This is a genomic window from Dyadobacter sp. BE31, assembly GCF_031457695.1.
Lineage (GTDB): Bacteria > Bacteroidota > Bacteroidia > Cytophagales > Spirosomataceae > Dyadobacter.
The window spans coordinates 1-230686 of sequence record NZ_JAVDXA010000007.1 but is presented as its reverse complement, the minus strand read 5'-3'; the positions used below and the strand labels follow the sequence as shown (position 1 = coordinate 230686).

Genomic DNA, 230686 nt, shown 5'->3' with positions numbered 1-230686 from the left:
GATGATTTTGGAATACTCAAACTTCCCGTCGAAATCGACCTGTTTCAAGCGGTAATAGGCCGTAACCACCGGCGCCTCGGTGTCGGTGAAAGTGTAATAATGCGCTACGGAGGTGGTGTTTTGCCCCTTTAATTCCCCTATCGTCCGAAAATCGGCGCCGTCAACAGACCGCTCGATCTCGAAACGCTCATTGTCTGTCTCCGAAACCGTTTTCCAATAAAGCTGCGCCTGGCTTTTGCCCGATTCCTTCACATAGAAATCCGCCAGTTCCACAGGCAGCGGGTCTTCGACGGGCAACGTGGAATGGGCAAGCAAACGAATGTACGCAGCCTGGTAGTAAATAGCCGGCTCGGTGATTTCCCAGCTGTTTGTCGGCCAGCCGGTATTGAAGTCGAGGTAGCTTTTCTGGCGCGGCTGGCCGAACGGCGGCGACTGCCCGCTGATCGTGTAGTCGGCATTGGGCCCGCCCACCACGTAACCCGGCGCCGGGCCGTTCGGCGACGTCAACGCATTGTCGTAAATGGTACCGTCGTTGAACCACGTATGGTAAATTTCGTTGGCGCACCGGTCGCCGCCCACTCCATACATGTTTGACAAATACACCATTCCCTGCGGATTAACCCCATGAAAATAATGGATCTGCTCCGCAGCCTTGCGTGTGAGGCTGGCCGCATTGCCCAGCCCTGCTTTGAGCATGCTCCGGTTCACATTGGCATAGTCGGCCTTAGGCATATTGCTGCCCCAGTGGTACGACCAGTCGGGCATAAATGCACGGTAGAGGTCCGCCGTTGTCCAACCGAAGAAGTCGTTCCAGTTGCCCTCCACGGCTGTTCCGGCAGAGGCCAGGATTGCCGACGCGACGGTTGGGTTGGCGCCGGGAAGCTTTGCGTAGCGCAGCAATGCATCCTGTAATTCGGTAGCGTCCACACCCCAGTAACCGGAGCTCATGACATCGGTACCCGCGTAATTATTAACCACAAACTGATTGTAAATCGCATTGCCGGTACGCTCGAAAAGGTAAATCGCGGCGATCACCATCATGCTGCGCTGCGGTCCCACGCCTACATCGGCATCACCCGAAACAATGCTTCCGTCATCGCAATTGGTTTGAAGGGTACCGGCATTAAAAAACGGCAGTACATAATTGAAGCAGCTCGCCGCTTTGGCTTCCAGCTGGCCCGCATAGGCCGCGAGCGCGGGGATACCCGCATACACGAGGGCTGCATGCGAGAACACGGAAGCAATCGTGGCCGACGCCGAGGTACAAACAGGACCATAGTAGCGGCCATCCACATTCACACTCGGAGGCGAGGAAATGTTCTCGCTGTAATTCCGGCTCCCCATTTTGTTATGCGTACTGCCGTCGGCATTGGTCATTTTGAAAAGCCAGTCAAGCTCCCATTTCACTTCGTCGAGCAGGTCGGGAATGCCGTTTTTACTTTCGGGAATATTAAAGTTGTCGGTAAAAACAGTCGGATTTTCCTCGTAGGCGTACAGCAGGTCGTGCAAAGGGCTGTGGGTGAACGACACATATTTATTATAGTCACCAGCATCGAACCAGCCACCGGTGAGGTTCTTTTCCAGCGCCGCATTGCCCTGGTCGTACACGTACCGACATTGCTGGTCCTGCAATGCATTCATGAAATTATTCCCGTCGGTCCACTTGCTTTGCGCGTACGGGGCCGCTTTCGCCATGTTGCAGCGGTTGTAGTAGAACATCTTCACAGCCGCCAGCATCACATTGCCGTAAGGATTGGGCGCAATTTCAAAAACCGCCGAACGCTGATTACCTACCGGATCAAACACATAATAGCTGCCCGTGGCCGTCAGTGCCGAAAAATCAAACCACCAGCCCTGATCGCCCGAATTGGCCTGTGTACCCCCGCTATTCCAAACGGTAACCGGACCGCTGAACGCTACCGCATTGGTAACACTGTTGCGCACTTCCATTGTAGCCGGCGGTGTGTAGCTCAATGCGGCATTGTATCCCACAATCGGGTTGCTAAGCACCGCCACCTTCTCTGCCGCAGGCGCATAACCAAACTGGTCGACGTGAATAAACTGGCTGATCTGCGCGACTCCCCGCACCGACAGCGTCAGGCATAGTAAAAATGCAAGAATACCCTTCCCTGGTAAATGGAGGTAATGTTTCCTCATGGCTGCATGGTTTGATTTGAATGAAAAGACTGTGTCAGGAATAACAACAGAGGCGGCAAATGCCTTTTTCAACTAGGATGGGAGTCGTTTTCAGTCCGTTTGAGGGCTGAAATGCATTCAAATTTATTCTTAATATTTTATAGAACAAATAAGTACACGCCATAGAACTTATTAACCGGGAGCACTTTTTGCTATTTTAAAATAATACAAAAAATTATTTAAATTTTGATTTGTTTTTCCTATAATTGCATAAACAACTATTGGCTAACTTACAATCGCGAAGCACATGCCGATCTATCAACAACTAGGAACCATCCCGCCCAAACGGCACACGCAGTTTCGCAAAACCGACGGCGGGCTTTACTATGAAGAACTCTTCGGGACCATCGGTTTCGAAGGCATGTCTTCCCTCCTCTATCACACCTGGCGGCCCACGCAAGTGAAATCGCTCGGTGAGCCTTATGACGTGGCGCCGCGCATTGCGGTAGCCAACAATATGACCATGCGAAAGCTGATCGGCTTCGACGTAAAACCCGCTGCCGACTATCTCGACAGCCGCACGCCCCTGCTCGTGAACCGCGACCTCATTCTGGGCCTGGCTGCTCCTACCGGGGCGCTTATGCCCTACTTTTACAAGAATGCCGACGCCGACGAGCTGCTTTTCGTGCACCGGGGCTCCGGCAAGCTGCGAACGCCTTTCGGACAGGTGCCATTTACCTATGGTGATTATGTATTGATTCCCAGGGGCACTATTTACCAGATCGAATTCGACGGGCCCGACAACCGCCTGCTCTACCTCGAATCGCATACACCGATTTACACGCCTAAGCGGTACCGCAACCATTTCGGGCAGCTCACCGAGCATTCGCCGTTCTGCGAGCGCGACTACATTCTTCCGCGGGATTTGGAGACTCACGATGAGCACGGTGATTTTCTGGTTAAGATCAAAAAGCAGAGCCATATCCACCCTGTAACCTACGAAACCCATCCGTTCGATGTCATTGGCTGGGATGGGTACAATTATCCCTGGGCGTTTTCGATTCACAATTTCGAGCCCATTACCGGTCGCATTCACCAGCCGCCGCCGGTGCACCAGACATTCCAGACCGACGCATTCGTCGTCTGTTCGTTTTGCCCCAGGCTGTACGACTACCACCCGTTGGCAATCCCGGCGCCCTACAACCACAGCAATATCGACTCCGACGAGGTGCTGTATTACGTCGACGGCGACTTCATGAGCCGCAACGACATCGCGCAGGGGCATATTACCCTGCACCCGGGCGGCATCCCGCATGGCCCGCACCCAGGCGCATACGAGCGGAGCATCGGCAAAAAAGAGACCCAGGAGCTGGCCGTGATGGTTGATACCTTTCGGCCCCTGATGCTGACCGAACAGGCGATGGCGATAGACGACGGGCGGTACTTTGCCAGTTGGGCCGGATCGTAACGTAACGACTTTTTCACGAATGGTCAGGAGTAGTCAAGCGTTGTCAAGTATAGTTAGGAGTAGTCAGATATAGTCAAGTATTATCAGAATAGCAGCATTGACCCTACGGCAACAATTGACTCCATGACAATTCCCAATTTAATGACAGTTACCCAACCACTTGGTCCCAGACGCAAATGACCAATCTGACAAGGCTCGACAACACCTGACTACCCTGACAATACCCGACTACACCTGACCACACATGACTACACCTGACCACACCTGACAACACTTGACCACACCTGACAACAAACTTAAACACAGTACCATGTCCACCCTAACAGCACCAATCGCCCCGCCTGCATCGACCGATTTCCTGCCGATTAACGGTACCGACTATGTAGAACTCTACGTAGGCAATGCGCTGCAATCGGCACATTATTTCCGGAATGCATTCGGGTTTCAGCCGCTCGCCATGGCCGGGCTTGAAACCGGGCTTACCGACCGCGAATCATACGTGGTGGTGCAGGACAAAATCCGGCTTGTTTTTACCTCACCCTTGCACGGCGGCACGGCTATCGGCGCGCATATCGACCGCCATGGCGATGGCGTAAAAGCCATTGCATTGTGGGTAGATGATGCCAAAGCCGCTTACCGGGAGACCGTCAGCCGGGGCGCGCGACCGTTTCTCGAACCGGTAACGGAGAAAGACCATCATGGCGAAACGGTCAGATCGGGCATCTGCACTTATGGTGATACCGTACACATTTTCGTGGAAAGGAAGCATTACGAGGGCATTTTCCTCCCCGGATTCGTGGCCTGGCAACCCGAACACTCGCCGGAGCCCGTCGGGCTGCGGTATATCGATCACATGGTCGGGAATGTGGGCTGGAACGAAATGAACCGGTGGGTGAAGTTTTATGAGGAGGTGATGGGGTTCAAAATGATGGTCTCCTTCGACGACAAGGACATTTCGACTGAATATTCGGCGCTGATGAGCAAAGTCATGAGCAATGGCAACGGACGCATCAAATTTCCGATCAACGAGCCGGCCGAGGGTAAAAAGAAATCGCAGGTGGAAGAGTACCTCGACTTTTACGGCGGCCCCGGCGTGCAACACATTGCCGTAGCCACCGACCACATTGTCGACACCGTGCGCGCATTGCGCGACCGCGGCGTAGAGTTCCTGCGTGTGCCTACCGCCTATTATGACGATTTGATCAGCCGCGTAGGGCATATCGACGAAGACATTGCCAGTCTCCGCGAGCTCGGCATCCTCGTCGACCGGGACGACGAGGGCTACCTCTTGCAGATTTTCACCAAGCCGGTCATGCCGCGGCCTACCCTGTTTTTTGAGATTATCCAAAGAAAAGGGGCACAATCGTTCGGAAAAGGCAATTTTAAGGCATTGTTCGAGGCGATCGAGCGCGAGCAGATGCTTAGAGGCACACTTTAATGCAAACCTCCCATGAACCAGGATTATGAACAATACACCGAAGCTGACCACCGGATGTGGAGACAGCTTTTCGAACGGCAAATGAAGCAGCTTCCGCACATTGCCAGCCGGGCTTACCTCGACGGGGTCGACAAGGTACGGTTTGTGGCCGATCATATCCCGCATTTTGAACATGAAACCAATCCGGCGCTGCGTGCATTGACGGGCTGGGAAGTGTACGTGGTACCCGGGCTTATCCCCCACCGTGAGTTTTACACGCATTTATACAACCGGCAGTTCCCCGCGACGAGCTGGCTGCGAAAACCGGAGCAGATCGATTACCTCGAAGAACCCGATATGTTCCATGACACTTTCGGACATGTACCGTTGCTGAGCAACCAGGCATTTTGCGACTTCATGGCGCATTTGAGCGAGGTTGCATTGAAGCATATTGACCAGGAAGAAATTCTTCAGCGCATTTCGAGGTTGTATTGGTACACTGTCGAATTCGGGCTGATCCGCGAAAATGGCGAGTTAAAAATCTACGGCGGAGGTATCATTTCCTCCTCAGGCGAAAGCCGTTATTGCCTGAGTCACGATGTGCCGAAAATCGATTTCGACCTCGCCCTCGTGCTCGACACGCCCTACCGCATCGACCGCTACCAGGACCACTATTTCGTGATCCAGTCCTACGACCAGCTTTATGAGTCGGTAACGGGCATCGAGCCATTATTGGAAGCCTATCTGGCACAACAAGCCTAAATCTCCCACGCAATGCTAAAATCCTGGCTTCCCGTACCACCCGATTCCGACTTTTCGATCCATAATCTGCCCTTCGGCATATTCAGCGACGAGCGCCCGGCCCGTGCGGGACTGGCCATCGGCAATTGGGTCGTGGACCTCGCCGCAGCCTACGCATTGAATATGTTCCCGCAATATCCGGAGGCCGGAAGCGCTTTTCGAAAGCCTGCGCTCAATGACGTGATGGCGCTCGGTCGCGGCTTTTCGGAATATGTGCGTAAAATTGTTCAAACTGCATTATGTGATCACCAGTCGGACCTGAAACAGTTTGCCGATCACCTGCTGATCCCGCAAAAAAAAGTCCGGATGCATATGCCGCTCAAAGTCGGCAACTATACTGATTTCTATTCGAGCGAGGAGCATGCGTTCAGCGTCGGGCAGCTCTTCCGGCCCGACAATCCGCTGTTTCCCAACTGGAAGCACCTGCCCGTCGCTTACCATGGTCGCGCATCCTCCATCGTGGTTTCAGGCACGCCGGTACCAAGGCCCCGGGGACAAACCGGCCAGTCAAACGGCACGCCGGCATTCAGGCCGACCAATGCATTGGATTACGAGCTCGAACTGGCGTTTGTGATCGGTAAAGACTCGATGATCGGCCAGCCTATTCCCGCCGACGAGGCAGAAGGCTACATTTTCGGCATGCTGCTTTTGAACGACTGGTCGGCGCGCGACATTCAACGATGGGAGTACCAGCCGCTGGGGCCATTCACGAGCAAGAATTTCGCTACCGGTGTCTCCCCGTGGGTCGTGACGTGGGAAGCATTACAGCATTTCCGCACACCCGCACCAGCACAGCAGCCCGAGCCATTTCCCTACCTCACCCATCATCCTCGTCAGAACTTCGATCTTTCTTTGTCCGTCAGTATTAACCCGGCCAGTTCGGAGGAATTTTTGGTGTGCCAAACCAATTCCAGCGGCATTTACTGGACTGCCGCGCAGCAAATCGCTCATCACACGATCACGGGTTGTAACCTGCAAACGGGGGATCTGCTCGCTACGGGGACCATCAGTGGCAACGGCATTTTGCAAAAAGGCTGCTTGCTGGAAGCCACCATTAACGGTACACAACCTGTAAAACTCCATGAGGGCACCGAAAGGCGCTTCCTGGAAGATCAGGACGAGGTGATCATGCGCGGTTTTGGACAGAAGGACGGCATCCGGGTCGGATTCGGGGAATTAAGGGGAAGAGTGCTCCCTGCACTCCACTAGCTTTTACCGATTGGTTTCTAAGGTAAAATCCCTATCCCGCCCATTTGTAAAAATAAATACCAATTGGTATATTTGTTATATGAACGTAGGAACAACCAAGGCCGAGCGCACCCGGAATTTCATCATTGAGAAAACCGCCGAGATTTTCAACCGGAAAGGCTATGCGGGCACCTCCATGTCGGATATTACCGAAGCGACCGGCCTGACAAAGGGCAGCATTTACGGAAATTTCGAAAATAAAGAGGAAGTAGCGCTGGCCGTATTTGAATATAACCGCTCGCTGGTATTCAACACCGTACAGGCCCAGTTGGAAAAAGCGGAGACTTATTTTGAAAAACTGATGGTGTACGGCCGCGTGTACAGGGATGTGATCGCTAACGTAGGTGATCGCGGCGGCTGCCCGATCCTGAACACCGCAGTGGAAGCGGACGATACCAATGTCCCATTGCGGCTGAGTGCGGCCAAGGCACTGTTCAGTTGGAAAAAGAACATTGTTGCCATGATCGAAAAAGGGACCGAAGCCGGCGAATTCCGTCAGGGCGTCAATGCCGAGCAAATGGCCGTTTCCATTATCGCATTGATCGAAGGCGGAGTGATGCTTTCAAAAGTCACCAATGACTATGGCAACATGGACCATGTGCTGGCAACGGTACAAGCGCTCGTAAGAGTCATCAAAGCATAAATCAATCGTAGCCGCGCAACTGCGCTGGCGCGGCTACGATTGATTAACAATTTAATGCCCTTCTTCTTCCTCCGAGTTTTTCAGCTTCGAGAGCAATGTATAAGCACCCTTCAACACGAACTGAGGGATTTCACCTGCGCCAGCCGGCATTTTTACTTCTGTAAAACCATTCTCGGAGATACCCCTGGTAACCTCCACCATATCGAAACTCCTTTCGCCTTTGGGGTCTTTTACAAAAACATAAGATTTCCCCTCAAAATCGACCACGGCTTCGTCCGGTAGCGCATTCACCGGGTTGGCACCCGTTTCGATGATCGCTTTGACGAAATTCTGCGGTAGCAAAGCATTGTCCTCTTTTTCAAGATGGCAGTGCACCCGCACGGTGCGGTCATCATTAATTTTCTGATTGATCAGGTAAACTTTGGCCAGATCTTCCTGTCCCGGATTATTGCTCACGCGGAACCGCACCAGTTGCCCCAGCTTCACTTTTGGAATATCCTGCTCAAAAACAGACAGTTCCACATGCAAGTGATCGGTATCTACAATCTCGAACATCACATCCGTCGGGTTCACATATTTGCCCAGGTTCACATTCACGACCGTCACCGAACCCGCAATGGGCGACCGGATGGAAGCAACACTCGTAATATTCCCCTTTTCCAACCCGGCCAGGTCCACACCCGCCGTTCGGACACGCTCCTTCAAACCTGCCAGCCTCGCCCGCAACACTTTCAATTCCGAAGCCGACTGCTGCAATGCCTTTTGCGCATTCACATTCTCCTTGCTGAGGTCGTTCTGCCGCTGGTACTCCTGCTCGGCAAATTCCAGTTTGCTGCGTGTTTCGAGGTAATCCTGCTGAATGGGAATAAAATCGGGGTTTTCGATCACTGCTAACACTTCCCCTTTTTGTACCTTCATCCCCTGCAAAAGCTCCGATTTACGCACAAACCCGCCTAGCGGTGCCGAAATGCTCACCAGGTTCTGCGGAGGAATATCGATCACCCCGTTCGCTGCTACCGTCCCGCTCAGTTTCCGGACAGAAAACCCGCCCGTTTCAACGCCGGCAGTTTCGTATTGCGCGGCTGTGAGTACTACATGATTCGACTCCTCCGCTGCGTGCTCCGCCCCGGCCTCGGCGGCTTCTTTTTCGGTCTCCGGCTTGCAGGAGGCTATTGCCAGGAAAAGTACCAGGCCTAATGCTATATTTTTCATCGATATATTCAGATTACTGCTCATTTAAAAGGTATTCTATTTGGATAACCGACTGATTATAAACACTCAGTAAATCGAGCCAGTTGAGGCGGATGCTCAATGCGCGGTTCCACGCCTGCCCGTATTCGATGTATCCGATCTCGCCCGATTCGTAGGCTTTGGTCGCATTGCTTTGAATGGTACCCGCCAGCACGAGCGTACTCGTTTCGTACAGATCGAGGTTTTGCCGGGCTGTTTCCAGACTTCGGATGGCCTGTTCCAGGTCGCTTCCCAGTCTCAAACGCGCCGTTTCGACTTCGTTTCTAGCCACCTGCTCTCCTATTTGTGAAGCTTTGACCCTCGCTTTGGAAGCTCCATTGAAAATTGGAAGCTGCACGCCTATCTGCACCCCCTGGAAGCGCTTGCCCGAGCCGTAGAATATTTCTCCGCTGCCCGTATTCTGAAAGCCCGTGAGCGACTGATTAAAATATCCGACATTAAACTCGGGCAACATCGCCGCTTTTTGCACGGCGGTTTGCCTGTTCCTGATTGCCGCCTGCTGCACGAGGTAGCGCAGGTACGGATTCGCGCTCAATGCGGCCGTGTCGGGCGCAGGTATGGCCAGGCCCCTGCGTGTAAGCGAGTCGGTTTCGGCTTCTGCAAGTGCATTGCCGTTCACCAAAGCCTGCAATGCCCGTTGCAAATTGTGCAGGTCGCCCTCATTCTGTATCCGTTGCGCGCGAACGTCTCCCAGCTGGCTTTGCGCTGTAACATATTCCAGCTGGTTGGTTTCCCCGGTTTTGAAACGCATTTCGGCCGCTTTTACAAAACGCTCCGCCCGAAGGAGCTCGGCATTCAGTAGTTTTTGGCGGGATTTGAGCAAAACCTGTTGCTGATAATTGGTTTTCACCTCCTTCACCAGTTCCGCTTTGGTCATTTCCAGCGCTGCCTTCGCCCCGTTCACTTCCTCGGACAGCAGCGATCTGCGCTTTCCAACGGCCACAGGGTTTGGTAGGTTTTGGGATAAAAGAAAATGGTTATCAAACTTGACGCTATTGTACTGCCCGCCCATCCAGGCCAAATCCGTTTTACCCGGATCGCCGGCGGTTTTCATTAACGCCTGCTGATAGCCTATGCGATACAAATCACTTTTAATCAGCGGATTCCGCTCCAATGCCTCGTCCACAGCCTGGCGAAGCGTGATTTTCCGGGTCGGCAATGCCTGCTGGGCACTGGCCCGATTGGGCAACAGCATCACCAACATAACAGCAGCAGCCGCTACGGCCATTTTACCGCCGCGCCCTGATCCCCAGCGCCTTTCGACGATCCCATACCAAACCGGCAGGACCAGCAGCGTAAGCAAGGTTGCCGACACCAGCCCGCCGATCACCACGGTTGCAAGCGGCCGCTGCACCTCCGCTCCCGCGCTCGACGACAGCGCCATCGGCAAAAACCCGAGCGATGCCACAAGCGCCGTCATCAATACCGGTCGCAGGCGCGTATCGGTCCCCTCGAAAATTACTTTGCGCAAATCCGTCTCGCCCGATTTCCGGAGCAGGTTAAACTCCGCAATCAGCACGATGCCGTTCAGCACCGCCACCCCGAACAATGCGATAAACCCGATCCCGGCCGAAATACTGAATGGCATATCACGCACCCAGAGCGCCAACACGCCGCCAACCGCCGAAAACGGAATGGCCGTGAGCACCAGTAAGCTCTGCCGCAATGAATGGAATGTAAAATAGAGTAATACGAAAATCAGCAGCAATGCCACCGGCACCGCTATGCCCAGACGGCTGTTGGCTTCCTGCAAATTCTGGAACTGCCCGCCATAGGTCACAAAATACCCCGGCGGCAATTTGATCTCCCGATCTATACGCCCACTCAGCTCATTTACAATACTTTCCACATCCCGACCCCGCACATTGAATGCGACGGTAATGCGGCGTTTGGCATCCTCACGCTGGATCTGGTTCGCACCGGCCAGCATTTCGATGGTAGCAATCTGCCCAAGGGGCACTTGCTGGCCCTCCGCATTGGTAACGAAAAGCCCGCGAACGTCGTCAATGCTCCGGCGATCGGCCTTTTGCAGGCGCACCACGAGGTCGAAGCGTTTCTCGCCTTCGTAAACCAGCCCCGCGCCAGCCCCGGCAAATGCGGTATTGAGCGTGCGGTTTGCGTCGGCGATCGGAATTTGAAACTGCGCCAGTTTATCTCGGTCGAAGCGGACCACGATCTGCGGCAAACCCGTAACAGACTCTACATAAACATCTTCTGCTCCCCGCACCGTGCCCGCAAGCTTACCTATGCGTGCGGCCTGGCGTGCAAGCTCGTCGAGGTCTTCCCCGAAGATTTTGACTGCCACGTCCTGCTTTACGCCGGTCATCAGCTCATTGAAACGCATTTGGATGGGCTGCTGGAAACCAAATGTGACCCCCGCAATGGATTCCGTGAGTACCGCCTGCATTTTCTCTGCCAGCTCCTCTCTGTTTTCAGCCTTTTTCCAAAGCGACTTTTCTTTCAGAATCACCATCATATCGCCGGCTTCTACGGGCATTGGGTCGGTGGGAATCTCGCCCGACCCGATTTTACCGACTACTTCCAAAACCTCGTCGGGAAAGTTTTTTTGCAGCACTGCTGCAGCCTTGCGTGTAGCGTCGATCGTTTCGGAAAGCGAGCTGCCGGTAAGCACGCGCATTTCAACCGCGAAATCTCCTTCATCCAGCTGCGGGATAAACTCGCCCCCCATCCGGGAAAAGACCCGGAAGCTTCCGCCAAGCAGCAAGACTGCTACCAACGAAACCACCCATTTTTTCCGTAGTGAAAAATCCAGCGCCGGCAGGTAAATGCGGCGGAAAAAGCCGACGATCCGATCGGATATGCCCGGCTTGTATTCATTTTTCTTGCTCAAAAACAGGGCCGACATCATAGGAACATAGGTGAGTGACAGGATAAATGCGCCCAGGATTGCGAAACTGACCGTCTGCGCCATCGGTCTGAACATCTTGCCTTCTATCCCCACGAGCGCCAATATCGGCAGGTAGACGATCAGGATGATGATCTCGCCGAATGCAGCCGAATTCCGGATTTTGGAAGCCGATTCGTACACTTCCCGGTCCATTTCGTCCTGCGTGAGGCGATGCGTGTAACGTTTGGAAACAATATGGTGTAAGGTGGCCTCTACGATAATGACCGCACCATCGACGATCAGCCCGAAATCGATCGCTCCAAGGCTCATCAGGTTCCCTGAAACGCCGAAGAGGTTCATCATACTGACCGCGAAAAGCATTGCCAGCGGAATGACCGAGGCCACCACCAGCCCTGCCCGCATATTCCCGAGCAGGAGGATCAGCACAAAAATGACGATCAGCGCGCCTTCGACCAGGTTTTTGGAAACAGTACCTATCGCATTGTTGACCAGCTTGGTACGATCTAAAAACGGCTCAATCACCACCCCCTCGGGCAGGCTCTTGCGGATCTGTGCAATGCGCTCTTTCACATTACCGATTACCTCCGACGAGTTAGCGCCTTTCAGCATCAACACCAGCCCTCCTACCACTTCTCCCTCGTCGTTGCGGGTCATGGCACCATACCGCACGGCGCTGCCGAAACCTACTTCGGCAATGTCGCGGATGAGCACCGGCAGGCCGGTCTCCGTTTCACCCACCTGGATTTTACGAATGTCATCCAGTGAGCCTATCAACCCTTCGCTTCGGATGAAATAGGCATTGGGTTTCTTATCGATATAAGCTCCGCCGGTATTCTGGTTATTCTGTTCCAATGCTTCGAAAATGCGTGCAATGGAAATGCCCGCGCTCCGGATCCTCAGCGGGTCGATAGCTATTTCATATTGTTTCAAAAAACCGCCAAAACTGCTCACATCCGCCACTCCGGACGTTCCCAGCAATTGCCTGCGCACAATCCAGTCCTGAATGGTACGCAGCTCCATAGGCGAGTATTTGTTTTCAAAACCCGGCTTGGTATGCAAAACATATTGGTAGATTTCCCCCAAACCCGTGGTAACCGGCGCCAGGCTGGGCATTCCCGAACCTGGCGGGATCTGTTCCACGGCACTGTGCAGCCGCTCCGACACCTGCGCACGTGCCCAGTAGACGTCGACGTCGTCTTCAAAAACAATGGTTACCACCGACAATCCGAAACGCGAAATCGAGCGGATTTCCTCGGTGTGGGGGATGGTCGCCATCACCGTCTCGACGGGAAAAGTAACCAGCCGCTCAACTTCCTGAGCGGCCAGCGACGGGCTTGTGGTGATGATCTGCACCTGATTATTCGTAATATCGGGCACAGCATCGATCGGCAGCCGGGTGAGCGAATAAGCTCCCCAGGCCACCAGGGCAAGCGTGAATATTCCGACCACCAGCTTATTGTGGATCGAAAAATGAATGATTTTATCTAACATTTCTGATTTAAAAAGAATGGATATACCGCGTCACGCCGGATGCTCGAATGCAACAGGCGAACGACTTGTCCGATAAATGCCCCATTAGGGCGCGGATTATACCCTTTCCTGCGGCGGTTGCCAGATCCCGGCCATGTCGCCGGCGTACAGAATTTGGAGGTAGGAGAAACCTGCCGGCGGTATCAGCTGAGAAACAGCATTTTCGGGCAGGGATGCGACGGTTGCACTGATGGTCACACTCGCGCAGCACGCACATATGCAAAAGGGCGAACACAGGTCAACTGCTTCCTGGTGAGCGCCTCCGGCAGCCGCAACGATCACTGAGGTTTTCGCACCGCTGCTATCGGACAACGGCAGGGCCTCGTCCTGGCAGGGAATGCAGGAGAGCGCGAGCACGCAAAACGCCAACAGATATGCAACGATGACCTTCATGCCTCAAAAGTAGGGGAAATGCGCATGCAACAGGTAGGCAAAAACAAATTCGCGGCAAGTAAGTCATGCATTACCGTTAATCAGCCGTTAACACCGATGGTAATTTAGTTACTGAAAATATAACATTGCCGGGATCACAACCTATCTGCTTTTTTCTAAATTTGACGCTATTCCATTTAATAACCAATCGCAAAAACCATCAACACAATGAAAGTAAAGTATTTGCTAACCATGATCCTGGCCGTTACAATCTTCGCCGTAACCGCCAAAAACCTCAAAACAGCCAACGATCTTATCGGAACATGGAAATATACGGTTTCCAACGTGCCACCCGAGTACGAAACCGGCTTCATGACGTTCGAACAAAAGGACGACAAAACCACCGGCTACCTCGGCCAGCAGGAACGTATGGAAATGAAGGAACTAACCGTCGACCAGGGCAAAGTGACCTTCAAACTCGACTTCCAGGGCGGCATCCTTACTGTAACCATGACGCAGGACGGCGAAAAACTGAGCGGCACAATCGTTTCACAAGACGGCGAATTCCCAATCACGGCTACCAAAGAGCCCGCGAAATGAGGGATCTGCAAATCAACAAAAAGCCGGGAGCAGCGCTGCTTCCGGCTTTTTGTTTGATATTACTTCACCCGCACGTACTTCTCGATATTCAGTCGCTCCACACCTGCCGATTCCACCTTCTCGACGCCGCGCTGCACCAGCGTATCGTTTTGAATCGAAATCGTGAAGTGGAACTCATTTCCTTCCCAGTCACGCGCGGTGCAATATTCCAGTTTTTCGGTGTAGGCGCTGTCTTTCAAAGTGTAAGCGCCGCCACCGGCCGAAAAGCTTGCAGTGGAATCCTTGCCTTTGTTCAGATCGTGCTGCAAAAAAGCAAAGTGGCTGCCGTTGATAACTTTAATGAAGGAAACCTTCTGCGTGTAATCCGTTACCGTCGTGTCGCCCTTCTCGATCAATGTGCCGCTCAGCAGTTTCCAGGTGCCTTCGAGTTCGTTGGGAGTTTCTTTTGCGTCTTTTGGTGCTTCCTGGCTTCCACAGGCTGCCAGCATCGAAGCGGCAAGCAGCAATGCGGTGTAATGTCTTTTCATAACTGGTTAAAATGTTAAGGGTTCTTCATGTAAATACTAATGAACCGCCCAAAATCCATAAAAACCCGCTATTTTCATAACATTCACTGATTGCGAGCCGGATAAACGACTTTTGTAGCTTCCTCGGCCCATTGCCATAAACGCTCTGCCACGGCCTTATCCAAGGCGTGCGGTTCAATGGCTAGTTTGGCCGGATACCCCCGGTACCCACCCGGCTCATCCGGACTATAAAAATCACCTCCATTAACATCATCAGCTACGGCCGCGTACAACGACGGCAATGCGCCCTGCCACGGATCCATCAGCTCGCCGATACGGTCGATCGCCGCATTGTATTCGCTCTCACTCATAAAGCGAGAAAGGTCCGTCTTGTTGGCGCCCGGCTGCGCAGCAACTGATGCCACCTGGTCACCCGTCGCCTCTATGCGGCGCTGCAACTCTACCGCAAACAGGATATTCGCGAGCTTGCTCTGGCAATATTCACGAAATGCGTCGTAGGAATGCTCCGATCGCAGGTTATTGAAATCGATCGTTCCCCGCAAGTAGGCCATGCTACTTACAGTGACAATGCGCGAACCGCGGGTAGCATTCAGCAGCGGGTATAAATGGCCCGTCAATGCATAATGTCCCAGGAAATTCACCCCGAATTGCAATTCGAAACCATCGTCGGTTTTGGAAGCGGGCGGCGTCATCACCCCCGCATTGTTGATCAGGATATCGAGTCGACTATGTTTTTGGATAAATACGCCGGCGAATTCGCGCACAGCATCGAGGTTAGCCAGGTTCAGAACCGCGATTTCAAGACTTCCTTTCCCGCCTTGCGCACGCAAGCGCATCTCTGCCTCCTGCGCATTGTGCTCGCTCCTGCACGCGAGCACCACATGCGCCCCGGCTTCGAAAAGTGCTAATGCCGTTTCATACCCTATTCCGGTGTTTGCCCCGGTCACGATCACCGTCTTGCCGGTCTGATCGCCAATGTTCTTTTTTGTCCACATAATACGAATGATTAATGGGACAAAATTCCGGAAAAGCTGCCGGCGACAGCTACCAATTCGAAGTCAAAAACTACAAAAATCAATCCGCCGCAGCCTGGCGAAATTGCCGGGGCGTCATGCCGGCCGCATTCTTGAAAAAGCTGGAAAAGTGGTTCGGCTCCTCGAAGCCAAGCCTCCAGGCGATTTCGTTGATCGTCCAGTTGGTACTTTTCAGGAGTATCCGCGCCTCCTGGGCAATGCGCTCACTGATGAGCTGTGAAGTAGTCTGCCCTGTGGTTTCTTTTAATGCTTTGTTCAGGTGATTAACATGAATATTCAGCTGCCGTGCAAATGCCGAAGGAGCATTGAACCGGATCACCTGATTGCTCAATTCGATCGGGAATTGTCTTTCCAGCAGCTCGGCAAACAAGGCAGTGATACGTTCGGCCGCATTCGATCCGCTTAGCCGCTGGCCTACGGCGGGAGCCATCTTCTGGGCGCTGTGTATCAATTCCATCAGCATTGTCCTCAGGAAATCATATTTGAAAGCATAATCACCATCCAATTCAGCCAACATCCTCTCAAACAGTCCATTATAAAACAAAATATCCTCACCTCGAAGATTAATCACTGCGGCATCCGCCGATTGAAACACCGGATAATCCTTCACATTACCGAACCGGCTAAAAAACGCCTCTGTAAAAATGCAGACGTACCCGCTCTGCTGCTCATCGATCCGCTCCCAATGATAGGGAATCATCGGATTCGTAAAAACCAGCGCCGAACCCGTCACTTCTATGCATTGATCGGCATAATGAATCCTGCTATGTCCATTCACCAGACTGACCTTAAAAAAATCCCTTCTGCTATACGTCGCCGGCCTGTCCCTGGAAACGATAAGCTCCTCTACTTTGAAGATATTAAAATGCCCCACCCCGCTCTCTCCACTTTCCGGCGCGCGGTTGATATGCTTGTAGAATGATTTGAGTTCGAGGAATGATGACATGGGGCAAAGGTACAAAAATCAAATCATACTACACTTCTTCCCATACAGGTTACAGAAGTAATTAGGATTGTAACACCTACAAAGCTCGATCACCTTCCGCTCAATAACCATACCATACCGCCCATTCATTCCGTGCGATCACTGTCATTTAAACAACATTGTTTTGCAGCCAGTTAAAATCAATTTTTTCACGTAAATCAATTTTCAAAAATGACTTTAATTCAAAAATTTCCATTAGGATTGGCGCTGGCTACTTGTATGATAATGAGTAGCTGCTCAAAAGATGATGTACAGGTGGCGCAGCCAGAGAAAGTAGCAAGCGGTTTTAACAACGAACGTGGCGGCGGTTTGCAAGGCCTCCCGACAATCCCTACCACAGACGGCACAGCGGGCATTAACATGCTTGTAGCTGATTGGAGTTTTTCTCAGCAAGGTAATCCAGTGGAGGTAGGGACTTCAACGAAAACACACCTGTGGGGAGACTCAAATTTTCCTTGGACTAAACCGTTCCTTAATCCCCCTGGTGCAAATAATAACAACCCAAATAATTTTGTCACTATCATGTCGCAGGAGAATGTCCTCGCTAATGACGATAAAATAACTACCTCTTTTGCCACAGCCAAAATCAAACATCTGAAGCCGGGTAAAAAATATGCTCTCACAGTCTCTGTTGCGAGTAGTATCTGCATTAGAAATGGAGAACCGACAGTATACTCACCGGCGCCCGTATTCAAGTCCCGGGAACGATTAGTCAAAATTTGGGAAGCGGCATGACCCCTTTTGATCTGAGAGGGAAGCAAGCTGAGTGGGTGACCAAGACTATTACTTTTATTGCACAGGGCACAGAAGAAACGGCTACTTTTTTGCAATATGTAAATATGGAGCCGCAGTTTTATTCGACTCACGACAAATATCTTACTTATATGCATGCATTTGTTGGCGACAACGCCATCGTTGAAATACCCTAATTTAAGTCCAAATAAACAAAAATGAGTTGTCCGACGGTCAACTCATTTTTTGTTTAAACATATCCGATTCTGCTTATCCTCACTCATACCCCTTCACCGCCGAATACCCATTCATCATCACATTCACCGCCCTGGCCCGGTATACATCCGGGTCGGTCGGCGCGGTGGTGGCGAGGCCGTCGACATAGCGGTTGAACATGCAGAATGCGGCAGCGATGAGGACGGTGTCGTGGATCTGGCGGTCGTCGGCGCCGTGCTCGCGGGCGCGGGCGATTTGCTCAGGTGTGACGTGCTTGCCCCCGCGCTGGACGCTGCCCGCGATAGATAGCAGCGCTTTCATCCTGTCGGAGAGTGCGGTTTCGCCAAAATTCTCTTTGACACTTTTGACAAACGACCAATCCTCGTCTTCCAGGTAGGCGCTCGCAATGGCTCCGTGGATGGTCTGGCAGAAAAAGCAATCGTTTTGGGACGAAACGTAGGTTCCGATCAGCTCGCGTTCGCCACGGCTCAACCCTTCGTCGGAACACATCAGCGCATTGGCCAATGCATTCATCGGCTCGGCGGTGTGAGGACTGAACCGCATCGGGCCCAAAATGCCCGGAAAACCTTTTTCAAATTCGATATGTGGCATCGGTAAAAGTTAATGATTGAATGATAAGGTCAGGTGTGGTCAGGAATTGTCAAGTATAGTCAGATATTGTCAGGAATGGTTAAACGTAGTCAGGTGTGGTCAAGAATTGTCAAACGTAGAGTCAAATCAGTATCTGACAATACTTGACTACACTTGACCATTCCTGACAATACATGACAATTCCTGACAACACTTGACCATTCCTGACCATCGAAAATTAAAGCGCAGCGCCCGCCAGCTTCGTACCTTCCACTCGTGCACGGATCTTTTCGAATGCGGTTTCCCGCGCCGTTGAAATATCGTCGGCAAAGGGAGAAAAGCCGCAGTCGTCGGTAGAGCCGAGTTGGTTGAGCGGAATGTATTCCGCGGCTTGCAAGAGCAGGTCACGGATTTCCTCCGGCGTCTCGATTCTGGGATTCAGGACATCCGTCACGCCCAGAAAGACACGCTGCCCTGGCCGGATGTTATGCCGGATCGATTCCAGAACGGATACTTTGTCCTTCTCTCCCGCATATTCCAGGTAAAAATTGCCCGCATTCAGTTGAAAAAACAGCGGCAACAGGTCCTGATAAGGCACATCGGCGCTGTGGGTCGAATCGTGGTCGCCGCCGGGGCAGGTGTGAATGCCGATCCGGCTCCGCTCTTCCGCCGTAAAACGATCGAGAACCTGGTTGTTAAGCGAGATGAACTGTTGCAGGAGCCCCTGGCTGGGATCGAGTTTCAGGGCCAGCCGGGCTTCGGTGAAGTCGATTTGTACGTTGTAGGCTTGCTCGTTCAGGCATTTGCGGATATCGGCCTCCGCCTGATCGAGCAAATCGGCGATAAACTGGCTTTGCGGGTAACCTTCGATGCCGCCAGCCGGGTACAGCAGGCTCATTGCCGAAGCGGAAATAACGGCTTGCTTGACAGGCAATGCAGTATGCTTCCGTGCCTCCCGGAGGTAATCCACCGCAAAATTGCGGTATCGAAACGGCCCCGACGTCAATACGGGCAATTGCCTCGTGTGTCCGTCCTCAAACGGGATTACCACGCCCTCGCTACCCAAGTTCAGCAAACCGTGGATCGGGTAGGTGGCAAAGCTGGGTTTGCTTTGCTCTCCATCGGAAATGACGGGCGAGCCGGTGCCTTCCAGCGATATGATGGTCTCGCGCGTGGCCTGTGAAAAAAGGCGGGCGAGGTCGTCGGAGGAAATTTCTGCTTTGGTATAGGCCTGCATGGCTTGTTGCAGGTAAGCGGGCCGCGGAATGCTTCCTATCGGCTCGGTAGGTATAGTTGCCATTCTGAAAGAAATGATACGATGAATAAATAGGTACATACACGCACACGAACACCGCCGGATACGAGTAACCCGGCCGCGGCAAATGCATTTCAAATGTGTTACCCGATCATTTCCGGTGGAGGCGTGGTACAATTGGAGACATCGGCCACCGCGATGCGACACGGTTCCGCAAAACGGATCGGCCGATGAGGCAGGTCGATTTCCCCTACCCGGTCAGTGTGGTTCTGCGTGCCCGGCAAATAGGCCTTTGCCAGGTCCCCCATCGTTTTCAACACGCTCCCCAGGGGTGTAAGCGGCGTTTTGGCAAGCTGCATCTCCTGAATCCTTTCCGACAGTTCGGCAAAACGGTGCCAGGCCGATGCTTCTGCCTGAACTGCCTCATTCCGTGCTGCCGTACCGGCCGTTTTGCCAGCAAAAAGTACGGCTACCGACCACCCCATCGAATGGGATAGCAGCAGTACTATCAGGCCGAGGCTGGCAACCGTTTTCATAAACAGGGAGATGTACCTTAAATCTACAAGAATACCGTGTCATTTCTTGTAGCAATTATTCATTTCATTTAAATCTATCCACAAATAATCCCGTTTTAAACTGGGTATTTCAAAAAACTCACATGAACAAGGCCTTGACCGCAAACTAATTCTAGACAAAACCTCCATGTATCCGAAAGTGAATAGTATTAGATTTACTCCGATAAACCCTTTATTCGCTGATCCGCCTTCTGCCGGGATGGACTCCCGTTTACTGAACCATGACGCTCATCCGTTCCCTCCTGTTTTTGCTGGCATTGAACGCGGCCCCTGCATTTGCTCAATGGGATCATTTACTTCATAAAACCTATCCCCAGCGTTTCAGAAACCTTGATACCGTCTATATCAATACCCTCAATATGCGGGACACCACATCCGCGTTCGCGTTGGTCGCTTCACTGAGGGCATTTGCGGTGCAAAATCATGACAACGACCTCGAATTGGAAGCCGATCTGCTCAAAGCCTATTACCTTACCTATTGGTACAAAGGCCAGACAGAACGCATCACTGCAATGCTGCAAGATCTCTCCGCAAGAGCTGCCGCACAAAACAACGTCCAGATCAACACGCGGGCGCACAAAGTGTTGGGGGATTACTACTGGGCGGACGTCAAGAATTACGAACTGGCATTCGAGACTTTCATCAAGCAGGAAGCGCTGCTGAACACAGTCAGCAGTGAGGAGCTTCCCGACAAGACTTACCATTTGACAAACATTGCTCATGCCTACCATAACTTTTCGGATTACAAAAAGGCATTGTCGTTGTTCCGGCAGGTTTTAACTTTGAAGATCAACCCGGACATGCACGCCGGCCACAATTCGGCACTTTACACGATCGGCGTTATTTTCCGCCAGCAGGGTAATATCGATTCGTCCGATCACTATTTCAGGCGGGTGATCCGCAGGGAGTCTGACGGCAACTACAAATTCTGGGCAGCTATCGCGAAAGGCGGACTAGGCGAAAACGCCTATATTCGAGGCAATTACGCCGCTGCCCTGCCGCTATTACAGGCCAATATCGACGAGGCTGTCGTGCAAAAAGACTTAGGTCTGGCTGCTGAATCGCTCATTATCCAGGCCAATATCTACCTGAAAAACAACGCATTCGATAAAGCCGAACAGCTGGCCATTCTCGCTCGTCGGTACCTAAGCGACACCTACCCCGATCGTTACCGGCACTTCCAGGACCTCTACCCGATTTTTGTAAAAATACATGCAGCACGCGGCGAGGCACGGCTTGCCGGAGCTTACCTGGACTCCGCATTGTTTGCCCGCGACAGCCTGACCAACAAGTACAATGCCAAACTGATGATGCGGGCCCAACAGAAGATCGATTTGCAGAAGCATCGTTCAGAAATGGAGAAAGCCGATTCGGAGAAAAAACTCAAAACCACCGAACGCAACCTATCTCTCCTGCTGGTACTGATCGTCGCGGCAGGTTCGGTGTATGTGTACATTACCCAGCGAAAACGGCACCGTCAGGAGCAGCATTTAAAAGAACTGAAAATCAAACAAAAAGAGCAGGAGCTCGAAAACGCTGCATTACAGCTCAATGAATTTGCCCGTAATATTTCTGAAAAAAGCCGGCAGATCGAAATGCTTGAAAACAAGCAGGGCCCCGATGCCGAGGCCCTGACGAAACTGCGCGAAAGCACAATTCTGACACAAGAGGATTGGGATTATTTCAAAAAACTCTTCGGTAAAGTCCACGGCGATTACCTGCACCGGCTGCGCGAGAAATTCCCCGAGCTAACCCAGGGCGAAATGCGCTTCATCGCACTGGCTAAACTGGGCCTCGGTTACCAGGAAATGTCAGCTACCCTAGGCATCAGCAGCCACGCCGTGCGCACCACCAAGTACCGGCTGCTGAAAAAAATCGACGTGCCCGACGACCGCAGCCTGGAAGAGGTAGTCATGGATATATGACCTATTCAATCGCCACTTTTTGAGTTAAAATACCCGCATTACCCTGCATGCGCATGAGGTAGAGACCCTTCGGTAAATCGCCGACGGGAAAATCTGCCTTTCCATTTACTAGCTTTCGGCGTGCCATCACCGTTCCCTGCGCATTCAACAGCTCCGCATTGCCTGTAAGTTGATCGGTCCCGGTGGTCTCAATTCGCAAGACCATACTCGCCGGATTAGGATAAACCTGCATTTGAACACCATTGCGATGCTCTGCAACGACGATCTGACTAAATGCAAACGAATCATCGAGGTCGATCATTTTCAAACGATAATAGTTCAGACCAGCCATCGGCGCATTGTCGGTTGCATTGTAACGATGCCCTCCGCTACCCACGGCCGCTGGTTGTTCCGGCAACATTTCCCAATGACGGGCGTCAGCGCTGCGGTGGATTTCGAAATGGCTCGTGTTAACTTCCTCCGCAGTTAACCATTCCAGTTGCGTAGCATTTTCAACCCTTCTGGCCGAAAAACTGACCAGTTTCAAAGGCAGCGGATCGGCATTACTGATAAAAAATCCGCTGAAACCGGTCACATCGAAACTGATTTCCCAGCGGTTCAGGCTGCCGTTCCAGACAATATCTCCGTCGTTGGGGTTGATCGTCGTGGTATCGCCGCTGTACGATCCGGGTTGCCCGGTAGCCGAAGTGCCGTGGTACTGGACGACCAACAGATTAGCGACCCCGGTACCGTCCGACGGTGACGAGGGCAGTTTTGCCCCGCTCACTTCCAGATTAAAAGCATCAAATTCGGATTGATTAAAAAACAGCTTAACCCGCGCGGTCGCATTGGCTGCGTTATCGGAAGGCAGTATTTCGTAATGCCGCTGTACCAATTTTAGTGGTCCGGCCGTGAGCACGCCCGCATCCACGAACGTCTTCGCGCGCACATTCCCGCTCACGGGCGCGCCGCCCGCCGGTGTTACCTGCGCGATCACCCGGCAACCTGTGGCCACGAATCCGTTGGTTGTGCCAGCCGTGATGGGTTGAAAAACCTGATCACCGTTTTGGGACAGACTGCTTCCGTCGCGGTAGGATTGCAGCTCATAGGCGCCCATATCGGTCGTAAGATCGAAGGTGCGCGGCTGACTGGCAATATCGATCGGCGGGTCGACCAGGTTGAACCCCGCATTAACAGCCGGACTGCAAAGCGAAAGCCGAAGGCCATCATCGGCAGTCATCCATTTGTTGTCGTCCCCATCCGGGTCCGGCTGGTTGGCAAAAAGAACATCCGAGCTCAGATTGCCGATCCCGGCGTGCCCGCCCTGCACCAGACTGAAAGAGACCGTCGGATTTGCCACCTGGTCGAACATCCCGGCCCCTTCCGAAGCACTATTCCCCCATATTACATTATTGACGAAAACCGGGTTTGACAACAGAAAGTTAAAAACGCCTCCTCCCTGCGCCGAAGCTGAATTACGCGCGACGGTGCAGTTCAGATAAGTCGCCCCGGTTTTATATGCATTTAGAACACCTCCGCCGCTGCCATTAGTAGCGGCATTGTCGCTCATAACACAATTACGGAATGCGGGAGCAATCCCCTCACCAGCCAGGATCACCCCACCGCCCTGCTCGGCACTGTTTCCCGTGATCACACAATTCGAAATCACCGCCGAAGAAAAGTATAATACCACCCCGCCCCCCTGGGTTGCCGGAATCGAAGCGCCACGTATGGTAGGACTGATTCCCGTGCCGTTACCGTTTCCATCGCGGATAATGAAGCCATCCAACTGCGCAGTGGGGCCATTGTTGACCGACACCACCGTGTGATAGGAATTGTCGCTATTACCACCTACACCAAGGTCTCCGGAGAGGATCGTTTGATTAAACCCGGGATTCCGTTGCGACAATGCCGTTTCATTCCCCGCAAAGCCGCCGTAAATCGCCAGGTTATCCAGCAGGTAGAATGCATAATGCCGCACCCCGAAAAGAGTGGTATTATAGGGCGTACCTGTCGGAACGTAGGTTCCTGCTTTCACCCATATTTCCGTAATTCCTGAGCAGCCCGAGGCCGCGTTCAATGCTGCACTGAGGCTCCCCAGCGCATCATCCCATCCCGCACCCTCGCCCGCTGAGCCCTGAGCTACATATAGCCGGCCGGCGATTACATTCAGCGTTGCGCTGTTGGACGTTGCGTCTCCGCACGAATTGGTCACTTTTACCTTAAATTGATTGCCCTGGTCTCCCGCGGTAATATTGTGGACAGTTAAAGTTGCCGTTTGAGTACCGCCGTATTTACCGTCGTTCGAAAGCGGTGTGTTACCCCGGTACCATTGATAGGTGGGCGTTTCGAGACTAGTAGCAGCCACACTGAATGTCACTGAAGAGGAACCTGCGCAAGTGGTGATTTTGACAGGATGCGTCCCGATACCCGGAGCTGTCCCGGTCAGGATCGCCGCCCGCGCATTGGCGTCCCCGCTGGTCAGGTAGCCTGCCATGACGTTCACACTTCCGTTTCCGAGCCCACTGGTTGTATAAATAGCAGTGGCTCCTCCATTCGCCTGAATCATACTTTGTGCCGACGAAATACTGCCGTTCACTGCGCTGAAACTCACAGGTAAGCCCAGCACGGCGGTAAGGTTGCCGACAGAAACGGCTCCGCCCGCCGAGTTGGTCAAAAAGCCGGCCGCTACCTGGGTCTGTGTCTGCGAGCCGACGCAGAGCACCGCATTCGTGATAGCGGGCTTCAACACCAGCCAGGGGCTCGTTGTAAGTGTCCCACCTCCCACGGTACCCACAATCCGCGCGGCTTCACTGCATGTCCCTCCCGCCTGTGGGTCGGTGTTGCAGCTCCACCAGTTGTTCGTGGCATTAATCGCCCCATCGCTGAACTTGCGAATCGACAACGCCTCCTTCGTTGTTCCATTGATGGTATTTCCTGAAAACGCATTATACTGAATATCTGCTGCAAAGCTGCTGGAGATTGAAATAGCGCCACCCTCGCCACCGCTAACACTGGCCCCAACGCTGTTGCCGATGAACCGGTTTTTCTCAATTTTCGTGTAAAACGACGGACTGGCCGCCGAATAGCTGGCTTTTAGCCCGATAGCCCCACCGGAAGTCGCGAAAGAAGCATTTACCGTGTTATTGGAAAAAACACAATTTGAAATCGTCACACTTCCTGCCACGGGGTCCGATCCGCTTCCATAGTAATCGATTGAAATGGCACCACCTGTACCGCCGTCGCTCGACGCATCAATGAGCACCGCATTGTTGGTAAATGTGCAGTTCTCGACCGTCATTGTACCACCTCCCGACATAGCCAATGCACCTCCTCCGAGGAAGTTGGTCATGTTATTTTCAAATGCACAATTGGTTATGCTGATGTTATTGCCTGGTCCTCCACACAGAATGCCCCCTCCGCCGTAATGATCGGCGGGGTTCTTGCCATTGGTAAATTTGATGCCTGAAATCGAAACCTGCACATCGTGTATTGTTCCCGGCGGATTGATCAGGAAAATGCGGTCCTGCATCGTGGTCGTCATGTTGATGACGGTAGAACCCGCACCCGCACCGACGATGGAGATATTTTCTGCTTGCGTCCCGAATACAATCGGGCCCAGCGTAAGATCGTAGGTGCCGGCTACAAGGTTGATGGTATGCGGTCCTCCACCCAAGGCGTCAGCGGCCAGAATAGCGCCGCGCAGCTGAGAAGTGGCGGTGCCATCGGTCGTCTGAGTTACATTGAAGGTATCGGCGGCAACTGGTAAACCCAGGCTGGTCAAAAGCAGTCCCGACATGATGACCGACCATCGCAGTCGTTTGGTAAATATCAATTTCATAGGAATGTTCAAAAAGGGAAATAAGGGAGGGTGCGCTGCCGGAGACTTTCAGGCAGCGCGAACGTTTATCCGATCGTCGGATCATCCCCGCGTGAGCAGATCATGAACTCCATTGCCTGGTACGGCATCATGTTACTATGGGCTTCGTCGTTCCCCGTTATTCCGATTGCGCCTGCACCCATCACCGATCCGTTACCCTTTTCTTTTGCGTAGCTGTTGGAGGATGGACGTGTATTTGAATTGACCGCCCAGCCGCAATTGTTAGGCTGCTGCGAATTGCAAAGCGGGTTCACCAATGCCTTGTGGTTATGCGTCGGGATTTGCTCTTTGGTTAGTTTCACAGACGGTTCGCCTGCCTTTTCTCCCAACTTGTATGCGCTGAGGCCTGGTGGTGTGCCACAAGAAACCAGCGCGCGACCACGCAGGTCAGGAAGCCGGAATGTCCTGTTTTCCACGCCTCCATAGGTGTACCCGAGGACTTTGAATAAATCAATAAACTGACTAAGCGGCAGCTCCCGCCCATCACATTTCAGCCACACGCCTTCATCTACGCCACGGCCAAATGGCCTGATGGCGCCGGTAAATTCGTTTACCTCGCGGTAACTGCCGTCAGGATGCTCACCCGTAACCGCGATACAATAGTTGAGTGGCAAATAAGGCGACATGTTGTTGTGTGCCAGGTCACCGCCCTCCTCTTTAATTGTGTTAGGGTGCATTAAATTATTCGAGTCCTTCACATAACCTACATTCGAGGCCCAGAAGTGGCCCAGGGGTTCGAACGTATCTACCCCATTTGAGCTTGCGACGGCAGAGTGATTGTGGGCAGGCATTTCCTTAATGGTAAGGACGTGCTTTTCTGCGCCGGCACGAAGAAAGTCCGGCCGGAGGGGGCTTCCATTGGCGATCATTACCCTGCCCCTCAGATCGGGAAGACTAAAATTATCCCCACTGCCGCCGAACTTATAACCCAGCATCATAAACAAAGTAATATTATTCGAAACGGAATAGATTGCGCCGTCACATTTGGCCCAGCCCCTGGGGGCGAAGGGAAACGCGAACAGCCTGATTTCAGAGATAAATTGAGACATAAGAATGTTGTATTAAAAGTTTGGGGATTTCAGCCGCGGCTGGGGAATATGCCTTGTAGTGCAATGATAAACGACACCGCGAACATCGGTATGCGGTTCTCGTGTTTCTCTCCTTTTCCTTCGGGCTGAATACTCTCGTTGTTCATCTCGATCTTTCCGGGAGTGGAATTGTACAAAAACCCCTTGGTGTCGGAGGCGCTCCAAAGCCCGGTCGCGGCGTCGGGGAGATTAGCGGCATTAGAGGTGCTGCATGCCACCGCATGCCTGTGTTTTGGCAAATTTGAGACGGTTAGCGCCACTGCTTCCTCCCCGCCAGGCCTTCCGAGATTATAGCCGGCGCCCTCGCCCAGCGGGATTCTAGACCGCAGATCGGGCAGGCGAAACATGGTATCGCCGGCGCTACCGCCGTAAGTAAACCCGATCAATGAAAACAAAGCCTCATACTTACTCACCGGTAATTCGGTACCATCGCAAAGGTGCCAGCCTTCTGGTACGCGCTCACCGGCGAACGGGTGGATTTCTCCAACGAAACTCTCCATAATGTGAAAGGTTTTTGAATAGGTAAATGATAGAAGATGTATAAAATCCGGTTTGGATGAACGGGTGCTGAAAATACCGCCCCGGATGTTGGCAAATAAAGTATGAGATGTCACCGAAGGCCTAAAAAACGGTGTCACAAAAACGTCACAATTATCAAAACGTAGTCACAAAAGCACAAAAACCCGCCCTGAATCATTTCAGGATGGGTTTTGTTGGTTATCTAGTGAAATTGTTAAAACTATGTTACTCCCCGAAAGGTCGCCCTACATACGCGTGCTCCCAAGCGCGAACTCGCTCGACATCATCCTTAAAAACACCCATTTTCCCGACGGTCTTCTGAGCGAAGCCTCGCAGGTCCAATGCCTCGTTGAATGGACAGACAGGATTCCGGTTTTGGTATTTCAATTCAAAAGCACGTTCTACGATTTCAACGAACCACTTATCCCAGCCGATCTGGAAAACAGCGAGTGCGGGTGGCTGCAACAACCATCTGTGACGGTAAGGCTGCTGCTTTCAGACAATGTAGTTACGGATCAGCTTGATGAACGCGTGTTCGTTTTATCACGGAACGAAAGTGATAAAATCAAGAAAATTTTCATCAGAGAGTAAATAACGAGACAAATGCCGTCAGGCATGCAACATTGGTAGTAAATCTGCACGACGAATATTGGCCAAATGCCCTTGGGCATGCAACTACAATTGCATCGCATGCCACATCGCCACTGCACTGTTGTTACATCCCTAACGGGATTTTCATCCAACCGTAACCCGTTCCATTTCTACCAATGTTGCATCGCTACGCGATTTCCCCAGCATTCAGTCATTCACACATCGCTCCGGCGACCCGGTCAATCATTCAACCATTCAGTCATTGTTAATACCCCGGATTCTGCGGTGCCAGGTTTGGATTCACCTGCAACTCTACCCGCGGCAGCGGCATGAGGTAATCCCTGCTGGCATTGAATGTCTCGTGAGGTTCCAGCGAGTTGGGCCCTTTGAAAACCTTCTCGCCCAGGTTGCGGCGCTTGATGTCGTACCAGCGCTTGTATTCGAAGGCCAGTTCAAGGCGGCGTTCATCGAGGATCAGATCAATCATCGCGTCTTTGGCTAAACCCGCTTTTACATCCTCCGGGAAGGTCGTTTGCTTGCCGGCCCAGTTTCTGGCCCGCGCCCTAACCTGGTTAATATACCCCAATGCCTCCGCATTCGGTCCGTTTACTTCCACTGATGCTTCCGCGGCAATGAGCAGGATTTCCGCATAGCGCATGGCCGCATAGTTATGATCGGAATAGCGGCCTTCGGAGTTGGAATTACCCGCGAAACGGGCATACTTGGCTATATGCGGACGTTTGGTATTCGTAAACTCCGTGTAAGGAACGAGCTTACCGCCGATGAGCAGTGAATCTTCAAAACTCACCTCCTTGCGGTAATCGCGGTTGTCCCAGGTAGTGTACACTTTCAGCGACGGCACGATCACGCTCCACCCGCTGCGCGGCGCATCGCCCCCGCGTACGCCCGTCATAGGCGCCATAATGTCGTCATTAGCACCGCCGTCGCCCGATTTGAGACCCAGGAAGTCGATGTCGAAAATGTGCTCTTTCATATTCGGGGCTTGCGGCGCTTTGAACAGCGTTTGAAAGTCTGCTTCGAGCGCGTAGCCGAATTTATCCTTGTTATCAATCACCCATTTCGCTTCGGTGTAAGCCTTTTGGTACTGCCCCATCGTAAGGTATACCGACGCCAGGTAGGAAGCAGCCGTTCCCTTGGTGGCGCGGCTCCGTACTTCCGCCGGCTGCTTGTCGGGCAGCCATTGTTTCGCAAATTCCAGGTCGGCAATGATATTGGTGTAAACCGTAGCCGCAGGTGTTTTGGAAATCGATTTGACAGACTCGGGGTTGCTGATAAAGTAATCGATGTAAGGAATATCACCGAACACCTGCACGAGGTGGAAATAGGCAAATGCACGGATGAAACGGGCTTCCGCCATCAGCGGATTGCCTGTATTTTCGGGCAGGCCAAGCTGTTGTGCACCGAAAATCGCCGCATTGGTGGAGCTGATCACCTGGTACCAAACCGGCCAGAACTGGTTGACCATGTTATTGTTATCATCCATGTTAAAGTCGTTCACCTGCTGGCGTTCGGCAGGGGTACCGCGATCACCGATATCCTCCATATCGCTTCGGAGCATGAGCGCTGATACGAACTGGCGACCGTAAAGCCGCTCGGTGGCGATCCAGCCGTAGGCGCCCATAATGGCCGTTTCCACATCTTTGGAAGTCCTGAACAGCGATTCGGGCGCGAGCAGGCCCACGGGCTTTTCGTCCAGGTCCGCACAGCCCAGCAGCAGCGCAACCGCCGCGGTCAGGAATATTGATCTATTGAATAAATGCTTCATTATGATGTCCGTTTAATGCTTAAAAACCGAGGTTGAGGCCAATGGTGTACGATTTTGCGTTCGGGTAGCTGCCGTAGTCGAGGCCGAGGTTACGGTTGCTGTCGGTATTGCCGTCCGACGAGTAGTTCACTTCCGGATCGTAGCCCTTGTATTTGGTGAACGTCAGGATATTCTGCGCGCTGGCGTAAATGCGCAGTTTGCTGATCCTGAGCTTTTCCAGCACTGGTTTAGGAAAATTGTAGCCGATAGCCAGGTTTTTCATCCTGACGAAGCTACCGTCCTTGACCCACCTCGTAGATACCCTCCGAGTACGGCCTACCGCCGCTTTCGGCACGTCGGTATTGGTATGGGTTGGCGTCCAGCGGTTCAATGCCTCGGTAGTTGCATTATTGATCGCCGAAAGCAGGTTGAGCTCCATCAAAGTATAACTCAGCAAGTCGTTGCCTTTCGAAGCCTGGAAAAACACATTCAGATCAAATCCCTTGTAACTGAAATCGTTGTTCATACCCCAGGTGAATTTCGGGTGCGGGTTACCGATAATGGTGCGGTCGTCGCTATTCAGCATGCCGTCGGGCTCCCCGGTAAGCTGGCCGTTAGAGTCCTTTTTGCCGTTAATATCCCTGAACTTCTCCCCGCCTGCAACCGTCTCAAAGCCGCCGCCCGGAATAAAGCTATCGCCCTCCTGATACACGCCGTCGTAGATCCAGCCATAAAAACTGCCTACCGGATAACCTTCGCGCAGGACCTGCGTCTGCCCCATCCCAACCATGTGGCCTGGCGCCGAACCATATAGAATGTCCGTTCCTGCGGGTAGTTTCAGGATTTTATTTCTGTTTAAAGAAAAATTGATGTCCGTGCTCCATTTGAAAGCCCCCACCAGATTGCGGGTATTCAATGTAAACTCGATACCCTTGTTCTCGACTTCGCCGATGTTCTGCAACTGGTTGGTATAACCCGAGTACTGCGGCAGCTGCACGCTGAACAGCAAATCTTTGGTAACACGCCGGTAGTAATCGGCCACGAGGTTAATGCGGTTGTTGAGGAAACTCACATCCGCTCCCACATCGAACTGATGCGTCGTTTCCCAGGTAAGATCGTCGTTTGCGACGGTGGTCGGACGGACCGCATTTACCGGCGTGCCATTGATGATCGCGTACACGTTCGAGAAACGCGCCATCGTTTGATACGGCTCAATGGCCTGGTTACCCGTCAATCCGTAGCTCACACGCCATTTCCATTGGCTGATCGCGGAAATGTTCTGCATGAATGGCTCGCTCGACATTTTCCAGGCAAATGCACCTGACGGGAACGTGGCCCATTTGTGGTTCCTGCTGAAATTCGACGAACCGTCCTGGCGAATGTTGGCCGTGAAAAGGTATTTGTCGGCCAGAGAATAGGTCAACCGGGCATAATAGGATGCCAGCACCCACTCCGTCAGCCCCGAATTGGGGCTTTGCCATACCGATGAGCCTCCGAGGTTCCAGTAAGAAACGGCGTCCGTGATAAAATTCTGCCCCGAACCACCCCAGGTCTCGCTGGATGATTTCTGGTAGGAATAGCCCGCCATCACCGACAAATCGTGTAACGCGCCTATTTTTTTATTGTAGGTCAAATAGTTCTCATTCAAAAGCAAAGTACTTTTCGAGCCGTTCACCGTTGCCGCTCCGCCTACATTGCGGCCGTCGTTCAAAGTCGTGGGCGTGAATGTGCCCGTACGGCCGCTGTTGGTGGTCGCACCCAACGTTACCCTGAATTTCAGATCTTTAAGAATATTGTATTCTGCATAAAGGTTGCCCTGGATACGGTCGGCCAGCGACTCGTTTTGCAGCTGCGTCGCAATCGCATACGGGTTATCGATCGGATCGCTGAGGCGCCCCACCGTAAACCGGCCATTGGCATCGCGGATCGGCTGATCGGGCTCGAATTTCAGCGCCGCCGACATGACGCCGGGGGTAAGCCCGCCCGAGCCCTCCTGCGTACGCGACTGCTGGCGCGACACGCGCTGTGCAAACAGGTTCAGGCCCAATTTCAGCCTCTTGGTGGCGTTGATGTCGATATTACTCGTCACCGAATACCGCTTGTACCCCGAATTGAGGATAATGCCTTTCTGATCATAATAGGCACCCGACACGTAATACTTCACCGCCTCGCTGCCGCCTGCTACCGACAATTGGTGGTTCTGAATACCGCCGCGGCGAAAAATCTCGTCCTGCCAGTCCGTATCGGCACCTTGGGAAACGATCGTCGGCCTCGCCTCCTGCACATAGGCGAGGAATTGCTGCGCATTGAGCAAATCGAGGCGATTGATCTCCTTCTGGCTGGAAATGGATGTGTTGAAATCGATGCGGGGTTTACCCGAGGTCCCCTTCTTGGTGGTAACCATGATCACGCCGTTGGCGCCGCGAGATCCGTAAATGGCCGTTGCCGAAGCATCTTTCAGGATTTCAATGGACTCGATATCCTCGGGCGGAGGCAATGTACCGCCTACAAACCCGTCGACTACATAAATAGGGTCACTGCTGGCATTAATGGAGGTTCCTCCGCGGATCCGCACCTTGAAAGACGAACCCGGCTCGCCGTTGTTGGCCTGGATCTGCACACCTGCCGCACGGCCCTGCAATGCCTGAACAGTCCCCAACGCCGGATAAGCGGTCAGTTCCTGCGATTTCACGGACGCAACGGAACCGGTAATATCGCTTTTCTTGACAGTACCATAACCGACAACAAGCACCTCTTCCAACGATTTCTGGTCGGTTTTGAGGGCAACGTCGATCTCCGTACGGCTGCCGGCCTGCACTTCCTGCGGTTCGTAACCTACAAAGCTGTATATCAATGTGATATTCGCATTGTCGACCACCAGGGTATAGTTCCCGTTGGCGTCCGTGGACGTGCCCGTTTGCGTACCCTTGACAAGGATATTCACACCGGGTAAAGGCTCCTTGCTTTCCGAATCCGTCACCCGGCCTTTGATGGTGACCTCAGTACCTGCCTGCAAACCGCTTTTCACCGAAGCCTCCGGCTCACCCGAGCTCCATTTCGGCGTTTCCGATGGGCGGATCACAATATTTTTACCCGAAACCTCATAGGTAAGCCCCAACGGCACCAGAAACTCCTCCAACACTTTGGAAAGCTCCTGGTTCGATTGCTGGATCGTCACTTTCCGGCCCGACTGGATCATTTTGGAACTGAAAATAAACCGGACCCCGGCCTGCTTTTCGATCTGGTGCAGGACTTTCTTCACTTCCAGGTCCTGGGCTTGCAGGCTGATGCGCTTATTGAGCAGTTCCTGCGCGCGCACATCCGCCGCGAACGCATTCGCGACCAGCCAAACCGACATTACCAATTGCGCGACGCTTATCCGCATAAGAACTAACCATTTACGATGGAACTGTACCGGTATTTTCATAAATTTAAACGGTTTTGTTAATTGAAACTTGGCAAAATCTTCCTCCTCATCCCATTTGCATGAGATGTGACGGTCTGCTAACCACTGAGGATATCCGAGCCGGCCATGTTGGCGCATGGGCCGGCTTTTTATTTAGTTATTTCTGCAACCTTTTCCTTCCACCACAATCCGCCCATCAATGCTCTTGTAGCTGGCATCCACTGCCTTGCAAATCAGGTCGAGCTTCTCGTAAAGCGACATTTCGGTGAGCGTGGCGGTAATGGGGCACTCGTCCATGACGTTCTTGTCGTAAATGATATCGATACCATAAGCGCTCTGCAACGCGCTGAACACGGCCGACACAGGTGTTTCGTCGAACTCAAAATGCGGTGCTGGGCCAGCCTCGGCCACTACTTCCGGCTCAGGAACAAGGCTTTTGGTGATTTTGACGGTTTTGCGTACCAATACCACCTGCTGATTGGGCTCGATCACCATGCCCGTCAGCTCCCGGGAACTCTGCTTGTCGGCCGCATCGGGATCTTCCCTCGAAAACACGGCCACCTTTCCGGTTTTCACAGCGACCGAAACCTCCTGCTCATTGGCAAAGGACCTGACCGTAAAGCTCGTACCCAAAACCTTGGTTACCAACTCATTGGCATACACAAAAAAGGGTCTGGAAGGATCTTTGGCAATGTCGAAAAATGCTTTTCCCGAAAGAAATACTTCCCGCCTGCCGCTACCGGTCGGTGTTCCTTTGAAATGCGCAGGGTAACTGATCCTGCTGCCAGGATCGAGCGTAATGCGGCTACCGTCTTCAAGGTCGACGGGTAGCGGCCTCGCCGTAGTATTCACTACTTCACGCATTTCCACTTTCGCAGCGGCCACAAGTTGGTCGTAGCCAATCACCTCAGGCTGCTGGTGACGCAGCCAGAATAGCCAGCCAAATCCCGCCAACAGCACCAGCATGGCGGCAATGCGCACCACCCGGCCCGCGTACCAGGGCGAATGCCCTTCTTCGGCACGGTTGAGGTTCCTCGTTTCCAGCCTCTCCACGATCCGCTCCACCGCTTTCCGTTTTTCGGGGTTGCTGAGCGATGCGTTAGCGGGTCGGATGGACAAGACCAATTGCCTCGCGCGTTCCACCATTTCGCGTTTATCGGGATGCGCAGCGAGCCAGTTTTGCCAGGTTTCGTCGTCTTCCCGCGTGGGGTTCAGCACCCAGTTGCGGAACGATTTATCCCAGACAAACTCCCCCAAACTGAAATCGCGATAACGGTCCATGTTTAAAATTTAGCTTTTTCAAACACCATTAGACCGCTCCCGTTTCGGGATACTGTATTTTTCTGATTTTTTTTGAAATTTTTTAAATGAGGTATTTCAAAATCAAAACGGCAGGGCCAGGACGAGCGAAACTATGGCCTTCCAATGCGATTTGATAAACTTGAATGCTTCTTGCAGCAGATTGGAAACGGACTGGGGCTGAATGTCCATTACCAGTGCGATCTCTTCACGCTCCATATCATTGTAAAAACGCAGAAAAATAGCTTCCTTTTGCCGTTTGGGAAGCTCATTGAGCATTTCCGTCATCCGGGAGGCCAGCAGGCGGTCGTTTTCAGATTCAATCAACTGGTACTCGGCGCTGAATTCGAGGTCGAAAACGATATCCGTTTCATTGTAGTAATCCATGCAATCCATCCGCAGGCGCGACGCAAGCCGGTGCAGGCGACGGCGTAACGAAGCAAGCAGGTAGGGCTTCGGCGGAATTTCGGGGTTCAATGCATCTCTCTTTTCCCAAACACCCAGAAACACATCCTGAATGCAGTCCTTAATCAACTCACCGTCACTGTTAAACTTCGTTCCGTAGTGAAAAAGGAGGTCGTAAGTCCGGTCGATCAGTTGTTCATAGGCAGTGACATCCCCGGCAAGCATTTCGCGCCACAGCTTCTGCTCTTCTTCCAAATACATGGCCGGACGGAGTTCCGGACGGGTGAAAGGCTTCATGAAAACGAATGAATTTTAGCCAGGTATGCAGACAAAAAGCAGCCCCGGCTACATTCTTACTACCATCCATCTCATTTAATCTTCAAACAATTATACACGGCCAGCTAACGCCAGCCCTATACGCCAAGACCCTCATTAAGATTTAAACATCGGTAGCGGGTTCAACGGATGGCGCAAAAAATTGGCGCTGATCTTGCGTATTAAAAACCAATGGAACCCGGCATTGGGAAACTTCCTGCGCAGACGACGAAGCATTTGCGGGTCGGAACCGAATGTGAGCAGGCCCAGCGACACGTCGGTCCAGTCCGCTTTCCGAAACGTTTCGACGGTTACGGGAAATGCTCCATGATAAGGCCGGATCTTGTGGTGCCAATATATCATGGCGGCGATTTCGGCAGCACCGGCACCGCCTTGCGTGGTATTCAGGTAATGCTCGGCTTGTTCCAGAGAAGGCGGAAGGTAGTCGATCGTGCGGGCTGTCCAGATGCCTATATCGTGAAACACGGCTGCGATAGCATATTTATGACGGTTAGCAGGTTCGGTATCCCGCATAACACAGGTCTCGAAAACCCGGTGAACATGGTTGGCATACTTTTCAAGGTCGGCACCGATTTCCTGCCTGAAACGTCCCAGGAGTTCGTCGATAAGCGGTTCATGGTCTCGCATTGCACAAATTTTGAGTGAATGCGATAATTTACAGATAATCAATGCAAAAACACCCATGATGCTTTACCTGCCGCTTCAAATTTTTCAGGGTGCGGGTATTGTCTTTCAGGCCCAGCGCATATTCATCCTTTTTTCGCCTGGCATCACGCAGTCGATCACACTGAAACCCGGATCAATTCACAGCCTCCGGTTCATGCATTGAATCCAACCGTTTGAACATTCATGAGAAGCCCTTGCTAATTGACCGCAAAACCGCGCCGCAACTGACTTGCAATGAAGCACTTTACAAGGTAGTTTTACATTAACTAATCACTTCGCAGTCATGGCAGTAGTAACCTTCAATACAATACAAATTGGAGCAAAAAGGACTTCACTCGTCGCGAGGATTGCACATTTCATCAAGTTATTTGCAAAATCGCCATCTAACTGGATCAGCTTGCGCATAGCAGCGAACATCATGCACGACACAAAGTTTATCGAACAACAGATAACACTGGTCAAGCAAATGGACGACGAGCAGGTAAAAAAGGGAATGGCCTTCATCCAAAGCATGTTGCCGGAATTGGTCAAAATGGATAACGCAATTGAAAAAATTCAAAACCCGGCTTTGAGCATTGCATTCCGACAGCACGAACTGGCAGTATATGATCTGGAAGCAAAATTGCATTTAAAGCAAACAGAACATTTACCCGTAATACCAACGGATCCGGAGCTCCGTGAAGCGCTTCATTATGCCACCGTCATATCCCTCAATTCACACTTATAGTAACATGCCTTTCCATCCCGGCGACATTGTCTCATTTGATTTTCTTATGCCATCGACGGGACGATATCTCACTCATTCAGCGGTTGTCTTATCCTGTACCGAAGTTTACCATCATGATAGCATTTACGTCTGCGCTATGATGTCCTCCAACAATGTCTACGATCGCTTTACATTCAAACTGGACAACTCAATGCTCCAAAGCACGAATAGTAGAGGTACTTCACAAATAAGGTGTCATCTCATTACCTACGTGGATGCAACGAAAGTGCATCCTACCCAAGGAACCCCATACAACCGCCTGACCAAGCAAGCTCTCAAAATGCTCTTCTCCCACATGAACAACAGTACATTTGAATTAGGAAAAACTCACTGAGCCCCCTACTCCCCCTTCCCATTCGACTTATCAATAATCACCGCCAGCAAAATCACCAGCCCCTTCACTACCTGCTGCCAGAATGGTGAGACATTTAACAGTACCAAACCATTATTCAACACCCCGATAATGATCGCGCCCTGCACGGTGCCGAGAATGCTCCCGCGTCCGCCGGAGAGCGAGGTACCTCCTATGACGACGGCTGCAATCGAATCCAGTTCGTAGCTGATGCCCGCGTTGGGTTGGGCGGAGTCGAGGCGCGATGTGACCATGATCCCGCCCACCGCTGCGAGCGCTCCGGCAATGGTATAGACGATGATTTTAACTTTATTGACATTGATCCCCGATAACCGCGAGGCACTCTCATTTCCTCCGATGGCGTAAATGTAGCGGCCAATGCGCGTCTTGTCGGTCAGGAAAACGGCCAGTGCCACCACCACGATGGAGATCCAAACCGGCACCGGAATGCCCAGGAACCAGCCCGTACCGATAAAGAGGAAGGTATCCCCCAGCCCGCTGATCGGAAAGCCACCGGTCCAGAGCATGGTCAATCCCCGCGCGACGGTCAGCATCGCTAGCGTGGCTACAAATGGCGGCACGCTGAAACGCGTAATCGCCCATCCATTGAATGCGCCCAAAGCCGAACCTGTCAGCCCACCCGCGAGAATCGCGCCGAGTACGGTGAATCCGATATACAGGTTTTGAGCAGGTATTTCAATACCGTTTTTGAGTAAACCCGCCGTAATAGCACCGCATAATGCCAACACCGAGCCAACAGATAAGTCAATTCCCGCCGTTAGCACAATCAAAGTCATTCCCACAGAAATGCAGATATTGACCGAAATCTGCCGCATCACGTTCCAGAGGTTCGAAAACGTCAGGAACTTGTCCGACATGATACTTAATGCAAGGCACAAGAGAAATAGTGCGATGAGCGACTGGAATCTCGCAAACGGGAGACCGCTTCCTAACGTCGGCTGTCGGCCGTCGGCTTTCGGCGATTTCTGCGAAGCACCGGTACGCTCGTAACTCGTTATTTCACGCATGTTTTGTAACATTAGAATATTACTCTTTCACATTTATATCAATTGTAAAGCCGACTGCTGATAGCCGATAGCCGAAGTATAGCAGAGCTTTGAGCCTACTGCATAGAGCTTATAGCTTTTTTCAAAATCTTATCTTCCGACGCTTCACTCGCTGAAAATTCGCCGGTTATGCGCCCTTCCGACATTACCAGGATCCGGTCGGAAATGGCCAGAATCTCGGGTAGCTCCGAAGACACTACCAGGATACCCAACCCTTCGTCGGCTAACCGGATGATGAGTTTGTAAATCTCCGTTTTGGCGTTGATATCGATGCCGCGGGTCGGTTCGTCGAGCAGGAGCACTTTGGGACGCGTGGCCAGCCATTTGGCGAGCACGACCTTCTGCTGATTACCGCCGCTCAGGTTTCGGGCTTTCTGCTCTTTGGAGGGCGTTTTAATCCGCAGCTCACTAATGTAGTGATCGGCCAGTTCGCACTCTTTGGCTTCGTTCAGCGTGCCGAGACTTTCCATTTCCTCCAATGTGGTGAGACTGATATTATTCTTCACGCCCAGCCCCAGCACCAATCCATCTTTTTTCCTATCCTCGGGTACGAGCGCGAGCCCGGCCGCGATGGCACGCGCGGGAGAATCGCAGCAAGTGGATTGTCCGCCAATGAGCACCTGCCCACTTGAATGCGCCGGATGCAATCCGAAAATGGATTCCAGCAGTTCCGTCCTACCGGCACCCATCAGGCCAAAAAGCCCGACAATTTCCCCCTTACCGATATTAAAAGAGACGTTGCTAAGCACATTACCTGCCTTCACGCGACTTTTCAGGTTCAGGTTTTTCACTTCCAGCAACGGTTCACAAGCGCCGCGGTCGTTGGTTTTCCGCATCACTTCTATTTTCCGCCCTACCATTTTGCTGATCAGCTGGTCCTGCGTCATACCCGCCATTTCGCCTGATTCAATGCTTTTACCATCGCGCAGCACCACGTAATTATCGGCTATGCGGAACAGTTCGTCGAGCTTGTGCGAAACGTATACAATGGCCTTGTTCTGGGTTTTGAGATCGGAGATAATATCGAATAAAACCTCAACTTCCGCACCGGTAATCGCCGAAGTGGGCTCGTCCATGATGATCAGTTCGGCGTCGGTGAGCAATGCTTTGGCAATTTCGACGATCTGCTGCTGACCCACTTTCAGTTTAAAAACCTGCGAATCGGGACTCGCTTTCAGTTTCAAACGGTCGAGCAGCTCCTGCGTACGCTTGCGCATGCGGCCCTTGTCCATCGTGCCGTACTGGGTCACCAGCTCCCGGCCGAGGAAAATGTTCTCAGTAATGGTTAAATAGGGAATTAAATTGAGTTCCTGGTGAATGATCACTACGCCCTGCTGCTGGGCATCTTTCGGTCCGGCAAACCTGGCCGTTTCGCCTTTGTAGTAAATATCTCCTTCAAAATCAGGATAAACCCCTGATAGTATCTTCATTAATGTCGATTTCCCCGCGCCATTTTCGCCGATCAGCGCGGTTACTTTGCCCGCTTCGATCGACAGCGAAACGTCATCCAGCGCTATCACGCCCGGAAACCGCTTCGTGATATGCTTCACTTCCAACAAGGTTGCTGTGTCCGTCATGGCTTTTCGATTTGGAGACTTACCGGGATGATTTCGATGCTATTCAGCTGCAAATGCCCGCGGTTCAGTTCGATGGCGCCGTGGAACGCCACGCGGTCGCCTTTTTGCACGTTGGATTTGAATGGCGGTATAACCTTCTTGCGGATCAGCTTGTTGATCTCCGCCGATACATTATTGAAATCCATGGAATTGGTGAATGCATTGATATCGATCGCTCCCGACGCATCACGGACTGCATTGCCGAAAATGTATTCAGTTGCAATGCGCACATTTCCCGCCCCTTCACCTCCTACCGAGAGTGCAACGGACACTTCATTTTCGCTCACATCCGTCACCGTCCCCTTCCCTTTCACCAGAAAATAGCCGATGTTACCAATGCCCAACGCATGCGAATGTTGTTCAAAAGCCTTGTCTTTTTCAGTTTTAAGCTGCGCGGTCAATGCACCCAACTCCACCGCTTTCGGCAAGCCCGGCATCAGCTTTTTTGCCCAGAAATCTTTGGCATAACCGGCAGCATCAAATGCCCCGGTGCCGGCCTTCACTTCATCCAGCTTTTTGAAATAGACCGAATTATAAGCCAGTAATGCAATCACTGCTACGTAAAGCAGGTATCGGATCGGTTTGGGCATAGCTATTCTTTTTCGCCGTAAGCGGCATAATTTTCGACATTATCCTTCTTCACCAGCTCCACGGCTACCGGCATTTTACCCGGAAAATCACGTTTCCCTTTGAAATATGCATCGGCAAATGTGGCGGCGGTCTGCGCCATTACCTCAGGAAACTGCATTCCGGTGGCTAGTATTTTCCCATCCCGAATGGATTTTACGACGTCCTCGGCACCGTCGAAGCCGAATACTTTCACGCGATCGGCTTTTCCGGAAGCCACCAATGCCTGGTAAGCACCCATGGCCATGGCGTCGTTCCCGCAGAACACCCCGTCGATATCCGGGTGCGCTTGCAGGATGGATTCCATCACCTCCATAGCCTTATTCCGGTCGAAATCGGCGCTTTGCTGAGCGACCATTTTCAATCCCGGGTAAAAATCCACGACGCTATGGAAGCCCTTCGAGCGATTCCAGGTGTTGTTATCGCCCACCATCCCGAGGATTTCGACGTATTTACCTTTCTTGTTCAATGTCTCCACGAAGTATTTGCCGATCGCCACGCAGCCCGAATAGCTGTCCGACAGTATTTGCGAAGTAGCAGCCCCGTTCGCATTTACTTCCCGATCCATACAAAACACCGGCACGCCGGCCGCGACCGCATTCTTCACATTCACAATGGAGCCATCGGCATCCGTAGGATTGAACAAGATGGCGTCGTAACCCGAGGCAATCGCATTGTCGAAATGGTCGGTTTCCTGTGCGGTATTATTCTGGGAATCAAAAATTTTGGATTCATAACCGAGCTGTTTCGCTTTCGCCTCGGCCTTTTGTGCGAGGAAAACAAACCAAGGATTATTGAGCGTCGACACCACGATTGCGATCTTCTTCGGCTCGTCTTCGGATTCTTTTGTTTTACAACCAATAAATCCAATCCCGAAAAAGATGCAAAAAAGTGCTATCCGATAATGTATGCTGATTTTCATGCTGCAATGGGTTTAGGCGCCGCATTGATGATCGCGGCTATGGGTACACGGTCACGATCACGCGCTGGTACCGCGTCAGCGCGGGCGAACCGCCGTCGGTCACAGCCAGTACTATGTGGATCGTCTCCGGTTTTTCCACCTTCGGAGCCACAAAAGACGTCTGCGCTGCTTTTATATCTTTAATGCCGAGCGATTCTTTGATATTGTAGCTCCCCGGTTCGGGGTAATAGATCCATTCGTAGTTCAATGCGTTACCATCCGGGTCCTGCGAGCCTTCGGCACTAAGCAGCACGGTCTCACCCACTTTCGCATTGATGCGCGTGCCGCCTTTCACAACGGCCTTCGGCGGGTGGTTGGCGTCTTTATAGGGTTTGATCGTCCAGTCCATCCGAGCCGCGAAATCGTACTGGAATGCCTCGCGCCAGCGCCATAATGTGGCCTTGTTGCTGGTGTGGTAAGCGCCGTCGGTGCCTTTCACCTCGTCCATCGCGTCGGTGTAGATGGGCCGGGTTTCGGGTTCATAGAAATATTTGAGCGTGCGTGGCGTGTAAAGCTCGTACCGTCCGCCCCAGCCGCCGTACTCAGGATGCTCGGGGTCATTTAATCCATTGTTAATCAAACCCAAAAACGACGGTGTATCGCCTTCCATGAGGAATTTGGTAAAAGGATATTCCTTGCCCATCGGACCATGGCTACGAACGTGCTCGTCGAGCCAGGGGTTGTCTACGATTTCAAAATTGGCACCTGCGAAACGGCCGTGGAACTTGTCGCCGCTAATGCCCGACCAGGTGGCATAATGGTAAGCACCCGCCGCGTGGTAACCAGGGCTACCCACATAAAAAACGTCCGGGAAGTTTTTGCGGATCCACGGACCGGTATCGTCCTGGTCCGAAATCGTGTACATTCTGATTTTGGATACAAATTTCTTCACATCCTCAGGTGAGCGCGTCATTTTCACTTTCCAAAGCGCCTGCGCAAGGCAATTAGCGCCACCCCAGACAGGAATCCATACCGGACGATCGTCCTTTTTATCAACTACCTTGATAATCCATTCCGAACCTTCCGAGTCCTTACCCTTGCCTACCGCATTCAGCCCGAAATCGGGGTAGGCGCTTTTGGTAATGCTAATCAGGTAGTCAGCCTCCGGGTAGCCCTTTTCGTGCAGAAGCAGGTTAGGACGCACTTTCCGGTAGGCCTCAATGAGCTGCTTGATCTTTTCGGGCGCAACGCGTTTTTGCTGGTGAATGGAAGTCGTGGCTACGAGGCCTTCAACGTCCCATTGATTGGAATAGGTCAAAAACCGGATCATCGACTGGGTGTCGTCCGGCTCGTTTTCGATGTCTGTGAGCACCAGCACGCGACGCTTGGGTGCATCCGGCGCGTCCTGCGCCTGCGCGAGGTCAGCCCCGGAAAAGCCGCTCAATAGCAGCGCGGCACCACAGAACACTTGTCTTATCAGTTTCATAAATTTTGACCAAATAACCCTATTTGAAAAACACCTGATTTTACAACGACTAATTAACCGCTCGTTTACACTGACACGAGCAGCCGCTTATCTGACAAGGCCAAGTGCCGCAGCAGCAATACCGCCTTCTGAAATACCGTAATGATTGAAAATCTCCGTTTGGGAGCCGGTAACCGTGTATTCGTCGGGAATACCCATGATTTTGAACCGGTTATGAAAGTCATTCTGGATCAAAAACGAAGCGCAAGCCTCGCCGAGACCGCCGTAAACGCTATGCTCTTCCACCGTAACAACTGGCTGGCCGGAAGCTGCAATATTTCGCAAAAGATCGTAATCGAGCGGCTTGATCGTGTGCATACTCACCACCGTGGCCGAGATATGATGCTCGCGTTCGAGCTTATCTGCCGCCAGCAATGCAGGAGCTACCGTTTCACCTGTACCGATGATCGTCATATCGCTTCCCTCACGCACGACGCGTCCTTTTCCGAATTCAAATGTCTTTTCCTCTTCGGAAAGCAAAGGCATTTGTTTTTTGCCAAAACGGATGTAGACCGGCATATCGGTTTCAGCAGCGAGTAGAACGGCCTGCTCCGTTTCGAAATTATCCGCCGGAGCTACCACAATGAGGTTATTAATGGTGCGCAGAACCGCGAAATCGTGCAAACTGTGGTGTGTGGAGCCCAATGCACCGTAGCTCACGCCGGCGCTGATGCCGATCAGTTTCACCGGGTTGTCGGAATAAGCCACATCGTTTTTGATTTGCTCCAATGCGCGCGCCGTGAGAAAGCACGCAGGCGAAACCGCAAAAACCTTCTTGCCCGCAGAGGCCAGGCCCGCCGCGACCCCCACGAGGTTCTGCTCCGCAATACCTACCTCGATGATCTGTTCCGGGAACTTCTGCCCGAACGGCACCAGCTTGCCGGAACCGCGCGAGTCACTCGTTACCACGATAATGTCCCTGTCGGTTTGGGCGAGGTGCTGCAATGTACCTGAAAAAACTTCCAGATTAGCCCGCTGGCTCACAGCAATGTTCTCGATAGTCGCATCCACTATTTCGTCGATTTTAATTCAATGTCAGGTTTCCCGGAACGGCTCAGGCAAGCGTTACTTCCAGCGCGTCCAGCTCCTGTATCGCATCGGCGTACTCCTGTTTGTCAGGTACGCCGTGATGCCATTTCAATTGATTTTCCATGTAACTCACGCCCTTGCCCTTTACGGTATGCGCGATGATGAGGCTCGGCTTATCTTCTTCAAATGGCAATGCATCGAATGCCGCCATCAGTTCGCCGATATCGTGCCCGTCGACATGCCGCACTGCCCAGCCAAATGCTTCGAATTTCTCGTCGACAGGGTCGGTGTTGCAGACAGCGCTGGTAGGGCCCGAGATTTGCAGGGTGTTTTTATCTAAAATGGCGCAAAGGTTGTCCAGCTTGTAATGCGAGGCCGACAACGCGGCTTCCCAGTTGGAGCCTTCGGGCAACTCACCGTCGCCCAGGACCGTGAACACGCGGTAATCGCGCTTATCGAGCTTGCCGGCAATGGCGGTACCGACGCTCAGCGAAAGTCCGTGGCCCAATGCGCCGGTATTCTGCTCCACACCGCGCACCTTGCGGGTCGGGTGGCCAATGTAATGCGACTGGTATTTGCAAAGCGTTTCCAAATCCGACTCGGGAAAGAAGCCGCGCGAAGCCAGCACTACATATAATGCTTCCACCGTATGTCCCTTGCTCTGAATATACCGGTCACGGTCGGGCGAATCGAAAGTGCCAGGGCCGACGTTCATCGTATGGTTGTAGAGCACATTCAAAATATCGATACACGACAGGCTTCCGCCGGTATGACCCGCCTTGGCCTGGTAGATATATTTGAGTATTTTCTTACGGTACCCCACCGATTTCTGCGCCAGTTCCTTTTCCGACATGACTTCTAGCATTAGTCCGGCCTCTCGACCGGTATTCGTAAATTTCCGATAGTTCAGGGTTCAGTTCTGCGAAACGAGTTCGCGGTCGGGCACGCGCGTGGCGTAGGGCTGCTGCGCGGGTTCATCGAACACCTGCAATTCCCACCCCATATAATTGCCCAATGCTTCTTTCAGAATACCCGCCGTTTTGGATGCATTCATTACCACGTGGTGTTCGAAACCATTTCGGCAGATGTATTGCATCAGGTTTTGCAAGTTCGGAATCTCGGCCACGGCGCGGTTACCGAATGTTTTCAGTGTGTCGTCCGTCAGACGCCCCTCGCCTATATACGCCTTCATTATCCCGCGCGGGTCGTCCGTGCTGATGCGTCCGTACGTAAGCGGCATCGCAGGCGTGCGACCGGCCAATGCACCCCAGGTATTCTCCTCTCCCACCGAAGTGCCGAGGATCGGCGCCGTCGCGATTTCGATATCCGGCAAAAACGATTTCGCCCAGTTACCGCAATGGAACAGCACACATTTGTTATCGTCGTTGGCGTAATTGTTATTCCAATCCACGAGTGCGCTCGGCGAGCCCGATGCGAGTTGCAATGCATACATACTTAATGTACCCGTCACATCCACCTCGCAGCCACTAGGCATCATGTTTTCGCTCATCATGCTCATGCTCGTGCACACGTTGCAGCCGTAGTTCTGCTGCACCGAAGTCCAACATTGGATGGCCGTTGCATCCAATGCATTCGCCGCCATAAACTCTCCCAAAACCACGTCCAGCTTCGCCATTTGGATTAATGCTTCATCCGGCGTGCGGCCGCGAGAGGCGTAGGAAGTGATTTTGTCCAAACGCTCCTTCACCTTCGAATCCTGGACGGTAAGCTTATTGGCATTGCCCAATATTTCCGACAGGTCCACCGTCACAACTGAAATGCCGTTGCGCTGTAATATTTTTTCGCTGTACCGCACCGTATTGAACCCGCCCGGGCGAGCGCCAATCGCACCGATGCGCACATTGCGCAACCCTTTGGTCACCCGGCAAACCGCTACGAAATCATTCAAATCCTTAATGAACGATGGGTCGGTCGGATGCACGACGTGCTTCGTGGTAAGCGTGTATTTAATGCCAAATTGATACAAGTTGTTGCAGGCTGAAATCTTGCCACACCATGAATCGCGGCGGCGGGCTACGTCCAGCTTGTCCAGATCGTCGGGATAACCTTGTACGAGCACCGGCACGTTCAGGTCAGCCAGTTTCAACGTTTCGGCAATGCCCCTTTCGTCGCCGAAATTGGGCAACACCACCAGCACGCCGATGATCTCATCGCGATGTGCCCGGAAAAGCGCCGCACATTTCTGCGCATCCTGGAACGTCTCGACGCCTCCCAGCTTTGTAGCCTCGGTATCGAGCATAATCCCATTGATATTCAATTTTTTAAGTAAACCAACGATCTCCACCCGCGCCTCGGCCACCAGCCTGTCCGGAAAGAAATCCCTGTTACCAATTATGACTCCAATACTTTTCATGTTCATGGTTTAAAGGCGATAAGCTTTAAGCTATAAGCTATAAGCTATAAGCCTTATGCTTAATGTATCAAATCAAACTCCATCCTCCCTTTCCTCCATCCTCCCTTTCCTCCCAAGATCATTCCGCAATGATCAACTCAATCTCATTATCGTGGAACAGCTGCTGAAACTTCTCCTCGATCCCCGCGTCGGTAATGATATAGTCGATCAGCGACAGCGCTCCGAGGCTCGCGAATGCGCTTTTTCCTACTTTGGTCGAATCCGCTACGAGGTAAGTCGTGTCCGCTGCGTCGATCATGGCCTTTTTCACGACCAGATCGGCGATACTCGGGTACGTCAAACCTGCTTTCAGCGACAATCCCGCTGTGGCGAGGAAGAGCTTCTGCACATTCAGACCTTTGAAAAAGTCGGCGGCTTTCTGGCCCGTCAGCGACAAGGTAGGCGGCTTGAACTCGCCCCCGGTCATGATCACCTCGATGCCCGTTTCGGCACCCAGGATCAATGCGATATTCAACGCATTCGTGATCACCGTCAAGTGCTTGTTGCTGCCCCGCAGCTTCTTCGCAATCTCCGTCGTGGTAGAACCCGAATCGAGGATAATCGTGTCGCCATTCGAAATGAATTCCAGACATTTAGCCGCGATCAATTCCTTTTTATCAAGGTTCTCCTGATTGGCCAGCGAAAAATTGCGCACCTGGTCTTCGACATTCTTCAAAAACGCCCCGCCGTGCTCCTTGATCACCAGGCCGTCCTTTTCGAGTTTATCCAGATCCTGCCGGATCGTCACCTCGGTCACTTTAAAAAGCCTGGCCAGGTCAATCACCTTTGCCGAGCCGTCTTCTTTTAACAGTTCAAGTATTTTCTCTCTTCTCTGATTTGCCAGCATTGTATCAACTTTTGTTTTTTACCTAAAAATAGATGGAAAAGAAACAATTCGTCACATACCGACAAAAAATAAACCTATTCACAGCCCAAATAGAATGCTTAAACTTATCAAAAGCAAATTTACATAAATAAAAGAAAATAAAAAGAGAAAATTGAAAATAATAGTGAGTTATTGTACTATTATTTCTTTGTATAAGCACAACTATCTGATTTATGCTTGATTTTGAATTGACAGCCACGCAGCGTAAACACATCATAACGAGCCTGTTTACCGGGGTATTCGTACTGGGCATCAGCACACTGGGAAGCGCCCAATCCGAAAAAGAAGCGAAATTACCCGCGCCCTCCGCCACCGAAGACTGGTCGTTTAGACCACCGCTCGTGACGCCGGGAGAAACCTGTACCCAACCACCTTCCGACGCCATTGTGCTGTTCAGCGGCCAGTCAGATCTCAACAAATGGGAACACCCTGACGGCTCACCGGTAAAATGGAAAACCGATGGCGACGCAATTACCATCGTACCGAAGGCCACCGACATCCGGACCAAACAGAAGTTCGGCAGCATGCAGCTCCATCTCGAATGGCGCACGCCAGACCCATCCGAAGACAAGGATTTCAACCGCGGCAATAGCGGCGTACTCATTATGGGGCTCTACGAATTGCAGATCTACGAATCCTGGAATTACCATACCAAAATCTACTACAACGGCCAGGCCGGCAGCGTCTACAAACAACACGCCCCGCTCGTCAACGCCGCCGGCAAACCCCAAACCTGGCAGACCTACGACGTGGTTTTCGAAGCACCCGTCTTCCGTGCCGACAAAACCCTCGAGAAACCGGCCTACATGACCGTTTTCCACAATAATGTATTGATTTTAAACCATGTTGAATTGAAAGGACCGATGGTGTATCAGGGCTATCCAAAGTATCAATTCCATGACGCTAAACTGCCTTTGCAATTGCAGGAGCATGGGAGTAGAGTGAGTTTTCGGAATATTTGGGTGAGGGAGTTGTGAGTAAATGCCGTTGGTTCATTGAGCGATGGCGCTTGGACATAAAATTCGTTCTGAACACCACTAGTTTTCAAAATTGAAGCTGTAACTTCATACAGCAAACTTGTGGTTGTAATATCTCACAAAGCGATCAGAGCGTTTTGTTCAGAAAATCGGGAACTGGAACATCCGCTAGACAGGTGGTACAAGGAGGCCTTAAAGGCTACTTGGGCTAAATTCTCAGATGTGAGGCAAACATGTGGTTCGGTTGACTCAGTTGGCAATGCTCTATTTGTCTTTAACATAGGTGGCAACAAGTGCAGGCTTATTGCACGGATTTTGTTTAAGAAACGGACTTTATACATCCGGTTCATCGGAACACATGAGGAATATGATAAAGTAGATTTGTCTAAACTATAAGAAAGAGATATGGAAGCTATAAAATCTGAAAAAGAGTATGAGGATGCGCTTGAAGAGGTTAATAATTTGATGAAAAAGGGCGACGAACATATTTCAGACGAAGAAGCAGATCGGGTAGAGATACTTGCATTGGCCATTCAGGCTTACGAAGCAATACATTATCCTTTCCCAATGCACAAATCAGTTCCCGAAATGGTTGAACATAAGCGTTTCGAACTTAACCTAACAATTTCTGGCCTTGCGGAGTTACTTGGATTAGGAAAAGCAAACCTTACGCAAATCCTCAACGGCGAACGCGAGCCGGATGTACCATTTTTAAAGGCAGTTTACCATAAACTTGGCATTGACCCCGGCGTTTTACTCGATAACGCATAACCCCATCACCTTACCAGCGGCAGCCAAACCGACATATCCCCATGCCCCCGATTCCCCCAGGCGTAATACGGCACGAGCCGCACAGGAATGGTTTTGGGTGCATTAACGGACACTTCTCGGTATAACTTTTTGTCCCAGTTAGCATTATCCATCAGCACCGCATCGCCTTGCAGGCTCATTACCGGACTGTTTTCGATGGTTAGTAAGGAAGGCTTGAAGTTATTCCGGGCGGCAATGGCAACGTCGAAAATGGTTTTGCCTTTGGGCAGATCAATGGACTCCACACAATAAACAACCGGCCCGCGCTTGACGGCTACCTGGTTGCGCGTTTCTTCTACCAATGGGTTGGATTCGATTAACTTGACGGGCATATCAAGCGTTAACTCAATTTTGTCACCTGCTTTCCACGCCTTTCTCAACTCCGCGTAGCTCCCCGAGGCAAGCTTTACAGTTTCCTTTTTACCATTCACCATCAAATTCGCATTGCTGCACCAGCCTGGAATGCGGAAAAACAGCGATAATGCATCTTTCGGCGCCTCGTCGACAGTGATGGAAATTTTGCCATTCCACGGATAGTCAGTCAGTTGGGTCAGTCGCAGCTGACCGCCTTTAATGGCTGTTTGAAACTTATTCCCGCCATACAAATTGAAGAATATACCCGCATCGGAAAGGCTGTAAGCATACTGGCTTACCTCGGCGACTGTGCGGACTGTGTTCGGCGGGCAGCAATTCGATTTCGAAATGTAAGCCTGCCTGTCCTTCTCCCAGCGCTGCTTGAACGGCAATGCATCGGAGTAGGCCAATGGATTGGTATACAAAAATTTATCCCCTTTGAGATTAATGCCTGATAACACGCTGTTGTACAACGCGAGCTCTACAATATCAGCATATTTGGCGTCGCCGGTGATTTGCAACATGCGCCAGTTCCACAGGACATTGCCAATGTTGGCGCAGGTTTCGTTGTGGGCTGTGAAATTGGGGAGCTGGTAATCACGGCCATATGCCTGGTGAATTTTCTGGACTTCGTCGGGTTTGTAGCTCGTGCCATCGGGCGAAACGCCGTCATAAAGCGCGCCGCAGCCACCGGTAACGTACATTTTGTGCTGGGTAACGTCGTCCCACATCGCGTGCAGCTGCGCGAGCAACGCCTGGTCGCCCGTTTCCGCGTACACATCCGCCACGCCCGCGTACAGGTAGTTGGCTCGCACGGCGTGCCCCATTACTTTGGTCTGTTTCAAAAACGGAATGCGGTCCTGGTTATCGTCGGTACCCTCGGTGACACCTTTGATGGCGATCAAATGCTTTACGAGCGTGAGGTATTTTTCATCGTGTGTGGTGCGGTACAGCTCCGAAAGACCCATGTAATGCGCCGGACAAATGGCATTGCGGCTTTGCTCGGGCGTGGCTGCACGATAGAAGGTAATAAGAAAATCAGCTGCCTTTTTGGCGACGTCGAGCAGGGTTGTTTTGCCGGTGGCCCGGTAGTGCACGCAGGCGGCGGTCATCAAATGCCCGAAATTGTAGGCTTCGAAACTAAGCCGGTCCGCAAACATCTTGCCTTGCCCTTGCTGCTTTTGCTCGATAATGGCTTTGGTATAAATGTACCCGTCTTCACGCTGCGCTTTGGCGATCACTGCGATGGTCCTGTCCATCAGTTCGTCCAGCTTCGGGTCCCTGGTGGCTGCGTAGAGGCTGGCTACCGCTTCAAATGTTTTGTAAAAATCCCCGTCGTGGAAGGACGGGCCTTTAAAATTGCCCGGCTCCAAACCCGCGGCGATCTCGAAATTGCGGAACGAATGGCTCAGATTTGGGTCGGTGTAGGTTTTCCAGAGCTGCGGCACCATGGTTTCCCGACATACCTTGAAACGGTCGGCCCAGAAACCCTGCGTCCATTGCACGGCGGTCATATCCGCGCCGTGGAGTTTTGCAAACTTGCTTTGAGAAGTATTTACCAGCGCTTTTTCCTGGGCAAATGCATGCAAGCTAAATCCCATAGAAAGTGCAATAAAGGCTTTGGTAGTTTTCATATTTTTCAAAAATCGGCCATGCACTTTTTGGCAAAATCCGAATTTAAAATGACTTGGTAATCAGATAATCAATGGCAAAAACAGCTTCCGGGTCTTTCATACCGGCGTTGGGCAGGTCGTACATCTGGTCGGTAGGCGTGTCGGCATCCGGGAAGCGGCGGGTGCCGCCGGTGCGGAAAGCAATGCGGCTCACGGATTCCAATGGCGCAAAAAGTACGCCGGTACCAACCTGCTTGCCATTCACCACGACGGAGTACAACCGCGTTTCGGTGTTGGCTTGCACCTTAATGTCATAGTGCTGGCCTTTTTGGTATTCCAAAAGCGTCTTATTCCGATACCCCGCTTTCAAACGGAACACCCCGGTTGAATCAAAAGACAAACGAATGCCCGGCGTACCCCTGGCGTCGAGGAATTCGATATCGAGCAAACCGGTATTGTTTTGATCCGGCGTCACAGAAAACTCTGCTATCAGCTTTTTCGTGGCGGGAATCACGCGTTCCACCCGGGCATAGTCGAAATGGTCGGCGTCTTTGATAACCAATGCCTTGCCATCCCGAGACTTGCCAATGCTTACCGGCGCTTGCAATGGGCTGTAAATGTTCCACCCGGCCAGTTCTTTGCCGTCGGGCATTTGCGCAAAGCGGTCGGATGCATGTTTTTCGGCTTTGTCCCGCACAGGAACAGGTATTTCTGACACCCAAATATCCTCTTTGTTCATGCTATACGTCACCCAGAGATTGCCGTCCGGCGGCGTGCCGTCTCCTTCCGAAATACCCCGCACATATTGGGGGCCATAGGATTTATAGTTGCCGCCATAGCGCATCGAAGTAATCTCTCCATTCACGAGCAGCAGATTTTTGTAGTTCAAACCATCGTCACTAACCGAAACAGCAAGCGGCCAACGGAATTCCGACGGATTATAAACCGTGGCATACTTCCCGTCCGACGTTTTTTGCCCCCATATCTTCGCATTACTGTTCACAAAACCCGGCGCACGTTTGGGCTTATACAGCCACGTTTTCCCTTCGTTTTTGCTGATGCTGGTCAATGCATTTTTCCAAAGCCCCACTACCCTACCATCCGGCAAGTGGTAAAAACTGAATGCTTTATATTCCCCTTTCAAACTGATCACCGGATCGTCGCGATCGGCCTCTTCCACCCATTGCTGGGTCACCAACTTATTGGCAAGTAACTCGTCGCACGCCTCCACAAAGCCCTTGTCCTTACTTTCGGTGTACATCGGATAATCCGAAGGCGCTTTCCAGGAAGCATTATGCCGGATAAAGTAAATCGGGCCGTAAGTACCATCCTTTTTGATCTCCCGCACCACCCTGCCAATGCCGTGGCCGTCGTTCGGGTCGTCTTTGGCATCCAGTACCATCCCGAAATAAGCCAGTGTGAGCAACCGGCCGCTTTTGGATGTATAAAAACCCATGCGCTGGTGCATGACCGCGTATAAATCCTTCGCCACACCCGGGTGACCTTCCTTTTTCGTACCGTCGGGGATTTTGTAAGGTGGGAAAATTGCCACGGGCCTGGTCCAGGTTTTACCGTCTTTCGAGGTCTGTAAAAGCGTTTGCCCCGGTGGGATGTGCTCACCGACGGGGTTACTGAGGTAGTTTAAGTAAAATGTCCCGTTCCAATACGCCAGCATCGGAGCGTGATTGTAAGTCCAGGTGATAGCCGAATCCCCGCTTACGTCCGTCCGGTTCGCGCGTAGCGTCTGGTATGAATGCACGCCGATAGCCGGGCTCAGCTGGCCGTGATGGTAGTCTACGTTCACCAGCGTTTTACCCGTGTAGCGGATCGTATCCTGTGCATTTGCCAAGCCCACAACCAGGCACAGGGCCAGTATTCCGGTTAAATCTTTTTGCATAGCGTTATTTTTCCAACACCAAAACCCAATCGTTCCCGTTTCTAACCTCCCCGGGCGGGTTAAATGTTTTGATGCCTTTGTTTTCAAATTTTCCTAAAACCTGGATTTCGCCTGTGCGCGGATCGTACCAGCTTGCATTCACCTTCGCGCCGTCTATTTTACCCATGTTGATCTTCATATCCCGGCCATTCCAGGTGTAAATGAATGCATAATCCTTCCCACGAGTGGCAATGAGCCGATCGTACCGTTCGCCGTTTTCAGCAACGAGCGACTGGTCGGGCACGCGTTCGAAGTAAGGTTTTGAAAGCATTAAGTTCTTCAAATGCATCATTTGCCCCGCTCCCGGATCGTTCATCGCTTCTTCCCAGGAAGGCAATTTGGGGTCTGTCGCATATCGCATTTGCATCACCGCATTGTTCCCGTACGTAAACCCGCAGGCACCCGCAAATACCGACCAGTAAGCGTACCGCCGCACATCGTCGGCCGTCCATACCGGCAGCGTTTTGTCGTGCAGGCCATGCCAGATATTTTCGTAGGAAGGCTCCCCGTCGAGTACAGGTTTTACCGGCGTACGGGCATAATCGGTCTCCACGTAACGCCAGTTATCCTCGCCGTAACGCAAATCTTTGGCCTCGTTATCCTGCGCATAAGTGCGGTGACCCGATTGGAACATATTGAAATCCAGCCACTCCCGATTGTGAAACCATTTCGAAGACTGCATTCGGCCAAACGGGTGGAAAGTAATCAGATGATTCGGATCTTCGGCGCGCAATGTGCCCCCGATCGCTTCCCAGATACCAGGAACAACGTCGCCCTGAATGTCTCCGCCATTGATCCACACAATATTCGGCCAGTCGCGGTAGCGCCTCGCCAGAAATTGTGCGTAAGCCTTCGCCTGTGCCGCGCTGGTTTTTCCATTCTTCACAGCATTACCCCAAATAGGCACCATGCCGATCTTAATGCCCTTTTCAGCAGCCTTCCCGACCACGTAGTCGATATGGTCCCAGTAATCGTATTGCTCCTGGTTTTCAAATGCATTCCCGTCCGTCACTTTGGGCATACCCAAATCGTGGTTCACCAATGCCGAATCACCGTACACGTTCACGGTACGCAGTGCCTGCACCACCATCACCTGCACCACATTGAAGCCCTTTTGCTGGCGATCGGTCAGGTAGCGATCGGCCTCCTCGCGGGTAAGGCGGTTGAAAAGCAGCCAGCCGGTATCGGCCAGCCAGAAAAACGGCTTCCCATGCTGATCCTCAAAAAACCGCCTATTTTCGAAAATTTTCAGTGTTCCGGATTGGCTATAAACAGGCTTTGCACCGGTGATGATACCGGAGCAAAGGAGTGTTAGGAACTTGGAGTTCAGGAGTTTAAAGTTCATTGATTTGGAGGAAAGGGAGGATGGAGAGTTGAAAGTTATGAGTTCAGGGAACGACACCAGACTCCTAAACTTTCAACTCATAAACTCTACACGCACAAATTCCTAATACCCTGCGTTCTGCGTGATTTTGGCGTTTTGGTCCCTGACAATGTTCGGGATCGGGAAAACGAGCTTGCTCTGCGTCACGGGCTTACCTTTCGCGGTCAAAACATCGACTGCGCGATTGGTACGCTTCAAATCGAACCATCGATGGAACTCAAATGCGAGCTCCACGCGGCGTTCGTGCTCTACGGCCAATGCCACGGTATTGTATTTCGCGGGATAACCGGCTTCTCCGTAAAGCGGTAGTCCGGCGCGTTTGCGTACCTGGTTCAGGTAAGTAGCGTCGCCGGTCGCTTCCGAGAGCAGCAGCAGCAGGTCTGCATAGCGCAACACGATGAAGTTGTTATTGGCAGCGATGTTTTGGTTAATCAGTGGTGCAGTTTTATCCTGCCATTTTTTAGGAAATTTTGCTTTGGTAAAATTCCCTTTTGCATCGGTAAAGCCCGTATCGATAGAAGCTTCGCGGCGGCCATCCCCTTTCTCGTACTCACTCCAGATATCTTCCACGACCTGGTTCATACCCGCGCCGTAGAAGCCCAATGCATTGGAATTAGGGAAAAATTCGAGATAGTAATTGCTGTATGGCGAGGTCGCCGAGCCGCCCAGAAATTGGATTTCAAAGATCGATTCTTTCGTGTTCTTGGTTTTGGCATCCCAAAGCGAAGCATACGCAGGCAGCAAATCGTACTGCTTGCTGTCGTACACTTCTTTGAGCTCCTTCACCCCATTAGCTTTGTCGCCGGTTGTGAGGTAAACCTTCCCGAGCAACGTCTGCGCCGCCCCCTTTGTGGCCCTGCCGATAATGGCTGAAGTGGCCGGGAGTTTGGATTTTGCATCGGCGAGATCTTTCGTGATTTGCGCATAGATTTCCGTGGCAGGGGTGCGCAGGATATCGTAGGCTTCGGCCGCGCTCACCGGCCGTGTTACCAGCGGCACATCACCCCAGAGCTGAACCATATTGAAGTAGTACAGCGAGCGCAGGAACAGCATTTCGCCTTGCGTTTGGGCTTTGTAGGTGGCATCAAGGTCGGCGTTCCCGATTTTATCGAGAATGATATTGATGTTGTAGATCGAACGGTAAAAATCCTGCCAAAACTGGTACACCATCGTATTCGCAGGCGCAAGCGTGTAGTCCCGGAACTGCCACTTATCGGCCTGGTTACCCGAAATGTTGTAGATCGTCACATTGTCGGACATCAGTTCACCCGCATAGGAAACAGGGCCTTGCGGATGATACACGGTGTAAAGCGTATTGTAGGCCGCATTAACCGCGAGGTCGAAATCCGATTTGGTTTTATAAAAATTCTCAGCGCTGGGGTTGGATACCGGTGCTAGTTCGAGGAATGAGTCCTTGCAGCTCCAAGTGCCTGCTATTAAGGCTGCTAAGACTATCGTTTGGATGTATTTTTTCATTGCTTTAATATTTTGGTTTGCCACGAAGACACGAATTCTCACGAAGGCCTTCCTGCTTCGCTATCCGCCGCTGCGGTGCCTTCGCGGCATTTAAAAGTCAGCTTTAATCCCAACAGTAATCACCCGGGGCAGCGGATAAGATCCGTAATCCACTCCTTGAAATGCGCCCGGCACAGGCGCGTTGCCGCTGCTGTACGACCCGGCAGTTTCCATACTCGAAGAGTAGGAAGTAGTGCCGTAAGTGGTATTTTCCGGATCGTACCCGATGTATTTGCTCCACAAATGCACATTCTCCGCATTCACATACACCCGCGCGCCGCTCACTTTCAGCTTCGAAACCCATTTCGCAGGCACCGCGTACGACACGCGCACGTTCCGCAGCCGCACGAAAGATGCATCCTCGACCCAGTAAGAAGAAAACTGTTTCTGCAACCCGAGGTAATTCACCGACGGCTTGAAGTGCTTTCCGTCACCGGGATTGCTCTCCGACCGCCAGTAGTTGTACATATCGGCAAAGAAATTCCGCCCGTTGTCCCAGGTGCCGAGGTAGCGTACATTGTTATTGGCAATCTCGCCGCCGAATGAGCCCTGAAACAGGAACGACAGCTCGAAGCCCTTGTAGCCCACCGTGTTGGTAATACCGGCAGTAAAATTCGGCTGATAGTTACCCAGGATCGTCCGGTCGGCATCGCTGATCTTGCCGTCGCCATTCACGTCGCGCACCTTCGGGTCACCCGGTGTGGTGCTGGCATGGTGCGGATAGGCATCGATTTCCGCCTGATTTTTGAAAACTCCGTCGAAAATGTAGCCATAGAAGTTCGAAACCGGCTGGCCGACTTCGGTACGCACGGTCACGACGTTGTCGACATACTGGATCGGCGCATTGCCCGGGCCGAGTTGCAGCACTTTATTGCGGTTTCTGGAAATATTGAAATCCGTTGTCCAGGTCACCGCGCCCGTCAGGTTTTTGGTTGAAATATTCAATTCCACGCCACGGTTGCGCATTTTACCGATATTGGTCAGCTGGGTAGAGAAACCGGTAATGTCAGGCACAGGCACAAAGAGCAGCATATCGCGGGTGAGCGAGTTGTAATACTCCGCCGAAAGGTTAATACGGTTATTGAAAAGGCCCAGATCCACACCCACATTAAACTGGTTGGTCTTCTCCCATTTCAGGTTCGGGTTTGCCAGGCTGCTTACTTTCAAACCATTGGCCAGGTTAGAGCCGTTTACGTACTGCGCCGCCGCCAACAGACTGATCGCCCCGTAGTTGGGGATCTGATTGTTACCCGTCACCCCATAGCTCGCACGGAGTTTCAGGTTATTCGCCGCCGTCACGCCCGACATAAATGCCTCATCCGAGAGCAACCAACCTGCCGACACCGAAGGAAAATATCCCCATTTGTTATTTTCGCCAAAGCGCGACATCCCATCGCGGCGTAATGCTCCGGTCAGGAAATACCGGTTTTTGAAATTGTACTGAACCCGCGCCAGGTACGAAAGCAGCGACCATTCGCTGGCGGTCGTGTTACCGGCCGTCACGGTTCCTGCATTGAGCGTATGTACGAGATCGTTCGGAAAATTATTGGCAGCCACGTACATGGTTTCATCGCGCTGCTTCTGGCTCGTGTAGCCTAGCAAGCCGGTGAATGCATGCTCACCAAACTTCTTATCGTAAGTCAGGGTATTTTCGCTCAGCCAGTTCAGCATGTATGCATCACTCGCATTGCCCTGCGCAGCCAGTACCGCCGAATAGCCGTATTTCTGTTTATCGTTCCAATAAAAATGGCTGCGCATGTTGTACAGGTTACCGCTCAGACTGGTACGGAACCGCAGCCCGTCGATGAACTCGTATTCCAGGTAACCCGTCGCGAGCGTGTTGAACGATTTGCGCCCCTTATCAACCTCGCGCGTGAGCGAGTACGGGTGCCAGAGGTTCATATCGGCGTATTGCGTGAACCGGAACCATGTCGAATTCGGATCGCGGAAACCCAGGTTACCGTTTTCATTGTAAACCGGGAAAATCGGATCGCTTTGCAAACCAAGGCTGATCACGTCGCTTTTGCCTTGCGTACCTTCCGTGCGGTCGAAAATGGAAGTTATACCAATATTCAGACCTGCGCTAAGCCGCTTGGAAATCTGCGTTTTGAGATTCGAACGAAGCGCCAGGCGTTTGTAGTAGTTCGCATCCAAAACTGCCGTTTGGTCCAGATAAGCGCCCGAAAACATGTACTGGGTCTTCTCGGTGCCGCCGGTCACGGTTACTTGTGCATTAAACGACGGCGCGGTACGGAACATCACATCCTGCCAGTCGGTACCTTTTCCGAATTGCTGCGGATTGGTCGTAAAGTCCTCCGGAATACGCAGCGTTGCCGGGCGGGCGCTGTTTGGATCGCTCGCATTGCCGCCTTGCGCCGTCCATGCATTGTTTTTGGCATCGATATAGGTCTCGATATACTGCTGCGCGTCCATCATTTTGACACGGCGCGTCACCTTCTGCGAACCATATTCAACGTTCGCACTCACGTTCACTTTGCCGGGCTTACCGGTTTTGGTCGTCACGATAATGACCCCACTCGATCCCCGCGAACCGTAAATAGCAGCCGAAGACGCGTCTTTCAGCACTTCAATCGACTCGATGTCCTGCGGGTTAATCAGGTTCAGGTTAAAGTTTTCAAGCGGCACACCATCCACCACGATCAGCGGGCTCGTACCTGCGGTGATCGAACTGATCCCGCGGATTTTGATCACCGGCGACGCGCCCGGCGCACCCTGCGACTGCGAAATATTTACCCCAGGCAGCGTTCCGGCCAGCGACTGGCTAACGTTACTGAATGAACGATCCTTAAATTTGTCATAATTGACGGAAATCACCGCGCCCGTCACCGCCCGTTTGCTTTGCGTTCCGTAGCCGACCACTACCACTTCTTCCAGCGATTTGTTTTCAGGCACAAGCCTTACACCGATGTCGGTACGGGCGCCGACGGTTTCCTCCACAGATTTGTACCCCACAAAACTGAATACCAGCACAGTAGCCTGATCCGGTACGTCGATCTGGAACGCTCCGTCCGAATTGGTAGTCGTTCCACGCTGCGTACCCTTGATCACGACGCTCACACCCGGAAGCGGGTCGGCGTCGCTTACACCCGTTACCCTGCCCTTCACGGACAGCGTCTGCGCATGTACCACCGGGACTACCAGCAGACACACCAGCATGATGCGTAAGAGTTGTTTCATAAACATTTCAAACGATTAGGGAAGAAGTGATTTTCTTTTTCTTTCTTTTATATTCTAATTTTTACGAAAAGTAGGAACTATTTTATTTATTAAGAAACATTTGTAAATATTTTCTATCTTATTTTTATAAAAAGTTGTTTAAAACCAGTTTTATACACTTAGAGGCTCACAGGGCCGCCATATAGCGACCTCCAAATCGAATCGAAACAGACTACATCCGAAAGCATAAATAGGACATCAGGAAAATTAATGAAAAGAATAACAGGGCGATATTACATTGAAGCGCCCTATGCGTAAGGCTCTCGAATGATCACATTTCTTTCGCCCGGCCCCCTGCTCTGCCGCGCATTTGCCTCCAACTCGCCTACAAATGGATTGGAAGTTGACTTTAAAGGCGGGCAGGATGCGGGGAGGCGTATTTTGAGGAGGTTGGGAGAGGCAAAACTTGATGGACAATTTGGTATATTTGAAAAAATAGCCGCCATGAGTATACAAGAACTTGAAGCGATACTACGGAAGGAACGAATTTTCGAAGAGTTCGGGATCAGCAGATTAGGGCTGTTCGGATCGTTCGCACGCGGTGAAAAGTACCATGACATCGACATTCTGTTGGAGCAAAATATGGAATATCGAACGCGGGAAAAATTAAAGGAAAAACTGCAACGGATTCTCGATATAAAAGTGGATCTCGTACCTGAGAAATTCGCCGATCCAATCATTGTCTATCGCGCTCGCCAAGATCTGAAATATGTCACACGCTAGCTCCAAGGACCTTTTGCCCCTGCTGATCATGCTGGAATCAATTGGTAAAATTGAGGTCTATACAGTTGGGTTCAACAATGCGCTCCATTTCTTTCAAAATGATGACCAGATGCATTTCAATGCAAGCCTGCTCCTCCTGATTAACATTGGAGAACAAGCAAACAGACTATCCGACAACCTTCGCGACAAGTATAAAAACGTCCCGTTTCAACAGATTCGGGGACTTCGCAACCGTGTAGCACACGACTACACAGGTATCGACTATGAAATGGTATTCGACATCATAAAAACGGACCTGCCTCCACTTAAACCCAATCTGATTCTGTTAATCCAAAAAGAAATAAGTGATGGAGTTTTCGACAAACAAGAGTTGAATGCGGCACGGCAAAGTCCCTTTTACAGGCATGTAGATTTCACGGAGTTTACTCTTTAACACCCTCTCCTTCTTCAATCTTCTTCACAGGACCTATCCACTCTCTTCCTCCAATAATTAGCCAAAATCGCCCCGAAATATTCATCCAGGGGATAAATAGAGCTGCCGCAAGTTCGACGGTGCCCAGTTTTCCCATGGTACCGGCAAGCCCGGATGCCATTCCCCCGTTCTGCAAACCGACTTGCAAGTATTATCGCGCCCCGCTGAGCGCTGCGCCAATCGGAACAATCACGATCTTGATGATTTTCATCATCATACCCAGAAAGCGGATATGTATGAGGGTTCCAGCCAGGATTTTCATGAGTAACGGGGCAAAAAAAGACCGGACATGATCCGGTCTTTTTAATCCTTTACTATCTATGTTAACCAATCAAAGTCGTGATCATTCCAGGTACTCTTTAATGCGCAGCGCCAGATAAGGCGTCGCCGGCAAGCGGATCGACGTTCGCTTCTTGTCATAAATGCGGTAATCGTTGGTTTCGGCGATTTCGAAAACCTCCGGGCGCTCATCGATCGTCATATGCCAGGTATCGATTACTTCTACCTTAAACTTCCGCCCCGCCTTTGGCCCTCCTTTGCGCGGCAGACTGAATTCCCATTCCGGTTGCATATTCTTGCCCAGATACACCAGGTAATAGCTGCTATCGGCACGCGAAGTATGGTGATCTTTCCAGGGATCCGACAATTCCAAAGGCCCTGGCGCCTCTTCGAGTATCTTCCTCAGAAAACCGATCCGGGCCGGGCTGCTACCGATAAGCCGGCCGCCTTTGGCCCAGAAAATCGTATCACCTGCATTCTTGTACGTCTCTCCATGGGTCACGTAAGTGCCCGCGATCACGCCCTGCCAGAAAGCCTCGGTCATTTCCTCGCCGCTCAAATGCCCCCAGCGCTGCTGCAAATCGCCTTCATAGCACACCTCATCGTACACCATCGGTTTAAAAAACACATCCCTGAGCAGCGTCGCGCGGCCGAAGTCCTCTACTGTCGAGCCATTTTGGATACTCACATGTGTAAACTCCGGCTTCCAGTTGTCATAATAAACGCTCCCGTTGTGGATCGAACAAAGGTGACCATATGGATCTGCATTGACCACGGCTTTGGTATATACATCCCAATCCGCGCGGGGTTTCGTTTTCACATAATCGAATTCGTTGGCTAACGACCACCATACATTCCGGAATGACGCCAAACGGGCCGTCAGGTACCGGATATATTTGAGGTCGTTCTCTTTGCCAAGACTGTCAAATCCCCAATGACCCTTATCATACGGGTGAAAAACAATGATGTCTGCCTCAATGCCCAACTTTTTCAGATCATCGATCCGTTTTTCCAAATGCTGAAAAAAAGCCGGCTCGAAGCGTGAGAAATCCCATTGGAATTTCGGTTTCCCCTTTGCATCCTTCGTTTCCGCCTTTTTCACATAGGGGTAATACGGCGGCTCGTTTTCTACATGTGCGTAGTATTTTGGAAAAACACACATTCTTACCTTGTTGAACGGCGCATTGGCGAGCGTTTTCAGGGTAATTTCCTCCAAACCTTCCGGCTGGTGCGTCCAGGCGTACAATGTCGTCCCGAAAGGATAATACCGCGTACCGTCGGCATATTTAAAATGATAGGTATCAGCCACTTGTACAGGGCCATGGTTGTCCTTACCTGGTTCTATACAAGAAAATGCACCGGTTTTGCCATTCAGCGATTTGCTGGAACTGATCGTCCTGTACTTCCACTCTCCGACCTTTTGAGGCATAAAACGCACTTTATACTGCCCGTTTCCGTCGTAGAATCCGTCCACCTTGATCTTTTCAGTCCCATTCGAAAACTCCGCCGACAAGTTGACGTCCGCAAAAGGATTGCCGGTTTGCGGGCCTGCCAGTGTCAACTCAAACCGCTCCCAGCGTTCCACGCGTGCAGCCGCCCGATCCTGCCCAAAAACGGAAAGCGAAAACACAAAAAGCACACTAATTAGATAAAGAAACTTCATGATCAATGTGTTATGTAAACTTGCTGCATAGCACCAACGGCCTCCTGCCAGCCCCGATAGCTCGCTTTCACCGCCTCATTGGCAGCGTTGGGCAGTATCGATGAATGGCCCGCACTCAATTTTTGCAAATGGTCGATGTCAGGATAAACACCTGAATACAAACCCGAAAGATAAGCCGCACCCAAGGCCGAAACTTCGGGAAAGCCCAGGTTTACGACCGGCTTTTCGAGCAAATCGGCCAGCATTTGTACGACGAAAGAATTAGAAGTTAACCCTCCGTCTATTTTCAATTCCTCCAACGCAATGCCGGTGTCCGACTCCATCGCCACGATCACATCCTTGATCTGAAAAGGGATAGATTCCAGTGCCGCCCGCACGATATGGTTTTTGTTTGCATTAAATGTCAGACCGGTAATGGACGCTTTCCGGTTCATATCCCAGTGCGGAGCACCCAGCCCGCTGAACGCCGGTACGAGGTAAACACCGCCGCTATCACCGACAGAACGCGCCATGGGCTCTGTCTCCCGGACGTCGTTAAACAGCCCAAGGTGTGTTTTAAGCCATTCGATCGTCGCGCCGCAGGTCACAATCACGCCTTCCAGGGCGTACTCGACCCTGTCGCCTGCGCTCCAACCGATTGTCGTCACCATTCCCTGCTGTGACGGTTTCGGCTCGCGGCCTATATTCATCAGGATCGAAGAACCCGTTCCCAACGTCGCTTTGGCAATTCCGGGGCCGAAGCACCCTTCCCCGAAGGCCGCGGCGTGCGAATCACCGATCATCGCGGTGACCGGCACAGGGTCGGGCAACAAACCACCAAAGTCCGTCTCTCCGAAATACGAGGAAGACGGCTGAATGTCCGGCAAATGCAACCCGTCCAGTCCGAATGAACGGATGATCTCTTCATCCCATGACAATGTTTCCAGATTAAAAAACAAAGTGCGCGATGCGTTGGTGTGATCGGTGAGATAGGCTGCCCCGGCTGTTAACCTGTAAAGCAGCCAGGTGTCTACCGTTCCAAAAAATGCATTACCCTGCACGATGGCGGCCTTTACAACCTCATTGTAAAGATTCAACCAAATCACTTTCGAGCCAGAAAAGTAGGGATCTGCCAGCAAGCCGGTCTTTTGCCGGATCATTTCTTCCAGTCCAGCCGCACGCAATTGCTCGCACACTGTCGTCGAGCGTTTGCACTGCCACACTACCGCCTGATGCAGCGGTTTTCCATCCCTATCCCAAAGCACAAATGTTTCGCGCTGGTTGGAAATACCGCACGAACGGATATCCCCTATACGTCCACCCTTCGCCGTGAAATCGGCCACACATTTGGCTACCGACGCTAACACATTCTCATAAATTTCCTGTGGGTCCTGCTCCACCAAACCGCCATCGAGATACATCGTCTGCAAGGGCTCGTTACCCCGCGCCACTACTTTGCCTTTCTCGTTAAAAATGACGGTTTTAGTACTACTCGTACCCTGATCGATCGCCAGAACAAATGGGCCGTTCAACATTCCGCAAGCCTTGTTTTGAACTTGTTAAACCATTCTTTATTCACTAAAACAAAGAAAAGAAAAACAATCGAAAACAAAACTAAAAAATATTGATTTATTCATGCGATATATTGCCTTTGGTGCAATTTTCGGACTGCGAGTTCACCAATCTAAACCTCGACACAATACTTTTGATCGCAACCAAGCTCATCATCAGTCCGCCCAAAACAAGAAATCCCAAATCTGTCTTCAAATCAGGAAGGCAAATTGTTGCATCAAACGACATGCAAACAATTTTCACCGCAGAACAAATTGCGATGAAGTCAAAAAAAATGATGGCAACCTCTCGCTCATGCAAATTCTGAATACCGTGCTTAATTGTCGCAAACACTACATATGATAAACAGCCAATTAAACTAATTGCCATCGAAATGACATACGGGTTAAAGTACTTTTCCATACAATCATCAATAGTATCAATGATCGTGGCTAATGGCAAATAGTTTTTTTCTCTGGACCTTTAAGCGGCGTTGTGTCCTTAGATTTGATAGCTCCTTCTGCCTTTTTATCAAACCAAAAACCAAGGCCCACCCCTACCGCAAAGCCTGCAATCGCTCCCATAGGGCCCAGGAGTGTGCCAAAGCTTCCAATAGCCGTTCCAAAAATAAGTGGCGTAGCAAGTTCATATTTTTCAGGATTACTATTCATGACTCAGTGCGTGGTTTAAGTTTGACAGACGATTTATGTAATGCCAAAGCTAGCACTATTCCATATCCATCCCAAGCGATGAATCCAATTTAAACGGTTATAAACGTTTGCTGTCGCTTAAAACCGACTAACCTCACATTTAGAGCAAATTACATCCCCTTTTCGGCGCTCCGGGGTCACTTTCAAGTTCACCATTTTACCCGCTTTCCATTCTCCTTCTACCGTCGTATTCTTGGGCGCATGGAGCTTGAATTGCACATCCCAGTCATCGGGCCAGGCAGGTAAAATGTAGATGGAATCCCCGGAAGTTTGCATCAGCATTTCCTGCATGCCGACCATCCCGGATCCACCCCAGTTGTGATCGGGTACCCAGTCGTGGCCCGGCCCCCAAAATGCGGGAAAACGACGGCCGGAGTCCTGCAATTTCCTGATCGTCAACCCGGCAGCTTCTTCGGTAAGCCCCAGTCGTGCGCAAAAGATGTTGTCCTGGTGCCAGCTGGTGTGGTTGCGATTTTTGATGGCTTCGGTATCGTACTTCCACGTATTGACGGCGGTTTCCAGGTCGGGCTTTCCGATGCCGTAAATGCCGTAGGGAAATACCGGGTACAACTGCGGGATTTCGGTGTTCTGAATGCGTTCCCATGCTCTCGCAGGCGCGATCGTGCGATGCCCCCGCATTTCGCGGAAACTCAATGGCGGGATCCGGCTCAACATCTCCCGCCAGTACTTGCGCTGCGCCTCGTTACCGTACTGTGAAGGTAGCGTGAGCATTCTGGCCAGCACCGTTTGTAGGCCAGCCACAGTCGTGGTGGAATTGTAGGCCATTTTATAGGTTTCGGCCGCGCTGCCCGGAAAAAGCACCAGATGGCCGTTCTGATCCAGCTTCGCAGCGCTCCGTTGAGCGGCCAGGTATTGATAATGCTCATCAAAAAATACCACACAGCTTTCAATTAACGGGAGATAACGTGAAATATCTGCGCCGGTAAAATGCTGCTGGTCGAGGATCATCAGGCAAAATTCCAGCGAGGTGTCCCAAAGATATTCCAGCCACTTGTTGTACTCCATTCCCGGGTCGTAACCGGCCGGGCGTTTCGACGTGTACTCGGCGTAGTTGGGCAGACCGAAGTTCTCGATTTGCTCGGTAAACGAAGCGCCTTTATGGCCCCAGTAATGCTGCGTACGGGTTTCCGCATTGGCTAAAATGCGCAGATAGAACTCAAATTGCGGCTTCATCATGTCAAAATCACCGCTTTTGAGCATCGGCCAGTAAACAAGCCGCTGGTTTTGCGCAGTAAAAATACCTCCGCCCCAATTGCGGTGATCGGCTGTGAAATGGTAGGAAGTGTCTACAAAAACCGGGTCGTACGTGAACAGTCCGCCGTTGAATTTCGTCGGATAGGTACCGAACGCATTGCACCCGAGCATGTAACGGAAAAGTTGATAGTTGCGTCCCACCTGCCAAACCGGCGAAGCACTATCTTTTTTGCTCACATTCAAAGCGATATGGCTCCGTTGCCAGTATTGCTTCCACCATTCTAGCGTTTTAGTCCGTGCCGTTTTCGCCTCAGTCGTCGCGGCGGCAATGGTTTCCGAAAGGCCCTTTCTCCAAATCGAAATGTCCTTTTGCTGATCCGTATGTAAGTAAATGCCGACCTGAATGCTGCGTGAAGGCGATTTGCTTTTCAATCCAAACCCTTTGAAAGCCGCATCAGCATACCGGCCCGTTGCAACCTTCGGTTCGGCGACCATGTTTTTGCCTGTCATCCAGCCACCATAAGTCAGGTTTCCCAGCGGGTTCCAGAGTTTCGATTTCACGGATTCCAGCTTCTGCTGACTCACAATTGCATCAAAAATCGTAGAATCACGGTTCTGATGATAAAACAACACGCCATTGCCTTCGAATTTGATGCTATCCGGGAATACCGGCACTTGCGGCGCAGCCCATTTGTACGAACTGGCACCTCTTGCATTACCTTTCAGCACAGCAGGTTCCGTTCGCCAGCTTTCGTACCAGGTTTGTGCCGAAACCGGGCTGCTGCCATCGATATCCACATGCACCACCGGTTTGAAAACATCCACCCAAATCTTTACCGTCGCTCCCAGCTTGCCTTTTTTTCCCGAAACCTCCACATAACCCTCCCGCAACTTCAACTCCTGCTGAAAGTACCCGCCAGCCTCGAATGGGTTCGGAGAAAGCCTCACACGTACGCGCCCGAGCTTGGGAATTACATTACTTTCATCAAAAACGCCGCTGCGCGAGATGTAGAACAATAAATCGCCCTTCTCTACCCATACATTCAACCCGATATCACCGCCTCCGCAGGGCATCGACTCCCCCGAATTAAGGCTCTGGCTCGTCCATTTCAAGTTGTACTGCTCCGGTGAAAACCCCTGCGCAAGAGTAGGCAATACATTGAAAACCAGCAACAAATTCAGTATATACCGACAGAAGCCATGAGTCATGAAATGGCAGAATGGGAGAGTCACGACTGAAAAACGGTTTTCATAAAAGCGGTGTTGGCGCTAAAATTACCTTTTACATCGCGCGGCTTGCTTGCGTCGCGCGAGCGCTCGATCACGAGCCATCCTTTCCAGCCCATTTTGTCGAGTGTGGCCTTCACTTTCCGCATATCGAGCCGTGTATTATTTTGAAGCCATACACCGTCTTCGTCGGTGCAATGGATCTGGCAAATGCGGTTTTTGCCCAAAATGCGCAGCTCCTCGCACAAGTCTCGGCCCTCTTTGAGCGGGTTCGAGAAGTTGAAATAGATCTGAATGTTTTTAGAACCGACTTCTTTCAGCAACTCCACCTCCCCTTTTGCATCCAGCGCAGTTTCAATGCCAATGACCACGCTCGCCTTCTCAGCCATTTTACCAACTGTTTTGAGCCTTTCCACAATCGCAGGCCGTAATTCCGGATTTTTAACCAGATCTCCCTGAATGCCCAGCGGCAGAAATGCAGTTTTGACACGCATTTGTTTCATAGTCTCAATGCAATCTTCTACCATTTTTTCGGCGCCGTCCCGCTTCGCAAACGATTGTGCATAAAAGCCGGTCATCGCGAGCGAACAGATTTCCAGGTTCAACTCCTTCGCTTTGTCAAGATATTGCCTGCGTACAACCGGGTCCGCGAGCTTGTTGTCGAAAGTCGGCCGGTCGCCCAGGCCGCCCATATCCACTTCCAGGCCATCCGCCCCTATTTCATCCGCCAGTGGTAATGCGCTCAGCTTTTGCCTTTTCAGGATCATCAGGTCAATCACGGCAATTTTGTACCGCGACTTTTTCGCCATGCGGGGCATCTCTATCGCCCACGACGAAAACGGCAACGCCGCCATTCCGGCAGCGCAGACATTCAGAAAATTTCTTCTTTTCATGATCTCAAACTCAAATAGGCCACTGTTCCTCCACGATCGCCTTGCCTTTGAGCTTCGACGGATCGATTTTCACGTGCTTGATACGCTGACGGCGCCAGGTGTACACAATATGCACCATGCCGTCGGCCGTCTGGATCACCGACGGGTACGAATACTGGCTGATCGGCGAATCTTCCAAAACCAGCACCGCCTCCCAGTTTTTACCATCCTTGGACACAGCCACATTCAGCGGCGTACGCGGCCCTTTTGGCTGACCAGCCGGCGGCTTTACGTGATTGTAAACGAGCAACTGCCGGCCATCCTTCAACGTCACGGCATCGGTACCCGAGTTGTTGTTGGGCAGTGTCGAGGGCACCACCTCCGACCACGTCTTGCCTCCGTCTCTCGACCAGGATTCGACGATCGAGCGGCTCTGGCTTCGGCAAAGGATTTGCATATCGCCGTTAGCGTAGGTTAGCAGGCTCGGTTGAATGGCTTTGATCGTCTTCCCATCGTTCAACGGGCCTACCTTCCGCCAGGTTTTGCCAAAATCGGGCGTCACCTCGAAATGCAGGCGCCAGCCATGCTCTCCCTCTGTGCTCGACGGACACCAGAGTTCACCGTTCGCTAACAGCACCGGCTTGTTTTTCACAGGGCCCAGGTACCCTTCCTGCAACTCCGTCGGTTTCGACCAGGTCTTGCCATTGTCTTTCGATGTAATCAGGAAGCCTTTCCAGCCCGCCACATTCGGCCCCACTTTGTAAAAGAGCATCAGGTCGCCCTTCGGAATCTGGTATAAAACAGGGTTCCAGCACGCGTAGCGGAGCTTGTCGTTCACGATACCGTTCGCTGCCTCCACCGGCGCCGTCCATTTATCATTTTCCAAACGGCTTACCCAAATGCCCACGTCGGGATTACGCTCTTTGGTCCCGCCAAACCACGCCGCTACCAGCCCGGCAGGCGTTTCGGCAATCGTCGAAGCGTGACTTTCCGGGAAAGGGGCTGTTTCAAAAATGTTTTCATCGACGAGGATACCGTCTTTAAAGTTCTGTGCATTCGCGCGCAACGTCAAAAGTGCCGCGGAGCCGCATAGCAACCATTTTAGTAATGTTCTTCGCATGGGTCTGTGCATTAGAGATATAGGTTAATGCTGCAATGCAGGGTTTATGGGTTAATTAAAATTCTTGAAATCCGGTCGGCCGAGCCCGCTTTTTTGCCATTCACAAATACCTGCAAGCCGCTTCCTTTTTTATAGTGGCTGCCGTCGCGGTCCCAAAGAATGGTGATCCGTTTGCCGTGGTAATGCACATCGTCGAGGCAAAACCAGTCCCATTTATCCTGTGGTATAAGCGGGTTCACCTCGATCACCTCATCCGCACGCGGGCGCAGGCCCACGAGGCCGGTAATAATCAGGTCGTTGAATGTCGAGTGGTTGTAGTAACGGCTCCGCTCCTGGTCCCCTTTGAGCCAGTAACCGGTCTTTTCGTCGAGGTATTCACCGATGTACGGCTTGCCGCGGTAGTACTGCGATTCCACATATTTTTCCAGCAATCCAAAATAGGTCGTATCCGCCAATACTTCCGGTTTAGGTGCATTGAGTCGGTTGGCGAGGCCGGTCAGCGTTTGCGCGGTCGCAAACGGCCACACGGCACCGTCCCATTCGCATTGGCAGCAGCCATGCGTACGAAATTCCGGGTGCCTCCGTTCGGCGGTAGTTAGGCCGAATGGCGCATTAAAACCCTTCGGGTCCGACACCTGTTTCCAGGCCGCATCGTACTTTTCATCAGGTATGTTGAAATACCACGGAATGAACCCGATCGCTTCTTTCACGCCCGCAAAAGGTCCTTTGCCCCGCTTCTTTACCGTTTCAAAAAAGGCGCTGTCGGCATTCCATAACTTGCTATCAATAAGCTGTTTCAAGGTATCCGCTTTACTTTCATAAAACCCGCTCATGGCGTGGTCGCCCTTCAATGCTGCCATGGCCGAGAGCGCTTTGGCATTACCATACATATAACTGTTGATGGTCGGGCGTGCATTCTGCTCCCTGCGGCCGCCACTGAGCGACTCCTCCATACCATCTTTCACGTCGGTTTGCCAGAAAAGACCGCTTTCCGTGCGGCGGTCTTTTTCCCACGCTTTGTATTCCGAGTCGAGGTCGGGCAGCATATCGAGCAGGAATGCCTTGTCCTGCGTCACTTTATATCGGTTGTACAATGCGTCGGCGGTCCAGCTGCTGAAATTGAGCAGCTTTTTCATTCGCCCGCCGTCGTTCCCGCGGAACCACACGTGCACATTGTCATTCAGATAACGCTGATCATGCAGCCAACGGCCTTCGTAAATATGATGGCCGAGGGCGCAACTGATCATATTGTATTTATCTGCATAATTCCTGTCGACCAGAAACTCGGTGATCACAAAGCCCTGCGGCGTGTTATGAATGTGCTTGCGGTAAGTCCACCAGCGGTAGTAATAAATCTCGCGGAAATTATCCTGCGGACAGTCGAACAGCGGAATATTCGCCTTCATCCAGTCCCACGACTGTGCATTCGGGATCGCATTCACCTTGTTTTCATCCTCCATCCGATTGAAATAGGTCACGTGGTGTTTGTAATCCTCCGCTTTCAGCACGGCAGGCCCGGTTGCTTTTCGCGCGCAACCCGTCAAGCCCGCGAGTCCGATACATATTATTCCAAAACCAATTTTTAAATACCCCATTACTTTTTCGAAAACCAATAGATCACGGGCCCTGCCTCTTTGGAAGACAGTGAAACCAGTTTTCCTCCTTTAATTTTTTCTGATTTAGCTAAAACAGCACCCGTACGTGCATGGATGCGTTGCATTTGATAATGACCATTGAACTGCGTCAGATCCACTTGCAAAGGCGCATTTACTTCCTGATAAATGACCAACCCCTCACCTGGTTTGGTCAAAATATACTGCCGGTTATCCTGCGGCAGATCTTTCATCTCCAAAGGCTCCATCCCGGAAACGGCCCGCAAAAACCCGTTCGGTAACTTAGGCACTGCGCTCGCCGACCCACCTCCCAACAGCACCGCCCAGGCATTTTGCTCGGCGCCATTTGCATTGTAGAGCACCGCTTTCGTCGGGTATTTCTGTTTGTATTCCAAAACGGCATTGTACACTGAGCCGAACGACACTTTACCCACTTTTTGAATGCGCGCATGCTGGCGCGGAGCCAGGTTTTTGCCACCTTCCGGTGCATAATCGGTGCCATTTTCTCGCCGGTGCCAGTAGCGAATGTCGATAATGTCCACCAACGCGGCATATTTCGGATCGCCGAGGATCGCGTCCTGCACATCTTTGGTCGTACTTAATGCTACCCATGCATTTTTGCCCTTCTCCCGCTCCCATTCGCCGATCACATCCAGCCAGAACTGCACAAAATGCAGCGGACCGGTATATTCGGCGCTAATAAACTGGATCACACTGCTCTGGTCCACGAAATTATCCAGACATTGCCGGATATAGGCCCGGTGCAATGCTTTTCGCTCCGTATTTGAAATGTCATAAAACTGATCGGCGATGAAAATCCGCTTGTCACCCGCGTAAGGCGGCGGCTCGGGGAAACCGGGCTGATTAATATTGTTGGCAGTCCGCCAGGGGAAATCGGCGTAATGCGCGCCGGCTTCGAGGATGTTATGCTGGAAATAGTTTTGGTGATACAATAAAAGCCCTTTCTGATCGGCCAGCGTTGCAAACTCGCGCAGGCGGTTCCAGTACCATTCATTATAATGCTGCAAATCGTACTTGCTCAGATCATCCCAGGCGCCCCCCTGGCCACTTCTCGCAAACGGCTGTTCGTAAAACGGCGGCCAGGTTTCACCATCAATGCGGCGGATGCGCTCGTGGTCGTCGCGGCGGCGGTCGTACCAAAGGCCATAGTTGTGGTCCACAACGGTAACGTGCTGTTTTTGAAGCGAGTCCGTCATTTCCTGCAAATCGTCGGTAAATCCTTTTCCCACGCGGCCGGGCACGTAGCGGGTAATGTGCGGCTTGGCGGCGTTTACATCATGCGGACGGATGCTTCCGCGCCACCACGGTACCTCGTACCGCGCGCCAGTAACGAGTTCGTTTCCGCGCACCAGTCGCCCGTTGCGGATGGTTAATGCGGGTTGTGTGGTAGTGTTTTTTGTTGAAGTGAACCCAATTTCGTCAATGGATTTAACTGCCGGTGCAGAGCTTGTGGCTGACTTTTTAGCCGAATGTCCGGTTGCGGCAACAACCGCTTCCGTCTCTACTGCAATCGTAATCGGGTTGTGCTGCGCAGCCCGATCGATCCAATCCGCCAGCAAAACGGCGGGTTTGTGTGAACCTTCAACCAATGCGGCCGCTTGTTCCAAACTGGGGCTGCTGGATGCTTCGGTCTCCTTCGGTACCAGGAAAGCTCTGGCCGAAACGTCCTTTCCCACACGCTCGGCCAATTGCGCATAGTACAGGCTTCGCGGTTGGATATGCTCATTCACATTCTCCCAGAAACCATCCCCAGCAAAAGTCGCCCACGCCCCGAATGCAAAGTTCTGCGCTCCCGGCGGCGCGAAATTCTCGATCCGTGAGGCCGAGCATTGCCAAAACACCGAGTTCGCGGCCGTCCAGCCCGCACCCTGCCCGTCCTGGCCCCGGTTTTTAAAACTCAATGCATTTCCATCTACATGCACAATATCAAACAGCACACCGGAAGCCCAGCTATCAATGGCCCCGCTGAACCCGTTCGGTAACCGCGACTCGCATTGCACGAATGCATTCGGGCCGGGTGCTACATAGCCGGTGGCAAAATCATGCAAGCCATTTTCGGCATAACAACGCTGGAAAAGCGTTTGCCCGCCCTGCGTAAAAAAGGTGTTCCGCCGCTGCCCGGCAATTTCCGAAACCGGTTCCAGCGACTTGCAATCTTCGACAGTAACCTTCGACGCCGACTCGTAAACTGCTACCGCCGAACCGGCCAAATGCCGGAAAGTCACCTGCCGTACCCAGGCATTTTCAGTATTTTCAAATGTGATGCCCATCCAGCGATGGTTTTCGTCTTTCAAGTTCTTTGGATCAAATGTCGATTCAATGCGGATGTTTTCAATTCCGATATGACTAATGCGGCCTGCCCATTGATAAGGCACTACAAACCCGCCGCCCATTTTATGATCCAGCGCAGTGGTAATCGGTGCATCGATGGTAATGCTGCTACCCGAAATGGCCGTCACAGTTCGGTCCCAGGTAATATCGCGCTGTCCCGGTTTCCAGCCCAGCCAGCCGGTTTCACCGCCAAATTCCTCCATTTTCAAGGCTTTGATCCACTCGGCAGTGGAAGGTCGCACAACGCGAACCCTATCGCCTACTTTCAGCGATCCCGCATTTTCGACTTCAAAATGCATTGCATTCACCGGCACATGGTCATTGGTAACGCGCAGTTTAGGTTTTAATACCACATGATCTTCCCCGAAAATCCGGATCACAGTCTCCCGCGTACGCCCATCGCCCAGCAGCACAGTGCCGCCCTCACCCGTTCCAGTCCCCCGCAAAACAACCCCTGACTTCCTCATGACAATACCTGACAAAACCCTGTGCGTACCGGCACCCAGCAACACCGCGCCGCGCAAACCGTTTGCATCCAACGGCAACCCACCCACGTAATCGATCGCCGCCTGAACGCGCGCCGTAGCATCGCCCTCTCGGGCAGGCACGGTTACACGGATGGGCGCGTCCGGGATTGCCTGCGCACCGGCCATGTAGCCCGCATACGAGAAATCGACTATGCGGTTGCCAAGCGAATCGGGCGCATAGGCCAGCCGGCCATCCTCCGCCAATGCAACCGGTGATGCCTTTTGGGGCTTCTTCTGGCCGAATGCAACGGGTGCCAAAAGAAAATACAATCCTGTCAGCGACAGGACCGTATCGAATTTCATCACCTTAACCAAGTATCTCAGTCTGTCCAAAGCAATACTATTTTTGGCCCGGCGCACCTTTCAGCGAAGCCAGGGTATCATGGTTGTTTTTCGGGTTTTTCCAATCCATTTTCTTCTTCGGATCGATGCCGTTGATGAATTTCTCGATGTTGGAATAGCCATCGCCGCTCATATCTTTCCGCGCGTCCGACGGGTCTTTCGGGTTCAAACCGTACTTGATCTCCCAGTCGTTGGGCATGCCGTCGTCGTCGGAATCCTGGTACGGAGTGCCTTTGTATTCAGGGTAACCCCCTACCTGCGAAATGTCGGTGATAATGCCGTTTTTGTAGGAATCAATCGGCAGGCGACGGTGCTCGAACTGCTTCTCCGGCAATTTTACGTTATCCAGCGGATTGATCTTTCCTGTACGTACCTGCATGGTCACGCGTGCATCCACGGGGTCGCGGCGCGGGAGTGTGGCACCTGCATTCGCGATCACGTAGTCGAACGACTCCTTCGCGGTCATGATCGGGAACGTCGGCATCGGCAGCGGCTCGTGCCAGCGGATATTGTCGGTGTACTTGCCTGCATTCGGCTGATCTTCCACCTGCACGCCGCCGTCCCAGTTGTTTTTGGTGACCTTGTCGTAGCCCTCCATAATGTTGCCGCTCACGTAAGCACGGCCGTAAACCTGGTATTTCAGCTTGCTGCGGCCTGCTTCCGGTTTCAATATGCGGTAGCCGATCGGCGAGTCTTTCGGCGTTTCGGGGCCGGGCTTGAAGTAGTTGTTTATAATATTATACATCGCGCGGTAATCGCCGCCGTCGATGGACCGGTGTACCCAGTTGAACACCACATTGTTTACAAAATTGAATATCCCGAACCAGCCGATCGACGGGTTACGCCCTGCATTATTCGCCCAAAGGTTGCGCATGAACGTGCAGTTTTCGCCGCCCAATGTGCTGCCGAATGCGTGGTTCCAGGTATCGAGTGTTTCGGAGAAAATCGAGTTTTGAATGGTAATGTTAACGGTCGGCAGCTTCTGCTCCTGCGCGCCGGTGCTGTCGTTGTACATGTGCCGGTACATCGACATGTTTTCGTCCAATCCCCAGCTCGCCGACACGTGGTCGATCATAATGTTGCCGATGGGGTTACCGCCGATGGAATCGTCGCGCCGGCCTACAAATGTCTCCCCGCGACGGAAACGCATATGCCGGATCACGACATCGTGCGTATTGATCCACACGCTCTCGCCCGCCACGCACACGCCATCGCCCGGGGCCGTTTGCCCCGCAATGGTAATGTAAGGCGCACGGATAATGAGCGGCGTTTTCAGACGGATAATCCCCGCCACATTGAACACGATAATACGTGCCCCGCCCTGCTCGCAGGCGTCCCGCAGCGTGCCCGGGCCGCTGTCCGCAAGGCTTTTTACCACATACACCTGCCCTCCGCGGCCTCCGAAACTGAATGCGCCACCGCCCTCGGCACCCGGAAATGCCGGGATATCGGACTGCGGCAAATCCACCGGACGCGCCGCCCAGGGAATGTAGGGCTTACCCTTTTTAGCCTCGGCTTCAATGATCGGCAATGCCTTCTGCCACGCGATTTCCGATTTGCGTTCGGCCTCCGCGAGGAGGGAATCGCTTGTTTTTTTGGCTGCGGCCGGGATTTTCGGGTACTGCGCGAAGGCAGCTGAGCCCAAAAGCAAGCCTGCTAATGCGAGTCGGAGTGAATGTTTGGGACTAGGATTCATATTTGTCAACACGTTGATTTTTATGCTTGTTTGTTACAAATAATTAATTGTTAAAATATTACCGGCATCACAAATCACATCGCCCGGTCTACAAATATTGCGGTGCGCTGCACCTTCACGGTGAGGTGCAGAGCACCGTAAGAATTGTAGCACCGTAAGAATTGTAGCACCGTGAGAATTATAACACCGTGAGAATTGTAACACCGTGATATTTGGTCGTTTGATTCGGATCATTAATCATTTCAACGGATCAAACGTGCCGGAAGGCCAGCCAAGGTTCTGTTCGAGCCGTGGGTTGTTGGTCAATGCCTGCTGCGGGATGGCGAAGAAGTAATATTCCGGCTTCCAGTTGACGAGGTATTTGGTATCCAGCTTTTTAGGCACGATTTCCATGTAGTTTTTGTAAACAGAATCGAGATTCATACCGTCGCGTTTTGCGGCGAAATCTTCGGGAGCCGATGATTTCAGGTTAATCGTCACCCCGTTGCGGCTTTTGCCGTTCAGTACCGTTTCAAATTTCTTCCAGCGGCGCAGGTCGTAAAAGCGCTTGCCTTCGAATGCGAGCTCCACTTGTCTTTCGTGCAAAATGGCCTCAAACATTTCCGCACGGGACATTTGCGGGTTCAAACCATAGTACCCGTCCGCGCCCGGCTCGATGCCCGCACGTTTGCGAAGCGCCGTCAGTTGGGCATAAGCCTCATCCAGTTTGTTCACGCCGCAGGCTGCTTCCGCGAAGTTGAGCATGACCTCGGCATAGCGCATTTCGATCCAGTCGGTGCCTGCATTGGCTACTGCCCCCGCCGCGAGGTTCGGGTCGATGGCCTTGCGGCAATAGAAGCCGGTTGAGGTGGCTTTCTGCTCCACGGTTTTGTTATTTATAAAATAGGTCCACAAACGGTAGTTCGCATTGCCATTAATGGCCCAGGTAGCACCATTGAATGCAATGGTCTGGTTAAAGCGCGGATCGCGGTTTTTGTAAAAAAGCTGCGCGTCGTACCCCGAGCCCTTTTCATCGATATTCTTGCCGTTTTTCATCGGGAACGCCTGCTCGATTTCCCAGGTAGGCTGGTTAGAGCCCCCACCCGTACCGAGGTACGAAGGCCGCGTGCCATTATCCCAGGTCATATTCTTGTTGATCTGGTCGCCTACCTTGTTGTTATAGCAGGCCACCCAAACCGCCTCGGGGTTATTCACTTCCTGGAACCACAAATCACTAAAACTGCTGTGGAGCTTAAAACCATTCGCAGATAGCAATTCAATCGCCTTTTTGTTGGCATCATAGGCCGCCTGCCAGCGTTCGGTGAGGTCGTTGGGATTATGTTGCGGGCTCGCATAATGCAGCAGAATGCGGCCTTTGAAACCCGCCGCGGCACCGCTGGTAATGCGGCCCCAGTCGTTGGTATTGCTCCAACGGCCGGGCAGACTGGCGATGCTGTAATCGAGGTCTTCCACGATGAGCGCAATGCTCTCGGAAGTGCTGCTGCGCGGAATGGCGGCCTCTTCCTTGGCCTCTTCACCCACGCCTTCGAGGGGTTCGAGCACCATAGGCACGCCGCCGTAAAGCTGCACGAGGTCCCAGTAACGGAACGCCCGGAAGAACGTCACCTGGCCCATCAGGCGCTTTTTGGCATCCTCACTCAAACTACCGGTCGGCAGCTTGGCCAGGAACTGGTTGATCGACCGGATCTTACCATAGTTGTTCGTCGCATTCACACCGATCCCGAAATCCTGCACGGTATTCACCTGCACAGTGCCTTCAAAAAACCGGGTTTCACCGCCGATCTCGTCGGTGCATTTCAGGAAATCGCCGGTGGGCCAGGTAGGCAGGTTTTGGTCATACACATAATCCACATAGCCTTTCGCCAACAGGGTATCGTTGAAAACCTGCTCCTCGTTGAACGCCGAAAGGTCGGTTTTGTCGAGTATATTTTCGCAGCTCGTCAACGCCAGGCCGAGAAATGCTGCTATTATCCAATGCTTTTTCATCGCTGTACCGATTTTTAGAGTGTAAGGTTGAGTCCCAATGACCACGTGCGCATTTGCGGGTACACATTATAGGCGCCCGAGGCAGCCTTGTAGTCGTAGGGGTTGAAGAACGTGATCGGGTTCATGCCCACGCCAATGATTTTGGCCGAACTGATACCCAGCTTTTTGGCTACATTCTGGCTCAGCTGGTACGATACATTGAGGCTACGCATATTGAATGCAAATGCATTGCGGAACCAGAATGACGACACCATCGAGTAAGTTTCTTCCCAGTAAGGATCCGGATATTTCGCATTCGGGTTTTCCGGGGTGTAATGGTCCGCCCAGAAAACGGGGCGGGAAACATCCTTAGCCGCTTTTTTACGTGCATCGCCATCCACAATGCCCTGCCCGCCGAACGAACCGGCCGTTACCACATCCACTTTAAATCCTTTGAATCCAAAACCGAACGACAGACCGAACGTGTAATGGTTATTTTCCTTTTTGGTCAGATACTCCTGGTCATCCTCGGTGATCTTGCCGTCGGGAGCGGCATAGCTTCCATCGGTCTGGCGCGGGCCACGAATATCCTGATAATAAAGCATACCCGGTTTCGGCGCGTAACCCATAATGGTGTAATCCGGGTTCTTTTCCAGATAGCGGTCCACCTCTTCCTGCGAGCGGAACATACCCAGGTAACGGTAGCCCTGCAAGCCGCGGTCGCTCGACCGGCCGGTTGGATCCTGCCAGCTGCCGCGGTTGGTGGTAGCCACGTCTACGAGAATGTTCTTGTTGTCGCTCCAAGCGAGGAATGCACCGATGTTGTAGTCGATGTTTCTGCCGATGCGGTCGCTCCAACCCGTCGCAAATTCCAGACCGAAAGAGTTCACCGTCTCGTAGTTCTCAGCCGGCATCACCGAACCGATCGTAAGCGGTACAGACGAAGCGAGCGTGGTCAGCAAATTGTAACCGTGGTCGTGGTAGGCGTCGATGGTCGTCGAGAGACGGTTGTTCAGGAACGAGGCGTCGATACCGACGTTCTTTTTGGTCACATCATCCCAGCGACCATAGTAGTTAGGCAGCTTTTCGAGCTTGATGCCCACCGTACGGTCGCTGTTGCCGCCGAACACGGCGCCATTGGAGGCCTGCGGCGTGTAGCGTTGCAGCCATTGCCACGCCGCAGTGCGGTCGCCGCCCAGGAAGCCGATCGACGCACGCAGTTTCAGGTTGTTGATGAAAGGTAATTTTTCACGAAAAAAGCGTTCTTCGGACATCACCCACCCTGCCGAAAGCTGCGGAAATGTGCCCCAGCGGTATTCAGGCGCAAATTTCGTGGACGCATCGCGGCGGAACGAAACCTCGAACAGGTAACGGTCGGCGAAAGAGTAGTTCAAACGGCCAACATAAGAAAGGATACCACTCTCGTTCGCCGCATTCGGGCCAATATCCTTGGCTCCAAATGCCGACATCAGGTAATCGTTACCGCCTTCGAAAATGCCTTCCTTCATCGTGGCAATGCTTTCGGTGTAAATCTCCGATTGCTCCACCAGCGCCAGGGCGCTTACGGAATGCCGTCCGAAATCGCGGGCGTAGCTCAGGTTGAAGTTCAGCTGGTAGCCGTCGGTATAGCCCGGGTTGAAACGCAGGCGGTCGCCGTTGTTGAGACGGGTAGGCGCATTGGGTGTACCACCGAAAATGTGCTTGTTTTCGCCCAGCATCGAGAAACCGTATACCTTGTAATAGGTGCCGAACTGCTTACCCCAGTCGTTGCCGAGGTTCTTATTGTACACCGTGCGGAGTTTCAGGCCGCGGATGAAAGGCACATTGTATTCCAGGTACGCATTCACATTCAGCACCACATTGCGGGAACGGGTGTAGTTGTTCAGTTTCTGTGCCTCGAAGAAATGGAAACCTGTTGCGCCCGAGCCGCCCGGCAGCAACACCGGCAGGCCATCCACGTAAGGCGGGATGAACTGCGGCGTGTTGAGGAGGTTGGTCACATCTTTTTCCACGTTCTCGCCGCCTTGTTTGAGGTAAAACAGCTTGTTGTCGGACAGGTTACCGCTTACACCCAAACCTACTCGGATATGCTTCGTCACGTTCACGTCCGTGCTCGCGCGGAAGTTCCATTTCTTGTAGCTGATGTTATCGACATTCCCGTTCTGAGCAAAGTAGGTGGCGCCCGCAAAGAAGGTCGCCCGCTCGGTACCGCCGCTGATATTCACCGCATGGCGGGTATTCAGCGAAGGCTTCCAGGCCATATCGAACCAGTTATGGTTGTTGTTTTTGAAATATTCGAGCTCGTCGGGCGAGTAGTATTCCGGATCGTTGGGCGCCAGGCCGCGGCTGCGGTTGAAGTCGTTCAGGTAAGTGGCCAGCTGCACGCCGTCCATCATTTTGGATTTATAGGCCGCATCCGAAACGCCCACGGTAGTCGTATAACTCACGGTCGGCTTGCCCGCTTTCCCGCGTTTGGTACGCACCACCACTACCCCCAATGCCGCACGCGCTCCGTACACAGCGGCCGCGCCGTCCTTCAAAATAGACAGGTTTTCGATCTCGGACGCATCCAGCAACTGGAAATCCGCTTCCGAACGGATCACATCGTCGATAATGTACAGCGGAGAGTTGCTCCCGCCGTCTTTGGAAGCTTTTGTGGGGTTACGGATCACAATAGACGCAGGCGTACCCGGCCGGGCCGTACCGCCCGAAATATTAACACCCGGCAGCTTGCCGACCAATGCAGATGAAATGTCGCCCACGGGCAGCTCGTCGACATCTTTCATCTTCACCGTCGCGACGGCCCCAGTGAGGTGTGAGCGTTTCTGTTCGCCATAACCCACCACCACTACATCTTCCAGCGCTTTCACATCCGGTTCGAGCACCACCGTGAGCGAGCCCCGGTTAGCCACGTCGATCGTCTGTTTCACAAACCCTACGTAGCTGATAATCACGTTAGCGCCGCTTTCGGGCACATTCAAAGTAAACTTTCCCTCGGCGTCGGTGGCGGTTCCCGAGTTGGTCCCCGAAATAAGGATCGAAACCCCTGGCATCGGTTCCTTCGAAACGCCATCGATCACAACCCCTTTCAGCACGCGGTTCTGCGCATGAGCGGCCAAAGCCGCCAGCAGCAAAGTGAAGATGAGTAGAAGTGGTTTTCTCATGTAATTGAGTCATTTAGAATATAACTATTTCAAGACAATCGCCGGTTTTCATTGATAAAGTCCAATTCAAACCACGATCAAGTCTATTTAAGCCACCTATTTCAGCCAAGCATTTGGCAAGATTTATTTCTGCACACGATACCGGGAACGTTTGCAGTGGGTAGTAGAAATTCTACCCAAGCAGATGTTAGTGTAAAATAGACACATTTTCGATTATTTGCTTTTGTTTTAAAATTGAAAAACAATCGAAGTATATATTGTACTATTCAAATACTCTGTCGCTACGATTGCTGTATTAATCGCAACGGTTTGAAAGCGCTCGGAAACGACTTTCCGCACCTGAATGGCTTATCAAGAATCGGTATAAATCCAAATTTCTATCCCCAGGGCACAAAAAGCAGGCAAGCCGTTGAATCCGTCCCGGAAGCTGTGTATGTTTGAATGTGCGCTACTTAGAAGGGTTATGGTGAAGCAAAAAGTCTATCGAAAACACATACAACTTACTGAATTTCAAATCAAAAGATTATACGAACTCAGCGAGTTCGACGGGATCGACCCGGCGGAGCACGCTATGCGTGCCATCGACGCCTATCTGAAAAGTAAGAAAACCGACGTGCCTGTGAAAAGTCAGGCGCAGATCCGTACGAAAGTAAAGGACCAAAGCAACGATCCGCAGATCGAAGGTGCGGTATGGGTGTCAGGAACTGTGAACCAGTACGAGTTCTCGGCATTGATCCTGAAAACACCGGCCAAAACGGCCATGGAAAAGGGCCGAATTTCCAAACTCTCTATCTGGGACCCGGCGGTTAGGAAAGCGACGAACAACTTCATCGGCGCTTGTATCGTCAATTACGACCGTGGCTGGGATATCCGTCCGAGCCGTCGCGCGGAAATCTATTACCACCCCGTAAAGGCCATGCTCGACGAATTCATCGCCGCGCATTAGGCGGGCGCCTGGCCGCTCAATAAATAGCTGATCGACTTATCCCGGAGCAATACTCCGGCTTGCTAATTTGCGGCATGAAAACAATCACCCTCGTCAGTTGGTGCCTTCTGGGCCTCTACACGGCAATACTCATCGGATTGCTGCTATTTGCCCGATCGGGTTCCTCCGACGACCGCATCGCCAGCGGGTACGTGATCATGCTGTTTATTCCGCTCGGCATCCTGGCGGCCATTAACCTGCTTCCATTCCAGTTTACGCGCATATTGGTGCTTGTACTCAGCGTTGCACCCGCCGTGATGGTCGTGATCATGCTGATCGCCTCGCCGATCGTTCAGAAATGGCGCAGTGCCAGCTGGGCCGATGAAGACAGTGCACGGGCCAACGGCTCCTATTATTTCAAAGACGCGCCCCGGCAAAAACTCGCTGCCGATATTGCCTCGCTCAACGCCGAACAGCTTCGCGCCGACATGGCCCAGCCCGTTCCAGACCTTAACCAAACCGGCCGTGAACAGGTTACCCTGCTCGATTTCGTGGCCCTGCAAGGCTTTGAGGCCGATCCGGCCCGATTAATCGCATGTTTTGACGTGCTTCTGAAAAAAGGAGCCCGAATCGATAACGGCGATCCGACACACTCGCCCACGCATTTCAGGGTAATCGACTACGACCCTGCTATATTGAAATGGTTTCTCGAACACGGTGCCGATGCCAACGCCCGCGAAGCCGGAACCGGAACGCCCATTCTTTTCCAGGCCATCCACCGAGACAGGTCCGACACCACCAAAACGGAGAAGGTCAGGCTGCTGCTCGAACATGGTGCCGATCCCAACATCATTCCGCCCCGGCAGGACGAGCGCGTCATTGTTACCTCCATGCTCATGTCCGCAGCCAGCGCCGAAGCCTGGGACATTTGCAACGTCATGCTCGATCACGGGGCCGATCCGCATTACAAAACGCAGAGCGGCTGGGATATTTTTCAGGCGGTAGACTACCAGTCGAAACAGTTCACCAGCTGGGGACAAACCCCGCCCTCCGGTTTTACAAAACTCGCGGAACGCCTGGCGGCCCTCAATGCGAACGGAGATAAAAATACGCGGCAATAAATGCGATAATCGCGGCAATGGGGCCCAACACGAACGCCGCCGTCATGGTCGCTTCCATCGACTTATCGTGCGTATTCGACGACAATTTATTGATCAGGAAATACCCTCCTACCGCCCCTACCAGATAAGCCACCACTGCAATAAGCAGGGAAAGAAAGAAAATTTTCATAAGAAGTAAGTTTAGGTTATCCGGGACCCGGCACCTAAATTTACTAATCCACCCGCTATCCCACATTGAAAAAATGGTACAACCTGACGACTTTTTATTTGCCGACGTTGAAAAGGTAAACCAGATACCGATCGTCAGAACTGTGCTGGAAGTGATCTGTCGTTCAACGGGTATGGGGTTTGCCGCCGTAGCGCGTGTGACGGAAGACCGGTGGATTGCCTGCTGTGTGCAGGACGAAATCGGCTTCGGACTGAAACCCGGCGAGGAACTGGAAATCGGGACGACGATCTGCAATGAAATCCGCGACAGCGGGAAAGCAGTAGTTATCGACCATGTGGACGAAAATGAGTTTTACAGCGGGCATCCCACACCGAGGATATACGGTTTCAAAAGCTATATTTCGCTGCCTATCCTATTAAAGAGCGGGGAGTTTTTCGGGACACTGTTTGCCATCGACCCTAAACCCAACCAGTTGCAGAACCCGCGCGTGATCGGGATGTTCCACCTTTTTGCCGAACTGCTGGCCTTTCACCTCGACAGCCTCTCGCTCATGGAACGCACCCGCACGGCCATGCACGACCTGGCCGAACAGCTACTCGTGTCGGATGATGAAAACAGACAGTACCGCCATATTTCGAGCCACAATTTACAGGAACCACTTCGCAAGCTGCGGGTTTTCAGCGATATGCTGGTAAATGCCACCGACCGTTACGAAGCCGAAAAAGCCAAAGAACTGGCCGTCAAGATCCGCAGCAGTGCGCAGCAGTTCTCGATGATGATCAAAGATTTGTCCGACTTCTCCGGCCTCAGTAACAGCAATGCATTTACGCAGGTGCACCTCGACCACGTCCTGGCCGACGTTACCTCGCAGCTGATGTCGCAGATCGAGCGGCGGAATATCATCGTCGAAACCGACCGCCTGCCCTCCATTATGGCCATTCCCGAACAAATGGAGCAGCTTTTTTTTCAGCTGCTCGACAATGCAGTTAAGTTCGCGGGTCATGAAAATCCACCGCGCATCCGCATTACCAGCCGGGAATTGGAGCTGCATGAAATCGATGATTTACTGCCGGAACCGCTTCAAATGGCCTACGTGGAAATCAGGGTGGAGGATAACGGCGTCGGAATAGCAGATTCTCAGCTGGAAAAAGTATTCGATATTTTCGCCCGCCTGCCTACCGGCTCATTCAAGCAGGGCGAGGGTGTCGGGCTGGCCTATTGCCGCAAAATCGTGCGAAACCACAAGGGCATTATCAAAGCCGAAGTCAATCCCGGAAAGGGCACGACATTTGTAATCATGCTGCCGTTACCCTATTAAACCATTCAGGTCGATTATGAAAATTGCTACTTACAACGTCAATGGAGTGAACGGCAGATTGCCCGTACTGCTGCGCTGGCTGGAAGAAACCGCGCCCGATATTGTGTGCTTGCAGGAACTGAAAGCGCCGCAGGAAAAATTTCCCGAGCAAGCCATCCTGGATGCAGGCTACAAGGCCATCTGGCACGGACAGAAAAGCTGGAACGGTGTGGCAATCCTGTCCCGGGGCGAACTTCCCCGCGAAATCCGCCGCACGCTCCCGGGCGACCCGGAAGACGTCCATAGCCGCTACATCGAGGCCGAAATCGGCGGACTAACAATAGGCGGCTTATACCTGCCGAATGGCAACCCGGCGCCAGGCCCGAAATTCGATTACAAGCTGCGCTGGTTCGACCGCCTCCATGCACATGCGGAAAGCCTCCTGGCAGCAGGCAAACCCGTGCTGCTCACCGGCGACTTCAATGTAATGCCCACCGAGCTGGACGTTTACAAGCCCGAAAGCTGGGTAGACGATGCGCTTTTCCGCCCCGAAACCCGTGCAGCATTTGCCAAATTGACTGCCCAGGGCTGGACCGACGCCATCCGCACCTTATACCCCAATGAAAAGATCTACACTTTCTGGGATTACTTCCGGAATGCCTTCGCGCGCAACGCCGGCCTGCGCATCGATCACTTCCTGCTCAGCCCGCAACTCGTACCCAGGCTCGCGGGCGCAGGCGTGGACAAGCAGGTACGTGGCTGGGAAAAAACCAGCGACCACGCGCCGGTATGGATCGAATTAAAAGACTAAACTCACTCTGGCGCCCTTCTCATGAAAAACAAACTAACCCTTTCTCTCCTCGCATTGCTGGCAATTTGCCCGTATTTCACTCATTTACAAGCCCAAAAGGTATTCAAGGTAAAAGCGGGTGAATTTCCCGACAGGGTCATACCCTATGCCGACCGCTACCAATTCAGCCGGTTCACCACCGGCAAAGCGGAATTCATCGGCGGGCAAACCTCCCAGGCTCGTTTCAATTACAACTACATCGGCGGGCATGTGCTCTTCGTCGATGCAAAACTGGATACGCTGGAAATCATCGATAAAGCGCTTCTGAAAAGTATTACGATCGGGAATAAATCGTACCGGTTCGACAAGCGTTTCGGATACGCCGAGGTATTAAACAGTTACGGTCGGGCAATGCTGGGTAAGCGGGAAGTGCTGGCCAGGATAGGCACCGAAAAAGGCGGACCGTACGGCATTTCCTACACCGCGTCGTCCGTCACGACCTACCGCTCCTATTCCAGCGACCAGGCGCAAACCAGCAAAAAGCTCAATACCAATGCAGAAGGCGTGTTCACCTACCGCACGGCCCATTACCTGATCGACAACAATAACCGTTTCTACATTCCCACCGCCGGAAGCATCAGAAAGCTTTACCCGGCAAACAGGAAGCAGATCGACCAGTATTTGCACGAAAATCCCGTCAATTTTGGGAAAGAACAAGACCTCATGCGGCTGCTCGATTATTGTGATAAATTAACAAAATAGTTTCGCCGCAACGCTTCCAGTGCACATTGTGTCTCTCGGTAGACAAACTTAAACCGCTCGTTTATGAGAAAGCTCCTGCCTGTTATCATCCTCTTTCTGGTGTTCAGTTGCTGGCCTCCGGGTATGGACCCGGACAAAAAAGAAGGCAAGTTCCTTTCAGACGTCGTTAATCTGGAAGAATTTAACTCAGAGTATGACGATTACAATTCTTCTTTGCCGCTTAACAGGCACGGCGAGGCATATCTTGTGTTTTCTTCGAAAAGGGACAGGAAGAACCTCCTGAACCTGGTGCACACTCGTGCCTATATGGATTATGACAAGCGATTGAGTCTTAAAAAAGGCTTAAAGCCAACAGTCGGTATATATTCCCGCGACATTTATAGTGATGTAGGGCAGCTGGTAGACAAGGCAAACGGCAATTTCAATGTGTACGGTCCGAGGCTGATTTCCATTCGGGATGACTTTTATTTTTTCGGTGATGCGAAAGATGATCTGTTTCTTTTCTATGCCGATGATTCCTCGGGTAAAATGGATATTAAGTATGCCAAACGCGGCACCTCCGGGGCTGAGCCAGTTGAATATCTCAATTCTCCGGCAAATGACGCCTACCCTAGCTTTTCCTGGATGGGCGACCGCCTGTACTTTTGCTCCGACCGCGGCGGCAACTTCGATATTTACGAAGTAAAAATCCCCCGTAAGGATACAGAGCATATTACGATAGAAAGCCTGGTTGCGCCCGCCCAATATGAGTTAAGAAAAGTCGAAGAGCTTTCGGGCCCGTACAACGACAAATGCCCTTATATCCAGGATGACATGATGGTTTTCGTTTCCGATCGCCCCGGCGGACAAGGAGGTGAAGACATTTATTATTCCGAATACAACGACGGGAAATGGTCGGCGCCGGTCAACGCCGGGCCGCGGATCAATTCATCCTATAACGAGTACCGTCCTATACTTCCGCGCTTGTCGAATTTCAACTACTGGCTAATGCTCTTCTCGTCGGACCGCCCCGGCGGCAAAGGAGGCTACGACCTCTACATGACCGGCCTCAAACGCTTTTGGTAACCCGGGTATTGCAGGTAAGCAATTGTTAAAAAAGCCGCTATCGCTGCCTATGGCCAGCGGGGCGGCTTTCTCTTTTATCGCGCTGTCAATCAACGTTGTCGAAATGTTGAAATTATTTCACAAATAAATACCACGTCAGTGACGATTTCTTGTAGTAAGATTTCAATTTGACATTCGAAGTAATTTCTCGTATTATAATTTACGTATATTTCGCCATGAACCGGACGATATCAGTTAAAACCATCCGTAATTCTCCTGACCCGCCAGCTACCACCTCCAACCCAAGCTGATTTATAGAGACTTACTAAAAAGAACTACGTTATGAAAAACCTGGAAATGATCGGTATAGGCCCGATGGAGCGACCGGATGTGGCCCTGGCACTAGCGCTCTCAGAAGCCGGAGCTTTCCCAGTAATCCACCTTGGACGAGATCAACAAATAGCTACGAGCGCACTGGGGAAAATGACCGCCAAAAGCAAAAAACCATTTGGCGTATGTTATTCCGAACACACCCCTCTGACGATCACTTTACCTGAACAAGTTAAACTAGTAATTCTACCATATGGTCTGACTTTTCCTAATCCTGCCAATTCTTTCCAAGTCATTTTCCAGGTCCGCAGCGTAGCCGAGGCGAAACAGGCAAAAGCAGCCGGTGCAGCGGGTATCATCGCCAAAGGCAATGAAGGGGCCGGCCTGGTGAGCAACGATTCGTCGTTTATTTTGTTTCAACGTATAATGAGGGAGGTTAGCGACATTCCGGTTTGGGTACAAGGCGGGATCGGCGTTCATAATGCGGCGGCGGTTACGGCCCTCGGCGGGCGCGGCGTGGTACTCGACAGCCAGTTGCTTCCTTTCCCCGAATGTTCAGCGCCGGCTTCACTTAAAACGATCAGCGAGAAGCTGAACGGCAATGAAACCCGCGTAATCAACGGATTCCGCGTACTCGTTCGGCCCAACTCCCCGGCGTTGCCCGCACAACCCGTTCGCGCAGACCTGCACCCATTCCTGCACACACTCGATCTCGACCGGGGCTATGTCCCTATGGGGCAGGATATTGCGATCGGTACCGACCTTTTTAAACAATATAAAAAGCTTCCGCGCCTCGTATTTGCCTTCAAGGAGGCAATGTACGGCCATTTGCGGCAAGCCAAACACCTCAATCCGCTGGCTGCCCACAACGCGCTGGCGAGGACGCTCGGCACACACTACCCTATTGCACAAGGCCCTATGACGCGCGTCAGCGACGTGCCTGCTTTCGCCGCAGCCGTCGCCGATGCCGGCGCATTGCCTTTTGTAGCATTATCACTTCTAAAAGGTGAGAAAGCCCGCAACCTGATCCGCGAAACCCGCGAGCTCGCAGGCGACAAGCCCTGGGGCGTTGGTATCCTCGGCTTTGCAGACCAGGAGCTGCGTGAAGAACAGCTTGGCTACATTACGGAGGAAAAACCGCCCGTTGTGCTGATCGCCGGTGGCCGCCCGTCGCAGGCGAAACCACTGGAAAAGTTGGGTATCAAGACGTTCCTGCATGTTCCTTCGGCTCCATTACTCGATATGTTTCTAAAAGAAGGTGCCAAACGGTTCATTTTCGAGGGGCGCGAATGCGGTGGTCACGTGGGGCCGCTTTCGAGTTTTGTACTTTGGGAAAAACAGATCAACCGGCTTTTGCAGGAAGAGCAGACGGAGCAGCTTGAAGTGTTCTTCGCAGGCGGAATCCACGATGCGTTTTCAGCCGCGATGATCTCCGTGATGACGGCTCCATTGGTTGCGCGCGGCGTCAAAGTCGGTGTGTTGATGGGTACCGCTTACCTGTACACGCAGGAAGCTGTTAGTACCGGGGCTATATTGCCGCAGTTTCAGATACAAGCTTTGGAACACACCGAAACCGTCCTGCTCGAAACCGCTCCCGGCCATGAAACCCGGTGCCTGGAATCGCCTTTTGCTGCCGATTTCAATACCGAAAAAGAAAGAATGGAGCAGGCTGGACTCGATAAAAAAGAGATTTGGGCAGAACTCGAAAAGCTCAACGTGGGCCGGCTCCGCATTGCTGCCAAAGGAATTGAGCGCCAGGCCGATAACTTGGTCGAAATCGGAGCGGAAGAGCAAATGAGCCGCGGCATGTACATGATCGGCCAGGCCGCCGCGATGCTCGACAAAGTAATGACCATGAACGAGTTGCACGAAGATGTTGTAACCGGCAATTACGCATATATCGGCCAGGCAAACCTGCCAAAGCCGCCAAGAAGGAAGAAAAAAGCATTGAACGTCGCGATCGTCGGAATGGCCTGTATTTATCCCGGTGCTCGCAATATCGAAGAATTCTGGGGTAATATCCTGGCTGGCAAAGACTGGGTAACGGAAGTCCCCGACGACCGCTGGAACAAGGAGCTGTACTACGATCCTACCGTTTCCGACGGCAGCAAGTCGCATTCGAAATGGGGTGGCTTTATTCCCAAAATCGATTTCGACCCGGTTGAATTCGGTATTCCGCCGCAGTCGCTGGCGGCTATCGACCCTACCCAGCTGCTGAGCTTGCTCGTAGCGAAGCAGGCGCTTGACAATGCGGGTTATGGCGCGGATGCAAACCGCGATAATGTGTCGGTGATCATCGGTGCGGAAGGCGGTAACGACTTGGCGAATAACTACGGTTTCCGCTCACTTTTCACCCAGTTTTTTGGTGAAATACCTCAGGAACTCGACGACGCATTGCCCAAACTGACCGAGGATTCCTTCCCCGGCGTACTGGCGAACGTCATTTCGGGCCGCATTACCAACCGCCTGAATCTCGGCGGACGCAACTATACCGTCGACGCTGCGTGTGCCTCGTCACTGGCAGCCATCGATCTGGCATGCCAGGAGCTGACCCTGGGCCGCTCCGAAATGGTCCTCGCCGGCGGCGCCGACCTGCACAACGGCATCAACGATTACCTGATGTTTTCCAGCACTCACGCGCTCTCCCGCAAGGGCCGCTGCGCTACATTCGACTCCGAAGCCGATGGTATCGCTCTGGGCGAAGGGGTAGCGATGGTGGTACTGAAACGCGAAGAGGACGCATTGCGCGATGGCGACACGATTTACGCTGTCATCAAAGGCGTAGGCGGTTCGAGCGACGGGAAGAGCCTGGGACTCACCGCCCCGCGCAAATCGGGCCAGGTGAAGGCACTGGAACGTGCTTACGACCAGGCTGGTATTTCGCCGGCCGAGCTGGGGCTTGTGGAAGCACATGGTACGGGCACAGTCGTGGGAGATAAAACCGAGCTCAGCGCATTGACCGAAATGATGCTGGCCTCCGGTGCATTGACCAGCCAGACGCATTTAGGCTCTGTGAAAACGCAGATCGGCCATACCAAATGCGCTGCGGGCCTCGCGGGCCTCATGAAGGCTGCATTGGCCGTGTACCACGGAATCAAGCCGCCGACCATTAACCTGAAAACGCCAAACACTTACTATAATCCGGAAACGAGTCCGTTCGCATTCCAAACCAAGCCCGCACTCTGGACGGACGACCGCAGGGTTGCGGGAATCAGCGCATTCGGCTTCGGAGGAACTAATTTCCATGCTGTGATCGAAAGCGCTTCCGCTAAAAAGCCGCGCAAATCGGTGAAGGCATGGCCGGCCGAAATGCTGGTTTTCCGCGGAGAAACACTTGCGGAAACGGAGAAACTTCTGAAGGCCGCCCATGACATTCTGGAAAATGATTCGGTTTCATTGCGGGATGTGGCTAACAGCCTGAATTTGTACAATGAGAAGCCGGTGCAGATTTGTATTGTGGTGGAAAATCACTTCGACGCCCGTGCCAAACTGAGCTCTGCGCTTTCTTATGCCAAGCAGAGCTTGGCGACATCGACTGGCACGAAGGAGACCTTCGCGCCAGTCGGGAAGGAGACCTTCGCGCCAGCAGGTTCGGGAGCGAAAGGCATTTACTATACTAATACAACAGCCGGTAAGGTAGCATTCATGTTCCCTGGCCAGGGTAGCCAGCGCGTGGATATGGCGCGCGATTTGTTCGTAGCATTTCCCGCGATGCGGAAGTTGTTGAAAAAACATCCTGCATACCAGCATATCATTTTCCCGGATGCCGTTTTCGATGAGCAGTCGGCGAAGGCTCAAAAAGAGAAAATCAAGGATACCCGCCTCGCGCAGCCACTGTTGGGTATTGTCGACCTGGCGATAGCAGAACTGCTTAGGGATTTTGGCATACAACCAGACATGGTAGCCGGGCATAGCTACGGGGAATTGCCCGCGTTGTGTTTTGCGGGCGTGTTTGAAGCAAACCAGCTCGTTCCGCTCAGCGAAAAACGGGCAAAGTCCATTCTCGACGCAATCGGCGACGACAACGGCGCGATGGTGGCCGTAAACTGCCCCGAAGACGAGCTGACGCGCATTGTGTCGGAGATCAACCATATTTACCCGGTGAACCACAATTCACCGCGCCAGTGGGTACTCGCAGGCACCACGCCGGCAATCGCCGGACTGACCGCGAAACTGACCGAACTGAAAATATCCTTCCGCCAGCTGGAAGTAGCCTGCGCATTCCACAGCCCGCTTTTGGCCGGTTCAAAAGAACTTTACGCAGCGGTATTGAGCGACGTAACATTCAGTGAACCCACGCTCACCGTGTGGTCGAATACCACTGCGGCGCCCTACCCTGTTTCGCCCGAAGCTATTAAGGAACGTCTGGCCGATCACCTCGTGCGACCGGTCCGTTTCTCGGAGGAAGTGGCACAGATGTACGAAGACGGCGCACGTATTTTCGTCGAAGTAGGCCCGGGTAAGGTCCTTACCGGTCTTACCAAATCGATTTTGGGCAAAGAAGAAATTTGTCTCCACACCGAAGACAAAGACCAGCCGGGTATCGTGCAGCTGCTGCACACCCTGGCTGGCTATGTCGCCACCGGCAGGAATATTGATTTCAACAAACTGTTCGATGACCGCGACGCAAGCGTGCTGGACCTCGACAAACCGGAACAATACCGCAAGAGCATCACAACCTGGCTCGTAGACGGCCAAATGGCACTTCCACTGAACGGCAAGCTACCCGACCACGGCGCATTACCGGTGACTGCGCCTTTGAAACTGGCCGCATTCCAGCAGCCAGGCGCGCTCGCTGCCCCCGCCGGTACCGAAGCCGAACGCGTTGTGCACGAATACCTCAACAGTGTCAAATACCTCATCCAGGCGCAGCGCGACGTGGTACTGGGTTACCTCGGCCAGTCGGTGCCGCCTTCGAGAAATATTGAAGTCTACGACTCTGCATTGAGTGGACTCGCAGCCAATGCGCCTGCTCCTGTACCCATTGTGATTGAAAAAGCCGCAAGGGAAGCACAACCTGCCGCGACCCACGCGCCGGTGAAAGCGGTGATCGATGTGAAATCACTGGTAATGCAGGTGATTAGTGATAAAACAGGCTATCCGCAGGAAATGCTCGGCATGGATATGGACCTCGAAGCGGACCTGAGCATTGATTCCATCAAACGCATGGAGATCATCGGCGAACTGCGCAAGCAACTGGGCGGCTTCGAAGCCGGCCAGGAAAGCGAGGAGACCGTGATCGAACAGCTTGCGGCGATCAAGACATTGAATTTGCTTGTCAACTGGATTACCGAACACCAGCAAGCCGCAGCCACCCCGGACACCCCACCTACGACGGAGGTGCCACTGAGCAAGCTGTCGATCACCCAGGATGGTGTGATTGAAGAATGGTCGGAAAGCCGCATTAAATCGGTGCTGCTGGAAGCGGTGAGTGCCAAAACCGGCTACCCGCAGGAGATGCTCGGCATGGACATGGACCTCGAAGCCGACCTGAGCATCGACTCCATCAAGCGGATGGAAATCATCGGCGAGTTGAAAAACAATATCGACGGGCTGATCCGGATCTACCAGGAACGGGGTGAGGAGCTGGTTGAAAAACTGGCATCCATTAAAACGCTCAATGGGCTCATCGACTGGCTGTCCGAAGCATTGGGAGGCGCGCAGGATTCTATCCAAAAAGCAGAAAGTCTGAATGTCGTTCCAGCCCCGAAAGCTGTTTTAAATGAAAAATTATCACGCCTCCGGTTCGAACTGACGCCATCGGTGATTCCGGCACTCAACCCGGCGATCCTGAAAGGCAAACGCTTCGCTGTAACCGACGATGCGGGCGAGGTAGCGGCAGCCGTAAAGGCGCTTTTCGAACGGAATGGCGCGGAAGTGCGCATTATTTCACCCGACGATTCGCTCCAAGGTTTCGACGGCTTGATCATCCTCAACATTTTCACCTCCCGCCTGAAACCAACCATTATCGAATCGTTCTCGCTGATCAAAAAGCTGGATTTCAGCAAAGTGAGATGGATTTACACGATCTCCGACACGCAAAGCGCATTCGATAAGGATACCGACGTGAAGCTGCTTCGACACTTCCAGGGCTATGCAGGACTGTTGAAGAGCCTCGATAAGGAATATGAGGAGACCAAATGCCGGCTCGTGAGCTTTACATCGCAGCTTTCGGCGGATAAAATCGCGGAGATTACCTTAACGGAAATCCTGCATACCGACGAGCCTTGCGAGGTGATTTACGATGGCGGTAAGCGGCAAACAATGGAAATGATCCGCTCGGAAATTCAGACCGGCGCCGATCCGGACATTCACCTCGACAAGAAATCAGTGATACTCGCGCTCGGTGGCGCACAGGGCATTACCGCGGAGCTGATCGTACGGTTTTCGAAAGATTACCCTTGCAATTATGTGCTCGTAGGCCGCTCCGCCGACCCGCGCTCCCGTGCAGACCAATCGTTAGCCGGTTTGAAAAACAAGGAAGAAATCCGCAAGCGACTCATTGCTTCCGGCGAGCTGAAAACTCCGGCGGAAATCGAGAAGAAAACGGAAGAAATCCATAAGGCAAATCAGATCCTGGGCACCATTTCGGCCCTCGAAGCCAATGGTTCGACGGTAACCTACCACTCTATGGATTTGCGCGACGAAAAAGCCTTGATCGCGATGGTGGAAGGCTTGTACAGCCAATATGGCCGGATCGACGGCGTGATCCATGGTGCGGGTTTGCTCGAAGATAAGCTGTTCCACCAGAAAACACCGGAGTCGTTCGAGCGGGTAATGTCTACGAAAGTGACGCCACTGCGCGTGCTGGCCGAGCATTTGAAAGATGATGTCCAATTCGTGACCCTGTTTTCGAGCGTGGCGTCGGTGTACGGCAGCCGCGGGCAAACAGACTATGCCGCTGCCAACAGCGTGCTCGATAAGTATGCCTGGGAACTGCGCAAGAAGATCAAAGGCAAGGTAACGGCCATTAACTGGGGCCCGTGGAAGGGTACCGGCATGGTGTCGCCTTCACTCGAAAGAGAATACGAACGTCGCGGCATTCCGCTGATCCCGCTGGGTGACGGCATGGAAACATTTGTCAATGAACTGAAATACGGTACCGAAAGCCAGGTCCTGATCATGGCCGAATAGGGAGCACGACGCATTGAACAACATCATGAAGAGAAATGCAGATATAGCCATCATCGGTATGTCGGGTATTTTCCCGGGGGCAGGCGATCTGAACGCCTTCTGGGAAAATATTCGTGCCGGTGTGGACGCCATCGAAACCGTGCCCGAAAGCCGGATGGGCAGCCTGTTCTTTCAGGAAAATGAACAGACAAGCGCACACTCCGTCGACCGGTTTTACTGCCGTCGCGGCGGATTTATAGACAACTACGCCGAATTTGACCCGATCCAGTTCGGCATTTTGCCGCTGGCTGTGGAAGGTACCGAGCCCGAGCAGCTGCTTGCATTAAGCCTCGCCCATAAGGCATTGCTCGACGCCCGCGCGTTCAGCAACGGCTGCCGCAGCAATGGCGCTAATTTTGCCAAAACGGGCATTATCATCGGCAAGGGTAACTACACCGGCCCGGGCGCTACGCGTGCGATCGAGATCGTGCGTACGAGCCAGCAGATCGTGGAAGTGCTGCAAAGCATTTTGCCAGACCTCAAAAGTGAAGATCTTGAAAAAATAAAAAGCGAATTCCAGCAGAAAAAGGGACGTTTCTCGGCGGATACAGCCATGGGGCTGATCCCTAACCTGACCGCCTCGCTCGTAGCCAACCGCCTCGACCTGGGTGGTACCGCCTACACGTTGGACGCCGCCTGTGCGAGCTCGCTGCTCGCGATCGACCACGCGGTACAGGAGCTCAACTCCGGCCGGGCCGACATGATGATCGCCGGTGGTGTGCATGCCTGCCAGAATGCGCCGTTCTGGAGCATTTTCCACCAGCTGGGCGCATTGTCCAAAAACCAGCAGATCAGGCCTTTCGACCAACGCGCCGACGGGCTATTGATCGGTGAGGGCTGTGGTTTTGTGGTATTAAAAAGACTTTCCGACGCGCTTGCGAACGGCGACCGCATTTATGCGGTGGTCCAGGGCGTAGGCGTATCGAGCGACGGCGCGGGCGCGAGCGTCATGAGCCCTACCGTGCACGGACAGGTAAAAGCCATCCGTCAGGCGTGGGAAATGGCCGGCATCGGCACCGACCAGATCGGCTACCTCGAAGCACATGGCACCGGCACGCCGCTTGGCGATAAAACGGAGCTGGAAACACTGGCAACGGTATTCGGAAATGCGGGTACCAAGGCCGGTATCGGCTCCGTGAAGTCGATGATCGGGCATGCAATGCCTGCGGCGGGTATTGCGGGGATTATCAAGACTGTCCTTGCATTGTACCACGGCCAGCTGCCCCCTACCCTGCATTGCGAGGAGCCGGTGGAAGCATTGGCCGATACGCGTTTCGAGCCTGTGAAGCAGCTTACCGATTGGCGACAGTCGGGCTTGCCGCGGTATGCAGGCGTAAATGCATTCGGATTTGGCGGAATTAATGCGCACGTTGTGCTGGAAGGCTGGGACAAAAGTCCAAAAAACAGCGCAAGCAGCGCAGCTAATACCACCGCAAATGTCGCGGCTCGCGACGAAGTTTTACTCCTCGCGCGCCCCACACACGAAGCATTGCTCGCGGCGTTGGAAACCGGCGAAAAAGAAACCGGCTCGGGCAACTACCGCGTGGCGATTTTTGAACCTACGCCCGAGCGCATTGCAAAGGCCGTTAAAATAGTGACCAAAAACAATGTCTGGCGCAACAAGCAGGACATTTGGTATACCCATGAACCTTTGCTGGCCAACGGTGGCAAAACCGCATTCCTCTTCCCCGGCCTCGATGGCCTTGCGGGAGGAGAGATCGACAGCGTGGCCGAGTATTTCAACCTGCCGCGGTTCGAGGCGGGTGAAAGCAGCGATGAGCAATCGGTTTTCAATACGGCGATGAAATTGCTCGAAAAAAGCAGGATACTCGATTCCGCCATTAAGAAACTCGGTGTAAAATCCGACATGAATGCCGGCCACAGCCTGGGCGAATGGCTCGCGGGCCGCTCTTCCGGACTGGCTTCCGAAGCATCGGTTTTGCAGCTGCTTACCCGGCTAAATCCCGAACTTTTTGAAGTAAAAAATACGAAATTCCTGGCGGTAGGCTGCGGATACGACCAGCTGAAACCATGGCTGGAAGGCAAGCAGGACATCTATTTGTCCATCGACAACTGTCCGCAGCAGGTGATCCTCTGCGGTACCATCGAGGCGGTCGAAGATTTCTCGGCCATTTTGCGTGCGCATCAAATTTTCCATCAACAGCTACCGTTCCAGTCCGGCTTCCACTCACCCTTCGTGAAGGATAAGCTGGACCGGATCCTGGACGGCCTCGAAACCATGGAGTTTCAGCCGACCAGCATTCCGCTCTGGTCGGCTACCACGCTGGACATTTACCCCGAATCATTTGACGAAATCCGTTCGCTGAGCGTCGAGCACCTGGTGAAGCCGGTGCGCTTCCGCGAGCTGATCGATAAGCTCTATGCCCAGGACGTGCGCATGTTTGTGCAAGTCGGCTCGGGCGGGCTTGTGGGGTTTGTGGATGACACTTTGAAAGGCAAGCCATACAGCGCCATTGCCTCGAATGTGCCGATCCGCGGCGGCTTGCAACAATTGCAACGCGTGATGGCCGCATTGTTTGTGGAGGGTAAAGATATCGACCTCGCATTCATGGGCATCGAAACGCAGCAACCCCCGCGGCGCAAACCGATGAAGCTCCAACTCGGCTCGCCGTTCGTGACCGAGCTGGATTCTTTGAAGAAAATTACATTCAGCCAGCCCAAAAAGGAATTGGCGCTGGACGATGTCGCACACCCGGTAATGAAGGCATTATCGGCAAATATGGATGAAATAGCCCTCGTGCAGGCGGAGCTCGCGGGGTTGTTCCGCAACCGGCCGGCAGTAACGCCTCCCGCCCGAAATGTAGCTCAGCCCACAGCACGGTTAGGCGCTCAGCCCGATGTATTTAGGCAGCCCGGAGAGCTACGCCCGCCCTTCAAGAAGCCACTCGATATTTCATTACAGAACAGTCCCTGGCTGATCGACCATTCACTCCTTAAACAGAAGCCTAACTGGCATTGTGTAGAGGATATGGACCCGGTGATCCCGATGACGATGATTTTCGAGGTGTTCGGCGACATCGCCCGCGAGCAGGCACCCGAGCTGCATGTGCAGAAGATTATGGCCATTAAGGTATTCCAATGGATGAATGTGGTGGAACCCTTCCGTGAAACCGTCGCCGGCGAGTGGAAAAGCCCTGACCGGGTTTACCTCGACCTCGACAAGTATGCCAATGCTGAAGTCCAGCTTTCACAAACGAAAGGCACGCCCGAAACAAATGGCTACGACATCGGAGGATCGCTCGGTATTACCATTACGCCGGAGCAGATTTACCGTGAAAATATGTTCCACGGCCCTGCCTACCAGGGAATCCGGGAAGTAGTGAGCGTGGCTCAACACGGCATTACCGGCCTCATTTCCGGTGACGCGGGCAAAGGCTCGCTGCTGGATAATGCAGGGCAACTCTTCGGCCTCTGGCTGCAACTTACCCTGACCAAAGACCGCATTGCATTCCCGGTTAAAATCAACGAGGTGGAATTTTATGGCGAAATGGAAGACCAGGCCGGTATTTTCGAATGCACCTGCCGCCTTACCGAGCTCACCGACGAAACCGCCACCGCCGATTTCATCCTCAAACGCGAGGGGAAAGTTTGGGCGATTATCCGAGGCTGGCAGAACCGCCGCCTGGAAATCGACGACAAGCTCTGGAATGTATCCATGGCCCCGTTGCAGAACGTGCTTTCCGACGAAGTGGCGCCCGGAGTGTTCCTTTTCCGCAATGCCTACCAGCGCGTTGTTTCATGGGATTTTATCTTAAAAAGGTATTTCAACCAGCCCGAAAAACGGCACCAGCGGAGCCTGATGCCTAACAAAAAGAAGGAATGGATGATCAGCCGGGTGGCCGCCAAAGACGCCACGCGTATGCTCCTGCTGCGCTCGCGTAAGGAGGCTTACTTTCCGATTGAGTTTGAAATACGGTCGGATGGAGTGGGCAAGCCGTTCCTCGACGGCCCGATGACGGGCGGCATTCACATCTCACTGGCACATAAGAACCTCGAAGCCGTAGCCATCGCCAGCGAAAAAGGTCCGGTAGGGATCGATATTGAGGAAATACAGCCAAGAAGCCCCGGTTTTACGGAAATCGTGTTCACGTCGGCCGAACTGGCATTGCTCGCAGGCCGCGATCAGGACGAATGGATGACGCGCTGCTGGGTAGCGAAGGAGGCATTCGGTAAAATGCTCGGGAAAGGGCTCATGGGCAATCCCCGCGCCTACCAGATCGAGGAAATTGACGGAGATGCATTGCGCATTCAGGACACATGGATCAATACTATCAAACATTTTAATTACATCATCGGATGGACCAACTGATACAAGACAAGCTGAGCAAAGAGGAAATTTTCGAAACCCTGCACCAATTCATCACCGAGGTGATCGGCGAGGAGTTTGTGGAGGAAATGGATATTACGCCTTCCAGCTCATTTACTAAAGACCTTGAAATGGACAGCATCGAGATCGTAGCGTTCTCGGAAAAAGTCAAAAATCATTTTGGCTCAAACATCGATTTCACCGGCTGGCTGTCGAATATGGACTTGGACGAAATCATCCAGCTGAAACTCGAAAACATCATCAATTACATTCAGGAATGCCAGTAATCAATCTGCCGAATGTCCGCCTGCACGTGCAGGAACTGAACCCCGCGGGTGAGGAGACGCTCATCATGGTGCACGGGATGTTCAGTAACCTGGCGGTGTACTATTTCAATATCGCGCCACTGCTCGCGAAGCATTTCCGCGTGGTGCTGTTCGATATGAAAGGCCATGGCCTGAGCGAAAAAGTACAAACCGGCTACGACCTCACTTCGATGACCAACGACCTCCGCGACCTGATGGACGTGCTCGGGATCGAAAAGGCGCATTTGGCCGGTTACAGCTATGGCGGGCTGGTAGCGTTGAAAATGGCGACCCGTTTCCCGGAACGCGTGGGCAAGCTGGCTATCATCGAAGGCCCCGACCCAAGCGAACAGGAAACGCTCACGATTATTGATACTTATAGTAAGGAATTCCTGATCCATTACATTGAAAACTTCGCCGATACCACACGCCTGTTGGCCGGCAAGCGGCAGTTGGAGAAGAATCACCGGATGTATGAATTTTTGTTTAATGAAACTTCCATCCGGTCCGATATGGAGGGAGAGAAAGCCTTTTTCAATGATCCGGCGGTGGCGGCGATCCAGCATGAGACGCTATTAATTTATGGAGAAGAATCCAACTGCGTGCCATCGGGCCGAACGCTGGCTTTGAGAATCCCGAATGCAACGCTCGTGCTCGCCCCGGGCGATCACAACGTGCCCGTGCAGCAGCCGGAGGTAATAGGAAAGGAACTCGAGAAATTTCTCGAACCGTCCCCATTGCCCGTCGGCCGAAATGCGTCGGCGCCCGAAATGCCCCGTCGCCCGGCGCCCGTCGCCGTCGGCTAAAGCCAACGGAAATGGATAGCGCCCCCGCGGCGTGGCATCGGCCCCGGCCCCGGCCCCGGCCCCGGCCCCGGCCCCGGCCCCGTCGGCTGAAGCCGACGGAAATGGATACGACGGAAATGGATACGATAGTAAATAAAAGAGGACGCAATCCATAACCCCGGACTTCAGTCCGGGGACGGTACTAAAAACCAATAACGCTCCGGTGCTGACCCGGCTAGACGTTCCGGCACCAGATTGCCCAAAAGATTGATACCATACCGCAATATGCCCAAATACGCCTTCATCGTCCCGCCGCTTACCGGCCATATTAACCCCACGCTTAGCGTTGGCGCGGAGCTTCTGGCCCTGGGGCATGAGGTGGCGTGGATCAGCCTGGACGAACAATTGCAGGAAAAACTGCCGGCAGGCGGCCAGCTGCTCGTGATCCGCTACGACGAGGACGATTCCGAGAAGCAGGCGAATGCCGAATACCTCGACATTATTACCAAAAAGAATGTGTATGGCATCGAGAGCATCAAGTTCCTCTACGAAGAGGTGCTCGTGCCGCTCAACCGCTACATGTTCGACGGCATTATGCAGTTGCTCCAAAGCTGGCAGCCCGATGTCGTGATCAACGACCACCAGGTATTTGCCGGTGGTATGGCCGCACATTTGCTCGATATTCCTTACGCCACGTCGGCAACTGCACCTGCGGCCGTGAAAATGATGGAAGATTTGCCCAAAATCCATGAATGGGAGGTAAATCAGATCATCGGCCTGCAACGGGAGCTAGGTATTGAGGGTGAAAGATCGCTCGCGACCTCCGAATTGCTGACGCTCGTATTTACATCAAGGGAGTTTTTTGGAGAAATGGAACTGCCGGATCACTACCGCTTCCCAGGCCCGGTGATCAGCAACCGCATTGCCGACATTCCTTTCGAATGGGAAAAGTTGAAGGCCCAAACCGTTCCCAAAATCCTGATTTCCATCGGTACAACATTCGATCACCAGTTCAAAAAGGATTTCTTTTCCAAAGTAATCGAAGCATTTGGTGGCCAGGAGCTATTTGTGGTAGTGGTTTCGGACGAAACGCTGTTCGAGTCGTGGCCTTCCAATTTTTTGGTACAACAGCGCGTCCCCCAACTCGAATTACTCCCGCACCTAGACGGCGTAGTGTGCCACGCCGGCCACAATACCGTGTCCGAAGCATTATCGAACGGCCTGCCGCTGGTGGTGATCCCGATCGCTTACGACCAGTCGCACGTGGCCGGGCGCGTGGTGGCGAACGGGTGCGGGGTGAGGCTCAATTTCAACCGTTTTAAAGCAACGCACCTTAGAAATGCGGTCAACGATATATTGAATGATCCGGGTTACCGGCTCGCGGCGCGGCGCATCCAGGGCTCCTTCGGGCAAGCTGGCGGCACTCGCACCGCGGCGCAGTGGCTCGATCAGATACCCGTTAAAGTCTTGCATAATGGCTAGATTCCTCTTTGTAGTACCCCCTTTTTTCGGACATATCAGTCCCACACTCAGCGTTGGAGCAAGCCTCATCGCCAATGGTCATGAAGTAGCATGGACGGGCCTGATCCCCCTTGCCGACAAACACATTCCCGCAGGCGGCCGCTATATTCTGCCCGAAGCAGAACTCGCGCCGCACCAGGAGGAGATCGCGCGTATCCTGAAACGCCAGGACGACGGCCCTTCCCTCTCCGGCCCGGAAGTGATGAAACTCGCTTTGGAAGAAACCTATATTCCCTTTGCGCGCATCATGGTGCCCGGCGTATCGCGCGTGGCCGAGGATTTCCAGCCGGATGTGATCGTGAACGACTGCATTACCTTCGGCGGGGCGTTGGCAGCACATCTCAAAGGCATTCCCTGTGTGACGACCACGCCCGTGCCGCCGGATGTAATGGGCGATACCGCCAACTCTGCCCCGAAGATTTTCGAATGGCAGCAGAATCTCATCAAAGGCCTGCAACGCGAGCTCGGCATTTACACCGACGAGTTTGTGATCCATTCGCATGAGATGAACATTGTGTTCACTTCCAAGGAGTTTGCCGGCTTCCCCGAGCCCGATCCGCACATGAAATTTGTGGGGCCGGTGAAAGGCAGGCCCAATGACACCCCGTTCGACTGGGAACGGCTCGAAAAAGCTACTACGCCCAAAATATTCGTATCGCTGGGCACATTGCTGGTCGATATCCGCAAGGAGTTTTTCCTGAAACTGATCGAAGCATTCGGCAACGAACCGATCACGATTGTGGCGGCTACCGACCCGTCGGTGATCGATGAATGGCCGGAGAACTTTATCGTTCAAGGTTTTGTGCCCCAGGCTGATATTATCCCAAAAATGGATGCGGTGATCTGCCATGGCGGGTTCAATACCGTGAACGACACGTTCATGAACGGCCTGCCGATGCTCATCACCCCTATTGCCTACGACCATTTTCACACCGCGGCATTGATCGAAAATGCCGGCTGCGGGATTAAAGTGAGGTATAAAAGGCTGCGTGTGGCCGACGTAAAAAACGCGATGCGGGAACTGCTTGAAAATCCGAAGTACCGCAACGCCGCCCAGCATATCCGCGACACGTTCAATGCCGCGGGCGGTAATGCGAAAGCGGTTTCATTGCTCGAAGATTTTGCGATCGCCAACCGTATAACCGAAACCGCCTGACCGATGAAACGAAACCTGCTTTTCCTCGAGAGAGTGCTTTTCGGCGATGGTACCGAGCCATTTCATGGGGTGTATGCACTCAAAATCGACGGCGCGATCGACCATGCGGGGCTTATACAGGCACTCGCCCGCTTGCAGGAAAAGTACGCCATGCTTCGCACCGCCATTGGCATAGATCTACTTGGAAGGCCTTACTTCCATAGCCCGCCGGTGCCCCCTGTGATCCCCCTCAGGATCGTGGAACGCACCGATGAGGATGATTGGAACCGCGAAACCGTACATGAACTGGGCGCTTCGTTCGGTGTTTCCAACGGCCCGCTGTTCCGCATCACCTGGATACGCTCCACCGAAGTGTCGGACCTCATTATGGCTTTTCACCACTGCATGTGCGACGGCGGCTCAGGTGTGGCATTACTCTCCGACCTGCTGGCATTGCTTGATGATCCGCAGGCGGAGATTGGCAAAGCACCGGCATTCGAAAGCATCCGCGACCTGGTACCGGGCGAAATCCTCGACAATAGCCGTAACCGCTTTAAGGCGAAGCTCTCTGCCGCGCTGGTCAATCTGGGGCTTTCATTAGGTTCTTTATTTATATCAACACAAAGAAAACCGGCTCCACGCTCAGGCGACTACTTAGTCAACTGGAAATTGGGTACGGAGCAGTCGAAAGCGCTGTTTACCCATTGTAAAAAAGAAGGTGTGACGGTCAATACCGCCATCGGGCTTGCATTGATGGAGGCATTCAAAGCGGTAAATGGCGCCGGGGCGCATGGAAAAGCAACTTGTCCGGTGGATATCCGCCGCTATATGCCCGAGGTGAAGCGCGATATGCTGTTTTCGTACGGGTTAGCATTGAATATCAGTCTTCAACAATCCATTGGATCCGGGTTCTGGGCAAAGGCCAAGTCGCTTCAAACCCACGTTTCCAAACAGATGGCGAAGCTGAACCCTTACGAATTTACGATGATCATGGAGGCATCCCACAGTGCCGTCCACAAGCTGCGCCGGTTCCTCACCTATGCCAAAGTGGGTAACGATTTTATGTTTTCCAATATGGGTAAGCTCGACATTCCCCCGCAATACCGGAATTTCGCAGTCGATACCATTTACAGCCCGACGGTCATTGGCCCATTTGCGAACCCCAATACCATCATTACCACCACTTTCAACGGCCAAATGGATTTCTCATTCGTTTCAAACCAGAAATTCATGCCGCGGGACACCGCTATGCAAATCCGGGAAAAAGCCATGGAAATCCTTTTTGAAACCGTAGCCATACCCGATTCCGTGCGTCTATGAAAAGAAGGTTGGGCTTTCTGGAAGCTTCTATGTACGCAGGCGCGGATACGCCTGTGAATGTGGTATTTCCGGTAAAAATAGCAGGAGCGATTGACGAAACTGCGTTGATCGGCGCATTGCAGAAAATCCAGCAAAAGCATCCATTCCTGAACGTTACCGTGGAAACCGATTCCCAAGGTATTCCCTGGTATGTAACGCCGGGATCGATATTACCCATTCCCCTGCGGATCGTCGACAGGCTTTCAGAAGAGACCTGGATCGAGGAGGCGGAAACGGAATGGGGCACGCCCTTTAACCAAACCAATCTCCCGCTGGCGCGGATTGCCTGGGTGCGGTCCGGGCACGTTTCGGAACTGCTGGTCGTCTGCCACCATTGCATTGGCGACGCCACTTCGGCTATGACCATCATGCGCGAGCTGCTCGAATGCCTCAGCGACCCGGCGAAAGAACTGCGCCCCTATCCGGCGTTTTCACCCGAAGCTTTGGTACCTGCAGCCGTGAGGAAGAGCATCCTCAACCGGCTCACTGGTAAGGCTATCGCGGGCATTACGCGCATCTTCCTTTTGGCAGTATCCGCCATGAAAGAAGTCGTAAAAGACCGTTTCTACACCATCCGCTGGAAGCTCAGCGAGGAAGAAACGGCCACGCTGCTTTCTGTTTGTAAAGAAGAAGGCATTCACCTCAACACCGCGCTGGTCCTCGTGTTCATGCGCGCATTCGCGCGCGCCGGCAATGTGCCCACGAGCGGCAGAATGTTCGCCTCCGTGGATATGCGCCGTTTTTTACCTGAAATAGAAAAAGACCACCTGTTCCCGTTCCCGTCCATGGTAGGCCTCGAAACGCCGAAGGACAAAAACGGATTTCGCGAGCAGGCCAACGCCTTGAAAGCACGCCTGCAAAACCAACTCGCAAAAACCGACGCTGCCCGATTACTCCTTTTCAGCGAATACCTGGTACCGCTTTACCCGCGCAGCATTAAATATGCGAAAGCCGGTAAGGGCGGCCACGACTTCGCATTTGCCAACATTGGCCGCATTCCGCTGAACGAAACTTACGGGCCGCTCCGGGTTACCGAAGTGCATTGCCCCCTTTCAAGATTCCCGATGGGGAATCCCTCGAAAGTGTCGGTATCGACGTTCCGCGGACGCATGGATTTCGCATTTCACTCCGAAGAAAAATATATTGCCCGCCAGGACGCCGAATTCATCATCGGCACGGCGATGAAACTGCTCAAAAAGCATTTACTCGAAACTAAACCCCTTACTATCCCGGATTTGAAATGAACAGACAGATGATTGTCGGAGAGCGCATTATGTATGCCGACGGACTCGCACCCGTGAATTGCGTTTTTGCAGCGACTATTGAAGGACATTTTTCCGAACAACAGGTAGCCGATGCACTTGCTAAAATTCAAAACCGGCACCCTTTACTTCGCTCGAATGTCAGGAAAAACGCGACAAATGTCCCTGCATTTGTTACCAATCCGGATATTCCACCGATCCCGATTCATATTATCGAACGGATATCCGACATTCAATGGGAAGAAATAAGTCTTTTGGAATGGGAAAAACAGTTTGATCTGAAGAAAGACCCCGCTGCACGGCTGGTATGGCTGCGATCGGAAACCGTATCAGATATGCTCCTCGTATGCCCGCATTGTGTGTGCGACGGCTCCGGCTTCGTAACCCTCATGCGCGAACTGCTTCTCCTGCTCGACGATGCTGAAATGGAACTCGAACCTTACGAAGGCTTCCAGTCCGTCGATTCCCTTGTACCCGCTTCGATCCGCGACAGCCGGATGATCCATTGGAAAGGGAAGCTGTTTTCGGTGCTGGCGAAAGGCCTTTTTACCATCCTGAACCCCAAGCCCGCGCCGCGCACAGGTGATTACTACCTGCTCACGCATACGCTCGACAAAGAAACAACCAGCGCACTGGTCAAAAAGTGCAAGACCGAAAAAACGACGATCCAGGCGGCATTGTGTACCGCCTCGCTGCTCGCGCACCGGTCGGTGAAGGGAAAAGCGGCACGTAACAAGGTCATCAGCCCCGTGGACATCCGGCGCTACCTGCCCGCTATCGGCCGCGACCACCTGTTCGCATTCGCCCCGATTGTGGAACTTTCGCTGACTCACAAACATGCGCAAAATGATTTCTGGGCGGAAAGCCGGAGAATGAAACAAGCGCTGGTTGAAAAAGCCGAAAACGTGAATGCAGCCGAAATGATGTTCATCACCGAGTACTTTCACGGCTCCACCGGAGCGTTACTCCGGCATATGCGCTCCACCAAGGGCAGCCACGACATTACAATCTCCAATATGGGTGTACTGGATATTCCGGTGAGTTACAACAATTTCAGCGTCCGGGCCATTCACAGCCCCTCCGTGGGGTTCCCCTGGCGCAATCCGAACACCCTCGTCGTAAGCACTTTCGCCGGCAAAATGGATTTCTCCTTCTGCTCAAATGAAAGCTTCCTCCCGATGATCGATGCAGAGAAGATTTGCCGGGAAGCGATGTGGGTGTTGCTGGAAGGGACACAAGTCGCTGCGGCCCACCGGGCGTAGCACTGTTTCATTTTCCGGCTATTCTGTCGACGGACATGATTGATCCATGTCATTGAAATGCCGTTAGGCATGTAATATTGGTAGCTACCAGGTGGTTTGCATCGGTCTAAATGCCGTCAGGCATGAAACAGCAAAGCATTGTTGTTTCATGCCTGACGGCATTAACAAAACGTATCACACTCTTCGAATCTACCAATATTACATCGCTACGCGATTTTTACGTCGGTTGGTCTCTTTTCCAATGCAAAATCTAACTGGCCCGATTTCCCTTCAACAACATCCCCATGGCATCGTCCAGGGACCCGGCGCGGTTGACTTCGCCGGAGTTGACGAAGAAGATTTCGTCGGCATTCTCGATGGTATTGAGGCGGTGGGCGATGATGACTTGCGTGGTCGATTCGGGGAGCTGTTTCAGGATGTCGCCGAGGAGCTTTTCCGTCACGGTGTCGATGTTTGCGGTAGCTTCGTCGAGGATCAGGAGCTCGGGGCTCCGCAGAACGGCACGCATGAATGCGATGAGCTGCTTCTGACCCAGGCTGGTGCTGTCAGCGGTTGCAGAGACTTTCGTTTCCAGCCCGTCTTCAAACAAGGCCAGTATTTCTCCCAGGTTGGCACTGCGGATCACCTGTTCCAGTTTGTCGTTGGAATAATCTTTCAACTGGTCGTTGCCGTAGAGGATGTTCTCGCGGATGGTGCCGGAGAAAAGGAATGGTTCCTGCAAAATGAAACCGATTTTCCGGCTCCTCTCTTCGGGCGAATAGGTGCGGATGTCGCGGCCGTCGAGCAACACGGTTCCCTCGCGCGGGTCGTACAGGCGCGCGATGAGCGAGGCCGTGGTGGTTTTTCCACCGCCGGTCGGACCGATTAATGCGTAGGTTTTGCCGCGTTCCAGTTTGAAATTGACCTGATGCAGAATTTCACGGCTGTCGTAACCGAAACGTACATCGCGGAATTCGAGCAATGCAGCGTCGGCCTCGCGTGTCGTTTCCGTTACAGGTATGAGGTCTGTTTCCAATGCGAGGATTTGCGAAATGCGGTCCCAGCCGGCCATCGCCACCTGGAAACTCGTCCATAATGCCGCCAACTGCCGGAGGGGGTTGTAAAAGTTGACTGCGTAAGCGAGGTAACTCACCAATAACCCCACACTGAACTCGCCGATGCTGATCAGGTGAATGCCGTAGGTAAGCACAACGAGCTGCGCGATGTTGGAAAAGAATGAATAGGTAGGCAGGAAAATATTGTTGGCCAGGCCCGCACGAATGGCCGTACGATAGTTTTCGAGGTTCGCCAACTGGAAGCGCTGCCTGAAATAGTCGCGACGGTTGAATGCGATCACCACTTTGAAATTGTTCAGACTTTCCTGGATCTCGGCACTCAGCGCACCGGTACTTTTGAGGTTTTTGGCATTGGTAGCCTTCACCCAGGGCGAAAGTACAACCGTAAAAATCAGTATCAGCACGGCAGGCGCCAATGCGGCGGAGCCGAGTTTTACATTAATCACCAACAAGAAAATACCCGCACCGAGCATCGTGAAAATACTTCCCACAAACTGCATGAGCGATTGCGAGAAGAACTGGTTCAGCTTATCGGTGTCGTTATTGACGCGGGAAATCAGATCCCCGGCCTTATTCTGGTTAAAAAACGCGACCGGAAGCTGTTGCAATTTGTTGAAAATGGCATTTCTGAGCGTAAACAGCAGGCGCTGCCCTACGCCGCCCATCAGTTTGGTTTGTGTGTAGGCTGTGGCGAGTCCGAGCAGGTACATCGCCAGCAAAATCCCGCCGAACACCAGCAACCCGTGAAACTGCTTCGTCACCACATACTTATCTATGGCGTGGCCGATCAGGTACGGGCCAAACAGGTTTACTGCCGTATTCAACGTAATAGCGCCCAGCGCCAGGGCCAGGTTGCCCCGCTCGTGCGCGATCAATTTCAGCAACTTCCCGAGCGCCTTCAACGTGGAGGTTTTCTGCTGCTGCTCCGAAATTTTGTTAAGATCGTAGTTCATAGTTGCTCGTGCTTTGTTGCGAATTGAAAATCTGCACGTATTCCGGGCTTGTCAGCATCAGCTCGTCGTGTGTGCCGCAGCCGATGAGCTCACCCTCCATCAGCACCACAATCTGGTCGTAATGCTCGATAGCTGCGATTTTCTGCGTCACGGAAATCAACGTGATGCCCGGATAGTTCCGCTCCACATTGGCCAGGATCTTCTTTTCGGTGGTATTGTCGACCCGCGCGGTGAAATCGTCGAGCAGGAGTACTTTCGGGTTCATAGCCAATGCACGGGCCAGCATAATACGCTGCTTTTGGCCGCCGGAAAGGCTCGTACCGCGTTCGGAGACGATGGTGTCAAGGCCGTCGGGCAAGGTTTCAATGAAGGCGGTCAGTTCCGCGGTATCGATCGCTTTCTGCAAAGATTCGTTCGTGACGGTCGTGCTGAATGCGATGTTTTCACGAATGCTCATATTAAAAATGATGCTATCCTGAAAAACAAAACCTACCTGGCGGTGAAACGACTCGCTATCGTAGTAGTCGATCGGATGGCCGTCGAAGGTAATGCGGCCCTCCTGCGGCTTGATGAGGCCTGTCAGCAAATACAGCAGCTGCGTTTTCCCTGCGGCCGTCGGCCCGATCACGGCGATGCGCGAACCAGCACTGACCGAGAAAGTAACGTCCTTCAACGCCGGTTTTTCACCGTACCGGACCGTCACCTGCTCCAAGCTGACATTCCCGTGCAGCGGCTCGGTAGAAGCACCGCCCGGCACGGGATCAGCAATATTTAAAACACCTGAAATCCGCTGGTAGGAAGCGGTAGCCTGGGCAATTACGTTGCTCATAAAGCCAATGACCAGGATCGGAAATATCAGGATTCCCAAATAGCTATTGAATGCCGCAAAACTTCCCAAAGTCATATCACCCTCAATCACAAAATGCCCTCCGAGGACGAGGATAGTGAGCATGGACACGTTGGCCGTAAACGTCACGACTGGGATAAGTCCGGCAAAAAGGCTCAGAATCGCAAGCCCGAAACCCTTCGCTTTGGTATTCGCTTCCAGGAATTTGGCATATTCCAGCTGCTGGGAATTCACCACCCGGATCAGTGCGGAACCTAGGATGCTTTCATTGATGATCTTGTTCAGCCAGTCTATCACCTCGCGGCTTTGTACAAACAATGTGCGGACTTTCTTCAAGGTGATGGCAAACATACCGCCGATGATCGGGATGATGGCAAGCACCGTTAATGCCAGTTTCCAGTTAATACTTAGCAACAGTACGCTCGCACCAATAATAAGGAACAGCGATGACACGATCGCCACAATAGCCTGTGATACAAACATTTTGATCGAATCAATGTCGGCGGTAAGATTGGTCAGCAACTTCGCGGCAGTGGTTTCCTCGATAAATGCGTGACTTTGTTTCGATATTTTGTCTGCCAGCTTCGTCCGCAGGTCGCGGGCTACTTTTTCGGAGGCGTAAGTCTGGATAATGCTCTGCAGGTATGCAAAAACAAATATGAAGATCACCGCGCCGGTGAACTCGGTCAGGATGGCGTCGAGATCGAACTGTTGACGGGTATAATCGTCGATCCCGTCGGCCACCAGCTTGGGAAGCCACAGGTTGACCCCGTTGCTCAGCAATGCAAACAGGAGAAGCAGGGCGATCAACCCCTTGTATGGAGCCAGTAAGCTGAATATGCCCGGCTGCTTGGGCTTTCCGGGATTGGCTTTTTCAGACATATGGGTTTAGCATTAAATACGGCGACAAATATAGCAAGGTATATTTTCGAATTACTCCCCGCCTGTGTGGTTAAATTTTGGTTAAATTTCCGCCCTTCTAAATCCAAACCGCACCTGAATGAAACTTCTGAACCTTTTCTTACTGACATTATCGGTTACCTCCGCGGCGATGGCCCAAAAAGCCAAACCGAAGCAAAAATCCCTGCCCAACATCATTTACATCTACGCCGACGACCTGGGTTACGGCGAACTTGGCTGCTATGGCCAGCAAAAGATCAAAACGCCCCACCTCGACCGCCTCGCCAAAGAAGGCATCCGTTTCACGCAGCATTACACCGGTACGCCCGTGTGTGCGCCCGCGCGGGCCATGCTCATGACGGGCAAGCACGCGGGGCATTCGGCGATCCGCGGAAACTTCGAGCTCGGTACATTCCGCGACGACGAGGAGCGCGGGCAAATGCCCCTACCCGCTTCGGAACTCACCGTGGCCGAACTCCTGAAACAAAAAGGCTATGCGACCGCCCTCACCGGCAAATGGGGCATGGGCATGAACAACACCGAAGGCACGCCGAGCAAGCAGGGTTTCGATTACTACTACGGCTACCTCGACCAGAAACAGGCGCACAACCTTTATCCGTCGCATTTGTGGGAAAACGACCGTTGGGATACGCTGGCACAGCCCTGGCAGGACGTACACCGCAAGCTCGATCCGGCCACAGCCACGGACGCCGATTTTGATTCTTTCAAAGGCAAGGAATATGCCCCGGTAAAAATGACTGAAAAGGCGTTGGCATTTATCGAACGGAGCAAAGGCGGACCATTTTTCCTATACATGCCTTACACCATCCCGCACGTGTCGCTGCAAGCGCCGGATGCGTACGTGCAGCAATACGTGGGGCGGTTCGACGAGAAGCCCTATTATGGCGAAAAAGGGTATGCTTCCACCAAATACCCGCTATCGACCTATGCGGCAATGGTAACTTTTCTGGACGATCAGGTCGGTATTATTTTGGACAAACTGAAAGCCCTCGGTTTGGACGACAACACCATTGTGATGTTCAGCAGCGATAATGGCGCCACTTTCAATGGCGGCGTGAACGCACAATTCTTCAATAGCGTGGCCGGGTTACGAGGCCTGAAAATGGACGTTTACGAAGGCGGTATCCGCGAGCCGTTTATCGCCCGCTGGCCCGGGAAGATCAAGCCTGGGCGGGTAACCGACCATATTTCTGCCCAATACGACCTTCTGGCCACATTAGCAGAGCTGACAGGCCAGGCTGCCCCTCCTACCGACGGCATATCCTTTTTACCCGAGCTGTTAGGACAAACCAACCGGCAGCCAAAGCATCCTTACCTTTATTTTGAATACCCTGAAAAAGGCGGCCAGATCGCCATCCGCATGGGTGACTGGAAGGCCGTCAAAACCGACCTCCGCAAAAACCCTGGTAATCCCTGGCAGCTGTTTAACCTCCGAACCGACCGCAGCGAAACGACCGACCTCGCTGCCAAACACCCGGATATGCTGAAAAAATTCGATGAAATTGTCAAAAAGGAGCATCAGGAACCTGCTAATCCGGCCTGGCAGTTTGTATTGCCGGTGATCGCGGCAAGTGCTAAATAACATGGCTTACATTGAGTACCATCCCCATCCGGCGCTGGCGCCGTACATCGATGCCTACTGGAAGGTAACGGGCGATAATATGCCTTTGGCTGCCCAGACCATCCTGCCTGATGGCTGCGTCGACATCATCATGAATCTCGGTGAGGACGAGCTGCCCGATGCGGATGGTTTCTTCATGAAAAACGAAAGAAGTTACCTTGTGGGAACGATGTCCCGAGCCATTGAAACTACCGTCACGCCCGGGTCGCTACTCATCGGCGTACGTTTCAGGCCAGCCGGATTTGCCGCATTCTATCAATATGATTCCATGCACGAATTCACTGACCGAACGGCTGAGTTCGACCCTACGCTGGCCCCGGACCTCCGTGCACGGAAAACGGAGCCTAAACCCTATCTCGATCAGTTCTTTCTCCGGAGATTACGGAACGAAAACCGCCCGCTCACGCAGGTTATAGGGGAAATCGAATCAAAAAATGGCTTGATTGACGTCACGACGCTGGCACAAAATAGCTGTATGAGCATCCGGCAATTGCAACGGACATTCAAACAACATATCGGCCTCAGCCCCAAAGAATTCCTCAATATCATTCGTTTCCGGTACGCGGTGGAGCTCATCAAAACAGGTGAAAAGCAATCCTTGCTTGACATCGCACTCGAAGCCGGCTATTACGATCACGCGCATCTCACCAATGAAATCCGCAGATATGCGGGCATAGCTCCCTCCCTGATTTGATTTTGTCGCATTTTTCCAAACAGCCTTCCCGAAACGGCTGTTAGTTTTGTTGCATCATTCAACAAACACCTTATGGAACAACGACTCAGCGTCCTCACGCTCGCTGCCGACGATCTTGCGGCGCTCCGCGATTTCTACACCCATACTCTGGGCTGGGAGATTGAGGCGGCCAATCAGGATATCGTTTTTTACAAATTGAACGGTATTTTGCTGGGCTTATTTGGCCGGAAAGACCTCGCAAAATTCAATAATCAGGATCCGGAAGGAAGCGGTTTCCGGCCATTTAACATGGCTTTGATGGTCAATACCCGTGCGGAGGTAGAGCGCATTTATGACGAGTTATCCGGCAAAGATGTGGAAATTGTCCAGCCCATCACCGAGCCCGCGTTTGGCGGCTGCTATTTCCTGTTTGCCGACCCGGAAGGGAATATCTGGGAAATTTCATACAACCCTCTCATTCCCATTGACCAATCGGGCAACGTGCTCGAACATAAGTCGATCGATCATCTTTAAACCTCCGTTAACAATGGCGAATTTCGCATACACCATCCTGTACGTCAGGGACGTAACAGCGACCATCGAATTCTACGAAAGTGCATTTGGCTTCCAAAGAAAGTTTATTACCCCCGACGGCGATTACGGCGAGTTGATCACCGGCAAGACGACGCTTTCATTTGCACGGACGGAACTGGCCAAAACCAATATTCCCGAAGGTTTCACGGAAAGCGACCCGGCTGCCAAGCCATTTGCATTCGAGATCGGGTTTACGGTTGGTAACGTGGAAGAGGCATTTCAAAAGGCATTGAACGCCGGAGCCACGCTGGTCTCAAAACCTAAAACCAAGCCTTGGGGACAGGTGGTGTCATATGTGCGCGATTTGAATGGTTTTCTGGTGGAGATTTGTACCGCAGTGGATTGAAATTCACCGCTGGTTGCATTACATTGGACAGCAATTGACATATCATCACTCATTACTGCCAAGTATTATAATTTCCCATGATTAACCAGGACTATGATCTGATCGTTATCGGCTCCGGGCCGGGCGGATACACCGCGGCCATACGAGCCGCTCAACTGGGCTACAAAACAGCCATTATCGAAAAGTACAACAACCTTGGCGGCACCTGCACCAATGTAGGCTGCATTCCCGCCAAGGCATTGCTCGACAGCTCCGAACATTACCATGATGCCGAGACGCGTTTCGCCAATTTTGGTATTCAGGTGAAAGGGCTTTCGCTGGACGTAAAGCAGTTTTTCGGACGCAAAAGCGAAGTGGTATCGCAAAATGTGGCGGGTATCAATTTTCTCATGAAGAAAAACAAGATTGCGGTAATTTATGGTACCGCACGATTCCTCTCCAACGACCGCATTGCCGTGAAAGCCGCGGATGGTTCGGAGCAGGAGTATCAAAGCAAATACACGATCATCGCGACGGGTTCGAAGCCGATTTCACTGCCCAATGCGGCAATCGACAAAAAACGCATTATCTCCTCCACAGAGGCATTGTCGCTGAACGAAATCCCGGCCACGATGTCGGTAATCGGCGGCGGGGTGATTGGTGTGGAAATGGCATCGGTGTACGCGCGACTCGGCACCAAAGTGACGATCATCGAATATGCAGCCAATCTGGTGCCAACCATGGACAAGGAACTGACAACCGAACTGAAAAAGATCCTTATCAAATCGGGTATCGACATCCTCCTCAGCCAGCGTGTCGATTCGGCGGTGAGCGACGGCAAGAAAGTGACGGTAAAGTACACCGGTGCTGACCAGAAACAGCAGGAAATCACGACCGACTATTGCATGGTTGCCGTGGGCAGGAGGCCTTACACCGACGGGCTGGGGCTTGAAAATACTTCGATTCAGAAGGACGATCGCGGCCGCATTGTGACCAATACGACGTTCCAGACGAGCGTACCCAACATATACGCGATCGGCGATGTGATCAAAGGCCCGATGCTTGCGCACAAAGCCGAAGATGAGGCGATTGCAGCGGTGGAAGGTATTCACGGCCATCCGCACCAAATCAATTACGACCGCATTCCGGGTGTCGTTTACAGCTGGCCGGAAGTGGCGAGCGTGGGACTTACCGAAGAGCAGCTCAAAGAACAGGGTATCCCGTACAACAAAGGTAAATTTCCGTTCTCTGCAAGCGGTCGTGGTCGTGCAGCCGGCGACACTTCCGGTTTCGCCAAAGTACTTTCCGATCCCAAATACGGCGAGGTGCTGGGCGTGCACATCATCGGTGCCCGTGCCGCCGACCTCATTGCCCAGGCGGTGACGATCATGGAGTATGAAATTACGGATTTGGCGTCGTCGACGATCTCCTACGCACACCCGACCTACGCGGAGGCGCTGAAAGAAGCGTTCCTCGCGGCATCAGGGCGTGGTGCTTTGAATATGTAAAAGAAATGGCGCGAAGCTCTTGCTTCGTGCGGATTATTCGCAGGCCTCCGGCCGGTCGATAATGCAATGGTCATCTTTTGCATTACTGACCGGCCAGAGGCCTTTACATTGCGTGCGTGGAGCAGGAGCTTCGCGCCATCTTCTCATTGCATTACTGACCGGCCAGAGGCCTTCACATAGCGTGCGCGAAGCAGGAGCTTCGCGCCATCTTTCTCATTGCATTATTGACCGGCCGGAGGCCTTCACGTAGCGTGCGCGAAGCAGGAGCTTCGCGCCATCTTACTCCACCGGAAACGGTCCTTCTTCGAATTCTTCTTCATGATATCCCTTAATCCCGATTTCCCGCGCCAGCTCGCTCCTGAAATCAGTACCATTTCGCAAACTCCGGAGTACGTGGGTAAAATCATATTCCGGCTCCCACCCCAGTTCCCGCCGTGCGCGCTCATTCACGTACACACGGTCGATTTCCGGAAATACCTTCCAGCCACGGGCATCAAAGAGCGCCTCGCATTCGGGATACAACGAGCGGATTACCGTGTGGGCATCGGTATGCAGCTGTGCCAGATGCGAAGGCGTAAACGGCGTGGTCGCCGAGATAATGTATTTGCCGAAACCAATCGTACCGGCTTTTTCCATGGCTAATAAATGCGCTGAAACGGCATCTGCAATATCGACGCGGCGGTAGAGCAATTCCAGCGCCTGTACGTTGGGCGTGTCGTAAAGCCGGCGGGTTTCCGCATTGTCGTCGTCCTCAGGGAAGAAGCGCGACGTGCGCAGGATCAGCACCGGCAAGCCGCTTTTGCGGTAAAAAAGTTCGCAAAGATTTTCCGCAGCCAGTTTGGTGACACTGTAAATGTTCTTCGGGAGCGGGACCACTTCCTCGGTAATCCATGCTGCCGGCTCTCCTTTCGCGGGGTTCATGGCCGCACCGAATGTGCTGGTGGTACTGGTAAACAAAAAGGCCGAAACACCCTGCGCTACTGCCTCTTCCAGCAAGTTGAGCGTGCCCGTGATATTGGTATTCACAAAATCCTGCTTACTGTGTGTGGCAACATGCGGCTTGTGCAGCGTAGCCGTGTGCATGACGGTGCTCACACCCCGCATCGCCGTTTTCGCAAAATCCCTGTCGGCAATATCGCCTACCAGATCGGTATATGCCGAATGCTTAATATCAATGCCTGTGGCTGCTATGCCCTCGTTTCTGAGGGTACGCATTAGTGCCTCCCCCAAATGCCCGGCACTGCCTGTTACCAGAATACTCATGATTGTTTCAAACCTGTTTTCCGGCAAAGGTAGGTACCCCGGGTTTTGAAAAATATTGGGATAGCCGATAAAAACATTGAAATTTGTGCATGGCTTATATCATTGATAATGAATCATACAGGGAAATCGCGGGCAGGAAGTTTCTTTCGCAGCCTTCGGTAGATACCTTCGAGCACGACGCGCCGCGGATACCTTTCGTGAACCACCGTGTGAAGAATATCTATGCCCGTAACTTCGGCATTATCCGTTTTCAGGCCGATTTTTTGCAGGATATGCAAATCCGCGGTATGAAAAGCGACCCGCACATCAGCCTGCATTTCCAGTTGACTGGCCATTCCAATGCACATTTCCGCGATATCCCCGGCGAGCACCCGTTGCGGCCTGCAGAGTACAATATTTATTATTCCGAAAATTTCGATTCGGATATCTTTTACAACCGGCAGAAAGGCTTTGAATACCTGGCATTGATCTTGAAAAAAGAGCATTTGCTGCAATTCCTGCAACAAAACGGCAGTCCGGTAAAACCGCTGGAAAAAGCGCTGGAAAACGGGCAGCCGCTGGCGCTTTTCGCGAAAGCGGCCCCGGTGAATGCCGAAATGCATTCGGTACTGCACCGCATATTGCACGCGCCGGTGGCCGACGATCTTTCGGAAATGTACCTGAACGGCAAAATCCTGGAACTACTCGCCCTGCAATTGCAGCAGTACAGGCAGGAGCGGGAGGTCCTCAGCCTGCACACAGCTACCGGACAAGAGTTAGCCAACATTTACGAACACCTCAACACGAATTTTCTCACGGCGCATTCCCTCGAAAGCATTGCCGAAAATTCGCGCCTATCGGAACACCAGATCCGGGAGGGTTTCAAATTGAAATACAATATCACGGTATACGGACTGATCCACGAAAAGCGGATGCTGTACGCCCGTCAATTGCTGCTCGACGGCGGCCTCACGGTCGACGAGGTGGCAGAGGCCGTAGGCTATTCTACCGGCAGCAATTTTATTCAGGCATTTAAAAGGAAATTCGGCATTACGCCCAAGCAAATGCAATTACAGCGTAACTGACGATAACTCTCTCAAATCATCCATTTACGCTCGGTGGTAAATGAAATGGTAAGCCACATTTTATAATCCCCCCGGATGCGCTCGTACAGCTCCTGCCTGATCCCGTCGAGCTCCTTCACCTGCGTATGCGCGAGTTCTTCGGGCAGCAAAAAATCGATTTCGATGGTGTAACTGCTCCCCGTTTTGGCTACGCGCACATATTCATCGATAAACCCATAATGCTTCGAGATCGCCTCGGCCTCCTGGTGGATTTTCTCTTCCACCTCGTCGTCGGGCGCGAATTGGAGCAGTTCGCGGATGTTTTTCCAGAATGTCCTGACCGGAATGCGCAGGAAAAGAATGGAAATGACGATCACCATCCCGGGATCGAGGTAGGGAATCAGGTAGGCCAAGGACGTATCCCGCAGAAAATACCCCAACGACAGCACCACGAGTACGCCTGTACTCAGCAGGGCATCGAGCTGCCACTCGGTAGCTTCAATGCGCACATATTCGGAGCGGATTTGCAGCGCTTTTCGCCTGAAATATAACCATAGCAAAAAACAGCCGATAATGGAGGCAATCAGATAGGGTAATGCAATGTCGAGCTCGACGAACTTGCCGCCGCTGATAATGTCCATGACCGACGTTGCGAGCGAGTACAAACAGAGGAAAATGATCACCGCCGATTGCAGCGTCATCGAAAAAGGCTCGAATTGCGCACGACCGAAAGGCAGGTCGTCATCATCGGGCTTTCGGATGAAGTTGTTCACCAGCAGCGATACGCCCGACAAGCTGATCCCGACCATCGAAAAAAGGGCGTCGAAAATAATGGATTTGGAATCACCGGCTATACCGACGATAATGGCCCATATCGTAAAAGCCGAACCGGTAACGATCGAAAGTTTGATCAGCCGTCGCTCCCTGAGCCGTTTTTGTCTCTCATTCATAAAGCCGGGCAAACGCAGGATACCGCGCGATCGCCCTGAATAAGTTAGAAATACCTTTAAAGGAAAGCAAGTTCCGAAGAAGGTATTACCATTTTGTAAAATCGCGGCACGGCGGCCATCGCGCCGTCATTTACCCGCACGCCCAACCCCGAACTGGTCGCCTGCGCGTACCGGCTTGCTCCCCGTAAACTGGATTTCCACCATTTTCTCGCTGGCTACATTGTTGTGAAACTCGTCCTTCAATGTGCTGATGATCCGGCGGGTTTTCACGTCGATCACCTCCCCGCTCGACGGATAGGCATACCGGCCATCCATGCTGAACGTCACCCAGCCGGGCATGTCCTGCACGGGGATCGTGGTGAGTTGCTGGTAGGGTGGCTTGGCGCTGAAAACGTGCAGCCGCATATTGTGCCCGTCACAAAGCCATATTTCCGTTTCGTCAGGTGTGAGGCCGATGCCGTGGCTTGGGTTCCCATGCCTCCGCACAGGGCCGCGCTCCCACCCTTCCACTTCGATATGCGCAATTTTGGTGCCTTTTTGAATGTCGCCTACTTCAAAGCCCAGCAGGCTGTCGACCGTGATGTAAGCCCGCGATTCGTCGGCGGTAATGGTGAATGGCCGTACGTAGTTGGCGAACGGACCCACTTTCCGGGTTAGCTCGTGCGTTTTCGGATCGGCGATGTGCAGCCACGGGCTTGCGATGTCGCCCATATACACCGCATTTCCCGAAGCACCGTAAATCGTATTATGCGCCCTTTTGTGCACATTGATTTTTTTGAGGATATCGCCCGTTTCGCAGCTGACCACATTCCAGAAACCTTTTTCCAGTGACGGCAGGTACATGGTGCGGCCGTCGGGCGAGATCGCCATCCGGTCACAGCCGCCTTCAAATGCCTTTTCCCAAACTACTTTTTCTGTCGTGAGATCGATGCGCTGCAATCCTTCGATCGTGCTCACGAAAATGCTGTTCAGCGGAAGGCTCACCGCCACACCTTTTACGTTGGAAGGTTTGCCGTTCGGATGCAGCCCGCCGGTAGCGATCCGTTTCACGAACCGGTGATTATTGTCCATATCAAAAACCAGCAGCCCGTGCCCGCCATAACCCAGGTAATCCCTGATACCGGGCGTCGCTACATACAGGTACCGCTTCGCGCCCGCGGGTTTGCCCGCCTTACGCGCCTGCTGCGTATTACCCGCGTGCGTAAGCGCGATTTGAAGGAAAATCAGCCAGAAAAAGATCCTTTTCATATTGACTATTAAAATTCAGAAGACAGAAGGCAGCTTATAGCCATTATGGTATTCCTTAGCGATCAGCTTATTGGCTTCATCATCGGTAAACTTTCCTTTTTCTTTGTCCCAATAAATCTTCTTACCCGTACGATAAGCGATGTTACCCATTTGCGAGAATACAGCGATATCCGAGCCCACCTGAATAGGCGCATTCAGATCAGTCATTTTTCTGGATTTGATAACTTCAATGAAGTTCTGTGCGTGCAAATCGAGGCCATTGTCCACCGATTTCTGGAATGCCACGGCTTCCATACGCTTGCCTTCGGGGATCACCTCCCAGCCGTCGCGGTTCAAAACGAGCGTTCCGTTGTTACCAATAAATGCAATGCCGTGCCCGCGCGCATACGGGCCACCGTCGATACCCATCGCATGCTCCCACTGGATGTTAAACTCGTCGAATTCGAATACCGTCGTGAGCGTATCGGGTGTCTCGGCGCCGGAATCCTGGTTGGCGAATTTGCCCCCGGCAGCCATAATGCTGTTGGGCGTTGCAGATTTCATTCCCAACAATGCGTAATCGAGCAAATGCACGCCCCAGTCGGTCATTAAACCGCCCGCATAATCCCAAAACCACCGGAAATTGAAGTGGAAACGGTTGGGGTTAAACTGCCTGTTCTGCGCCGGGCCGAGCCAGCTTTTATAGTCAACACCGGCCGGCGGGTTGCCGTCCGGCAGTTTGCTGATCGGATTTACCCACGCAAAATAGCCCCATACCTTCACCAGCCTGATTTTCCCCAGCTTGCCGGAATGCACAAAATCAATGGCATCGCGAAAATGCTTCTGGCTGCGTTGCCACTGGCCCACCTGCACCACACGGTTGTAACGTTGCTGAGCAGCCACCATCGCCCGGCATTCGGCAATGGAGTTGCCAATGGGTTTTTCTACATAAATATCCTTTCCGGCCTGGCAGGCCTCTACCATCATAAGGCAATGCCAGTGGTCGGGCGTACCTATCACCACCGCGTCCACATCCTTATCGGCCAGCAACTGCCGGTAATCGCCATAAGTTTTGATTTTCACCCCGCCTTTCGCCAGTTCTGCGGCGCGCTTGTCGAGCACATTTTTATCAACATCACAGAGTGCCACACATTCCGTACCCGGATTTTTGAGGATGGCATTCAGATCGGCCCAACCCATTCCGTTGATGCCAATGGCGCCAATGCGGATCTTGTCGGCGGGAGAACCCGGCGCGAAAGCGGAAACGGAAGAAGGTACAATAGCCGAGAGGCCCGCCCCTGCGGCAAGGGCGGAAGCGGTACCAAGAAAGTCACGTCGTGAATGGATCATGGATCGGTTCAGGTTGGTTGCTTTTTAAAAGTGACCCATTGACCGATATTACCCATTGCATGGGAAAGGAACGCCGGCGACGTCAAGCGTTATGTGTTCACGCCACCGGCAAAAGACGTTAAAAGGGGTTACGTGGAGTTGTTATAATACTGTGAATCAACCTGTCAAGCTCTCTCTCCATATCTTTCAGGCGGGCGAGAACGTCGATATCGCGCGTGGCAGCGTAGGAATTTTGTAAATCCCTGACTTCCTTGATCCGAAGTGCAAAACTGAGGAGCGTCATGAGTTCGTTGAATTGGTATTTCAGAATATGATGGCAAAGTAAATGCGAATCCGGCGCTTGTGTACCGGGGTTAGATGATTATAATAAAAATCTAATCCCTGTTGTACGATATGTCCTTTCGGGATATTCCACCGTCTTTTCGGGCTAACCCGCTTCCAACCGGGGAAAGTAATTTTGCATCATTCAAGTGAGTCATTATAAACACATTCGGATCATGAAAAAGAACATCATATGGGCGGTAATGGCAATGTCAGTCTTTTTTACCGCTTGCAGTACAGGTTATAAGCATCTGAAAACTTCGAAAGAAACCGGCTTCTCAGTCCGGAACTACCATACCTTCGACCTTCAATATACTTTCCCGGAGGGGGCCGACACCCTCGCCCCGCGTTTTGCGGAAAGCAAGCAGCTGGCCACGAAAATGATCACGGGAAATATGGCGGAAAAAGGTTTGGTCAAAAGCCAGAATCCGGAGCTGATGGTGAACCTGTCGGTACAATTGCAGGAAAAAACGCAAACCCGCACCACCGACTTCCGGACGGACGGCTTGCCAAGATACATGGGCCAGCGCCGCTACTCCTGGAAGAGCGAGGAGATCGAGGTAGGAAAGTACCAGGAGGGCACGCTGATCCTCGACATCATCGACACTAAAAACGACAAGCTCGTGTGGCGGAGCGGCGTGAAAGGCATTTTGCCTGAGAATACCGCAAAAGCCGAAGCCGGCCTCGCGGCGGCGATCAACGAGCTCCTGGGCAAGCTGCAATAATACACTTCCCAGGTAATTCAGGCCCGGACACCGGATAGGTGCTCCGGGCTTTTTGCTTTTGCATATATTTATGGGTCGGTCAGCCCTAACTTCCCGGACCCACATCTATCATGCCTTCTTCAAAACCGCTTATGGTCACGTACAAGAATGACGATCAATGGTTTGCCCAGATCGGTCCGCAGCTCGGTGCGACTTTCGACGAGCATTCGCTGACCTTCGATAACGAAATCGGCAAAGGTGATTTTTACCGGGTGCATATCGATCAGGGACTGCGCGTGAGGCGGGTCATCGTTCAGTTTCACAAGCCGGTGATTTTCAAGCGAAAACTCACCCACGACCCGGGCTATTATGTACTCGTTTCCAACCTCAGCGAGCAATACCTCGAAACCCGCACCGGCGAGCAGCAGTTTAGCCTGGGCTATGGAACGGAAAACGGCCTGTATTTCAGCTCGCCCCAGCTTACTGCCTCGTACACCTTCGAGCCCGGCGTACGGTACCACCTAATTTTTGTCGTGCTGACTTACGAGCGCATTCATAACTTCATTTCACGACAGCCTGAAACGCAGCAACCGTTGTTGCGCTCGTTCGCGGACGTCGACAGGCCGGTTTACCATGTCGAATGCCTTGATAGCTATTCGTTGAACCTGCTGAAAGAGATGGACAATCAAATGCACGACGGCCGCGGGAATAACCTGCTCGTTCATTCGCGTTGCCTGGAACTTTGCCACCATGTATTGCAAAAGGTAGAGCAGCGACGATCCCGGAAATCCCTGACCGCCCCAGTTCATCCTTCGGATGTATCGAAACTGAATGAAATCCGTCGGGCGCTGCTTGATAGCTATCATCTTCCCTGCCCGCCCCTGCATGTGGCCGCGCAACGTGCATTGATGTCACCCACGAAGTTCAAGAACCTTTTCAAACAGTTGTTCGGACATACTTACTATCAGTTTTACAAAAATGTCCGGATGCACAAGGCACGGGAGTTACTGCTTACGGAAAAGATGAACGCCTCGGAAGTGGGTTACCTGCTGGGCTACAACAACCTGAGCAAATTCACCAAGGCATTCAAAGACGCATTTGCCGTGACGCCAGGCAGCGTGATGTCGGCAAGGCCCTCACCCAATGTGCCGCCAGCTTTTTGAAGACAATAAAAAACCCGGAGCCAAGTATCAGCACCTTGGCGTCCGGGTAGAAATCAACAACAAAAAACCAAATCTCTCGACCGAAACTAACAGGTAGGGAGAGAGTTCACCAAATTTCATAATCCTTCGGCAGGAATGGGATTTCTAACGGCAAAGGCGCTATATTGGTGCGATTCGCGACCTTGTTATGTATATGAAGAAAATCGCATTGTTCATTGTCCTGGCCGTTGCCGGGGCCGCCTGCCGCCAGACATCCGAAAAGAAAACCGAGATCGCCGTCCGCGATACTACCATTACGGTCGAAAACTCTTTTACCGAGCTCTTTATCGATACGACAGCCCTCGCTTCTTACATCACCGCCCATTCGCTCGGCGACAGCCTGAATGCCAAGCTGCGCAGCTTTTACAACCACCGTAATTACCAGTATGCCTGGTTTTTTCCCGACGGCGTGGCCGAATTTGTCCCGATTTTCCAAAGCCTGCGGAACGACTATATTCATTATTCGGGCGACAGCACGTTGTATAATCCTTCGCTCGACAAGACCATCGATTCGCTTTCCCAGCTGAAAAAGATCAGCCCGGATAATGCATTGGTGATGGATGCGGAACTTGCATTGACGGAACAGTTTTTCCGCTATACCGACCTCGCCTACTCCGGCGACCACAAAATCAATACACAGGAACTCAACTGGTTTATTCCCCGCCGGAAATTAAACCCTGAGGTGTTTCTGGACTCACTTTTAAAAAACAAAGGGCAGAATGTCGCTTCCTACGAGCCCGTCAACAGGCACTACAACCTATTGAAACAGAAAGTTTTACAATATTATGCATTAACTAAAAGCGGAGAGCCTGACACCGTCGGCACCAACAAAAAGTTCCGCGAGGGCGACCGCGATACGCTGCTCGTGGCCTTGAAAACCCGCCTGCACCTGCTCGGCGACCTTCCAGAGCCGGACAGCACGCCGACCTTCGACTCCACGCTAGCTAACGCCGTTAGGCATTTCCAGCAGCGCGTCGGTCAAAAACAGACGGGTGTTACCGGTCCCGCATTCTTCAAAGAGCTGAATGTTCCCATAGCTAGTCGCATCCGCCAGATGCTGATCAACATGGAACGCATTCGCTGGATGCCGGCCGCCCCTCCCACCGATTACATTCTGGTAAACATCCCCGAGTTTACCCTGCACGCTTATGAAGATGGCAAATTGTCATTCGATATGGTGGTAGTGGTGGGTTCCGAGGCCAATAGTACTGTCATTTTTTCAGGTACGTTAAATCAGATCGTGTTTAGTCCCTACTGGAACGTCCCGACGAGCATTCTGAAAAAGGAAGTTTTACCGGGAATCAAGAAAAACCCGAACTACCTGGCACGACATAATATGGAGTGGAACGGCGGATCTGTGCGGCAAAAACCGGGCAAATCCAACTCGCTCGGACTGGTAAAATTCCTCTTTCCGAACAGTTATAGCATTTATTTCCACGATACGCCGAGCAAAAGTCTGTTTAACGAGAGCCAGCGGGCTTTCAGCCACGGGTGTATCCGGCTTGCCGAACCGAAGAAATTGGCGGAATGGCTCCTGCGCCGCGACAGCACCTGGACGAGCGAAAAAATCACCGCAGCCATGCATTTAGGAAAGGAAAAATATGTGCGGCTCCGCGGCAAGAATGAGGTACCCGTTTTCATTGGTTATTTCACGTCCTGGGTGGATCAACACGGTAATTTGCAGTTCCGCAAGGATGTATACGGGCACGATCGCAAGATGGAGGAAAGGTTGTTCGGCCCTACCGAAATGCCTATCGCCCAGGCTATAACTCGCTGACACAATGCCGCAGGTATGCACCCCGGGCACGGTTTTAGTCTTCGAAATATCCGAAAGCAGAGGTTACCTGCAGGTAAGCAGGTGGCGGTTGATATTCTGGAAAAGCCGCCTTACCTTTGCTAACATCGTTAGGTAAATCTTGTATTAGCATGGGAATCCTCGAACGAAAAATACGGCAGAAAGAAAATATGCGGACCAATATCCTGGCGGTAGCCATGCAATTGGTCAAAGAAGAAGGCTGGCAATCCCTGTCAATCAGGAAGATAGCCGACGCCATCGAATACAGCGTACCGGTGATCTACGATCACTTCGAAAATAAAGAAGCGATCCTCTTTGAACTTTCTATGGACGGTTTCCGGTTACTCGATAGATTGCTGGAAAAAGACAAGCGAAAATATGCGGATCCGGAAGAACGGTTAAGAGCCCACGCCGAAACTTACTGGAACTTTGCTTTCAAAAATCCCGAATACTATCAGCTCATGTACGGTTTGGGAATGCCCTGTTCAAGCCCGGGCAAAGCGAAGCCGGAGTTCAACAGCTTCCGTGAACACATTGCCGAGGCTATCGAGGGAATCGTAAAAGATAATAAATCTTCAGAAGATGAAACTTGCTTCAAAATTTATGCGTTCTGGTCAGTACTCCACGGCCTGATTTCGATCGTAATGATGCGCTGCTCGGATATCGACGACTCTCAAATGAACAAAAAAGTAATGGACGACTCTGTTAACGCTTTCATCAAGAACCTGTAATTTTTTTTCATTTTGGTTAACACCGTTAGTATTAATAACTTCACTACCTATTCACAAATAACTGATTATCACCGCAAAAAAGTCCACATCCATGAAAACCGTTCAACTAAAAAAAGCAAAAGGGCTAGCCGCTTTCCTGCTACTAGCCGCGGGCTCCGCAGCCATATATAGCTGTGGATCATCCACCGCCAACGCACCCGCTTCGGCACCGCCCGCTCAGGCGCTGCCTGTTATCACCGTTAGCGATCACGAAGTGACCGCACACCGTGAGTTCACCGCATCCATCCAAGGCAGCCGTGATATCGAAATCCGCCCGCAAGTAGATGGTTACCTCGACCGTATCTCCGTAGACGAAGGCGCATACGTACGCAAGGGACAAGTCCTGTTCCATATCGACGCCCGCCCCTATACCGAGCAACTTAATACCGCGAAAGCCAGCCTCCAATCGGCGAAGGCCGCACTGGAAAGCGCATCGATCAACGTCGAGAAGCTGACGCCGCTGGTGGCCAACAAGGTTGTCTCGGATGTACAGCTGAAAACCGCGAAAGCGGCTTACGACGCGGCCAAAGCCAATGTAGCGCAGGCACAGGCAGCCGTGGATGCAGCGAAGATCAACCTGGGATACACTTCGGTAACGGCCCCGGCCGATGGTTATATTGGTATTATCCCTTTTAAAACGGGTAGCCTCGTGGGCAAGAACAACGTAGAGGCCTTAACTGTCCTCTCGGAAACGAAAGACATCCACGTATACTTCTCGATGAGCGAGCTCGATTTCCTGGATTTCAAGCAGGAATTTGAAGGAAATACCATTGAGCAGAAGATCAAGCATATCCCGGCGGTTGAACTCGTCCTGGCCGACAACAGCATTTATCCCCAAAAAGGAAAAGTGGAAGTCGTTGAAGGACAGTTCGATAAAACCATGGGCGCGATCAACTTCCGCGCGACGTTCCCGAACGGAAACGGACTGCTGCGCTCGGGTAACACGGGCAGGATACGCATCCCGCGCCAGCTCGCAAAATCGGTGCTGATCCCGCAGGAAGCTACCTTCGAGTTGCAGGACAAGGTATTGGTTTACACCGTACTCGACAGCAACAAGGTGGAAGGCCGCCCTGTGACAGTTGCCGATCGCAGCGGACGCTACTACCTGATTTCCAAAGGCTTGAAGCCAGGCGAGAAGATCGTATACTCAGGACTTGACAGGTTGCGCGACGGAATGGCCATTGCTCCGCAGAAGATGTCGATGGACAGCTTGCTGCACGCCAATCCGATCTGACCAGCCGGGTGTAAAAGGTTCACGAATTCCACACCAATAAGCAGAGCACCATCGCATGACCGAATGCGATGGACCGCTCCCGCTTTGCCAAAACACTCGATCATGAGCCCCGCCAGCGGGGACAAATTCCAATAATATGTTTCAGAAATTTATAGAAAGGCCCGTCCTTTCGACGGTAATATCCATCCTGATATTGCTCCTGGGGATCATATCGCTCACTACGCTGCCGATCACAAAATTCCCCGACATCGCGCCGCCGACGGTTCAGGTGACCGCCGTATATCCAGGAGCGAACGCCGAAGTAGTTGCCCGCGCAGTGGCAACGCCCATCGAAGAAGCCGTGAACGGGGTTGAGAACATGACCTACATGACCTCCTCGTCCAACAACGACGGTACCATGGCCCTGAACGTGTATTTCAAGCAGGGTACCGACCCGGATATCGCTGCGGTGAACGTGCAAAACCGCGTTTCCAAAGCCGTAAGCCAGATTCCGCAAGAGGTTGTTCAAGCCGGTATTTCTACGCAAAAGCAACAAAACTCGATCATCATGTTCGTGGCGCTTTCGAGCGAGGACAGTACTTACGACGAGACGTTCCTTTTGAACTACATTAAGATTAACCTGGTGCCTCAGTTGCAACGTATACCGGGGGTCGGTCAGGCACAGCCATTCGGTACGCGCGATTATTCGATGCGTATCTGGCTCAAACCGGATCGCCTCGCAGCCTACGGATTGTCACCTCAGGAAGTAACAGGCGCCATTCGTGAGCAAAGCCTCGAAGCGGCCCCGGGCCGTTTGGGTGAAGCCAGCAAGGAGGTTTTTGAATATGTGTTGAAATACAAAGGGAAACTCACGCAAAACAAAGAGTACGAGGACATTATCATCAAAGCTAATAGTGATGGCTCGGTGATACGCCTCAAAGACGTAGCGCGGGTCGAGTTCGGTTCTTACACCTATTCTTCCAATGGTAAACTGAATGGCAATGCATCGTCCGGTGTGGCTGTATTCCAGACTGCCGGTACCAATGCGAACGACATTCTGATCCAGGCCGAGAAACTGGTGGATGATTTTTCCAAAACACTACCCAAAGGTCTGAAAACGACCATCATGTATAACTCGAAGGACTTCCTCGACGAGTCGATCAACCAGGTACGTTCGACGCTTTTCGAGGCATTCATTCTCGTGTTCATCGTCGTATTCATCTTCTTGCAGGATTTCCGCTCGACATTGATCCCCGCCATCGCGGTTCCGGTAGCGATTATCGGTACGTTCTTCTTCATGCAGCTTTTCGGCTTCACGATCAACTTCCTCACGCTCTTTGCATTGGTACTCGCGATCGGTATTGTGGTGGATGATGCCATTGTGGTCGTCGAGGCGGTACACTCGAAGATGGAACGAACGCGTCTTGGAGCCAAGAGCGCGACGATCGAGTCCATGAATGAGATCTCCGGCGCGATCATTTCGATCACCCTGGTGATGGCCGCGGTATTCGTACCGGTCGGGTTCATGCAGGGCCCGGCGGGGGTATTCTACCGGCAGTTTGCATTTACATTGGCCATAGCCATTCTCATTTCCGCGTTGAACGCGCTGACGCTCAGCCCGGCGCTTACCGCGCTGTTTCTGAAAAATCCGCATGCGGAGGAGGGCAACGATGGCAAACGGAAAGGTTTCAGCGCGCGCTTCTTCGCCGCATTCAATGCGGGCTTTGAGTCCATGACCAATCGTTATGTGAAAAGCCTGCAATTCCTGATCCGCCAGAAATGGGTGACCATTGTAGGGTTAGTAGTGATCTCGGGTACAACCTTCTGGCTGACCAAAACCACGCCAACCGGCTTCATTCCTACCGAAGACCAGGGCTTCCTCCTGTACGCGCTCAACACGCCTCCGGGCAGCTCGCTCGACCGTACCTCGAGAGCGATGGCGCAGGTGGACAGCATTGTTAAAAAGTCCCCGATTGCCGATCAGCGCTACATTGTGGAAGGGATGAACATCATTTCGAACTCCAACGCGTCGCCTTACGGGGTAGGATTTATCCGCATGAAACCGAAAGAACAACGCGGCGAAGTGCAGGATTTCAACCAGATCGTGGGCATGATGTCGCAGCAGGTACGTTCCGTGAACGACGCGAATGCGTTCTTCTTCACCTTCCCTACCGTGGATGGTTTCGGTAACGTCAGTGGTTTCGAGTTCATGCTGCAAGACCGCGGAAACGGTTCTCTGGAAAAACTCAGCAACACGACCAACGCATTCATCGGTGCATTGATGCAACGTCCGGAGATCGCCTATGCATTCACCACATTCGCGACCGGCAACCCGCAATTCCAGCTGGAAGTGGATAATGCCAAAGCGAAACAGCTGAATGTACCCGTGAACGAATTGCTGCAGACGCTGCAAATCTACTATGGTTCAAGCTTTGTATCGGATTTCAACCGGTTTGGGAAATACTACCGCGTGATGGCGCAGGCTGACCCCACCTACCGTAAAAATCCGCAGTCGCTGGATGGAATTTATGTCAAAAATACCGAGGGTGAAATGGTACCGGCTAATCAGCTGGTGAGGCTGAAACGGGTGTTCGGTCCCGAAACCGTGACCCGCAACAACTTGTACAATGCGGTGATGATCAACGGAACGCCGAAGCCAGGTTACAGTACCGGTGACGCCATCCGCGCCGTGCAGGAAACTGCCGAAAAGGTGTTGCCGAACAACTACAAAACCGAATGGACCGGTATGACACGCGAAGAGATCAATTCGGGCTCACAGATCATCCTGATCTTCGTATTGAGTTTGGTGTTCGTATACTTCCTGCTCGCGGCACAATATGAAAGCTACATCCTGCCATTGGCCGTGATCCTGACGATTCCGCTGGGTGTGTTCGGCTCGATGCTGTTCATCAACTGGATGGGCATTGAAAACAATATCTACGTGCAGGTCGGATTGATCATGCTTGTGGGGCTACTCGCGAAGAACGCGATCCTGATCATCGAGTACGCCGTTCAGCGTCGCGAGGCGGGCATGAGCATTGTCGAGTCGGCATTGGAAGCCTCACGCCTGCGTCTGCGCCCGATCCTGATGACCTCGTTCGCATTCATCGTCGGTCTGTTGCCGCTGATGCGCGCGACCGGTGGTTCAGCGCTAGGTAACCGTTCGATCGGTACCGGTGCAGTAGGTGGAATGCTCACGGGGGTAATCTTCGGGGTATTTGTGATCCCGGTGCTGTACGTGATCTTCCAGTATTTGCAGGAAAAAGTCGTCAAAAAGCCGGTTAAACCGGAGCTTGTAGAGGCGGAAGCGCAGTAGTTTATTTTAGAATAACATCATGAAAAATACATTCAGATTAACGCAAATACCCGTTCTGATCACGTTGGTAACCCTGCTCGCCTCTTGCAAGGTGAGCAAGGACTACCAGCGCCCGGAACTGGCACTGCCCACCGAATACCGCAATGTTCCTTACGGCGACACCGCCACCATTGCGGACATGGGCTGGAAGGAATTCTTCCCCGATACGACGCTGCAACGGCTCATCGAGCGCGGCATTACCTACAATTATGACCTGCAAATTGCCCTGAAACGCATCGACATCGCGCAACAGCAAGTAAAGCAGGCTAAAATGCTGCAACTGCCCCGCCTCGACCTGCGCATTGCGGGCACGTACAACCGCCCTTCGAGCAACAGCTTGAACGGGATCAGCGCGAGCAGCTTCCTCGGTGCGAAACACATCGAGAACTACATTACAGCCGTGGATTTATCGTGGGAAGCCGATATATGGGGCAAAATCCGCCGCCAGCAGCAAGCAACCATGGGCCAGTACCTGCGAACTTATGAAGCGACCAAAGCCGTGCAAACGCGCCTGGTAGCCGATATTGCCAAAGGGTTTTTCAATTTATTAATGCTCGATAAACAGCTCGAAGTGGCCAAACACAACCTCGAACTGAGCAATAATACCTTGAAACTGACGACCCTGCTCAAAGATGCCGGCGAAGTAACGTCGCTCTCGGTGCAACAGTCGGAAGCACAACGCGAGGCCATTGCATTGCTCATTCCGCAGCTCGAACAGGACATTGCCATCCAGGAAAATGCATTGCAGGTCCTGACCGGACAAGTGCCGAATGCGATCGAGCGGAAAGTGAAACTGGCCGATTTCAAAGCGAACGACAGCCTGGCCACCGGCGTTCCGGCGGCATTGGTAAGCCGCCGCCCCGATGTGCGTGCGGCCGAAATGTCGGTACTCGTAGCGAATGCGCAGCTGGGCGTCGCGCAGGCGAGCATGTATCCGTCGCTCATCATCTCGGCGAGCGGAGGTATCGAATCGTTCAAATCGAGCAACTGGTTTAATATTCCGGGTTCACTGTTCGGCATTGCGGCCGGTACCATTGCGCGGCCGATTTTTGCCAGACGCCAGTTGAAAACCAACCTGGAAGTAGCCAAAATCGAACGTGAGCAATCGGTACTCGAATTCCGCCAGTCGGTATTGAATGCGGTGGGTGAAGTTTCGAACTCGCTCGTTCAAACCCAGAAACTGAAAGAACAGGAAGCCATCGCCAGCAACCAAGTCAACATTCTGACGCAAGCCATTTCGAATGCGCAATTGCTGTACCAGAGCGATATGGCCAATTACCTGGAAGTGATCACCGCGCAAGGCAATGCATTGCAGGCGGAACTCAACCTCGCATTCATCCGCAGCCAGTCGCTCGTAGCGCGCGTAGATCTCTACCGCAGTCTCGGTGGCGGCTGGAAATAAGCATTCCAATCAGACCTACATACACTATGGTTAGCGTCTTTGTTAAGTGTAGTTAAGCACAAAAAGCCGTTGGACTCGATCCGACGGCTTTTGTAATGTATACCCAATGTTGTCAGGGCTTTGTGAATGTCTCGGTAATGTCATCAACACCCATAATTACCGTAGTAGCTATGTCGATAAACAACCCGTGCTCCACCACACCGACAATGCGGGTTAGCTGGTCGGCCAGCAGAGCGGGGTCCTGAATTAACCCAAAGTCCCCGTCGATCAGCACATTACCTTGCTCGGTGATCAATGGTTTGCCATCCACCAGCCGGGTTTTCCCCGTTCCATTCAGCTTCTTAATCTGGGCTAAAACATAGTTCTGCGCATAAGGAATCACCTCGATCGGCACCGTAAACTTGCCCAGGAACTCGACTTTTTTAGTAGAATCCGTGATAATGATCTCCTGTTTCGAAAGCGAAGCCACGACCTTTTCCTTTAACAGAAAGCTGCCGCCGCCTTTGATCAACTGCAAATCGGCAGTAAACTCATCGGCGCCGTCGATCGTAATATCGATCGAATCCACGTCTTCGATTTTCAGCAAAGGAATATTCAGCGACTCCGCCAGCTCCCGCGTCTTTTCCGACGTAGGTACGCCTTTGATATCCAGCCCATTCTTCACCAGTTCACCGATTTCAGCAATCGCGATGTAAGCGGAGCTCCCCGAGCCGAGGCCGACGATCTGGCCATTGGAAAGGTATTTGACCGCTTCTTTGGCGGCTAGTGTTTTTTCGTGTTTGAGGTCTTTCATATGTGTCGTCTACCACAATAGTAAAGAAAATCTATTTTTCTGATAGGAAAACCCGTTTACAGGGCAAGGTTTTTGCATTAAAGGTGGTAAAGGGAGATCGCTTACCACCTACGGCCGTATTTTTTTTAGACAAATCACTCATAAACAACAGCCTTATGCCCAAATATATGCTTACCATATCAGCGAAAAAAGATGGGGTAATTTTAACCAATTCGTACAATTTCGAAGCAAAAATGTGCTTCTCCGAAGACACGCTGATTAACGATTTTCATAAATTTAATCCGGGCCACGAAGATATTCGTGTAATCTCTTACATTGAAATTGCCACCGACCTTCGGATGACGCCCATCATCGATAATTCGTCCATCCTGAGCAAGCTCGCTTACGCGTAAGGCAGTGGCCGGAAAGTGATCCATGCGGCAAAGGCTCCTTTTACCACTTAGCCCGCTCATACTGCACCGGCCACGCAACGGTTTCTTTCAAATCCCGCGCAGCTTCCAGTGGGAAGTACGGGTTCCGCAAAATCTCCCGTGCCATAATAATCATATCCGCATCGCCATTCACCAGAATCGTTTCGGCCTGGATGGAATTGGTGATCATACCCACGGTACCGGTGAGAATGCCTGTTTCACGCTTAATGCGTGAAGCGAACGGGAGCTGGTACGCCGGACCGACCGGAATTTGCTGGTGGGCAGCCAGACCGCCCGTCGACACGTCGATCAGGTCAATGCCTTTTTCTTGGAGAATCTGTGCGAGTTGCACGGATTCATCGGCATTCCAGCCGCCTTCGGCCCAGTCGGTGGCGGAAATGCGGGTAAATAGCGGCAAATCGGCCGGCCATACTGTTTGGATGCCGTCGATAATGCGGAGCAGCAGGCGAATGCGATTTTCGAAGCTGCCGCCATATTCGTCGGTACGGTGGTTGCTGAGCGGCGACAGAAACTGGTGCACCAGGTAGCCGTGCGCGGCATGGATTTCGACCACCTTGAAACCGGCCTGCAATGCGCGTCGGGCAGCAGCGGTAAAGTCCGAAACCACTTTATCGATACCGGCCAGATCCAGCGCAACGGGTTTGGGATAGGTATCCGAAAACTGAATAGCCGACGGCGCTACGGTTTGCCACCCGCCCTGGTTTTGAGGCACTTCGGCACGACCTTTCCAGGGAACTGCCGTACTGGCCTTCCTGCCCGCATGGGCGAGCTGCACGCCCGGCACGCATCCTTGCGCGCTGATGAACGCGGTAATTTGTGAGAGTTTTTCGATATGCTCATCCTTCCAGATCCCCAGATCCTCGGACGAAATCCGGCCTTCGGGCGATACGCCGGTGGCTTCCGTGATGATCAGCCCCGCTCCGCCTACGGCGCGACTGCCGAGATGGACAAGGTGCCAGTCGCTGGCGAAACCATCGACGGACGAATACTGACACATGGGTGAAACGGCGATCCGGTTTTTGAACTGGACACTTTTAATAGTAACAGGTGAAAATAGCTTTGACATGTCTGCAAGATTAGATTGGCCTAATATAGAATATCAACCCGCATTATCCTGCAAACGTGCGATATTCCTGAACAGGATTGCCTTATCCGACTCCGAATGTGCGAGCTTGATGGCCGTTTCATAATGCGCCACAGCCTGCGCTTTGTCGATGCCGGCGTAGAGATTACCGAGCAGTGAATAGTAAAAATGGTTGTTGGTCAGGTTCAAACGCTCCGCTTCTGCGATCCCCGCTTCCTTTCCGTGGACTTTGGCCAAAGCATAAATGCGGTTCAATGCGGCAACAGGTGAATATTCGATGGCCAACAAATGGTTGTACAGGTCGAGAATGCTTTCCCACTTTTCGGGAGAATCCTCTTTGTGGGTATGCCAATAGGCAATACCGGCTTCGAGGTGGTAGCGGCTGAGTTTATCGCCCGTGGAAGCACGGCTAAGGTAATATGTTCCGCGCTCGATCAGTTCCCGGTTCCATAGCGACTCGTCCTGGTCCTCATAAAGCACCATTTCGCCGTTCTGATTCGTGCGGGCCTCGAATCGCGACGAATGGAAGCACATCAGCGACAGCAATGCGCTTACCTCAGGGCGATCGGTGAGCTCGCTTTCCATTAAAAGAAAGTTGAGCCGTATGGCCTCCGCGCAAAGTTCCTTGCGTAATGTGGTATTCTGGGAAATAGAATAGTAACCTTCGGAATAAAGCAGATAAATGGTCGTCAGCACGGTTTCCAGCCGGTCGGTGATCTCGGTCGCGCTCGGAGCTGCGATGCTGATCTCACCTTCTTTCAGCTTCTCCTTCGCGCGCTGGATACGCTTGTACACGACCTCCTTGTTCAGCAAAAACGCATCCGCGATTTCCTGGACGCCAAATCCGCAAAGCAGGTTCAGCGCGAGCGCCACCTGAGAATCAGCGGGTATCAACGGGTTGCAAACCGCGAAAATCATCGCCAACTGGCTGTCCGTGATGTTCCTCGGCGACATATCGATCTCTATTTCAGCCTCTTTGTCAGACGAGTAGCGGATCTCCGACGCCACTTTCTGTTCGAACAGCGCATTACGCTTCAAATGATTTTTCGTCCGGTTCTTGGCCACGGTGTACAGCCAGGCAGCCGGGTTTTCGGGGACGCCCTTAATGGCCCACGTTTCCGCAGCGGCCAAAAATGTGTCGCTCGCAATGTCCTCGGCGATCTCGACGTGCTCGATCCCGAAAAGGTAGCACAGCACAGCAACGAGTTTGCGGTATTCGGTCCTGAAAAGGTGTGGCAGCAGCTCTTTTTCCTCCATGAAAGTAAGGTCCGGCGGGAAAGCCGGACCTCGCAAATATCAAAAAGGATCAGCAAACTGCAATCAGAGCGCCTTCCGGATTTCCACATTCCCACCGAATTCCAGAATCGGCACGGTTTTGGCGAGCTCGGCCGCCTCTTCGTAGTCCGTCGCGCGGATGATCACCGCCCCGCCGATCGTCTCCTTGATTTCGGCATAGGGGCCATTCAGCACGGTCTTCTGCGCGTTCACCACCAGGCCCTCCCCATCCCACCGCCTGCGAAGCACGATCCGGCCTTCGGCGGTCATCCTGTCGTACCAGGCATGCCATTTCTCAAAATGCTCCTGCAACTGTTCCGGGGATGGCTGATTTTCCTTGTCCTTGAAATCGCGCCGGAATACCAATAAGAACTCGTCCATAATGTGGTTATGTTTTAAAGTGTCTGAATGCGAAAGCTAATCAGTTTTGTTCAAAATCAACCGAACTGGCCTACACGATAGGTACCGATCGCCGCCGGGAATGCGATATTGATGCTGTTCCAGCTCCTGATTGCCGAAACGACCATCGTCAGGTCCACGATTTCCTCTTCGGTAAACTGCGCCGATACCTCTTTGTATACCTCGTCGGTCACATGCAAGGCATTAACGGCCTCGGCCCACGCAAATGCGGCGCGCTCGCGATCGGTGTAGTAAGGAGCCTCGCGCCACGCGCTCAACCCGTACAGGCGCTGCTCGGTTTCGCCCATCGCCCGCAGCTCTTTGGAATGCATATCCAGGCAGTAAGCGCATCCGTTGATCTGAGAAATACGGAAGTCGATCAGCTCCACCAACTGGCGGCCAAGCGTCGATTTTTTGATATAGCCATTCAGGTTAAAAAGCGGCTTTACTGCATTTTGTCCTTTTTCGAAGAAATTAAGTCTGGTTTCCATTTTGAGAATTTTTTGAGTTAAAAAACCTAATGACAACCAGGCTTTCAGATCTGGACAGGAATTGGAAAAAATTTTTTAAAAAATTTCAAGTTTCACAAAAAATGACCCGAAGGCATCGCTAGAAAGCTTTCTGGCGATGCGCAAACAATAAAAGACAAAAATATCTTTTATTAACTACTCAGTGATTACCTTTGCGGCAGGTAAGCGGCGAAATACCTGAATCAATCCATGGGAATATTTTCAAAAACATGCGAGTATGCGATGCGGGCGGTGTTTTACATTGCTCAAAAGTCGGAGGAAGGCCAGAAGGTCGGAATCCGCGAGATTGCCGTGCATATCAACTCGCCTGAACCATTCCTGGCCAAAATCCTGCAAAAGCTAAGTAAAGACGGGCTTATCCTGTCTTCGAAAGGCCCTAACGGGGGATTTTATGTGGATTCTGGAGGCTTGCAACGCCCCCTGGCCGACATTGTCCAGGCCATTGAAGGCGACAGCATTTTCACCGGCTGCGGAATGGGCCTCAGCTATTGCTCGGAGGCCAACCCGTGTCCGCTGCACAACGATTTCAAAAAGATCAGGGGTCAGATCGTGGTCATGCTGCAAAATACCTCCATCGGTAAGTTCAATGAAGGGCTCCTCGCCGGGCATCTTACCCTCAACAAATAATATTTTTTACCCAAATAAAGGATAAAAACGTCCTTTATTTTAAACTTCAAATTCATGTCCCCACTACAAAAAGACCTCGTAAAATCCACAGTACCAGTCCTGAAAGAGCACGGCGTATTGCTTACCACCCATTTTTACAACCGGATGTTTACGCACAACCCGGAGTTGAAGCACCTTTTCAACATGGGTAACCAACAAAATAAACGTCAACAAACCGCCCTTGCCATGGCCGTATTGGCCTATGCAGAGCATATCGAAGACCCGTCGGTGCTCCTGCCAGTTGTCGATACGATCGGACACAAGCATGCGAGCCTGCACATACGCCCGGAGCATTACGCGATTGTAGGCCGGCACCTCATCGCCTCCATTGCCGAAGTACTCGGCGAGGCAGCCACGCCAGAGCTGCTCGACGCGTGGGCCGTCGCATATAACCAGCTGGCAACGCTTATGAGCGGGCACGAGCAAAAGCTGTATGACGAAAAAGTGAGCGTGCCGGGTGGCTGGTCGGGCTGGCGGCCCTTCGTCGTACGCAAAAAAGTGAAGGAATCGGACGAGATCACTTCTTTCTACCTCTACCCGGTCGATGGTGGCGGGGTGGCCGATTTTAAACCTGGCCAATACATCAGCATACGCCTGTTTCTTCCCGAAATCAACCTCCAACAGCCAAGGCAATACAGCCTTTCGAGCGCGCCGAATAGCGAATTCTACCGCATTTCAGTGAAGCGTGAAACAGGTAGTCAGCACCCCGACGGCATGATCAGCAACCGCCTGCACGATTTCGTCGAACCCGGCGACGTGGTCGACCTTTCGGCACCGTCCGGCAATTTCACCTTACAGGCGGAGGGCGGCAAACCGCAGGTATTTATCAGCGGCGGCGTGGGCCAGACCCCGTTAATATCCATGCTCGAAACCCTCGTACGCACCGAAGCGACTGCGCCCATCACGTGGGTACACGGGTGCCGCAACGAGCAGGTACACGCGTTCAAGGCCGATTTGCATGCCATTTCCGAAGCCGTGGCCAACGTTGAAAAACATTTTTTCTACGACTCCGCCGATAAACTGGCCGCGAACGAATACCTCGGCTGGGTATCCCTCGACCAGCTTCCGGAAGAAGCATTGCATCCCGATGCCAAATACTACATCTGCGGCCCTGGTCCGTTCATTCGCCAGCATTACGGCTACCTGATCGACCGTGGCATCGAGCAGTCGAACATCCATTTTGAAGAATTCGGCCCGCTTTCATTGTCGGTCAACTAACTAGCAAAGGGAGGCAGCCCCCTCCTGCCTCCCCCATGCCACCCATGCTGCAAGCGCGCCGAAAACAATGTTAAAAACGGGTGACTCGCCCCTGGAAAGGTGAAACACCATCGCACAAACCATGAGCACTACCACTCCCGCAGCGGCAACAAAGGTGAATGCAGGACGAATGTTCGTCAGCGCCGGTAGCACCAGGCCCACACCCGCCAGCAAATCGGCGATGCCCGTCAGCTTCACCAGCAGCGGCGGTACCTGCCCCGTCCACGGCCAGATGGCCGACAGCGCTTCTGCGGGTTGAAACAGTTTCATCCAGGCACCCCAAACAAGCGTTACCGATAACAGTACCTGCGTCAGCCACAATGCAATATGCAGCCCCTTCGAAAATTTCCTGATTGCCATAAAAATGATGTTTTGTGAGGAAGCAAAAGTATTTATCTTCGCTATCCGTTCGAAAGTACTTTCCCTGTCGGATAGTACTTTCCAATTGGATAGTAACGCAAACCATCTTTCACCAAATACTTGAAATGCTGACAGGAAACGGCTGCCCCAAAACCGCATTATCGATCCGCGATGCGCTCGAAGCGCTGGAAGGGCGATGGAAATTACTGATACTCTTTGCGCTATCGTCGGGGCCCAAGCGGTTCAGGCAACTCTCCGCCGAAGTTACCGGCATTACCGACAAGGTTCTATCCAAAGAACTGAAAGCATTGGAAATGAACCGGCTGATCAACCGGCAGGTTTTCGATACTTTCCCTCCGACCGTCGAATACTCCATCACCGAACACGGCGCTTCGCTCGAAAAAGTGCTGGAAGAGCTGCATTACTGGGGGCTGGCGCACCGGGCGAAGATTATCGGGTAACCCGCCGCTACCAACGCTCCTCAGCAATTTCTTCCGCTATCCGCTGATTAATATCGATCCGCGCGTCGCGGAAGACGAAAACAGTTGTACCCCATTCTCTCGAATAACGATTGTTCACCGAATCCGCGGCGAAACCGGTGGCAAACAGTGGGCCTGTTTCTTTCAGTTCGGTTCCGCTGTTGTGCCATTCTTTGACGCGGATCAAGTGTCTGTATTTTCGGGTCAGGTCAAACCAGTCTAAGTAGTCGGCATTGAATGCGACGGCTCTGACGCCTTCTTTGGTATAGTAATTAATGGCTCCGGCCTGGCCGTAGTTGTCGCAAAGCACCAGCGTAACGGCACGGTCGGGCATGGAGGTGTAGGCAGCGTCGACTTTGGCAGCCAGCTCGCGCCAGCCGAGCATATCTGCAAAATCCTGCGGCAGCTGATGGTCCTTCCCATCCTCCCATCGCAGCATTCCCAACTTCCGGTAGGGTTCCGGATCGGCGATGATCTGCTCCGGGGTCTTGTTCGGGAACGCCACATTGAAAAGCGGAATGAATAGGACAATGGGAATCATTACAAAGACGGCCCGCAACCAGGCCGCATTGACTTTCGCGGCAATGTAAACGGCTCCGAACGCAATGTAAACAGGGTAAATACCAATGGCATAATAGCCCTTCGCACGCAGATAGGTAAAAACAGCCAGGGTAATAATGATTGCAAAAAAGAACAAACGGTATGGGGCAAACGGCCGGTAAGTGAGCAGCGCGTAAAGCCCCGCGACGATCACAAACAGCGCGCCCATGAAGTAGAGCAATTGCTCTTTAAGGAAATCGGCGCGGTTCATGTTGACGAGCTGTGTTTCGGCCAGCAATTTCATATGGTGAAAAACGGGGAAGTTGTTCTGATACTGCCAGACCAGGTTAGGTGAAATAAGCAGCAATGCCGCCAGAAGGGCAAAGCCAACGTGCTTGTTCAGCAGGAGGCTGCGCTGGGGCGTCAGCAAAATGGCGGGCAGCAAACCAATGACCGCGAATGCGATATTGTATTTGTTTAAAAACCCAACGGCAAATGCTACTGCAAATGCATAAAGCCACCGTCGTTTTTGGGTTGAGATATAACTGATCAGACAGAAATAGAGTGTCGTCCAGCAAAGCACATCGACGGAATTGGGTTGAAAAAGCTGGTTTAACCGCAGCAAAGCCGAAAACAACACGCAGGAACCGGCTAATATGCAGGCAAACAAGCTCCCTCCAAGCCTTTCCACTGCCTTCCATACGACCAGAAGGGTAAGCGCTCCGAACAGCACCGGAAAGAACCGCACGGTCCATTCCCCATTACCCAACGCACGGATCACCCAGGCGATCCAGGAGGTAACGGGCGGCACCGACATGAACCCCCAGGCCAGGTGCTTGCCCTGGTCGAGGTGCAGGTACTCGTCCCGGTGGAGGTCGTAGCCCGGGATAATGAGCAAATAGTGAATGAGGAATTTCAGGACGATGAAAGTCAGCAGCAGGGCAGTTCTCTGATTCATAAACGTTTGTGATGTAGCTCAAAAAGAATGGGCAATTAAGCCTTTTACTATATTTTCTGAAACCGATTTTCAAAGCAGCATTGTCCGCCGGCTTCCTGCTCCTGTCCGAAATCGAACAAAGAACCTTTTTAAAACAATAAATAATTAATTGACTTACAGAACAATACATTTAAAAAGTAGCCATGGAACGCATTTTTAGACAATGTCAATGCCACCTTTACCTTGTCCTAATCCGGCCTGCCATGCTTCAAAACTATTTCAACATCGCCGTCCGCAGCCTGCTCAAAAACAAGCTGTTTTCCTTCATTAACATCTTCGGCCTCGCGCTGGGTATGGCTTGCAGCCTGCTGATTTGGCTATGGGTTAAAGACGAGTTATCTTTCAACCGCTTCTATCCCGGGATTTCGAATATCTACTACGTCCGCTCTGCTTACAGTGAACGCGGCCAGACCGGCGTGAGCGACGTTACACCGGGACCATGGCAGGAAGCGCTGGAAAAGAACGTCACCGATGTCCGGGCCGTCACCAAAATCACTTTCGAGCGCGAACTCCTGGTGCAGGCGGGGGAAAAATCGACGAAGGAAACCGGTATTTACGCAACCAGCAGCTTTTTCAAGGTGTTCCAAACACCATTCATCGAGGGCTCGGCCGGCAAGGCGATCGAGCAGCCGACGTCCATTGCAATTTCCCGCAAAATGGCCGAAAAATATTTCGGAAAAAGCAGCGCGGTGGGTAAAACGCTGAAACTGGACAATGCCTCGAACATGATCGTCAGCGCCGTGTTTGAAGACATTCCGCAGAACTCGTCCGTGCGGTTCAACTGGATCGTCAACTTCAAGGCCCAGGAAGCCGACTGGATGAAATGGTGGGGCAATTCCAGTTTCAAAACCTACGCATTGCTGGCCCCGGGAGCAGATCCGGTGAAGGTCGAAAAGGTCATGCGGCAGGTCATCAAGAAAGCCGCGCCACCTCAGCTCACGTCTTTTCCATTGCTGCAAAAAATGGCGGATAGCTACCTGTATACCGAGTATGCCAATCTGAAACCATCCGGCGGCCGCATCGAATATGTGCGCATCTTCTCGGTCGTAGCTGTATTCATCCTGCTGATCGCCTGCGTAAACTTCATGAACCTCGCTACCGCCCGCTCGCTCAAACGCGCGCGCGAAGTGGGCGTTCGCAAGGTGGTAGGCGCTGAAAAGAAATTCCTTGTGATGCAGTTCCTGGGCGAATCGCTGATCGTGAGCACACTGGCTTCGATATTAGCCACGTTGCTGGTGTTGATCGTACTCCCGGCATTCAACAAGATCGTACTCAAACACATCGAACTGCATTGGAACGACCCCTTCCTGTGGGGTTCCATTATCGGGCTCACGGTCATTACCGGGATCGTTGCGGGCAGCTACCCTGCGCTGTACCTGTCGGCCATGCAGCCGGTCAGGATCCTGAAAGGTAAAATGACTTTTTCCAATAGCAGCCTTCATCTGCGGAAAGGACTGGTCGTGTTCCAGTTCGGCCTTTCCATTTTCCTGATCGTGGGCACGTTGGTCATAGGCAATCAGATGGACTACATTCAGAACAAACGGCTTGGCCTCGATCAGGAGAATGTCGTGTACATTCCGCTGGAAGGCGAGCTAAGCAACCGGCTGGAACCCTTTCGCCAGGAAATCCTCGCATCGCCGACGGTCTCCGCAGCCACCACAGTTGGTGAAATACCTACCAACATCTACGGCAACTCGGGCGACCTGGACTGGACCGGCCGCGACCCGAACATCGACAATACGGTGTATGCAACGTTTGTGGGTTATGATTTTACGAAAACCATGAATATCCGCATGGCCGCTGGACGGGACTTCTCCAAGGAATTCGCCGCCGACACCACCAACTACATCATCAATGAGGCCGCCGCCCGCCTGATGAAAATGCAGGACCCCGTGGGCAAACAGGTGAAGTTCTGGATGGGTAAGGGCACGATCGTAGGGGTCATGAAGGACTTTCACATTACTTCTTTCCACACCGCTATCAAGCCGCTGATCCTGGTCCATTACAAAGGGCTCAATACCGAGCACATGATGATCCGCATCAAGGCAGGCGAGACCCCGCGCGCGCTGGCACACATCGAGAAAGTAGCACACGCATTCAACCCCAACTATCCTTTTACTTACCATTTCCTGGACGAGTCTTTCGAGAAAATGTACCGTTCCGAGCTTATCGTGGGCGCTCTCATCCGCTATTTCGGGATCATGGCCATTGTCATATCCTGCCTCGGATTGCTCGGGTTGGCCGCATTCACCGCTGAGCAGCGCACGAAAGAAATCGGTATCAGAAAGGTACTCGGTGCCAATGTCGCCAGCGTAGTGACGCTTTTGTCAAAGGAGTTTATCAAACTGGTGCTAATCGCCATCGTGCTGGCTACACCGCCCGCGTGGTATGTGATGGATCGCTGGTTGAACGACTTCGCCTATCACACCGAGCTTTCCTGGCAGATATTCCCGCTCGCCGGGCTTATCGCCACCAGTATCGCATTGCTTACGGTCAGCTTTCAGAGCGTGAAAGCCGCGCTGACCGACCCCGTCAAGTCACTCAAAACCGAATAAAGGAGCATTAAAAATAAAGGCGGTCCAGAAAACCGGACCGCCGCACACAAACCCATGCAAGGCGATAACGCTACTGAGCCGCCGATGCCAGCACTGCCTGTGCACTCATAACAACCATCAGACTGCCGGATGATTTCGAAGGGTTTACAAAAATCATATACACATCATGCGGCTTGCCATCCGCTGCCGGAAGTTTCACCGGAATATCCAAAGTCGATGGCTTGAAATCCAGCTTGTCCGACGGTTCGAGGTACGCGGACTCCCCTATCACCTTGCCGGTGGGGCTGTCAAGCCGAAGTTCTACCTTGCCACCCAATGCATTCAGCTGCGGCTTCGGTGCCATAGCCATCACGCGGAAGGCCGAAACACCGTTCAGATCGACCTGCTTCAAGCCCATATAAGCACCTGTTTTCGAAGGAATGGCGAGATTATTGCCGCCGTACGACATTTTATTGACATTGTCATACACATCGAAACCATGCACGTCCAGGTTCGAATTACGCAGCACGAATGTCTGCTCGGAACGTAGCGCGGGCAGGCCTTTCGCTCCCTTGTCCTCGTACGCGGCACGCACCACGAACACGCCCTTGCCTTTGTCGCCATTAGGCAATGCGGCTGTGTAACTGCCTTTCACCGGCAAGGCAGCATTTGCTGCGGCATCTGCCGAAAGATTCAGGATGTATTTAACCATTTCCGAGGCATCCGCTGCCGAAAGCTGCGGATGTGCGGCCATAGCCGTTTCACCCCAAACACCGCCACCGCCATTGATCACCTTCTTGGTAAGCGTTTCCACCGCCGAGCCGTTGCCCTTGTATTTACGGGCAACATCAGTATAGGCCGGGCCTATCGATTTTTTACTGATGGCGTGGCAAGCCTTGCAATCGCTCGCTTCGATCAGCTTCTTGCCTGTTGCGAAGGCCGCCGGGCCGCCGGCCGCAGCTGCATCTGCCGAACGGTGTCCTTGTGCAATAGCAACTTTGTCGAAACCTTCGGGCAGATAATCGATGTTAACAGCGACGCGGTCCTCGTCAATGCCACTGCCCAATGTGCCATCTTCTTTATCCTTCACTTTCACGTCGTATTGGAACGGCTTGCCCGGCACAAAAAACGACTTGTTGGCACCCGGCATATCGAGGCTCAGCACCGGCGCTTCATTACCAACCGTCACATCGACTGATTGCGTCGAAATACCGCCTTTGCCGTCGTTCACGGTCAATGTTGCTTTGTAAACGCCCGTTTTGGCGAGTGTCAGCTGCGCATCCTGGGTATTGATGGTTTTGGTAAAACCGTTTTTAGATGTGATTTTCCACGAATAGGCCAATGCATCCCCGTCGGCGTCGCCGGTGCCCGCAGCTGTAAGCTTCAATGCCAGCGGTGCCGAGCCGCCTTGCTTGTTGGCAGCCATTTCGATCTTCGGCTTGCGGTTACCGCCGTTGTATTCAATACGGATCAGGCGGGCGTCGTCATTGGCAGAGAACCACCCGGAACCATATTCGAGCATGTACAGATCCCCGTTTTGTGCAAATTCCATATCCATCGGGTTCGAGAATTTGTAGCTCGGCATAAAGCGCTCCATCGACGCGTAATTGCCATCCTTATCCATCGTAACAGCCATAATCCAGCCGCGCATCCATTCATAGGCAAGCAGTTTTCCATTGTAATATGCAGGAAATGCTTGTGAGGCATTCTTGAAATCGTCCGAGTAGAACACCGGGCCCGCCATGGCGTTGCGTCCGCCCGCACCCACGAGCGGGAACTCGGGCGAAGCGTCGTAAGGATACCAGATAAATGCTTTCTGTGCCGGCGGCAACACTTTCAAACCGGTATTGCTGGGCGAATTGTTGGTCGGTGCAGCCACATCCCATTTCTCTCCAGATTGGTTCGCGGTGAAATCGTATTTATTATAAGCCTTGTTGTCACCCACAAAATGCGGCCAGCCGAAATTTCCGGGCTTCCGGGCTTGTCCCACTTCGTCGTGGCCTGCCGGGCCGCGGTTGGCATCAGGCTTGGCAGCATCAGGGCCAACCTCCCCCCAATATACGTAGCCGGTATGCTGGTCGACCGCGATGCGGAACGGGTTGCGGTGGCCCATCGTGTAAATTTCCGGGCGTGTTTGCGCCGTGCCTTTCGGGAACAGGTTACCTTCCGGAATGGTATAAGTGCCATCCGGCTGCGGCTTGATGCGGATAATCTTGCCGCGCAAGTCGTTGGTATTCGCCGATGACTTTTGCGCATCCCAGGCCTCGCGGCCGGCACGTTCGTCGCTCGGGCTGTAACCGTTGGAGCCGTGCGGGTTGGTATTGTCGCCGGTTGAGAGGTACAGGTTGCCGTCCTTATCCCAGGCAATGGAGCCGGCGGTATGGCAGCATTCCTCCCGCTGAGTAGGCACATCCAGCAGTACTTTTCGCGAGGCCAAATCCAGTTCGTCGCCTTTCAGCTCAAAGCGCGCCAGTACGTTCTTCGATTCGTTCGGGTCTGAATAGTAAAGATAAATCCAGTGATTTTGTGCAAAATTCGGGTCTTTGTTCAACCCCAGCAGGCCATCTTCTCCCATCGACTCCTTACCTTCCTTGCTCATGTATTTCGTGCTGACGGGCAGCTTGGCAATGGTTTTGAGTTCTTTGGTTTTGGTATGATAAAGCAATACTTCACCTTTTCGCTGGATGAACAGAATGCGGCCGTCGCCCAATACGCTCAATTCCATCGGTTCGTCGAGCTTTTCGGCCAATATGACCTTTGAAAAGCGGTTTTCCTCGGGGCGTGCTTTGGCAAAGTCTACCGGCTTGGGTGTGTCGCCACCTGTCGCGTAGCGAATGCCCGCCCAAAGGTGGTTCAGAAAGAGCGGCTCCTCGAAAGTTTCGTCGGTATGCCCCATGGCCGTATAAAACGACCGGCCGCCATCGAACTCCTGGTACCAGCTCATCGGGTGGAAATCCGGGTTTTTACCGCCGGTATAGCTTTTCTCGTCGATTTTCAGGACGACGTTGATTTTCGGGGAGATATTTTTGAAACTGTAAAATTCATCGCTCCGCTCAAATTCGTCGGGCATTCCCTGTGTCGCCCAATGGTTTTTCTGGGTCACGATAAACTTCCCTTTCTGCACATTGTTGGGCATCGGGTGGTCGAGAAACCACGCACCGGCCAACGCGCCGTACCAGGGCCATTCGTATTCCGTATCCGTTGCCGCGTGGATGCCCACATAGCCGCCGCCCGCCTGAATGTACCGCTCGAATGCGCTTTGCTGCTCCGCATCAAGAATATCCCCGGTGGTGTTCAGGAAGATCACGGCATTGTATTTTTTCAGATTGCTTTCCTTAAACTGTGCGGCATCCTCCGTAAAGCTGACGCCAAAACCTTTCTCGGTCGCCATTTTGCCCAATGCCTTTTTCCCGGCCTCGATGGACGCGTGCCTGAACGCCGCGGTCTTGCTGAAAACCAACACCTGCATTTTGGGCGCCTGCGCCATTACGTGACCAACGAGGAGCCATGCACAGCAAAGCAGTACTCCCTGTAATTTTTTCTTCATCTGGTTAGGTCGTTTGAATTAGTGACCATCAAATGTACAGTAAAAAGCACTATTGTCTATCTTTGAGACAATAAATTTTATTCTATTAATTATATCAACAATGCAATAAATAGCCCTACCAGCACTTTTGGCCGTATTGAGTAAAACGGTTTCGAAAATGTTTCCGCACACAACTTTGGGCGGGAAAGCCCTATCAGCGATATTGCCGGGCTAAAATCGGGCAGCATTTTAAAGCAAGCATTTCAAAGCGACTATTCCATAGCCATTACCACATGAGGGACATACATTCACCGAGCGAGCAGAACTACATCCAGCAACTTTCCATCGACTGCGTCATTTTAGGTTATCAGGATTCGCAGCTCAGCGTTTTGGTACCCAAACTGAACTTCCGCGGCGATTTCTGGGCCTTGCCGAGCGGCTTCATTTACCAGAACGAGGGAATTGACCAGGCCGCCCGCCGGATCCTGGAAGACCGCACGGGGATCAAAGACATTTACCTGGAACAGTTCAGGGTGTTCGGCGACGCCCCGCGGTCGAATATCCGTTTCCTCGAACGGCTGATCGAACTCAATGGAGACAAACTCGGCGACAAGCGGTTCGACCGCAAGGAGTTCGACTGGATTACCCGGCGGTTTGTTTCGATCGGATATTACGCTTTGGTGGATATTAACAAGGTAGTTCCCCGAAAAACCGAGCTCGACGAATCCATTGACTGGTACCCCGTCCGGGATTTGCCGCCGATGATCATGGACCATCACGAAATGGTTAAATGTGCGCTGAAAACCTTGCAACTGAACCTCGATCAGAAGCTCATTGCATTCAATCTCCTGCCCGAAACTTTCACCATGCGCGAAGTGCAGGAGCTCTACGAGTCCATTTTCGACCGCGCCTTTGCCCGTAACAACTTTCAGAAAAAGATCCTCGACCTGAACGTGCTGGAACGGCTGGAAAAGAAGTTTACCGGCGCAGCCAACAAGGCACCGTTCCTGTACCGCTTCCGGAACGAGGGCACACAGGCCGGGTAATTGAAGGGGCCGCAGCGGCGGATCGTCGGAGCGCCGGACGCCGGAGCGCCGGACGCCGGGCCGCCGGGCCACAGCATCGCCGGACGGCCAGACCGTGTGGCTGCAAAGCTACAAACGGGTCGGCGGAGAGCCACTGCAAAACATGCACGGTTGGTGAATCTTTGCATTGTGAAAACAGACCGCCCCGTGACAATGAAACCAGAAAGCACTCTGAAAGTATTAGTATTCGATTTACATCCTATTTCGCGTAAAGGAATCCGGCTCATGCTGGATACCATGGAACTGCGCATGAAAGTGACCGAAGCTTCCCGTGAGCGCCAGTTCTACAAATTAGCGACTTCGCAGCGCTTCGACCTCGTGGTATTGAGCGTCAATGACGTCGACAACCTCAATAACGAGGTTATTTCCCCGATACTTCCCAAAACCGCGGTACTCTACACCGAAGAAGGTGCCGAAATCGCGATGGACCTGATGGCCCTCGGCGGCGGCGCGTGCATGTCGAAGAAATGTAACGACACCGCATTGAAGGAAGGTATTTCGGCCGTGTTGCAACAGCGGCGCTATGTGTGTGCAACCACCCAGGCGCATGTGAACACGGAGTACTGGCGGTTCAGGGCGATCCGGAATGGCGCCGGTGCATACCGCCCACGCGTGCGCCAGCTCACCAGCCGCGAATCGGAAGTAGCATCATTACTTAAAAACGGTCTGAAAACCGGCGAGATCGCCGACCGCCTTCAGATCCAGCACAGCACCGTGAGTACCCTGAAAGCCCGCGCATTCCGCAAGCTTTCGGTCACCAACCTGGTGCAAGCCATTCAGACTCTGGACTAACGTATACCAAGCACCGGGTAACCGGCACGCATTTCGCAGACACGCATCATTACCATGCTCCACGTAATTTTATACGACTCCCACCCGATCATCCTGAGAGGTCTTAAAGAGTTTTTCAAAAATCTCGAACACGAGTTTACATTTTTAGAAACCGGCACAGTTGCCGGCATTTCGAAATATCTTGCAAACCATAAAGTAGATCTGGTAGTGGTGGGGGTGAATGAAAAGACGGGGCTGGATGCGAAGATTATACAGAAATACAACACCATCCCGTGGGTGATCATGTACAACGACAATCTTTACAAAAGAGCGTTGTCGCTCGTACTTTCGGGGGCCAGCGCGTGCATTTCCAAGGGCTGTCCCGATCTCGAAACGGAAAAGTGTCTTCGCGAAGTACTCGCCTCGCGGAGGTACATCTGTGAAAGCACATTGCAGAAATTCGGTTATGAATTCCTGTTCGATCCCGGTAATCAGTCGCAAATACGTAACTTCCTCAAATATAACCTGCAACGAAAACCCAACAAGCTCTCGCCCCGCGAACAGCAGGTGGCAGGGCTGTTGGTGAGCGGGATGAAAACCTCCGAAATAGCGACGGCGCTCAACGTAAGGCACAGTACGGTAAGTACCATCAAGCGTACGGTCATGTTGAAGAAAAACGTCATCAACATCGTCGAATTAGCCTCGGTTTTATCAAATTAATGTCTGGCTGCTGTTTTGTAATTCAGGTTGAAATGCATTAATTTCAGTCATTACGATCAAACCGTAATCCTGAAAGGACCCGTTGCCTATATGCCGCTCTCCATTATCATAGCCGACGATCACCAGCTTGTCCGGAAAGGACTTCAGATGGTCGTCAAAGAAGTCCTGGGATTCAGCGTGAACGTAGAATTTGCCGAAACAGGCCGGGAAGTGATCGAGAAGATTACCGGCCGGGAGTTCGACATGCTTATTACCGACCTGAATATGCCCGAGACCAACGAACTCGCGCTGATTCCCGATATTTTACGCATCCGGCCAAAGCTCAAAATCCTGGTCGTCACCATGAAACCCGACAAGGTTTTTGCGGCCCGCTTCTTTCGCGAGGGTGCGCTCGGGTACGTCAACAAAACCGAGCCCGACCAGGTTCTTGCCGAGGCGATCCAGGTCGTAAGCCAGGGCCGCCGGTACATTTCCAGATCCCAGAGCGAGATTTTTTCCAATGCATTGATCGGCAATGTAGCCAACACGCCCTTCGACAAGCTCTCGAAACGGGAGTTTGAAGTAGCGCTGCTCCTGCTCAAAGGGTACGGAGCCCTGGAAGTCGCCAACGCACTGTCGATCAGCGCCTCCACAGCCAGCAGTTTCCGCTGCCGCGTTTTCGACAAGCTGGAAATCAAGAACCTCCTGGAACTGAACCATCTTGCCCAGATGTATCAAATTGGGTCAGATTTTGAAGCAGAATCGTAAAGGTGCTGCCTTTCCCGGGTTGGCTGGCTATCAAAATGCTGCCGTTAATGTAATCGAGCATGGTGTGGATCAACAAACTACCCGTACCGCGGTTGCCGGTCTGCCGGTCACGGCTCATAAACAGGGCAATCTGCTCGTCATTCAGTCCCTGCCCTGTGTCGCTGATCGAAATCAGCAATTGCCCGTTTTCCTCCCGGCATGACAGGGTAATCTCCCCGTCGGTCGTGTTTTTGTTCGCATTGTCGATCAGATTACGGATGATCACCGAAAGAATCTGATAGTCCGAAATGCATTCCAGATCGGTGCGCACGATAGTGAGCCGGTTATGATTGACTTTGAATAGCTCCTTGTAAAGCGAGGCGATCTCCTCGAATAATGCATTCAGCGGAAACAGGTTCTTGCTGATCTTGAACCCCTGCTGCTGCGTGCTGATCCACATGAAAAACTGCTCGGTGAAGCCCAGCAGATTTTGCGTGCCCATATGCAGGTCGCCCAGGTAGGCGTCGAGGTCCGATGATGTAAGCTGCTTATGATTTTTCAAAAGATTGCCGCTAATGAGCGAAATAAACCGGAGCGGCGACCGCATATCGTGTAGTACCATTGTAATCACATGATCCTTGAACCGGTTGCTTTCCAATAATGCCATTTCCGATTTGGCGAGGTCGTCCACCGCGCTTTTCAGCTCGCGTGTACGTGCGGAAATGACATTTTCGAGTTCCTGGGCTTCCTTTTGCAACTTCGTGAGCCGTCGTTTGAACAGCAGGTAGCCAATCCCGACAGATACGCAAATACAGAACACATAAAACCACCAGGTATTATAAAACCACGGCTGCACCTCGACAGGCAAAACAAACTGTGCCCGGCTGTCGGGGATATCGCCGCTGTTTCGCCTGACCAACAGCTTGTAGTCGCCCGGCGGAAGGCTTGCGATCGTTACCTCGCCATTCTTCTCCACTTTGTGCCAATCGGCGTCCAGCCCGGCTACCTGGTATTCGAGGTCGAGGTTCTCCGGATTGCCGAAGTACGGCGAGGACACATGGATGGAAAGCCGTTTGAAGTCGGGTGAAAGGGCGATTCCACGGGTATTGAACGGGATCGACCGGCCTTTTACCGTCAGACTGTCGGCGAAAATGCCTTCATTAGGGTAATAGGGCTTGATTTTATGGGGATAAAACCACACAAGCCCTTTCATGGAAGGGAGCGACAGGAGGCTATCCTTTAACCAAATGTAGGAAGGATCGCAGCCCCCATTGAACTCATTCGTGGGAAGGCCGTCGGTGCGGTCGAAGCGAAAAAAATTGACCTTATCCAGCCGCTTTTCAGCGAACGCCTGTAACTCGCTCTTCCTTACTTTAAAGAGCCCATTGTTGCTCGGCAGCCAGAAAAACCCCTGACCATCTTCGATAAATGAATGAACGGTCGTGAGCGCCTGCCGCGGACCGGTAGGCATATGATAGAGTTTTTTGTTTTGCAAAAGATAAAACCCCTTTCCGTAAGTGGAGATCCATATTTTATCGGCAGTTTCGGCATACACCGTCCGTATCGGCATGGATTCCAGCACCGACTTATCGATCCGGTTGTGCTCGTAATCATACCATTTGAGCCCTTTTTCAGTACAAACCAGGAAATAGGACGGACGGATCTGCCTGGCGAAAAGGATATTGGCCTTCTGGGGAAATTCCTTGTATCCCACGGCCTTGTCGTTCACCAGTTTGCCAAATCCATTGGCCGAACCAAAAAAATACTGTCCCTTATCCGCCTGGCTCATGTGCACCATCCCGTGCCCGGAGGTAATGACCCGGCTTTGCCCACTCGCAATGTACAGTTTATTGAGTTTGAAGTTCTGCTCATAATACAGCTCTCCATTTCCCGGGGCGAAAAACCAGGGCCCGATACCAATGTCGATCGGCAGTGGACGAGGTGGCCGATCCATAGAAACCAACATGTTCCTTACGATCAGACTGTCCTCGCCCAGCTTCGCTTGCGCATAAAGGCTCTGGTCGAGAACGGGCGACGAAAATCGCGGTGCCGTGAATTGCTTTTTCTGTACCACAAACAACCCGTCTGTGGCGGAGCCGAGGTAATAGGTCTGCTGCCGGGGCAAAAACCGGATACAACTCAAAAAAGGCACATGTACGCCTTCCAACTCGATTTCGGAATGCAGACGGCCATTCCGTAGCATCACTTTGTATAGGTCGTCGCCCGCATACACATACAGCCCGTCGTGGCCGGGAAATGCGTGAAAATCGCCGGAAAGGAAACGTGTATGAGAAGCTAACGGCCCTCCGATTGACGTGTGGACGGACATCAAACGGCCATTTTTCCAGGCCTCTACCCGGTTTCCCGGCAAAATGCAAGCCAGAAACTGCCCGGCAAAGATCGCATACTCCGGCTTCCCGCTCGTATAGTCCCTGATTTTCGATGGCGCTTTGAGTTCCGGCGACAAATAAAGCAGGCTATTCTCATTTCTGAGATAAATTTCCTTATTGGAAATACTGGATGAAAAAAGAAATGGATGCTGCCCCAGGTGATTGTAAAAATAGGCCAGCTTATCCAGCATACGCTGATCATCGACCGCCACCCCTTGCAGCCCCACATGTACCGACCACTTCGGCAACAGTTTCGGGGCAGGCGCCGCATGTGGCCCCGAAACCGCTACTTTGATGATCTGCTCCCCATATAGCCGTGCGTACAGTGTGCCTCGTGCGTCGGCCGTCAGCCCTGCTAATCTGGCTGATTTCAAACCCGGTATTTCGGAAGGACCGTAGGTCACAAAACGCTGCCCGTCGTAACGCACCATGCCCATTTCCGTGGCAAGCCAGCAGTATCCCCATTCATCGAATGCAATGTCCTTGACGCTGTTCTGGGGAAGGCCGTTATCGGTATTGTACTGGGAAACAATAAACCGCTCCTGCTGCGCTGAGGCGGAAAAACCATGCATTATGAGAGAAATCAACGCGATCAGGAGGATTCTCATAGTTCAACGCTATTGTAGGTAGGGCTATTTACCCTTCAAATTACTAAAATATATGTTCCACTGACAATTACTACTTTTCTCCTTAGAAGTACTACGTCAGCACGGAGATTCCAACTCCTGCAACAATATCTACAATCCATCCATAGCGGCAAAAAAACGTCCAATTCTTTTTGTAGAAATTTTTCTATCTGCACCATCTTCATCGGGTACAACAAATCGATCCGCAAGTCCTGACCTTTCGGTTAAGAAATATTTCGACAGTCCTTCCACCGCAGTCCCCGGTGGAGGCCGCCTTTATCAAATTTACCTTCTAAATATTTTAGCTTATGAAAATCAGACTATTACAAATCAAAAAATTATGTTCTGCGGTATTCGGGCTAAGCTTGCTGGCTTCGCCGTTGTTTGCCCAGGTGAAGGTCGGCGATAACCCGACCACCATCAATGCCAATTCCATGCTTGAAGTAGAAAGTACGAGCAAAGGACTATTACTGCCCCGTCTTCCACTTACACAAACTACAAATCCCGCTCCCCTGAATGCACACGTGGCCGGTATGACGGTTTACAACACCGCAACGGCCAACGACGTAGTCCCCGGCTTTTACTACAACGACGGCACCAAATGGGTGGCGACGGCCGGTGAAACCAACTATACCTACACTTTCGGCGGAGGCGCGCCAACCGGAAGCTGTACCGACGGCCAGCTGTATACGGACACCCTGGAAACCAGCCCGACTTTTGGCCAGCAATATGTTTGTAACGGCGGCAGCTGGGTTAGCTACGTGGCACCTAATCGCACCGCCTGGTACCTGAGAAACACAACCAACGACGCCGGCGGCAATAAGGTCGCGTGGATTTACCGCACGGGTTATGTGGAAGCCCGTAACAACGACGGCCTCAAACATACCCGCATTACCCCTGACGGCGGTATCAAGTTGTTCCGCGATCCCGGCGCCAATGCAGGCGTCACCAACGGCTATATCGATTTCAGCAACTCGACCAGCGACACCTACCCCATGCGTATCGCCATGCGAAGCGATGCCACATTAGGAGATCTCGCATTTACAATTCAGGACCATAGCGGGGTACGCATGGCAGTTACCCAGGCGGGCCTCGTCGGGATTGGAACAGGCGTTACCGCCCCCAACTCGCGCTTGCAGGTGGCGGGCATTACACGTGTGACACCTGCGGGCGCTCTCACGGGTTCTATGATTCTTGGCACTTCCAGTGAAGATGGCGTGGAGCTCAATCCGGCCGGTACGCTGGCCGTACAGCGCTCGTCGGTAGGCGCAAACCTGTACCTGACCAAAGTGATCGGCGGCGGCGACGCATTGAACTGGCAGATCTTCAACCGCTCGGGTAACACCATCGGCTCCATCAGCAGCCCGGCCAACAACGTGAACTCCGTGCAGTACAATACCACATCGGATATCCGCCTCAAAGAAAACATCGGCAAAACCAGATATGGCCTGGCCGACCTGATGAAGATTCGCGTAGCCGATTACAACTACAAAATCGACGAGAAGAAAAACCGCCTTACCGGTTTCCTCGCGCAGGATCTCTACAAAATCTTCCCCAATGCGGTAACTGTGGGCGGTAAAGATCCTAAAACAGAGCCGTGGCTCGTAGATTATGGCAAAGTAACTCCGCTGATCGTGAAGGCGGTTCAGGAGCAGCAGGCGCTCATCGAGCAGTTGCAGGCACAAGTGGCAGAGCTGAAATCGAAAAACGCTTCGCTCACCGCCGAACTTGCCGGAAAGACCCTTTCGCGGGAAGAAGTAGCGTCCCTGCGCAGCCTGCTGAAAAACGCTTCGGGCGACAATGCTTCCAGCACGGCTATTGGTAAATAACCCGCCTCCTATCATGAAAAGAGCTATTTACTCAGGATCATGGATGCATCGCGGTGCATTCCTTGCCTTGCTCGCCCTGTCGGGGACGGTGCAGGCCCAGCAGGGCAGTTCGGGCAATACCTATATTTTCGGAGGGGCCCAGATGACTTTCTTCGGCACACACGACTTTGTGAACGGCGGCAGCGGCGCATTGCCGGGCATTATCGGCACAGTGCGGACTGACCCGAATGGTGCCCTTAATTTTGCGGCAACCGCTTCGCATACCGGTGCATCCGATGCCGCGCATGTGGATGGGTACGTGCGCAAGTATGGCACTTCGCAGTTTGTATTCCCCGTAGGCGACAATGGCTTCTACGGCCCGTTTGCGGCAGCCGGCGATGCCACCGACGGCGCCTACTACCATTCGGACCCCACTTCGGCCATCACCAGCAACCTGGGAGGCGGCAACTACCCGGTACTTCCGGCCGGCGGGCCTTTTCCATCAGCCACATTCGAGGCTACCTTGCAGGCCGTCAGCACGATCGAATACTGGGATATCAACGGTACAAACACCACGCCCATTACCCTCACCTGGGATGCAGGCAGCAATATTTCCGGGCTTACAACCGCACAGCTCGACAAGCTGACCATCGCAGGCTGGAACGGCTCACAATGGGTGCCGATAACTTCCAAGGTGGACGCAACGTCTGTACTCGGCGGGGCAAGCAGCTTCACAGCGGGCTCCATCACGACCGTCAGCGGATTGTCGCCCGATACCTACACGGCCTACACATTTGCCTCCCGCGTTACCCCGCTGCCGGTTACGCTGGCTGCTTTCGAAGCGAAACCCGAGGGCCCGACGGCCCTGCTTACCTGGGCTACCACCGAAGAAACCAACAGCGACCGCTTTGAAATCGAGCGCAGCATAGACGGCAGGGCGTGGGCGGTGATAGGAACCGTAAAGGCAATGGGCGAAAGCATTGTCCGGAAAGAATACAGCTTTGCCGACGCACGGCCATCGGGCGCCAGGAACTTCTACCGCCTCCATATGATCGACGTGGATGGGGCGCAGGCGTACAGCCGCGTGAGGCTTGTCGAATGGCAGAGCGCTGGGCAATGGGTATTTCCCAACCCGGCCAGCGGGCCCGTGTACGTGAGCAATCCCGCCGGCATTACCCGCGTCACAATGACCGATCTCTCGGGACGTATGCACCGACCTGTGAGCATGGCTGCCGACGGCCAGCTGGACATTCAAAACATACCCGGCGGCACCTATTTGCTGAAAGTGACCCGCAAGGACGGTACGGAGGCTACCAGCCGGTTCTTCCTTCGGAAATAAAACAAAAGAGGTCTGTAAACAATCTTACAGACCTCTTTGATATTACCATTTTAACCTACTGCCAATTAATTTTTATTGAATCGGGTGTTTTGCACTACGCCGTCGGCCGATTCCACTTCCACCACATACATTCCCGCCCGCAGCGGCCGGATACCCGGCACCGAAATCACTTCTGCCGGATTGATGTAGCTTCTGGAAAGCATGCATTTGCCGTTCATATCCACGAGCCGCACCATCACTTTTCCTTCCAGCGATTCGCCGAGTTTGATATTCAACTCATCCGCGCCCGGGTTGGGATAAATGTTAATGCGTGATTTGGCATCGTCCGCACTCCGGTAATTCACCATTCTGATCGCCGACCGCTCGCTGTGGCCATCGAAATCGACCTGTTTCAGGCGATAATAATTGATAGCCCCCATCACCGGTGCGAGGTCGTGGTAGGCATAGGATTGCTCTTTGGAAGAATCACCGGCACCGGCCACCTTACCAATCGCCTTGAACGCCTTGCCGTCGGTGCTGCGCTCGATTACGAACTCCTTGTTGTTGGTTTCATCGGAGGTTTTCCATTGCAGCAATGTGCCTGTATTCGATTTTTCGGCAGTGAACCCGATGAGCGTCACAGGCAAGGTGGTATTGCCCAATTCGACAATCGCTGCATCTGCCGCTGGTATTGTAATTGAAAAGGTGCCCTGCACCTGCGTGGCCGTTTGGCGGGCGTTCTGAGCGCCACTGAACAGCTCTCGGGTCGAGTAGTTATCGGACCCGCTCATACCTGCCCTTTGCAAATCGATATTGAACGTCTTGGCCGAGCCGCCGTAGTTGAAAATCGCGAGGTAGGATTTATTCCCCGCATTTTTGACAAACACCTCATTGGCCTGGTTGCCGGTATTGCCTTCCAAAGGCGTGAACACCGTACCGCTGGCCGCCAGGCTGAGTAGGTCGTCATTCTGCAAAAGCGTCTGCGCCTTGGTGGTCCATGCACCGGTGGTCGAAAAGTCGTCGCCGGTAATGAGGGTGCCAGTCACGATGCCGGATGCAAAGCGGGCGCGGTTTTCGCCGTCGGTCTGCGTTCCGAACACCAGGTGGTCGGCATCGAGGTAATTGTAAATGTGCTTCTGCCACCAGCCGTAGGTGGTGCTGTTCAATGTGTAGGCTGTTTCGTTGATGTCCTTGTAGGCATCGCACGCGATCCTGCGCATATGTGCGTACCGCCCGGTGGCGAGGTTGGGCGAAATGGCCGCATACACGAGCATTTTACCATCGAGCTGGTCGGTGAGGTACTCCATTCCTTTGCGGTAGGCCTCCATCCCTGTGTGGATGGTGTTGTCATAATAGCTGTCGGCTTCGAGCGATGCGTGACCGAGGAAATCGATTTTAATCATTTCAAAACCACAGGCGATGAACTTCCCGATCACCATTTGCAGGCGTGCCTTCGTACCCGGGTGGGTGGGATCCAATGCATAGGCGCCGTCCAGCTCCACGGGGTTGCCGTTCACTTTGGTCCAGGCGTCCTGGTAATTATGGGTGCTGCCTTCCATTTGCCGGGCATATTTGCCCCAGTCTACAAACGGAGCCCAGTAAATGCCTGGTTTAAAACCCTTGCTTTTGCAGTAATTGGCAAACTCCGTCAGTTCCGAAAAGTTGCCGTTCAGGCCGCCGCCCGACATATTATCCCAGTACGAATCGAGGTCGATGTAGAGTGTATTATCGCTGTTACGGAAAGCGGGCACGCCGGTAGAGAAGAAATCCACCACGGATTTGGCTTTCGGCAAATTAATCGCCGACTGAATGGCGCCCCAGCTGTTCCAGCCGAAAGGTGTACCGGCTGTCCAGTTGAAAATGTAGCGCGGCTCGGCCAATGCATTCGCTTGCCCGTAAATGTCGAAATGGACACGCCAATCGGCGCCGTAGCTTACCAGAATGCGCGGTGAACGGCAGGCGGTTTGTCCTACCGACACCCATCCGTGGCCCCGCTTGTCGCGGGTGACGCTTTCCTGCGTCCAGCCGGCCACCACCGCCACATAGTTGGTCGTGCTCCTGCCCTCGCCCACAAGGTTCACCCCCGTTTTCCAAACCGAATGCTCCACCGAGCCGATTACCAGGCCCTTCCGGTTGGCATTATCGTAAATAGCACCCGCTTCCGAGCTGAAAAAATTGGCATACCGCACTTCTTTCGCGTCATAGCGCACCCAGGCATCATTATCGAACGGCACAAACAATGCACGGCGGTCGGTATTGGACTGAATATCCACGTAATTAGAAACGAGCGGTGTCATTTTGTAAGAATTGGAACCATTGCCTGTCAGCACCAGCTCGGTAAAGAAATGCTCCTTGCCCGGATAAGTGTAAAACACCTGCTGCATGCCGATCGCCCCGCTTTTGGTCATCGTGATCACGTGCTTCGTACCGCTGCCGAACGCGTCGGTAACGGGCGACGACGAATAGGTACGGCTCGTAAAACCGGTACTTTCATGCACCTGATCCGAATTAGCGCTGGAAGTAGCTTCGCCAATGACTTTCACATTGTTGAAATACACCGAGTAATGCCCGTTTGCCAGGTCATAATCGATCCGATTGTTGGTCCCGAATGCGATGCTCCGGATATTGGGTGTGTTGATCGGCGAGAATGTGATCTTGTCGATATTCGGGCCGTAGTTGTTCGGGTTGTCGAGGCGGATGCTGTTGCCACCCGCATTCAAAACAATGCTCACGGAAATGGAAGCCGGAGTCGACCACCCGCCCGAAGCCGGGCAGGAAACGGCAATAGCCGTGCCGCCGTTCGGCGTGACGTTAATGGTGCGCGGGTCGCCGGTGCTGTATGTCACCATGATGTTGTAGTTACCGGCCGCAGCCACATTCACGGGAATCACCACGGCCCCATTGCCGAGGTTACCCACCTGGCTCCCACCCGAGCAGCTTCCGCAGCCCTGAATGTCGGCACCATTGGAAAGGACTCCGCTTTCTGCCTCAAAGGTTTGGGCAAAGGCATTGCCCTGTGCGAGCATCAACAAGCCCAGCACAAAAAATATTTTTTTCATACTGAATGATTTTCAGGTTTATATTTTCAAAAACGGAGGTTAGTACCCGGCATTCTGCTTCAATGCCCCGCCCGAAGCCTGGATCTCGCTTTGCGGGATCGGCTGCCAGTAGTTTTTGTCCTGGAACTTACGCCCTTCCAATGCGATGATCTTCACGTACTCAATGGAACCGTCGGGCTTCTTCTCCGGCCGTACGCCGTAAGCAGGCACGTTTTCGGTAACATTGGCGATTTTCCAGCGGCGTACGTCGAAGAACCGGTGCTCCTCGAATGCCAGCTCCACGCGGCGCTCGTTGCGGATACGCTCACGCATGGTCGCCTGCGTGAGGCCGGCCGGCAAATCGGGCATTCCGGCACGTTTACGGATCTGGTTCAGGGCACTGTAAACGGTCGCGTCGGGGCCGCTTGCTTCGTTCCGGGCCTCGGCGTAGTTCAGCAGGACTTCGCCATAGCGGATGTATTTCCAGGGCTGAGTGGCCGTCTGGTTGGCATTGCGGATCGGGCTCTGGTCATTGATAAACTTGTAAACATAGTAACCCGTCTTGGTGGTGTTCCAGTTTTCATTACCGTCCTTGCTATCCTGGCCACCCGGCACAAACGTCTCCACATTGCGCTCGCGGTAAGCTGCACCATTGTACAACACGGTCATCGTCAGGCGCGGGTCGCGGTTCTTGTAAGGTTCTTTCGGATTGTAACCCGATTTCGGATCGGTGATTTTGGTACCGTCCATCATCTCGTAATCATCCACGAGGTTCTGTAAAGGCGTGTTACCAGCCCAGCCGCCGTAGCCGTTCGGGCCATTCACGAGTTCGAGGTTGGTGTGCTCGTTGGTAGGCGAATAGAGGCGGACGAAAATATCCTCCGAAGTATTATTGGTAATAAAAAGCTTTCGGTAGTCATTATGCAGCGAGAATGCGCCCTTATCTATCACCACTTTGGCGGCGTCGGCAGCCTTCTGCCATTTCGCGGCGTCGTTCTGGTTATTGTTGTACAACGGGCTTGCCGCATAAAGCAGCAAACGCGCTTTCAATGCCAATGCCGCATTCTCCGAACCACGGCCGGGGATCACGCCCGCGCCGGCCAGACCGGCGGCTGCCGCATCCAGCTCACTGACCGCATAAGTAATGCTCTCCTCAATGCTTTTACGCTGGTAGAGTTCGGTATAATCGCGGTCTTCCAGGGTATACACTTTGTCGCCGATCACGGGAATGCCGCCGAAGTTGCGGATCAGGTCGTGGTAACGATAGGCACGGATAAAGCGCAATTCGGCTTTCAGGCGCTTCTTACCCGACTCGCTCATGGGCACTTTATCGAGGTTGGCGAGGCCGTAGTTACATTCGCGGATGCTGCGGTAGCTGCGCGTCCAGGTGTTGGAAATCCAGCCGGTGCGGTCGGGAGCGGCATTACCCTGCTGCACGAAATAGGTGTCATTATCAAAATTACAGATCGATTCGTCGGTCACGGAACTCATCCACGCATCCTCGAAACCGCGGCCGAAGCCCGGCTTGTCGCCCTCGGTCGATAGCTGCACGCCCACGTAACGGCCTACTACATACGCATCGGCCAATGCGGAGTCGGCCCAAATGGCCTGGTCGGAGATAATGTCGGTCGGTTTGGTATCCAGGAATGCGTCGTCGCAGGCGGTAAGGCAGGCCGTCGCGCCAGTGAGCAAGCTTAGTATCAGTTTATTCAATCTCATGTCTTTGTCAGTTTAGAATGTCACGTTCAGGCCCACATTGTAGATTTTCTGCTGCGGATAGAAGAATGCATTGCCATTGTCCCCTTCCGGATCGAAATCTTTCACTTTGGTGAATGTGAGCAGGTTGAACCCATTGGTATAGATCCGCAAACCGCCCAGCCCGATTCTTGAAATGATCTTCTGCGGCACATTGTAAGCCAGCTCCACGTTTTTCAGACGCAGGAAAGCGGTATTCTGGAACCAGAACGTGTTTTTATAGCTGCCGTTCACGCCCGTACCCGTGCGCGAATCGATTCGCGGCGAATTGCCGTTCGGGTTGGAGGGGCTCCACGCGTCCTCAGCACGCGACTGCATCACACTGCTGAACTCGCCCGCTTCCACCACCACATATTGCGCCACACGCGCCTGGCCTTGCAACAGAACATTCAGCGTGAGGTTTTTCCAGCCGCCGCCCAGGTTCACACCATAGGTAATCTGCGGCACATTGCTATACTGCGAGCGGATACGGTCGGCGGCGTCGATCTTCCCGTCGCCATTGTAGTCCTCATATTTGAGATCGCCCATTCCCGCGCCCGAAACGTGCGGGTAAGCGTCCAGCTCCTGCTGCGTTTTGAATACGCCGATAGCGCGGTACATGAGGTCGGCATTGGGATTACCGAGGTCCGAGCCAAGCGGCATGCCGGTGGCGCGCTGGTAGTCGAGCGTGTTAGGGGCTTCGTCGATGAAAATCACCTCACTTTTGGCAAATGCGAAGTTACCACCGATGTTGTAGGTAAAGTTGTTACGACTACCCGCATACTGGATCTGCGTTTCCAGACCACGGTTGTGCACCTCTGCAATGTTCTCTTTCGGGATTTGCGAGCTGCTGATACCGGTCAGTGCAGGAATACTCACGTTGCGGCTGGCGAGGATGTTGGTACGGTTCTCGAAAAACAGGTCGAGATCGAAAGTCAGCTTCTTAAAGAGCGTTGAATTGAGGCCCACATTGTATTTTTTGGCCACTTCCCAGGTAATGTTCGGGTTGGCGAGCAACGAATACTGAATGAGCGGCACATTGCTGGCATTGCTGCCGGTCGAGAATGCACCATTTCGCACCTGGAAATTGTCGCGGAACTGGTTGGGGTTCACGCGGTCGTTGCCCAGCTCTCCATACGAAGCCCTGATTTTGAGATCGTTGACGGCATTACCAGTCTGGAACCAGGGCTCCTGCGACACCCGCCAGCCCAACGAAACACCCGGAAAGAACCCATAACGATTGCCCTTCGGAAACACCGACGACCCGTCGTACCGCAGCTGAATTTCAGCCAGGTAGCGCCCCATATAGTTGTAGTTCACCCGCCCGAACACATTCCGGCGCGAGGTACGGTAGCTACTTCCGCTATTGCCGAAATCGACCGGTTGCGCACCGCCCTGGCTCAGGTCGGGTAGCTGCGTGGTGATAAAGTTATTGCGCGATGCGCTGAAAAACTCCTGCGTCTCCCGGCTCTGCTCGTAAGCAATGAACGAGGACAAGGCATGGTCGCCGAAGTTCTTCACATAATTCAGTTTGATATTACCCGTCAGCAAAGCTCTGTTGGTCTGGCTCTCGTACATCTGCGCCTTGGCAGGCCCCCCCAGTACGGTGCTGTATTGCTGGGTAGTTTTGTTGTATTGATAAACGATCCAGTTGGTTCTCATTTCTTTGGTAAATGCAAAACTCTGGTCGGCAGAGAAGAAGCCGTCGACCGACAAGCCGCTGATGGGCAATTGGTAGCTGGCTCTCAAAATACCGTTCGAAACCGTAGTAGGACTGTTGTTGGTACCGGCCAATGTCGCCATTGCGATCGGGTTCTTGCCTTGCTCTACCCCTGCCCCGAGTTTACCGTCGGGATACCGGGCCGGAAGCGTCGGATAAGTTCTGTACAAAAACTCGAACACATTACTCGCACCGAAACCCGCGATATAGCTGCGGTTCTCACGCCGCGTCGCGAGCTGGATCCCGAAGCTCAGTTTGTCATTCACATTCACATTGATATTCGACCGGACGCTGTACTGGCGGTATTTGTTCACGCCGTCGCGGTAGAGGCCGTCCTGGTACAATGTCCCGGCCGACACGAAGTAATTAATCTTCTCGGTCCCGCCCGAAACGGAGAGGTTATGCTGGTTCTGGCGCGCAACCGGCTTCATGAGCTCCTTCACCCAGTTGGTATTCGGGTAATTGATCGGGTCCGAGCCGTCGCGGAACTTCTGGATCTCCGCATCGCTGTACCGCTGGTTCATCCCTCCCGACGGGTTGCGGTAATAATCGATCGTATTCAGGATTCCCGCGTAGGTAGGCGCGTCGACAAACCTGGGCAGGCGCGTGGGCTGTACGAAGCCCTGGTTGAAGGAATAATCGAAGCGCGGCTTTCCTGCAATGCCTTTTTTGGTAGTAATCAAAATAACCCCATTCGCGGCCTGCGCACCGTAAATGGCTGCCGAAGCATCTTTCAGCACGGAAATGCTTTCAATATCATTCGGGTTCAGGCGGTCCAGCCCTCCGATTGCATTGGCGATGCCGTCGATCACAATCAGCGGGCTGCTGTTGCCGGTCGTGGCACGGCCTCGGATCAACATACTCGAACCGTCCGACCCCGGCTCGCCGGAGCGGTTGTTGGCGATCAGGCCCGGCAAACGCCCGGCAAATGAATTGGAGATGTTCGCCTGCGGGCTGCGGGTGATTTCAGACCCCTGCACCGTAGCCACCGAGCCGGTAATATTCTTTTTGGACTGTGTTCCATATCCCACCACGACCACCTCTTCCAGCGACTTCGAATCCACTGCCAACGTCACATCCACGACGGTCTGAGCACCTACCACCACTTCTTTGGACAAATAGCCGACGAACGAAAATATCAGCACGGGCGGGCCAGCGGCAGACTTATCATCCGGAATATCAAGGGTATAAGCCCCTTGCTCGTCGGTAACCGTGCCGCGCTGCGTTCCTCTCAGCACCACGCTCACGCCGGGGAGCTTGTCGCCCTTGTCGTCGACGACGGTACCGGTGAGCCGGATATCGGCCGCGCTCGCAACACCGACGGTCTGCGCGGCACCGGGTACGAGCGGTTCCTGCAAAAACGACACCTTGCGGCTGCGTTTGAGGATGATCTGCCCATCGCCGGGCTGGTATTCGATCTGCAAAGGGAGGAGAAGCCGGTCGAGCACCGCCGAAAGTTTCTCATTGCTGGCGCTCAGGCTTACCCTGGTGCGCACGGGGATAATGCTGCGGCTGTAAGCGAAACGCACGCCGGCCAGATTCTCCAAACGGTCCAGGGCGCTGCCCAGGGAGATATTGTCCGCCTGGATGCTCACGTTTTTGGCCAGCAGGTCCTGCGCATTGATATCCCTCGCATAACCGCCCGCCGCAATCATTCCGATCAGGAAAAGCTGTAAAATGGATAACCGCATAATATGGTATGCCGTCTTGCTTTTAAGGAAAAAATACATAAGTTTGAAATGGTTAATATGAACAATAGGAAGCCTTGCATCACCGGCCAGTGATGTTCCATCAAGGTCTTCGTTCAGGATCAGGGGTGGCTCCAACACTCCTGATTTTCTTTTGAAGCGGGTATTATTTCGGTTGGTTGAATTTCGTCATAGGGCGGCTGTTAAGTGTCTGTTTTGATTGGTATTGATTAAATTATCTGCTATTCCGAAGCGGCGCATCCTTCCCCGCGGATCACAATCTCACCATTTTGCATCACGTAGTTCGCATCCACGATCTGCATGGTCATTTCCAATATTTCTGAAAGCCGGTTCTGGTCGAAAGTCGCTTTAACACGGCAGTTTTCAAGATTCGGGTTTTCCAAACGGATTTTTACATCGAATTTATCTTCAAGCCTTTGTACGACTTCACCCAGCTTCGCGTCGGTGAATGTAAGTGAAACAGGCTGCCACAAAGGCGCTTTCTCGGCCACATCGGGTACAGCTTCGCTCACCAGTTCGCCGGACGCCACTTTGAAAACCGCCTGCTGGTGGGGTAAAAGCATTACCTCCCTGCCTTTATCAGCCGTTACGGATACCTTACCCGTTACCACCGATACCTCATATTCCGCGTCACCTTTGTTCGCACGCACATTGAAACTCGTACCCAGCACTTTCACTTTCACCGACTCGCCGTGCACAAAGAACGGGCGCGACGCGTCATGGGTTACCTCAAAAAACGCCTCGCCTTCAAGGGAAACCTCGCGGGAATCGGCTTTGAAATCGTCCTTGGCGTAGGTAATGCGGGTACCGGGGTTCAGCCAGGCTTCGGAGCCGTCGGGGAATGTATGCTTGCGTACCTGGCGGGTTTTGTTCACGATCGCAATGGTATTGCTGCCGGCTTTGAAAAAGGATTTGTTTTGAGATAGAAAATAATAACCGCCAGTGCCCACCGCGAGGAGGATCATGGCCGCTGCCGCATACCGCAGCAACCGCTGCAACACTGGCGAACGCTGCAATGGTATGGTCCGCACCTCTTCCATGGAAGCGGCGTCAGAAGATAGTTTCCGGATCTCGTTCTGCACTTTGCCCAAATGCCGCGGCTGATCGAATGCCGCCCGGTCACCGGTTTCCTCCGATAACGACGCGTACCATTCGTCGACCTGAAACGCTTCCTCCGGTGTGCATTGTCCTTCGACATAGCGTTTCAATAGCTCCGGCGAAATATTGTTATTATTCATAATGTGTTTGTAATGACCTGTTAGCTCGGTTCCCTATTAACAGGACGCACGGTACGCCCACATCCCTAGTGACTTTTGAAGAAATTTTATGACAAATACTATTTGAATCCTTATTACTTTTGAACGAAGTTGAAGAATGCACCTCATGAGTAAGGATTACCGCGACAACGACGACCTCGAATTATGGCAGCTTGCAAAGGTTTCGGACGATTCGCTGGCCTTTGCGGAGCTTCATCGCAGGTATTCGCCCCGCCTTTACGCGCTCGCAGTGCGGAAGACCGGCAACAGTGAGGTGTCCGAAGACCTCGTCCAGGATCTCTTCGTGCATTTGTGGCTCCAACGCACGGGCATTACCATTGAAAAAGCATTCAATCTCTACCTTTTTTCTGCCCTCAAAAACCGCATTATCTCCTATTTGCGGAAACAGCTCATTCAACACACGATCTCGCTGAACGACATCGACCTGGAAACGTTGTCGTCGCAATCGGCCAACCTGGTGCAGGAATGGCTCTCGCTGAAAGAAGTGCAGGAAATCTACTCCCGCGAGCTCGCTAACCTGCCCGAGAAGAGCAAGCAGGTATTCGAAATGAGCCGCAGCGGCGTCCCCAATAAAGAAATTGCCCAGTTGCTAGACCTTTCCGAGAAGACTGTCGAGTTTCATATCAGCAAATGCCTGCGCGTGTTGCGCACGAAGTTCGGCTATGTGGTGAATGTGCTGGTGTGGGTGCTGGCGGGTACGATGTAGGGCCTATGGGCCTTCGGCGGACGATGGACAATAGACCGCCGACCATAGACCATGGATTTGGGTTTTCGACGCAATGCAATCCTCAGCGGTTGGCTGTAAGCCGTCCATGGTCCATGGTCTGCGGTCTGCGGTCCATGATCGGCCGTCTGCCCTCAGGCCCGGCACACATTTTGCACGTATATAGCCAAACAACCTCAGCCCATGCCCGAATTCGCCGATTTACGGAAAATCCTCATGCACGACCACCCTTTCGGCTTCCTGCTGGAAGTGGTACTGCGGACGGTCATTATGTTTCTGATCATTTTAATTGCGCTGCGGGCTTCCGGCAGGCGCGGGATCAAGCAACTCTCCATTTTCGAGCTGGTACTGATCATCGGCCTGGGCTCAGCCGCCGGCGATCCGATGTTTTACGACGATGTGGGCATTCTGCCGGCATTCGTGGTTTTCCTGGTCGTGATTGCCCTTTACATTACGATTACCAGGCTTTCAGACCGTTTCGTTAAAATCGAAAAGCTGCTCGAAGGCGAGCCGCTATATGTGATCCGTAATGGCAAACTTTCCATGGACGCATTTCGCGAGTCGGGGCTCTCGCAAGACGAATTCTTCGCCGAACTCCGCCTGCGTAATGTAGAACATCTCGGCCAGGTACGCACCGTACTCATCGAAACATCCGGCGAATTCAGCGTATTGTTTTATGCCGACGAAGACGTCCGTTACGGCCTGCCCATTTTCCCTAGCGAGCTGCAAAAAAAACTCTCGTCGAAAACCCATGAAAACTGCGAGTACATCGCTTGCGCGAAATGCGGCGGCGTGCGCAACCGCGGGGACTTCGACGAACTACCGACCTGTCCCGAATGCGATGTCTGCGAATGGATCGAAGCTTCGAATGCGAAGCGGGTGGGGTGAATGGCGTTTCCCCTCCAATCCCGGCTGCTCAATTCTCCGGTGCTATCGGCAACGGTAAATAATCCCGGTTCAAAATCATCCATTCCTGCAAGCGCGTTTTCAGGTCGTGCTCGATGGTGGCTACTTCGGCTTTGCCGGAGAGGTTATTCGTCTCGTCAGGATCGGCTTGCAAATCATAGATTTCGAACATTTTGCGACGGTCCGCGAAAAGCAGCTTGTCGTATTTCTCGTCGAGTTTGCCTTCGGCATGCTGCTGTTTCAAATCCAGCCAGAACGGCTGCCCGGCAAAATCAACCGGGTGATAGGGAATCTGCCAGATCGCATTGTAGATCAGCTTATACTTTTTATTGAAAATAGTCCTGCCCAAATCGAAATTGGAAGAATTGGTAGGCAAGCCCTGTCCGTGCGCACCGCGGACCGCAAAAATGTATTCGTGCCCGCCCTGCTGCGGGTCGGTAAATGCGGGAGTAAGGCTTTTGCCGGTGATCTCTTTCGGCACGGATACGCCGGCCACAGCGAGAAACGTGGGAGCAATGTCGATGCCCGACACGAGCACGTCGCTCACCTGCCCCGCTTTGATCAGCTTCGGATGGCGGGCGATCAGCGGCACGTGAATGCCCAGGTCGTACAAGGTACCCTTGCCGCGCAGTAATGCCCCGCCGTTGTCGCCGATAAACACGACGAGCGTATTTTCTTCCAGCCCGCGCTTTTTCAGGTCGTCCAGTACCCGGCCCACATCGCTGTCGAGGCGCTGGATTTCGCCAAGATAAGCTGCGAAATCAGCCCGTACTCCTTTGGTATCCGGCCAGTGCCCTGGCAATGTGAGCGATTGCGGATCGGGTTCGAAGTTTTTGGCATTGAATATCCGGTGCGGATCGCTGTACCCTACCTGCACGAAGAAAGGCTTGTTTTTGGGCGCTTTGTCCAGAAACTCGGTGTATTGCTGAAAAATGCTGTCGCGGTTACCGGTCGCATTCAGGTAATCGACCCGGTTTTTGAAGGTTTCCAGGCCATATTTTTCTAAAACTGCCACCGTTTCGGGCACACGGCGGTTACCGTCGAGGTGGAAATTCCGGCCGAGAATACCCGTATGGTAGCCGCCTTTGCGCAGCAGCTCGGGATAGGCCGTTACCGAAGCATCGAGCGGCGCCGAAAAGCGGGTCATCTGCACATCGAGGGTGTTACGCCCGGTCATGATCGCCGCGCGCGAGAGCACGCATTGCGGCGCGGTGGTGTAAGCGCGGGTAAAGCGGATACCTTCCTGCGCAAGCCGGTCGATATTCGGTGTCTTGATCTGCGGATAGCCATAGCTGCTCAAAAACGGTGCGCTATGGTCGTCAGAAACAATCAGGACGATGTTGGGAGGCTGTTGCTGCGGGGCCTTCTTTTTCTGGGCGCAGACTTGCCAGTTGGCGGCGTGTAAGAGCGCAGCGGCAAACAGGAGTTGTTTTAGCATGGGACTTATGTTTTTTTGACCATAGACGATGTACCATCGACCATGGTCTTGCGTTGATTCAATTGTTAAATATTTTTAGTACGCTTAATGCATTCCATGGTCGGCGGTCTATGGTCCATGGTCAGCGCGCAAGACGCTCAATTTCCAGGTAATACGGCCCTGTGACCCCACCTTGCCCTTCAAACCAGGATTCGACGATATAATCTCCTTTCTTTAACCACACTTTCGGGATGGTGACCGCATTGGCATCCCCGTTCGCGAGCGCGCTGCGCTGTACATGTCCTACACGCACGAGGCTGCGCGTACCTTTCGGGATAATGCCGGTGTGGATCGAGCGGAGGTTATAAAAGCCGTCCTGCGCGATGGTCATGTTCCAATAGCCGGTGGCCTTGTCGGAGAGCCAGGCGCCCATGTTGGTACCGCTCAGGTCCTGCCGGGTAAGGATCGAAAGCGGCTCGTGGGCAGAGCCTACGATGATCCGTCTCGGCGCGAGGTTAGGGCTGTTTGAAATGTCGTTGAAAACGCTGTCGAGACCCTTTTTAAGTCGCTTCGCCAGTGCGGGCTCCGACGCTACCAGGTTATGTTCTTCATATGGATCCTTGTCAAGGTCGAACAGGCCGAATGTATTCAGATCATTCCCATCTGCATTGAATGCGACGAGTTTGTGGTGGTTTTCATAAAAAGCCGCATTGCGGTAAGGTTCCGGCCAGCCGCGGTTCCAGGAGTTGTAGAAAACGCGCGGGGCCGCCGCCACCTTGCCCTGAATGGTTTTCAATGCGGAGCGGCCATCGGTTTTAATGTGGGCAGGCAAAGGAATTTTCGCGGCTTCCAGCAACGTGGGTAGCACGTCGATATGCGCCAGCAATGCATTCACATCCCTATCCGGCTGGAAAAGCCCCGCACCGGAAATCAGGAACGGCACGCGCGTACCACCTTCCCAGGCACTTCCCTTCAAGCCTCGGAAACCCGCATTGAAACGCAATTGCTGATTGCCGTTGTCGGTTAGAAAAATGACGATGGTATTTTCTTCGAGGCCCTGGTTTTTGATTTCCGCCAGAATACGGCCTACATTGTCATCAATATTGGTAGCCATGCCATACACTTTCCGGGCATCGGCCTTGTCCTTGTCGGTCATTTTGGCCCAGGCTTTGCCCTCCTGCCGATCCGTTTCCGTGTCGGAAGCGAGGTTCTTGTACATATCCTCATACTTTGCAGGCAGTTGCAGCGGCGTGTGCGGGGCATTGTAGGAAACGTAAAGGAAGAACGGTGCCGACTTCTTTTCTTTCAGAAATTCGAGGGCCTGGTCGGTAAAAACATCCGTGCAATAGCCCTGCCGCTGCACTTTCCGGTCGTTTTCACACAATGTGGTATTGAAATAACTGCTATCCGTTCGGATGAAGTTCTCGAAAAAATCACCCGGCTGCCCTACCCCGCCACCTCCGTGAACAAGGCTGTACTGAAACCCCTGGTCCGACGGCCGGAACGGATAGTTGTCTCCCAGGTGCCATTTACCGACAATGCCGGTCCGGTAACCGCTTTTGGAAAGGATTTCGGCCAGGGTCACTTCCTCCGCGGCCATGATCGCCCCGCCATTGTAGGTATCATGCACGCCCGTGCGCTGGTGGTAGCGTCCCGTCAGCAAGCTCGCGCGCGTAGGGGCGCAAACGGGAGAATTATGAAAATTCGTCAGCCGCGTGGAGCGGGCAGCAAGCCGGTCGATGTTCGGTGTTTTAACATGCGGGTTCCCTGTAAAGCCGAAATCGCCGTACCCCTGATCGTCGGTCATAATGAGGAGGATGTTCGGTCTGGTGCCGGGGTATTTTTGACCGCCGACGGCTGACGGCCGACCACCGATCGATGGTTTTTGACCATAGACTATCGACCACGGACCATGGATCGCACACAGCGACAGTAGTATGTTGAAAATAATTGCAGTCTGGGATAGTTTAAGCATCAGATTGGAAGGTTCTCTTCATTACTATCAATCAAAACCATTGGTCTATGGTCGATTGGCTATGGTCGGCCGTCGGCGGTCAGCCGTCAGCGGTCAGCCATCCCCATCAGCGATACACCCTGTCGATCAAAGCACCTTCATCACCCTGCTGCTTCATCCAGGCTTCGAGTTCCGTACGGAGAGTGGTAATGCGTGACGCATATTGCGGGTCCGCTGCCAGGTTTTTCAGTTCAAAGGGATCTCTTTCGGTATCGTAAAACTCAATGGCCGGACGGTGCTCGAAACGGTCGGTGATCTTCTTTGCCTTCGGATCTGCGGTGTCATCTACCCACGAGAACCACACGGTATTGCGATCTTTGCAGTTGCGGTCCATCATGAAACGGTTGTAATACGGCTTGTCGGATGCGAGGTTGAGGATCAGCTTAAAGCGGTGATCGCGGATGCTGCGTATCGGGTAAGGATCCCCTTCCGGAATGTTGTTATGAATGCCGTAGGCGTAGTTTCTCGCCTCTTTATTTTTACCTGTTAGGACGGGCAAAAAGCTGCGTCCGTCGAGGCCGGCAACGGGCTTTCCACCGGCAATATCGATGAGCGTAGGGGTAATATCTTCGTATTGTACCAATGCGTTGGTCTCGGTCGACGGCTTTACTTTCCCCGGCCACCGGACGAGCATCGAGCTCCGCTGACCAGTATCGTACAGGTTCCACTTCGCTCCCGGAAACTGTGCACCCTGCTCTCCGAGGAAGATCAGGATCGTATTCTTGTCCTGTCCTGTCTCTTCCAGCAATGCACGGATCTCCCCCACCTGATCGTCCAGCCTGCGTACCTCGGCGAGGTATTTCACGAATTGCCTGCGGGTAACGGGCGTGTCCACCCAGTTGGCAGGCAGTTTCAGTTTCGCCGCTTCGAATTCAGTGGTGTCGCCCACGGTCCAGGGTGCGTGGGGATTAATGCTCATGACAAAAAGGCAATAGGGCTTGTCGCTGCCGGTAATGTATTTCTTCACGTCGTCGAGGCGGTAGTCGTCCGTCGGAGCCACACAGTTGGGTTCAAAGCCTTGAACGATATCGAACGGAAATACGCTTTTAGGTTTCGTCACATGGTCTTTACCCGTCAGTCCTACCCGGTAGCCGAGGTCGGCCAGGTAATGTCCGACGCTTTTCAAATGATCGTACACCGGCTTGTGGTTCTGGAACGAGCCGTGGCGCACGGGGTACAAACCCGTAAAAAGCGATGCCCGTGTAGGCACGCACATCGCTTCCGAGGTAAACAGGTTATGAAATTTCAATCCATCCTTTGCCAGCGCATCAATATGCGTGGTTTTGAGGTTTTGTCCTCCATAGCAGCTCAGCTGCCGGCTATCGAGGTCGTCGGCCATGATGATGACGATATTGGGACGTTTTTGATCCCCGATCGCTGACCGCCGACCACCAATGGCGGTCAGCGACAAAAATACGTTGAGAACAATGCAGATTCTGAATGCTTTAAACATATGCCTGGTGGTTGTCATTGTTACCGGTTCGACACAAATCATTTCCGGATTCAATAAGCTAATAACCAAGCCCTTCTAATGATCTGCGGCGGAGAAGAAGTTATTAGAGCGGCACAACCTCCGGTTCATCGAGCAGCACTTCCTGGCGCGACCGCAGCCGCTCCACGAGCGAGTCGTAGTGCAGCAGGCCCGCCGCCTCCACCACCAATACCCCCACAAACTCGCGCCCGCGCCCGATGATGTTCAATCGTTGTATCCTTACGCCCTTAACCGATTCAACCAGCGATGTGATGTGATGCACACTCAACGTTTCGGGGTATGTGAGTTTGAGTTGATAGGTCTTCATACTGCCTGCATTTAGTCGTTCATGAATAATAATCTACTATTTTTATAGATTTAATATACAAATATAATCATGCAAATGTTCCGCCCGGACACAAATCCTGAAAGATCCGGGAATGTACCACTAGTCCAGCAGGAGTTTGTTGGTGATGATTTCGGTGTTAGGTAAAGGAAAGACATAGTTTGTTTGGGAAGGCAGCACCTCGGGCGCCACCAAGCCGTTGCCGGATTTGGCTGGAAACGGTACCAGATTGCGCAGAATGTCGATCGAGCGCAGCCCTTCACCCAGCAGCTCGATGCGGCGCTCTTTGAGAATCGTCGCTACCAATGCCTGCTGCGTGCCGGTTGCCTCTTTCGGGAACTCATAGCTCGCGTCGGAGCGGGTTCGGACGGCTTTGAGCAGTACCGTGGCCGTGGCGAGATCGCCGGTACGGGCCGCAGCCTCCGCGTAGTTCAGCAATATTTCCGAATAGCGGAGAATGGGCAGGTAATCCAGGAAAGGCGATGGCTTGGCATATTTGGTGAGAAACTGCACGCCCGAGGCCGTACGTGCGAATGTGCGCCGGAGGTCGGCCGGGCGCCATTCGGGCTCGCCCCAAATGCCCGCCGGGTTGAGATTGTATTCCGAGTTGGCGTTGATCACGTAAGGGAATGACGTTTGCCCGGTCACGTTATCCAGCTCGGTCATGGGTACCGACAAAATCGACTCTGTGCTGGTATAATTGGTCGTAAAAATCTCCACAATGTTGCCCAGCTGATGCTTCACACCGGTAGCGGCGGCGAATGGCGGCGCGGCGGAAACGATCTTTTTGGCTTCCTCGATGACTTTCGCGTATTGGCCGCTGTTGAGATACACCCTTGTTTTGAGCGCAATGGCGGTATTTCGGTGCGCGCGGGTAGTATTGAGCAATGCGGTGCTGTAATTGAGGGGCAGACCTGCCTCGGCTTCGTCCAGGTCCTTGATGATCTGCGCGTAAATCTCAGCGACGGTGCTCCGTTTCAGATCATTGTTGGCGGTAGTCGTTTCCGCTTGCAAACGTAGCGGCAGTGCCTTGGAAGCGCCCTGGTCCTCATTGTAAGGTCTCGCATAGGCGGTCACGAGCGCGAAGTAGCTCAATGCCCGCACGAACTTGGCTTCGGCCACATATTGTTTCGCCAGCGTTTCGCTCACCACACCAGGGTGCTCCCCGATGCCCTTGATGAGGATATTCGCATTGTTGATCGTCTCATAACCCGACGCCCAGAAACCCGCAATGAAATTGGAACTGGCATTGAGGGTATGGTTCCACGCTTCGAAAGCCGTAAAGGTGTTGCTCGTACGGTTGATAAACTCCTCTCCGCGTACTTCCGAATAGGTATAGTAGTTGCCACCGTAGAAATTACCGCCTTTGGCCGATTTATAAATACCATTCACAAGCCCGAGCACGCGCTCCGGCGTTTCGAAGGCATTGGCCCCGGTAATGGAAGTCTCTGGAACGGGATGCAGCAGCTTGTCGGAATCGCACGACGGCAATAGTATTGCAAATGCCACGGAAAAGCCCCAGCCGATCGATTTACGGCCTATTTGATTGAATATTTTCATGATTGAAATACCTGATAATTAGAAACTAAGATTTACCCCGAGCGTGAATGTCCGTGCCTGCCCTACCGAGTTCTTCTCGACGCCCGGCGTGGTGTTGGAGTTGCCATTCACCGAGGATTCGGGATCGGTACCCTTGTAACCCGTCAGCAGGAAGAGGTTCGAGCCCTGCGCGTAAATGCGTACCGGCCCGATACCCGAGTTGCCAAACGCCGAAGCGGGTAACCGGTAACCCAGCGAGAGGTTTTGCAGGCGGAGGAAATCCGCCTTTTCCGCATTGGTCGACACCGGAAACGACGAGCCGCTCGACAGCTGGTCGTTGTAAACCAGCCTTGGAATGTCGGTAATGTCACCCGGTTTCTGCCAGCGTTTCAGGATTTCGGTCGAGTTGTTATAAGCTCGCTGGTCGAGCAGCGTCGCGCGGGTACCGTTCATGACGTAGTTGCCGCCCGCAAAAGTAAAGTTCACCGAAGCATCGAACGCCCCGTATTTGAAGGTGTTGGAAAAGCCGCCATACCATTTCGGCAGCGCATCGCCGATCAGATAATAGTCGGCACCGGTGATGGCCGCCGCTTTGGAGCCGTCGAGATAGGTCCAGTTGCTTTCGCCCGGTCCGACGATCTGGCTGTATTGTACCTTCTCCCCCTTTGCATTAATGAACACCCTCCGGCCGTTTTCAGGATTGACTCCCGCGGTTTTAGCCCCATACAAGCTACCTACCGAATGCCCCACACGTGTCACGTTCGTGGTTTCGTAAGACACGTGCGTGGTGCCCACGATGTCGGTATTGCCGTCCGACAATGCCGTAACCTTGTTTTTCAACTTCGTAAAATTCACCGACGCATTCCACGAAAACGCATCCGAGCGAATGATGTTTGCCGAAACGCCCAGCTCCACCCCGCGGTTAAACATCGCACCCACATTACGGAGGATGGAGTTACCCGGAATACCTTTTGAAACAGCCTGCGGCGCGCTGAGGATCAGGCCATCGACATTGTTGTCGAAATAAGTGAGATCCACCTGAATGCGGTCATCGAGCAGGCCGAGGTCGGCACCGATGTTGGTCTGGCGGCTCGTTTCCCAGCCAAGATCCGAGTTCCCCGCCTGCGAGATGGCCCATGTGGGCGAGCTGCCGTAAAGCCCGCCGTTATACAATTCCAGCGAACCGAATGCATTGCTGATATTGCCGTTCCCGACACGTCCCCAGCTGGCACGCAGCTTCACCGAGCTCAGTACCGATGCCAGTCTCAGGTCTTTGTAAAATGCTTCTTCCGACAATGCCCAGCCGCCGGAAACGCCGCCGAAATTCCCGTATTTCTTGTCAAAACCCAGTGCCGAATTGCCATCGCGACGGAAATTGACGGTTAGGAAATACTTCTTAGCAAGGTCGTAGCTCACGCGTGAAAAATAGGAAAGATAGGCACGCTCGTCGAGCTCGTTCCCGGAAGTCGTAATGGAACCCCAGTTACCCTGGTAATTCTCGAAAAACGGGTCGGCCCCCTGCGAACGCGACGCGCCCCAGGCCGAATTATTGAACTTCTGCACATCATACCCCGCAAGTACCGACAGCGAATGCTTGCCGAAGGTGGGCGTGAATGTGAGGGTATTGGTCCAGTTCCAGTTGTCGCGCAGCGCCGAAACATTCACCGCATTGCCTTTGGTGGAATAACCATTGCCCTGCAAGGCGCTATCGAAGGTTTTGGTCTCGGTACGGAGGCGATCGATCGCATAGCTGGTCCGGAATTGCAGGTTTTTCAGGATCTGCGCCGTCGCGGCAAAACTACCGATAATGCGGTCGTTGGATGAAGTATAATGGTTTTTATCCAGCTGCGCCACCGGGTTACCCCAGTTGCTCACGACCAGGTTATTGCCCATCCCGATGGTGTTGGGGCTTGTGGTGCTGATATTGTACGAACCATCCGGATTGTAGGCCGGCACATTGGGAGGCAATGCAATAGCTAACCGCGCCAGGCCCACGAGAAAGAAGTTGGAACCCGGCAACGATCCGGCGTAGGGCGATGCGTTGTTGGACGTATTATAGGAAACACTGCCGTTCAGTTTCAGCCAGCTGTTCACCTCCTGATCGATATTGAAGCGGGCCGATTTACGGTCAAATTCGTTGGCGCGCAGAAAGCCGTTCTGCTTGCTATAATTGGCCGAAAAATAATAGTTGGTGCTTTGTGTACCGCCCGAAACGCTCAGGTTGTGGTTTTGTGAAACGCCGGTGCGGTAGATGTAGTCGTACCAGCGCGTGTCGATCGGGCTACCGTCGGGGTTGGTATTTTGGAAAAACAATGCGGACGGCACCTTGTCGTTGTTTTCATTCCCTCCCAAAATCTTCGCATTCAGTACCGCCTCGTTCTTGATCGCGATGTATTGTTCGGCATTCAGGAGCTCCGGAAGCCGTGTCACTTCGGATACGCCTGCCCACGATTCGAGATTGATCCTCGGCTTGCCGGTTTTGCCTCTTTTGGTAGTAATCAAAAGGACGCCCGCAGCCGCCCGCGAACCGTAAATGGACGTCGAGGCGGCATCTTTCAGCACGTCTATCGACTCTATATCGGCCGGGTTAATGTCGCCCAGGGGGTTGTTTGGTACCGCCGTGCTCGTGGAGACGTTACCGGTATTGATCGGAATACCGTCCACGACCACCAGCGGATAGGAGCTCAGCGATATGGAATTGACACCCCGGATACGGATCACCGGCGGGTTGTTGAGCACGCCGTTCGGCTGGGAAATGCTCACGCCCGCCGCACGCCCCGCAAGCGCCTGATCGAAGCTCTGGATCGGCTGCTCTTTAATAGCTTCGCCCTTCAAACGAACGGCCGAGCCGGTAAACTCCGACTTCGTTTGCGTACCATAACCCACCACCACGAGCTCGCTGAGCTGGCGCGTATCAGCACTCAGCTCGACGGAAATCTGCGTCTGCCCGCCAACCGCCTTCTCAATGGAAGCATAGCCGATGAAAGAGATCACCAGCGTAGCATTTTCGGGCGCTATCAATTGGTATTTGCCGTCCTGATCGGTGATAGTGCCATTGGAAGAACCTTTGACAATCACTGAAACGCCCGGCAGCGGCTGGCCCGACTCCTTGTCGCGTATCACGCCCGACACGGGCTTATCTGCCCGCACAAACGCCGGAGCCAATGGCCGGGCGGCGTAGGTCTGTTCCGGCGTCGCCAGCCCGAGCATCAGCGCGGCCAACGCGATGCGCCCGGCATTACCGTATTGATCTATACGTAAGTTCGTAAAGTAAGGTTTTATCATGTTGAAATGTGTTTGGGGAGTGAAAAAAAGGGATGCAAAGGCAGCAGCGCCCTGCACAGGCGCCCCGCAGCAAGCAGGGCACCTGTTGAAGGTCGTAGCAAAGGAGTATGGGGTAATGTTTGAAAAACCCGGAGCCAGATCAGTGGTCTCCGTAGCGCTTCTCGCCTGCCGAAACGGCCAGCGTCAGCTTGTTCTGCTTGGGAGGCAGCGGACAGGTAGCATAGGGAGAGAATGCACAAGGCGGGTTGATGGCCTTATTGAAATCCAGCCATGCGGTACCGTCAGCCTCTACGGAAGAATACAGGAAGCGGCCCGAGCCATAAGTCTCGTGCTTGTTGGTCTGATCGGCGAAGATAATGAACAGGCTTTCCGGCTTGCCCACGGCGTCGAGGTTGTACTCCTTGCCGTCGACCGTGAACACGAGTTTGCCGGGCGAGGCCTGGTTGTCGGTACGGCCGGTAATATCGGTAATCGACACTGTGCGGCCCTGTGTGGGTACAAAACGCGCCTTTACCCGCCATTTTTCCTGCACGGGGTATCTTTCAATACCCGTAAAACCTTTCAGGTATTCGCCTTCCAGGTCGCGCAGGCGGATCGCATACTTTTCACCGCGCTTGATCACAAACCAACGCAATGGGCCGTGTTTCAGCGTGACGGGCTTGCCGTCGGGGAAAATATCCAGCTCCGTCACAGGCTGGTCGCCATTGAAAATCTGTGCGTCGGGCTTCGCTTTGAGCGTGATTTTGCCGTTTTGAAGCACAAGTTCGCCCAAAAATGCATTGCTTTTGCCTTCGGGAAAAAGGATATCATTCTGCTCCGCGCTGCCGAAAGTATTGCTTCCCTCTTTCAGCCAGAACAGCCCGGCCAGGTTCAGCCAGCCCGATTCCGCTTTCAGACTCTCGACGCGTTTCTGGTGCCAGTCGCGGATTTGCTCTTCGTAAGTATTGTCGGTTGCCGCAAATGCCGACAGCACCCATGCCGCCGCCAGCCCCAGTAGTTGATAAATAGGCCTTTTCATTTTCAGGTGTTTGTTAAGTGACACATACCCTTTCCTGCGCCGGGGCTATCCGCGGCGCATCAGGATTCGCAATTTTGGTGGTGGCTGGTGCACAAAATTAATTAAACTATTTAGTCTACCAATTTAATAGTTTAATATTTTAAAAAATTTTAGTTTCAAATACTTCTGCCTGCTGACGCTACCTGCAAAATCCCTCCTTTGACCTTACAATAAGAACCGGGAACCCCCTTGCGGCATTTTTTGTAATTTCAACTTATGAATACTAAACCGGCGTTTCCGACCCTTGGCATCGATGCTTTCGACTCTTCTGCGGAGTCGGGTTACAAGCTTTTGCGCCATGAGGTCGATGGTAAAAGCCGGATCGAGAAGCCGCACAAGCACGATTTCTTCATGCTTTTTGTCGTGAAGCAGGGCGGCGGAACGCATTCGATCGACTTCGTCGATTACCCTGTTGCCAATGGACAGGTGCATTTGCTGTTTCCCGGCCAGGTACACCGCTGGGAGCTCGATGAAGCGACGTCGGGGTTTCAGCTGATGGTCGGGCGGCGTGCTTTCGAGACTTCTTCCAACTTTCTGCGGCTGTCGTTTATATCCTACCGGAACCACCAGGTGATCGATCTGCCCCATGCGGTTTTCGAGGCATTATGCTACGAGCTGGAAGCCCTGGAAGGCGAGCTGGATACCGCCTTGGTTGATTGGGATATGGTACAACTTCGCAGCCGGGTGGCTTTGCAGCTTGTAAGCCGCGAGGCCGAGCGCATTTATGAGGACATCGGCACTTACCGCGCTAACCCGATCCTTTTCAAGTACCACGCGCTGGTGGATACGCATTTCAAGACCCACAAGACCGTCGCATTCTATGCCGACCAGCTCAATATTTCACCCAACTACCTTAATATTCTCTGTAAAAGACACTTACACGTTCCCGCCACATTCCTGATCCATAACCGCGTGGGCCTGGAAGCGAAGCGCTTGCTGTTGGTTTCGGGCCAATCGGCAAAGGAGATCGCTTTTGAACTGGGTTTCAGCGACCTTCCTCATTTTTCCAACTTCTTCAAGGCCCAGACGGGTTTGTCACCACGTGCCTTTCGAAATTCGTTATAAATCCTACAAGTTTTGGCATAAATAGCGCATCGTTTGAACGCGCCGCCGGGGTTAACTTTGCATAAACCTTAATCCCAGGCTCATGGAATCCATTTCCCGCAAAACGTTCATTCAAAGTTCCGGTCTGTTGCTGGCAGGCGAAATACTCGTCAAAAAAGCTGGGGCATTCGCCTCCGGCGCGGTGCAAGCGACAGAAACAGGCAACAAACCTGCGAAGAAATGGATGTTGAAAAACGTGCGGCTGGAAACGGGTTTTGTGTATGAGGACGACGAGGTAGTGGCTACCGAAACAGGACTTTTCCGGGTAGAAATCGAAGGCGGGAAGATTAAGGCTGTGTTGCCCAACGATCCCAAAGCCGATGCGACCGACGCCAAAGGCCAGCTGATGCTGCCGGCGTTCAGGGACATGCATATTCATTTGGACAAAACTTATTACGGCGGCCCCTGGAAAGCGCGGTCGGCGAAAAACCGTTCAGTGAAGGATATGATCGCGTTCGAGCGGAAAGCGTTGCCCGAAATGCTCAAAACCTCCACCTACCGGGCCGAGAAGATCATCGAGCTGCTGCAATCGAAGGGAACGAATTTCGCGCGAAGCCACGTCAATATCGAGCCGACTTCCAAGCTGGATTCGTTGAAGAACCTGCAAAAAGCCATTGAAAATAAGAAAGATAGTTTCGGTGCAGAACTCGTCGCTTTTCCGCAGCACGGGGTTTTCTACTCGCATTCCGAGCAATGGATGAAAGAAGCCGCTGAGATGGATATCGATTTCATCGGCGGTCTCGACCCGAATGCCATCGATGGCAGCGTCGAGAAACAGATCGATTTCATCGTTCAACTCGCGCTCGATCATGGTAAGGGTATTGATATTCACCTGCATGAAGGCGGTGAGGCGGGCTTGAAAACGGTCGAGTACCTGACGCAGAAGGTCATTGAAAACCCTGCATTGGCCGGCAAAACATTCCTAAGCCATTGCTTCGTGCTCGCGCGGCTCGAAAAACCGAAACTGGAAGAAGTATCCGAAAAACTCGCGCATGCACGTGTAGGCGTGGTTTCGACCATTCCGTTTGGTAGCACCATTATGCCCATCCCTACCCTCTACCGCCATGGCGTGACCGTCATGACCGGCAACGATAGCATTGTGGACCATTGGAACACATTCGGGTCCGGGAGCGTGTTGCAGAAATCCAACCTGATGGCGCAGCTTTACGGCCAGTCGACGGAACTGGACCTCTCGCGCTGCCTCAAATTAGCTACATGCGGTATCCTGCCGCTCGACGAAAAAGGAAAACAGCAATGGCCCAAGGCCGGTGACGAAGCGAGTGTGGTGTTGGTAGATGCGAGTTGCTCGGCCGAGGCTGTTGCCCGTATTTCGCCCGTGAAGGCACTTGTGCATCGCGGGAATCTGGTTTATCGGAATTAAGGGGTTGTCAGGTGCGGTCGGGGACGGTCATTGATAGTCAGGGATTGTCATTGATCGTCAGGGATGTTGTCAGGGATGGTCATTGATGGTCAGGTATTGTCATTGATAGTCAGGGATTGTCATTGATCGTCAAGGATGTTGTCGGGGATTGTTATTGATCGGGGAACAAATGCCGTTAGGCATGCAATATTGGTAGGAAACGCAATTGGGCCGATTGCCTCAAAATGCCGTCAGGCATGCAACAACGACGCGCTGTTGTTGCATGCCTGACGGCATTTTCCGAAATACGCCATTCGAATCGATTGCTACCAACATTTCATCGTTAGACGATTCCACTTCGCCCGCTAAGGCCTGTACCACCGGCTGCATCAGATCCAGCAAAGCGGCGGCTGGCGGATCGAAAGTAAGGCCCCCTATTTCCAAGCCGGTTCGACATGTAAATTTCCAGGTTCTTCACCTCTATCCGGTTCCCCCAGAAGTTCAGCGTCTCTTTCGCACGTGCGTCGGGTTTAGGCGATCAATCCGTTGATCACCTTGCCGTGCACATCGGTAAGCCGGTATCGCCGCCCCTGATGCTTGAATATCAACTTCTCGTGATCGAGCCCGAAGAGGTGCAGCAAAGTCGCCTGGAAATCATGCACATGCACACCATCCTTCACGACATTGTAGCTGAATTCATCGGTTTCGCCGTACACCTGCCCGGTTTTAATGCCGCCACCGGTCATCCACATCGAAAAGCAGCCGGGGTGATGGTCGCGGCCGTAATTATCGGCGGTGAGCTTCCCTTGCGAAAAGCTCGTGCGGCCGAATTCCCCGCCCCAAACCACGAGCGTATCTTCCAGCAATCCGCGCTGTTTGAGGTCTTTCACCAATGCAGCCGACGCCTGGTCGACGTCCCTGGCCTGTTTTGCAATGTTTTTGGGCAAATCGCCGTGCTGGTCCCAACCCATATGATAGAGTTGAATGAATTTCACATCGCGCTCGGCCATACGGCGTGCGAGCAGGCAGTTGGCGGCGAATGTTCCCGGCCGTCGGGCATCTTCGCCGTACATTTTGTAGATATAATCGGGCTCGTCGGACGTATTTACCGCGTCGGGCACGGACGTCTGCATTTTATAAGCCATTTCGTACTGGCTGATCTTCGACTGTATTTCCGGGTCGCCCCAAAGCGTAAACTGGTGCTCGTTCAGTTCCTTAATGCGGTCCAGAGCGCGCCGCCGGTCCTCCTTATGCACGCCATACGGATTTTGCAGATACAGCACCGGATCCTTCCCAGCCCTTAGCTGCACGCCCTGATGATGCGATGCCAGGAAACCATTGGCCCAGGCAGCCGTGCTCAATGGCTGGTCACCACTGACACCCTTGGAAATCAACACCATAAAGTGCGGAAGGTTCTGATTATCAGACCCTAATCCATAGCTCAGCCAGGAGCCCATCGACGGCCGGCCGCTCTGCTGCGAACCGGTTTGCACGAACATCACCGCCGGCTCGTGGTTGATCGCCTCCGTAAACACCGACTTGACAATGCACAAATCGTCCACAATGCCTGCGGTGTAAGGCAAAAGCTCGCTCACCCACGCACCCGACTGCCCGTATTGCTTAAAATCATAAATCGATTTGACGAGCGGGAAGGTCGACTGTCCTGCTACCATCCCCGAATTCCGCTGCGTCGATTTAATCGAATCCGGGATTTCCCGGCCGTGCCATTTGACCAATGCAGGCTTGTAATCAAATGTTTCCAGCTGCGACGGCCCGCCACTTTGGAACAGGTAAATAATCCGCTTCGCTTTCGGAGAGAAATGCGGTCCACGGACAAACGGCGCCACGGCCGATTCAGCACCTCCCGCCTCCTCTCTCCGTGCGCCAGGTGAAGTACCGGCCTGCAAAATGCTCGAAAGCGCGATGGAACCGAAACCGAGGCCGGCCTTCGTGAGAAAGTCGCGGCGGTTGAGTTGCGTTAATACCTTTTTCAGATCTTCCATAACCATATTATTTGCGGGTATGCCCCTCGTCGGTATTCATAATCGAACTGGAAACGGTCGCGAGGGCGGCTATTTCCGCCGGTTGCAGCGTTGTGTCCCACTTGCGCTCGCCTGTACGCAGGTATTCGAGCGCCTGCGCGGGCTTCGCGCGGAAACGTTTCAGCTCATCGGCATAAAACGCGCCGAGTATCCGCTGCTCCGTCTGGTCGGGTTTCCTGCCGGTTATCAGCCTGAATGCCAATCCCGTTGCATCCTGCCCTCCCGTTTTACACGTATGCAGCACTTTCTCGGCCAATGCCCTGGCCGCCTCCACATACTGCGGGTCATTGAGCAGCACCAATGCCTGTAAAGGTGTAGCAGTAGCCCGACGTTTCACCACGCATTCGCCGCGTTCAGGCGCATCGAAGATCAGCATCGACGGCGGTGGGGATGTCCGTTTCCAGATCGTGTAGAGGCTCCGGCGGTACAGTCCTTCGCCCGGCTCCTGCTGGTATTTGTAGCGCCATACCTTATCGCTCAGCTCGTCCCACAGGCCGGCGGGCTGATAGGGATAAACGCTTTTGCCGCCAATTTTACGCACCAACAACCCACTGATAGCAAGCGAATTGTCCCGTATCATTTCGGCAGTAAAACGGAACCGGGCGCCTCTTGCCAGCAATGCATTATCCGGATCTTTTTCAAGCAGTTGCGGTGTGGCTTTGGACGTTTGCCGGTAGGTGGCCGAAAGCATGATGAGCTTGTGCAGCCTTTTGATATTCCAACCGGATTCCATGAAATCGACGGCCAGCCAATCGAGGAGTTCGGGATGCGACGGCAGATTACCCTGATTACCGAAGTCGGCCGAAGAGCGCACAATGCCGTTTCCGAAATGCATTTGCCAAACGCGGTTCGCGAACACCCGCGCGGTGAGCGGGTTGTTTTTGTCGAAAAGCCAGCGTGCAAGACCCAGTCTGTTTTGCGGAAACTTCCCTTCGAACGGCATTACCGCATCCAGCGCACCGGGCGTCACCCGTTTGCCGGGCGCATTGTACGCACCGCGCGTGAGCAGGTAAGTTGGCCGCGGTTTGGGAAGGTCGCCCATCACCATCAGTTCTGGAACACTGTTGATCAGCTTGTTTTGCTCGTCCATGCGCACTTTCAGGCTATCGCGCAGCATTTGCGCTTTTGCATTGAAATGCGCATTGTAAAACTCCTTCACCATCGCTTGCTGATCAGCCGAAACCTGCATTTTCAGCATTTCAGCGGCCTTTTTCGGGTTATGGTTATATAAAACTTCAAGGGCTGTCAGCGATTTGTCGTAGATTTTCAACTCGTCGATCCCACCATCTTTAAAAGGAATGAGCAGGTTGCGCTGCCCGACCATAAATCCCTGGAAACCGTAAGTATGAATATCCTTTTCATACAAAATACCCTTGTACAGGTTATCAAAATCGACCCCGGTTTTCGCGGCTTCCCCATTCACATAAATCTTCGCTCCCGATGCCTTGCTGGAACCGTCGTAAGTGACGGTAACCTTTGTCCATTGCTTCACGGGTACGGGCGCGATGGTGCTCACCTGGATGGCGTTTTGCGGGTAAGAATGTGCGATGATAAACTGTAACTTGTTATTGGCGAGCCGCAACGAATAGCCTTTGTAGCCCAGACGCAGGTCTTCGCAATGGTAAAAAATACCGGCGTCCGGATAAACTGTGTTCGGGTAGATCCACAATTCCACCGAAAAAGGCTCCGTCCGTTCATGCCAGCCGATATTGTTGCCTAGTTTGATGGAATTATAGTCCGACACGAAATAGGCATTACCCTTCACGCCGGGTTTCAGAATGATTTCGTTGCACTGCGCCAGCTGTTTGGCATTGAGCGCATTGGGCATAACCATCTTACCATCGGCCGTTTTCACGGCTTTTTCGAATGGGTAATAGGCTACCATTCCCTCGCGAAGCTTCTGATCGAGCAGCTTTTCCGATAGTACACCCGCGTTCTGCCACTTTCGCAAGTCTTCCTCCGAATTGTCATTGACATGTGTAAGCCGGTTGCTGAGTCCCGTGATTTTGCGATCGAAAAAGCGGAGCATTTCCTCATTTTCCTTGCTGGTGAGCAGTAATGCAGGGCCGGGCGTCTGATCGGGACCGTAAACGGGGCTTCCGGTTTCGTTGGTACTATTGAAAAGCCCAAACATTTTATAATAGGCTTCCTGGCTGATCGGGTCGTACTTGTGGTCGTGGCAGCGGGCGCATTGCACCGAGAGCCCCAGTATCCCCTGCCCCAGCGTCTGCACGCGGTCGGCATTGTATTCCACCCGGTATTCTTCAAAAACGATCCCGGCTTCCGAGCTTTTCTTATGCAGGCGGTTGAAAGCCGTAGCGAGGATGGTTTCCTTGGTTTTATCAGGCAAAAGATCGCCTGCCAACTGCATGGTGACGAACCGGTTGTAGGGAATGTTGCGGTTGAATGCGCTGATCACCCAGTCGCGCCAGGGCGAAAAATCGCGGTGTTTGTCATCGAGATAACCGTCACTGTCGGCATACCGCGAAACGTCCATCCATTCACTGGCCATCCGCTCGCCGTAAGCCGGCGATTGCAGCAGGCGGTCGATCAGTTCCGCATAAGCATCGGGCGACTGATCGGCCACGAATGCGTCGATCTCAGCGAGTGTCGGCGGCAGGCCCGTGAGGTCGAAACTCGCCCGGCGGATCAGGTCTTCCCGGCTGGCTTCCGACGAAGGCGAAAGTTTTTCCTTTTCCAGTCTCGTCAGAATGAAACGATCGATCGGTGTGCGGGCCCATCCGACCTGCTTCGGCTCGGGTACCGTCGGTTTTTCGGGTTTGATGAACGACCAATGCGGCTTGTACTTCGCTCCCTGTTCAATCCAGCGCGTGAGCACCGCGACTTCTTTGGTCGATAATTTGAGATTGGAGGCAGGCGGCGGCATCTTCAAGTCCGGGTCCTGCGAAATGAGCCGGCTGTAAACCTCACTAGCCGCCAGATCGCCGGGGACAATCGCGTGGCGCATACTCCCTTTGCCGTTTTTCGCGTTTTTCAGCGCTTTGTACGCCCCTTCCTCGGTATCCAGCCGTAGTCCGCCCTTTTGCTTTTTAGCATCCGGCCCGTGGCAGGCGAAGCATTTGTCCGAGAGAATCGGTTTGACATCGTAATTAAAATCCAGTTCCGCGGGTAGGTCCTTCAACGCCAGCTTCACGTCCTCCGGCTTATCCACGCCGCAGCGCGCCAGGACGAGCATACCCGCACAAGCCGCAGCGGCCCATTTTCCCCACTTCAAAAAAGCAAACTTCTTCGCTCGTAACTTCATGGATTTCCTGTCTTTACGCACCTTTCAGAAGTTAAAAGCCGGAACACCCTAATTCTTAGTCATATATTGTGATTAAAGTTTTTAATTTAATTTTTCCCATATCACCACCGGGCGACAATCATCGCTTCCCTATCGCTTTTGCAGCGCCCACACATCCCCTTTCCATGCCGGATCGGCACCCGTGTGCTTCCCGCTGAAAATCCACAGCTGATCATGGAATACGACGCTGCTACCACCGCTCCGGGGACTCCATAGGGCGTGATCGGCGTGGCGGAACCAGTCGGTACCGTTAGAAGAATACCACACGTCATTTAATGCGCCTTTGTGATGATCGGGATTGTGGTCGCGCCCCCCGAATACCCAGAGCCTGCCGTCGAATACGTGCACACCCATGTCGTACCGGCTCTTCCAGCCTGCCTTCGCGGTAAGCTGCGTCCAGTTTTTGCCGTCGGCCGAGCACCACACATCAGCTATTCCCTGGGCACCTACCATATACAAGGTGTCGCGCAGAGCGACCACGTGCGGCAAATCGCGTGGCGACCACGGTGCCTGCGCTGTTTCCAGCGTCCATTTCAGGCCATCCGGCGACGACCATACGTCGTTTTTCATTTCGAGTGATTCGAAATCCCTCGATACCTTGGAAGTACCGCCGAAAAGCCACAACTTGTTTTTGAAAACAACTAATGCATGGCCCTTTCGCGGCCCCCATTTGCCGTTGGCCACTTTCCGCCAATCAGAACCATTTTCCGAATTCCAGATTTCATCCGTGAGTTCCCTTTCCTGGTAGCGCATTCCACCGGTTTGCCAGAGCTTGCCGCCGAAGTAAATGCCAGACAGCCAGATGCGTTCGCCCCAGTCGTTTTTGCCGTGGCGGGTCCAGGTAATGCCGTCTGCCGACGACCAGGACGCTTCCTGGCCTACCATCCAGAGGTTACCGTTAAATGCGGCGTGCGGTACGAGCCCCATCGGAAATGTGCCGGGTTTCCATTCGTACTGGTGCGAGCCATTTCCGGCCGGTAGGATTTCCTTCCACGTGTACACGGGCTTGAACGGAACGAACCCGCGTGGGCGGGTAAAGCAGACCAGAACCAACACCAGAACGGTGATTATGAGCAAGTTTCTGAGCGTTTTCATAGCAAAGCATTTGATGTTACCCAAAGGAAATCAAATACCTGCGCCCGGAAAAATAATGTAGACGAACCGTTGAAAACGTAGACCAACGCGCCGCCGGGGGCCTACCGGCGCGTTGCGAGCTACCGGTTACTTTTCCAGGATCCCCTTTTCTACACTTTCGTTGATCACGCCTTCGGCATAGGCCCACAGCGCCTCGGACCCTTCTTTGATCACCTTCTTTTTCTCGTACACTTTTTCATATTTCACCCCGAACTCGCGCCAGGTGCCGCCATTGTTGGAGCTGTTTTGCAGGAGTGGTTCCAGGCGGTCCATCGACCGGGCAAATTTGGCTTCGCTCGTCTCGCCCGCTTCGAACTCTTCCCAAACGGCGATCAGTTCGCTGGCCTGCTCTTCGGGGAGCATCCCGAAAATCCGGTTCGCTGCGAGCCGCTCGTTGTCTGTATTCGTGTGGCTTTTTTGGGTGTCGTAAATGAAGGTGTCGCCCGCGTCGATCTCCACGATGTCATGGATCAGGACCATTTTCACGACTTTGAGAACATCCACCAGCACATTGGAATGCCCGGCCAGTACAACGGCCATTACCGCCAGGTGCCAGCTGTGTTCGGCGTCGTTTTCGTTCCGGTCGCTGTTTAAAAGTTTGGTTTTCCTTTGAATGTATTTGAGTTTGTCAATTTCTTTAATAAACTCAATCTGTTTCAATACGTTACCTAGATCCATTGCCTCTTTCTTTATAGTTTCGAAGCGCGAAATTACAAGGCATTCCGGTAAAACGGAAACCAGGCATCATGCATCCGGGTGATGCTATCAGTTGTAACGCAAGTTTACTATTTTACATCCAAATAGTTGTATCCTCAAACGCTGGCGTATGTTCGATAACGGATTTTACCGAATTGCCCGTGCATGGTCAGTTACCGGACTGTCATGGGGCTGGCTTTGCCTCCTTTTACTCAGCCTCTGCGCCCCATGCCGTTCACAGGACCAAACCTGGCACATCGCGGGTACCGTTTACGGCGAAAACAGCCAACGGTTGCCATCCGTGGCTGTTTACATCAACAACACTTCCATTGGCACTGCTACCGACAAAGCCGGCAACTTTCAGCTGACTGTGCCTGCACGGCATCAAAAAGTGGAGCTCGTTGCCTCTTTTGTAGGTTACAAACCCGAGGTAAAACAGTTACAGGCAACACCCGGGCGCACCGCGAACGTGGTGTTCAAGCTCGACTTGAACAATGTGATCCGTGAAGTGGTCGTCATAGGTAAACGCGACAGGCACTGGAACCGGAAATGGCGGATATTTTTAAACGGGCTGCTCGGCGACTCCCCATTTGCGAGGCAATGCAAAATCATGAACCCCGAATCCATTACGCTCGGGCTCGACGAAGCCAGCGGGCGCGTGACAGCGACAAGCAGCGAGCCGGTCGTGATAGACAATTCCGCGCTGGGTTACCGGGTCCGCTTCCATATGAGCAGGTTTGAATCCAATGGAAAGAAAACTTTCCTTTCCGGCTATAAATTCTTTGAGTCCTTGCTTGCCGAAGATCCTGACAAGCAGAAAAAGCAGCTCCGCAACAGAGAAACTGCATTTAAAGACTCATTCCGCAATTTCCTGGTGTCGCTTTCCCGAAAGAACCTCGAAGCCGCCGGCATTGAAATCTTCTCGATGAAAACCACCCGCGAATTTTACCTCACCAAAATCCCGCTCGAACGCGAGGTGACCAGCGGCAATTTTACACCCGTTACCGCCGATTCCATCTGTTTTTTTGATCAGAACAAGGGGTATTTTGTGCTGCATTCGCGGTATCCGGTGCTGGTTTTTCAACGGCGGCTTTATAACAGCGCATCGGTATTTTCCGACTATCCGTTCAAATATTCGCAGATTGTGCTGCCCAACTTTTCCTGCACATTTACGGAAAACGGCTGGCTGGTAGCCCCGAACGGGATCACCATTCACGATACATGGGCGCGGGAGGGTTTCGCGGATATGCTGCCGATCGATTATCCCCTACCCAAAGACCAGGACGAGGCGCCTCCGACACCCGTGGCACTCCTTCCCAATGCGGGGCAGGTGAAAGAAACCGCAACTATGGATTTAAAACTACCGGCTGTTGAGGCACAGCAGACGCTTCTGGACAAAGAGGGGCTTTTACAAACGGGGGACAAAGCAGGCGATGGCCTGGTCAGGCCGGATTACGTGCTGCCGGTGAGTGAAAGCGACAATTCGGGCACTGTTTTTGACCTGCTGAAAAAGATCCCCGGCCTGCGGGTAACCTACGATGCGGCATCCAACACACATACAGTCCATTTTATCGAGAATAACACGAACCTTAACGCGAATGCCAGCTTTGACAACACTGTCGCGCTCCTGCTGGACAAGGTCTTTTACAGCGGTGCCGATACCGTTATTCCCATCCTCAACTCGCTCACGGTACGGGATATCAAATCTGTCTCCGCGATCCGTTACGGGAGTTCCGCCGCATTCGGAGCACGGGGCGGCAATGGGGTACTGGTGATCAATACCCATCCCTAGTCGCATTAACCCATCAATTTCACCTTCAATTTGATCAATACGTTTCTGATCTGATGTTTGGTTCTGATGGCTTGCCGCTCCAATTTCAGCGAAAAAGGAATGTCCTTCGGAATCAGATTATGGGACAATAAGTAGGTTTTAGCTCCCTCCTCCGAGTTTTTATACAAATCAAACTCGGTATCCGCGCGGTGCCCGCTTCCGTTGTTCGAGAACGGGGCGTGCTGCATATGCGGCTCGAAGGGGAAATTGATAAACTTGTAGCCCCGGTTGAACAGCGAATGGAACCAGATTGCGCCCCAGTCGGTGCCGTGCCAGCTTCCGCCAAAAGGCAGGATGTCCCCGGTCGGAACTACGTTTTTCCGATAAACCGGCACATTGATCAGACAGGCATATTCGTTTAGCCGGCATTCAGGCAGCGGGTGGATGATTTCCCGGTCAATCAGTTTATAATGTATGTGCGCGCGCGGCGGATTGTAGGTATCTACCAGTTCTTTCAGTTCTTCTTTGGTCGGCACGAAAGTTTCAAAGCGGCTGCCGTCGCAAAGTTTGGCAGAAAATGCAGGGCAATTCCAGCATTGGCCCACCAAACCTATCCCCGCAACGGTTCCGGCACCATTCTTTGAGGCATTCCCCACAGCAGTTTCCTCTTTTGCCGTTGTCAGCATTTTCCCCAGCAAATCATCCTCGTAAAGACAATCATTGTGGGACATAAACAAAAACTCCTTGTCCGACTTTTCGAGCGCATACTGGTATTTGAGACCATACCGTTTTTCGGGATCTGCAAGCCACGACTCCTCGGGATTACCGGAATAATAAAAGTACTGCGGATAGACGTATTCGATCGGCAAGTCTTTGAGGAAATACTTTAACAAGGGAATAGCATCGTACTGGTAATACGGCTGTATTTTCTCAATGACCAGATAAATCTTATGAATGTGCCTGGAAGAGTGTTTCCAAAGTGTCAGAAGGGTTACGGCAGTGTGGTACGGCTTTCCGTAGTAATTAATACAAACGTCAATTTGATTCATGCATGCGATTTTTATCACCCGCCAGAAACATAAAATAGGATGGTTTACCCGGGGAGCTTTTTGCTGCAAAGAAACAACTTTGAGATGACTTTATGTGTGTCACTGCCGGGACACTTGTGGGAAAGGCGCGAACTACGCCACTCACCCAAACCACAAATCATTGACAACAAATTAGTTAACCGCTTAATTGATAAATATACACGGTTAGAAAAAACGATTTCGTAACATAGAACCTTCTACTTATCCGCTTAATAGGAAGTAGAAGTAGATTGACAGGCCGGTTACTTTATGCATTTGAATTAACCTTAAACCTCTCAGTTACTTATGCCTACCTTCACAATCAATTTTGTCAACAATTCCGATTCATCAGGGAGCTTTTGCGTTTTCCAGCAAAACCATAACAGCCCTAACCCGGATGTTTTTCCGCTTGCGTGGCGCGTGGAAAAAGCTGGGCCGCATTCGCAGTTAGCCATTTCCTGGAATATGGAGCTCTATTTCTTCTGGGGCAAGACCGGTGCTTTAAGGCCCGGGGTTGTTTTTAATGCGGGCGAGAATTCTCCTACCAGTTTGACGGAAAACAACGACATAACGCTTACCAAGGAAGACGGTAATTACAAATTTGTCAACAAGAAAAATGCGTATCCGCAGGGTTCGCTGAACATCATGTCCGACAACACCACTGCCATTAACCAGGCCAGTGTGGGTATCGGCATGTCGGGCGCGGTTGCGTTTGCCGTACAGGCGCAGCCCAACATGTATTTCCGGTTTTCTCCCCGTTTCGACTACTGGGCAACGTTCGCAGATGTGAAGCAAGGCCAGGTACTGGATCCGGCGGAAATCAATGCGGTGAAGATTGAATTTCCCTACGGCATTTTTTCGATGAATGCCACGCTGAATCCGGACTATACCTGGACGATCACGCAGGGATTGGATTAAATCGTCGGCAACAAAAAAGGCCGGGAGCAACGCCCCCGGCTTTTTTGAAATTCTGACACCAATTATATAAGATCTTAGTACTCTGTATTTTGAGGATCGAAGTTGGTCCAGCCGGTTGTCCAGTCTGTGGTACCGAAAGCTCCGATGTAAGCGTTAGCTTCAAACCCTGCCGGCAATGTAACACCGCCTGTCAGCAAAGGAGAGCCTGCCTGTGGAAGTACTTTCAAACCTGCGCCAAGCGTATTGTATGCCGCATCCAGTTTCAAAGTAGCGAGGTCTGCACCGAAAATGTTTTTGCGGGCTGCATCTTTCAGCAAAGTTGTATCACCCGATACGATGGCTTTTGTCATTCCTGTCAACACCAAACCGCGGTAATCCGAACGGCCTGCCTTGAAGTTAGCTTGTGTAGAGTCACCTTCCAGTTCCAGACCACCCTTAGGATAAGCGCCAGAAACCACCGAGTTGTAAATGCTGATAGCTGAGTTTCTACGGATACGGAACGCTGAGCGATATTTTGCATTCGGGCTTCCAGGGCCGATGAAGATGCTTACGTTGCTGAATTTAGCACTTGTCTTAGGTGAAGCACCTGATCCGGAGGCGTCGTTGTCGGACTCGAAACCATTTGAATCCGAGCAAGAGCATTGGTCAGCAACAGCCGGGTCTCTCAAAGCCATTGCATATTGTACGTTTCCGCTGAAACCCCAGTCTGTATCGAAATCGTCGTCCAGTGTACGGTAAGAGATAAGGTGTTTTGCATTCACACTTCCACCAAACCACTCGTAAGCATCGTCACCGCTGTACGAAACCTGTACGTAGTCGATAGTAGTTCCTGAACCCACGCCGCCGAAAGTAAGACCGTTGATCTCTTTATCGGTTTCAAAAGCGATACCTGCGAACTCGATACGAACGTATTTCAAAGTACCTGAGTTGTCGGCAGCATCCGTTCCACCGAAAGTAGATACGTTTTCACCTTCGATCGTGGCCGGAGTCTTGTTCACCGGTGCTTTTCCGAGGAGGATGATACCACCCCAGTCGCCATAGTTACGTGAGCCTTTTGCAGAAGAAGAAGTAAATACGATAGGCTTGGTAGCGCTACCTTCCGCCATGATTTTCGCACCCGGCTTGACGATCAGCGTACCTTTCGTCAGTTTATCGCCTTTGATGATCGTTCCCGGCTCGATAGTCAGCACAGCACCGTTGTCAACGTATACGAAACCTTCCAGAATATATTTGTTTGCAGCTTTCCAGGTTGTCGAAGCCGAAATCGTTCCTTTTACGGTAATTGTTTCGCCCACTGGAGCCGTTGGGCCCGGATCTTCACCATCATCATCAGTTTTACACGACACAACTACGAACGATGCGGATAATACCGACATTGCCAATAACCAAGTTGCTAACTTTTTCATTTAACAGGATGTTTAATTGATTTGTTTTTAATTTTTATGATCAAAGTGTGTAGCGCAAGCCAATCATGGAGTAAGTTCCTCTGCGGTATTTCTGATACAAACCGTCTGTTTTAGTATCGATTTTGTTATCATGGTTGGTATCCTGGTACAAGCGGAATGGCTGGTTGAGCAGATCCTGGATGCTTGCACGGATTTCGAGGCGCTTGCCGATGGTTTTGATAATGTTCAGGTCGATCACGTTACGCGACATTTCGAAGATATTGGCGCTGATCTGATTGTCGCCGATGATGAATATCCGCTTGCCTATTACATTGTACAGCGCATTCACCTGGAAGCCGCGCTCGTCGTCGTTGTAGAACAAACCGGCGTTGATCAGGTAAGGTGATTGCCCTTGCAGGTAACGGTCGGAGCTGCCGGTGGTTACGTTCGTTTTTACGTTACTGGTGATGAGCGATGCATTCAATGTCACAAGCATTTTGCTCAGGAAAGTGGCGTTATCAGGGTTTGATAGTGCTTTGCGAACTTCCAGTTCAACCCCTCTTGCATAAGCCGTTTTGGCATTGGCTACTGTGAAAGCTACGGTGCTACCGTTATAGAAGATCGCCGCTTCGATAGGATCTTTGAATGTCTTGTTGAACAACGACAGGGTAATCAGCTCACTTTTGCTTGGGTAGAACTCGTAACGCAAATCGTAGTTCTGGATCGTCGCATTCACCAGGTTCGGGTTTCCCTTACGCGACACGTCGAAGTTGAAGTCGTAATAGGTACTAGGCGACAGCTCGCGGAACTCAGGTCTGTTGACGGTCGTGCTGTATGCCGCTCTTACCGCGTGCCGGTCGTTGAATTTGTAAGTCAGGTTAACAGAAGGTAGCGGAGTGAAAACCGGGCGGTCAACATTTACCTCGATACCGCCTCCACGCTCGTAACCTTGCAATTGCTGGCGGTTGTATTCGCCGCGGAAACCTACGGTTGCATTCAAATGCTCGGTGATTGGCCAGTAGAACGATGCGTAGCCGGCTGCGAGCAGGTTTTGCGCCGCGTATTTATCATCAAAGTTGGTTCCCTCGGTGTAGTATACTTTATCGGAAGCCAGGTTCGAATTCTGGAAGAACTGCTCGGGAGTCTGCGTCAGGATTTCGTCACCTACGCGGTTCGGGTTTACGATACCAAACCAGCGGGCAGAGTATTTACGGTCTTTGTACTCGACATAAGTACCTACATTCAGTTTCGCCTGTTGCTCTGCCTCATCCTTCTTCGAGCCGATCAGCTGCTCGTAAGAAACGGTCCCCGTGCCTACGATCTCGCCGAGGCGTGAGTAAAAACGTGCTGCCTGCTGCAAGGTAGGAGATTCAAATTGTTGCAGGTTGATCTGGAACGGCTGGTTGGTACCGGTCTGGCGGGTTGATGTAAATCTTCTGAAATCAGGCTCGTTACGGTAAGTATAACCTGCACCGGCGATCCAGCGGATTTTCGATTTCGCCGTCAGCTCGTGTGTACCGCTCAGCTGGCCGGAGTAAATGCTCCTGGCTTCGTAACGGAATGCGCCGTTGCTGTAATCCAGGTTGTTTTCAAGGTTTCCACCGCCGCGCACAACCGTTTCCTTGTTACCCATCTGGTTGAACAGGTTACGGAATTCGATTTTGTTTTTAGGATTGAGAATAAATGCCCAGTTTGACATGATACCCAAACGTGCATTCTCCTGCAAGAACTGGTCGTTGAAACCCTCGATTTTCTGTCCCGAGAAATTGTATCGGCTCTGAGTAACGGTATTGTTTATACGTGAGAAAGAATAGTTGATATAAGAAGTGTTGGTAACTTCCATATCACGGACGTAGAACCTGCGGCTGAAATTGATACCCGCTCTCCAATCCGGTGATACGTTGATCTGCTTCGGAGCGTAGTAATCCGGCAGGTCCTGAAATTTCTGGATAATGGTCGGAGACTGCGCATTCAGGATCACCCCTCTTCTGTTCGGGAAATTATCGGGCAATGTACGTGTACCATTCTCGATACCAAGGAATTCCAATGCACCGCCCTTGTGGCTCGTAGCCGAGCTGAAAGTAGTTCCTGCGCGGTAACCCGTCGAGAAATTCACCGACAAACTGTTGCCGTCGGGAATTGTTTTGGTATATATTTTAATAGCACCACCACTTACATCGCCCGGGAGGTCTGCCGAGGCCGATTTGAATACCAGCATCCGGTCAATCGCCGAAGAAGGAATCAAATCAAAGGAAAAGGATTTAGTGTCTACCTCAGTAGAAGGAGTGATAATATCATTGAGCAACACCGTGTTATAACGCTCGTTCAAGCCGCGCACTACAATAAAACGGTCATCGAAAATGGAGATACCGGGCACGCGGCGGATCACCGCGGAAGCGTCGCGGTCTTGCGTACGCTGGATTTGCTGTGCCGAAATACCCACGGCAATCTGCTGTACCTGTTTGATTTCTGTGATTACCGATACTTCGGTATTGGTCTGGCGCTGTCCCTTCACGACCACTTCCTGCAAGGTTTTGTTGTCCTCGACCAGCGCGGTGGTGATGAGCGTCGATTTATCTGCTTCGACACGCACGTTGTCTATTTCTTTCGTCGCGTACGATACATAACTGATCTGTACTTTGTAAGCACCGGCAGGTACTTTCTGGATTTCGAAGTTGCCTTCTACGTCCGTCACGGAGCCGAACGGAGTAGCCGTTCCGATCAACTGAACTGTCGCTCCGATGATCGCTTCGTTGTTCTTGCCGTCTTTGATCGAGCCCTTTATAGAGCCAAATTGCGCAAAACAAGCGCCTGTTGTTAAAATAAGGAGGGAAATCGCTGTAACCAAATGTCTCATAATCAGTGTCTAATATTTTGACACAAAACTATGGCGGCAAGATTATTCCGATATGTCGTTAATATTAAGTTATTGTTAAGTCCTGTTCTACATGATTGCGTGCTTCAAAGCTATAAGCTCCTTATAAACAGCATGATGCGAACCCAAAACGAATCGCGACCGTTTGCAGATCGCGTGACAGCTCTCTTTTATTTCCTCGAAAACTAACAGCCGCTCTTCATAAACGACGAAGATTTTCTGAACGATCACCGCGATCTCGCGGGTCAGGTTCTCGGCCTGTGCCACGAGTGCTTGCAATGTAGCGGTGGAATAAGGGGATATTCCGGCAAACTCATTGGAAGGTCCCACCCTGGCAACCAGATGTTTGAAATTGTCGAGCAATACCTGGTACGACAAATTGAAGGTATCCAGGTCTTTTTCAAAATGAGGTCTTGCCAGATCAAAAGGAGGCGCCAGCGGATTTTGCACGGAAATCGCGGCGTAAATGTCTTTCACCTCTTTCGAATAGCCGTCTTTCGCGACCCTGCCTTTGGCTGCGGTGGTCTTGATGACATATGCTACGTGCTTGATGCTCATTTCCTCGCCCTTGAATAGGCGCTTACGCACAAGGGATACATCTATATATTGTGTGATCACCCGGGCGAGCTCGGCGTCCAGCCGCTCGTAGGTGTTCATAAGCCGCCGCAGCTCATCGGCAGAAGACAGTGCCGAGGCTGGTGTATATTCGTTTTCCGTTTCAATCAGTTCCAGGACTGATCCTACCTTATGCAGCCTTCTTCGCAAAGATTTCTCAAAAGGTGTTTGGTGCAGGACGCTATCATTCAGCGACCTGCCGGACAGGAGTGAGGTAATTCGTTCCATCTAAAAACCAACAATGCAAGCCACAAAACTAGCATTAATAAGGAAAACTCAATACCGAATCGTTTTTTGCCCCGGTAGCACCGGTAAATGCTACCAGGGGCGGGTACTGTGGCTTACCGGCCGATCGCGACCTTTCTGCTTGTGACAATATCATCCCGGCCGGTGATTTGCAGAACGTACATGCCGGCAGGCAAATGACCGATGCTGATAACCGAACCCGGCTTAGAGCTTTTCAGTACCGTTTTGCCGCTTTGATCCAGCAACTCCACGGAAGCGGCATTTTTCAGGGCTGTTTCGGTGAGTTGCAGGCGGTCGGCAGCCGGGTTAGGATAAAATGAGAGCAGATCCGGACTGTCAAAAACTACGCGTGCTATTTTGCTGTATGAAAATGTGCTGTCGTGGTCTACCATTTTCAGGCGGTAGAGATTAGTCCCAATGAGCGGTGCATTGTCCACGGCGTCATAGTCGATTTTTTCGCGGCTCGCATTCGCCGCTTCAACGCTTCCCACCACGTGCCATTTGTCTCCGGCTGCGCTGCGCTGGATCTCGAAGTGACTCGAATTGGTTTCTTCGGCCGTCGACCAATTGAGTGATACGTGGTTCTCCCTCGCGGTTGCTTTAAAGGCGATCAGTGTTACGGGCAACACATCCGTGACGGTAACCACCACCTCGCTCGTTTTCGCACAGCCACCCTGGCCGGCGGTCACCGAATAGATGTACGTTCCGGGAACCGACGATACTCTTACGTCGGTAAGGTTAGCGGCGGTGCCGACCTGGGTGCCATTGAGCTCCCAGCGGTAAGTGAGCCCCGAACAGTCTCCTGCGCAGGCGGACGACAGGTTGATCATCGTCCCTACCCGTGGGTTGCTGTTGCTCGGCGATCCTGTGATCGAGAGCTGGCAATCCACTTTCAGGTCATTGTTAAGCAATATATTGACTGGCGCTCCATTGGCACCATTCCGTGCGGCCATCCAGGTTTTGTAAGCATCGCAATCCCCCGAATAGCTGTCACGGTTGGTTACGCAGCCATTCTGCTGAATGATATTCGATAGGGTAAAACTATCCTGATTGCTGGGAGTGGGAGTTGTAACCGGCTGATTGACCCACGTGTCGGCCAGTTGCCGGACGGCTGGTCCTCCGCCCGAACTCAGCAGGTTTTCAAAAAACATACAACTCACCATCTGCGCACCATGGGAATAGCTCTCGGTGGCGTAGGCGATGAAATTGGCAATGCCAAGGCTCGCATTGAATCCGGCCTCGTTGATGTACAGCTTTCCGGGAAGATTTGAGCGCAGCAGATCAATAGCGAACCGGTGATCGTAAAGGAAGTCATCATTGATCTTGATCCCGTCCATTTCGGCAGCAATCTCGTCAAATGAAAACGTGGTTCTTCCCAATGACAATTTATCAAACACCGAACCATGATGCGATATGGCTTTGATCCGGCTGTCGTGCGCCTTGACCGTATTCTTGAAAATCGTATTTACCTCCTTCAATACCTGTGTCCGGTACAAGTACCAGTCGGTGCCGTCGGGCTGGGTGAATGTGGTGGCCGACGGTCTTTTGGGCGACACCTCGTTGAAAGAGCGGTAGTTGGTCCCCCATAAGAAGTTAAGCGACTGGATTTTTTCATATTTAGCCGCAAGCCAGGCCCTGTAACCTCTCACCATCGGCTGCGAGTAATCCGAGAGGCTGTTGTTATCCCGAAGGTTAGTAGGTTGCTCGTAGTGATATTTGTCAGTTCCGATCTCGTACTCCCCCTCTCCGTTACGGGTGTAGATCAGGTCGATATAGAGCAGTTCGCCCGTGTCCTGAAGGTAGCCATACCGCTCCAATACTTTATTGGTGAAATCGACGATCCGGTCGCGGGTTGACTGTGCCGCGAGCGAAGTCATCACGAACTGCACATTGACTCCGTTGATCTGCCCGCCATATTTCTGAAAGACGGCCTCCGTACCGTCATATCCGACATTCAGGATCCGCTCCTCTTTTAGCCAGCCGTCCCCTGTATTAATGCCGTAACGATCGGAATAGCTGTGCGTAACGTTGTCGCCCGTACTGATGGCAACGTTGATCCCGATCTTCATGCCCAGCGACCTCGCCTTGGCGATCTGGTCGTCGTACATCTGCCATACGTTATAGTCGTCTCCGTATTGTTGTTTCAAAACCCGGGAGATGTATCCGTTAACCATCCCCCACTGCATACTCAGAAAAACCGCATTGCAACCCACATCATGTGCCTGCTCGATCAGCTTCATACTATTCCAGTTGCCTTCATTTACCAGACTGAGCCCCAGGTAGCGCTGCTGAGCCTGCGCCTTGGGCCAAAAACTTATAACGTTGAGAAAAATGATCGTCAAAAAAAGCTTTTTGGCCAGCACAGGATTGCTTCTGTTGGCCCTAATCGTCTGCAACATTTTCTGCATAGCAACAAGGTTTTGTGAGTTTACGGATTCAGACCCGAGGCCTAAAATTGGTGTAAAACTTACCTCTAACCGTGTATTTTGTATAACCAATACCAGTATTCAACCAGCCTCCCGCACTTGAATATCACTAGAATTCTGATCGATAGTAGATAAAATTCTACAACCAGTAAGCAAACTACTAACTTTTATTTAATTACCAATCGTTATTGTTCGCAAGCGATATCTATTCTACTTCTACAATGTAAAATTTATTCGATGACAACTGGCGCTCCAAACATGAGAAAAGTCAGTCTGTAAAGCATTAGTCATCATGCCTGATCCCATTGCTTGCCGATAACTTGCAGCGTTCCAAATGACCATTAGTTCTAAGCGACCTGCATATGAAAAAGATCCTTGTTCCCTTCGACTTCTCTGTACTTTCCATGTCCGCACTCCGGTTCGCCATTGAGCTGGCCGAAGCTGCCGGGGGTGAGGTAATTGCCCTGCACGTGGTGAATATAACGCCCGTTTACCTGGAAAACCTGGATCCGACGGGGTATGCGGTCGGGTCCGCTTCGATACTCTCGGAATTGGGGCGCGAGGCCACCGCGAATTTTACGCGGGTAAGGAGTGAGTTGAAAACGCGCTTGGAGCCAGGCTTCCGCGTCGAACAGGGATTACTCCATCAGGTCATCATCAAAACCATTCATGAAACCGAGGCCGATTTGGTGGTGATGGGAACAAATGGCAGTAGCGGGCTCGCGGAAGTGATCGTAGGTTCAAATACCGAAAAGATCGTCAGAACCGCCCCTGTCCCCGTTATTTCCATTCATAAGGGTCAAAAACTCAGCCAAATCCGCAACATCGTTTTCCCGACGACCATCGATTTGCAGCAGCACCGCTTCATATGGCAGATCAGGGCATTGCAATCATTCCTGGGGGCGCACCTGCACCTGCTTTATGTAAAAACTCCGGATTCGAGGGATACGGATCAGGCATTGACCCATATGCTTAGCGACCTCGCCGAATATTACGCTCTTACCGAATATAGTGTGCACGTTACGCACGCGCCCAACGAGGAAAAAGGCGTGCTCAAATTCGCTGCCCGCATGCCCGGCTCCATGATCGCGATGGCCACGCACGGCTATACGGGCCTGACGCACCTCGTGCTGGGAAGCGTAGCCGAAAATGTCATTAACCACACCCATGAAGCAGTCTGGACCTACAAGCTCTCCGAGCATGTATAAAGCTCAAAAACCTATGGATGCCCGGCCCCCTCATTTTGCATTTGCTTTGCAAGAAGGTCGTAAAAATGGTATTATTGCCGACCTTGAAATCGATTGAGAGGCCATTTAAAATCCAATCGGGTATTTGACCAAGACATACGTGTTATGAAGAAGATAGGTTTTTTATCGTTCGGGCATTGGTCTAACCATCCGGCTTACAACGCCCGGACCGCGAGTGACACATTGCTTCAATCCATTGACCTGGCAGTCGCTGCCGAAGAAATCGGTTTGGACGGTGCATATTTCCGGGTGCATCACTTTGCGGCTCAGCTGGCATCACCTTTCCCGTTGCTTTCGGCCATAGGTGCTAAAACAAGCAAAATAGAGATTGGTACGGGTGTAATCGACATGCGTTACGAGAATCCGATGTATATGGTAGAGGATGCCGGCGCGGCGGATTTGATTTCGGGAGGGCGATTACAACTGGGGATCAGCAGAGGATCGCCGGAACAGGTGATCGATGGATGGCGCTACTTTGGCTACGAACCGGCCGAAGGGGAAACCGACGCCGATATGGGACGCCGCAAGGCACTGGAATTTCTGGATAAATTAAGCGGCGAAGGGTTTGCACAGCCCAATCCGTACCCGATGTTCCCGAACCCGCCTGGTTTGCTGCGGTTGGAGCCCCACTCCGAAGGCCTGCGCGAACGTATCTGGTGGGGCGCCGCTTCCAATGCCACGGCAGTATGGGCGGCCGAAAACGGAATGCACCTGCAGAGTTCTACGCTGAAATACGATGAAAGCGGCAAGCCCTTTCACGTGCAACAGGCGGAACAGATCAGATTGTACAAAGAAGCCTGGAAAAAAGCAGGGCACGAGCGTGAGCCAAGAGTTTCCGTAAGCCGGTCTATTTTCGCATTGGTAACCGATCAGGACCGCTATTACTTTGGGCAGGAAAGCAACCGGACCGATAAGATTGGAATGATCGAGCAGGACAAGCGCGCTATTTTCGGCAGAAGCTATGCCGCTGAACCAGACCAGCTCATCAGGGAACTGGCACAGGACGAGGCCATTCAGGAAGCCGACACCATCCTTTTAACGATACCGAATACATTGGGAGTTGATTACAATGTACACGTATTGTCTTCTATTTTAGAGCACGTCGCACCGGGGCTCGGGTGGCGCTAAACGCTCCGCGGTTGCAAACTTATCTTCCACGGAACGTGGAAGATAAGTTTGACCAGGCATCCGGCTTAGTACCCCGGGTTATTGGGTAGCAGGCTTTTATTAATCTGGATATCTGCCTGCGGCACCGGCCATAGCCAGCCCTTGGCGGCATCGAAAGTCCTGGTTTCCATCCTGATTTGCGTAAACACCCATTTCGCAGGATTGGAAGGGTCGGACAACTTTGATTTGTCGTAGCCATACACATCGTGCACCAGCGATTGGTCCTTCCATCGAAGCATATCCGCATACCGCGTTCCCTCATTGTAGAACTCCACCCTTCTTTCGTGGCGCAGTATAGCGCGGAGCTGGGCTTTATTGAGGCCGCTGCCCTCTACGCTTTCAATTTTGGGCATATTCACCCTTGCACGAACGGCGTTGATCAGGTCGTACACCTCCTGGGCCGTACTCCCCGACTCGATCAGCGCTTCGGCCCGCATCAGGTAAATGTCGGCATACCGCATCAGGATCGTATTCAGGGACGTGTTGTTAATGTCGGCGGCGCCCAGGTCGGCGTACTTGCGCGGGCGCGCCCCGCACGGCACTTGATCGTTGGCAGGGATAAACACGGCTGAGCCCATCTGAGAGCCGGGTAAAACGACCGAAGCGGCCAACCGCGGATCCCTGTTTTTAAACGGGTCCTGGGCATTGTATCCGGAAGCCGCGGCAGTGATGGGCAATCCGCTGGTCATGTAATACGAATTGATCAGGTCCGCGGTCACATTGCCTGTGGGCCAGCTACTGAGCGACAAGGCCGAGGTCGGCCAGGGCTGGGATTGCGTAGATTTGATATACTGAATATCAAAAATCACCTCGGCGCTATTTTCGTTTGCCTCCTGAAAAAGGCCTTCATAGCTCGGGAACAAACTATACTTGGCCAGATCCATGACGGACTTCGCCGCACTGGCAGCCTCCGTCCACTTTTCGTTGTACAGCAGCACTTTTGCTTTATAGGCCAATGCCGCGCCCTTGGTGGCACGTCCCTTGTCGGTACCGCCATATGTATCGGGCAAAACGGCCGCAGCCGCGTCCAGGTCCGACAGAATAGCGGTCAGTACCTCACTTTTGGGTGTCCTCGCCACGTACGCTTCCGACAACGTCTGAACCGCCAGTATGAGTGGCACGTCGCCGTAGTAGGTTATCAGATCCGAATAGGCATAGGCTCTCAAAAACTTCGCCTCCGCTGTCATCTGCTTTTTGATATCGTCGCCGACGGGCGCTGCTTCCAATGAAGCCATGAATGCATTCGCCCGGCTGATAATCGTGTAGTTCTGGCTCCATTTTGCGGCAGGGGCCCAGCTGGATGCATTCGTCAGCCATTCGCCCACTTCTTTGGAACCTTGCCATGCGTCCTGGCAATAGCCGTTGTCGGACATAAAGTCGAACTGATAGAAATGGTTGGGCGTGGCCGACGGCTGCAATGCATTGTATATGCCTATCAGCCCCATTTTGACTTGCGCTTCATTCTCGTAGAATGTCGAGGGCGACAGCCGGTCTTTCGGTGTTTTTTCGAGCAGGTCGTCGGAGCAAGCCGACAGAAAAAAAAGAATGCAGGAGGAAGCTGCTATTGTTACTATATTTTTCATGTTTTGGATCATCTAGAAGTTAACACTTAAACCCATTGTGAGCACGCGCACCTGTGGGAACGCCTGCGCGCGCGTCTGGTCGGTTGTTTGCTCAGGATCAAAGCCTTTGAACTTGGTTATCGTGAAGGCATTCTGAACATTTCCATAAACCCGCATGGACCCAAGCCCTATTTTGGACAGCAGTTTCGGGCTGATGCTGTAACCCAGCTCTACGTTTTTCAAGCGCAGGTAGGCGGCGTTTTCCATGTAAAAGGACGAATGGATGTTGGTACGGACACCATCGAGGGTGAGTCTGGGGAATTTATCGGATGGGTTTTCGGGCGTCCAACGGCCTTTCCACCAGTCACCCAGGTTGGCAAAGCCGCTGAATGGGGTCGCAATCTCGTAGTAGGTATAGCCCTGGATACCCTGTACACCTTGGAGGAAAATCCCGAGGTCGAACCCTTTCCATCCGAAATCAAGTTTCCACGAGTAGCCGAGGTCCGGGAACTGCTTGCCGATCACCTTCCTGTCGTTGTTCATATCAACAATGCCGTCCCCGTTAAGGTCCTTATATTTGATATCGCCCGGCTGCGCAGAGTAGTTCGATACCGATACCACACCCGGTTTCAGCGTGTACTTCCCATCCACCTGGTCAAAATCCGCCAGCTGGTAAATCCCGTCCATCTGGTAACCATAAAAGGAATTGATCGCTGCCCCCACCTTGGTAGCTTTCGGCGAGCTAAGGTCTTCGGGGACTTCCAGGCTGGTGATTTTGTTTTTGATGTGTGTCAAAACAATGGTGGAACTGAATTTAAGGCCATTAGAGAAGGATTTCTTGTAGCTCAATGCCGCCTCGATGCCTTTGTTCTGCACTTCGCCGGCATTCACATACGGGTTTCCGAGCGCCATCGTGAGCGGAATAGGCATGGTTTTCAAAAGATCTTTGGTCCTTTTGTCAAAATAATCGAGTGTTAAACCAAATCCGTTTTTCAGGTTCAGGTCGATACCGATGTTCCGTTGCTCGGCTGTCTCCCAGGTGATATCCTTATTGGTCATGGTGGTGATGGCCACGCCCGGGTATAATGTCCCACCAAGCGAGTAGTTCAATCCCGACGACAGTACATCGCTGCCATTATAGTAGTTGTTGATATTCTGGTTGCCAAGCCGCCCCCACGAAGCCCGCAATTTGAGCAGGCTCAGCCAATTCATACTTTGCATAAAGCCTTCCTCCGAAATCACCCAGCCAGCCGAAAACGATGGAAACACACCCCATTTGTGGCCTTCTCCAAACCTCGACGACCCATCCCTTCTGATATTCGCTTCGAACAGGTATTTGTTATTGAACACATAATTCACCCGCCCGAAATAGGACCGCAGCCCGAGATCATAACTACCGGCATTATTGGTCTGGGTTGAAGCGTCCCCCAGGCTCAGCACACGCTGGGTATTATTGACGAACTTGGAACGGAAGCCGCTTTCCCAATCATACAAAAACTCCTCCTCGGAATACCCGGCCAGCAAACTCAGATCGTGCTTGCCGAATGTCTTGTTGTATTTAAGCAACGAAGTCAGCATGGTCTGAACATCGGTTTCATTGGTCACCGTCAAATCCGAGGTAAGGTTTCGAAAACTGCCGTCCTTGTTGTAAAGCGCCACGTTGGCGTGAAAAGCATTTCTTTTGGAGGTAATCGCTTTGTAGCCGTAGGTGAGCATGGCGCTCAGTCCGTCCACAATGCGGTATTCGGCTTCCAATTGCGCATTCAGGTTATAGCGATTGGTCTTGGCCGTGCTTCCTTCCTGGATTTCCCCGTAGTAGTTGCGCTCTCCGTTTACCGCCATCCAGTTGCCGTTGGCATCTTTCAGCGGGAGCACCGGAGCGAGGGTAGCATACCATTCGGCATTCCACAGGTCGGTAGGTTCGTTTTTCACACCCAGGTTACCCGAAATGTTGCTGCTCACGCGAAGTTTCTGATTTTTAAGAAAGTAGGCATCGATATTGGCCCTGAAATCGGTCTTCTTATAATTGGTACCAACCAGGATCCCCTTCTGGTTCAACTGCCCGAGCATGAGGGCAAACTGCACTTTTTCGTTACCCCCGCTCAGATTGAGCCGGTGGTTCTGAAGATTGGCCTTCCCGTAATACACATCGAAATAATTGATGTCGGGATACAGCGGATCGTTGTGCGCGGCAAACTTCTGAATGTCGGCGTCGGTGTAGGGCAGACTGCTTCCGGTATTTGCCGCAGCCTCATTTTTGAGGGTGGCATAATCTACTGAATTCAGCACGCCAGGCAGGGCCGTCGCACGTTGCGAGCCGAAGTAGGCATTGTAGCTGATGCTGAGCTTGCCCGCAGCACCCCTGTTGGTGGTGATCAGGATAACGCCGTTTGCGGCCCGGTTGCCATAGATCGAGGAAGATGCCGCGTCTTTCAACACGGAGATCGATTTGATATCGTTGGGGTTGACGTCGGTCATGCTGCCGGGAAAGCCGTCGATCAGAATCAATGGGGAGTTGTCCCCGAAAGTCCCTACCCCACGGATGCTGATTACCGCGCCGTCCGCGCCGGGTTGCCCCGAGCTTTGCAATGCATACACACCTGCAATGGTGCCTTGCAATGCCTGTCCGGTATTGGTTAATGGCCGGCTTTTCATGTCGCCCATCGGCACATTTCCCACTGAGCCGGTCAGGTTCACTTTTTTCTGACTTCCGTAACCTACCACCACTACCTCTTCCAGGTTCTTATCGTCAACGGCCAGCGTTACATCCAGATTGGAACTACTTCCCACCTGTATTTCCTGCGCGGTGTAGCCTACGAACGAGAAAACCAACACCGCATTTTCATCGGCGACTCTCAGGGAAAACTGGCCATTGGCGTCGGTAATGGTACCCGTCGTCGTGCCTTTCACCGCGATATTGACGCCCGGCAATGCTGCATTTTTATCATCCACTACTTTACCGGTGACGAGCTTCTCGCTGACCTGCCCGCCTACCTGTGAAGCGTCCGGATTTGGTGGATCGGTGACGTGAGACGAGCTCGGGGGCAGTAGTTTAAGAACAATCTTTTTGTTGATCGTCTGGTAGGTGATATTGTCGGGATAAAACATCTTATCCAGCGTCTCGGCCAGCGTTTTGTTCTCGACGTCGATCGAAACGCGGCGGTTTACGGGCAGTAACTGTAAGCTATATACGAACTTCACATTTGCCCTGGTTTCGAGCGTCGCCAATATTTCCTTGATGGGCTTATGCTCAGCCTGAATACTCACTTTCTTGTACAGGAGCTCTTGCGCCCTGCCTTCGCGGGCGAGACTCGTGGCGCCGGCCAAAACCGCCAGCAGGAACTGTATGGAGGATAATCTCATAATCGTCCACAAAGGATCTATGATTCCAGATACTTTTTTCATTGTTTTGTACTGTTAAAACTTTAAGAAGGTTTGACAATAGTGCCAGGCTCTTGCTTGACGGTCAATCTATCAAGAGCACGACTGGACTTTACGGCCGGGAAATGCTCCAACATTTTCCGGCTTTTTCGGATGACTTTTGCTTGGATAATTACTGCTTCATATTGCTGATTTAGGGTTAAATTTTTCTCTATAATTAGCGGCATCCCTCCCCGGATATCATCACATCTTCATCCCGCACCTCAAAATTTGCATTGATCGCCGCACAAAGGATTTCCAGGTTCGAAACCAGGCTCGGGTCCTGCGACATATCAGCCGTAACGATACAGTTTTTGATCAGCTCCGAGCTCACGGAAAACCGTACGCCATATGCCTTCTCAAACACGGCCAGTATCGCCGACACCGGTACTTCTTTAAACGTGAATGCCTCGGAGAGGTCCGCATTATGGTAGTCGTTCAGCAACACCGGCTTGTCCATCAGTCCGCGAACCAATGCGTCGTTCCCCGACAGATAGGTCACTTTTTTGTTAGGCGTGAGCAGCACGGGCTTTTCGTCGGAAACCCCGGCTTTTTTAGTCATTTTTTGCACCATAACCTTTCCGGAATACACTGCCACCTCGATATTGCTCGTCCCTTTGAGCTTTTTGACCGTGAAGCTGGTACCCACCACCCGTGTTACAATGTGATCGGAATAAACGAGAAACGGCCTTCCCGCGTCCTTTTCCACCTCAAAGTAGCCTTCGCCTTTCAAATACACCACCCGGCTGCGGGCTTCGAACGAGGTAGGATAAAAGAGCGATGAACCCGCGGCGAGCCGGCATTTGCTGCCATCCGAGAGGTGCACGGTCAAGGCGCTGTCCTTCTCGTTGGTGACCATGTTCAAATGGGCCGTTGCCTCCGTTGCTACGCCCGATATGGCCGGTCTGTTGCCGCCACGGTACTTGTACATCAGGAACGCGCCCACCAATACGAGTATCGCTGCACCGGCTGCTCTCCGCATGAACACCGATGACCACCACAAGCGACGTGTTTTGGGCTGCGGCTCCTGGAATCTGCCCTGCTCGATCCGTTCCCAGATTTCCTTCTCCATATTCGGGTCCGTATCGAGCGCGCTGTGCCTTTGATCGTAGTCGATGGAGTCATACCAGATATCCATCATCCTGGTCTGCTCAGGCGTGGTTTGTTCTGCTCGGTATTTTCGTAAAAGATGTAAAAACTTCCGGAGTTGCTTTTTCATGACGGGCGAAGCTTGGTATCCACTGTTATTTATCCAGTAGGAATACCCTCTCCGAACCGCAAATGGTTTAATAAAATATTTGAAAGTTTACATACAAAACCAACTTTAAACTAAATTATCTTGAAATAATTCAATCAAAGCCAGATATCACTTGCGGATGATCAACGACGTGAAGAGTGTTAGCAGCAAAACGATGTATTCTTTCAAATGCCCGCGCAGGTGCCGCAGGCCCATGGTGATGTGATATTCCACCGTCCTTTCGGGCAGGTTCAGCAGGCGGGAGATTTCGAGTACCGACTTGCCTTCCATTCTGTTTAGCGTAAAAATCTGGCGGGTCTTTTCGGAAAAGCTGCTGATGCATTCCAGTATCTTCTCCTTCAATTCTTCAAAGGCCATCTGATCCTCCACGGACTCGGTTGCCCCCTCGTAAAAAGTTGCCCAAATCGCCTCGTCATGGCGTTTTCTGAGAATCTGCCGGTCGTAAAAATCCAGTACCTGGTATTTGACGGCCCTGGCCAGGTATCTTTCAAGTTCCTGAATATGAGTGCGCTCCCTGCGCTGCCACAGGTCGAGGAAAATATCCTGGACAATCTCCTTGGCTGCGTCGTCCGACCCGGTTTTAGAGAAAGCCTGCCTGAATAACTTTTTCCAGTAGCGCCGGTACAACTCAGAGAAGGCCCACTCCTCCCCCGTCTCCAATCTCTTCACCAGCTCATGATCACTTATCAGGGAGGTCACCGACATAGTCAATGTCAAATTTTAAAATCCAACCGGGTTTACTGCACAAAATTCAATGCTGAGGCCTACCGCCAGACTACCTCATACCATGCACGCGGTGGTAAACAGGACCCCATAATTAAACAATACAAAGGAATAATATTTATTTTACGAGACTGGTACGATTTTGCCCAAATCGGAACGAATTTTGGTCAAAATAGGTGGGGACTGCCCGGCCTTGACCGCTATCCGCCTGGTGTTGATTGTCGTAGGGAATTGCGCTGATTTCGAAGCGCAGTTTCAGGGGCATTAAGTATGGCGGTCTGATCCGCCCGGGATTTGATTTACCCGCAGAAGTTTTGCATTGATCGCGACCACGATCGTCGATGCGCTCATCAGGACGGCCCCCATTGCCGGGCTCAACATGAACGAAGGGTACAAAAGACCAGCCGCCAGGGGAATCGCAACAACGTTATAGCCTATTGCCCAGGCAAGGTTCTGCACCATTTTTCGATACGTAGCCCTGCCGAAGGTGATCATCTGAACCACATCCATGGGATCACTATTTACGAGGATTATATCTGCTGTTTCTGCCGCAACATCCGTTCCGGAGCCCACAGCGATACCCACGTCTGCCTGTGCAAGTGCGGGGGCATCATTTACGCCGTCACCGGTCATTGCTACAATTTCCCCCTTTCGCTGGAACTCCCTGATCTTGTCTTGCTTCTGATGCGGCAACACATTGGCCAGGTAACCGTCCATGTTTAATTTCTGACTGACAGCTTCCGCTATTTTCTCATTGTCTCCCGTCAAAAGAAAAGACCGGATGTTCAATCTTTTTAATTCCAGAATGGCCTGCGCAGCACTTTCCCGAATGCTGTCTGCCAACGTGATGATACCGACCAGTTTGTCATCGACAAGAACGAAATTTACGGTATCCGTAGCCTGATCAACCTCTTTGGGAATGCTGGGCACGGGTTTATTTTCCTGACTGAAATAATTGGGGCCCACGGCGAGAACCTTCTTGCCATTTACCAGGCCAGTCACCCCGACGCCTTGCATGTAAGTAAAATCAGTGGACTTCCATAGTTCCAAGCCCCTTTGCTTCAACTCCCTGATAACCCCGTGCGCGATATGGTGCTCGGAGTTTTGTTGCACCGCGGCAACGTACTGCAAGATTTGGTCGGAAGAAAACTCATGATCAACCGGTATAATCTTTTGTATCTCATGTGACCCCTTGGTGAGGGTGCCGGTTTTGTCGAAAATGATTGTCGTGAGTTTGCGGGCATTCTCAAATGCGGTACGGTTCCTGATCAAAAGACCATGTGTCGCGGAAAGCGTGGTCGATATCGCTATGACCAGCGGAATGGCCACACCCAATGCATGCGGGCAGGATGTTACCATCACGGTTACCATCCTTTCCAAAGCAAATGCGAGCGACTGACCGCCTGTATACCAGACAATGAACGTGACCACACCGACAGTGATTGAAACCAATGTCAGCCAACCGGCCACTTTATCCGCCAGGTTCTGGGTGTTCGACTTGGCGCTCTGTGCCGTCTTCACCATGTTGATCACCTTGTTCAGATAGCTCTCATCGCCGGCGCCGGTGACCCTCACTTTCAGCACACCATCCCCGTTAATCGCACCGCCAATTACCTTATCATCCTTCTGCTTTTGAACAGGAACACTCTCCCCGGTAAGCATACTTTCATTCACATAGGAACCGCCGTCTATAATCAATCCATCGGCTGCAACCTTTTCCCCCGGCTTGATGAACAGAATATCATCTTTGCGAAGGTCCTTTAACGCGATATCGCTTACCTGCCCATCCTTTTCGACGTGGACCACCGACGGAAGCAGGGCTACCAGCGATTCCAGGGCTTGCGAAGCGGCCATCTGCGACTTCATTTCCAACCAATGGCCAATGAGCATGATGTCGATCAACGTTGCCAGCTCCCAGAAAAAGTCCATCCCTTCAAGCCCTAATACGACAGCCACGCTGTATACATAGGCCGTCGTGATGGCCACGGCAACCAGCGTCATCATGCCCGCACGTCTGCTTTTCAATTCACCCACCAAGCCGCTCAGAAACGGCCAACCTCCGTAGAAGTACACCATGCTGCTGAGTGCCAAAAGCACATACCTATCCCCCACGAATCGTAAATGGAACCCGGCCCATTCCTGGATCATGTGCGATAACACCAGGATCGGTACTGTCATTAAAAGACAAATCCAGAATCTCTTCAGAAAGTCCGCTGTATGATGTCCTGCATGTTTGTCGTGCCCGTCATGATCAGCATGCCCACCATCGTGCACAGCCTGGTGGCTGTTGGCAGGCATATTCATCAAATGTGCCTCTCCCGGCTTTTTATCCGTATGACTGTGGTGGTGGTGATGTTCCATGGTCGAGTAATTTTGTGGTGCTTGTGAGGTTTGCTGCATCGGCACTGAAAAAAAGAATGATTGGCCGGCCGACTATGAGGATAGTTACAAAGATCACCTTCTGCGAACAGGTTTTGCTACACAATTCCTGCTGTCTGTTACAGAATTATGGGATTGCTCGATCAAATTAACGTTCATAAAAAAATCGCGGGGCGCAATTGAATCAATTGCCGCCCCGCGATTCTCAATATGGATTAGCTCTCATCTACACCAATCCCTGTGCGATCATGGCATCGGCCACCCGCACGAAGCCTCCGATATTTGCACCCTGGATATAGCTCATACGGCCGTCAGGTTTGCGCCCGTAGCGTAAACAGGTTGCATGAATATTCAGCATAATCTCCTTTAACTTCTTATCCACCTCCTCGCGCGACCATGAGAGGCGCAGCGAATTTTGCGACATTTCCAGACCTGAAACAGCTACGCCGCCCGCATTCGCCGCCTTCCCGGGCGCGTACAGGATGTCGCTGTTTTCAAATACCTTGATCGCCTCCGGAGTGCAGGGCATATTTGCGCCTTCTGCAACACAGAAGCAGCCGTTCCTGATCAACATCCGGGCGTCTTCGGCATGCAATTCGTTTTGTGTGGCGTTCGGCAAGGCAATGTCGCATGGCACTTCCCACGGGGTTTTGCCAGCCACAAACTGGCATCCAAATTTGTCGGCATATCTGCTTATCCGGCCCCGCTCTTCATTTTTCAAATGCATAATATAAGCCAGTTTCTCGGCGTCAATGCCTCGCTCATCATAGATATAACCGGATGTATCAGAAAGCGTAACAACCTTTGCGCCCAGCTCGACACACTTTTCGAGGGTGTACTGCGCTACGTTACCAGATCCGGAGATAACTACCCGCTTACCTTTGATGCTGTCGCGGCGTTGGTTCAGCATTTGTTCCACAAAATACACTACACCATATCCCGTCGCTTCCGGACGGATCAGACTCCCGCCGTAGCTGGCACCTTTACCCGTTAAAACACCGGTAAATTCATTCTTAAGCCTCTTATACTGACCGAATAGAAACCCGATTTCCCTGGCTCCTACTCCGATGTCCCCGGCAGGGACGTCGTTATCCGAGCTGATATGTCGAAAAAGCTCCGTCATGAAGCTCTGACAAAAGAACATTACCTCCCGATCAGAACGTCCTTTGGGATCAAAATCAGCCCCTCCCTTACCGCCACCCATCGGCAGCTGAGTGAGGCTGTTTTTAAAAATCTGCTCAAATGCGAGGAATTTGAGTGTACTCAGATTAACGGATGGGTGAAAACGCAAACCACCCTTGTAAGGCCCGATCGCACTGTTCATCTGGACGCGATAGCCACGGTTCACTTCGACTTCTCCCAGATCATTCATCCACGGAACTCTAAAAATAATCACACGCTCAGGCTCGACAATCCGTTCCAGAATACTGGCTTTCTGATAATGCGGTTTGTCTTCAATAAAAGGAATAATTGTTTCGACGACTTCCCGCACTGCCTGATGGAATTCAAATTCACCGGAATTCCGGCTGACGAGGCGGGTCATAAAAGATTCAACTGAAGTCACTGCTCAACACTGTTTAATACAAAAAATCAACTTGTCCATTCAATTAAGACGCGCTAATATAAATAAGAAGTAACCGAACTAAAATTTGAACGTCCCGAATTAGTCCCCTACCCGCTTACCCAATCTGCATCCCACAACGAGTCTCTCCCCGGCGAACAGTCAATATTGGACGAAAGAAACCTGACCCAGGTTTTCCGTCCAGCGATTTTTGGGTGACGTTCATCGATTATCAGCGATGCCCGCTATACGAAACTTCTAGATTCATGGCATCAAACCGGGACTTACTTCTCATGTCCCGCTTAGTTGTCCATAAGCTATGAAAGCCAGTTTTACATGTTTCGGGATCGCGTTGATGCAATGCTTTTATTGCCTGGTCGGAGTTGCGCAAAGCACCGACGGCAAGTCCAGGCTAGTACAACTGTCGGGCGGCCTGAATGCCTATGCCGGCCTATACCGGTCGGGCGGTATCGCCGGGCGCAACCAACCGAACCCTTTCGGACTGAGTGGTGCCATCACGGTGTCTCTTCCAGGAGGGATCACATTGCCATTTTCGGCCGTTTTGGGCAATCAGGGCACCAGTTTTCGCCAGCCTTTCAACCAGTTCGGACTTAGCCCTTCCTACAAATGGGCGACTGTGCACGCCGGCTACCGAAACGTGACATTCTCTCCATTCACGCTGGCCGGTCATACTTTTTTGGGCGGCGGTGTGGAACTCAATCCGGGTTTGCTCAGGATCGGAGCAGTTTACGGCAGGTTCAATAAAGCGATATCGTCAAGCATTGCCGATCCCAATATTATCCCCTCGTTCAAAAGAACTGGTTATGCTTTTAAAGTGGGTTACGGTAAATCCAATAACTATGTCGATCTGCTGGTATTGCGCGCCAGGGACGACACGAATTCCATTTCGGGTATGGTCTCAACACCAGAACAGAGCATTGTTCCGGCTGAAAATCTGGTGGTGGGCCTTAGCTCGCGTTTGCTGCTTGTGAAACATATTTCAGTGGAGGTGGATGCGGCCGTGAGCTCTTATACACGCGACATGCGCTCGTCCGAGGTTGCTGCCGAGGGGAGTAATTTCCTGGCGAAGTTTTTGGGCAAAATGATTACACCCCGCCTTTCAACGCAGCTAACCCAGGCTACCCAGGCAGCGCTGGGCTACCAAAGCAAATGGGGCTCTGTCAAGTTACAGTACAAGCGCATCGACCCTAATTTTCAGACGATGGGTGCGTACTATTTCCAGAGTGATATTCAGAGCTACACCGTGGCTCCCACGCTCAACCTTCTGAAAGGGAAAGCACGAATTGCGGGAAGCTATGGAATTCAATATGATAATCTGGCCAAAAACAAAAACGTCCGCACCGGGCGTACGATTGGCTCACTGATGGTTTCGCTTAACCCGCAGCCGGAGTTCGGCGTTGATATATCGCTGTCCAACTACGGTTTGAATCAAAAGGCGGGTATCAGGCCGTTGATAGATACCTTGCGTATTGCGCAGAACAACTTGTCGGCGACGGTAAATCTCCGCTATTCAATCCTGGGCCAGGAAATGTCCCACGTGTTCAATGCAACAGGCACGCATCAGCAGCTTTCCGATTTAAACGAAAACACGGCTTCGAGCACGGAAAACAACAATGAAAATATAAACATCGGCTATTTCCTGACGCACAATCAATCCGGGTTCGGAGCAAACCTGATGCTTTCCTACACCCAGTCGGGCCTTCCCTCCATAGACTCTTCCATGACGGGCAATGTGAAATTTTACGGTCCGACACTGGGCACCAATTATTCCTTTTTCAAGAAGAAGCTGAGCACTTCGGCTAATTTCTCTTACCTGGTCAACCAACAGTTTGGCATAACAGGCAAGGTGATGACGGCTTCCGCCAATGCAGGGTATCAAATAGGTAAAAGGCAGAGCATTAGCTTATCACTTAACTACCTGAATTCCAATACAGGACAGGTATCCGAAAAGTTCGACGAAGTCCGGGGAAGCTTTGGCTATGGGATTACTTTTTAATTCAACAACATGAAAAGAGCGCACATTATATTCTGTCTCATCTTTCCGGCACTTTTCGGATTGTTGGTCAACGCGTCGCGGGCACAAAACCAGATCAGGATCCTGACCAACGTGCTTCCTCCGTACAGCCCCTACATTCAGGATTATCCAGGAACCGGGAGCCGTGTACAGGTCTTTATATCGAATCTGTCGGGTAAGGATTTGTCTGTTCGCTTGCTTGGCAAGCTCGAAGGTGACAACGGGGTTGTGATTCGTACGTCACCCAATTATCGTCCGCTTCGCCCACTCGAACTACGGGCCACGGACGTAAACCGAATGCTCACCCGCGCGGAACTGGAAGGCCTGTTTGATCTGGCCCAGATTGAGGTGCAGGGAATGAATCAAAACGAATTGTACAAAGGGCTGCCGCTGCCGGAAGGTAATTATCAGCTTTGCGTGCAGGCCTTCGACAATGCCACCACCAGACCTTTGTCGGCAGAGTTTCCTATGGGATGCAGCGGGTTAATTCCGGTCCGGATCGTGGAGCCTCCGATCCTGATCTCCCCTTACGACAAGGAAGAAATCGCTGCCAAAACGCCGCAAACGCAGCTTTTCAGTTGGTCGGCACCGGTAGGGATATTGCCCAATCAGGTGGAGTACACCCTGCGTATTGTGGAACTTCCGGCAGAGGTGAATCCCAATGTGTATATTGATGCCATCGCGTTGCCCAGGACCGGATTGGAGGTGCAACATCTACGCACCACCACTTTTTTGTACGGCCCATCCCATCCCGCTTTACAAGTCGGCAAACGTTATGCCTGGCGGGTACAGGCCATTTCCACGAGTCAAAAGCTCGCATTTATGAATGAGGGCAAAAGCCCGGTGGGCGTGTTCACGTACGGCCTAACAAAAGTACTTCCCGGGATTGAATACATCACTATGATCGCGCCGGATCAAACCAGTCCATTGAGGGCAAAAAGTATGCAGGTGGGCAGTAACAACCCCCTGATATTTAAATGGGAGCTCGATAAGGAGTTGGAAACCCTGTTAAGAAAAGCCTATCATGTTCCTCCTCAATTGAAATCAATTTTAGATCATCGGGGCGAACTGAATTACAAGATCAGGATTGCAAATTTAGGGGCGAAGGTATCCGATCCCCCCTTACTTGTCCGCCAGGTGAGGACACCTTATTTTCAAATAGCCAAAGAAGACCTGCCTGCTGGTATGGCCACCGGTAAGAAATTGGAAGTGTCTGTCGAGCTAATGGGCGTGTCTGACTTAATTCGGAAGCAGGCGCAGCTGCCTGATGAGCCTTTATCGTCAAAACCAGTCGTCTTTTCACTATTCGCCAAGGACATCGGCAGCCCTAGAGATACGCTCACCATCACGGGTGTTCTGGCTTTCAAATACCCCGGCGAAGCGGGCAAGGCCCATGTTTTGCCCAATACAAAGGTGGTTTTATCTAAAATGGAACCCAGCAACTATCTGTTAACAGTGGGATACGGCACATCCGACGAGATGGGTAGATATACGATCAAGGTATTGAAGTCGGCGCTGCACAGCGCCGACACGACCCAAATGTTCACACGCTGCGTAATAGATCCGGTGAACCCGTTTATTCAGCCTTTTACTACTCCGGGATCGTATCAGGCCACGAATGAAAACACGTTCCAGATTTCACGCCATGAGGAGAAAGCGTATCAGGTGGAAGGCATTACCTGGCTGGCTTCGGGCTACACGCTGGATTTGACCGCCAAGCAAACCTATCAAAATTGGCCGGGAGCACCCGACGCAAAACTGGACGGCCAGGTTGTGGTCATTTATCGTAAAACCACCGGGTTACAGGAGTATTACAGGAAATACCGCCTTCCTGTCGAAGGACAGCTTAAAAACCAGGCGAATTCCTCCATACAAGCAGAAGTTGAAAGGGCTGGTTATCAATTTATTGGAATTGCAACTTTGAAAGTCAACGGGGGTACCTATTCGGCCACTTTTGAAAAACTGGTTTACGCCGACAAACCCTACGACAACTATAAGGTGTATTGCCCCGGCTGCGGGCAAAAGCCGGACGACGGGCAAGCCGTGATTTTCTCACGCCCGAAAGACAAGCTGGTCCCGCAAACTGCCCGGATAGAAAAAGCTACATTCCATGTAGAAACTACCGAGCCGCCGACAATGACCTTTAAGGGGAAACTGGCCTATCAGTTTGCTGATGCAGGCAAAGACGGTGCGGAAGCAAAGGCGCTTGCTAACACACGAGTTCATTTGCAAGTTGTGTATCAGGATTTAGCGGACGGAACTGTTACTGCCGGCGCTCCCGGAAATGGAGACGACGAGATCGCCGCTTTTCATAAAAATTACAGCCAAACGCTGGACACCAAAGTGACCGGCTCCGACGGTTCTTTTGAGTTCAAGGTTAAAATGATCAAACCGATGCCTCTGGGAATATTGCCCAGAACTCCCCTTACGGGCACGGGAGAGTTTAAAAGAGGAGGCAGAATTTACAGACGCACCCTGCGCGTCATCGTCGACAACGCGTATTACGCCAGCCCGTCAACGGATTTCGGCATATCCGCCGACCAGGTGATGGATCCTCAGGGGTCTTTCGATTTTAATACAATGATTGCCAAAGTGAAGAGCTATGGTTTGCTGGTACAAGTGAAGTCGGATACAACGGCCATTCAAAAGGCTGGGTACAAACAGAATTTGTTCGGGATAAAGATTTCAGTATTACGGGCTGTTAATAAGAAAATAGGCATTCCGGGAGTCAATGCGGGACCGCCCGCAGACGAGGGCAGCGGAGTGCAGTCGATCAGAAAAATAGATGGTAATTCGTATAAAGAGATTGCTTCGGGCAAATCGGACGTAAACGGGACGATTACCTTCCCGAGAATGGTCAAGGCCAAGGTGGAAAACGACCTTTACTTTATTGCCACGGAAAAGGCGGACGATGGGCTTAATAATTACAAATTGGTCTCGCTGAAAAGGATCACTACCAATGAATCATGGTTGGGTGTTTATGAAACCGACGTGAACAAACTGACTGCCGATCAGATAAAGACTTCCGACAAAATCGGCCCCGAGGGCAAAAAGAGGACAATTGTAGGAGGGGCCAATGTTAACTGCCGTAAGGGATATAAATTCAGGTTCACGCCTGCCGGAGGGGGAACCGACTACACCGAAGATCTTTTTCTGGATGTGCCGGAAGACGCAATCAAGATTGCAGCATATTTCAAGAATAAAGATTGGTGGCCCATTTCAATACAGTCGTGCCAGCAAGCCAACAAATATTGGATAAGGGATGAAATACAAGATTCGCCTATCAACAAGAAAATACTATTAGACGAAAGCTTGATTGCTCCAACCTCAGGAGGAATTAATGCTGGCGCTGGCGGTAAAGCCGACATTGTCTTCGCCGACCAATATCAATGGATCAAGTCAGATGTGGTGCAGCGATACCTGAAACCCGGGCTGCCGACGGTGCACATCCGTGTCGTTGATCAATCGAATCCGACACAGGGCATCAAAGGCGCCCTGGTAGCGCTGACCTATGAACCCGCGGACGGTTCGCTAGGCAACATCAACAAAATGACCGACGAAAATGGAAGGGTCACTCCCTTTGTGCTCAAACCTGGCAAGAATGCCAAGGTGAAAATAATCGCAAAGGGATATAACTTTTATGCTAATGGCTCTTCCGGCAACGAAACTCCGTCACCCTGCCCGGGATGTACCGATTGTATATGCATCGGAGACCTTATGCTGGGCCAAAATAGCAACAACCCTGCGGTATTGATGCAGCCTAACACCCGTATTACGGGCAGGGCGATTGATTATGATACGAGAGCTGTCGGCGCTAAAATCGATAAAGTTTCGGGTAAAACTAAGCCGGCAGCACCAGGCAAACCGGTAAGCGAAAGCATCGGTAATACGCCACCAAAAATACCGGTCGGCATCGCTGCAAACCTCAATATGGAAGGGAAGGCGGCTGCCCCCGAGCATGGCTCCGGACAGAGCATGGAAGCATACGTGCAGGCCGACGACGGGTACATTTTCAAAACACAGTTCAGTGACGGGATGTGGAAATTCGATATGAATGCGCCATCGACCGCGAAAACCTTGAAAGTAATTCCGGTAAACATCAGTTATTTCAACGAGGTGAGGGATATTAAAACAGAATTACCCAAACCGACGGCCCTTTCGGAAGGAAGATTCAATATCAATGCGGGCGATATCGATATCTACCAACGCGATCACCGGATTACCTTTAAAATCTTCGAAAAAGGTCCGTCGGGGAAAAGTGTGGCGGGAGCCCGTGTTAAACTCTTTGGAAAAAATGATCCGGGCTTTGTTTTCGGCCCCAGTGACGAGAAAGGTGTAGTCGAAACCCAATTCAAAAACGTGTCCACAGACAACCTCTATGTTGCTATTTCGGCGCCGGGCTATGTCACGCAGACTGTGTCGGTAACAAATGAGGAAAGTAAAAACCCGAAGCCCAAAATCGTGTTGCTGGAACCGGCGACGGTGGTCAATGGGATGGTAGTTGCCAAATCGGCGCAAGGTGCTGAAATTCCTCTGGAAGGTGCATTGGTGTTCGTATCCGCAGGCAAAAATGCCTCCGTCAAATACAGTACCCTATCCAAAAAAGACGGTTCCTTTTCGCTCGACGTGGACAAGAACCTATCGAATTGTACCATTGAAGCAAGCTACAACCAGGGCGAGACGGGCCCTACGTATATCGGTGTAAGTGCAACCCAGACGATTCCTCAGGCAAAAGGACAGTCATTGAAACTGACCATCACTACATTCGATAAATTCAGCATCGCATCGATATGGGGCTTTCCGGTTACGATTGAAAAGTTAGATCCCAAAACCATGAAGGCAACCGGTGTAGTGAACCTGGCAGATCCCGGATTCGGGCCCTTTGGCACGCTGAAAGACAAACTGACGGCAAGGTTTGAAAATGTGGCCTTCAAACCGAATCCGGACAAGCCGCAGGAAGGTATCCCGGCGAGCGAGACGGTTGAACTGGAAGATGGTGTTTTGGATCAGCTCGTGTACCACACCACGCCAAATATTGTGGTAAAGGATGTTAAATACAATGTGAAGATAACGTCCCTGGATGCGGTTGCCAATGCCGGCAAATTGAAAATCACCAGAACACCCGGAACATCAAAAGGGAAAATCCTTGCGCAGGTGCAGGTGATCGATAATTCGTTCAACTTCTCGGAAAATCTCTTCAATCCGGGTAAAAATCAGTTATTCCTGTCTGATACAACACTGAACGCAGGCAAACCGGCTGTGGTGGCCTTCAACTCCGAAAAAAGCAATATCAAGTGGACCAATTTCACCATTTCCCAAAAGGATGGTTCACCCATGAAGCTCAAATTCCTTGCTTTCAATGCTACCAGCGCATTGAACGGGTCGCGGTTAGTTCAGGATGAGATACACCTTGCTCCTGAGATTGAATGCCGCATTAAAGAAGCCATTCCTTCTGAGTTTAAAGTAAAAATCGGAGATCTGGTTATCAAAAATAACACCATCGATAAAAAGTCCGGCGAAACGCCGCTTACCTTTCCTTTGGCAGGAAATTGGAGTGTGGAAATCCGGAATTGGGAGCTCGACTTCAAAAAAGGCGGCTTTTATTCGACCACAGGCGTTGTCAAAACAGGGAAAGTAGATATCCCCATTAAGGAATTCAACCTGAGAAACGACTTTTTAAAATTGAATGTCGAGCCGAAAGAGCTGGAACTGGCAGGTGTGGCGAAATTGAACCTGGGTGGAAAGGCATACTTCGGTTATGACGCTCAAACAGGTTCAGACAAGAAAGGGCATTGGTCGATGGTCATCGTGCCGGAAGGCGATTCCCCGGCGGCAAAGTTACCCGCCCGCTCGCTGCCAGGGTTAACCGATGCGCTGGAATTTCAAACTGTGTCGCTGCTTGACAATGGACAGGACATTGTGACCTTCGGCGCTGGCAACAAGTCGTTCAGGTATTTCAATATCGTAGACGTACGCCCTACCACCATCGAAACCGGGCCCGACTGGTTTGCATTCGATTCAGGACTGTCTACGGGCATACCCAATGCGCCCAAGGATGTCTCAATGCGGTTTATTTATTCAAAACCCAAGGGAGCCAATGCGGTTAAGCTGAAAACGATGATTCCTGGCAAGTATAAGTTTGAGACCAGCGGATATCTCAATTTTGAGGCACTCAATGTAAAGGATGCCGACGGTGGGTCGAGCAACGGGATCTATTTTGCGGATGGCGTCATTGCGATGAAAGGGTTTGTTGAAGAACCCGAAAAATTACATATCGACAATGTCCTGCTGATTCACACAGCCAATTCCACCCACATTACCCACAATCGAAACCTGGACCTGAATCTGGAAAAGGATCTGCTGAAACTTAAAGACAATCCGGTATATGCTGCCAATGACGACGCCGGTAATAAAACGGACTATACAAAGAATCAATTGAGCATGACTTTGGAAGGCAAATCCGGGCTATCGGAGCTGTATTGTCACCAACGGGTGGAGGGTAAGCAATGGAAACTCATGACATTTTCCGGTTTGCCGAACGGTTTTGAGATGTGGAAAAAGGAAGAAAAAAACCGTCTCTCATTTACGGCCCATGGCGAAATTATTGCCGATAATCAGAAAATAGGGTTGGATGGCATTCCAGCGCCGGGTGGTTTGGGAACGCTAAGCCTTGTATATGATTTTAAAAATAGCCGCCTTACCGGTTCACTGCAAATGCCTCCCTTAGACATCCCACCCTCGATGACTTTCTCGGGCGGGGTCGGCCAGGTAAGAGTTGACAAAAATGGATTATACATTGTGGCTTCCGGAACCCTGGAAAATGTGCCATTGCCCATACCGACAACATTGAAAGCGGGTTTGATGCTCGGATATTATAACAGCCCGGATCTCAGCGATGCTACCAGCGTTTTGTTTGCCAATAGTCATCGAAAAAGCCTCCCCTGCTCATTCAATTCGACTTTCAAGGGCATATATGCAACCGGCGAAATGAACCTTCCGGGGGGAATCGGCAATTTCAATCACGTTTATGGGGTGCCCGGCGCCGAGGCGCAGGTGGGGGTTGATATTTATGCCGATGGCTACGTCTATGGCAGCTATAATAGTGGTGCACTGTCATTTGGCGCGGGGATGGGTGTTGGGGCAAGGGCTTACGCGTATGGAACGCTCCTTTCCGTCCGGGCCGGCGGCGAGGTTTACGTAAATGGAGGGCTGGATACGCAGCTCACCGCGTACACCAGCCCTCCCGGTGCCAGTATGTCTTTGTCATCAAATATCGGTGCAGGCTTTAAAGCTACCCTGACAGAAGCGTTTTCAGGACTTGCGCTACCGCCATTGCAAGCCGATATGCAGTTGATAGTAACAGGGAGTGCCACAGTGGGGAAAGGAAGTGCGCCCAGTATCAATTTCGATATAACACCCAAATGGACGGCCGGGGGCAATACTTGTACTTCCAATACACCATAATCTACCAGACAATGAAACGATTAATGAAATATACCTCGTTGCTCTTCGCACTATTGGCAATGGACACAAAAGCCCAGGAAGCACAGGCAACCGCCGGTCCCTATGGTGTCTTTATTCAATTTGAAAAGCTGCTGCATGGACCGCAATATGTCATTGAAAGGCTCCTGGTGGGAAGCAATGTTGCGACACCTGACTGGAAACCCGTTTGCACAACCAACAAGCCGCCTCAGACTGCCGCTGATCTGGCAGCCCGCCTGGTGATATTAACCAGTAAAAACCCTCTGTACGACATTCCGAACGATTCGTTAACCGCATTGCTTTTTGCACGCTACCGTACATTGTCCTCTGTGGATTCATTGGGAACTTACGCATTCAATCCACAATACCTGGAAGCGCTCGGGCTGGGCTACCTGGACACCGATGTACAGCAAGGAAAACGCTACGACTACCGCATTCGCCAACTGAAAACAACCGGAGCAGCGGTTTATCACAACCCTGCTACCGTAAGCGTGCCCGGTTCGAAGATGGCCACAACCGTCCAATCGTTGAGTTATACAAGTACCGGCACTGTGGTCAAGATCAAATACTACCTCAAAAAAGCGAGGCCGGATATCGCCGGTGTGCGGGTGATGCGTGCTTCTTATGGGCAAACAGCTTTCGCCGATTGCCCGGCGGAATGGGCTTTCAGAAAAGGACAAAAGGATTCCTTGTTTTTGGAAATATCAGACTATAACGCCAGGCGAAAAATGCTTTACAGCTATGTGGTGTATTTAAAAGACTTTCTGGGCAATGAAAGCGCCCCTTCCGACACGATAACGATCACCAATTTACGCCCGCAGGAAGAGATTCCGACCATATTGGACATCCATACGAAATCGGAGGAAAATTATCACGCCATAGGCATTTCGTGGAAATTGGCTTCCACCCGAAACCTCCGGGCCGTCGAAATATGGAGGAGTGATCATTTTGATTCGGGCTATCAATTAATTGGAACAGCTTCTGCGTCGGACACCATTTACTATGACCAGGCAGTGGAGCCTGTGCGTGGATATTACTATCAAATCAAATTGAACGGCGTGTACGACAGATCCGGGGAGTCGGTCCGTATTGCAGGCATGCTGAAAGCCAGCCGTCCTGCTTTGATAAAACCGTCCAATTTGAGTGTTACTGAAATCAACGACACCCTTTACTTTCGTTGGCAACCGGCCGACTATGATACGCACGGCTATTATTTGTACAATGCAACTAACGAATCCGATTCGCTTACGCAATATTCTGAGGTGATACCGGCATCAAATGCTGAATTGAACTACAAGGTTGCACTCAGCAAACTGGCCGTTGGTGCTGGGTATAAATGGGCCGTTGCCGCCATTAACACCAGTTACAATATGGGTCCGATGAGCGATCCCGTTTATTCGGAGCCCCGCTACCCCGATCGTGTGGCAACGCCCATCAACCCTGAAATGCTATACCACGAAGGCCACGCATTGCTGGTGTGGGAAGACATGAAAAGTATTGACCCCTATATCATTGCGTATACAGTTGAACGTAAGACAGGCAATGAAAAAGATTTCAAAGAAGTTTACAGGCAGGCTGTCGATGACAAGTCGAGGAATGGCTACGAGGATGTTGGTGTAAAAAACGGAGAAATATACAGTTACCGTGTCAGAGCGGTTAGCATCAATGGTAAAACAAGCGGATATAGTACTGAGGCGTCCTATTTTAAGGAGCTCCCTGCCGTGTTACCGGTGCGTGGGTTGAACGTTATGGCGACAAACAAGGGAGTGCGGATAGCCTGGGATGCGCCCCTGGATGCGCCTGAAAAAATAGTCGTATACCGTTATACCGAAAAAACAGTTGCCGCCAAGGTCATCGGCAGTGTAACAGGCAAGCAAGCTGAGTTTTATGATAAATATGCTACGCCGGGCATCGGCTATTATTACAGCCTTGTAACCGTGGATACCGACAACCGCGAAAGCGAAGCCACTGATCCGGTGGGTGTACAATGGCCTTAAAAAATCCGACTGTAAAATTCCTGTCAAATGAAGAAGCTAATAAATGGTTCCCAGCGGGTAATGCCAGTGGTGGCGCTTGCCGTGCTATTATTTGTCGCAAAGGGCTTTGCGCAAACTCCGGTGGCGATAAGATCCTTTGTGGTTGAGTCAAAGTCATATGGCGATGTAACACTTTCGATGAATGATCTCAACGCCAATACGAACATCACTGTATTGATCGAAAAATCGGAGAACGGGGGAGCGTACAGCGTCATTGGATCTTTTACTTCGCAACCATCTCAACCGAACCCGACTTATATCGCCACCGGCCTGAAGGCGTCCACGCCTTATTGTTTCAGGGCCCGGGCCAGAAATTCCGCCGGTGTGTATAGCGGGTACTCGCAGGAAGCCTGCGCCACCACCAATGCTTTTCCGGTACCTTCGGGGCTTGCAGCAACTGAAAACGGGTCGAATAGTATCCGGTTAAATTGGGCCAGCTATGGGGGAAAAGACAGTGGCATAAAGGTTGCCATTGAGCGATCGACGGGATCCGGAGGGCCGTTTACACAAATTGGCACCGCTGACGGAGAATATGGTACATATACCGACAATAGCGGCCTCTCACCGGCGACCCAATATTGTTATCGGATCCGAGGCATCTGGGGTGCGGCGGGCAATTCCGCTTACTCCAATACGGCCTGCGCAACCACCCGACAGGCTGCGCCTGCCGCACCGTCGGGCCTGATCGCACAATCACTCGATCCTACTTTTCAGATCGGGTTGAATTGGATCGACGGTTCGGGCAATGAAACCGGTTTTGCCATCGAACGCGGAACGGATGGGGTCAATTTTAGTCAAATAGCAACGGTAGCTGCCAATGTAACGCAATACAACAACACCGGTCTGTCCGCATCGACACGTTATTTTTATCGTGTAAGAGCATTCAACGACGTGGGATCATCAGGCTACACCAACGTGGCCGATGCCACGACGAATGCCAATCCGCCCGCAGCACCTGGTAATCTGTCGGCAACCACAGAGAGCGAAAGTCAGCTCGACCTGAATTGGACGGATAATTCCGGAAACGAAAGCGGCTTTGAAATTGAACGCTCGCAAGATGGCGCCAATTTTTCAAAAATAGCCGATGTGGGGGCTAATGCAACCTCCTATTCAAATAACGGGCTGAGCCCTAACACCCAATATTGGTATCGGGTAAGAGCCAAAAACAATGGCGGGAACTCAGGGTATTCTAATGTGGCCACCGCAAAGACCCGGGATGTTGTCCCCAATACGCCTCAAAGCCTCTCAGCCACGCCGGTATCCAACAAACAAATTAACCTGAACTGGACAGACAATTCGGGAAACGAGACAGGCTTTGAAGTGGAACGATCGACGGATGGTGCTAATTTCTCTAAAATTGCCGATTTAGCGGCCAATAGCACAAGCTATCAAAATACCGGTTTGTCGACACTAACGCGATACTGGTACAGGGTTCGTGCCAAAAACACCATCGGGAACTCGGATTATTCCAATATGGCCGAGGCCACTACTTTTGACGTCCCCCCTATTACCCCTTCCAATCTTACAGCGACAACCGCTTCGAGCAGCCAGATTAACCTGGCCTGGAAGGACAATTCATCCAATGAATCCGGATTCGATATAGAAAGGTCGACAGATGGCGTCAGTTTTTCGAAAGTTGGAGAAGCGGCAGCTAATTCCAACGCTTTTCAGAACACAGGGTTGAGCCCGGCAACAAAGTATTGGTACCGCGTCCGGTCAAGAAACTCACAGGGGGCGTCTGACCCCACCAATGTGGCCACTGCAACAACCAGCGATGTGGTTCCGAACAATCCGTCTAATCTGGTCGCCTCAGTAATTGACTACTTTTCAATAAAGCTGGTTTGGTCTGACAACTCTGGCAATGAAAGAAATTTTACCATTGAGCGCTCTACCGACGGAAGCAACTTTGCTTATGTTGACAGCGTGGGCAGAGATGTCACCACATTTCCCAATAACGGTTTGAAAGACGAGACAACCTATTACTTCCGGGTCAGGGCCCTGAATGCTATCGGATATTCAGGTTATTCCAATATCGCCGTTGTAACTACCCCCAAGGCACCACTGCCGGCGAAGCCCGTGAACCTGAAAGTAACTGCGATCGACTTTGACCTGGTCCGGCTGAGCTGGGACGCAGTTTCCCCCAATACCAAGACAGTGGTAATCGAACGGTCGGAAAGTCCCGATAAAAACTTTGTTGAAATAGGCCGTACACCATACCCGGGGCGGGTTTTTGATGACCGCAAAATATTGGATGTCGTCGACCACTATTACCGGATCAAGGCTGTTAACGACGCGGGCGCATCTCCGTATAGCGACGTAGTGAAACTTTCGGCGAGTGCCATTATAACCGGCACGGAGCCTGCTGCCGACCAGAATCTTGCCTATGCATATGACAAGACATTGTATGTGCGGCTCAATCAGCCAGGTGTGGGCCGCTTACTGTTGCACGACATGCGGGGGACGGTCGTCAGGAATATGAAGCTGTCGCAAACGATGGAAATTGACCTGAGAAAGATGGAGCCTGGTGTCTACGTCGTCGTGATCGATGACAACCAAAAGGTAATCAAACGAAAAATACTTATACATTAAACCTCAGCAGATTATGCGAATATACGTGTACATTCTCTTTGTGATCATGCTTGCCGCCTGCCAGCCAAAAAAGGTGGAGCCGGCAGCTATCAATATCGTATGGAAAGCCAAATCCGTCAAGCAAAATGGTGTGGTGGTTTACACGGAAGGGAATTCAGGAAGTGCTCAGCCAGGCTACGCGCGATTTCGGCTCGACCTTACGGCCGGCGATCAGGCCACGTTTATGGATGTCGACGGCCGCAAGCTGGTGGGAATCTGGTCACTTTCAACGGACAATAACCGGCTTATCCTTGAAAAGCTCTCACCACCACCCAGCGGGTCTTCCGGGAATATAGAGTTTTATTTAACAACGGCCCCCACACGTGAACAGCTCATGCTCAAACGCACTAACGAAAGCCGCAAAACCGGGAACAGCATTAATGAATACGAACTGGTGCCGGAGTGAAATGGAGCAGCGAGGAGTGCAACTAAAATGGGCTGTATCCGAGAAGATACAGCCCATTTAAAAAAGATTCAAGCGATCGGTCAAAACTCAATGGAACACTCGTTAATTACCGGTTTTTGGGTGCCCTGGCCGGTCTCGATCAGCTTCACGTTATTCATGACGATTTTCCTGTTCTTGACAGTAACCGTATAACTTCCATCCGGATCGAAAGTGAGGCCGTCGACACCCACTTCCACTTCCCCTTTTATTCCACTAATGCTAAAATCCCTTACATTGAATGTGCCTCCTTTCTCGGCTTCTTCCTTGCTTCCAAAATGCACCTGGATTAACTTAAAGGGAGTATCTTGCTGGCAGGAAACGGAATATGTGCCGCCAATTGTAACGATGCTCGTCGTTCCCTTGTAGCTCACCCCGTCAATTTTAAATGTTCCAGTCTTTTCAGATTCTTCCTGGTCGATATCCGTTTCCTTTTTTGAACAAGCAGATGACAACACCAGCAAAAGGCACAATGCAGCTATCGAACGAATACTTTTAATTGTTTTCATGATCTTCGAAAATTTAGGATGTTTATTGAATTCTTACTCGCTTACCGGTAAACCAAAGCTAGCTACCCAACACCCCGAATTGTCAGAATAATCGATGAATGAACGCGCGAAATCGATGAACGTACCGTGAAATTAGCTGGCAAAAGTCAGGCTTACTCTCGTTGAATCCCGTTCAGGATTTTCGAAACTAACCGCGATGCCTGTTTTTCGCGAAAGCTCGTCGACCAACTTCAACCCCAGCCCAGAGAGGCCGTGATTGGTGCCCGCAAGGACCTGTGCGTATTGGTCGGAAGTGAATTCACTCCCGGTGTTGCCGATGGCCAGGACAATTCCGGTTGCCGCCTGCACACACCGGATATCAATTACGCCCCCGTCGGGAGAAGATTTAACAGCGTTTTGAAGCAGATTCCTGATAATCGTCTGCAAATAATTCGGGTCTGCTTTAACCCATACAGCCGTGGAAATTTCATTGTTGACCGTGATCCTCTTAGCTTCGAGATTGAGCTCAATCAATTGTACAGCTTGTTCGGTCGCATCTTTTAAATCAACAGGTTGAATATCGGTTTTAAACTGGCTCATCTGACTCTTCGACCAAAGCAGTAGTTCTTCCATAGTCGCCAGAAGTGATCCCGTTGCACTTTGTATCTTATTGCTGAGCTCACCCTTTTGCGCATCGTTCAGCAGCTGCGGATTACGTTGTTGTAATTGGAGGAATTGATACACCTGATTGATGGGCGAACGCAGATCATGGCTGATAATTCCAAAAAGCTTAGCCTTGGTTTGGTTGGCCTCTTCCAACTCACTGTTGACCCTGGTGAGCTCTTCATTCTTTTTATCCAGCAAGTCGGCTGTACGTTTCTTGTTGCGGTAGTTGATGGTCAGCAGGATAGCGACAAGAGAAATAAGCAGCAATCCGGCGCCCAACCACAAACGTTGGCTTCTCGCATAAGAAAGCTCGGTATTTTGATTATCAATTCTCAATTGCTTTTCCTCGTTTTGAAAACGTGCCTCCATTTCAGCCAGGTTCAGTGAAACCTTGCTGTCTGTCAGAGAATCGGAAAGTGAAACGTATTTCTCGTGATAGGCCGCTGCGTCTGACGGACTGCCCGCAAGCATTTCAACGGTTGTCAGCGATTTTAACAATTCCAGGTATTGCTCTTTGTTGTAAAGAGCCGAACCGTGCTCGGACATTTTATAGTACTTCAATGCATTTTTATAATCCTTTAAGCTCTTGTAGTAGTCGCCGTAGACCAGATTGACGCTGAATGTCATAATCTCCTTATTGTCCTTTTTGGCTTGTGCATCCGCTTTGTCCAGATACATTTTGGCGAGGCTATATTGTTTGTCCCCCAAAGCAAGTGAGGCCATCGCGAGATTGGAGGAAATCAACTGAGACCAGTTGCCGCTTGTTTTGGCCGCTGCTTCGTGCAGCAGCTTGTAATAGGCAAGTGCCTCGGTTTTATTTTTCAGAAGCTCATAGCATTTGATGAATTTACCGTAAGCATTAATGTCGCTGATCAGCGATAAGCCCAAGGTGGGCTTTGCCAGATTCAGGTATTGAAGTGCTTTTTCGGGTTGTTTTAAATACAGGTAAATTTCCGCGACCATCATAAGCCTGAGTCCGTAATCGACTTTTAGCTTGACGATCTTTGTGGTGTCTGCGATCGGCTTATAGGTCTCAACGCTTTTTAGAAAATAATCGAGGGCGATCCCATAATAGAACTTTTGCTGCTGGTTATACAAGCCCAGATTATAGTAAGCGTCTGCTTTCAGCTTCGGATCTGAAATCGGCTCAATCGCATTCTTTAGTTTCTCTGCTGCTTCATCGGCTTCTTTAGTCAACCCCATATAGTAATTAATGGAAATCAGGTTGCCCAGCGGCTTCAAACTTTTGTCAGCCATTCCACCCTTCACGGCAACGGCATATGCCTGTTCAAACTGCTCCTTCGCAGATTTGAAGTCCTGCTTGTAATAATACCCCGTTGCAATGGCCTGATGAAACGCATATCTATATTCGTAGTCCTTTTCACCGGCTATTTTCAGCCCTTCTCCACCCTCTTTGATAAGCAACTCAAGACTCTCCGGTTTTCCTGAAAAGGTCGCCAGAATGCCCTCACACTTCAACTTCTTTCCTTCGAGCTGTCTGATGTGCTCATCTTCCCCTGCATAGGCCCGAAGCGAGATAATCAGCGTAAAAAACAGAATGGACAGTTTCATAAGTTTAACGTTCAGGTGAGGGAAAATTTGCCGGGAACCGTATTACTGATCGGATTTCAGTTTCGATATGACGGGGCGGTAGGTTTTGCCTACCGGAATAATGGTGTTGTTGCAAAGCACTTCCGATTGCTTGAATGCTTTGATATGGCGGATAGCGACACCATAGCTGCGATGCACGCGTATGAAACGGTCCGAAGGCAGCATATCCATAAAGTAGGATAGCGAGGATAGCGTCATATAACTTTTCTCCACGGTGACGATCTTCGTATAGTCCTGCATCGCTTCCAGGTATACGATATCGCGCTGAGCAAGCTTAATGTGCGTGTATCCATCCTTGATCGTGAGGATATCCTGTTCAAACAACACTTCGTAAGCGCGGGCTTTGTACCTCATCTCCCGGAATTCCCTGATCCGCCTGACCGTCATGGCCAAACGCTCTTCTGTTAAGGGTTTGAGAATGTAGTCCAATGCTGAAAGTTCAAAACCTTCGAGTGCAAATTCAGGGTGCGAGGTGATGAAAACGGCAATGGGTACTATGCTTTTGATTTTGCGGAAAAGCTCCAAGCCGTTGATTTGGGGCATTTCAATATCCAGGAACACCACGTCAGGAACGATATATTTGCTGGCTTCGTAAGCTTCAAGAACGTTGGTATACGTTCCGCAATTCTGTAAGAAAGGGAAATCCCTGGTCAATTCTGAAATGGCGAGCAAATCCAGCAAATCGTCGTCAACTGCGATAAAACGGATCGGTGAGGAAGGATCTGGGTTCATTGGTGTGCGATTAAACTAGTTTCGGCTTTGGGGACGAGAAGTGCCGCGGTTACATCTCCGTCCGGTTGTTAATGTACAGACATTTTGAGAAAATAAATGGGGGATGTATACTTTGTTTACTTTCTTTTTCGCGTACGGTTGGCAATTGCTGAATATTGCCGGAACCCGCCGATGATTCGTGTTGCTGATCCTCCTGCCATACCTTCACATATGCCGACATACCATGGACTATCCGCAAAACGTGGCATTTACAGCAAGTCCTCGCCAACAGTTCGACGCAATTCTCTTTAATCAATGGCTGTAAAGGTATCTTCCGTCGGTTCAGGAAATTTATCCCAAGCATCTTCGTCCAAAAGCATTCCCAAATCCATCAGATACCGATCGGTGGTGTTTACGGATCAAGCAGGAAATCTGGGGGAAGTTAGGCATATAGTTTCGTAAGCCTGAATAGGAAAAATGGAATATCCCTGACGCCTCTGGATGATGACCTAAAAGCTTTTATCTTGGC

Annotated in this window: 158 protein-coding genes (1 of these 158 cut by a window edge); 69 read left to right on the top strand and 89 right to left on the bottom strand. The window is 52.2% G+C overall.

Annotated features, from left to right (window positions below; genetic code table 11):
* On the bottom strand, positions 1-2157 hold the 5' portion of the coding sequence (locus J2Y43_RS28810; protein ID WP_309990757.1) for a glycoside hydrolase family 9 protein. Its footprint begins 255 nt before the window's first position; only the first 2157 of its 2412 coding nucleotides appear in the window; its start codon is at positions 2155-2157; the stop codon falls past the left edge of the window.
* Positions 2158-2443: 286 nt separating this feature from the next.
* On the opposite strand from J2Y43_RS28810, the gene J2Y43_RS28805 reads away from it, so the two are divergent.
* The 5 genes from J2Y43_RS28805 to J2Y43_RS28785 all read left to right on the top strand — a co-directional run bounded on the left by J2Y43_RS28805 (position 2444) and on the right by J2Y43_RS28785 (position 7713).
* Positions 2444-3604, top strand: coding sequence for a homogentisate 1,2-dioxygenase (locus J2Y43_RS28805; protein WP_309990754.1), 1161 nt, complete (start codon positions 2444-2446; stop codon positions 3602-3604).
* 310 nt (positions 3605-3914) lie between these two features.
* The gene (gene hppD / locus J2Y43_RS28800) at positions 3915-5042 is read left to right on the top strand and encodes a 4-hydroxyphenylpyruvate dioxygenase (RefSeq protein WP_309990749.1); all 1128 of its coding nucleotides are present in this window, start codon (positions 3915-3917) and stop codon (positions 5040-5042) included.
* Positions 5043-5054: 12 nt separating this feature from the next.
* Positions 5055-5783 carry a phenylalanine 4-monooxygenase gene (gene phhA, locus J2Y43_RS28795; RefSeq protein WP_309990746.1) on the top strand — a complete coding sequence of 243 codons (729 nt, stop codon included), beginning with the start codon at positions 5055-5057 and terminating at the stop codon, positions 5781-5783.
* Positions 5784-5795: 12 nt separating this feature from the next.
* A complete protein-coding gene (fahA, locus tag J2Y43_RS28790) occupies positions 5796-7031 on the top strand; it encodes a fumarylacetoacetase (RefSeq protein WP_309990743.1) in 1236 nt (411 codons plus the stop codon).
* Positions 7032-7110: 79 nt separating this feature from the next.
* Positions 7111-7713, top strand: a complete 603-nt coding sequence (locus J2Y43_RS28785) for a TetR/AcrR family transcriptional regulator (protein ID WP_309990739.1) — start codon at positions 7111-7113, stop codon at positions 7711-7713.
* A 51-nt stretch (positions 7714-7764) separates the two neighbouring features.
* On the opposite strand, the gene J2Y43_RS28780 is transcribed toward J2Y43_RS28785, so the two are convergent.
* The 3 genes from J2Y43_RS28780 to J2Y43_RS28770 all read right to left on the bottom strand — a co-directional run bounded on the left by J2Y43_RS28780 (position 7765) and on the right by J2Y43_RS28770 (position 13756).
* Complete coding sequence (locus tag J2Y43_RS28780) at positions 7765-8925, bottom strand: efflux RND transporter periplasmic adaptor subunit (protein ID WP_309990736.1); 1161 nt, start codon at positions 8923-8925, stop codon at positions 7765-7767.
* Positions 8926-8938: 13 nt separating this feature from the next.
* Positions 8939-13324, bottom strand: coding sequence for a CusA/CzcA family heavy metal efflux RND transporter (locus tag J2Y43_RS28775; RefSeq protein WP_309990733.1), 4386 nt, complete (start codon positions 13322-13324; stop codon positions 8939-8941).
* A gap of 96 nt (positions 13325-13420) precedes the next feature.
* Positions 13421-13756 (bottom strand): DUF6660 family protein, encoded by a 336-nt coding sequence (locus J2Y43_RS28770; protein ID WP_309990730.1) that lies wholly within the window; start codon positions 13754-13756, stop codon positions 13421-13423.
* A gap of 207 nt (positions 13757-13963) precedes the next feature.
* Between J2Y43_RS28770 and J2Y43_RS28765 the strand changes: the two genes are divergently transcribed.
* On the top strand, positions 13964-14335 hold the full coding sequence (locus tag J2Y43_RS28765; RefSeq protein ID WP_106596431.1) for a hypothetical protein: 372 nt from the start codon (positions 13964-13966) through the stop codon (positions 14333-14335).
* A gap of 59 nt (positions 14336-14394) precedes the next feature.
* Here the strand turns inward: J2Y43_RS28765 and J2Y43_RS28760 are convergent, their stop codons facing one another.
* The 3 genes from J2Y43_RS28760 to J2Y43_RS28750 all read right to left on the bottom strand — a co-directional run bounded on the left by J2Y43_RS28760 (position 14395) and on the right by J2Y43_RS28750 (position 16842).
* Positions 14395-14862, bottom strand: coding sequence for a hypothetical protein (locus tag J2Y43_RS28760; RefSeq protein WP_309990725.1), 468 nt, complete (start codon positions 14860-14862; stop codon positions 14395-14397).
* 83 nt (positions 14863-14945) lie between these two features.
* The gene (locus J2Y43_RS28755; protein WP_309990722.1) at positions 14946-15857 is read right to left on the bottom strand and encodes an oxidoreductase; all 912 of its coding nucleotides are present in this window, start codon (positions 15855-15857) and stop codon (positions 14946-14948) included.
* 79 nt (positions 15858-15936) lie between these two features.
* Positions 15937-16842, bottom strand: coding sequence for a helix-turn-helix transcriptional regulator (locus J2Y43_RS28750; protein WP_309990719.1), 906 nt, complete (start codon positions 16840-16842; stop codon positions 15937-15939).
* A 210-nt stretch (positions 16843-17052) separates the two neighbouring features.
* On the opposite strand from J2Y43_RS28750, the gene J2Y43_RS28745 reads away from it, so the two are divergent.
* Positions 17053-17616 (top strand): hypothetical protein, encoded by a 564-nt coding sequence (locus tag J2Y43_RS28745; protein ID WP_309990716.1) that lies wholly within the window; start codon positions 17053-17055, stop codon positions 17614-17616.
* Positions 17613-17810: a hypothetical protein gene (locus J2Y43_RS28740; protein ID WP_309990713.1), complete on the top strand. Its 198-nt coding sequence runs from the start codon at positions 17613-17615 to the stop codon at positions 17808-17810. Before J2Y43_RS28745 ends, J2Y43_RS28740 begins: the two co-directional genes overlap by 4 nt.
* 79 nt (positions 17811-17889) lie before the next feature.
* Here J2Y43_RS28740 and J2Y43_RS28735 read toward each other — a convergent pair whose 3' ends face one another.
* The 3 genes from J2Y43_RS28735 to J2Y43_RS28725 all read right to left on the bottom strand — a co-directional run bounded on the left by J2Y43_RS28735 (position 17890) and on the right by J2Y43_RS28725 (position 20211).
* Complete coding sequence (locus tag J2Y43_RS28735; protein ID WP_309990709.1) at positions 17890-18441, bottom strand: peroxidase-related enzyme; 552 nt, start codon at positions 18439-18441, stop codon at positions 17890-17892.
* A gap of 217 nt (positions 18442-18658) precedes the next feature.
* Positions 18659-19720 carry a cobalamin-independent methionine synthase II family protein gene (locus J2Y43_RS28730; RefSeq protein WP_309990706.1) on the bottom strand — a complete coding sequence of 354 codons (1062 nt, stop codon included), beginning with the start codon at positions 19718-19720 and terminating at the stop codon, positions 18659-18661.
* A gap of 98 nt (positions 19721-19818) precedes the next feature.
* On the bottom strand, positions 19819-20211 hold the full coding sequence (locus J2Y43_RS28725) for a hypothetical protein (protein WP_309990704.1): 393 nt from the start codon (positions 20209-20211) through the stop codon (positions 19819-19821).
* 260 nt (positions 20212-20471) lie between these two features.
* Between J2Y43_RS28725 and J2Y43_RS28720 the strand changes: the two genes are divergently transcribed.
* Positions 20472-22175, top strand: coding sequence for a hypothetical protein (locus J2Y43_RS28720; protein WP_309990701.1), 1704 nt, complete (start codon positions 20472-20474; stop codon positions 22173-22175).
* Between the two features lies 1 nt (position 22176).
* On the opposite strand, the gene J2Y43_RS28715 is transcribed toward J2Y43_RS28720, so the two are convergent.
* The 3 genes from J2Y43_RS28715 to J2Y43_RS28705 form a co-directional block, all read right to left on the bottom strand.
* Positions 22177-25995: a T9SS type A sorting domain-containing protein gene (locus J2Y43_RS28715; RefSeq protein ID WP_309990699.1), complete on the bottom strand. Its 3819-nt coding sequence runs from the start codon at positions 25993-25995 to the stop codon at positions 22177-22179.
* 65 nt (positions 25996-26060) lie between these two features.
* Positions 26061-27083 (bottom strand): tail fiber protein, encoded by a 1023-nt coding sequence (locus tag J2Y43_RS28710; protein ID WP_309990697.1) that lies wholly within the window; start codon positions 27081-27083, stop codon positions 26061-26063.
* A gap of 29 nt (positions 27084-27112) precedes the next feature.
* Positions 27113-27622 carry a tail fiber protein gene (locus J2Y43_RS28705; RefSeq protein WP_309990694.1) on the bottom strand — a complete coding sequence of 170 codons (510 nt, stop codon included), beginning with the start codon at positions 27620-27622 and terminating at the stop codon, positions 27113-27115.
* Between the two features lie 241 nt (positions 27623-27863).
* Between J2Y43_RS28705 and J2Y43_RS28700 the strand changes: the two genes are divergently transcribed.
* Positions 27864-28232, top strand: a complete 369-nt coding sequence (locus J2Y43_RS28700) for a hypothetical protein (protein WP_309990692.1) — start codon at positions 27864-27866, stop codon at positions 28230-28232.
* A 265-nt stretch (positions 28233-28497) separates the two neighbouring features.
* Here the strand turns inward: J2Y43_RS28700 and J2Y43_RS28695 are convergent, their stop codons facing one another.
* The 5 genes from J2Y43_RS28695 to J2Y43_RS28675 all read right to left on the bottom strand — a co-directional run bounded on the left by J2Y43_RS28695 (position 28498) and on the right by J2Y43_RS28675 (position 36070).
* Positions 28498-30018, bottom strand: a complete 1521-nt coding sequence (locus tag J2Y43_RS28695) for a RagB/SusD family nutrient uptake outer membrane protein (protein WP_309990689.1) — start codon at positions 30016-30018, stop codon at positions 28498-28500.
* 19 nt (positions 30019-30037) lie between these two features.
* On the bottom strand, positions 30038-33355 hold the full coding sequence (locus J2Y43_RS28690) for a TonB-dependent receptor (protein WP_309991359.1): 3318 nt from the start codon (positions 33353-33355) through the stop codon (positions 30038-30040).
* Between the two features lie 201 nt (positions 33356-33556).
* Positions 33557-34684: a FecR domain-containing protein gene (locus J2Y43_RS28685; protein ID WP_309990685.1), complete on the bottom strand. Its 1128-nt coding sequence runs from the start codon at positions 34682-34684 to the stop codon at positions 33557-33559.
* Positions 34685-34786: 102 nt separating this feature from the next.
* Positions 34787-35404 (bottom strand): sigma-70 family RNA polymerase sigma factor, encoded by a 618-nt coding sequence (locus J2Y43_RS28680; protein ID WP_309990682.1) that lies wholly within the window; start codon positions 35402-35404, stop codon positions 34787-34789.
* A gap of 135 nt (positions 35405-35539) precedes the next feature.
* Complete coding sequence (locus J2Y43_RS28675; protein ID WP_309990679.1) at positions 35540-36070, bottom strand: hypothetical protein; 531 nt, start codon at positions 36068-36070, stop codon at positions 35540-35542.
* Between the two features lie 322 nt (positions 36071-36392).
* Here J2Y43_RS28675 and J2Y43_RS28670 point away from each other — a divergent pair, with 322 nt between their 5' ends.
* Positions 36393-36836: a hypothetical protein gene (locus J2Y43_RS28670; protein ID WP_309990675.1), complete on the top strand. Its 444-nt coding sequence runs from the start codon at positions 36393-36395 to the stop codon at positions 36834-36836.
* The gene (locus J2Y43_RS33660) at positions 36802-37209 is read left to right on the top strand and encodes a type II toxin-antitoxin system PemK/MazF family toxin (protein WP_409014508.1); all 408 of its coding nucleotides are present in this window, start codon (positions 36802-36804) and stop codon (positions 37207-37209) included. The genes J2Y43_RS28670 and J2Y43_RS33660 overlap by 35 nt, the downstream gene beginning before the upstream one ends.
* Positions 37210-37214: 5 nt before the next feature.
* Here J2Y43_RS33660 and J2Y43_RS28665 read toward each other — a convergent pair whose 3' ends face one another.
* The 9 genes from J2Y43_RS28665 to J2Y43_RS28625 form a co-directional block, all read right to left on the bottom strand.
* Positions 37215-38105, bottom strand: coding sequence for an ABC transporter permease (locus J2Y43_RS28665; RefSeq protein ID WP_409014515.1), 891 nt, complete (start codon positions 38103-38105; stop codon positions 37215-37217).
* A gap of 245 nt (positions 38106-38350) precedes the next feature.
* A complete protein-coding gene (locus J2Y43_RS28660; RefSeq protein WP_309990669.1) occupies positions 38351-39871 on the bottom strand; it encodes an ATP-binding cassette domain-containing protein in 1521 nt (506 codons plus the stop codon).
* On the bottom strand, positions 39868-40500 hold the full coding sequence (locus J2Y43_RS28655) for a DUF2291 domain-containing protein (protein WP_309990666.1): 633 nt from the start codon (positions 40498-40500) through the stop codon (positions 39868-39870). The genes J2Y43_RS28660 and J2Y43_RS28655 overlap by 4 nt, the downstream gene beginning before the upstream one ends.
* 2 nt (positions 40501-40502) lie before the next feature.
* The gene (locus tag J2Y43_RS28650; RefSeq protein ID WP_309990663.1) at positions 40503-41459 is read right to left on the bottom strand and encodes a D-ribose ABC transporter substrate-binding protein; all 957 of its coding nucleotides are present in this window, start codon (positions 41457-41459) and stop codon (positions 40503-40505) included.
* 37 nt (positions 41460-41496) lie between these two features.
* Positions 41497-42924 carry a nucleoside hydrolase-like domain-containing protein gene (locus J2Y43_RS28645; protein WP_309990660.1) on the bottom strand — a complete coding sequence of 476 codons (1428 nt, stop codon included), beginning with the start codon at positions 42922-42924 and terminating at the stop codon, positions 41497-41499.
* An 87-nt stretch (positions 42925-43011) separates the two neighbouring features.
* Positions 43012-43974, bottom strand: coding sequence for a transketolase C-terminal domain-containing protein (locus tag J2Y43_RS28640; protein ID WP_309990658.1), 963 nt, complete (start codon positions 43972-43974; stop codon positions 43012-43014).
* Between the two features lie 43 nt (positions 43975-44017).
* Positions 44018-44845, bottom strand: a complete 828-nt coding sequence (locus J2Y43_RS28635) for a transketolase (protein WP_309990655.1) — start codon at positions 44843-44845, stop codon at positions 44018-44020.
* A 60-nt stretch (positions 44846-44905) separates the two neighbouring features.
* Positions 44906-46366 (bottom strand): L-fucose/L-arabinose isomerase family protein, encoded by a 1461-nt coding sequence (locus J2Y43_RS28630; RefSeq protein ID WP_409014507.1) that lies wholly within the window; start codon positions 46364-46366, stop codon positions 44906-44908.
* A 118-nt stretch (positions 46367-46484) separates the two neighbouring features.
* Positions 46485-47252, bottom strand: a complete 768-nt coding sequence (locus tag J2Y43_RS28625) for a DeoR/GlpR family DNA-binding transcription regulator (RefSeq protein ID WP_106596458.1) — start codon at positions 47250-47252, stop codon at positions 46485-46487.
* 212 nt (positions 47253-47464) lie between these two features.
* Between J2Y43_RS28625 and J2Y43_RS28620 the strand changes: the two genes are divergently transcribed.
* The 3 genes from J2Y43_RS28620 (at position 47465) to J2Y43_RS28610 (ending at position 49039) form a co-directional block, all read left to right on the top strand.
* Positions 47465-48268 carry a DUF1080 domain-containing protein gene (locus J2Y43_RS28620; RefSeq protein ID WP_309990647.1) on the top strand — a complete coding sequence of 268 codons (804 nt, stop codon included), beginning with the start codon at positions 47465-47467 and terminating at the stop codon, positions 48266-48268.
* Between the two features lie 102 nt (positions 48269-48370).
* Complete coding sequence (locus J2Y43_RS28615; protein ID WP_309990645.1) at positions 48371-48664, top strand: type II toxin-antitoxin system HigB family toxin; 294 nt, start codon at positions 48371-48373, stop codon at positions 48662-48664.
* 9 nt (positions 48665-48673) lie between these two features.
* Complete coding sequence (locus J2Y43_RS28610) at positions 48674-49039, top strand: helix-turn-helix domain-containing protein (RefSeq protein ID WP_309990642.1); 366 nt, start codon at positions 48674-48676, stop codon at positions 49037-49039.
* Between the two features lie 5 nt (positions 49040-49044).
* Here the strand turns inward: J2Y43_RS28610 and J2Y43_RS28605 are convergent, their stop codons facing one another.
* The 5 genes from J2Y43_RS28605 to J2Y43_RS28585 form a co-directional block, all read right to left on the bottom strand.
* Complete coding sequence (locus J2Y43_RS28605; RefSeq protein WP_309990639.1) at positions 49045-51066, bottom strand: glycoside hydrolase family 127 protein; 2022 nt, start codon at positions 51064-51066, stop codon at positions 49045-49047.
* A 43-nt stretch (positions 51067-51109) separates the two neighbouring features.
* On the bottom strand, positions 51110-52942 hold the full coding sequence (locus tag J2Y43_RS28600; protein WP_309990635.1) for a six-hairpin glycosidase: 1833 nt from the start codon (positions 52940-52942) through the stop codon (positions 51110-51112).
* Positions 52943-52946: 4 nt separating this feature from the next.
* Positions 52947-54326: a glycoside hydrolase family 140 protein gene (locus J2Y43_RS28595; RefSeq protein WP_309990634.1), complete on the bottom strand. Its 1380-nt coding sequence runs from the start codon at positions 54324-54326 to the stop codon at positions 52947-52949.
* Between the two features lie 102 nt (positions 54327-54428).
* Positions 54429-55841, bottom strand: a complete 1413-nt coding sequence (locus J2Y43_RS28590) for a RagB/SusD family nutrient uptake outer membrane protein (protein ID WP_309990631.1) — start codon at positions 55839-55841, stop codon at positions 54429-54431.
* A gap of 90 nt (positions 55842-55931) precedes the next feature.
* Positions 55932-59078 carry a TonB-dependent receptor gene (locus tag J2Y43_RS28585; RefSeq protein ID WP_309990629.1) on the bottom strand — a complete coding sequence of 1049 codons (3147 nt, stop codon included), beginning with the start codon at positions 59076-59078 and terminating at the stop codon, positions 55932-55934.
* A gap of 306 nt (positions 59079-59384) precedes the next feature.
* Here J2Y43_RS28585 and J2Y43_RS28580 point away from each other — a divergent pair, with 306 nt between their 5' ends.
* A complete protein-coding gene (locus J2Y43_RS28580; RefSeq protein WP_309990626.1) occupies positions 59385-59840 on the top strand; it encodes a nucleotidyltransferase domain-containing protein in 456 nt (151 codons plus the stop codon).
* Entirely contained in the window at positions 59827-60273 is a 447-nt protein-coding gene (locus J2Y43_RS28575; protein WP_309990624.1) for a HepT-like ribonuclease domain-containing protein, read from the top strand. The genes J2Y43_RS28580 and J2Y43_RS28575 overlap by 14 nt, the downstream gene beginning before the upstream one ends.
* Positions 60274-60655: 382 nt before the next feature.
* Here the strand turns inward: J2Y43_RS28575 and J2Y43_RS28570 are convergent, their stop codons facing one another.
* The 12 genes from J2Y43_RS28570 to J2Y43_RS28515 form a co-directional block, all read right to left on the bottom strand.
* Entirely contained in the window at positions 60656-62254 is a 1599-nt protein-coding gene (locus J2Y43_RS28570) for a DUF5060 domain-containing protein (RefSeq protein WP_309990622.1), read from the bottom strand.
* 2 nt (positions 62255-62256) lie between these two features.
* The gene (locus tag J2Y43_RS28565) at positions 62257-63768 is read right to left on the bottom strand and encodes a glycerol kinase GlpK (RefSeq protein WP_309990620.1); all 1512 of its coding nucleotides are present in this window, start codon (positions 63766-63768) and stop codon (positions 62257-62259) included.
* 94 nt (positions 63769-63862) lie between these two features.
* A complete protein-coding gene (locus J2Y43_RS28560) occupies positions 63863-64207 on the bottom strand; it encodes a hypothetical protein (protein ID WP_309990616.1) in 345 nt (114 codons plus the stop codon).
* Between the two features lie 29 nt (positions 64208-64236).
* Positions 64237-64455, bottom strand: a complete 219-nt coding sequence (locus J2Y43_RS28555) for a hypothetical protein (RefSeq protein ID WP_309990612.1) — start codon at positions 64453-64455, stop codon at positions 64237-64239.
* A gap of 117 nt (positions 64456-64572) precedes the next feature.
* Complete coding sequence (locus tag J2Y43_RS28550) at positions 64573-66918, bottom strand: DUF5703 domain-containing protein (protein ID WP_310226696.1); 2346 nt, start codon at positions 66916-66918, stop codon at positions 64573-64575.
* A gap of 20 nt (positions 66919-66938) precedes the next feature.
* Entirely contained in the window at positions 66939-67829 is an 891-nt protein-coding gene (locus J2Y43_RS28545; RefSeq protein WP_309990606.1) for a sugar phosphate isomerase/epimerase family protein, read from the bottom strand.
* Positions 67830-67839: 10 nt separating this feature from the next.
* Positions 67840-68928, bottom strand: coding sequence for a sialidase family protein (locus tag J2Y43_RS28540; RefSeq protein ID WP_309990604.1), 1089 nt, complete (start codon positions 68926-68928; stop codon positions 67840-67842).
* Positions 68929-68972: 44 nt separating this feature from the next.
* A complete protein-coding gene (locus J2Y43_RS28535) occupies positions 68973-70436 on the bottom strand; it encodes an MGH1-like glycoside hydrolase domain-containing protein (RefSeq protein WP_309990602.1) in 1464 nt (487 codons plus the stop codon).
* An 86-nt stretch (positions 70437-70522) separates the two neighbouring features.
* Positions 70523-73753, bottom strand: coding sequence for a DUF6298 domain-containing protein (locus tag J2Y43_RS28530; protein ID WP_309990600.1), 3231 nt, complete (start codon positions 73751-73753; stop codon positions 70523-70525).
* Between the two features lie 7 nt (positions 73754-73760).
* Complete coding sequence (locus tag J2Y43_RS28525; protein ID WP_309990597.1) at positions 73761-75458, bottom strand: polysaccharide lyase; 1698 nt, start codon at positions 75456-75458, stop codon at positions 73761-73763.
* 237 nt (positions 75459-75695) lie between these two features.
* The gene (locus J2Y43_RS28520) at positions 75696-77444 is read right to left on the bottom strand and encodes a RagB/SusD family nutrient uptake outer membrane protein (protein ID WP_309990595.1); all 1749 of its coding nucleotides are present in this window, start codon (positions 77442-77444) and stop codon (positions 75696-75698) included.
* Between the two features lie 14 nt (positions 77445-77458).
* Positions 77459-80587: a SusC/RagA family TonB-linked outer membrane protein gene (locus tag J2Y43_RS28515; RefSeq protein WP_309990593.1), complete on the bottom strand. Its 3129-nt coding sequence runs from the start codon at positions 80585-80587 to the stop codon at positions 77459-77461.
* A 463-nt stretch (positions 80588-81050) separates the two neighbouring features.
* Between J2Y43_RS28515 and J2Y43_RS28510 the strand changes: the two genes are divergently transcribed.
* Positions 81051-81533: a hypothetical protein gene (locus tag J2Y43_RS28510; RefSeq protein ID WP_309990591.1), complete on the top strand. Its 483-nt coding sequence runs from the start codon at positions 81051-81053 to the stop codon at positions 81531-81533.
* A 74-nt stretch (positions 81534-81607) separates the two neighbouring features.
* Positions 81608-82633, top strand: coding sequence for an ankyrin repeat domain-containing protein (locus J2Y43_RS28505; protein ID WP_309990588.1), 1026 nt, complete (start codon positions 81608-81610; stop codon positions 82631-82633).
* On the opposite strand, the gene J2Y43_RS28500 is transcribed toward J2Y43_RS28505, so the two are convergent.
* Positions 82599-82802 carry a hypothetical protein gene (locus J2Y43_RS28500; RefSeq protein WP_309990586.1) on the bottom strand — a complete coding sequence of 68 codons (204 nt, stop codon included), beginning with the start codon at positions 82800-82802 and terminating at the stop codon, positions 82599-82601. The two genes, J2Y43_RS28505 and J2Y43_RS28500, sit on opposite strands and share 35 nt — an antisense overlap.
* A gap of 73 nt (positions 82803-82875) precedes the next feature.
* Here J2Y43_RS28500 and J2Y43_RS28495 point away from each other — a divergent pair, with 73 nt between their 5' ends.
* From J2Y43_RS28495 to J2Y43_RS28435, 13 genes are all read left to right on the top strand, one after another.
* Positions 82876-84120, top strand: coding sequence for an ATP-binding protein (locus J2Y43_RS28495; protein WP_309990584.1), 1245 nt, complete (start codon positions 82876-82878; stop codon positions 84118-84120).
* Positions 84121-84136: 16 nt separating this feature from the next.
* Positions 84137-84910, top strand: coding sequence for an exodeoxyribonuclease III (gene xth, locus J2Y43_RS28490; protein WP_309990581.1), 774 nt, complete (start codon positions 84137-84139; stop codon positions 84908-84910).
* Positions 84911-84931: 21 nt separating this feature from the next.
* Entirely contained in the window at positions 84932-85651 is a 720-nt protein-coding gene (locus tag J2Y43_RS28485; RefSeq protein ID WP_309990578.1) for a hypothetical protein, read from the top strand.
* Between the two features lie 63 nt (positions 85652-85714).
* Positions 85715-86716: a hypothetical protein gene (locus J2Y43_RS28480; RefSeq protein WP_309990575.1), complete on the top strand. Its 1002-nt coding sequence runs from the start codon at positions 85715-85717 to the stop codon at positions 86714-86716.
* 321 nt (positions 86717-87037) lie between these two features.
* On the top strand, positions 87038-94159 hold the full coding sequence (locus J2Y43_RS28475; protein WP_309990572.1) for an SDR family NAD(P)-dependent oxidoreductase: 7122 nt from the start codon (positions 87038-87040) through the stop codon (positions 94157-94159).
* A 25-nt stretch (positions 94160-94184) separates the two neighbouring features.
* Complete coding sequence (locus J2Y43_RS28470; RefSeq protein WP_309990569.1) at positions 94185-98528, top strand: beta-ketoacyl synthase N-terminal-like domain-containing protein; 4344 nt, start codon at positions 94185-94187, stop codon at positions 98526-98528.
* Positions 98516-98812, top strand: coding sequence for a phosphopantetheine-binding protein (locus tag J2Y43_RS28465; protein WP_309990564.1), 297 nt, complete (start codon positions 98516-98518; stop codon positions 98810-98812). Before J2Y43_RS28470 ends, J2Y43_RS28465 begins: the two co-directional genes overlap by 13 nt.
* Entirely contained in the window at positions 98803-99636 is an 834-nt protein-coding gene (locus J2Y43_RS28460; protein ID WP_309990559.1) for an alpha/beta hydrolase, read from the top strand. The genes J2Y43_RS28465 and J2Y43_RS28460 overlap by 10 nt, the downstream gene beginning before the upstream one ends.
* 264 nt (positions 99637-99900) lie before the next feature.
* Complete coding sequence (locus J2Y43_RS28455) at positions 99901-101097, top strand: nucleotide disphospho-sugar-binding domain-containing protein (protein ID WP_309990556.1); 1197 nt, start codon at positions 99901-99903, stop codon at positions 101095-101097.
* Entirely contained in the window at positions 101090-102292 is a 1203-nt protein-coding gene (locus J2Y43_RS28450; RefSeq protein WP_309990551.1) for a nucleotide disphospho-sugar-binding domain-containing protein, read from the top strand. Before J2Y43_RS28455 ends, J2Y43_RS28450 begins: the two co-directional genes overlap by 8 nt.
* A gap of 3 nt (positions 102293-102295) precedes the next feature.
* A complete protein-coding gene (locus J2Y43_RS28445) occupies positions 102296-103591 on the top strand; it encodes a condensation domain-containing protein (protein WP_309990546.1) in 1296 nt (431 codons plus the stop codon).
* Positions 103588-104874: a condensation domain-containing protein gene (locus J2Y43_RS28440; protein WP_309990543.1), complete on the top strand. Its 1287-nt coding sequence runs from the start codon at positions 103588-103590 to the stop codon at positions 104872-104874. Before J2Y43_RS28445 ends, J2Y43_RS28440 begins: the two co-directional genes overlap by 4 nt.
* Complete coding sequence (locus J2Y43_RS28435; RefSeq protein WP_309990537.1) at positions 104871-106154, top strand: condensation domain-containing protein; 1284 nt, start codon at positions 104871-104873, stop codon at positions 106152-106154. The genes J2Y43_RS28440 and J2Y43_RS28435 overlap by 4 nt, the downstream gene beginning before the upstream one ends.
* A 250-nt stretch (positions 106155-106404) precedes the next feature.
* On the opposite strand, the gene J2Y43_RS28430 is transcribed toward J2Y43_RS28435, so the two are convergent.
* Positions 106405-108162 carry an ABC transporter ATP-binding protein gene (locus tag J2Y43_RS28430; RefSeq protein ID WP_309990534.1) on the bottom strand — a complete coding sequence of 586 codons (1758 nt, stop codon included), beginning with the start codon at positions 108160-108162 and terminating at the stop codon, positions 106405-106407.
* Positions 108146-109891, bottom strand: a complete 1746-nt coding sequence (locus J2Y43_RS28425) for an ABC transporter ATP-binding protein (RefSeq protein WP_309990532.1) — start codon at positions 109889-109891, stop codon at positions 108146-108148. The genes J2Y43_RS28430 and J2Y43_RS28425 overlap by 17 nt, the downstream gene beginning before the upstream one ends.
* 118 nt (positions 109892-110009) lie before the next feature.
* On the opposite strand from J2Y43_RS28425, the gene J2Y43_RS28420 reads away from it, so the two are divergent.
* The 5 genes from J2Y43_RS28420 (at position 110010) to lpdA (ending at position 114651) form a co-directional block, all read left to right on the top strand.
* Positions 110010-111512, top strand: a complete 1503-nt coding sequence (locus J2Y43_RS28420) for an arylsulfatase (protein ID WP_309990529.1) — start codon at positions 110010-110012, stop codon at positions 111510-111512.
* A 1-nt stretch (position 111513) separates the two neighbouring features.
* Positions 111514-112245: a helix-turn-helix transcriptional regulator gene (locus J2Y43_RS28415; protein WP_309990526.1), complete on the top strand. Its 732-nt coding sequence runs from the start codon at positions 111514-111516 to the stop codon at positions 112243-112245.
* Between the two features lie 72 nt (positions 112246-112317).
* Positions 112318-112758 (top strand): VOC family protein, encoded by a 441-nt coding sequence (locus J2Y43_RS28410; protein ID WP_309990523.1) that lies wholly within the window; start codon positions 112318-112320, stop codon positions 112756-112758.
* A gap of 13 nt (positions 112759-112771) precedes the next feature.
* Complete coding sequence (locus J2Y43_RS28405; RefSeq protein ID WP_309990520.1) at positions 112772-113164, top strand: VOC family protein; 393 nt, start codon at positions 112772-112774, stop codon at positions 113162-113164.
* A gap of 77 nt (positions 113165-113241) precedes the next feature.
* Positions 113242-114651, top strand: a complete 1410-nt coding sequence (lpdA, locus tag J2Y43_RS28400; protein WP_309990515.1) for a dihydrolipoyl dehydrogenase — start codon at positions 113242-113244, stop codon at positions 114649-114651.
* A 279-nt stretch (positions 114652-114930) separates the two neighbouring features.
* Here lpdA and J2Y43_RS28395 read toward each other — a convergent pair whose 3' ends face one another.
* A complete protein-coding gene (locus J2Y43_RS28395) occupies positions 114931-115914 on the bottom strand; it encodes an NAD(P)-dependent oxidoreductase (RefSeq protein WP_309990511.1) in 984 nt (327 codons plus the stop codon).
* A gap of 89 nt (positions 115915-116003) precedes the next feature.
* On the opposite strand from J2Y43_RS28395, the gene J2Y43_RS28390 reads away from it, so the two are divergent.
* Entirely contained in the window at positions 116004-116978 is a 975-nt protein-coding gene (locus J2Y43_RS28390; protein ID WP_309990508.1) for an AraC family transcriptional regulator, read from the top strand.
* A gap of 11 nt (positions 116979-116989) precedes the next feature.
* On the opposite strand, the gene J2Y43_RS28385 is transcribed toward J2Y43_RS28390, so the two are convergent.
* The 3 genes from J2Y43_RS28385 to J2Y43_RS28375 form a co-directional block, all read right to left on the bottom strand.
* Positions 116990-117907: a cation diffusion facilitator family transporter gene (locus J2Y43_RS28385; RefSeq protein WP_309990506.1), complete on the bottom strand. Its 918-nt coding sequence runs from the start codon at positions 117905-117907 to the stop codon at positions 116990-116992.
* Between the two features lie 126 nt (positions 117908-118033).
* Positions 118034-119155, bottom strand: a complete 1122-nt coding sequence (locus J2Y43_RS28380; protein ID WP_309990503.1) for a hypothetical protein — start codon at positions 119153-119155, stop codon at positions 118034-118036.
* 15 nt (positions 119156-119170) lie between these two features.
* Entirely contained in the window at positions 119171-120484 is a 1314-nt protein-coding gene (locus J2Y43_RS28375) for a Gfo/Idh/MocA family oxidoreductase (RefSeq protein WP_309990501.1), read from the bottom strand.
* Between the two features lie 497 nt (positions 120485-120981).
* Here J2Y43_RS28375 and J2Y43_RS28370 point away from each other — a divergent pair, with 497 nt between their 5' ends.
* From J2Y43_RS28370 to J2Y43_RS28340, 7 genes are all read left to right on the top strand, one after another.
* On the top strand, positions 120982-121530 hold the full coding sequence (locus J2Y43_RS28370) for a DUF4136 domain-containing protein (protein WP_309990499.1): 549 nt from the start codon (positions 120982-120984) through the stop codon (positions 121528-121530).
* Positions 121531-121661: 131 nt separating this feature from the next.
* Complete coding sequence (locus tag J2Y43_RS28365; RefSeq protein WP_309990497.1) at positions 121662-122672, top strand: helix-turn-helix domain-containing protein; 1011 nt, start codon at positions 121662-121664, stop codon at positions 122670-122672.
* A 193-nt stretch (positions 122673-122865) separates the two neighbouring features.
* Complete coding sequence (locus J2Y43_RS28360; RefSeq protein WP_309990495.1) at positions 122866-124488, top strand: L,D-transpeptidase family protein; 1623 nt, start codon at positions 122866-122868, stop codon at positions 124486-124488.
* A 149-nt stretch (positions 124489-124637) separates the two neighbouring features.
* Positions 124638-125237: a TetR/AcrR family transcriptional regulator gene (locus J2Y43_RS28355; protein ID WP_291194148.1), complete on the top strand. Its 600-nt coding sequence runs from the start codon at positions 124638-124640 to the stop codon at positions 125235-125237.
* Between the two features lie 91 nt (positions 125238-125328).
* Entirely contained in the window at positions 125329-126510 is a 1182-nt protein-coding gene (locus tag J2Y43_RS28350) for an efflux RND transporter periplasmic adaptor subunit (RefSeq protein WP_309990493.1), read from the top strand.
* A gap of 136 nt (positions 126511-126646) precedes the next feature.
* Positions 126647-129805: an efflux RND transporter permease subunit gene (locus tag J2Y43_RS28345; RefSeq protein WP_309990490.1), complete on the top strand. Its 3159-nt coding sequence runs from the start codon at positions 126647-126649 to the stop codon at positions 129803-129805.
* Between the two features lie 19 nt (positions 129806-129824).
* On the top strand, positions 129825-131246 hold the full coding sequence (locus J2Y43_RS28340; RefSeq protein WP_309990485.1) for an efflux transporter outer membrane subunit: 1422 nt from the start codon (positions 129825-129827) through the stop codon (positions 131244-131246).
* Between the two features lie 112 nt (positions 131247-131358).
* Here the strand turns inward: J2Y43_RS28340 and rpiA are convergent, their stop codons facing one another.
* Entirely contained in the window at positions 131359-132039 is a 681-nt protein-coding gene (gene rpiA, locus J2Y43_RS28335) for a ribose-5-phosphate isomerase RpiA (protein WP_309990483.1), read from the bottom strand.
* A gap of 167 nt (positions 132040-132206) precedes the next feature.
* Between rpiA and J2Y43_RS28330 the strand changes: the two genes are divergently transcribed.
* Entirely contained in the window at positions 132207-132431 is a 225-nt protein-coding gene (locus tag J2Y43_RS28330) for a hypothetical protein (protein WP_309990481.1), read from the top strand.
* 40 nt (positions 132432-132471) lie between these two features.
* Here J2Y43_RS28330 and J2Y43_RS28325 read toward each other — a convergent pair whose 3' ends face one another.
* The 4 genes from J2Y43_RS28325 to J2Y43_RS28310 form a co-directional block, all read right to left on the bottom strand.
* Positions 132472-133536, bottom strand: a complete 1065-nt coding sequence (locus J2Y43_RS28325; protein WP_309990479.1) for an NADH:flavin oxidoreductase/NADH oxidase — start codon at positions 133534-133536, stop codon at positions 132472-132474.
* Between the two features lie 33 nt (positions 133537-133569).
* Positions 133570-134811 (bottom strand): sigma-70 family RNA polymerase sigma factor, encoded by a 1242-nt coding sequence (locus J2Y43_RS28320; RefSeq protein ID WP_309990476.1) that lies wholly within the window; start codon positions 134809-134811, stop codon positions 133570-133572.
* Positions 134812-134874: 63 nt separating this feature from the next.
* Positions 134875-135210, bottom strand: coding sequence for a YciI family protein (locus J2Y43_RS28315; RefSeq protein WP_309990474.1), 336 nt, complete (start codon positions 135208-135210; stop codon positions 134875-134877).
* Between the two features lie 56 nt (positions 135211-135266).
* Positions 135267-135719, bottom strand: a complete 453-nt coding sequence (locus tag J2Y43_RS28310) for a carboxymuconolactone decarboxylase family protein (RefSeq protein WP_309990471.1) — start codon at positions 135717-135719, stop codon at positions 135267-135269.
* A gap of 228 nt (positions 135720-135947) precedes the next feature.
* Between J2Y43_RS28310 and J2Y43_RS28305 the strand changes: the two genes are divergently transcribed.
* Positions 135948-136385: an Rrf2 family transcriptional regulator gene (locus tag J2Y43_RS28305; RefSeq protein WP_309990467.1), complete on the top strand. Its 438-nt coding sequence runs from the start codon at positions 135948-135950 to the stop codon at positions 136383-136385.
* Between the two features lie 54 nt (positions 136386-136439).
* Positions 136440-137642, top strand: a complete 1203-nt coding sequence (gene hmpA, locus J2Y43_RS28300; RefSeq protein ID WP_309990463.1) for an NO-inducible flavohemoprotein — start codon at positions 136440-136442, stop codon at positions 137640-137642.
* Here the strand turns inward: hmpA and J2Y43_RS28295 are convergent, their stop codons facing one another.
* Entirely contained in the window at positions 137643-138041 is a 399-nt protein-coding gene (locus J2Y43_RS28295; RefSeq protein WP_309990461.1) for a DoxX family protein, read from the bottom strand. It abuts the gene before it with no gap.
* 125 nt (positions 138042-138166) lie between these two features.
* Here J2Y43_RS28295 and J2Y43_RS28290 point away from each other — a divergent pair, with 125 nt between their 5' ends.
* Positions 138167-138502 (top strand): helix-turn-helix domain-containing protein, encoded by a 336-nt coding sequence (locus J2Y43_RS28290; RefSeq protein WP_309990458.1) that lies wholly within the window; start codon positions 138167-138169, stop codon positions 138500-138502.
* 7 nt (positions 138503-138509) lie between these two features.
* Here J2Y43_RS28290 and J2Y43_RS28285 read toward each other — a convergent pair whose 3' ends face one another.
* Positions 138510-140018 (bottom strand): glycosyltransferase family 39 protein, encoded by a 1509-nt coding sequence (locus tag J2Y43_RS28285; protein WP_309990455.1) that lies wholly within the window; start codon positions 140016-140018, stop codon positions 138510-138512.
* A 242-nt stretch (positions 140019-140260) separates the two neighbouring features.
* Between J2Y43_RS28285 and J2Y43_RS28280 the strand changes: the two genes are divergently transcribed.
* A complete protein-coding gene (locus tag J2Y43_RS28280; protein ID WP_309990453.1) occupies positions 140261-142612 on the top strand; it encodes an ABC transporter permease in 2352 nt (783 codons plus the stop codon).
* Between the two features lie 70 nt (positions 142613-142682).
* On the opposite strand, the gene J2Y43_RS28275 is transcribed toward J2Y43_RS28280, so the two are convergent.
* A complete protein-coding gene (locus tag J2Y43_RS28275) occupies positions 142683-146138 on the bottom strand; it encodes a ThuA domain-containing protein (protein WP_309990450.1) in 3456 nt (1151 codons plus the stop codon).
* 281 nt (positions 146139-146419) lie between these two features.
* Here J2Y43_RS28275 and J2Y43_RS28270 point away from each other — a divergent pair, with 281 nt between their 5' ends.
* The 4 genes from J2Y43_RS28270 to J2Y43_RS28255 all read left to right on the top strand — a co-directional run bounded on the left by J2Y43_RS28270 (position 146420) and on the right by J2Y43_RS28255 (position 149440).
* Positions 146420-147163, top strand: coding sequence for an NrtR DNA-binding winged helix domain-containing protein (locus tag J2Y43_RS28270; protein WP_309991356.1), 744 nt, complete (start codon positions 146420-146422; stop codon positions 147161-147163).
* A 192-nt stretch (positions 147164-147355) separates the two neighbouring features.
* Positions 147356-147994 (top strand): LuxR family transcriptional regulator, encoded by a 639-nt coding sequence (locus J2Y43_RS28265; RefSeq protein ID WP_223404703.1) that lies wholly within the window; start codon positions 147356-147358, stop codon positions 147992-147994.
* 54 nt (positions 147995-148048) lie between these two features.
* Positions 148049-148693 carry a response regulator transcription factor gene (locus tag J2Y43_RS28260; RefSeq protein ID WP_309990447.1) on the top strand — a complete coding sequence of 215 codons (645 nt, stop codon included), beginning with the start codon at positions 148049-148051 and terminating at the stop codon, positions 148691-148693.
* A gap of 27 nt (positions 148694-148720) precedes the next feature.
* Positions 148721-149440: a response regulator transcription factor gene (locus tag J2Y43_RS28255; protein ID WP_223404698.1), complete on the top strand. Its 720-nt coding sequence runs from the start codon at positions 148721-148723 to the stop codon at positions 149438-149440.
* Here J2Y43_RS28255 and J2Y43_RS28250 read toward each other — a convergent pair.
* Positions 149367-152417 (bottom strand): ATP-binding protein, encoded by a 3051-nt coding sequence (locus tag J2Y43_RS28250; RefSeq protein WP_309990444.1) that lies wholly within the window; start codon positions 152415-152417, stop codon positions 149367-149369. The two genes, J2Y43_RS28255 and J2Y43_RS28250, sit on opposite strands and share 74 nt — an antisense overlap.
* 326 nt (positions 152418-152743) lie before the next feature.
* On the opposite strand from J2Y43_RS28250, the gene J2Y43_RS28245 reads away from it, so the two are divergent.
* Positions 152744-154264 carry a tail fiber domain-containing protein gene (locus J2Y43_RS28245; protein WP_309990439.1) on the top strand — a complete coding sequence of 507 codons (1521 nt, stop codon included), beginning with the start codon at positions 152744-152746 and terminating at the stop codon, positions 154262-154264.
* A gap of 13 nt (positions 154265-154277) precedes the next feature.
* Positions 154278-155582, top strand: a complete 1305-nt coding sequence (locus tag J2Y43_RS28240) for a T9SS type A sorting domain-containing protein (protein WP_309990437.1) — start codon at positions 154278-154280, stop codon at positions 155580-155582.
* 65 nt (positions 155583-155647) lie between these two features.
* Here J2Y43_RS28240 and J2Y43_RS28235 read toward each other — a convergent pair whose 3' ends face one another.
* The 4 genes from J2Y43_RS28235 to J2Y43_RS28220 form a co-directional block, all read right to left on the bottom strand.
* On the bottom strand, positions 155648-158620 hold the full coding sequence (locus J2Y43_RS28235; protein ID WP_309990434.1) for a T9SS type A sorting domain-containing protein: 2973 nt from the start codon (positions 158618-158620) through the stop codon (positions 155648-155650).
* A gap of 39 nt (positions 158621-158659) precedes the next feature.
* Positions 158660-160318, bottom strand: a complete 1659-nt coding sequence (locus tag J2Y43_RS28230; RefSeq protein WP_309990430.1) for a RagB/SusD family nutrient uptake outer membrane protein — start codon at positions 160316-160318, stop codon at positions 158660-158662.
* Positions 160319-160330: 12 nt separating this feature from the next.
* Positions 160331-163783: a TonB-dependent receptor gene (locus J2Y43_RS28225; RefSeq protein WP_309990426.1), complete on the bottom strand. Its 3453-nt coding sequence runs from the start codon at positions 163781-163783 to the stop codon at positions 160331-160333.
* A gap of 200 nt (positions 163784-163983) precedes the next feature.
* Entirely contained in the window at positions 163984-165000 is a 1017-nt protein-coding gene (locus J2Y43_RS28220; protein ID WP_309990422.1) for a FecR domain-containing protein, read from the bottom strand.
* Between the two features lie 145 nt (positions 165001-165145).
* Here J2Y43_RS28220 and J2Y43_RS28215 point away from each other — a divergent pair, with 145 nt between their 5' ends.
* Positions 165146-165745: an RNA polymerase sigma-70 factor gene (locus tag J2Y43_RS28215; protein WP_309990419.1), complete on the top strand. Its 600-nt coding sequence runs from the start codon at positions 165146-165148 to the stop codon at positions 165743-165745.
* 201 nt (positions 165746-165946) lie between these two features.
* Positions 165947-166651: a DUF421 domain-containing protein gene (locus tag J2Y43_RS28210; protein ID WP_309990416.1), complete on the top strand. Its 705-nt coding sequence runs from the start codon at positions 165947-165949 to the stop codon at positions 166649-166651.
* A 28-nt stretch (positions 166652-166679) separates the two neighbouring features.
* On the opposite strand, the gene J2Y43_RS28205 is transcribed toward J2Y43_RS28210, so the two are convergent.
* The 7 genes from J2Y43_RS28205 to J2Y43_RS28175 form a co-directional block, all read right to left on the bottom strand.
* The gene (locus tag J2Y43_RS28205) at positions 166680-168107 is read right to left on the bottom strand and encodes a sulfatase (protein ID WP_309990414.1); all 1428 of its coding nucleotides are present in this window, start codon (positions 168105-168107) and stop codon (positions 166680-166682) included.
* Positions 168108-168228: 121 nt separating this feature from the next.
* Entirely contained in the window at positions 168229-170061 is a 1833-nt protein-coding gene (locus J2Y43_RS28200) for an arylsulfatase (RefSeq protein WP_309990411.1), read from the bottom strand.
* Positions 170062-170167: 106 nt separating this feature from the next.
* The gene (locus J2Y43_RS28195; RefSeq protein WP_309990408.1) at positions 170168-171553 is read right to left on the bottom strand and encodes a sulfatase; all 1386 of its coding nucleotides are present in this window, start codon (positions 171551-171553) and stop codon (positions 170168-170170) included.
* A gap of 103 nt (positions 171554-171656) precedes the next feature.
* Positions 171657-171899, bottom strand: a complete 243-nt coding sequence (locus J2Y43_RS28190; protein ID WP_106596537.1) for a hypothetical protein — start codon at positions 171897-171899, stop codon at positions 171657-171659.
* Positions 171900-172019: 120 nt separating this feature from the next.
* Entirely contained in the window at positions 172020-173477 is a 1458-nt protein-coding gene (locus J2Y43_RS28185; RefSeq protein ID WP_309990403.1) for a RagB/SusD family nutrient uptake outer membrane protein, read from the bottom strand.
* A gap of 18 nt (positions 173478-173495) precedes the next feature.
* Positions 173496-176741 carry a TonB-dependent receptor gene (locus J2Y43_RS28180; RefSeq protein ID WP_309990399.1) on the bottom strand — a complete coding sequence of 1082 codons (3246 nt, stop codon included), beginning with the start codon at positions 176739-176741 and terminating at the stop codon, positions 173496-173498.
* A 139-nt stretch (positions 176742-176880) separates the two neighbouring features.
* Positions 176881-177759, bottom strand: coding sequence for a DUF1684 domain-containing protein (locus J2Y43_RS28175; protein WP_309990396.1), 879 nt, complete (start codon positions 177757-177759; stop codon positions 176881-176883).
* A gap of 255 nt (positions 177760-178014) precedes the next feature.
* Between J2Y43_RS28175 and J2Y43_RS28170 the strand changes: the two genes are divergently transcribed.
* Positions 178015-178863, top strand: a complete 849-nt coding sequence (locus tag J2Y43_RS28170) for a helix-turn-helix transcriptional regulator (protein ID WP_309990393.1) — start codon at positions 178015-178017, stop codon at positions 178861-178863.
* A gap of 82 nt (positions 178864-178945) precedes the next feature.
* A complete protein-coding gene (locus J2Y43_RS28165) occupies positions 178946-180283 on the top strand; it encodes an amidohydrolase family protein (protein ID WP_309990392.1) in 1338 nt (445 codons plus the stop codon).
* A 509-nt stretch (positions 180284-180792) separates the two neighbouring features.
* Here the strand turns inward: J2Y43_RS28165 and J2Y43_RS28160 are convergent.
* The 4 genes from J2Y43_RS28160 to J2Y43_RS28145 all read right to left on the bottom strand — a co-directional run bounded on the left by J2Y43_RS28160 (position 180793) and on the right by J2Y43_RS28145 (position 187420).
* On the bottom strand, positions 180793-182265 hold the full coding sequence (locus J2Y43_RS28160; RefSeq protein WP_309990390.1) for a DUF1501 domain-containing protein: 1473 nt from the start codon (positions 182263-182265) through the stop codon (positions 180793-180795).
* 7 nt (positions 182266-182272) lie between these two features.
* Entirely contained in the window at positions 182273-185569 is a 3297-nt protein-coding gene (locus J2Y43_RS28155) for a DUF1553 domain-containing protein (protein WP_309990387.1), read from the bottom strand.
* Positions 185570-185698: 129 nt separating this feature from the next.
* Positions 185699-186703 carry a hypothetical protein gene (locus tag J2Y43_RS28150; RefSeq protein ID WP_309990385.1) on the bottom strand — a complete coding sequence of 335 codons (1005 nt, stop codon included), beginning with the start codon at positions 186701-186703 and terminating at the stop codon, positions 185699-185701.
* Positions 186704-186829: 126 nt separating this feature from the next.
* A complete protein-coding gene (locus J2Y43_RS28145) occupies positions 186830-187420 on the bottom strand; it encodes an HD domain-containing protein (RefSeq protein WP_309990381.1) in 591 nt (196 codons plus the stop codon).
* A 148-nt stretch (positions 187421-187568) separates the two neighbouring features.
* Here J2Y43_RS28145 and J2Y43_RS28140 point away from each other — a divergent pair, with 148 nt between their 5' ends.
* Positions 187569-189230, top strand: a complete 1662-nt coding sequence (locus J2Y43_RS28140; protein WP_309990378.1) for a TonB-dependent receptor — start codon at positions 187569-187571, stop codon at positions 189228-189230.
* Between the two features lie 5 nt (positions 189231-189235).
* Here the strand turns inward: J2Y43_RS28140 and J2Y43_RS28135 are convergent, their stop codons facing one another.
* On the bottom strand, positions 189236-190258 hold the full coding sequence (locus tag J2Y43_RS28135; RefSeq protein ID WP_309990374.1) for a hypothetical protein: 1023 nt from the start codon (positions 190256-190258) through the stop codon (positions 189236-189238).
* A gap of 324 nt (positions 190259-190582) precedes the next feature.
* On the opposite strand from J2Y43_RS28135, the gene J2Y43_RS28130 reads away from it, so the two are divergent.
* A complete protein-coding gene (locus J2Y43_RS28130) occupies positions 190583-191194 on the top strand; it encodes a hypothetical protein (RefSeq protein WP_309990370.1) in 612 nt (203 codons plus the stop codon).
* 74 nt (positions 191195-191268) lie between these two features.
* Here J2Y43_RS28130 and J2Y43_RS28125 read toward each other — a convergent pair whose 3' ends face one another.
* The 4 genes from J2Y43_RS28125 to J2Y43_RS28110 form a co-directional block, all read right to left on the bottom strand.
* The gene (locus J2Y43_RS28125) at positions 191269-192600 is read right to left on the bottom strand and encodes a T9SS C-terminal target domain-containing protein (protein WP_309990367.1); all 1332 of its coding nucleotides are present in this window, start codon (positions 192598-192600) and stop codon (positions 191269-191271) included.
* A gap of 40 nt (positions 192601-192640) precedes the next feature.
* Positions 192641-195436, bottom strand: coding sequence for a TonB-dependent receptor domain-containing protein (locus J2Y43_RS28120; protein WP_309990364.1), 2796 nt, complete (start codon positions 195434-195436; stop codon positions 192641-192643).
* Positions 195437-195523: 87 nt separating this feature from the next.
* The gene (locus J2Y43_RS28115; RefSeq protein ID WP_309990362.1) at positions 195524-196297 is read right to left on the bottom strand and encodes a hypothetical protein; all 774 of its coding nucleotides are present in this window, start codon (positions 196295-196297) and stop codon (positions 195524-195526) included.
* A gap of 113 nt (positions 196298-196410) precedes the next feature.
* The gene (locus J2Y43_RS28110; protein WP_309990359.1) at positions 196411-198723 is read right to left on the bottom strand and encodes a T9SS type A sorting domain-containing protein; all 2313 of its coding nucleotides are present in this window, start codon (positions 198721-198723) and stop codon (positions 196411-196413) included.
* A 380-nt stretch (positions 198724-199103) separates the two neighbouring features.
* Here J2Y43_RS28110 and J2Y43_RS28105 point away from each other — a divergent pair, with 380 nt between their 5' ends.
* Both J2Y43_RS28105 and J2Y43_RS28100 read left to right on the top strand, forming a co-directional pair.
* Positions 199104-199949, top strand: coding sequence for a universal stress protein (locus J2Y43_RS28105; protein WP_309990355.1), 846 nt, complete (start codon positions 199104-199106; stop codon positions 199947-199949).
* A 144-nt stretch (positions 199950-200093) separates the two neighbouring features.
* Positions 200094-201116 carry an LLM class flavin-dependent oxidoreductase gene (locus tag J2Y43_RS28100; protein ID WP_309990351.1) on the top strand — a complete coding sequence of 341 codons (1023 nt, stop codon included), beginning with the start codon at positions 200094-200096 and terminating at the stop codon, positions 201114-201116.
* Between the two features lie 65 nt (positions 201117-201181).
* Here the strand turns inward: J2Y43_RS28100 and J2Y43_RS28095 are convergent, their stop codons facing one another.
* From J2Y43_RS28095 to gdhA, 6 genes are all read right to left on the bottom strand, one after another.
* Positions 201182-202738 carry a RagB/SusD family nutrient uptake outer membrane protein gene (locus tag J2Y43_RS28095; RefSeq protein WP_309990348.1) on the bottom strand — a complete coding sequence of 519 codons (1557 nt, stop codon included), beginning with the start codon at positions 202736-202738 and terminating at the stop codon, positions 201182-201184.
* A gap of 12 nt (positions 202739-202750) precedes the next feature.
* A complete protein-coding gene (locus J2Y43_RS28090) occupies positions 202751-206122 on the bottom strand; it encodes a TonB-dependent receptor (protein ID WP_309990344.1) in 3372 nt (1123 codons plus the stop codon).
* A gap of 193 nt (positions 206123-206315) precedes the next feature.
* The gene (locus J2Y43_RS28085) at positions 206316-207356 is read right to left on the bottom strand and encodes a FecR family protein (RefSeq protein ID WP_309990341.1); all 1041 of its coding nucleotides are present in this window, start codon (positions 207354-207356) and stop codon (positions 206316-206318) included.
* Between the two features lie 147 nt (positions 207357-207503).
* Entirely contained in the window at positions 207504-208100 is a 597-nt protein-coding gene (locus J2Y43_RS28080; protein WP_309990338.1) for a sigma-70 family RNA polymerase sigma factor, read from the bottom strand.
* Positions 208101-208382: 282 nt separating this feature from the next.
* Positions 208383-210479: a copper-translocating P-type ATPase gene (locus tag J2Y43_RS28075; RefSeq protein ID WP_309990336.1), complete on the bottom strand. Its 2097-nt coding sequence runs from the start codon at positions 210477-210479 to the stop codon at positions 208383-208385.
* A 244-nt stretch (positions 210480-210723) separates the two neighbouring features.
* Positions 210724-212061 (bottom strand): NADP-specific glutamate dehydrogenase, encoded by a 1338-nt coding sequence (gene gdhA, locus J2Y43_RS28070; protein ID WP_309990333.1) that lies wholly within the window; start codon positions 212059-212061, stop codon positions 210724-210726.
* 316 nt (positions 212062-212377) lie between these two features.
* On the opposite strand from gdhA, the gene J2Y43_RS28065 reads away from it, so the two are divergent.
* Genes J2Y43_RS28065 through J2Y43_RS28045 form a run of 5 tightly spaced genes read left to right on the top strand, consistent with a single transcriptional unit; the run spans position 212378 to position 226645 of the window.
* Positions 212378-214075, top strand: coding sequence for a hypothetical protein (locus J2Y43_RS28065; RefSeq protein ID WP_309990330.1), 1698 nt, complete (start codon positions 212378-212380; stop codon positions 214073-214075).
* Positions 214076-214084: 9 nt separating this feature from the next.
* Entirely contained in the window at positions 214085-221557 is a 7473-nt protein-coding gene (locus J2Y43_RS28060; protein ID WP_309990326.1) for a hypothetical protein, read from the top strand.
* A gap of 11 nt (positions 221558-221568) precedes the next feature.
* Complete coding sequence (locus J2Y43_RS28055) at positions 221569-223572, top strand: fibronectin type III domain-containing protein (RefSeq protein WP_309990322.1); 2004 nt, start codon at positions 221569-221571, stop codon at positions 223570-223572.
* A 27-nt stretch (positions 223573-223599) separates the two neighbouring features.
* Positions 223600-226200, top strand: a complete 2601-nt coding sequence (locus tag J2Y43_RS28050; RefSeq protein ID WP_309990320.1) for a fibronectin type III domain-containing protein — start codon at positions 223600-223602, stop codon at positions 226198-226200.
* A 13-nt stretch (positions 226201-226213) separates the two neighbouring features.
* The gene (locus J2Y43_RS28045) at positions 226214-226645 is read left to right on the top strand and encodes a hypothetical protein (RefSeq protein ID WP_309990316.1); all 432 of its coding nucleotides are present in this window, start codon (positions 226214-226216) and stop codon (positions 226643-226645) included.
* An 80-nt stretch (positions 226646-226725) separates the two neighbouring features.
* Here the strand turns inward: J2Y43_RS28045 and J2Y43_RS28040 are convergent, their stop codons facing one another.
* The 3 genes from J2Y43_RS28040 to J2Y43_RS28030 all read right to left on the bottom strand — a co-directional run bounded on the left by J2Y43_RS28040 (position 226726) and on the right by J2Y43_RS28030 (position 230178).
* Positions 226726-227190, bottom strand: a complete 465-nt coding sequence (locus J2Y43_RS28040) for a hypothetical protein (protein ID WP_309990313.1) — start codon at positions 227188-227190, stop codon at positions 226726-226728.
* Between the two features lie 132 nt (positions 227191-227322).
* On the bottom strand, positions 227323-229407 hold the full coding sequence (locus J2Y43_RS28035; RefSeq protein WP_309990310.1) for an ATP-binding protein: 2085 nt from the start codon (positions 229405-229407) through the stop codon (positions 227323-227325).
* A gap of 42 nt (positions 229408-229449) precedes the next feature.
* Positions 229450-230178: a LytTR family DNA-binding domain-containing protein gene (locus J2Y43_RS28030; RefSeq protein WP_309990306.1), complete on the bottom strand. Its 729-nt coding sequence runs from the start codon at positions 230176-230178 to the stop codon at positions 229450-229452.
* Positions 230179-230686 lie beyond the last annotated feature (508 nt).

Bases quoted from the DNA above. Each gene is read 5' to 3' on its own strand.
- J2Y43_RS28250 (WP_309990444.1), bottom strand. From the start codon at position 152,417: ATGAGAATCCTCCTGATCGCGTTGATTTCTCTCATAATGCATGGTTTT.
- J2Y43_RS28235 (WP_309990434.1), bottom strand. From the start codon at position 158,620: ATGAAAAAAATATTTTTTGTGCTGGGCTTGTTGATGCTCGCACAGGGC.
- J2Y43_RS28580 (WP_309990626.1), top strand. From the start codon at position 59,385: ATGATCACATTTCTTTCGCCCGGCCCCCTGCTCTGCCGCGCATTTGCC.
- J2Y43_RS28540 (WP_309990604.1), bottom strand. From the start codon at position 68,928: ATGCGAAGAACATTACTAAAATGGTTGCTATGCGGCTCCGCGGCACTT.
- fahA (WP_309990743.1), top strand. From the start codon at position 5,796: ATGCTAAAATCCTGGCTTCCCGTACCACCCGATTCCGACTTTTCGATC.
- J2Y43_RS28635 (WP_309990655.1), bottom strand. From the start codon at position 44,845: ATGTCGGAAAAGGAACTGGCGCAGAAATCGGTGGGGTACCGTAAGAAA.
- J2Y43_RS28310 (WP_309990471.1), bottom strand. From the start codon at position 135,719: ATGGAAACCAGACTTAATTTCTTCGAAAAAGGACAAAATGCAGTAAAG.
- J2Y43_RS28740 (WP_309990713.1), top strand. From the start codon at position 17,613: ATGACCCCTTTTGATCTGAGAGGGAAGCAAGCTGAGTGGGTGACCAAG.
- J2Y43_RS28095 (WP_309990348.1), bottom strand. From the start codon at position 202,738: ATGAAAAATATAGTAACAATAGCAGCTTCCTCCTGCATTCTTTTTTTT.
- J2Y43_RS28360 (WP_309990495.1), top strand. From the start codon at position 122,866: ATGAAGAAAATCGCATTGTTCATTGTCCTGGCCGTTGCCGGGGCCGCC.
- J2Y43_RS28215 (WP_309990419.1), top strand. From the start codon at position 165,146: ATGAGTAAGGATTACCGCGACAACGACGACCTCGAATTATGGCAGCTT.
- J2Y43_RS28210 (WP_309990416.1), top strand. From the start codon at position 165,947: ATGCCCGAATTCGCCGATTTACGGAAAATCCTCATGCACGACCACCCT.
- J2Y43_RS28735 (WP_309990709.1), bottom strand. From the start codon at position 18,441: ATGCCACATATCGAATTTGAAAAAGGTTTTCCGGGCATTTTGGGCCCG.
- xth (WP_309990581.1), top strand. From the start codon at position 84,137: ATGAAAATTGCTACTTACAACGTCAATGGAGTGAACGGCAGATTGCCC.
- J2Y43_RS28665 (WP_409014515.1), bottom strand. From the start codon at position 38,105: ATGTCGGACAAGTTCCTGACGTTTTCGAACCTCTGGAACGTGATGCGG.
- J2Y43_RS28680 (WP_309990682.1), bottom strand. From the start codon at position 35,404: ATGAAGCCTTTCACCCGTCCGGAACTCCGTCCGGCCATGTATTTGGAA.
- J2Y43_RS28185 (WP_309990403.1), bottom strand. From the start codon at position 173,477: ATGAAAATATTCAATCAAATAGGCCGTAAATCGATCGGCTGGGGCTTT.
- J2Y43_RS28770 (WP_309990730.1), bottom strand. From the start codon at position 13,756: ATGAAGGTCATCGTTGCATATCTGTTGGCGTTTTGCGTGCTCGCGCTC.
- J2Y43_RS28610 (WP_309990642.1), top strand. From the start codon at position 48,674: ATGGAAGCTATAAAATCTGAAAAAGAGTATGAGGATGCGCTTGAAGAG.
- J2Y43_RS28045 (WP_309990316.1), top strand. From the start codon at position 226,214: ATGCGAATATACGTGTACATTCTCTTTGTGATCATGCTTGCCGCCTGC.
- J2Y43_RS28705 (WP_309990694.1), bottom strand. From the start codon at position 27,622: ATGGAGAGTTTCGTTGGAGAAATCCACCCGTTCGCCGGTGAGCGCGTA.
- J2Y43_RS28600 (WP_309990635.1), bottom strand. From the start codon at position 52,942: ATGCAAAAAGATTTAACCGGAATACTGGCCCTGTGCCTGGTTGTGGGC.
- J2Y43_RS28550 (WP_310226696.1), bottom strand. From the start codon at position 66,918: ATGACTCATGGCTTCTGTCGGTATATACTGAATTTGTTGCTGGTTTTC.
- J2Y43_RS28590 (WP_309990631.1), bottom strand. From the start codon at position 55,841: ATGAAAAAATACATCCAAACGATAGTCTTAGCAGCCTTAATAGCAGGC.
- J2Y43_RS28285 (WP_309990455.1), bottom strand. From the start codon at position 140,018: ATGAATCAGAGAACTGCCCTGCTGCTGACTTTCATCGTCCTGAAATTC.
- J2Y43_RS28220 (WP_309990422.1), bottom strand. From the start codon at position 165,000: ATGAATAATAACAATATTTCGCCGGAGCTATTGAAACGCTATGTCGAA.
- J2Y43_RS28745 (WP_309990716.1), top strand. From the start codon at position 17,053: ATGACTTTAATTCAAAAATTTCCATTAGGATTGGCGCTGGCTACTTGT.
- J2Y43_RS28200 (WP_309990411.1), bottom strand. From the start codon at position 170,061: ATGCTTAAACTATCCCAGACTGCAATTATTTTCAACATACTACTGTCG.
- J2Y43_RS28445 (WP_309990546.1), top strand. From the start codon at position 102,296: ATGAAACGAAACCTGCTTTTCCTCGAGAGAGTGCTTTTCGGCGATGGT.
- J2Y43_RS28700 (WP_309990692.1), top strand. From the start codon at position 27,864: ATGTTACTCCCCGAAAGGTCGCCCTACATACGCGTGCTCCCAAGCGCG.
- J2Y43_RS28625 (WP_106596458.1), bottom strand. From the start codon at position 47,252: ATGCTGGCAAATCAGAGAAGAGAGAAAATACTTGAACTGTTAAAAGAA.
- J2Y43_RS28295 (WP_309990461.1), bottom strand. From the start codon at position 138,041: ATGGCAATCAGGAAATTTTCGAAGGGGCTGCATATTGCATTGTGGCTG.
- J2Y43_RS28390 (WP_309990508.1), top strand. From the start codon at position 116,004: ATGGCTTATATCATTGATAATGAATCATACAGGGAAATCGCGGGCAGG.
- J2Y43_RS28345 (WP_309990490.1), top strand. From the start codon at position 126,647: ATGTTTCAGAAATTTATAGAAAGGCCCGTCCTTTCGACGGTAATATCC.
- J2Y43_RS28195 (WP_309990408.1), bottom strand. From the start codon at position 171,553: ATGTTTAAAGCATTCAGAATCTGCATTGTTCTCAACGTATTTTTGTCG.
- J2Y43_RS28730 (WP_309990706.1), bottom strand. From the start codon at position 19,720: ATGGCAACTATACCTACCGAGCCGATAGGAAGCATTCCGCGGCCCGCT.
- J2Y43_RS28520 (WP_309990595.1), bottom strand. From the start codon at position 77,444: ATGAAAAAGCATTGGATAATAGCAGCATTTCTCGGCCTGGCGTTGACG.
- J2Y43_RS28450 (WP_309990551.1), top strand. From the start codon at position 101,090: ATGGCTAGATTCCTCTTTGTAGTACCCCCTTTTTTCGGACATATCAGT.
- J2Y43_RS28375 (WP_309990501.1), bottom strand. From the start codon at position 120,484: ATGATCCATTCACGACGTGACTTTCTTGGTACCGCTTCCGCCCTTGCC.
- J2Y43_RS28055 (WP_309990322.1), top strand. From the start codon at position 221,569: ATGAAACGATTAATGAAATATACCTCGTTGCTCTTCGCACTATTGGCA.
- J2Y43_RS28115 (WP_309990362.1), bottom strand. From the start codon at position 196,297: ATGGAACGAATTACCTCACTCCTGTCCGGCAGGTCGCTGAATGATAGC.
- J2Y43_RS28150 (WP_309990385.1), bottom strand. From the start codon at position 186,703: ATGAAAACGCTCAGAAACTTGCTCATAATCACCGTTCTGGTGTTGGTT.
- J2Y43_RS28395 (WP_309990511.1), bottom strand. From the start codon at position 115,914: ATGAGTATTCTGGTAACAGGCAGTGCCGGGCATTTGGGGGAGGCACTA.
- J2Y43_RS28755 (WP_309990722.1), bottom strand. From the start codon at position 15,857: ATGTGGACAAAAAAGAACATTGGCGATCAGACCGGCAAGACGGTGATC.
- J2Y43_RS28780 (WP_309990736.1), bottom strand. From the start codon at position 8,925: ATGAAAAATATAGCATTAGGCCTGGTACTTTTCCTGGCAATAGCCTCC.
- J2Y43_RS28710 (WP_309990697.1), bottom strand. From the start codon at position 27,083: ATGTCTCAATTTATCTCTGAAATCAGGCTGTTCGCGTTTCCCTTCGCC.
- J2Y43_RS28135 (WP_309990374.1), bottom strand. From the start codon at position 190,258: ATGAATCAAATTGACGTTTGTATTAATTACTACGGAAAGCCGTACCAC.
- J2Y43_RS28120 (WP_309990364.1), bottom strand. From the start codon at position 195,436: ATGAGACATTTGGTTACAGCGATTTCCCTCCTTATTTTAACAACAGGC.
- J2Y43_RS28785 (WP_309990739.1), top strand. From the start codon at position 7,111: ATGAACGTAGGAACAACCAAGGCCGAGCGCACCCGGAATTTCATCATT.
- J2Y43_RS28570 (WP_309990622.1), bottom strand. From the start codon at position 62,254: ATGAAGTTTCTTTATCTAATTAGTGTGCTTTTTGTGTTTTCGCTTTCC.
- J2Y43_RS28515 (WP_309990593.1), bottom strand. From the start codon at position 80,587: ATGAGAAAACCACTTCTACTCATCTTCACTTTGCTGCTGGCGGCTTTG.
- J2Y43_RS28505 (WP_309990588.1), top strand. From the start codon at position 81,608: ATGAAAACAATCACCCTCGTCAGTTGGTGCCTTCTGGGCCTCTACACG.
- J2Y43_RS28140 (WP_309990378.1), top strand. From the start codon at position 187,569: ATGTTCGATAACGGATTTTACCGAATTGCCCGTGCATGGTCAGTTACC.
- J2Y43_RS28460 (WP_309990559.1), top strand. From the start codon at position 98,803: ATGCCAGTAATCAATCTGCCGAATGTCCGCCTGCACGTGCAGGAACTG.
- J2Y43_RS28750 (WP_309990719.1), bottom strand. From the start codon at position 16,842: ATGTCATCATTCCTCGAACTCAAATCATTCTACAAGCATATCAACCGC.
- J2Y43_RS28565 (WP_309990620.1), bottom strand. From the start codon at position 63,768: ATGTTGAACGGCCCATTTGTTCTGGCGATCGATCAGGGTACGAGTAGT.
- J2Y43_RS28385 (WP_309990506.1), bottom strand. From the start codon at position 117,907: ATGAATGAGAGACAAAAACGGCTCAGGGAGCGACGGCTGATCAAACTT.
- J2Y43_RS28670 (WP_309990675.1), top strand. From the start codon at position 36,393: ATGGCAGTAGTAACCTTCAATACAATACAAATTGGAGCAAAAAGGACT.
- J2Y43_RS28685 (WP_309990685.1), bottom strand. From the start codon at position 34,684: ATGGACCGTTATCGCGATTTCAGTTTGGGGGAGTTTGTCTGGGATAAA.
- J2Y43_RS28435 (WP_309990537.1), top strand. From the start codon at position 104,871: ATGAACAGACAGATGATTGTCGGAGAGCGCATTATGTATGCCGACGGA.
- J2Y43_RS28555 (WP_309990612.1), bottom strand. From the start codon at position 64,455: ATGAATAGTAATCCTGAAAAATATGAACTTGCTACGCCACTTATTTTT.
- J2Y43_RS28040 (WP_309990313.1), bottom strand. From the start codon at position 227,190: ATGAAAACAATTAAAAGTATTCGTTCGATAGCTGCATTGTGCCTTTTG.
- J2Y43_RS28105 (WP_309990355.1), top strand. From the start codon at position 199,104: ATGAAAAAGATCCTTGTTCCCTTCGACTTCTCTGTACTTTCCATGTCC.
- J2Y43_RS28370 (WP_309990499.1), top strand. From the start codon at position 120,982: ATGAAAAAGAACATCATATGGGCGGTAATGGCAATGTCAGTCTTTTTT.
- J2Y43_RS28480 (WP_309990575.1), top strand. From the start codon at position 85,715: ATGAGAAAGCTCCTGCCTGTTATCATCCTCTTTCTGGTGTTCAGTTGC.
- J2Y43_RS28660 (WP_309990669.1), bottom strand. From the start codon at position 39,871: ATGACGGACACAGCAACCTTGTTGGAAGTGAAGCATATCACGAAGCGG.
- J2Y43_RS28305 (WP_309990467.1), top strand. From the start codon at position 135,948: ATGGGAATATTTTCAAAAACATGCGAGTATGCGATGCGGGCGGTGTTT.
- J2Y43_RS28205 (WP_309990414.1), bottom strand. From the start codon at position 168,107: ATGCTAAAACAACTCCTGTTTGCCGCTGCGCTCTTACACGCCGCCAAC.
- J2Y43_RS28560 (WP_309990616.1), bottom strand. From the start codon at position 64,207: ATGGAAAAGTACTTTAACCCGTATGTCATTTCGATGGCAATTAGTTTA.
- J2Y43_RS28130 (WP_309990370.1), top strand. From the start codon at position 190,583: ATGCCTACCTTCACAATCAATTTTGTCAACAATTCCGATTCATCAGGG.
- J2Y43_RS28760 (WP_309990725.1), bottom strand. From the start codon at position 14,862: ATGAAAAGACATTACACCGCATTGCTGCTTGCCGCTTCGATGCTGGCA.
- J2Y43_RS28230 (WP_309990430.1), bottom strand. From the start codon at position 160,318: ATGAGATTGAATAAACTGATACTAAGCTTGCTCACTGGCGCGACGGCC.
- J2Y43_RS28125 (WP_309990367.1), bottom strand. From the start codon at position 192,600: ATGAAAAAGTTAGCAACTTGGTTATTGGCAATGTCGGTATTATCCGCA.
- J2Y43_RS28510 (WP_309990591.1), top strand. From the start codon at position 81,051: ATGGTGAAGCAAAAAGTCTATCGAAAACACATACAACTTACTGAATTT.
- J2Y43_RS28240 (WP_309990437.1), top strand. From the start codon at position 154,278: ATGAAAAGAGCTATTTACTCAGGATCATGGATGCATCGCGGTGCATTC.
- J2Y43_RS28165 (WP_309990392.1), top strand. From the start codon at position 178,946: ATGGAATCCATTTCCCGCAAAACGTTCATTCAAAGTTCCGGTCTGTTG.
- J2Y43_RS28410 (WP_309990523.1), top strand. From the start codon at position 112,318: ATGGAACAACGACTCAGCGTCCTCACGCTCGCTGCCGACGATCTTGCG.
- J2Y43_RS28630 (WP_409014507.1), bottom strand. From the start codon at position 46,366: ATGAAAAGTATTGGAGTCATAATTGGTAACAGGGATTTCTTTCCGGAC.
- J2Y43_RS28720 (WP_309990701.1), top strand. From the start codon at position 20,472: ATGACGCTCATCCGTTCCCTCCTGTTTTTGCTGGCATTGAACGCGGCC.
- J2Y43_RS28175 (WP_309990396.1), bottom strand. From the start codon at position 177,759: ATGAAAAGGCCTATTTATCAACTACTGGGGCTGGCGGCGGCATGGGTG.
- J2Y43_RS28585 (WP_309990629.1), bottom strand. From the start codon at position 59,078: ATGAAACAACTCTTACGCATCATGCTGGTGTGTCTGCTGGTAGTCCCG.
- J2Y43_RS28500 (WP_309990586.1), bottom strand. From the start codon at position 82,802: ATGAAAATTTTCTTTCTTTCCCTGCTTATTGCAGTGGTGGCTTATCTG.
- J2Y43_RS28260 (WP_309990447.1), top strand. From the start codon at position 148,049: ATGCTCCACGTAATTTTATACGACTCCCACCCGATCATCCTGAGAGGT.
- J2Y43_RS28475 (WP_309990572.1), top strand. From the start codon at position 87,038: ATGAAAAACCTGGAAATGATCGGTATAGGCCCGATGGAGCGACCGGAT.
- J2Y43_RS28325 (WP_309990479.1), bottom strand. From the start codon at position 133,536: ATGTCAAAGCTATTTTCACCTGTTACTATTAAAAGTGTCCAGTTCAAA.
- J2Y43_RS28145 (WP_309990381.1), bottom strand. From the start codon at position 187,420: ATGGATCTAGGTAACGTATTGAAACAGATTGAGTTTATTAAAGAAATT.
- J2Y43_RS28725 (WP_309990704.1), bottom strand. From the start codon at position 20,211: ATGAAAACGGTTGCCAGCCTCGGCCTGATAGTACTGCTGCTATCCCAT.
- J2Y43_RS28470 (WP_309990569.1), top strand. From the start codon at position 94,185: ATGAAGAGAAATGCAGATATAGCCATCATCGGTATGTCGGGTATTTTC.
- J2Y43_RS28430 (WP_309990534.1), bottom strand. From the start codon at position 108,162: ATGAACTACGATCTTAACAAAATTTCGGAGCAGCAGCAGAAAACCTCC.
- J2Y43_RS28290 (WP_309990458.1), top strand. From the start codon at position 138,167: ATGCTGACAGGAAACGGCTGCCCCAAAACCGCATTATCGATCCGCGAT.
- J2Y43_RS28440 (WP_309990543.1), top strand. From the start codon at position 103,588: ATGAAAAGAAGGTTGGGCTTTCTGGAAGCTTCTATGTACGCAGGCGCG.
- J2Y43_RS28715 (WP_309990699.1), bottom strand. From the start codon at position 25,995: ATGAAATTGATATTTACCAAACGACTGCGATGGTCGGTCATCATGTCG.
- J2Y43_RS28315 (WP_309990474.1), bottom strand. From the start codon at position 135,210: ATGGACGAGTTCTTATTGGTATTCCGGCGCGATTTCAAGGACAAGGAA.
- J2Y43_RS28035 (WP_309990310.1), bottom strand. From the start codon at position 229,407: ATGAAACTGTCCATTCTGTTTTTTACGCTGATTATCTCGCTTCGGGCC.
- J2Y43_RS28050 (WP_309990320.1), top strand. From the start codon at position 223,600: ATGAAGAAGCTAATAAATGGTTCCCAGCGGGTAATGCCAGTGGTGGCG.
- lpdA (WP_309990515.1), top strand. From the start codon at position 113,242: ATGATTAACCAGGACTATGATCTGATCGTTATCGGCTCCGGGCCGGGC.
- J2Y43_RS28030 (WP_309990306.1), bottom strand. From the start codon at position 230,178: ATGAACCCAGATCCTTCCTCACCGATCCGTTTTATCGCAGTTGACGAC.
- J2Y43_RS28330 (WP_309990481.1), top strand. From the start codon at position 132,207: ATGCTTACCATATCAGCGAAAAAAGATGGGGTAATTTTAACCAATTCG.
- J2Y43_RS28690 (WP_309991359.1), bottom strand. From the start codon at position 33,355: ATGTCGGTTTGGCTGGTCGCGAATGCGTTCGCGGCGGATGTGCGCGCG.
- J2Y43_RS28695 (WP_309990689.1), bottom strand. From the start codon at position 30,018: ATGAAGCATTTATTCAATAGATCAATATTCCTGACCGCGGCGGTTGCG.
- J2Y43_RS28100 (WP_309990351.1), top strand. From the start codon at position 200,094: ATGAAGAAGATAGGTTTTTTATCGTTCGGGCATTGGTCTAACCATCCG.
- J2Y43_RS28595 (WP_309990634.1), bottom strand. From the start codon at position 54,326: ATGAACTTTAAACTCCTGAACTCCAAGTTCCTAACACTCCTTTGCTCC.
- J2Y43_RS28655 (WP_309990666.1), bottom strand. From the start codon at position 40,500: ATGCCCAAACCGATCCGATACCTGCTTTACGTAGCAGTGATTGCATTA.
- J2Y43_RS28085 (WP_309990341.1), bottom strand. From the start codon at position 207,356: ATGAAAAAGCAACTCCGGAAGTTTTTACATCTTTTACGAAAATACCGA.
- J2Y43_RS28075 (WP_309990336.1), bottom strand. From the start codon at position 210,479: ATGGAACATCACCACCACCACAGTCATACGGATAAAAAGCCGGGAGAG.
- J2Y43_RS28525 (WP_309990597.1), bottom strand. From the start codon at position 75,458: ATGAATCCTAGTCCCAAACATTCACTCCGACTCGCATTAGCAGGCTTG.
- rpiA (WP_309990483.1), bottom strand. From the start codon at position 132,039: ATGAAAGACCTCAAACACGAAAAAACACTAGCCGCCAAAGAAGCGGTC.
- J2Y43_RS28455 (WP_309990556.1), top strand. From the start codon at position 99,901: ATGCCCAAATACGCCTTCATCGTCCCGCCGCTTACCGGCCATATTAAC.
- J2Y43_RS28545 (WP_309990606.1), bottom strand. From the start codon at position 67,829: ATGAAAAGAAGAAATTTTCTGAATGTCTGCGCTGCCGGAATGGCGGCG.
- J2Y43_RS28485 (WP_309990578.1), top strand. From the start codon at position 84,932: ATGAAAAACAAACTAACCCTTTCTCTCCTCGCATTGCTGGCAATTTGC.
- J2Y43_RS28605 (WP_309990639.1), bottom strand. From the start codon at position 51,066: ATGAAAACTACCAAAGCCTTTATTGCACTTTCTATGGGATTTAGCTTG.
- J2Y43_RS28415 (WP_309990526.1), top strand. From the start codon at position 111,514: ATGGCTTACATTGAGTACCATCCCCATCCGGCGCTGGCGCCGTACATC.
- J2Y43_RS28245 (WP_309990439.1), top strand. From the start codon at position 152,744: ATGAAAATCAGACTATTACAAATCAAAAAATTATGTTCTGCGGTATTC.
- hppD (WP_309990749.1), top strand. From the start codon at position 3,915: ATGTCCACCCTAACAGCACCAATCGCCCCGCCTGCATCGACCGATTTC.
- J2Y43_RS28265 (WP_223404703.1), top strand. From the start codon at position 147,356: ATGAAACCAGAAAGCACTCTGAAAGTATTAGTATTCGATTTACATCCT.
- J2Y43_RS28155 (WP_309990387.1), bottom strand. From the start codon at position 185,569: ATGAAGTTACGAGCGAAGAAGTTTGCTTTTTTGAAGTGGGGAAAATGG.
- J2Y43_RS33660 (WP_409014508.1), top strand. From the start codon at position 36,802: ATGCCACCGTCATATCCCTCAATTCACACTTATAGTAACATGCCTTTC.
- J2Y43_RS28190 (WP_106596537.1), bottom strand. From the start codon at position 171,899: ATGAAGACCTATCAACTCAAACTCACATACCCCGAAACGTTGAGTGTG.
- J2Y43_RS28620 (WP_309990647.1), top strand. From the start codon at position 47,465: ATGCTTGATTTTGAATTGACAGCCACGCAGCGTAAACACATCATAACG.
- J2Y43_RS28675 (WP_309990679.1), bottom strand. From the start codon at position 36,070: ATGCGAGACCATGAACCGCTTATCGACGAACTCCTGGGACGTTTCAGG.
- J2Y43_RS28225 (WP_309990426.1), bottom strand. From the start codon at position 163,783: ATGTATTTTTTCCTTAAAAGCAAGACGGCATACCATATTATGCGGTTA.
- J2Y43_RS28355 (WP_291194148.1), top strand. From the start codon at position 124,638: ATGGGAATCCTCGAACGAAAAATACGGCAGAAAGAAAATATGCGGACC.
- J2Y43_RS28365 (WP_309990497.1), top strand. From the start codon at position 121,662: ATGGTCACGTACAAGAATGACGATCAATGGTTTGCCCAGATCGGTCCG.
- J2Y43_RS28380 (WP_309990503.1), bottom strand. From the start codon at position 119,155: ATGAAAAGGATCTTTTTCTGGCTGATTTTCCTTCAAATCGCGCTTACG.
- J2Y43_RS28350 (WP_309990493.1), top strand. From the start codon at position 125,329: ATGAAAACCGTTCAACTAAAAAAAGCAAAAGGGCTAGCCGCTTTCCTG.
- J2Y43_RS28090 (WP_309990344.1), bottom strand. From the start codon at position 206,122: ATGAAAAAAGTATCTGGAATCATAGATCCTTTGTGGACGATTATGAGA.
- J2Y43_RS28275 (WP_309990450.1), bottom strand. From the start codon at position 146,138: ATGAAGAAAAAATTACAGGGAGTACTGCTTTGCTGTGCATGGCTCCTC.
- J2Y43_RS28180 (WP_309990399.1), bottom strand. From the start codon at position 176,741: ATGATAAAACCTTACTTTACGAACTTACGTATAGATCAATACGGTAAT.
- J2Y43_RS28065 (WP_309990330.1), top strand. From the start codon at position 212,378: ATGAAAGCCAGTTTTACATGTTTCGGGATCGCGTTGATGCAATGCTTT.
- J2Y43_RS28340 (WP_309990485.1), top strand. From the start codon at position 129,825: ATGAAAAATACATTCAGATTAACGCAAATACCCGTTCTGATCACGTTG.
- J2Y43_RS28080 (WP_309990338.1), bottom strand. From the start codon at position 208,100: ATGTCGGTGACCTCCCTGATAAGTGATCATGAGCTGGTGAAGAGATTG.
- J2Y43_RS28645 (WP_309990660.1), bottom strand. From the start codon at position 42,924: ATGAAACTGATAAGACAAGTGTTCTGTGGTGCCGCGCTGCTATTGAGC.
- J2Y43_RS28320 (WP_309990476.1), bottom strand. From the start codon at position 134,811: ATGGAGGAAAAAGAGCTGCTGCCACACCTTTTCAGGACCGAATACCGC.
- J2Y43_RS28060 (WP_309990326.1), top strand. From the start codon at position 214,085: ATGAAAAGAGCGCACATTATATTCTGTCTCATCTTTCCGGCACTTTTC.
- J2Y43_RS28280 (WP_309990453.1), top strand. From the start codon at position 140,261: ATGCTTCAAAACTATTTCAACATCGCCGTCCGCAGCCTGCTCAAAAAC.
- J2Y43_RS28495 (WP_309990584.1), top strand. From the start codon at position 82,876: ATGGTACAACCTGACGACTTTTTATTTGCCGACGTTGAAAAGGTAAAC.
- J2Y43_RS28765 (WP_106596431.1), top strand. From the start codon at position 13,964: ATGAAAGTAAAGTATTTGCTAACCATGATCCTGGCCGTTACAATCTTC.
- J2Y43_RS28775 (WP_309990733.1), bottom strand. From the start codon at position 13,324: ATGTTAGATAAAATCATTCATTTTTCGATCCACAATAAGCTGGTGGTC.
- phhA (WP_309990746.1), top strand. From the start codon at position 5,055: ATGAACCAGGATTATGAACAATACACCGAAGCTGACCACCGGATGTGG.
- J2Y43_RS28650 (WP_309990663.1), bottom strand. From the start codon at position 41,459: ATGAAAATCAGCATACATTATCGGATAGCACTTTTTTGCATCTTTTTC.
- J2Y43_RS28405 (WP_309990520.1), top strand. From the start codon at position 112,772: ATGGCGAATTTCGCATACACCATCCTGTACGTCAGGGACGTAACAGCG.
- hmpA (WP_309990463.1), top strand. From the start codon at position 136,440: ATGTCCCCACTACAAAAAGACCTCGTAAAATCCACAGTACCAGTCCTG.
- J2Y43_RS28170 (WP_309990393.1), top strand. From the start codon at position 178,015: ATGAATACTAAACCGGCGTTTCCGACCCTTGGCATCGATGCTTTCGAC.
- J2Y43_RS28110 (WP_309990359.1), bottom strand. From the start codon at position 198,723: ATGCAGAAAATGTTGCAGACGATTAGGGCCAACAGAAGCAATCCTGTG.
- J2Y43_RS28575 (WP_309990624.1), top strand. From the start codon at position 59,827: ATGTCACACGCTAGCTCCAAGGACCTTTTGCCCCTGCTGATCATGCTG.
- J2Y43_RS28425 (WP_309990532.1), bottom strand. From the start codon at position 109,891: ATGTCTGAAAAAGCCAATCCCGGAAAGCCCAAGCAGCCGGGCATATTC.
- J2Y43_RS28420 (WP_309990529.1), top strand. From the start codon at position 110,010: ATGAAACTTCTGAACCTTTTCTTACTGACATTATCGGTTACCTCCGCG.
- J2Y43_RS28160 (WP_309990390.1), bottom strand. From the start codon at position 182,265: ATGGAAGATCTGAAAAAGGTATTAACGCAACTCAACCGCCGCGACTTT.
- J2Y43_RS28465 (WP_309990564.1), top strand. From the start codon at position 98,516: ATGGACCAACTGATACAAGACAAGCTGAGCAAAGAGGAAATTTTCGAA.
- J2Y43_RS28805 (WP_309990754.1), top strand. From the start codon at position 2,444: ATGCCGATCTATCAACAACTAGGAACCATCCCGCCCAAACGGCACACG.